Here is a 224,141-nt window from a genome sequence, read left to right on the forward strand (position 1 = left end):
CGGATCCTCGCCGATTACTGCCAATCGGTGGCCGAGCGCGCTGTCCCGGAATGGCAGGTAGCCATCGACGCCGTGCAAGCGCTGCCCGAAATCGGTGTACAGGCACCGATCGGCTACTCCGGAGCGTCACTGTCCGGTGCGGTCGGGATAACGCTGGCAGCGACCGAGCCTCGGATCGCCGCGGCGGTCTTCGGTTGGGTGTCGGCGCACGACGCTCTGCTCGACGCCGCAACACGGGTAACCATCCCGATCGAGTACCTGCTCCCGTTGGACGACAAGGAAATCCCGCGCGAATTCGGTCTCGAGTTGTTCGACGCGTTCGCCTCGCAGGACAAGGCGTTACACGCCTTCCCAGGCGGGCATCACCAGGTGCCAACTGATGGCCGGATAGACACTCGGTTCTTCCCTCGACACCTCGGACAGACGGACAGCGCTTCTCCGGTGTGACGTGAGAGGGTATCGGTGGCCGGTCCGCACCAGGTCGCCGATACCCTCTCACCACGAGCATGGTGGCCGGGTCAGGACTTCGCGGTGGTGCTCAGGTGCCCTGGCCTCGGAACATTGCCAGGACGCCGGCGGACCCACATACTGACCTCGGCAGCAGGTCTTCCTGACGGGTCGAAGCTGCCATACCGATGCAGCACGCATCGTCCATGCTCGGTCCGCAATCCTCGCGGCGAGCGCTCCTGGGCCGTCCCCTGACGCGGGCACCTCTTCCCCCTCCGACACCGATCGCCGTACCCGCGGTCTGCGGCGTTCGGCGGACCGATGTCGACGGCGCCGGCCCAACTCGTTGCAGAACGGAGTGAAATCACATGAGTACCAACCGAATCACCGATGGAGAAGAGCGAGCGATCATCGAGAACATGCTCGACCGCAACCGCGAGGCGCTGGTCGACACCGTACGCGGCCTGTCCGATGCGGACGCCCGCCGACGGCTCGTTGCGTCGTTGACGACGCCGATCTCGTTGATCAAGCATGCCGCCGCCGCGGAACGGATCTGGTTCCAACGGTTCTGGGCAGGACTCGGCGAATCTCAATGCGACGGATACTCGAACCGCGACGAGGGCACCTTCGCCGTCGCCGACAACGAGTCACTGGCCGACGTCATCGCCGAGTTCGAGCGCGCAAGCCGCCGGTCACGCGCGATCGCCTCCCAGTTCGACCTCGATGACACCAAGGACAATCCCCGCGAGGGCCGGGTCAGCATGCGATGGACTCTGCTTGCCATGAGCGAGGAATTCGCCCGGCACGCAGGTCACGGCGACATCCTGCGCGAACAGATCGACGACGCCACCGCACGGTAGTCGGCCTTGAAACTCCTTGACCTCAAGTGCGCTTGGGATTCTACGGTTGGGCGATGACGACACAACGTCCGAATCTGAATGCCCCAACCGTTGACGGCGATCAAGCGGTGCGCGATCTGATCAACCATCTCCAGCGCGGTGGTGAAACCGGAAACGCTGACGTGTACGACGAGATGTTCGCAGCCGACATCCTATGGGGCACACCAAAAGGGATGGTGCTCCAGGGCTATTCGAATCTCAACCCGATCCATCGTCGGATGATGAGTGGTCCCCCGGTCGTTCCTGCTTCGCGCTTCGAACCGGCACAGGTCAGCCATCCCGCACCGGACGTAGTGGTTGCCCAGATTCGCCGCAGCGCGCTGGACGGTGGTTTCAACGAGATGGCGATGTACGTCTTGGTCCGGCAAGGTGGGAAATGGTGGGTCGCCGCGGCGCAGAACACGCCCGTCGTCGATACTCTCCCGCCGGCATCGGCTCCGCTATGAGTTGGAGGTGTCAGTCGAGACAGAACTCGTTGCCCTCGACGTCCCGCATCACGATGCACGACTCGTTGATGCCGTCGGCGGCCAGCAATCGCACACGCGCCGCGCCCAACTCGACCAACCGCCCGCACTCGGCCTCAAGCGTCGCCAGACGCTGCTGACCGACCAGTCCGGTGCCCACCCGCACGTCAAGATGCACGCGGTTCTTCACGACCTTGCCTTCGGGAACGCGTTGGAAGAACAGTCTCGGACCGATGCCTGAGGGATCCACGCAGGCGTACATCGAACCCTGGCTCTCAGGGGGCAGCGTTCGATCGAAATCCGCCCATGCGTCGAACCCCGGTGGTGGCGGCGGGACGACGTATCCCAGAACGGCGCACCAGAACCGAGCGACACGCTCCGGATCTGCGCAGTCGAAAGTGACTTGGAACTGCTTGACCGAGGCCATCATCCGACCATATCGATGCGTACTCGTTTCCGGCCAGTGAATATGCAGGCACCCACAGCCGGATTCGCCCGACTTCTCTCACGCCTTTCGGTGCGTACCCGCTGTCTGGAATCACTGATCGTTCGTAGTGGTTGGCCCATTCGTGCTTGACATGCACGTCAAACTTCAAGCGCCGTTGCAGTTTTTGCCAGCGAAGTTCGTATTTCCACCCGCAGCACGTGCGGAGCTGTGAGCATGGCGATAACGGTTCGGCAACGGCAAACATCAAGCCGACCCGTTCGAGCCCCAGACGAAGGGAGCGGCAGATGAGTTGGATGATGGCTTCTGAGGCGCGAAACGCACTGACGAGAGCAGCCGTGGCGGCGATCGCTGGAGTGTTCATGCTGGGCGCGGTTCCGGCGAACATGTCGTCCGTCGCTTCAGCAGCACCCCGCATACCCGCCGCTCCTGCATCCCCCATCAGCCCGGATGATCCGGCGTGCGCGACGGAGGGGTGGAATCCGGACTGCTTCGGCGGCATGTACGACCAAGTGCCAGACGACGGAATACCCGGTGACAACGCTGCCGAAGGCGGCATACCTGCTCCGGCAATGGTGCCGGATGTCGACGGGTCGATGAGCCCGCCCGGCACGCCTGGGGCCATCTAGCGGCAACGCGTCCATCTCGACCAACCCCGAAGACCGGTCCTGCCGGCCCTCAAGCGGCTCCTGCCGCGAACAGAATCAAATTGCCGTCCGGATCCCTCACGATGAAAGTTCTTGCACCCCAAGGCTCTGTCGTAAGAGTGCGATACAAGTCGACACCGTGGCCTCGGTAGTCGACGAATAGTTCGCGTAGCGCAGCCGCCGACGTCAGCGTTATCGACGCCGACAATAATTGCTCGCGTTCTCGGATATCGCCGACGAACACCGGTTCGTCGACGCGCCGAAGATTCAGCCGCGCTTCACCACGATGGACCTGGGCATAAAACGCCGGCTCACCGTAAACGAAGGCGACCTCGAATCCCAACGTGGACCGATAGAAGTCACATGATGCGTCGAGATCGGTGACATAGATCTGCGCCTCAACAACCATCAAATCCGGCATTACCTGCACGTCACCGGCATCAGCGCCTCCAACTGTCACTGCGGAAACCCCTTCCTTGAGTGCATGCCAATCGTGAAACCCGTTCTGCCGCGCCACCAATTCCTGCGCGTCGTTCAGCTTGAACTGAGCCTGCAACACCTCACGGTCGGTCAGGGACCGATACCGCGGAAGAATGGCTCGGATGTGGGCAGCGACCGGATAGTAGCCATCACGATGCCAACGGACGTAGAGCTTGGCCTGCTTGCGGAGATTCTCGAGACTCGGCATACGACGCTTCCATGATTAGTAGGTCAGGCCGGGCATAGCCCTTCGGCCGAGGTCGGCCGACGCGCCTCAAGCGTCCTCGCCAGCGTCACAGGTAGCTCCGCACCTGTCAATTGTCCGACGGGCACGCCTGGGCGTGAACGACGATCGACACCACAAGACCCGGTCGCGGCGCGAGGTGGATGCGCAGCTCGCCAGGCAGAGGTAGGCTATGACTACATTCTAGAAAGAGTCATAGCCATGGCGACAGCGTTCACACAGAACGAGAAACAACGAATCAACGACGCCCTACTGGACGCCGGCGAGCAGCGGTTCATCGCGCAGGGCCTGAAGAAGACGTCGCTCGACGACCTCGTCGCGGCAGTGGGCATCGCCAAAGGCAGTTTCTATGCCTTCTTCGACTCGAAGGAGTCGCTCTACCTCGAGGTGATGCTGAAGCGGGCGCCGAGCGTTGCCGCCCGCATCGCCGCCACGCTCGAGTCCCCGGTGAGCGAGGACGGACTCGTGAAAGTCCTGCGCAGTGTCACCGACGCCCTGGCCGACGATCCCATGTACCGACGGCTGATTACCCGACCCGAGGAACTCGACGCCGTAACCGACCGGCTCGGCAACGATCAGATCGCTCGTGTCACACCGCATCTCGTGACGCCGCTGCTCGACTATCTGACGACGGGACAACGTGAGGGCGCCCTTGTCGACGACATCGAACCGGCGGTACTGCTCCAAGTCATTCGCGCCATCGGCCTGGTGGTCATGCACCGCGACCGCTTCGAGCCCGGCTACGACGCCGTGCTTGACGCCACTATCCGCACACTGGCGAGAGGAATGCTCCGATGAGCCTGCTGGACAGGTACGCCCGCATGGCTGGAATGAGCGACGAGGCGTGGCGGCGCCATGCCAATCCGTGGAGCGTGTGGACCAGATTCGCGGCCATCCCCCCGGCGATCCTGGCGATCTGGAGTCGCACGTGGATCGGCTGGTGGGCACTTGTCCCACTGGCGGTGGTCGCGCTGTGGCTGTGGTGGAACCCGCACGCGTTCGCGCCGATCGACAAGCCGACCGCCTGGTCGTCGAAGGGCATCTACGGCGAGCGGATGTGGATGCGCGATCGGAGCCGAATTCCACAGGGATTCAAGGTCGTCCAACGCATTTGGACCTTGAACGCGCTCGCCGGATTCGCCATGCTCGTGTACGGGTTGATTGCCCTCGAGCCGTGGCCGACAGCATCGGGTGCCGCGTTGATCGTCCTCGGTCAGCTGTGGCGCATCGACCGACTCGGCATTCTCTACGAGCAGTCCGACAAGGATGCCTAGGGACTTTGCGTCTACTCTCGCGTCGCCATGACGACGAGCCCGTAGGCCACCGCAAAGCGATGGCCTAGCTGTCCACCCACGTTGCCCCGCCCGACGCTGACCTCATGGCCGAGTTGTTCACTGACCGCCCTGACGAGTTCATCGTCGCTGGCTCCCCCGCCGACCAGGAGCACCCCGGTTGCACCGGCCGACACCTGTTCCAGTCCCCTCATCACATTGCCGCCGATGACCAGCCGTTTGGCCGCGAGTCGCCAACTGCGCCATTCTGTTCCGGACATCCGCGACGTAAACGGCAGTAGGCCGCTGGGAGCCGAGGTCAGCAGCCACCCCGTGCACCGGCCGCTGATCGGCTTGTCGAGAAACTGGCGACGGCCATGCTCATCCTCGACGAGTTGGACGGTGACCGCCGTGACCGCCTCCGCGCGTTTTGCGTACTCCGCGGCGCTTCTGGAGATGTCGAGGGCGCTGGCGGTGGCGGTGGTGAGCAGTTGCCCCGCCCCAGGCAGGACTACGCGGGATCCCTTCGTGACGACGTCCACCGTGCCGCCGCCGACGTCCACCACCACGACGCCGTCGGTGACGCCGGGCGTGGTCAGGGCCCCGACCCGCGCAGCGGCTGCCTCCGAGTCGATTTGGGTTACATCAACCCCGAGAACTCCCCCGAGCACATCTGCGCCGGCCGGCGGGGCCTCCGCACCACCCATGGTGGCCATCACCACACTGTCGACGGCGACCGATCCCCGTCGTGAATTTGCCTGTGCCGCAATATCAGCCAGATGGATGGCATGAACCAGGTCGGCCGGTTCACTGGCTTCGGAGGCTGGGTCGGTCGTCCGCAGAGTTGTTGTGTCGAGCGCCGGTGCAGAACTGTCGAGCGAAACGACCGCGCATGCGCTGTCGAAGAGCCGATCCGCGACGACCCGGGCGTCGACCCGTTCGTCGTCGCGCAGGCCGAACACATCGGCCAGCCAGAACGGGTCGGTGAGGTGCTGCAGTGGAGCCACGCCCTGGCGCACCTCGACGGCGATGAGCGTTGCCGAAAGCAGTTGCCGCACATCGATATCATCAACCACCGGCAGTGCGGCCCCGAGCCGGTTCGACACCAGCACGGCCTCGTCGTTCTCCGTCAGCACCGCAACGACGTTCCGACCATCCTCGACTGCCGCATTCACCGCGCCGGCCACCTCGCGGTAACCCCAATCCCGGGTCGCGCAGGCAACGACCGGGCGACCGTCGACCGTGCCGAGACGGTCAACCGGTACGGGAACACCGACCCCGACGGCATCGCCCGCGGTTGTTGCCGCCGACCGGGTGGCGATGGTGAGGCGCCCGGTGCGCCGGGTCTCCAGCTTGACCCGTTCGACGGACGACCGCACGGGAGCGGTGGGGGCGAACGCGGCCCGTTCGATCGCCAGCCCGTGCGCTTCGGCCAGCCGTCGTGCCAGCTGTGCGGCTCCCTGGACCGCCCGCACCGACCCCTTGCCGCCGCGCGTCGGCGTGCGCGCGCTGGTCAACACCTCGAGTTCGGTGCCCGCACGGCAGAGCACCACCTCGGTGGTGGAATTGCCGATGTCGACGCCGGCCCAGATGGTCATCGCAGCAGGCCGCGCCGTTGGTAGACCTCGGCGGCCTCGCGGACGAATTCGGCGCAGATGTGCGCCTGCTGTCCGGCCAACTTCTGTGCAAGATCCTGCAACTCGGCGAACGTGGAGCGACCCGGTCGAAGGGCCTCGTACGCCGACAGCATGTCGTCAGAGCTCAGCGCGGTCATCTCGGCCGCTCGCCGCAGATTCATGGCCAGCTGTGCCGACCCGGTGCGCTCGGCAGTCGCTGCCTGAACGAGCAGGGTCTCTCGGCTGATCCGGATGTCGTCAAGGGCAAGGTCCCCGTTGCGGGCAGCCTCGACGGTCACCTCGGCGACGCTCCGGCCGGAGTGTGAGGAGACGGTCATTGCGTGAACTCCAGTTCGATGTGGGGGTTTCGGTTCTCGTCGCGGTGTTCGGACTGCTCCCGCTCGATGGCGACCATCGACACCACCCTGGTGTGGTATCTCGCGGTGATCGCCTCCTCCGTGTAGGCGTTGCGCATCGGGGCGGGAGTAGCGCCCTTGGCGTGCCGGCCGGCATTGATCCCGATGAGCCGGTACATCTCCGGTGTGATGAGCGGTGCGACGCTGAGCAATTCGAGATTGGCCAGCGGTGTGAGGTCACGCCGGTGGATGATCGTCGTGCCCTTGGCCTGGAGTCCGACCGCGATGCCGGATCCGGACAGCTGAGCCGCGGACTTCCCGATCGCGCCGAGGTCGATGCTGTCGGTGATCCGGACCAGTCGCGGCACGCACTGCTCCTCCTCGAGCCCGGCCAGGATCTGTTCCAGCACGTCATAGATGGTCAGGCCCGAAAGTGTCCGAAACAACTTGGTGCCGAACGCCGGTGAGACACCGATGACGACGTCCCGCGGGTCGTCGCCCACCCGCGCGGCGCCGACCGAAACGAGCCGCTCCGGCTGGGCGAAGGTGGCCTGCTCCTTGACCAGATCGGCCACCGACCTCGCCTGCCGGACGGCGTCGATCTGGGCCTGCCGTTCCGGTGACGGCCGGTAGCCCGTCCCGGGTCCGCGGTAGTCGTTCGGATCCCGCAGCGCCGACAGCACATTCATCTCCTCGTCGAAGATGGCGGCAGTCTGCAGGTAGTCGCCGGTGACTCTGGCCTTGGCCATGCCCAGCACACGGTCGGCGAGGTCGGTGAAACCGGTCTCGGCGAGCGCGGTGACGATATCGAGCACGGTGAGCCCCGACTGGTCGATCATCCTGGCCGCGCTGAGCACCTTGACCCCGTCGGTCTCCGGCAGATCCTTGGAACCCTGGGCTCCCACAACGGCTTCCACGTGATCGTCGTCGAAGTCGGCGAGGCCGAGATACTCGAAAACCGCACGGGTGGCTTCGGCGGCCAGCCGACGCATCGCCTCCAGCGTGGTCGGGTCGACCGACCGCAATCCCCCGTCGACGCCCCAGTCCCGCTGCAGCACCAGGTAGTCGTCGAGATCGTCGGCATTGAAGTTCGAAGGTCCGAACATGTTGTCGTAGGCGGACACGGACCCAAAGCCCGAGAAGATGAAATCCGACCCGGACAGCAGCACCGGTAACGTCCGGCTGGTCCGGCGCATCGTCGACTCGGACATCAAACTGTCGTTGCCGCTGCACGACTCCAGCCCGCGCAGCATGACCATCAGGTTCTCGGCTATCAGTTCGCGAACACCTCCGGGCACCGAGGCCGTGATGCCCGCACCGTCGATACCGCCGTTCTGCACGCCCTGCGCTCCGATGCCCTTGGCCAGCGCCACGCACCGAGACTCCAAGTAGTTCATGGACTTTCGCTCGGCCTGGCCCATGAGCACCTCGGAGCCGGCCCCACTCGACAACCGCATCTTGATGCCGCGCGAGGCGTACGACGAGGTCAGGAACGCCTTGGACCACGGGGTGTCGTCGCCGTCGGTGAAGACCTGCTCGGTGCCGTACACCGACACAGTCTCGGCATAGGACACCAGCCCGCGCACACCCAGCTCCAGCTCGCGGGCCTCCTCGACAGAGCACTGGGTCAGGGCACCGGGCGCGGGCACCTGGGAACCGATCAGCAGCCCCACCGCGACGGCCGGGGCATCGTCGAGCACCGGCACCGTCGCCTCCAGCTCCCGGAACCCGTAGACCACGGCGGTAGCCGCATCCGCGGCGATCAGCAACGGATCGTCGAGCCGATTGGTGACGTGGGCCTGATTCGCCGGGGTCCGGCGCGCGCGCATCTTCATCATCGCCATCTGGATCTCGACCGGTTGCAGCATCGCGACGACGCGAGCCATCTTGGCCGGGGTCAGTCCCGCACAGACCCGCAGCACCTGCTCACGGGGCACGCTCGAATCCACGATCATCCGCGCCAGATCGGTCTCGTCCATGGCCATCGACCGCGGCGCCTCGGCGTGGTCGATGGCGTACCGCACGATGAACTCGTCGATCGTGTCGAAGCTCGCGGCCGGGGTCGAGTCCATCTCCAGCACAGTGCCGTCGTCGGCCACGACCCAGGACGGTGCCGGGTCGTAGGGCGAAAGGTGCGAGATCATGCCCAGGTCCGGGTCGGGCTCGGCGAACCCGTCGAGGTTGACGCGCTGCTCGTCCAACAGCCGAATGCGTCCCAGCCGATGATCCTGCTCGATGTCGGTGCTGTTCAAGTGCATGCCCGTCGCCGTGCCTCTCTGATTGCCTGACGGGCACAGCATTGACCGAACGTCAGGGTGCGAACAACGACGTACGCAGTCCTTCCAACAAGTTGTGTGATGCGGGCACCACATCCGGATAGTGGTGTGACCTGGCCTACAACAAGGTGTTGGAAAGAGCCGTCCCACCCCTGGCCCACGAGACGTCCGTCTCGCAGACTTCACCGGTACTCGACGGAGCCGGCGATCTGCGGCCCCGGTGGCAGTGGAAGGGATCCGCGCATGACCCAGGTTGTCGACGCTGACAACTCACGAAGTAGCGAACCATCACCGGACGGTCGCCCCGCAAAATTGCGGGGAAGACTCGGCGTCCCCTCGATTGTCCTGATGGTTGTGGCCGCCGCAGCACCGCTGTCGACCATCGGTGGCAACGTGCCGATCGCGATGGTGCTCGGCAAGACGACGGGTATTCCGGTCGCGTTCCTGGTGGCAGGGGCGATCTTCCTGCTCTTTGCCGCCGCCTTCGTCGCGATGTCGAAGTATGTGACCAATCCCGGTGCGTTCTACGCGTACATCCAGATGGCACTCGGCCGTGCGGCCGGGGCCGGCGCCGCCGTGCTTGCCCTTCCCGCCTACATGGCCACCCTCCTCGGTGTCTCGGCGTATGACGGGGTCATCCTCAACGGCCTCATCACCCGGTTCGGCGGACCGGACATCCCGTGGTGGTTGCTCACCGCGCTGGTACTCGCGGTTGTCGCCTGGCTGGGTTACCGCGACATCGACCTCAGCGCCAAAGTCCTCGGCATCTTCCTGGTGTCGGAGGTGGCCATCCTCGTCGTCCTCGACCTGGTCATCGTTCTGCGGGGCGGTGAGCACGGGATCACCGGCGACTCGTTCAACGCCCAGGGCATCGCCGGTGGACTCGGGATCGCCCTGCTGTACGCCCTGTGGGGCTTCGTCGGTGTCGAGGCGACCGCGGTCTTCCGCGACGAGGCCAAGGACCCGGACCGGACCGTCCCGCGGGCGACCTACTGGGCCGTCGGCATCGTGGCGAGCTTCTACGCCTTCTCGAGCTGGGCACTGATCGAGGGCAACGGTGGCCCGGACGCCATCGCGGCGGCCGAGGCCGATCCAGACAACTTCATGGTGAACACCGCGCAGCAGTACCTCGGCATGCTGGGGCGCGACCTGACCACCGGCTTCTGGTTCATCAGCGTCTTCGCGTGTGCCCTGGCCTTCCACAACATCGCGTCCCGATACGCCTTCGCACTGGGCCAGAGCGGTGTTTTCCCGAAGCGTCTGGGCGAGGTCCATGGCCGCCATGGCGCTCCGTCGAACGCTTCGATCGCCATCACCGTGGCCTCGTTCGTGATGATGGGCATCTTCGTCGCGCTCAAGCTGGACCCGGTGCTGCAGATCTTCGGGCCGCTCGGTGGTCTGGGCATCCTCGCGCTGGCGATCCTGTGGTTACTGACGACGATCTCCGTGGTGATCTTCTTCCGCCGCCGCGGTGACTCGACCCGCCAGGTGGTGTTGGGTTCGGCGGCCACACTCGCCCTGGCCGGGGCGCTGGTGCTGGTTGTGTCGAATCTGACCCTGATCGTCGGTGGCAGCTCCACCCTCGCGGTGATCTTCGGCGTGATGCCGCTGGTGTTCTTCGGAGTCGGGATGCTTCTCAGCCGACGGTCGACCGTGGACCTGTCCTCGGTGTGATCGATGAGGGCATGCTCGCGGACTCTCCGGTCCGCGAGCATGCCCCTCACGTGCTGCGAGAACGCCCACGATTCGCTGGTACCGTCGAGCTCGGGGGGTGTGGGTGTGCCGCCGCGGTCTCGCCGACAAGAACAACGAACAAGCGGGCCGCAACGGTAGATCAGGAGAAGGCGCGACATGTCCCAGGACTCGCCGCTGAGCGTGGCGGCGGCCTTGACCGTGGCGCCCTTGGACCGGGGCTCCGTGGTCGCCGGTCATCGCGGCCTTACCCGTGAAGTCGCCTGGGTGGACATCATCCACGCGCCTGCGGAGTCCTTCATCCGCCCCGGCGACCTCGTGCTGTGCACCGGTGCCGATATCCGGCAGCCGGGCAACCGGGAGTTCCTCGCTTATCTCGTGTCCTCCCATGCGGCGGGGCTCATCTTGAGCCCTCCCCCCGAGATCACTGTCCGCGAACTCCTCAACTCGCTGGTTCCGCTCGCCGATCGTCACGAGTTCCCGGTGGTACTTCTGCCATGGGAGATCGCCTTCGCCGATGTTCAGAAACGCCTGCTCCCACTGTTGAGTCCAGCAATTCCCGGCTCACAGGTGGAAATGGCCATCGGACGGCGCCAACATGAAGACGCCGGCTGGAACGACCTTGCCGCGGCGTTCGGCGAAGCCCTCGACGAGTTGGCGCTCAAAGCCGGTGTCTCCGTGCATTCTTCGGTCACCGATGACCTCGTGATGTGTCACTTCTCCTCGGCCCCGTCGGCATCCACCGTTTCCGTGTTGGTCGCGTCCGCGCAGCGGCTGAGTGCGCTTCCCGAGAATCTCGTGAATTGGGCGTTGCTTCCTCCTGTCGACGGACAGTCCGTCCCGGTGACGGCATCGGCACCGCCGGCCCTGCCCGGCCGGCCGGCCGGCTCACGTCAATTCGCTGAGGTGCTGCGCCAGGATCCACAATCCATGGCGACCATCCTCGAGACCTTGCAGCCGCTCATCGACTACGACAAGACGCGCCGAGGGCAACTCGTCCATACGTTGGAGATCCTCCTCAACGAGGCCACCAACATCAGCGCCGCCGCGCGAGCGCTCTACCTCAATCGGCACTCCCTGATCTACCGGATCAAGCTCATCGAGGAACTCACGGGCCTGTCGCTCAAGGACCCCGCCGACCGCTTCCAGTTGGAGGTCAGCGTTCGCGTCCACCAGATCAATGAGGCCCGCACCGACGGTCAACGTCCCGGGCCTGTGACAACTGCTTGCTTTCCCTGACGGTCCCGGGGCGCGCACTCCCCTCTGACGTCTCACACCGGTGATGATTCATCCTTTTGTGAATACACATCACGATGTACAGTCAAGGCGTGGAGACGCTGACTCACGTGACGGTATTGGCTCGGTTCGGACACGCCCTGTCGGATCAGACGCGGTCCAAGATCCTGCTGGCGCTCAAGGATTCCCCCGCCTACCCGGCCGATCTGGCCGAGGCGGCAGGAGTGTCCCGGCAGAGCATGTCGAATCACCTTGCCTGCCTACGGGGTTGCGGTCTGGTGGTAGCGGTGCCCGAAGGCCGGCGCACCCGCTACGAACTGGCCGATCCCAAGCTCGCCCACGCATTGAACGATCTGCTGCAGGTGGTGCTGGCCGCTGACGCCGAGCACTGTCCCAGCGCCGCCTCCGACGAGTGCTGTTGATGGCGCCCGGCCGACGATGACTGTTGCCTGAACTGCAGCGACTGACCACCTGAGGAGATGACGACCATGGCCGTGACCGCACTGATTCTCTACCTGATCTTCGCGCTGCTGGGGTTCGGCTGGCGAAGTTGGCTCCAGTACCGGCAGACCGGGTCGACGGGATTCCGCGGCATTCACGGAAATCCCGGCTCGCTCGAATGGTTGGCCGGTGTCGGATTCATCGGTGCGATCATCGTCGGCGTTGCCGCTCCGGTGGCGCAACAGCTCGGCTTCGTCACACCGATCGCCCTCCTGCATGCCCCGTGGATCCAGGGTCTGGGCACACTGCTGGCCGTTGCCGGAATCGCCTTCACCGTCTATGCCCAACTGGACATGGGCGACTCCTGGCGAATCGGTGTCGATCCCAGCGAGACAACAACATTGGTGCGCACCGGGGTTTTCGGGACCGTGCGCAATCCGATCTTCGCCGCCATGCTCGTCTTTGCCGGCGGCATCACCCTGATGACGCCCAATCCGGTCGCACTCTTGGCCTTCGTCGTGTTGTCGGCCACGATCGAACTGCAGGTCAGGGTCGTCGAAGAGCCCTACCTGCTACGCACACACGGCCAGGCGTATCGCGACTACTGCGCGACGGTCGGGCGATTTCTGCCCGGTGTCGGACGTCAGAAGAACTCCCAGTTCAGACGTTGACGTCGAAACCCAGGTCGATATCGCAGGCCGCCCGCCCGCCACGAACACCCCAGTTCTCCAGCGCGCTTTCACGCAGGACGATCGTGATGTGATCAGCCGGGATGTCCAGCGTCTCCAGACGAGTGACGATCTCCCGGTAGAGATTTCGCTTGGCCTGCACCGAGCGGCCGGCGAAGCAGTCGATGGCCACAAGCGTGTACAACTCGGGGCGGGTAAGACCCGGCGAACACGAGAACCGATGTGGTTCATGGGATACCAGCCGGACATGCTTGTCGCCGGGAGGTATCTGGAACGCGGTCACCAGCGCATCGTGCACCGCATCGATGATCGCCACCTCTTCTGATTCGGTGTACGGGCGCCTGACCTCGATGAGTGTGCTGGGCATCCAGGCATCGTCACACATGTGGCGCGCGACCGTCATCCCATTTTCGCTGTGCGGCCCCAGCCCGGAAACACCAGGCTGGGGCCTCGCACCGCGGTCGTTACGCCTGCACCTGTCCCAGGGTGACGTCCACGGTGCGCGATGCTCCGGACGGGTCCTCATAGGTCAGTGTCACGGTGTCGCCCGGTGCCTTGGAGCGCACAGCAGCGACCAGCGCATCGGGACCGTCGATCACCTTGTTGTCGAGCTTGGTGATCACCGCGCCTTTGGGCAGGCCTGCGGCTGCCGCCGGGCCACCGTTGACGACTCCGGCGACCGCTGCGCCGCTGGTGTCGGTGCCGGAGAGTTGAACACCCAGCGAGGCGTGCTGAACGGTTCCGGTCGAAACCAGCTCGTCGGCAATACGTTTGGCCTGATCCACCGGGATGGCGAAGCCCAGACCAATCGACCCGGCCTGCCCGCCGCCCTGCGAACCTTGGCCGCCACCCAACGATGCGATGGCCGAATTGACCCCGATGAGGTCACCGTTCATGTCGACCAGTGCGCCCCCGGAGTTGCCCGGATTGATCGCCGCGTCCGTCTGAATGGCACTCATCACCGACTGCTGGCCAGTCTGCCCGTCGCCGGTCGCGACCGGGCGATCCAACGCGCTGATGATGCCTGTCGTCACCGTTCCCTGAAGGCCCAGCGGTGAGCCGACCGCAACCACGTTCTGCCCCACCTTCAGATCGTTCGACGAACCGATCGTGATCGGGGTGAGCCCAGAGATGTTCTGCGCCTTCACCACCGCGATGTCGTCGGCCGGGTCGGTGCCCACAACAGAGAACGGCACGGTACGACCGTCGGACATCGTCACGGTCGCCTTCATTGCGCCGCTGGTCCGTCCGGAGCTGTTGGCCGAAGGTCCGTCCGGCGAATACTGCTCGTCACCGGGGAACTGACCGCCCGGCATCCGTCCGCCGGGGAACAGGCCGCGCGGGAATCCCGGCGCCTGGTCACCGGGTGAAGCCTCGGCGGCCATCGGCCCCTGATCGCCGGCACCTCTGGCGGCGGCGGCCACGACGTGGTTGTTGGTCAGGATCAGCCCGTCTTCGCTGAGGACGATGCCCGAGCCTTCCTCACGCCCCTGTCCAGTCTCGATCTGCAGTTTCACCACGCTGGGCAGCACCTTGGCCGAGACCTGTTCGACCGATCCGGCCGGTGCCGAACCCTTCGGCTGCGCCGGAACGGCTCCTGTGGCAGGCGACTGTTTGCCGATGCGGTCGGCGGTCGGCGCCTGGGCAACCGGCATGGGCTTTCCGGAATGGTCCACCACCGCTACTGCTGCGACTGCTCCGGTAGCCATGGCGACTGCGGCCGTGCCGGCGACCAGCACGCCAACACGGGACTTCTTCTTCGGCTGTGAAATTTCCTGTGCGACAGGCATGTCGAACTTCTGGGTCATCTCAGGATGCAGCCCATAATGCGGGTACGGCTGCTGGTAGCCCCTCCGGCTCCACGGGCTCGGATTCCGTTGATCCGCCGCCTGGTTCGCTTCCCATTCCCGATTGCTATTTTGCGGCGACATCCCCGACCACTGGTTCATCCACTTGCCTCTTCCCTTGCGACACCGACATTTATGCGCCGTGCCGGCGCCTACCTAGATGTTGCCGCCCCGTACTGAGGGTTTGCTGAGAGTGAGTTCGGCGCGGCCCAAGACTTTGCCTGACCGCACGTGGGCACGGTCACACGGCGTAAAGGCGACACGCGAAAGCGCTACTGCGGCAGGAACGTCCCCAGCCGGACGGTCGCGAGCACCTGTTCGGCCCCGAACTGCTCAAAGGTTCCCACTCGTGTGAAGCCGAGGCGGTCGGCCAGGCGAAGCGCGGACGCATTTGCCGCCTGGGTGACGATCACGATCGGCTGGTCAACGAGTTGCTGTGCGGCGCAGCGTAGTAACGCACGCGCCGCGTCGGCCGCATAGCCCCTGCCCCACGCATGTGCCCGAAAGACATAGCTGAGCTCCAACTCACCGCCACCGTCCTGCACATGACCGGGCAATTCCGCATCGCGTCGGCTGAGTGTCACCATGCCGAGCATGTCGTCGGATTCCCGGTCGGCCACGATGTAGCAGCCATCGGCGGCCAACAACGTTGCCGCCCCGATTGAGGTCACCACAGCGCGGACATCCGCCTGGACACGGGGACCGCCGAGGAAACGGCGCACCCGCTCATCGGTCTGCGTCTCGATGAGCCCCTCGGCGTCGTCGTCGCGTCCCTTTCTGAGCCGCACCCGCTCGGCCTCGATGCGGGCAGCGGTGAGCATCTGCTGGTCGTCCATTCGCGCTGGAACAGTTCCGGGGGGCGAAGGGGCGATCAGCCCAGCGGATTGAGCACCAAGGTGCACAACCGTGGCAGGTTTCTCAGTGGGATCCAGACCATCACCTGCCGGCAGGTTCCGGTGGCCTGGCCGATCGGTCCGCCGCACACCGGCCACGCTCCGAGGCCTTGAGTTTGCATCACGTTGCGGGCCACGCGAATCTGCTCCTCGCGACTCGCCGCGGCAGGCGACCCTGTTCCCCCATGGGAGGCCCACGTGGCCGGGGTGAACTGCAGCCCACCGTAGAAGCCGTTACCGGTGTCAGCTGACCAGTTCCCACCCGATTCGCATTGCGCCATCGCGTCCCAGTTGGGTTCTGCGCCGGCGTGCGGGACTGTCAGGAGGGTCTGAGCCAAGGCGATCGCACCGATGAACCCGAACACGGTGACGACCTTGCGCACGCGCATGTCGATCCCTTCATGGCGGCGTGTACTGCCCGTGCACGCCGGTAATGGCGGGGCGAAAGACTATTTGCAGCCCATCGTGATACGGAGTTTACCGATGAGGCGAAAGTAGAATAGCCGTGCTAGAGAGTCTAATTATCTTCTTTGAGTCTATTTAATAGTTATGCGGTTCTTGAGGCCAATGGGGAAGGCGATACTTCACCCCTGGAGCGTGATAAGTACAGGTCACAGGCCTGACGTCGCACACAGGGCAGGCCGGAGGCGCGCGACGCCCGTCTCATAAATTTCGGCGCCGACCGCTGTGACAATTGGCTACTGCCGTGAATTTAGTTTCTGATGCGTTGGCAGTGAAAGAAATGAATTCTGATGCAAATGTGACAGATGGGATAGATGTGATTGCTGTTACAAGACGTTGCTGACGACACTCGCCGGGCGCAGGCGGGCGATGATCCCGTCGAGGTCGATGAAGAACATGTCGGGACGGAAGACGTGACCTCCTGGCACCTCATGTGCTTCGAAGGGGATACCGGCGCGGCCGAGGAGATCACGGAACTCGCGCTGACCGGCGAGCACCTCGGTCTCGTTGGCGCTGTCGAACCAGTTGACCGGGTCTGGGCTGGTACCGGCGACAAGGAAGATCCGCTTGTTGCGGTAGCTCTCGATCCGCTCGACCGGGTTGTCGGCACTGACCCTGGCCTGGTCCCAGAATGGGGCGCCGTAAACGGTTCCGCCGGCCAGATCCAGAACCGCCGATGTGATGTTCGCCCAGTGCACCACGAGGCCGAAATCGCGGCGCAGGCTGGCCGGGCCCGAATGGGCACTGACCGAGGCGAAGTGACCGTAGTACTTGGCCGCGTACTTCAGCGCACCGAAACCGCCCATCGAGAAGCCACCGACTGCGCGGCCGTCGTACTCGGCGTAGGTCCGGAAATTCGCTTCGATCCACGGCTGCAGCTGGGCGATGTGGAACGTCTCCCAGTTGCGCGGTCCGACGAATGAGGTGACCGGGTTGGAATACCACCCGGCGTGCCCGCCGTCGGGCATCACCACGATGATCGGCTTGCCGGCCGTCCAGTCGCGGATACCCATAAAGTCGAACGAGCGGAAGTCGTCGTTGCCGCCGTGGAACATGTAGAGCACGGGATAGGTACGGCCGCTGGTGTGGTAGTCGTCGGGAAGCAGGACGTTGACGCCGGGGTTCCAGCCGATGGCGGCGGTCTGGAATCGGTAGTACCACAGCCGCGGATCGTTCTCATTGCGGTCGACGATCCGCAGGCCGAATCCGTCGCTGCGACCGCTGAAGATGACGAGCGCCTGCCCTGGGTTGATGTGGCCGGGGTCATGGATGCCGTTGACACCGGCGATCGGCGGATAGAACGAGGCATCACCGTAGAAGCGTGATGCCAACGCCGACAACGTATCTCCTGGGGCGACGGTGTATCTCTTGAGTTCCGGGACGATGAGCCGCTGCCCAGGATTGAGGGCGTCGCCCTCGGCGATCCCGCTGGCGGCTGCGATCAGCCGGGACAACTCCGCGTGCCCGTAGAAACGCGAGGCCACGGCCGGCAACGTGTCCCCTGGGGCCACTGTGTACCGCGCGTAGTCGGGAAAGACGAGTTTCTGCCCGACGTTGACGGCGTTGGGATTGGGAATTGCGCTGGCCGCCGCGATCAGCCGGTACAGCTCCGCGTCTCCGTAGAACCGCAACGCCAATGCTGACAGAGTCTCCCCCGCCACGACCGTATGAATCCTGACCATGGGTCCCCTCCTTCAGTTGCAACGAGCTCTGGTTGACGACGAGTCCGATTGCCCTGATCTCCCACAAGTCTAGGCGCCCAGCGCCGTGAAACGGTTGACTTCAAAGGCATTACAGGTATTCGGCACCCACGCTCACGTACGCTCCCCACGTGTACGTCGACGTGATGACCGTTCCGCAGCCGCTGGCAAAAATCGGCGACCTTGCCCGCCGCACCCGGTCCGCCGGATTCTCCGGGCTCCTACTCACCGAAACCGGCCGCACCGCGTATCTCAACGCGGCGGTCGCGTCTCAGTCCGCTCCCGGCCTGGAGCTCTCGACCGGTGTCGCCGTTGCCTTTCCGCGCAGCCCGTTCATCACCGCAGCGTCGGCCTGGGAACTCCAGGAGGCAACGGATGGCAGGTTTCGGCTCGGCATCGGCACACAGGTCCGCACGCACGTGGTCCGGCGCTACGGGATGCCCTTCGAGCGACCGGGCCCACGCCTGCGCGACTACGTGCTGGCCGTGAAGGCCTGCTTCGCCGCATTCCGCACTGGCAAGCTCGATCATCACGGGGATTTCTACGACCTCGATTTCATCACCGCCCAGTGGAGCCCCGGACCGATCGACGCACCCGATCCCAAGGTCGACATCGCCGCCGTGAATCCGTGGATGCTGCGCATGGCCGGCGAAGTTGCCGACGGCGTACACGTCCATCCGATCGGCGAGCCGGGCTATATCGCCCGCCACGTGCTACCCAACCTGGCCGCCGGCGCGGCCAAGGCGGGCCGCTCCCCCGCCGATATCGCCAAGATCATCCCCGTGATGACGATCGTCGGCGACAGCGACGAAGAACGCGCCAACGAGCGCGAGTTCGTGCGGGCCAGCATGAGCTTCTACGGCAGCACGCCGAACTATGCCTTCATCTGGGACGAGGCGGGTTTCGACGGCACCACCGCACGCCTGCGCGAAAAGCAGAAAGCCGGTGACATCGCCGGCATGGCGGCCCAGATCACCGACGATCACATCGCCGCCTTTGCCACCGAATCGACCTGGGATGGACTCGCGGACGCGTTGACGGCCAAATACGCCGGAATCGCCACCCGCATCGTGCTCTACAACGCGCTCGGCGGGCCCGAACGATTCGAGCGGTACGGCGAGATCGCGAAGCGATTGGCGGCGATATAACATCAGGACAAGCCAGCTTTGTAGCATTCTGCTACGCTGGTTTCAGACTGCTACAACGGAGGTCCATCATGACCGAAACCGCAGATCGGGTAACCCGGTTCGCCGCTGACCTGATGGACAGTGCCGCCGCGGAAGGCGCACGTCAGAGCCGGTCGGCCAAGCAGCAACTCGACCACTGGGCCCGTGTGGGCCGGGCCGTGTCGAGCCAGCACAGTGCGGCACGCCGCAAGGTGGAGTCCGCGTTGGCAGGCGATACCCCGCTTCGGGAGTTGACGGCCGAGGAAGGCGCGGTGTTCGACGCCGAGATCACCGCCTCGATCGAGGAGAGCCTGGCGCGCGCCGACTACGGCAAGACGCTGGCCGGACGCGGGATCACCACCGTGGCGCTCGACGAGAATGGCGAGATCGTGCAGTACCGCCCCGACGGCAGCACTGCGGTACTGGCGCACCAGCGGTGATCGTGGCTTGCGCTGATCTGGACCGTACCGCCGCACGGTGAAGCGCCTCGACCTCGTCGTCGGCTGCAACGGCGCCGGCAAATCCACCTTCGTCGAACTCACCCTCTCACCGCTGCTCCCCGGCAGCGCATTCGTCAACGCAGACGAAATCGCCAAACGACGCTGGCCCGAAGACCCGGCCCCGCACTCCTACGAGGCGGCGCTGGTCGCCGCCGAAACCCGGGCCAAACTCATCGAGCTCGGTGAGTCCTTCATCGCCGAGACGGTGTTCTCCCACCCGTCCAAGCTCGAGCTCATCGACACCGCACACGCGGCGGGGTACACCGTGATCCTGCACTGCGTCCTGATCCCCGAAGACCTGGCTGTGCAACGAGTGCACCACCGGGTGCGGGCCGGCGGCCACGACGTCCCCGAGACGAAGATTCGTGAACGCTACCAACGACTTTGGAATCTTGTAGCGATCGCCGCGGTGCGGGTGGACTCGGCGATGTTCTACGACAACAGCACCATCAGAGGCCCGCGGATCGTCGCTCAGATCGCCGGCGGATTCGTCGTCGGGTCACCCACGTGGCCGAAATGGACACCGCCGGTACTGAATTCCCGGTCAGTCCGCCTCGAGTCGGGCCCGGACCTCCCGCATACGTTCGGCCAGTGACTGCTCATCGATGATGTTCCTGGCAATCAGCGAATGCGTCAGTGCGGCAAGCTGGTTCTCCGGGTACGGCAGCGTCACATACACCTCGTTGACCAGACGGTCCTCATCGTTTCGGCGGGTGAGCAACGGCAGAGTCACTCCCTCGTGGTCGAGTGCGTCGCATATCCCGTCCAGACTCGACTTCCACGGCGGTACCAGGTTGGAGACGCCATACTTCTGCGCCATGCGGGGCCACACCTGCCCGCGCCCGACAAGCTCCTCCAGCGTCCGCACCCTGACTGTCGTCACGTCGTCGTCTGCCATCGGCTGTCCCTCAGTACCCTTCGGCCGGCCGGACCGCTGCATGCACCGGACGCTGCGCATTCGTCGTCACGCCTGGCTTCGGCAGGGCAACACCGATCATGCAATCGCGGGTGACGATCTCGGCGAGTTTCTCCTCGGTCCAGCCCTCGGTTCCGGCGGGCCGGACCGGCATCACCAGGAATCGGCGTTTGGAATTGGAGTCCTCGATACGGATCTCGACGTCATCGGGCAGGAAAAGGCCGAATTCCCCGAGTACCTGACGCGGCCAGCGCACGATCCGACGCCGGTAGTTGGGCGTCCGATACCACTCAGGAGAGTTGCCGAGAAGCGGCCGCGGATAACACGAGCACAAGGTGCAGACGATCACGTGATGCAAAGTCGGCGTGTTCTCGAGCACCTCCAGCGCCGTGAAGTCACTGGGCGTCCCGAATCCGGTCGGGTGCAGCCAATCGATTCCCACTTCCTTACTGGCGGCGATGGGATCCGTGAGCGCCAGCTGCTTGAAATCCGGATCGACCCAGGCCTTCGCGACGAATCGCGACCCCGGCGCCGGTCCGATCTGTTCGACGAACTCGGTGTAGTGCCGATGGTCTTCTGCGGTGAACAGGCCCTTCTCGATAGCCAATTCGCGTAGCGCGATCTCCAGGACCTCGAAATCGGTCACTTCCTCGACCATCGGGGCCGCGTGCCGCTCAGGAGCATCGTGATGTGAATGTGCGGCGTCGTCGTGCGTCATTTCGCATTCCTGTTCGTCCGTCGAATGAGCGGTCTAACCGAGCGGCTGCAACCACAATTCGGAGATCTCGGCCTGAAGGGTGTCGCCTTCGGCGCCCGCGTACGGGTCCCAGACATCTGTCATGTTGAAGCGCACGATGTAGAACCACTGAGGCTTCTGCTCTTCGCGGTCGAACGCCTCGTCCTCGGGCACCAGGCTCTCGTAGGACACCTCGACGACCGTCGCCGGTTTGCCGCGCAGATACTCCTGGGTCCGGGTGTAGAAGATCGTCGGGAGATCCCGCACACGCACCCGATCACCGACGGCGAACCGAGGAGTGCCGGCCTGGCCGGCGAACCGTTGCGGATCGCCCTTCCCCAGCGCCTCGATGTGATGGTGGTTCCTCGAGACCGTCGTCGGATCACCGACGCTGCGCGGTGCGGCCGACAGCGCGTCCACGGCACCTGCGGCCACGCGGGCGCGCACCTCATCGACTCGCTCCAACAACTCGCGAAGCGTGATGTGGTCCTTCTCGACCAGGAGTCGGGCGATAGCCCACACCCACCGGCCGTAATAGGGGAAGCCGTGGTAGATCGTCCGCCCCACATCGACGTTTCCCAGCCGCCGCCGTTCTTCGGACGTCCAAATACCACGCCAGCCGAGAACCTCACACGTGACAAAGGTATTGAGTTCCCACGCCTCTTCTTCTTTTTCTTCGAAGATCGCCGGGGCGTCAGGATCGCCGCCGACGTCGTGCGGGTTCTTCATGAAGGCACCGAAGAGGGTGTGGTCTATCTGATCGGGATAAGGCCAGTCCTGGAGCCGATGTAGTGCTGGGCGCAACTGGCTGACAAAGTCACCCATGGAATTGTTGGCCATAATCCGTGTCCTCGGGTGTGGATAAACGGTCTGCCTGCGGCGACGCTATCACGGGCAAACAGCATCCGGTGCCTATCGATGAATATCTCGACCCACCCGTATCGAATTGTTGCATTTTCACAATTCCGACAGAATTCACCGATCCCGACGATGAGGGAACCGGCGAGTGCCCGGCTATCGGCGGGCACCACTTCCCGCCGCTGTAGCGTGACGAGGCATGAACTCCTTTCGCGTGCCTTCCTCCGTTGCGCTCGTGGCCTGTGCCGCGTCGTTGACCATGGCGCTCGCCGCGTGCGGCTCCGACACGGAAAAGTCCTCGGCCACCTCCTCGCCGAGCACGCCGTCGGTCGCCGAGGTGCTCACGCCCTCGATCGCCGAGACCGCAACCGAGGCCAGCACGTGCCCGACCGCAGCGCCCCAGAACGCGGGCGCCCCCGAATGGACGATGTCCGGGGCGACCGGCAGCGTCGCGGTCACCGGCTCCACCGATACCGCGGCGCCGGTGGTCAAGGTCGACGGACCGTTCAGCGTGGCCCAGACGCAGGTGCAGACCCTCAAGGCCGGCGATGGGCCCGTCGTCGCACCGTCGGCCAACGTCACCGTCTGCTACATGGGCGTCAACGGACGCGACGGATCGGTGTTCGACAGCAGCTACCAACGTGGCGAACCGGTCGACTTCCCGCTCAACGGCGTCGTGCCGGGCTTCCAGAAAGCCATTTCAGGACAGAAGGTCGGTTCCACCGTGGCGGTGGCGATGACCTCTGCCGACGGTTACCCCCAGGGGCAGCCCGCTGCCGGTATCCAGCCGGGCGACTCGTTGGTCTTCGCGATCAAGATCCTCGACGCCCAGGGCTGAGCCACACCGCCCGGCCCGGGCCCGGCATCCGCTTGCAACAATGCTCACATGGTCGAGCGGAGTATCTGGATGCAAAAGGTCGCGGCCGATCCCGGGCATTCGAACTGGTACATCGAACGCTTTCGTGCCATGGCGCGCGCCGGTGAGGACCTGGCCGGGGAAGCTCGCCTGATCGACGCGATGGCGTCGCGCAATGCCCGCATCCTGGATGCCGGCTGCGGTCCCGGCCGGGTAGGCGGATATCTGGCCGCGGCCGGACACCAGGTGGTCGGCGTCGACGTCGACCCGGCATTGATCGAAGCAGCCAAAAAGGACCATCCCGGACCGCGGTGGCTCGTCGGCGACCTTGCCGAGCTCGACCTGCCGGCACGGGGCATCGCCGACGCGTTCGACATCATCGTGTCGGCAGGCAACGTGATGACATTCCTCGCCCCGAGCACCCGGGTCCAGGTCCTGACCCGACTGCGCGCCCATCTCGCCGACGACGGCCGTGCGGTGATCGGATTCGGAGCCGGCCGCGAATACGAGTTCGGTCAGTTCCTCGACGACGCGGCAACGGCCGGGTTCACCCCGGACCTGTTGTTGTCGACGTGGGATGTGCGCCCCTTCACCGAAGACTCGGATTTCCTCGTCGCGATCCTGCGCCCCGCCTAGCTCGACCCGTTCGCGAAGACCGACCAGCAGATGTCATTGCGTAGGCGCTGGTCGTCGAGGACCAGGTCTCGAATCGCATCCGGGAGCTGGTCACGCTGCCACTGACATTCGAGCCGACCCGCGGCGTCAGCATCTCCATTCGAGGCCGCGGCGCGCACGGCTTTGATGGCGTACGCCGCCGCACCGAGTTCGTGCGCTGCCACATGGGCCACGGCCCCGGCCTGACCGGCCGCATACGCCGCGTGCCGCGCCGGCCCACGCAGGTCTCGGGCCGCCCCCATGGCGTGACCGCCCGCTGCACGCGCCTGCATCATCTTGACCTCGCCGCGGACCCAGGCCCGGGCGTGATCGATGGCCTGACGTGGTCGAGGATCCCCGGGTTGAACCGACTCGAAAAGATGCAGCACGTGCTCTGCGCACGACGCCGCCCACAAGGCGAGGAGGCGGTGATCCGAATCGGTCAGGGTGCCGCCGCGTCGGATGGTGATGAAGCGAGGATCGCGGATCTTGGGAAGGATCACCGCCGGCCCATTCGATCAGATCGCCCAATCGCCATGTGCCAAGGGTGCCACGGGTAGCGACCGCCCTGCTCGCTATTGCCACAGGTGCCCCACCGTTCTACTATCGCGTGTAGTAGTTCGAATGGGGGTCCCATGACGACACCGACAACCGTTCAGACACAACGCTTTCTGCGTCTGACAGCATGGACATTCCTGGCCGGCTGGGGATTGCACGTGCTCGACCATCTGCTCCGCGGAATGTCGGCGTCACCGATGTTCGTCATGGCCGGCGGCATGATTCAGGGCGTGGTCGTCATCATCGCGATCACCATGGCCTTGCGCGGCCATCCCCGAGCAGCCGACGTCGCGATCTTCACCGGTGTCGGCAGCGCGCTGCTGTTCACCTATGCACATCTGCTGCCGAATTTCTGGCCGGATTTCCAGGACAGCTACCTCAGCGGTCCCCGCATCAATGTCACCTGGTTCTCCTGGGTGACAGCCCTTTCCGAGATCGGTACCGGACTGTTGTTCGCCTATGCCGGCATGCGGGCGAGGCAGGCTACCCCGCAAAGGCGGTCACGGAGCCGCCCCCGGCTCGGATCCTGCAGGTAACGTCGTCCGATGGGATTGGTGTACTCCAGCATCATCGACGCCCCGCAGGACGAAGTCTTCGCCTGGCACAGCCGACCGGGCGCGTTCGCCAGGCTGTCACCGCCGTGGCAGGCGATGCAGCTCAAGTCCGAGGCCACTTCATTGCGCGACGGCCGCGCTGAACTCGCGCTCCCCGGCGGGCTGCGCTGGGTGGCTGAGCACCAGGCCGACGCGTACGACCCGCCACGACGCTTCGTCGACCAGATAGCCCGCGGCGGGCCGGCCTCGCTGCCCGCGGCACTGGCGTTGCGCTGGAAGCATATTCACGAATTCGATGCCGTCGACGCCACCCACACCCGAATGACCGACCGCGTCGAGACGCCGGTGCCCGGCCGTTTCCTGCGTCCGATGTTCGCCTACCGGCATCGCCAACTCGCCGACGACCTCGCGTCCCACCAAGAGGCCCGCGCACAGGGACTGGCGCCGCTGACGGTCGCGGTCACTGGCGCGTCCGGGTTGGTCGGGTCGGCGTTGACCGCATTTCTGAGCACCGGTGGCCACCGCGTCATCCGGCTGGTCCGCCACGCGGCAACCAAACCTGCTGAACGGCAATGGAACCCGACCGATCCCGACCCGGACCTGCTCACCGGGGTCGACGCCGTCATCCACCTTGCCGGTGCTTCGATCGCCGGTCGGTTCACCGATGGGCACCGCCGCGCGATTCGCGACAGCCGCATCGGGCCGACCCGCCGGCTCGCCGAACTGATCGCCGACACCGATCCCGGGCCGCAGGTGGTGGTCAGCGCGTCAGCGGTCGGTTTCTACGGGTACGACCGCGCCGACGAGGTTCTCACCGAGACCAGTGAGCGCGGCGATGGGTTCCTCGCCGATGTCGTGGCCGACTGGGAGGACGCGCTGGCCCCGGCGGAACAATCCGGGGCGCGCGTGGTGCGGATCCGTACCGGGATCGTGCAATCTCCGAGCGGCGGCACGCTTCGACTGTTGCGTCCGCTGTTCACCGTCGGGCTCGGCGGCCGCATCGGCGACGGACAACAATGGTTGCCCTGGATCGGCATCGACGACCTGGTCGACATCTACTACCGCGCGTTGTGGGACGAGGGACTGTCCGGCCCGGTCAACGCCGTGGCCCCGGAGCCGGTGCGTAACGCTGAATACACCGACACGCTCGGCCGCGTCCTGCACCGCCCGACAGTTCTGCCGGTGCCCGCACTGGGGCCACGGGTACTGCTCGGCGATCAAGGTGCCCGCGAACTGGCCTGCGCCAGCCAGCGGGCCGTTCCTGCGGTTCTTACCGCCGCCGATCACCGCTTCCGCCATCCCCACCTGGATCAGGCGCTGCGCCACGTATTGGGACGCGCGGTTACGGCGTAGGGGCCGCAGGTGGTGCCGGGGGGCGCTGACCCGGTGCGTTGTACTCGTATCCGGGCGGAGGTGGGCCGTTCAGCGAGTAGTAGCCAGGTGGCAGCGCCGGGCCGGCCGGAGCGCTGCCGGGTGCCGGCGCCGTGGCCGGTGTCTCCGAGCCGGGAGCGTTGATCGATTTGTAGCCGGGCGGCAGCGGCGGAGCCGGACCTGCGCCGGGAGGCGGTGCGACACCCTCGGGCGCTCCCCCGCCGCCCTGGAAGCCGCCCGGGTCGTGGGCCTGATGCCAGAGATCCCTCAGCGTGCCGACCGGGCCCGATCCGTACTGCCCGGAGCCGTACACCGGGTTCGCGATCTCGGGCACCTGCGGCGGACCGACCGGCGCGGGCGGCGGCGGGGCCGCCAGCGCCGGATCCGACGGTGCCGGTGCCGGGTCGGGCACGACAGGGTCTGCTGCCGCCTGACCGGCGGTGGCCAGCACAGCACCGACGACGGTCAAGCCTGCGATCGCGAGCTTCGCCCGTTTGACGGGGAGCGTGGCGCGGTGCGCTTCGGTCATCTATCCGGCGGTCCTCTCTGTCACACCCGGGAAAACTCCTGTTCGCGAAACAAGGCGAGTACCGGGCGGTCCGTGCATCGTCGCATACCCCACCGGTGACGCGCTGGGCTCACGCGATGAACAGGTCGCGTCTGGGCAGCCGGCGCGCTGATCGGCGACCCCGATTTGTCTCGCATGGCAGGCTGAACCAGTGGGGCGAGTACTGATCGTCGGATCAGGTTTCGCCGGGTTGTGGGCGGCGCTCGGTGCGGCCAGGCGCGTCGACGAACTCGGACCAGCGGCCGACGGCGTGCAGATCACGGTGGTCAGCGAGCGTCCCTTCCACGACATCCGCGTCCGCAACTACGAGACCGATCTCACCGACTGCCGAATCCCGTTGGAGAAGCTGCTGGATCCCGTCGGCATCGTCCATGTCCTCGCCGAGGTCACCGCAATCGATGCCGGGGCCCGGAATGTCACGGCGCACCAGGATGGACGAACGCTGACCCTCGGCTACGACCGACTGGTGTTGGCCGCCGGCAGCCGGGTCGCACGACCAAATATCCCCGGACTGGCCGAGTTCGGTTACGACGTCGACACGTTCGCCGGCGCCAGCCGCCTCGCGGCTCATCTGGATACGTTGGCCGCCAATCCCCAGACGTCGGGCGCCGGCACGGTCGTTGTGGTCGGGGCGGGACTCACCGGCATCGAGACCGCCTGCGAATTGCCGACGAGGCTCGCCGCGATCTTCGACGGCTCCCCGGCGCCGAAGGTCCTGCTCGTCGACCACAACCCGCAGGTCGGCTCGGACATGGGCGCCTCGGCGCGCCCGGTGATCGAAACCGCATTGTGCGACAACGGAGTTCAGGTCATGACCGGTGTCAGCGTGCGCGCCGTCGATATCGGCGCAGTGACGTTGTCATCGGGCGACACGATACCCACGGCCACCGTGGTGTGGTGCGCGGGAATGCGCGCCAACGCACTGACGGCGCAACTGCCGGTGACACTGGACCGGTTCGGTCGGCTGCCGGTCGACGACTACCTGCGCGTCGAGGGTGTGCCTGCGGTGTTCGCGGCCGGCGACGTGGCCGCCGCGCGGGTCGACGATGGCCACCTGTCAGTGATGTCGTGTCAACACGGCAGGCCGATGGGCCGATACGCCGGATACAACGTGATCGGCGACCTGCTCGGTCGGCCCATGCGCGCGCTGCGAATCCCTTGGTATGTCACTGTTCTCGATCTAGGCCCGGCCGGTGCGGTCTACACCGAGGGCTGGGATCGCGATGTCGTGGCGACGGGCGCGGCGGCCAAGGCCACCAAGAAGACCATCAACACCGAACGGATCTACCCGCCGCTGACCGGTGACCGACAGGCCCTGCTCGCGGCCGCCGCCCCCGACCTTCAGGCCCGGCCGGCCCGAGGCGCGTAGCGCACCTCAGCCGGTCTGCGTGTCCAGGATCTAGGGCATGTCTCCTAATCGGCAAGGAGCCTGAGCCAGGTACAAACTGCTGAGAGCATCACGCCGGCTCGGTAGGTAAGCGCGAGTTTGTTCGGTTCGGTGATCACCGCCTCGATGCCCCGTGCCCGCAGATGCCTCCGGTTGGCTTTCGACGAGTAAGCCTTGTCGCCGAGCACCGCGTCCGGCCGGGTCCGCGCTGCCAAGATCGTGTCCCAGGTTCCGTCGCCGGCATAGCGACGGTGACGCTTCCAGATCGTCTGCCACGGACCGAATTCCACAGGCACGTCGCGCCACGCAATACCAGCGCGGTACCCGGTACACGATGCCCTCGACGACCCGGCGATTGTTCCGCAACGGGCGACCCCGCAGGCCGTCAGAAGACGGCAACATCGGTTCGATCAGCGACCACTGCGCATCGGTGAGGTGTTCGGTGCGAGACACGCTGCCCAGTGTCGCCAACGCAGGCACGCCTATCTAGGAGACACGCCCTAGCGATTTCCTTGCTGCTTGATCTCTTCGAATCTCTCTCTGAGGAACGGAATGAACGCAACGGCATCAAAGTCTTGGAAGCGGTCCCTGTACTTCATGAGGGATTGCTCAAGATGACTCACGATATCGTCGCAAAGATGTGTCCTCGTCTCCCATTCCGATAGCTCCTCATACTCGTCTACGACGAGCATCTGATCGACCAGAAGCTTGTCGTCTTTCTTGATATACCGAACAAGCGACCTCAGGTCGCCCTTCTCGACATTGACCTTGTGATAGAACCGCAGGATCAGGCCGAGCGCAATGTGGCTGAACTGGGCATCAAGGTTCCGCAATTGGGGAGCAATTCGATCCTGCCAGGCGTAGTCATTCAGGCTATTGAGAACGTCGTCCAGGATGCCCTGGTTTATGGTGGCCTTTTCCGCCGTTTTCCCTCCTTGTGAATCATAAGTGATCTTCAAGAAGATACCCATAATCAAGACGCCCTTCTTCTTCGCCGCCTGCTACGAACCGCGCACTCAACGCGGTGCCCTGTCGACCACTCCAGCACCTCTGACTGCACAGCGGATCACTCACCGCAACAGCCATATTGGTCACAACTGTTGTTGCTGTACTAGCCGTCGCTTCCGCCCGGAGGCACTTCGGGCGGCGGCGGTGTCAGCGCGTCCCATGTGGTCCACGTGTAGCGCTGCTCGGGAAGACCGGTCGCTCCGAGCATGAACGCCCGGTGCGCGCGACGGGCCCGCGCGATGGTGGCCAGCCAGGTGCTGACCGTACTGACCCGGTTACGGATGCCGGTCAGAAATGCGATGTGGAGGAAACCCCATGCCAGCCACCCGAGAACACCAGCGACCTTGACCGGCCCGACTTGCAGAAGTGCCTGTCCCCGAGCGATATACGCCGCTGAGCCGAGGTCCCGGTAGCGGAACGGCCGTCGGGGCTTGCCGGCGAGTTCGCGACGAATGCACGAAGCGACGTGCAGCCCACCCTGCATCGCGTTCTCGGCGACCCCGGGCAGATTCTCGCGGCCGGCCAGATCTCCGATCACGAAAATCTCGGGATAGCCGGCGACCGAAAGATCCGGTCCGACAGTGATTCTCCCGCTACGGTCAGACTCCGCGCCCAACACCTTGGCGACATGCCGGGCAAAGGGCACGGCTTCCACTCCGGCCGTCCACAACACGGTGCGTGCCACGTACTGCTCGTCGGGACCGCCGGCCTTCGGGCTGACGGTCACGCCGTCCCGGCCGACGTCGGTGACGTGGACACCCATGTGCAACTCGACGCCCAGCCGCTGTAGCGACCGGGTCGCCTTCTCGCCCAGTTCCGGACAGAAAGCCTTCAAAACCCGTTCGCCACCGTCGAACAGCAGCACTCTGGCTTCCTCGGGCTCGATGCTGTGGAACTCGTGCGCCAGAGTGCGGGTTGCCATCTCTCGTATCTGCCCGGCCAGCTCCACCCCGGTGGGGCCACCACCGGTGACGGCGAACGTGAGCCAACCGTCACGCTCAGGTCCCGGCGGCAACGTCTCGGCGATTTCGAAGGCGGTGAACACCCGCTGACGGATGTTGGCCGCATCGTCGAGCGTCTTCATCCCCGGGGCCCACTGCGCGAAGTGCTCGTTGCCGAAGTAGGACTGCTGCATCCCCGCGGCCACCACGAGCACGTCGTAGTCGATGGTGAACGTCGTCTCATCCGGCCGTCGGGCGGTCACCTGCCGCAATTGCGGGTCGACGTCGACCGCCTCGCCGAGCAACGTGGTCACGTTGCGGTGTCGCTCGAACTCCTCACGCAGCGGACGGCTGATCTGTCCGAAGCTCAACGTTCCGGTGGCGCACTGGTACAGGAGGGGCTGGAACAAGTGTCCCGCCGCCCGGTCCAGCAGGGTCACGTCAACGTCGGTTCCGCCCAGTCGGCGCGCACAGAACAGACCGCCGAATCCCCCACCGATGATCAACACCCTCATTCGACTGCTGCCCACAACTAGGAGGTTAGCCGTCCTCCCTGGAAATGCGACCGTGCAGAACAGATGCCCGCAGGGTGAGATGGTTGCGCTCGGCCAGCGATTGCGCCTCGGCCGCCGCCTTCACGTAGAGCCGTGTCGCCATCGAGATGTCGCCCGCACGCTCGTGCAGATAGGCGGCCGCCGCGGTGTGGCGCGGCAGTGCCGGGTCGAGTTCGGCGAGCGCGGCCAACCCCGCCTGCGGCCCGTCGGCCTCACCTACGGCGACAGCGCGGTTGAGTCGCACCACCGGACTGTCGGTGAGCGCCACGAGTTCGTCGTACCACTCGACGATCTGCACCCAGTCGGTGTCCTCGGCGGACTGGGCGTCGGCATGCAGCGCCGCCACCGCCGCCTGCGCCTGGTACTGCCCGAGCCGGTCGCGTGCCAGCGCGGCTTGCAGCACGAACACGCCCTCGGCGATGAGATGGCGCTGCCACAGCGTGCGGTCCTGCTCCGCCAGCGGAACCAGGCTCCCGTCGGCGCGGGTGCGAGCCGGGCGCCTGGCATGGTGCAGCAGGAACAGTGCGAGCAGGCCGCTGACTTCCGGATCGTCGGTGGTCCTGGCCAATTGACGGGCCAACCTGATCGCCTCGGCCGCCAGGTCGACATCGCCGCTGTAGCCCTCGTTGAACACCAGGTACAGCACGCTCAGCACGGTGCCCAGGTCCCCGGGACTGTCCAGCCGCACCTCGGCCACAGTGCGCTTGGCGCGGCTGATCCGTTGCGCCATCGTCGATTCCGGCACGAGATAGGCCTGCGCGATCTGGCGTGTGGTCAGGCCGCCGACCGCGCGCAGCGTCAATGCGACGGCGGACGACGAGGTCAGGCTCGGATGCGCGCACAGGAAGCAGAGCTGCAGCGTGTCGTCGGCCGCGGGCGCGGCTCCGGCGGCCGGTTCGGTCGAGACCCGGACCTCACGGTCACGCCGCGCCGCGTCGGAGCGGGTGACGTCGAGGAAACGCCGCCACGCCGTGGTGATCAGCCAGCCCTTCGGGTCGTCGGGTTGGCGGCTCGGCCAGGTTTCCCAGGCCCGGACCAGGGCTTCCTGCACGGCGTCCTCGGCCGTCGCGAAGTCGGCCCCGCGGTGGACGAGGGCAGCCAGGACACCGGGAATCAGATCGCGGAGTTGCTGCTCGTCCACCGCGCCGGCGGCCATCTACTCGGTGACGGTCGACGAGGCCGTCAGGAACGGGCGCACCTCGAGCCACTCGTGGATCGGCTTGCCGCCGGCGCCGGGCGCCGCCGACAGTTCTCCGGCCAGCGCGACGGCCCGCTCGTAGGAGTCGACGTCGACGATCATCCAGCCCGCGATCAGGTCCTTGGTCTCGGCGAACGGGCCGTCGGTCACCGGTGGCCTGCCCTCGCCGTCGTAGCGGACCCAGGCGCCCTCCGGGGCGAGGGCCTGGCTGTTGACGTACTCACCGCTGTCCTTCAGCCGGTCCGCGAAGTCGTTCATGTACTGGAGGTGGGCCTGGATCTCGTCTGGTGTCCACTGGTCCATCGGGATGTCGTTGACGGACGCGGGCGCGCCTCGGTAGTGCTTGAGAAACAGGTACTTGGCCATGTGATTCTCCCTTCAGGTTCGCGACCCTAGTTGGTCGCTCACATCTGGGACGGAGCCATCGCGGCGTTCTCGACATCGAAGACCGAAATCTTGCTGATCTCGGTGTCAGCCCATGTCGCGCTGGTTCAGGATGACGTATGACCCCGTCGCCGACCTCAAGTGCAGACTCAATCACTTCGTTTGGCTAAGCTTCGGGTATCCAAGTTCAGAGTCAAGCACCGAGGTGGACATTCATGTTCGGAAGCAAGGCAACCCTGGCCACCATCGCGGCCACAGGCCTGATCGGGGCCGCCCTCGGCCTCGGCACCGCCATCGCGAGCGCGGAACCGGATCCGAGCCTGCCGCCACCGCCGAACGCGCCGAAGAAGCCGGCTGAGACCTGGCAGGGCAAGCCGATGGTCTGGTGGAACCTGCCTGCCGGCGGCCACTGGGGCGTCTGGGTCAACGGCGACTTCCTCCCGTTCACCTGATCGGTTGAACCGGACCTGAGGGCCCGATGACATCCATCGAGGCCCTCGCCGCAGTCCCGTTCATCGACGGGATCGTCTACGGCGAGGGGCCCCGTTGGCACGGTGACCGCCTGTGGTTCACCGATGGCCTGGCCGGCCGGGTCTACTCGGCCGGCGCGGCCGGTGACCTCGCAGTCGAGGTCGAGCTCGCGCGTGCTTCCGGTCTCGGGTGGCTACCCGACGGAACCCTCGTGGTGTCGACGCTCTTCGCAGCGAGGCTGCACCATGCCGACGCGCGCGGGAGCGTGACGGCCACCTACGACGTCAGCGACCTGGCGTGGTCCACCAACGATCTGGTGGTTGCGCCGGACGGCCGGACGTACGTCGACCTATACATCGCCGACGGCGGCGGCCTGACCGGCGGGATCGGCCTGGTCGCCCCCGACGGCACCGTGCAGGTGGTCGCCACCGGGTTGTCGATGCCCAATGGCCTGGCGTTCCTACCCGATGAGTCGACCCTGGTGGTCAGCGAGACACACGGCTCGCGGCTGCTGGCGTTCACCGCCGGTCCCGACGGCAGCCTCAGTTCGCCGACCGTGTTCGCCGACCTCGGTCCGCACCGGCACCCCGACGGGTTGTGCGTCGACACCGCGGGAGGCGTCTGGGTCGGCTGCTATGACACCGGGGAGTTCCTGCGCGTGCTCGCCGGTGGCGAGATCACCCATCGCATCGAGATCGACAGCGGATGGGCGGTGGCCCCGGCGCTGGGCGGCCACGACGGACGAACGCTGTATCTCGTGGTCGACGAAACAACTCACGAAGGTCTTCTGGCCGGCTCCTCGACGGGTCGGATCCTGCAGGCACGCGTCGACATTCCCGGCGTGGGATCGCCCTGATCGCCTGATTTCAGTGGCCCTGGTCTTCGCTCTCATCGGCGTCGGACTCTTCGGCCGGTGCCGCTTCCAACGGGACGCTTTCGCGTTGGGCGCCGACAGCGGGGGTGTTGTCAGCGGGTTGGAGCCGGACCACCTGGCCGACTGCGCGGCGCAGCCCAGGCGGTCCTTCTTTACGGAAGTACTCACCGATGCGTCCGGCACGGTACCGAAGTGGCGAGCCGAGCAGCTCACCCAACACCACGCCGCTGCCGAGGGCCAGCGCTGTCGCTGCCGCGGTCAGCAGGTGCGCGAGCCCCTCACCGAACTTCTCGTCCACGGCGAAGGCGAACACCGCCCAGAACACCGCGAGGCCGGGGAGCATCGGCATGATGCCGGCCGTCGCCGTCACCAGCGCCGGAGACTGCCGGCGAATGGAGATCAACGTGGCCAGGAAACCGACACCGACCGCCGCGATCCCGGTGGCCGCCCACTGGCCGAACCCGGCTGTCCCCAGCCCGATCAATGTCAGCTCCGCCAGCCCGGCCGCCAGCCCGGCTGTGGGCAATGAGCGCAGTGGTGCATAGCTGGCCATGGTCAGGCAGATTCCGGCCAGCGCGGCACCCACAACCGCCAGGATTATCGGCACCGGTCCCCTCGGCGTGATGAAGGTGCCGGCCGCGTTGACGTGCAGTTCGATCTCGACCCCCAGCAGCGTGGCGGCCTGCAGTGCGCCGGTGATGCCGACGACGATTCCCGCGGTGAGAAACACCGCGTCACCGAGCCGCGCGACTGCGGTGACCATGTACCCGGTCAACGCGTCCTGCACGGCACCGACCAGGGTCATCCCGGACAACAACAACACGATCCCGGTGGCGACCAGGGCGCTGAGACCCTGACCGGTGTAGCGGTAGGCGGCCAGAGCGATCAACGTCGCGATCGCCGCCCCGACCGCATGCTGGAAGAAGAACGGTGTACCGATTCGATTCAGCAGCCGGCCGACCCGGTCGATCAGCGCGGCGGTGAGGCTGGCCAGCAGACAGGTCAACCAGTTGCCGCCCAGCAACATCGCGATGCCGAGCGCGAAACCCGCCCACCCGGCGGTCGCGAGCCATCGAGGAAACGGATGCGGGCTCTCGGTCAGCTCATCCATGGCCTCGTGCGCCTCGTCGACGGTGATACCGCCAGCGGTGATGCGCCGAACCAATCGATCGAGATGAGCGAGCCGGGTGTAATCCGTCGACCTGGTCCGTACCGCCCGCATGATCGTTACCGGCGGGCTGTCCGCGGTCGGCAGTGCCGACACGATGATCGTCGCGACGGTGATGTCGACGACACAGTCGGTGAGCCGGTAGGCCTGTGCGACGTCCTGGGTGGTGGCCACGACATCGGCAGTACCCGAGCCCGACGACAGCATCACCTCCGCGAGCCGGATGGTCAGGTCGAGGACCTTGCGGGTGTGCACGTCACCCATCCCCGCCGACGCGCGACTGCGTCGGCCGGCGACCGGTGCCGGGTCGCGGCGCCCTCGCAGGGCCATGCGCAGCCCGCCGCGCAAGCGGTCCCTGCCGTTCAGACCTTCCTCAGCCATCGTTGAAAAGCGTACTGATGAACGGTCGGCTCCCGGTGGAACTACGCCTCGGCCCGCGGTGTCGTCAGCGGGCGCGGTCGGCGGCCCGGATCACATCGGAGCCGACAAAGGTGAAGATCTGCGCGCCCGGCGCCAACGGTTCAGGGGACCCGGTGAAGCGATGCGCTCCCACGCCATAACTCACATCCGGTGGCGACACCCAGACCAGGTCGAAACCGCGCTCGTCAAACCAGTTGAGGATCAAGGGAACCCGGTCGGGAACGGTGCGCCCCCGGGTCCACAGCACGGTGCCGCCGGTCTTCGTCAGCTGCGGGAGGAAGCCGATGGCCCGTTCGATGTCCTCGTCGGTGATGTTGCCGAAGATGCCGCAGGCCACCACGACGTCGGCAGGGACCAGGTCCGCGTAGTGGTCGATGAGCGCGGCATCTCCGGTCACCACCTCGACGCCGGTCAACCCATAGCTGCTCACCTTCTCGGCGGCGACCTCGGCGTTGCGGGGATCCAACTCGACCAGGCGCGCCCGGACATCGTCGCGCCGCGGATGCCCGGCCAGTACCTCGAGCAGGTCGCGGCCTTGGCCGGCGCACAAGCTGACGACCCGAAGCGGGCCGGCCGGAGCGTCGTCCAGCGATTGTCTGATCAAGGTCTGCACGGCGCGAAGCCGGTGCGCCAGCGCCGAATCGGGTCGGTCATAGTCTTCATGCCAGCTGTGCCAGTCCACCACGGGAGAAACCCTATGGCCGGGGGACGATCCGCCCCGGCGTTGCAGGTCGGCCCCACGCTGCCGCACTTGACTACGCACGGTCGCCCCCGCGCCGTGAATTCATTTGGCGCAGAGCGCTATTCGATCAGCACTGGTCGACTGATCGGACCAGGTGGCGGGTTTATCGCGGCGTGATGAATATTTGGCGGCCAGCGCTGGAACCGCAGGGCCGGCGACTATCTGCCGTGAGCGGCGAAGAACTGCGCCGAGGCGTCCGAGGCATCGAAAGCCCGACTGGCCGCTCCAACGGACTGCACCGGAAGGATCTCGGGCACGCCCGGCCAGGTGTGCCCGCCCCCGTCGACCCGCATGAACACCACCGAAGTTCCGGCGGCACACCCATCCGAGGCGATGCGGTGGGTTTCGGTGCCGTCGCCGGTGCTGGGCAGCACCTCGTCAGACGGGGCCGGGCAGCCGTTGATCTGGCGCCACCGGTCCACCATCGCGGGTCCCGACACCACCGTGCTTCCTCCCCCACGCCCCGTCATCGGTCCGCCGTTGAACGGCACAACGGGGTCCGCCGTCCCATATGTGGCCAGGACCGAAACCGGCCTCGACGGATTGCAACCGACATTCGTCCCGAGGGTGCCCGCCACCGGGGCGATGGCCGCGAACAGGTCGGCCCGATCACAGGCCAACCGGTTGGCCATGAATCCGCCGGCCGACAGACCGGTGGCATATACCCGGCCCCTCGGGATCGCGTTCTCGGCCACGAGACGATCGACGAGGGTCGCGATGAACCCGACATCGTCGACCCGCTGACGGTCCGGCACAGAGGCGCCGCGGCCGTCGGCCCAGCTGTAATCGATGCCGTCCGGGTAGACCACGGCCAACCCGTAGGCGTCTGCCACCGCGTCGTAATGGGTGAGCGCGGCCTGGTCGGCTCCGGTCGCACCAGCGGCATGCAGGTTGACGACCAGCCCGGAGGGTGGGCCACCGGCAGGTAGATGGAGCCGATACGTACGCATCATGCCGCCGTAGTCGATCTGCGCCGACGGAAGGGGTACTGCCGACGCCGGTGCGGCCGCAGACCAGGAGAGCACGACAAGTGCGGCGGATACCAGCGCTCTGAGACGTCCCGGGGTGAAATGCACCGGGGCAGAGTAGATATCACGGGCGAACTTCCGGGCAACGCCACGTGACCTACCGGAGAAGATCCCCCCGGCAACCGTCGTCATCCGCTTCCACGTCATCCCCGGCCCCCACCGATTCGTCGTCCAGCAAACGAAGTACCGACGCTACCTGCTCGCGGCGACCGGCGGGGTGAGAAAGATCAGATCGTCAGGACCATGCGGTAGCGCGCCTGCCCGTGCTCCATCGCGGCATAGGCCTCTGCCGCGTCGTCGAGCGGGCGCTCCTCGATCAGGGCCCGAACACCCGACAACACCGCGAAATGCATCGTCTCCTCCACGTCACGAGCGGTCCCCGAGGGATGCCCGGAGATGCTCAGGGCAGGCTGGATCAGCTGCACCGGGCTGATCGGCAACGGGTCCGCCGACACCCCGATCGCCACCAGCTCGCCACGCGGGGCCAGCCCGCCCACCGTGTCGGCCATCGCCTGCGAATTGCCCACGGTAGCCAGAACCACGGCCGCACCGCCCAGGTCACGCAGTGCTGCGCTGACGTCCCCGGCGGTCGAATCGATGTAGTGCCTGGCGCCCAGCGAGCGCGCATCCGCCTCTTTGCCGGGGCCACGGGCGATCGCGACCGTCTCGAAGCCCATCGCGTGGGCGAACTGCAGACCGAGGTGGCCCAAGCCGCCGACGCCGAGTACCGCAACGAGATCACCCGGAAGTGCACGGGTGTGGCGAAGGGCGTTGTACGTGGTCACCCCCGCACACCCCATCGGGGCAGCTTCGGCGAAGGAGAGTTCGTCGGGGATCCGGGCGAGCGCATTGGCCGGCACCGTCACCGATTCCGCGTAACCGCCCGGGTAATGCAGGCTCGGAATCTGCCCCTTCTCACAATGAATGAACAGGCCCTTCCGGCACTGGATGCAGACGCCACAGTGGCCGCCGAACCAGCCGATCGCGACACGGTCGCCCACCGCGAAATCGGTGACGCCCGGGCCGACTTCGACGATGGTGCCCGCGATCTCATGGCCGGGAGTCAGCGGCCAGGTCATGCCCGGGAACCCGCCGTTGATGATGGCCCGATCGGTGCCGCAGACCCCGCACGCGGCCACTGCCACCCGTACCTGCCCCCGCTCTGGTGAGAGGGTTTGTGCGTCAACGAGTTCCAGGGCACCGCCGGAAGAGTGGACGTGAACAGCTCGATGTGTAGACATGGAGATCCTTACCGTCGCCGTCTGATATCAGGTAATCATCGACCGTCGGCGCCCCACTTGGCCATAGCCAGACATCAGCCGGGACGAACGTCAACTAGCAGCGGATGCTATTTTTCCGCGGCAGTCCAGTCGTACGGCAGGAACTTTCCGTCGAACGTCACCACCACCCGATCACCGGCAGGGTGCGATTTGCGCTGCACGTCGAGGCTGAAGTTGATGGCGCTCATGATGCCGTCACCGAACTGTTCGTGGATGAGTTCCTTGAGCGCGCCGCCGTACACCTGAAGCGCCTCGTAGAAGCGGTAGATGGTCGGGTCGGTGGGCACGGCCGTCGGCAGTCCACCACGCATCGGCACCGCGGCCAGCACCGGGATCGCCGACTCGTCCAATCCGAGCAGGTCCACGATGATCTTGCCGGATTCGACCGGAACCGGATGCTGTCCGAGCAGCGCAGACACCGTCCACACCGCGGGTTTGTCGATGGCATCGGCCAGCTGCTGCCACGTCAGGCCCTTGGTCAGGCGGGCTTCCACGATCGCGGCGGTGATCTCGTCTCTGCTCATACCCAGCAGCATGCCTGCGGCGAACGGTCACCGCACGCCCAAGGTGCCCTCCAGATACTCACCGCGACAGGCCAGCCGGGCCAGCTTGCCGCTCGTGGTCCGCGGGATCGCACCTGCCGGAAGGAAACGCAGATCCGCCACCCTCAGCCCGTGCCGCGCTGCCACCGCAGCGCTGATGGCCTCAACAGCCTCCCGAGGGTCGGCGCGGCTGGTGCCGGCCGCGCGTTCGGCGATCACCACCAGCCGAGCGCCGTCACCATCGGCGCCGGCATCAGTGGTCACGGTGAATGCCGTGACATAGCCGCGCCGGACGAGTGGCGAGGCGTCCGCGACGGTGGCCTCGATGTCCTGTGGGTAGTGGCTGCGACCGTCGATCTGCACCAGGTCGGCCAGCCGCCCGGTCACATAGAACTGCCCCTCGAAATACACCCCGAGATCGCCGGTGCGCAGCCAGGTGGCGTGCCCGGGAAGCCCGTCGGCGTGACTGCCCGAGGCAAGGCGCGAATGCAGCGACACCCCGAATGTCTTGCGCGTCTCCTCGGGCCGACCCCAGTAGCCCCGACCGATGTTGTTGCCGTGCAACCAGATTTCCCCGATCTCACCGTCGGGCAATTCCTCGGAGAGTCGGTCGGCAGTCGCGGGGTTGACGATCACCGCCCACAAGCTGCGGGCCGGATGGCCACACGACACATGGGCGACGGCACCTTCGGCGTGCGCGTCGACGCGGACCGCACGCCCGACGGCGAGGTGCTCACGGTCGAAGTAAACCACCGACGACTGCTCGGCCGGAGCGATCGTCGAGATCAGCAGGGTCGCCTCGGCGATGCCGTACGACGGCTTGAACGCGGTCGGCGGCAGCCCGTAGGGCGCGAACACCTCATTGAATGTCGTTATCACCTCGGGGATTACCGGCTCGGAACCGATGATGAGCACCACATTGCTCAGATCGATGTCCTCCCCCGCTTCAGGCACACCACGTTGGGCGGTCCATTCGTAGGCGAAATTCGGTGCGGCCGTGATGACGCGGCCGTGCTTCGATGCCTCCGACATGGCCCGGACCCACCGCTGGGGGCGCCGGACGAACGCGGTCGGTGACATGAGCGTCGAGTGCCCGCCGTACACCGCGGGGAATCCGATCATGGACAGACCCATGTCGTGATAGAGCGGTAACCAGCTGAGGCCGTGGGTGTTTCGGTTCAGCAGATCGATGGACAGGATCATCTGTAGCAGGTTGGTGCCGACCGCACGGTGGGTGATCTCCACTCCGACCGGGGCACGCGTCGAACCCGACGTGTACTGCAGGTGGGAGATGTCGTCGGGATCTACCGGGATCGGAGCGAAGCCGTCCCCCTCATGATCGGGTACCTCATCGATGAGCACCACCCGGGGACGCACGGACTCCGGCATCTTCGCCAGGAACGCCTGCACCGCGGTATCGGCGGCGGAGGTGGTCAGCACCGTCGTCGGACGGGAATCGAGCAGCGCGGTTTCGAGTCGTTCGGCGTGGCCCTGCAATTCCGGTGCGAACAGTGGCACCGCGATGTTGCCCGCCTTGATCGCGGCGAAGAAGCCGACGACATAGTCGAGCCCCTGAGGTGCGAGGATAGCGACGCGGTCACCACGCTCGGCAACCTGCTGCAGTCGCGCAGAGACGGCCCGGAGCCGCACGCCCAACTGAGTCCAGGTCAGCTCGATGATCTCTTCCTCGGCGTGGCTGTAGTCGAGGTAGCGGTAGGCGACCAGGTCACCGACATGAGCGATGTTGCGGTCGATGAGCGATATCAGGGTGGTCCCCGGGGGCAGCACGATGCCGCCTGCCTCGTCCAGGCAGTCCTCGATGCGGAGCAGGCCTGCCGGAGCCTCGTATTGAACCTGGGTGCCGCTGTCCATGACCGCAGTCTAGGTCGCGGCGCCCTCGAGGCGTGCGCCCAGCTGTTCGAACGTGAGAGTCCATCCACTGTGAAAGCTGTCGAATTCCTCTGGCGGCAAAAGGGAATGCTCGATCGACATCATCGTCTGCCCGTCACCGGCCGGCTCGAATTCGACGTTGACGATGCTGACCACGGTCGGATCGATCCAGTTCGAATTGCTCCAGGTGAAGCGCAGCACGCGGGGCCGCTCGATCGCCAGGAACTGCCCGGTGATCAGTACGCCTGTACCGGAATCGTCGACGTCGAACCGTACGATCCCGCCGACCCGGGGCTCGACCAACACCTCGACGCAGTGCACCGGACGCGGGCACATCCACTCCCGCAGCGACTCCGGGTCGAGCCACTGGTCGAACACCACATCAGGGGACGCGGGCATCAGTCGTCGTACGCGGACCGTCGGCGCGTCGGTCATCGGGAATCCGCCTGACGCCGTAACCGTGCGGCCAGCGCATCTGCGCGGCTCGACCAGAAGTCCGTCTGCTCGCTCATCCACTGCTGAGCCATTGTCAACCCGTCCTGCTTGAGCGACACCCAGTGCTCGCGACCACGGACTTCGCGCTGCACCAGACCGGCGGCTTCCAGCACCCCGATATGGCGGGAGACGCCGGCGAAGGTCATGGGCAACGGGGCGGCCAGGTCGCTGATGCGGGCATCGCCCTCACGCAGGGCCTCCAACAGCCGACGACGAGTCGAATCGGCCAAGGCCGAATATGCGCGGTCCAGAACTTGATCTTCAACCACCTTGTTGACTATAGCCGTGGATCGTGGTTCCCTCGAGACAGGTTATTCAACTGATTTGTTGAATGTTCGATGAGCACCGCAACGGACCGACGACGGGAGCAACCGTGAAGAATCCACCGATCGTGCCGGCAACGGAATGGCAGGCCGCACTCGACGAAATGCTGGTCAAGGAAAAAGAACTCACCCGCGCACGGGACCGGCTCGCAGCCCTGCGCCGGCGCATGCCGTGGACGCCGGTGGACAAGGACTACGAGTTCGAAGGTCCCGGCGGCACCGCCACCCTGCTCGACCTGTTCGCCGGGCGTCGGCAGCTCATCGTGTACCGCGCCTTTCTCGACCCCGGCGTGCACGGCTGGCCCGAGCACGGTTGCGTCGGCTGTTCTTTGATGGCCGACCACATCGGCAACCTGGCCCATCTCAACGCCCGCGACACCACCCTCGTCTACGCCTCCCGCGGGTCGCAGGCCGACATCGCCCGGATCAAGGCGCGCATGGGGTGGAACCACCCGTGGTACACCATGGTTCCCCGGGCGGGCGCAGAGTTCGACGTGGACTTCGGGGTCGACGAATGGCACGGCACCAATGCGTTCATTCGCGACGGCGACCGGGTCTTCCGCACCTACTTCATCGACAGCCGGGGCGACGAGGCATTCGTCAACACCTGGAACTTCCTGGACATGACCGCGCTCGGCCGCCAGGAGAGTTGGGAGGACTCACCGCCGGGCTACCCGCAGACCAAGCCCTACGAGTGGTGGTCCTGGCATGACACCTACGTCGAGCATGAGGCGTCGCGGTGGTTCGGTGACCCCGACCCCGACAATCCCCACGACCCACGCCCGCCACGTGACGAATGCGCCGCCTGCGAGAGTCACTGACCCACCGCGGGCAGACCTACCCGCGCCCATTGGAGATGATGGGCGGGTGACGCAATCTCCGCTGACCGTGCCCGCGCTGCTTCGGCACAGCGTCACCGAGTTCGGTGAGTCCGAATACCTGGTCACCCCCACCGGCCGGCTCACCTACCTCGAGGCCGAGCAATTGTCGGCGCGGCTGGCGCGGTGGCTGTTGCACGAAGGGGTGGGCAAAGGCAGTCGCGTGGGCCTGTTCTTCCCGAACGGTGCCGAGTGGGTGGCGTGGTGGCTCGCGGTGTCGCGGATCGGAGCGGTGGCAGTGCCGCTGAGCACGCTGTACACACCCGCCGAGATCGCAAAAGTGTTGCGGCTGGCCGATATCGGTCTGCTCGTCGCCCCCAGCACGGTGCTCAACATCGACGTCGCCGAACGGTTGGAGGCAGCCCTACCCGAACTGGCGGGCCACGCCACGAACCGACTGACCCTGCGCGCCGCCCCCTATCTGCGCCATATCGCGCTGATCGGAGCCAGCAACCGACCGTGGGCATCGCACGGGGGCGACGAGACCGACGACCAGGTACCGGCCGAGGTCCTGGCCGCCGCGGAGGCCGAGGTCTCCCCCGCCGACCTCGCCGTCATGGTGCACACATCCGGGTCCACCGCCGATCCCAAAGGCGTCCTGCACACCCATGGCACGCTGGTGCGCCAGACCTCGACCTGGCCCGCCGCCATCCGGGCGATCACCGGGTCACAGGACCGGTCCCGGATCTTGTGCGCCATGCCGTTCTTCTGGATCGGCGGACTGCTCGCGGTGACCGGCGCCCTGCACGAACCCGTCACCCTGGTGGTCATGCCGAAACTGGACCCGGAAACCGCACTGGATCTGGCTGAGCGGGAACGGATCACCGGGATTGTGGGCTGGCCGGCGTTCACCCAGCGGTTGCGCGACCATCCGTCGTTCGCCGACCGCGACCTGAGCAGTGCACCGATGCTGCGCGACGGCCCGCTGGATATCGCGATGACCGATGTGCCCGACGAATTCCCGGTGCACCGCACCATGTCGGAGACCGCAGGCGGATTCGTCTTCACCGACATGGCCATCGTCGATGAGCACGGCTCCCCGGTCGCGTCCGGGGAGGCCGGCGAACTCATGATCCGCGGTATCGGGGTCATGGCCGGGTACAACAAGCGCGAACGGTCGGAGACCTTCGACGCCGACGGCTGGTACCACACGGGCGACAAGGTGTACCGGCGCGACGGCGACCCCCGTCTGTTCTATGTCGGGCGCACCACCGATCTGATCAAGGCCGCCGGGGCCAACGTCTCCCCCTTGGAGGTCGAGGCGGTCATCGCCGCGTCTGCCGGCGTGGCGCAATGTGTGGTCGTCGGCATCGACGATCCGCAACGCGGCGAGGAGGTCTGCGCGGTCGTGGTGCCCACCGCGGATCTCGACCTGAGCGCCCTCGCCGACTATGCGCGGGAGCAATTGTCCGCCTACAAGGTGCCGACCCGGTGGGCGCTGACCACCGGTGACCGGATACCGACCCTGTCCAGCGGAAAGTTTGACCGGAAAACCCTGCGGCAGTTGATCATCGACGAAGAGGTCGAGACGGTACGCCTGCAGCCTGCGCGACCGCCGGCGAGCTGATCACGCTGCGCTGAACCGCACTGGCATCGAATGGATGCCGTTCATCAGGTTCGAACGCACTCGCTGCACCGGCCCGGTGACCTCGAGATCCTTCATCCGGTGCAGAATTTCGGGGAAGATGGCCGCCGCTTCCACCCGGGCCAGGTTCGCGCCGAGACAGAAGTGTGTTCCACCGCCACCGAAAGCCAGGTGCGGATTCGGATTTCGTCCGATGTCGAACCGGTCGGGATCGGTAAAATGTGCCTCGTCGCGATTGGCCGACGGGAAGAACATCGCTACCCGCTCGCCTTCGGCGATACGAACGCCGTGCAGTTCAGTGTCTTTCGTTGCCGTGCGGGTGAATGCGGTCACCGGACTGACATAGCGGAGCATCTCCTCGACCGCCGTGGACAGCAGCCCAGGGTCGGCCGCCAGCCGAGCGTGTTCGTCCGGGTGCTCCAATAGCGCCAGTGTTCCCGCCGAGACCAGGTTGCGGGTGGTGTCTCCCCCGGCATTGATCATCAACAGGAAGAACATGTTGAACTCGAGGTCGGTGACGTGCTGGCCGTCCACCTCGGCATTGAGCAGCGCGGTCGCAATGTCATCGCCCGGTTCGGCGCGCTTGCGTTGCGCCAGCGCCGACGCGTACTCGAACATTTCGATCTGCGCCTGCAGCACCGTGTCTGTGGCTTCGCCGACGTGCTCCGAGTTCATGGCCTCGGTGAGGAAATACAAGCGGCGACCGTCCTCGTGGGAGATGCCGAGGAGTTCGGCGATCACATACGACGGCAATGCGCCGGCGATGTCGGACACGAATTCACACTCACCGCGGTCCAGCACCCCGTCGACGATCTCGGCGGCCAGGCAGCCCAGCCGCTCGCGCAGCTGGGTGACATGTCGCGGGGTGAACCCCTTGCTGACCAGCGTCCGAAGCGCGCTGTGCCGCGGCGGGTCCATCGTCAGCATCATGAGCTCGAGTTGATACGAATTCTCCGGTAGCGGAACGTCGAAGAGCACTCCGGTTCGTTGCGAGGACCACGTCGCGCTGTCCCGAGACACCGCGAGGACCTCGTCATAGCCGGTGAGTGCCCAGAAGCCCGCTCCGTCCGAATACGGATGCCACGCCACCGGAGCTCGCCGCCGAAGTTCCCGGAATGCCTCGAATGGCACACCCGCCTCATACACCGCTGGATCGGTCAGGTCCACACCGCTGATGCTGACCGCATCGTCGAGCATGTCGTGACGGTAGTGCACCGTAACGCCCGGATACTCAGAATCGCTCGATCAGATCGCGGAATCCGGCGGCCGGCTGCACGAGCGCGCCAGCCTCGCGGACGCGCGCGGCCAGCCCGCTGTCCGATGTCACGACGGTGATCTCGCCGGGTCGAGGAGCAGCCCCGACCAACCGCACGATCTCGTCGTCGGCGGAGTTCGCACTCGCCCGCGGAGCGTGACCCACCTCGACGGCTGCGGACTCGATCGGCGGCGTCGTCGGCCCTTCGAACACCACCATCACCCGGTGTCCCTCGGCCGAGGCCCAGCGCTCGAGCCGCTCGACCAAACCGACCATCGCGCCTCGACGGTCCTTCCACCAGCCGTCCGGCTTCGAGCCGATCACATTCATGGCGTCCACGATCCACCGCACCCGACCGACGGTACGGGCACACCGCATGCAGAACCCGCCGAATCGGAGTTGACTGGAATGTCTCAGCCGGGCACATGCACGGAGGAAGGAGCACCGGAATGGTCGCCGACTCAGGTGGTGGTGTGTCCGCGGAGCCGACAAAGGCCCGGCATATCCGGCTGACATCCCACAGTGCTGTCGCGGGTACTCCGACGATCCAGTGGGCCGCACCGAGCGCCGCCGAGCGCGGTCCGGTGATCGGTACCACCACCACGCGTGCGCATCGCAACGTGATCGGCACCCACAGTGGCTCGTATGGCGTGTACCGCGCATTGGCCGTTGCCGCGGGCGCGCTCTCGCCCGAGCACCGTGCCGATCTCACCAACACCGCCCCCACCGACGTGATCGGGCCGTATCCGCAGTGGAGCCAACCGGATGCGATCGTCAGCATGGATCCCTGGGGCGCGATGGTCGCCGACGCGTTCACCACCGAACTGGCGGCGGGTTACGACATCCGGCCGACCATCGCGGTGACCAAGGCTCATGTCATCGTGCCGGAGATCGCCACGGCCATCGCGGCCGGCCGGCTGCACCCGGATGGCCGTGTGCTCCTGGAAAATGGTGCGGCGCTGGTGACGAAGGCCGCGATCGAGCCGGTGTGGTTCCTTCCCGGGGTGGCCGCCCGGTTCGGCTGCACCGAAACCGCGCTGCGCCGCGTGCTGTTCGAGGAGACCGGGGGCATGTACCCCGAACTCGTCACCCGCGGTGACCTTGAGGTGTTCCTGCCCCCGATCGGCGGGCAGACCGTGTACATCTTCGGCGCCCCACGCGATCTGGCCGATCCGAGTGTGGAACTGACCGCCCGGGTACACGACGAGTGCAACGGCTCGGACGTCTTCGGTTCCGACATCTGTACGTGCAGGCCCTATCTGACGCACGCGATCGAGGAGTGTATCGCCGGGGCCCAGCGTGGCGGCGTCGGTTTGGTGGCCTACTCACGCAAGGAGGGCCGCGCACTCGGCGAGGTCACCAAATTCCTGGTCTACAACGCACGCAAGCGCCAAGACGGCGGTGACACAGCCGACCAGTACTTCGCCCGCACCGAATGCGTGGCGGGCGTGCAGGATATGCGGTTCCAGGAGCTCATGCCCGATGTCCTGCACTGGCTGGGGGTACGCAAGATCCACCGCCTGGTCTCGATGAGCAACATGAAATACGACGCGATCACCGGTTCGGGGATCGAGGTCGGCGAGCGGGTCAACATCCCCGACGACCTGATCCCCGCCGACGCCCGGGTCGAGATCGACGCCAAGATGGCCGCCGGCTACTTCACCCCGGGGCCGGTGCCGGGCGCGGACGAACTCAAGATCGCCAAGGGCCGCGGACTTACCCCATGACCGCAACCTTGGACGGCTCGGCGGCCGTCGCCGCCCTTCGTACCACCGCCGCGATCCGCGAACGGGCCCAACATCTTCTGCAGCGCGCTCGTGCCGGCGATTCGCCGTGGTTCGCGGTCGACGACGACGCCCTGGACCACGCAGCAGTCGAGGTCGCCGAAGTCACCCGCACCCGCTACCCCACGCTCGCCATCCCGTACCACAGCCGGTGGCGCCATTTCGAGGCCGGCGGCCTGGACCGCCGCGCAGAGTTGGCAACGCGCACAACCGGTGTGGTTGGCGCAACCCAGGCCCGCTCGATGATCGACCTGGCCGTGATCAGCGTATTGCTGGATGCCGGGGCCGGAACCGACTGGCATTACCTCGAATCCGGCACGGGCCTTCGGCTGACCCGATCGGAAGGGCTGGGGGTGGCCAGTTGGCATGCGTTCTGCGGTGGATTGTTCTCCGACGACGCGAGCGATCCGCTGCGGGCCGATGCCACCGCGCTGAACCGCCTCGACGCCGACAGTCTGGCCGGCGCCTTCCAGGTGGGTCCCGGAAATCCGTTGGTGGGGCTGGCCGGTCGGGTCGAGCTGCTGCACCGGCTGGGCACGCAATTGGCGGCTCGCCCCGATGTGTTCGGCCCGCAGGGTCGTCCCGGCGGATTGTTCGACACCGTGACAGGTCCGACCGTCGCGGCCGACGACCTGCTCTCGACGGTGTTGGACACGTTGTCCGGAGTGTGGCTCACCGACAATGCCATCGGTGGCCAACCGCTCGGTGACTGCTGGAGGCATCGGGCGGTCCCCGGTCCCGGCCTCTCGCGCGGATGGATGCCGTTTCACAAGCTCTCGCAGTGGCTGACCTACTCGCTCCTGGAGCCGTTCGAATGGGCAGGTGTACAGGTCACCGATCTCGATACGTTGACCGGGTTGCCCGAATACCGCAATGGCGGTCTGCTGCTCGATACCGACGTACTGCGGTTACGCGATCCCGCACTCGCCGAGAGAGACTGGGCGGTGGGCGACGAGATCGTGGTCGAATGGCGGGCACTGACCGTTGCACTGCTCGACGAGCTGGCGCCGCTGATCCGCCGCCATCTCAACGCCCCGCAGCTGCCACTGGCCTGCGTACTGGAGGGCGGAACCTGGGCGACCGGGCGGGAACTCGCCGCACGCCTGCGCGATGGCCGCCCTCCGTTGTCCATCATCAGCGACGGCACGGTCTTCTAGGAGAGTCAGCCATGGGCAACCTGCATGTCATCGACCACCCGCTGATTCAGCACAAGCTGACCCTGATGCGACAGAAAGACGTGTCCACCAACGGGTTCCGCCAATTGCTCAACGAGATCTCGATGCTGATGAGCTATGAGGTGCTGCGTGACATCCCGGTGCACGACATCGACATCGAGACCCCGCTGGAGTCCACGACCGGAGCCGTGATCGACGGCAAGAAGCTGGTCTTCGTGTCGATCCTGCGCGCCGGCAGCGGCATTCTGGAAGGCATGCTCAGCGTGGTTCCGAGCGCCCGGGTCGGCCACATCGGCCTCTACCGCGACCCGAAAACGCGTGTGGCCGTGGAGTACTACTTCAAGCTTCCCGGCGATCTCCACGAACGTGACGTGGTGGTCGTCGATCCGATGCTGGCCACTGGCAATTCAGCCGTCGCCGCCATCGACCGCATCAAGGAATACGAGCCCCGATCCATCAAGTTCGTCTGCCTGCTGACCTGCCCCGAGGGGGTCGCGGCGATGCAGCAGGCACACCCCGAGGTGCCCATCTACGCTGCGGCACTGGACCGGGAACTCGACGCGCACGGGTACATCGTTCCCGGGGTCGGAGACGCCGGTGACCGGATCTTCGGGACCAAGTGACGGTGTCCGGCCAGGGCCAGTAGCCTCTGGCCGCATGGATGCCGTTCAGGAAGTGCCGACCGTACCGGCCGGGCCCACGCACCGCTGGGGCCTCGGTGCGTTCGTCATCGTCGAGGTCGTCTATCTGCTCACCTCGGCATCGTTCGGACTGTTCGCACCTCCCGGCGCACCACCGCCCTGGTTGATCACCCTGGCCATCGGAGTGCCGACACTGGTCGCCGCGGCCCTGGCCGTCGCGATCGCGACATGGCGAGGCAACGGTCCCCGCATCGACTTCCGGTGGCAATGGTCCTGGCGTGCCATCGGTCTCGGTTTGGCCTTCGGCATCGGCGGACTGTTCGTCACGCTGCCCGCCGCGTTGCTCTACCAATCCATCGTCGGGCCCGACGCGACGTCCGCGGTGGGAGGCGTGTTCGAAGGCGTTCGCACCACCTGGCCGGTGGCAATCACCGTCCTGCTGCTGGTCGCGGTCATCGCGCCGATCTGCGAAGAGGTGGTGTACCGCGGCCTGTTGTGGGGTGCGCTCGAACAACGCTGGGGACGCGTCACGGCGGTAACGGTGTCCACCCTGGTGTTCGCGCTGGCCCACCTCGAACCTCAGCGGGCACCGCTGCTACTTGTGGTGGCAATCCCAATTGCGTTGGCCCGGCTGTATTCCGGGAGTTTGTGGGGCGGCATCATCGCGCACCAGGTGACCAACCTGCTGCCCGGCATCGTGATGATGTTCGGCCTACTCGGGATGATGCCGGCCGGCTGAGTCACGCCCGACTACCGCTTGCGGTCGCGCACCTTGTACGTCGAGGGCCACGACAGGCGGGATTCATCGCCCACCAACGGAGTTCCCGAACCGCCGACCCGGACGTCATAGGCCTCCTGTCCGGCGCCGACCTCGCGGTTGGCATGTTCCTGGGCCAGGTAGTAGAGCTGGTCGATCTCGGCTTCGGAGAACGCCACGAAGGTGGTCTTGCGCACGATGTCATTCATGCCGGCCGTCATTCGGTCGGGCAAGACACGTGAGGCCATCGCGGCCAGGCTCAGCAGGATGAACGGGATGACCCAGTAACAGATGAACGACAGTGGAGTCTTTGTGTCCAGAATCGTGGCGTCACCCTGCGCGATCGGCGGGATCGCCGAGGAGATCGTCATCCCGGCGAACGCACCCACCCAGATCCAGCTCAGGACCTTCACGATCCGTTGAAACAGGTCACTTTCCACGACTCCGGGCGGTTGGCCCGCCGCGGCGAACTCCAGCACGAACGGCTTGCCGATCAGCTGGCCGATGAGGGCGACCAAGAAGATCCCCGCAGTACTCAGCGGTTGGATCCAGCGCTCCATGACATCCTGGCTGAGCACCAGGGTCAAGATCGTGAGCACGATGAAGGTAGCGAGTGCACCGATCTCCAGGGTGCGTCCCGGCGTGCCGGAAATCCGGCTGATCGTGAACGTCGCGATGGCCGTCGCCAGCGCCACCAGCACAGCGACAACGAACGGCACGTTGCCGACGAGTACCCAATAGATGATCCACGGCGCGAAGCCAAACAGGATGCCCACGAGCGCCTAGTCTAGGGGCTTACCGTTGATCCGACGGCAACTACCCACGGGCGCGCTATTCCTCGCTCGGCTTGGTGTTGCGACGCCACTCGGAGATCTTGCGGCCCATCGAGTCGGCCGCACTCGTCGCGGCCTGCCCCACCCCGTCGACCACGCCGCCCAAGCCATCCCGGATGCCCCGGATCAACGGATCGTTGGACTGGTCGAACCCGTCCTTGTAATGCCGTGCCGCCGCGCTGACGTCATCGGTCCAGCTCGCCGTCGCGTCGTCGGACCGCAGCGGATAGGTGCCGGCCATGATCGCGCCGTATCCACCGGTATCGACCCACTTCGTCAGCGCCGCCGCGCGAAGCACCGAGAAGGGGTGCGTTTGCAGCTCCAGGTTGAGCAGCTTGAGCACCCCGTCGCGCATGTCTCCGGTCGCGTCATAGTCCCGTGCCTGAGCCAGGAACGCCTGCGAGTCGAGCTTGTCCAGGTGCCGGCCCGCCGCCAACTTCAGCTCGACCCGGATCGCCATGTCGAAGTCCTGTCCGCACAGCAGCCCCGCACGGTCACCCGAAAGTTCGGATTTGCGTTGCCATTCCTGCAGGGCGGCGACGATCGCGCGCAGTGCCCAGCCACCGATCGGGACGAAGCCGAACGACGACGCCAGCCGCAGCAGGTGATGGAGCATCGTGCGGTAGACGGCGTGACCGCTGAGGGCGTGGCCGAGCTCATGGCCGATGACGAACCGCATCTCGTCATGCGTCATCAGCTCATACATGCCCGACGTGATGACGATGAACGGGTCCTCCATGCCGATGCAGTACGCATTGGCTTCCGGCGACTGGATGATGAACATCTCCGGGCGCACCTGGGCGTCGAGCACCTGAACGCATTCGTCGAGCAGCGCGTCGAGGTCGGCGAACTGCCGCGGACCCACCCGGGCGGAACTGGCCAGATACAGCAGCCGGTGCTTGCGTTCGCGCAGCATCCCGGACAACACCTTGAGGATCTGGTCGAATCCCTTGAGCCGGCGTAACGCGGTCAGCGCGGTCCGGTCCGCCGGATGCTCCCACGCCCGCGAACTGATGCCGGGAAAAACGGTCCGCGTAGTCGCAGGTGTCTGCTCCGTCAATGCAATACGCCCTTCGTCGTCGACGGCTCAAAGCCTACGGACTGTTGAGCCGCCTCAGACACACAATCTCGAGCGTCAGGCGATGATGCGGACCAGATAGGGAGTCATACCCTCGCCGCGCACCGGAGTGACCGCGACAGCGGGCTCGGTGCCCTGGATCATCTGGTTGTTCCCGAGGTAGAGCGCCACACTCTGGGTGCCCTCGGGTCCGTAGAAGATCAAGTCACCGGGCAGAGCCTGGGCGGGCAGCACCTTCTGCCCCACCTTGTACTGCTCGCCGGAGGACCGCGGCATCTTCACGCCGACTCCGCCGAACGCGTAGACGATCAGCCCCGAGGCATCGAAGCCGACCACATTCGCCGACGGATCCGGCGCAACGCCGAAACCGGGGGTCAGCACCGGAGCGACCGGAGCGGTCACCACGGGAGTCGACAGTCCGGGTGTCAGACCGCCGCCCGCGAGCGGCGGCGTCACGGGAGCCAGGCCGGGCGCGGGCAGGCTGCGGGCGACGCCACGGGTGGGCCCGTTCATGTCCCCGCCGCCATAGCTGAAGGGCACACCGCGCTGTGACAGCGCGCGGGAGATCACGAGATCGACAAAGCGCTGGTTGCCGGTCGGGCGTTCGATCGGTGCGGCGCCGGCTAGTCCGGGAGCCGCTACCAGGAATGCCAGACCGAACAGAAGGGCAAAGGTACGTCTCATCGAACATCAACTCTCTCGACCACCAGAAGGCGACACCGGCCGCTGGTCGTTGTCAGCCGAGTCAACCATTTGTACCGCCCAACGATCCGTTTTCCCAATTAGATTGGGGCACAAGCTCGATCAGATGCAGTACCGTGACCCAACGGTTACCGGAACGGCTTTGGGCAGCAGTCGTGACAGTGGCCGCCGCACTGCCCGTCCACGCAAGACGCCGGGTTGCCGGCCGGCTGCTTCGGCAAAGTGCGCGGGGCAGGTCAGATTTGACCTCCCCACCGCGAAAATCGTTGTGGTGCACGGCACGCCGACGGGGCACACAACGTTTGCGGATCACCTGAGACCATAGTGTCATGCACCCCGATGCGAACCCGCAATCCTGGTCGGCCCGGCTCTGGGAGGCGATCGAGCCGACGTACACCGCGATCCTCGCGCACCCGTTTCTGACCGGTCTCACCGACGGCAGCCTGGATGACGCGGCATTCGCCCACTACGTGGCACAGGACGTGCACTACCTGCGCGACTACGCCCGCGCGCTGACGATCGTCGCCGCCAAGGCCCCCACCCTGGCCGATACGGCGATGTTCTCCCGACATGCCGCCGAGGTCTTCGATGTCGAACTGGGTCTGCACAACGAACTTCTGCCCGAGCTGGGGCTGGATATCGCGGCGCTCAACGCGACGCCGGTCACCCCGACCACGCGCGCCTACACGAGTTATCTGCTGGCCACTACCTACAGCGGCACCTTCGCCGAGGGGTTGGCGGCGGTTCTGCCCTGCTACTGGATCTACGCTCAGGTCGGCGCGGCATTGCTGGAACGCGGATCGCCTGATCGGCGCTATCAGCGCTGGATCGACAGCTACGGCGGTGAGGAGTTCGCCGCGACTGTCGCTGAGGTGCTCGATCTGACGGATCGGGTCGGACCGACTCTGGGTGGGGCGGACGAAGCCGCCGCACGAGCCCATTTCGTGGTCACGGCGAAATACGAGTGGATGTTCTTCGATGCGGCCTATCGCCGCGAGCAGTGGCCGATCTGAGTGCCTGCCGGTTCCTCACCGGCGCGAGGCGCGCCGGTGAGGAAGGGTTACGACGATCAGAGCGCGGCCAGCGCGGCGTCGTAGTTGGGCTCCTGAACGATCTCGGGCACCAGTTCGGTGTAGGCCACGTTGCCGTCGGCACCGATGACGACGACGGCGCGTCCCAGCAGACCGGCCATCGGACCATCGGCCATGGTGATTCCGTAATCCTCGCCGAAGCTGTCGCGGAACGCCGACGCGGTGATGACGTTCTCGATCCCCTCGGCTCCGCAGAAACGGCTGAGCGCGAACGGGAGGTCCTTCGACACGCACAGGACCGTGGCGCCGCCGGCAGCGGCGCGCTCGTTGAAGGTACGCACGCTGGCGGCGCATATCCCGGTGTCCAGCGACGGGAAGATGTTCAGCAGCACTGACTTGCCCTGGAACTGATCGTTGGTGACGGTACCGAGATCGGTGCCGGTGACCGAGAAGCTGGGGGCCGGGCTACCGACTGCCGGCAGGTCGCCGACCGTGTTGATGGGGTTTCCCTTGAAGGTTATCTGTGCCATGGGGCACAGTCTGTCAAAACCGGGTGCTCGGCGGGCAGGCAGGCCGGGGTGCGACGATGGATCGCGATGATCGATCTGCCCGAGGCGGTGCGCGCGATGGGCGCGCGGGGACCGCAGTGGCAAGCGTGGGTCGATGGCCTGCCGCGAATGATCCGGGACCAGTTCGACGAATGGGACCTGCACGCCGACGGGCCTGCCTTTCACGGCTATTGCTCGATCGTGCTGCCGGTGCGGACCGGCGAAGGGGCGTTGGCGGTCCTCAAGGCCGCCTTCCCCGACGATGAGTCCGAACACGAACACCTGGCGCTACGCCGGTGGGCGGGTACCGGTGCGGTCCGGCTGCTGCGGGCCGATCCGCACCGCCGGACGATGTTGCTGGAACGGTTGCAACAGCGAAACCTCAACGAGCTGTGGGACATTGAGGCCTGCGAGATCGTCGCGGAGCTCTACGCCCGGCTTCACGTGCCGGCCCTGCCGCAGTTGCGGTCACTCGCCCAATGCACCGAACGGTGGACCGCCGACCTGACACGACTCCCCCGCAACGCCCCGGTTCCGCGTCGGCTGGTGGAGCAGGCGATCACACTCGGCAAGGATCTGGCCACCGATCCCGCGACCACCGGCACCCTGATCCACAGCGACCTGCACTACGAGAACGTCCTCGCCGCCGACCGCGAGCCGTGGCTGGTGATCGATCCCAAGCCGATGAGCGGAGACCCGCACTACGAGGTCGCGCCGATGCTGTGGAACCGGTGGGACGAGCTGGCCGGTTATGTCCGCGACGGGGTCCGGCGGCGGTTGTCGACCCTGGTCGATGCGGCCGGCCTGGATGCGGACCGGGCCAGGGCCTGGGTGATCGTGCGCATGCTGCACAACGCGATGTGGGAGCTGACCGAGGCGGCCGATCCCGACGCGGACTCGTTGACGACCTGTGTGGCGATCGCCAAGGCCGTGCAGGACTGAGATTCTCAGATCACCTTGTAGGTGAGGTCGTACAGTGCGCCCGCCCCGCTGAACTGCTGGGTGAGCTCTCCTCGTCCCAACTCGTCCGAACAGATGAATATCGAGCCGACGTCCTCCATCTCGTCCGTACGCACATCCACCTCCCGCAACACGATCTCCAGCCGGCCGTCGAACGGCAGCAGTCGGTCCAGATCCACCACATCCCCCTGGCACATCGACACAGCCTTGAACTGGAATCCATCAGCTCTGCTGATACTGAGCTCGTCGGTCCCACCGGAGTCCTGGGTCTTTACGGCCCGGAGTTCCGAGAGCTTGGCGAACAACGACATGGCATCCTCCGTTGGATCTTCCCGCCAGCGGTAGCTGACCAAGTCGATTCTCGAGTTGCCGGGCCGGCGCACACATGCGTAGTGCGCTACTTGAATCTGTTCGGCGGAGCGTTCCCGGCCGGGTCGCTCGGCGACCGCCCGGAACATGCATCAGGGCTGTTCAAGAGGCAGATATGGCGCTCTGCAGGCGCTCGCGCCACCATGTCAGTCGCGCAGGGTCGGTGACTGCGTACCGCTCGAGTCGGTCACGCTGCGGAGCGGGGGGCATCGGAGCCACCGGTAGGTAGCCGTCGACCGCAAGGAGAGAACGGGAATCCGCGACGAGGTCGCCGGCGAGAAATCCTCTGGTCCCCAACTCGCACGCGAACGCCAACTCAGGGAGCGCGCCGGCCAGCGCGAGCCCCGCCGCCAGGCCGATGGTCGTCTCCAGCGTCGAGCTGACCACACAGGGCAGCCCGCAGGACTCGGCGACCCGCAATGCACGCCGCGCCCCGCCCAGCGGTCCGCTGGCGAGTACCGCGATGTCAGCTGCCTCTCCCAGGCGCAGGCCCATCGGGTCGTCGGCGTCGCGAATCGACTCACCGGCCCCGATGGGCACTTCGACCCGACGTCTGACCTGCGCGAGTTCATCGATCGTCCGGCACGGTTGCTCGACGAACTCCAGTCCACCGGCCGCCCGGTCGAGGGCCGCGATCGCGGTGACCGCGGTGTCCGGATCCCACCGCCCCTTGGCGTCACACCGGATCACCCCGCCCGCACCGAGCCCGTCGCGCACGGCCCGCACCCGCTCGACATCCTGCGCCAGTCCACCCGCGCCGACCTCGACCGCCGCGGTCCGGCAGCCCGATGCCGCCGCGATCTGGTGAGCGTGTGCGGCGTCGACGGCGGGAACGGTGACCGCGATGGGAATTCGCCCACGCACCGGGTCGGGCCAGCCGACGGTGCCCGGCTCGGTCGCCGCGGTGAGCCAACGACCCAGCGCCCGGTCGGTCGGCAGCGGGCTGAACTCCCCCCATCCCTGCGGCCCCTCGAGGAGCATGCCCTCCCGAACAGTGAGCCCACCGACCGGCTCGATGGTCGGAATGGCGAAGACGGGCGCACGGTCGAAGTCGATCAGGGTCTGCACAACCACGTGACGCTAGCGGACCGACCCGGCCACCGGCCGACAACGGGGCAACTGCCCGCGCCTCCGGTATGCGCGGCCTACACTGCGCGCATAGGCCGGTCAGGTGCGACTCATGAGGAGACAACCAATGACGAGCGCAGTGTGGCGCGGGATGTTCACCGTGGTGTCCGCGGCGGTGCTGTCGGCCGGGTCGATGGCCGTGGCCACGATCGTGACGCCGGCCCCGAGCTCGGCGTGCGCGCCCGGAGAAACGGGCGTCACCAACGGATGTTCACCGTTCTGTGTGCCGGGCCGGCAGCTCGACCTGGCGACCGGACTGTGCCTGCCGGTGCCACCACCGCCGGCCGTCCCGAATCGTCTTGCGACACCAAGTTACTGAGCAACTACGCTGGCTGTCATGGCGCGGGTACTGACGGTCAACATCGCACATCCACGACCCAATCCGGCCGAGGCAGGCGCCACCACCGGCATCGACAAGCGGCCTGTCGACGGGGCGGTCGCGGTACGCGCTCCGGGCCCGATGCACGGCGGGCTGGGTAGCGGCCTGATCGGCGACACGATCGGCGACCATCAGTTCCACGGCGGAAACGATCAGGCGGTGTACGCCTACGCGCGGGAAGACCTCGACGCCTGGCAGACCGAACTGGACCGGGAGATCGCCAATGGTGTGTTCGGCGAGAACCTGACCACCGCGGGCATCGACGTCACCAACGCCGTCATCGGTGAACGGTGGCGGGTCGGGTCCGACGGGCTCGAGCTCGAGGTGTCCCGACCGCGCATCCCGTGCCGGACCTTCGCCACCTGGTTGCAGATCAACGGATGGGTCAAAACCTTTACCAGAGCGGCGATTCCGGGTGCCTATCTGCGCCTGGTGACACCCGGGTCGGTATCGGCCGGCGACGAGATCGTGGTGACCGACAGGCCCGACCATGACATCACCATCGGATTCGTGTTCCGGGCGCTGACACTTGAGCCACAACACCTGCCCGAGATTCTGCGGGCTGATGCCCTGCCCGCACCGCTGCGGGAGCTCGCCGAACGTCGCTCCAGCGAGAGCTGATAGCGGAATTCGGCTGCGGGGCAGGCTATTCCGGCCAGCTGTTGTTCCGGATCACCTCGACGAAGTCCTCGCGCACGAACGAGTCGTCGAAATGTGCGAGCACATCGGCGTTGACGGTGCCGAACGTCGACCCCGGCCGCCGCTGCACCCCATCGGCGAATGCGCGCAGGATCCGGTTCTTGAAGTCCGGCCTAGGATGCGCGGCGGTGACGGCACTCAATTCGTCCGGGGTCAGGCCATCACGGCCGATCCCCAGCACATCGGTTTCGACCCCCGCTGTCACCAGCGCGATCTCGGGATCGAGGAACTCCGGCACGCCCGGGGTGGTGTGCAGCGCGATTCCCAGCCAGACCTTGCGCGCGGCGGCCTCGTCGACCCCGCGCTGCAACAGAAAGTCCCGCGCGGCATCGGCACCGTCGACCTCGAAACGCAATTGTGAGGTCGCACGGTACCGCTCGGTGAGTCCGAGGTCGTGGAACATCGCACCCACGTACAGCAATTCCAGATCGGGCGTCAGCCCCCGGCGTCGGCCCTGCAGCGCGCCGAAGTAGAACACCCGGCGGGAATGGTGGAACAACAGGTCATCCTCGACGTCGCGGATGTACTCGGTGGTCTCCCGCACCAGCGCGGTGTCCGGCAGGTCGATCCCGGCGATGTTGTTGGTCAGTGAGGTCGTCATGATGTGTCTCTCTCAAACGTGGATCAGTGGGTAGGCGGGTTCAGGTGCTAACGGTGCAACCAGTCTCCGACGCGGCCCTCGGCCCGGCCCATGTCCGATGCGCCACCTTTCCCACAGAAAGCGACACAATGGACCGATGGCACAGGCGGTGGGGCCACGTGAGGTCGTGATCGTCGTGTTCGACGGGATGAAACTCCTGGATGCCGCCGGACCCGCCGAGGTTTTCGCCGAGGCCAACCGGTTCGGCGCCGACTACCGCCTCCGGATCGCCTCGGTCGACGGCGCCGACGTCACCACCTCGATCGGCACGAGGTTCGCGGTGACCGATCGGATCGCAGAGATCACCGGCGTGGATACCGTATTGGTGTCCGGCGGAGACAATCTCGTGGGTCGGCCGATCGATCCCGGGCTGGTGGCAGCGCTGCGAGACCTACCCACCCGGACCCGACGGCTGGCGTCGATCTGCACGGGGTCCTTCATTCTGGCCGAGGCCGGCCTGCTCGACGGTCGCCGGGCCACCACGCACTGGCGGCACGCACGGCTGTTGGCGCGGGCGTATCCCACGATCTCGGTCGAGCCCGACGCGATCTTCATCCGGGACGGAGACGTCTACACCTCGGCCGGGGTGTCGGCGGGCATCGACCTGGCATTGGCACTGGTGGAATCGGATTTCGGAGCTGAGCTGGTACGCAACGTCGCACGGTCACTGGTGGTGTACCTCAAGCGCGCCGGCGGCCAATCGCAGTTCTCCACGCTGGTCGAGTCGGACGCTCCCGCGGAGTCGGCGCTGCGACGGGTGACCGACGCGATCGCGGCTGACCCGACCGCAGACCACAACGTGAAAAGCCTTGCGGCACTGGCCTCATTGAGCACCCGACAGCTGACCCGGCTGTTTCAGGCCGAGCTGGGCACCACACCCGCGCGCTATGTCGAAACGGTGCGGATCGATGTCGCCCGAGCGGCCCTCGACGCGGGCCGCCAGGTCGGAGAAACCGCCCGGTTGGCCGGATTCGGGAGCGCCGAGACCCTACGACGCGTGTTCGTCAACCACCTCGGGGTATCGCCGAAGGCCTACCGAGACCGGTTCCGCACCACATCCAGTGGCTGAATGCCCACGCTCAGACCCAGCGCGGAAGCTCCTTGCCGATCAACGGCGCGATCTTGTCGGCCATATAGGCATGGCCGGCATCGGTCGGGTGGATACCGTCGGCGCCGATCAGCTCAGGGCGATCGAAGAACCACCGCTCGGCGATCGGATCGACGAACGTCGCCCCCACCTGCCGAGCCTGGTCTCGCAGGATGTCACGAACGCCCAGCAGATTCGGCGGCACATCGGCATCCACCCAAGGCGGCCCGATCACCAGCATCCGAGCGGTGGGCGCGGACTGCCGGGCCGTGGTCAGGGCATCGTGGCTCAAGCGGGTGACCGAACCCAGATCGGAGTCCTTGTCGTTGCGCGAGCCGAAGAAGACGATCAACGCGTCGTCGGGTTGCACCGCCCGGGCGGTCAGGTCGGCGAAGACGCTGCCGCGGTTGCCGCGGGCCTCGTAGCCGGCACCACCCTCGGCCACCACATCGGCATCCACCTGCACGCCCCGTTGGGCCAACTCCTGCCAGGCCAGCGGGGCCCAGTTCCTCGGCCCCATACCGCCCTCGGCGAGCATGCCTGTGGTGTAGGAATCCCCGATCACCGCGATGTGGTTGATCTGGGGATCCAGGCCCGAGGTGACATAACGCTGCTGAGGGGCCTGCGCGAACAGCCCCACCACGAGGGCGAGCGAGACAATGAAAGTGGTCAGACGACTCACTGCAACCTCCACTCCCAGCGAGACTCAGTTCGTCCCGGACCGCAATACGCCGAACAGCCTATGGTGTGAAGCTGGGCCGTAGATAGGCGGCCGGTGACACAGCGATAACAAGGGCATAACAACCTGTCGCACAGCGGGTTTGGAAGGTTACAACGGGTCAGCCCGCGCGCGCTGAAACCTCGTCGGAGGTGCCCTCGGGCTCGGTGTCGACTCGGTGCAGTTTCTTTCCGACCGAGTCAACGGGACGGATGTCGACCATTCTGCGCATCCACCTCCTCGCCGGTTCCTCGACGAGGTGATAGAGCGCGATCGCGCCGACCACTGAGATCGCGAACAGGCCGAGAAGCGTCAACTTGCCCGAGAGCGTGGGTGTCAGGGTCAGCTCGAATTGCCTGGTCGTCCAGATCCAGGCGGTGTGGACCAACTCATGCACCATGTACAGGCCGAACGAGATCTGTCCGCCGTAGACCAGAAGCCGGGTGGACAGCAACGCGGGGAGGCTGCCGACGCCGACCGCCAGGGCGACCACCTGCGGGACGAACAGGATGTCGACCATGCCGCCGGCGTCGCCGACGGTGTTCATCGGGTGCTTGTCGAAGAAGTACAGCCCGCCGACGATCACAACGCCCAGCACGATCGACAGGTAACCCGCGCGCTTCTGGGTCCGATCCGTCAGGTGCAGCTTGCGCACCGCCGCGCACGCCAACGCACCCGCGGTGAACTGCATGACGATCCTCGGCAGCCAGCTCCACGGGGTGTAGAAGTGGCCGGTGGCCATCAAGAGCACCACCGGTGGCACAGCGGCAGCGATGGCCAGCAGGACCAGGCTGCGCGCCCGGGTGGCCCGCGCGATCCGGAAGATCACCATGATCAGCGCTCCGAACAGCAGGTAGGCCAACCACTCCGCGCTGATCGACCAAGCGGGCCCGTCCCAGCTCGAACCGTCGAAGTAGGGCTGGAACCACAATTGCACCAGGAAGAGCTGACGCACGTAGCTGACGGCGTTGTAGCCGCTGGTGTCTTCGGGCGGGATATGCCCCACGTTGAGCGTGAAGATCAGCCACAGCGCGGCCAGGTGCAGCGTGACGAGATACACCGGCCACACCCGCGACAACCGCAGCCACAAGAAGTGCAACGTGGCCCGGGTGGACCAAGTTGGCCCCATCCGGTCGATGTAGTTCCAGGTCAAGACGAAACCGCTGAGGATGAAGAACAGGTCGACGCCCTGCGCGCCGCGGTCGAGTACGGGAGCCAGTGCCTTGGTGACATCGGGCGCCACCTGATACAGCAGGGGCCGGAAGTGGAACAGGACCACCCACACCGCTGCCACGATGCGCAGACCCGTCAGGGCCTTGATCTCTGCGCCGCGCACAACACCCTTTTCCGTATCCACTCAGCTGATTCGTCACTTCGCTGTTTTGAAATGTCATTGCCGCGGCTGGCCGGGCGGATCGGCCCGCGATTGACGCAACCGGCAGCTCTCGCAGACTAGCAGCGTGCCGTTACGGGGCGCGCTGTCCGCGCGGTGTGCACCACCTGGGCGACTCCCGCCCGCCGGCGACGGCGGGCTCGGATGATCTTGTGCAGCAAAGAAATTGACGCGCAGACAAGGGGACGGTGACCGTCGTGGTCAGCGGCGACGCGGCGTGTCCGATTCCTGGCCGTCGACCGGATGGCCGGATAGGGTCGGGTCACGTGATCTCTCGGGGAGGTTTGAGATGACCAGCATCATCGGCCGCTGCACCGCAGGCATCGGCGCCGTATTGGCACCGCTCGGTCTGATGGCGGTAGTCACGGTGGCGACGCCGGCCGTCAGCTGGGCCGACTGTGGGGCCGGAGAATGGTGGGACCCGGTGGCAAGTGTGTGCCGGCCACCGGTCGTGCCGTTGGGCTGTGAAAACGGTGCGTGGTGGGACCCGGTGGCCAACGCCTGTCGCCCGCCGGTGGTGCCGCCGCCCCCGATGTGCGACAACGGCTGGTGGTGGGACCCGGTCGGGACTGCCTGCCGGCCCCCGCTGATCCCGCCCGGCTGATCACTCAGCGCCGGGTCATCAGGGCATCGGCACCGAGGAACCGTCGTAATTGCGGGCATTGTTGTTGAGTGAATCCATCCACGCGCGCAGCTTGGCCTGGCCGACCAAAGCCGGGATGGTGCCGTTGGCTGGGGTGTCGGGGACGGCGTCGGTCGGCTGCCACGGCTGGCAGCCACTGGTCTTGAACGCCTTGTCGGTGGCCTCGATCGTGATGACCTGTGGCTTCTTGGTGAACGCGTTGTCGATGATGTCGCCACCGTGCAGATCGGCCATCCGCTTCCAATAGCAGGTGCCGCCCTCGACCGGCCCAGCCGAGGCGTAGTTGCCGGGTTGGATATCGGTACCGACCATGAAGAGGCCGTCGTGGTCCATTGCCTTCGCAGCCACGGGCGCAGCGGGGGCACCGGGCGCGGCGGGTGCAGCGGGTGCCGCATCGACCGGGCCCGGAGGCGGGCCTGGCGCAGGGACGGGCGCCGGCGTCTCCGGATCGGCACTGGCAATGCCACTGAACGCCCCACCTGCGGACACCGCCAAAGCGGCGGCGAAGATCACGGCTTTCATCGGCTTCATGAAAACCCAGCGTACCGGGTACGGCGGAGTGGTCGGGCGCACTTGCGGGGAGGTCTGCCTTGCCAAAACCCGCTGACGTGATCTGTGGCACGCTCGCGGAGTGGAGTCTCCGCGTCCCGATCCCGATGCACCCCACCTGGCCGACGTCGTGCCCTCGGTACTCGCCGCGATGGGGGCGCCAGGATTCGAACCGCGTCTGTTCTGGTCCAGCCCGATCCGCGGCGCATGTGTCCTGCTGATCGACGGGCTCGGCGCGGAACTGCTCGCCACCCATGCCGCCGATGCGCCGGTCCTGACGGCCTTGGCCGACCAGTCGCCCTCCCGGACTCTGAGTGTCGGGTTTCCATCGACCACGGCAGCAGGATTGGCGGCCATCGGCACCGGGCGCCGCTCGGGCGACCACGGTTTTGTCGGCTACTCGTTCCGGGTCCCCGAGGCCGGTCCGGAATTCGACGTCATCAATGCGCTGCGGTGGCGCCCCCATCCGTGGGGGCCGGACCTGCGCGACCGTGTGGTGCCCGAGTTGATTCAACCGTCGCCCACCACCTTCGAGCGTGCTGGGGCGGCCGGGTTCGAGGTCTCGGTCGTCTCGGGCGCCGAGCACGCCGGTTCGGGTCTGACCCGGGCGCTCCTGCGCGGCGGACGCTATGTCGGGGTGACCGCACTCGGCGATCTCGCGGCCGGGGTCATCGCAGCCGTCGCGGGCAGCGGCTTCTGCTACGGATACCACGCCGACCTCGACCTGGTGGGCCACCTGCACGGACCCGGCTCGCCTGCGTGGCGGATGCAGTTGCGGCAGGTCGACCGCCTGGTGGAATCGGTGTTGGAGGCCCTGCCGTCAGAATGCCTGCTGACCGTCGTGGCCGACCACGGGATGGTCACCGTGGACCCGGCCGCCGTGCACGACATCGACGAGTGTGAACCGCTGCGCGACGGCGTGACCGCCATCGGCGGCGAGGCCCGCGCCCGCCACGTCTACACCGCCGCCGGGGCGGCCGACGACGTTCTCGCGGCGTGGCGCACCACCCTGAGCGATTCCGCGTGGGTGATGTCGCGAGATGAGGCAATCGCTGAGGGGTGGTTCGGCCCGCGGGTACGCGACGACGTCCGATCCCGCATCGGCGACGTCGTCGCCGCGGCCCGCGGGGCCGCCGCGTTGCTGCGGCGTTCCGTCGAGCCCATGGAGTCGTCGTTGATCGGCCATCACGGTTCGCTGACGAGCGCCGAACAGTATGTCCCGATGGTGTCTGCAATCGGATGAGTAAACCGCACACACGAAACAGGCTTAGATGGGCTAAGATTCACCGCATGAAGCTTGCAGGTCTGGCAGCAATCGGCGCCGCGGCGGCTATCGCCTTCGCCGCTCCCGCACAAGCCGATCCCGACACCGATTTCGCGAATGAGCTGCACACTTTCGGCATCTATGGGCAGCGTGACTACAACGCCTGGATCGCCAAGATCATGTGCAAGCGACTGCACAACGGTGTCGACCACAATGCCCAGGACTCGGTCGGTTTCGTGAAAAAGCAGCTGGCCAAGGACAGCTCCGATGCCCAGTCGTGGCAGTTCCTTGGTACCGCAATCAATTACTACTGCCCCGATCAGCGCTTTATCTACGAACAGGCCGCTACCCGGCCGTAGTCTGATTCCCGACGCCGATCTCAGAGCTTTGGAGCGAGATGTTGAATCGCAAGAGTGTCAAGAACCTGATCCGTACCGGAGTGGCCGCCTGTGCCGTCGCCGGGAGCTTGGCCGGGGCCGGCATCGCCTCGGCCGACGCCACCGATGACTACCCGATCCCCAACCGGATCCTCAGGACGCCGTGCACCGCGGAGCAGATCATGGCCGCCGCCCGCGACGTCGAACCGGTGTACTACGAGCGCTACATGATCGACTACAACAACAAGCCGGTCGCCGATCAGCAGGGCGCCCAGGACCGGATCCACTGGTTCTTCTCCATGGACTACGCGGGCCGCCGCCAGTACTCCGAGAACACCGCCACCAACGCCTTCTTCGAGAACATGGCCTGGCGCTGGCCGAACTGGGCCAAGCTGTTCTTCAACAACAAGGGCGTCGCGGCCAACACCACCGACGTCTGCCAGAACTACCCGCCCAACGACATGTCCGTCTGGGATTGGCACTAGCCACCGAGTTCGATGAGGACGGGGCCCCGTCGCCGGTCACGCGGCGGTGGGGCCCCGCTTTATTCCCGTTAGCTCCATCACAATCGGTGGCTCCGCAGAGGCCCGCTTGCTTTTTGCGCAATACGAAAAAGCCGCTCCACCTCGCCCTGCGCACCTCAGGGCAACGTTCGACGATCATCCAAGGCTGGACATTGGGCGCGCGGAGTCAAGGCTGTGTCACCGTTTTGCGACTCATTTAAATAGGCTAATATCTCGCTAAGTTCTGGTTAGCCATTCGGCTAGACAACGAGACGGATCGAGGTGAACATGGCGAACAGGCCCTCCCCCTCGGGCTGCCCTGCCGCCTGCGTGTCGACCTCGCCCCACCTGCCCATTGCCCACATTGCCCACACCCGACGGACCGGTGCCTTTTCACGATGATCAACGCGACGACCAACGCGACGAAAACCCCTCGCCGGAAACAGTTTTCGATTTCAGGCCTGGCAAGGAAGTTCTGGATTCCGTTGATCATCATCGTGGTGGTGTTGGTGGGCGGGTTCACGGTGATGCGGGTCCGCACGTTCTTCGGCGCAGGCGGCGGCTCCGGCATCTCCAGCGCCAAGGTCGATGACACCAAACCGTTCGACCCCAAAGTCGTGGTCTATGAGATCTACGGCGAGCCCGGCGCGACCGCGGACGTGAACTATCTCGATCTCGACGCTCAGCCCCAGCGCATCGACGGGGTGACCCTGCCGTGGACGCTGCGGTTGGAATCCACCGCACCGTCGGTGTTCCCCAACATCGTGGCCCAGGGCGACGGCAGCACGATCAGCTGCCGCATCACCGTCGATGACGAACTCAAGGACGAGAGAACCTCCAACGGCGTGAACGCCCAGACCTTCTGCTTGGTGAAATCCGCATGAGCACCCACGACGCCCCGACCGAAGCCTTCCCGGTCACCGGGCCGCGGCATGCCCAGCACGGCGGGATCGCCAAGTGGATCCGGCGCCTGGCAGTGCCCATCATCATCGGCTGGGTCGCCCTTATCGGCGTCCTGAACACCGTTGTGCCCCAGCTCGAAGAGGTGGGCAAGATGCGGTCGGTGTCGATGAGCCCCGACCAGGCGCCGTCGATGATCGCCATGAAGCGCGTCGGCGAGGTGTTCCAGGAGTTCAAGTCCAACAGCTCGGTCATGGTCGTGCTCGAGGGCGAAGAGCCACTGGACATCAAGGCGCACGATTACTACGACGAAGTCGTCGCCAAGCTCGAGGCCGACAAGGCGCACGTCGAGCACGTCCAGGATTTCTGGGGCGACCCGCTGACCGCCTCCGGTGCGCAGAGCTCCGACGGCAAGGCCTCCTACGTGCAGGTCTACACCGCCGGCAACCAGGGCGAGGCGCTGGCCAACGAATCAGTCGAAGCCGTCCAGAAGATCGTCGAGAGTGTCACGCCGCCGCCGGGCGTCAAGACCTATGTGACCGGGCCGGCCGCGTTGGCCGCCGACCAGCACATCGCCGGTGACCGAAGTGTCAAGATCATCGAGGCGCTGACCTTCACGGTCATCATCATCATGCTGCTGCTGGTCTACCGGTCCGTCGTCACGGTGATCCTCACCCTGGTCATGGTGGTGCTCTCACTCTCAGCGGCACGCGGCGTCGTCGCCGCTCTGGGTTACTACGACATCATCGGCCTGTCCACGTTCGCGACGAACCTGTTGGTGACTCTGGCGATCGCCGCGTCCACCGACTACGCGATCTTCCTGATAGGCCGATATCAAGAGGCCCGAAGTATCGGTGAGGACCGGGAACAGTCCTACTACACGATGTTCCACGGCACCGCGCATGTGGTGCTGGGCTCGGGTCTGACCATCGCCGGCGCCACGCTGTGTCTGCACTTCACGAATCTGCCGTACTTCCAGTCGCTGGGCATCCCGTTGGCCATCGGCATGGTCACCGGCGTTGTCGCCGCCCTGACCCTGGGGCCGGCCATCATCACGGTGGCCAGCAAGTTCGGCAAGACGCTGGAACCCAAGCGGGCCATGCGCACCCGCGGCTGGCGCAAGATCGGTGCGGCCGTGGTGCGTTGGCCCGGACCGATCCTGATCGCCACCATCGCGCTGTCGCTGATCGGTCTGTTGACTCTCCCCGGCTACCGGACCAACTACAACGACCGCAAGTATCTGCCCGCTGATCTGCCGGCCAACACCGGGTACGCCGCATCCGACCGGCACTTCTCCCAGGCGCGGATGAACCCCGAACTGCTGCTGATCGAGAGCGATCACGATCTGCGCAATTCCGCCGACTTCCTGGTCATCGACCGAATCGCCAAGCGGATCTTCCAGGTGCCCGGTATCTCCCGGGTCCAGGCCATCACGCGCCCGCAGGGAACGCCGATCGAGCACACCTCGATCCCGTTCCAGATCAGCATGCAGGGCACGACCCAGATGATGAACATGAAATACATGCAGGACCGCATGAAGGACATGTTGAAGATGGCCGACGAGATGCAGACCACCGTCGACACCATGCAGCAGATGCTGGTGCTGGTGAAGGAAATGTCCGACACCACCCACAGCATGGTCGGCAAGATGCACAGCATGGTCGCCGACGTGGCTGAAATGCGGGATCACATCGCGGATTTCGACGACTTCTTCCGGCCGATCCGCAACTACCTGTACTGGGAACCGAAGTGCTTCAACATTCCCATGTGCTGGTCGATCCGGTCGATCTTCGACACCCTCGACGGTATCGACACCATGACCGATGACATCCAGAAGATGATGCCGGACTTGGATCGTCTCGATCAGCTGATGCCCCAGATGCTCACGATCATGCCGCCGATGATCACGACGATGAAGAACATGAAGAACATGATGCTGACCATGCAGGCCACGATGGGCGGTCTGCAGGATCAGATGGAAGCGATGATGGAGAACCAGACGGCTATGGGTCAGGCCTTCGACGCTTCCAAGAACGACGACTCGTTCTATCTGCCACCGGAGACCTTCGACAATCCGGACTTCAAGCGCGGCATGAAGATGTTCCTGTCCCCCGACGGGCATGCGGTGCGGTTCATCATCAGCCACGAAGGCGACCCGATGAGCCCCGAGGGAATCTCCCACATCGCGGCGATTCAAAACGCCGCCAAGGAGGCGATCAAGGGCACCCCGCTGGAGGGATCCAAGATCTACCTCGGCGGTACCGCGGCCACCTTCAAGGACATGCAGGAAGGCGCCAACTACGACCTGCTGATCGCCGGAATCGCAGCACTGTGCCTGATTTTCATCATCATGCTGATCCTCACGCGCAGCGTGGTGGCCGCGGCGGTCATCGTCGGCACGGTGGTGCTGTCCCTCGGCGCATCCTTCGGTCTGTCGGTGCTGATCTGGCAGCACCTGATCGGCCTGGAACTGCACTGGATGGTGCTCGCGATGGCGGTCATCGTGCTGTTGGCCGTCGGCGCGGACTACAACCTGCTGCTGGTGTCCCGGTTCAAGGAGGAGATCCACGCCGGCTTGAACACCGGCATCATCCGCGCCATGGGCGGCACCGGGTCGGTGGTCACCTCGGCGGGCCTGGTGTTCGCGTTCACCATGATGTCGATGGCGGTCAGCGAGCTCGCCGTGATCGGCCAGGTCGGCACCACGATCGGCCTGGGCCTGCTGTTCGACACCCTGGTCATCCGGTCCTTCATGACCCCGTCGATCGCGGCCCTGATGGGCAAGTGGTTCTGGTGGCCGCAACGGGTGCGTCAGCGTCCGCTGCCGGCGCCGTGGCCCACCCACGTCCAGCGTGAGCCGCAGGACTCGCTGGTCTAGTCAGCCTGCTCCAGCCCGGACTTCAGGCTGGACAGCTTGAGCGGCCAACCGTGCGCAATCAGTTCCCGCACGATGCTGCCCGGGTCGAACCCGTCGTGGGTCACGGTGAGCTTCACCTGATCCCCGACGGGTTCGATGTCGAACGACACCCGTGACCGGCGTTCGGCCGCGGCCTGGGCAATGGCCTCCTCGCTCAGATCCGGGGCGATCTGCTGCAGGTCGGGCGTGAACGCGTGGAACATGAAGGCCATCCGCTGGTACGGATCAGACTCGACGATCACCTGCTCGGGGTCCTCGATGCGAAGCCCGTTCTCGACCCAGACGTAGGTCGAGCCCCTCTGCCATTCGGATTCGATGGCGTGCCCCAGGTAGCCGCGGGAGAACGCCGGATTGGTGATCGCCTGCCACAGCCGTTCCGGGGTGGTGCGGATATAGGTCGTGTACACGAACTCTCCGGCCGGGTTGGGAGTCTCCAATACCGTCTTCAGGTCCGCGAGGGTCTGCATCCTCGTGGAGTCGTAGCGGTCGATCCAGCGGTCCGCGATGGCATTGATCGGTTCGGCGTTGACGTAGTGCAGTTTTTCCCGGCCCTGGCGGACTGTCGTGACGAGGTTGGCCGCCTCCAACACGGCCAGATGCTTGCTGACCGACTGCCGAGCCATCGACAGGCCGCTGCAGAGCTCTCGCAGACTCTGTCCGTCGCGGTCATTGAGGCTGTCCAAAAGTAGCCGCCGACTCGGGTCGGCCAGTGCTTTGAAGACTTCGTCCACCCTCGCCATCCCCTCACATGCTTCCGATCGGTCGCCCGTGTCCATCATGCAGCCAACAGGCTGCATGTCAACTTTCACTCACGCCGAGGACGGGCGCCAGAACCATGAATGAGCACGCTGGATCGGGGGCGGCCAGCCACCATGAAAAGAGAGTCGACGTTGCCGGCACGACCACGTCCGTTTCCTTGTACATCTGGGGCACCGCGGTGCGCCGGGTCACCGATGCCAATCATGCCCCCGAGTCGGACGGATGCCCGGGTGGTGCCCGAAATCCCATTCACATCAATGTAATTCGGCACACCGTTGCTCTGCGCAAGCCGACAATCGACCGGACGATTCGCATCACAAGCCCAGTGCCACAGCACTATTGGCGATAGTTGCAGACGTCTACCCATACCCGGGCAAACACGTGCCACTGGCAACCGAATTGCACGCGCAGGTAACCGCACTCATTTCCAAAATGCGTGAATCAGTCCATATGGAGCACCCGTTGTGAACGGAGTCACATATTTTGCCCGGTCAAAATCTGCTCTGCTAGCGTCCCGCCGCATGTTTGCTATCGCGACGCTTATGGCGCTTGTCCAGCAGGTTTCGGGCACGCCGTACATCTCCGGTGGAGACTCCCCATCGGGAACTGACTGCTCGGGCCTGGCTTCTTGGGTCAGCAACATGGCCACCGGCCGACCGGTCTACGGAGACCGCTTCAACACCGGCAATCAGGAGCGCGCGCTCCTGGCCCGTGGCTTCAAGTACGGCACCCAGCCCGGCGCCCTGGTGATCGGCTGGAACAGCGGCCATACCGCGGTGACCCTGCCGGACGGCACGCCCGTTTCCTCGGGCGAGGGTGGCCACGGAGTGCGGGTGGGTGGCGGCGGCGCCTACCAGCGCCAGTTCAACCACCACATGTACCTGCCGATGGCAGAAGAGGCACCGCAGGATGCGCCTGCAGACGCGCCCCTGCCCTTCGACGCACCCCCGCCGCCCCCGGCCCCGATCGAACTGATGGCGGCCCCGGCTCCGATCGATCCCTTCGCACCACCGCCCCCGGCTGATCCGATGGCCGCCCCCGCCCCGATGGACCCCTTCGCGCCGCCGCCCCCGGCTGACGCGATGCCGCCGGCGCCCCCGATGGACGGCCCCGCGCCGATCATGCTGGACGTCCCGCCCCCGCCGGCGCCCCCGGCTCCCGAGGAACCGGCTCCCATCGCCATCTGAGATCACACCTGTCGGTGGTCAGCGGGCCGCGATCGTTCGGATAACGTCTGGATGTGATCGTGCTCCTGCCACCGTCGGAGACCAAACGCACCGGCGGGGACGGCCCGCCGGTGCGTTTGGACATTCTGAGCTCGCCTCAACTCACCCCGCTTCGCCAGTCGCTGCTCGACGAACTTGTCGATCTCGCCGCAGACCCGCCGGCGTGCCGCAAGGCCCTGGCCATCTCCGCCAGCCAGGACGTTGAGATCGAGCGCAACGCCGCGCTCCGGCAGGCGCCCACGATGCCGGCCATCGAGCGATACACCGGGGTGTTGTACGACGCGCTCGACATCGGATCCCTGCGCGGCGCGGCCGCCGCCCGGGCCCGCACCCGATTGGCGGTCGGATCGGCGTTGTTCGGTCTGCTTCGGGCCGATGATCCGGTGCCCGCCTACCGACTCTCCGCCTCCTCAAAGCTGCCCGGTCAGCCCGGACTGGCCAAACTGTGGCGCCCGCTGCTGGAGCCGGTGCTGGCCGACATTTCCGCACGTGAGCTGATCGTGGACCTTCGGTCCGGCTCATACGCGGGGTTGGGCCGGATTCCCGGTGCCGTCCGCGTGCAGGTGCTGGCCGAACACGACGACGGGCACCGCACCGTGGTCAGCCACTTCAACAAGGCGCACAAAGGTCACCTGGCCCGCGCGCTGGCCGGCTCCCGAAGCGAGCCCGACGATGCTGCCGCGGTCGCCGGAGTCGCCCGCCGTGCCGGGATGCACGTGGAGCGTGACGGGAACGAACTCACTGTCGTGGTGCCGGCCTGACGGCTCGAACGGCTCAGGCTGCCTCGAACGGCTCGCCGTCCAATGCCTGCGATGGCCGGCCATCCGGCCCCACCGGCACATCCCCCACGAGCGTCACGCGATACAACCGGCGGTCGTGCTCGGCGGTGAGATCCGACGGCGCGAGATGCACGGTCGAGCGGTTGTCCCAGAACGCGATGCTGCCCGGCTCCCACTTGAACCGCACGGTGTACTCGGGTCGCACCAGCTCGTCGTAGAACAGGCCCAGCAGGCGACGACTCTCGTGCGGTGACACGTCGACGATATGGCTGGTGAAACCGGGGTTGACGTAAAGCGCCCGCTCCCCTGTCTCAGGGTGCACCCGCACGACGGGATGCTCGGTCAGCAGCGGACGCCGCTTCACCCGGCGCTCGTAATCCTCGGTTGCCGTCGCGCCGTCCGGCGGCGAGAAGCGGTGCACCGCCCGCAGCCCGTCGGCCAATCGCTGCAACGGTGCGGACAATCCGTCGTACGCGGCAACGGTGTTGGCCCACTGGGTGTCGCCGCCGTACGGCGGGATCACCTCGGCCCGAAGTATCGAAAGAGTTCGCGGCCGTTGTCGTTTGGTGGGTCGCGGGATGCTGAAGATACAGAGAACGACAGTGTGGGGACTCCGTTGCCTGAATCCCCTTTTGAGGTCCGTTTCGTTCTTTCCTCGGGGAGCAGACGAGCTAACTGTTGAGCAGATTTTCGCCGGCACCGCCGTTAGACCTCGATCGATGACTCGGCGATGCGGTACGGCGTGTGGTCGATCCCGGCCAGCGGCGCGTTTCTAGCCGCTCCGGGATTGGTCGACTTCACGGCCCCGGACCCTCAGAACCGTTCAGCGGTTTGTCTGACGACGGTGTCGGAGAAGCGCCGCAGTTGTTCTGCGAACTCGGACAGGGACCGGGCAGCGTAGTGCGCCGGATTCCAGCAGGCGTGGATCGTCAGCAACACCGGCTCGCCGACGTGGTCGAGAATGAGCAGCGGCCGGGCACCGAAGCGTTCCAGGTCGGTGACAACGGCCACGCCGCGATCGGCCGCGGCCAGTGCCTGTCGCAGTGGTGGCGACTCGACTTCTTCGTAGCCGCGGTACTGCAGCCCGGCCCGGTTGATCGCTTCGTCGAAGACGAGCCGAGTCGGGTCTGCGCGGGTCGGAAGCAGCAGCGGGGCCTGTGAAAGCTCGCCGAGGGAGATCGTCGGCCGGGAAGCCCATGCGTGTTCGCGTGCGACATAGGCCCGCAGCGGCACACTGGTCAGGCGGGTCCAGGTGAGCCTGCTGGCGGGCGGCGGCGTGGCCGCAAGTCCGAGATCGTGGCCGCCGAATACCGCGTCGTGCACCGCTTCCGACGGCACCTCGACAACAGAGATGAACGGGTCCTGTGCGCCCAGGGTCGCGGTGAACGGTGCAAGGACGTACTCGATCGTCGTGTTCGCTGCGGCGACGGATACCCGGGTCAAGTGCCCCTGAGCGATCTGCTGCGCGGCCATCGTCGCCCGGTCGGCGCGAGCCACGATGTCGGCGGCGACGTCGAGCATGTGCCGGCCCGCGTCGGTGAGAGCGAGCCGCGGGCCGTGGCGGGCAAAGAGACTCACGCCGAGATCGTCTTCGAGTCGTTGAAGTTGTCGGGAGATCGCCGGCTGGGCCACATGCAGTCGGGCGGCCGCGGCCGTCACAGTGCCGCATTGGGCGACCGCAAGGAAGTATCGCAGATGTCGCAGCTCCACAACCAGCAACAATAACCTTTAGATATGGATATTCCTTCATATCAGGTCTTTGACGAATCATCAGTGCAGATCCACGATCATTCGCATGAATCGCGACGAACACCCGGCAGTGAATAGCTGGCTCACCCCACCGCACCACCGTCAGGGACTGCACCGGGTCGAGCATATGGTCCGCTGCGCAACGATCGGCCGGGGGGACAATCCCGTACGCGAGTTGCCAACCGCCGCAGAACCGCTCGATTGGGACACGGTCACCGTCGGCGCTGTCGAGGGTGGCGAGATCAGCGGGAGCGAGTATCTCCGCCGCACCCACACCGACGGGATCATCGTGCTGTATGGAGACGAGATTGTCTTCGAGCGCTACTTCGGCGACTTCTCCCCGGCTACAACCCACATCGTCATGTCGATCTCGAAGTCGTTCTGCGGCATGCTGTCCGGAATTCTGGTCGCGACGGGTGAGCTCGACCTTGTCGCGCAAGTCCGGCACTACGTTCCGGAGCTGGACGGGACCTCGTTCGGCGCGGCCTCCGTCGAGCAACTGCTGGATATGACGGCGGCGCCGCACTACGACATGTCCTACCTCGACCCGGCCGCCGAGGTGCACGCGGGCGACCGCGCAGCCGGCTGGCGGCCACGGCACGCCGGAGACGTCGTCGGCACGCGAGCCTTCCTGGGCCAGTTGCGTGGCGCCGGACAACACGGCGCCGGATTCCAATACTGCTCGGGTACAACGGATGTGCTGTCCTGGGTGCTGGAGCGTGTCGGCGGCGCCCCCTACCGAGAATTGATGGCGGAGCACCTCTGGTCCAGAATCGGCGCCGAGGCCGACGCCTTTGTCACCGTCGACGACAACGACACCCCCTATGCCTGCGCCGGCATGGGTATGCGACTGCGCGACCTGGCCCGGTTCGGGCGGCTGGTCCTGGATGGCGGGCAGCGTGACGGTACGTCGATTATCCCGGCCGGCTGGATTGACGAAACCCGTCGCGGCGGGAGGTTCGCGACTACCGCCGAATCGGATGCGGCCCCGGCCGGCACCTACAAAAACCAATGGTGGATCCCAAGCGACGCACACGAAAGCTTTTACGGGGTTGGAATTTTCGGTCAGTACCTCTGGCTCGATCCGACGGCCGACGTGGTGATCGCGAAGTTTTCCGCCGAAGACTCTCCGGTAGCCGACGGCCCCGAATCGGTGCATGCACTGGCCGCCATCGCCCGAGCCACGGCCAGAACCGCGCAGGAGGTCTGAGATGGAACGCAGTCCGGCACGCGGCGACGCTCTGGAACACCGCTCGATCGACTACGTCCCACCCAGTGAACGTCACGGCAAACCGTGGCACCTGTTCACCATCTGGTTCTCCAGCAACGTCCAGATCACCGGGTTCGTCAACGGTCTGCTCGCCGTGACGATCGGGCTCAACCTTGACTGGGCGATCGGGGCAATCCTGATCGGCAATCTCGTCGGTGGCCTGTTCATGGCCTACCACTCGATTCAGGGGCCACGACTCGGCGTCCCGCAGATGATCCAGAGTCGAGCTCAGTTCGGCTTTCTCGGCGCGCTCCTGCCGGCCGCCCTCGTCCTGGTCATGTACATGGGCTTTCAGGTTGAGGGCGCTGTCATCACCGGGCCGGCGCTCGCGAACTGGGCGCATATCTCGCTCACCTGGTCGATTGTCATCCAAGTCGCCGTGCCGTCGGTGATCGCAATCGTCGGCTACAAGCTCCTGCACTTGTCCTCCCGGGTGGTCAGTGTGGTGTCGGTCTTGCTGTTCGCCGTGCTGACGGTGGCGCTGAGCGATCACCTCCCGGAGCACCTGCCGGCCGGTCCCGCACCGTCATTCGGCACCATACTGCTGGGCATCTCGATCTTCGTCTCCTGGCAGTTGACCTGGGCGCCCTACGTGTCGGACTACTCTCGGTACCTCCCCGAGGACACTCCGTCACGGACGACCTTCCTGTGGACCTACCTCGGATCGGCCGTCGGTGCCTCCTGGGTGATGATTCTCGGCGCCATGGCCGCCACCATCAGTGCCGAGGCCGTCGGTGAAGACGCCGTCGGAATGCTCAGCGACCAGGTTCCCGGTTTGAGCTCGGTGATCCTGCTCGCCATCATCATCGGTGCCGTCCCAGCCGGGGCGTACGGGGCCTACGGCATGTATCTGACGGCGATCAGCGCTATCTCGGTCAAGGGCCACGGCTCGTCAACCGCGTTGGTACGTACCGTCTTCATCGTCGTCGCCGGTGTGATAGCCACCGCCGCGACCCTGCTGGCCAGCGGCGACGTCCTGGAGACGGTCCAGAACATCACCCTATTCCTGCTGTATCTGCTCGTACCGTGGACGGCGATCAATCTGACGGACTTCTACCTCGTGCGTCGCGGCCATTACAACGTTGGCGAACTGTTCAAGGCTCGCGGCGAATACGGCCTGGTGAACTGGCCTGCGCTCGTCATCTATCTGGTGGCCATCGGCGCGGAGATCCCCTTCATCAACAGCAGTCTGTATGTCGGTCCGTTTGTCGATCACCTAGGCGGGGCAGACATCTCGTGGATTGTCGGGCTCGTGGTGGCAACCGCTCTCTATATGATCTACGCCCGTATGACGCCTCACCGTGACCAGGTGGCCGCGGAGGCTCTCGTCCACATCTAATCCAGACCTGCACCGGGCGCCGGGACCATCCGTGCCGATTCCCAACGATCGCGGCGATCACCGCCTCGCCTCCGCACAGAGCTACGTCGTGACGCTCTCGGTGGACCGTGCTGTTTCGCGACGCCGTGCACCCGGGGATCTGGTGACCTTCTCGACTGGCCATCCCGTTCACGCGAACTGCAACGATGTTGCAGGCGTTGCTGTTTCGCGGCGGTTAGGTGGCTGCGCAACGATCCGCCTAGCCGAACCATCCCTGCGGTGCCACCCCCGACAGCGCCCAGGTGAGTTGTTGCGCAGCATGACGCACGGCTCGCGCGAGTTCGGCGACCGCGACAGTGGATCGGTCGGTGCGCCGTGTCACGCTGATCGCCGCGGCCGGGCGGCTGGAATGGTCGAACGCGCACGCGGCCACCGAGTGCAGTCCTTCGGTGATCATGCCATCCTCCTCGGCCCAGCCCTGTGTCCGTTCGGCGGCCAGCAGCTGCCGCAGTCCTGGCAGCGAGGCCGGACCGCGTCCGGTGCGCGCTACGAACGCGGTACCGGCCGGGAACAATGCGCGCACCTGGGCGGCGGACAGGTGCGCCAGGATGGAGCGGCCACTGGCGGGCAGCTGCGCGGGCAGTCGAACACCGACATCGGTCACCAGGGGGACCGGCACACGCGCCTCACCGTCGACGACGAAGCGCGAAGCCTGCGCGTCGCCAGCAGCTTCACCCCCGAAACCACGTTCCTCGGCGCGCACGTCGTTCCCGCCGAATACGCCGCACGCCGCGACGACTACGTCGAGTTGGTGCGCATCAGCATGCTCGACGCGTGCGCCCCGCATGCCCGCTGGATCGACGTCTTCTGCGACCGTGGAGCGTTCACTGTCGACGAGGCGCGCGCCATCCTCACAGCCGGCATCAGCCTGGGACTGCAACCGCGACTGCATGCAAGCCAGCTCGGACGCGGCGACGGCATCAAACTTGCCGTCGAACTGGACGCCGCCTCGGTGGATCACTGCACCTACGCCACCGACGAGGACATCGACGCCCTCGCCGGGTCATCGACAGTCGCCACATTGTTGCCCGGCGCCGAATTCAGTACCCGGGCTCAGTGGCCCAACGGACGCCGGTTCCTCGACGCCGGTGTCACGGTGGCCCTCGCCACGGACTGCAACCCCGGCAGCTCCTACACCATCAGCATGCCGCTGTGTATCACCCTAGCGGTGCGCGATATGCATCTCACTCCCGCTGAAGCCCTTCGGCAGCCACAGCAGGCGGTGCAGCGGCACTGCGCCGCAACGATATCGGCGCGCTCACCCCCGGCAGCCGGGCCGACTTCGTACAGCTGCAGGCCCCCACGTACGTGCACCTGGCGTACCGGCCCGGCGTCCCCATCATCGCCAATACCGTCGCAGCCGGCCAAACCCAACCCGAACACACCCTGCCTCGACCCTGACATCCGCGACCGCCCCCGGCCTGTCCGGCGGTGGTCGGTGCAGAAGAAGACGCGGTATGAGAAGTAGACATAGCCACGCTCCCCTCGAAAGCGGCTGCTGATATCGGCCATTCGAAGCCAGCTAGGCTCAGCGCGGCGCTTACCGGTTTGAATCGGCGTGACGTGAATGGCGCTCGGCGATCGCGACACCGAAGCGGCGTTGCCGGCGGTGCCCAAACCAGACGACCCAAATCGCTTCTGCCTGCGGCGTACTGGCTCACTGCCGGTACGTGAGTACGAATCTTACTGTTGCCGAGCTAATTTCATCGCAACTGCGCGACAGTCCCACACCGAAGGTGGATTTCGCCGAATTCCCGGGTGTTACCCACAGCGTCCCACCTCATCGTGCACAATATGAGCTCGCGTGAGTGCCCGTCGCCGCCTGCCACGCCCATCACACCGCCGTTCCCCGGGAGCAAGCTTGGTCACCTGCCTAGTTTCCACACCGCATCCGTCGTATCAGCCGGCTCGCCGTGGACGGCACCGCAAGGCTCCGCAGCGCCGTTGGCTGCCTGTCGGCATGGGGGTCGCGGCCGCGGCTGTCGTCAGCTCCATGCTCACGGCATTCGTCATCCTCACCACGCTTGCGTCCAAATTCTCGTCCAGGGATTCGGTGTATGCCGTCGGCGCCAGGACGTACGAGGTGAAACCGACCCGGAAGCCGCTCCCCAGCTTCGCCGAGCGGGCGGCCGCTCCGGCCGTCGCGGCGTTCGCCTCCGACGGCTCCGGATTCGTCGATTCCCAGGCACGCTGCGGCGACAACCAGACGGCCAGGGCCATCGGCCGAACCGAACGCTCGCTGGTGGTGATCTGCCTGGACCGCACCGGCCGGCTCGAGTACCACGGTGTCCGACTCTCCGACCGCGCCGCGCTGGCCGCATCGGCCGATGCCACGTCGGGCCGCCGCTTCGTCGCGAGCAACTATCAGGTCAACTACGCGGTGTCACCGACCGAGTTGCTCGTCACCTCGGGTAGTGCGGTCCTCAAGCGCGAACCGATGGTCGAATACCGCGAGATTCTGTCCACGCCGGTCGTCATCGCACCGCGGTAACCGCGCTAAGCTGGCCGCTCATCGGCCACGCGGCGGGAGATCGATGTCCACATTCTGGCGGTACCTCGGTATCCAGGCCATGGTGTTCGTCGTCGGTATCGTCGGGCCGATCTTCCTGATCGTTTACTTTGCTGCACAACCAGATCCGACTCTCAAGTGGATGTACTTCGCGGGTCTGGTCATCACCGCGGTGGAGGTTCTCATCGCGCTCGAGCTGACCCGCATCAGTTCACCGACAGACACCACCAGCGATCTCCCGGAGTGATGTGAGATGGATTCGTCGTTCGCCTTCGAACTTGCCCGCACCGATGGGATCGGGCAGTCGGCGCTCGCCGCGGACGGTGAGCTGACCGCCGTCGAGTTACTCGACGCTGCGATCACCCGCGTCGAGGCGACCCGCGGTCTCAATGCGGTGCTTACCGACCTGTTCGAGCGGGGCCGGGCCCAGGCCGCGGCCCTCGACGAGTCCGGTGTGCTGCGCACCGGACCGGCTGGGCCGCTGGCCGGCGTCCCCTTCCTACTCAAGGATCTCGGAGCAGCCCTGGCGGGCGCCCCCGAAGCCATGGGCTCACGCGCGTTTCGCGACCATGTCGCAACGGAAACCGCGTGGACGGTGAACCGGTACCTCGATGCCGGACTCGTCGTGTTCGGCAAGACCAACACGCCGGAGTGGGGCAACCACTGCACCACCGAGCCGTTGTTGTCCGGCGCCACCGTGAACCCGTGGTCCTCGACCGTCACCCCGGGCGGATCCAGCGGCGGTTCGGCCGCGGCCGTGGCCGCCGGCGTGGTTCCCGCGGCCTCGGGTGGGGACGGCACGGGTTCCATCCGGGTACCGGCCTCATGTTGTGGCGTCGTCGGCCTCAAACCACGGCGCGGACGATCCTCCTTCGCGCCAGACGGCGGCCACGGACTCGAAGGCCTGGTGAACAACCACGCACTGACCCGGACTGTGCGCGACTGCGCGGCCCTGCTGGACATCATCGCCGGCACCGCACCCGGTGATCCCTACAGCGCCGCCGTGCCGGCCGTTTCCTACCTCGAGACGGCCGCGCGAACCCCGTCGGCCCAGCGCATCCTGATCGCCACGGCATCGCCGTTTCCCACCGACCGGATCGACCCCGAGGTGGTGTCGGCGGTCGAAGCAACCGGGCGGCTGTTGGAAGGCCTCGGGCATCACCTCACCCCGGGCGCTCCCACGATCGATCCGGACGCGGTCGCCGAGGCCATCGCGGTGCTGCACACCGTCAGCAATGCAGAGCTGCACGAGTTGGCCCGGCAGCATCTGGGCCGGGCGCCCCGCGAGGACGAGTTCGAGCCGAGCACCTGGGTGATGATCCGCGAGGGCTTCACCACCACGGGCCTGGCCTATGCCCAGGCGATCGCAGCGATCCATGCCCAGACCCGTCGGTTCGCAGCGGGAATGGCCGGTCACGACGTGCTGCTGGTGCCGACCCTGCTGACCGGACCACCGCCGTACGGGCTGCTGAATCAGCCCCGGGGGACCACCCGAGCCTTCTTCGACGTCGAGTTCGCCACCACCGGATGGACGGCGCTGGCGAATGTCACCGGCTGGGCGGCGATCTCGCTGCCCCTGGGGCAGACTCGCGACGGTTTGCCGATCGGGGTGCAGCTGATGGCTCCCGACGAATCGGTCCTGCTCAGCCTGGCCGGTCAGCTCGAGCAGGCTGCCCCGTGGGGTGCCCGAACCCCGCCTCGATGGGTGGCCGCTACCGCCGGGACGTAGCCGCATATCCTCTGAGTCGAACTGTCCGCCACCAGCGGTGAGCGCCTCGACAGCACAACAACCGCAGGACGCCGTCTTCAAAGGAGTAGACAACCTCATGGTGAACCAGCAGCAGGCCGACAAGATGACCACGGGCAAGGGCTTCATCGCCGCGCTCGACCAGAGTGGCGGGTCCACCCCCAAGGCCCTGCGTCTGTATGGGGTCGAGGAGAGCGCCTACTCCTCCGAAGAGGAGATGTTCGACCTGATCCACCAGATGCGCTCGCGCATCATCACCTCCCCGGTGTTCAACGGTGACCGGGTCCTGGCCGCCATCCTGTTCGAGCAGACCATGGACCGTTCCATCGAGGGCAAGCCCACCGCCACCTACCTCTGGGAAGACAAGAGTGTGGTGCCGCTGCTCAAGATCGACAAGGGGCTGGCCGACGTCGCTGACGGCGTGCAGGTGATGAAGCCGATGCCCGGCCTGGACGATCTGCTGGCCCGCGCGGCGAAGAACGGCATCTTCGGCACCAAGGAGCGCTCCGTGATCGGCGCGGCCAACGCCGACGGCGTCGCCGCCGTGGTCGCCCAGCAGTTCGAGGTGGCCAACCAGGTGCTCTCGCACGGTCTCATCCCGATCATCGAGCCCGAGGTCACCATCTCGATCTCCGACAAGGCCGAGGCCGAGGACCTGCTCCGCGACGAGATCACCAAGAACCTCGACGCGCTGCCCGCCGACCAGAAGGTGATGCTCAAGCTGACCCTGCCGACTCATGCCAATCACTACCAGTCGCTGGTCGAGCATCCGAAGGTGATGCGGGTCGTGGCGCTGTCCGGTGGCTACTCACGCGATGAGGCCAACAAGCTGCTGGCCGCAAACACCGGCGTGATCGCCAGCTTCAGCCGGGCGCTGACCGAGGGTCTGTCGGCCCAGCAGAGTGACGACGAGTTCAACGCCACGCTGGACAAGTCCATCCAGTCCATCTACGACGCCTCCGTCGCAGGTTAGTCGCGGATCCCGGCGAGCCGAGGCGCACGAAGATGGTCATCCCGATCGATCGCCCCAAACTGGAGGGCAATGTCGCCGTGGGCGACGGCCGGCAACTCGGGTTCGCCGAGTTCGGTGATCCACAGGGCCGTGCAGTCTTCTGGCTGCACGGCACCCCGGGTGCGCGCAGGCAGATCCCGACCGAGGCCCGCATCTACGCCGAGCGGAACCACATACGGCTGATCGGGGTCGACCGCCCCGGCATCGGATCCTCCACTCCGTACCAGTACGACCGGGTGCTGGATTTCGGTGACGATCTGCGCACCATCGCCGACACGCTGGGCATCGACAAGATGGCCGTCATCGGGTTGTCCGGTGGCGGGCCCTACACGCTGGCCACCGCGGCCGCCATGCCCGACCGGGTCGTGGCGGCCGGAGTGCTCGGCGGGGTGGCGCCGATGGTCGGCCCCGACGCGATCAGCAGTCCGCTGATGCAGCTCGGTGCGGCGGTCGCACCGATCCTGGAGGTGGCCGGTGCGCCGATCCGGTTGGTCGCATCCGGGCTGATCAGGTTGATCCGTCCGGTCGCCTCCCCCGCCTTGGAGATCTACGCCCGGATCTCCCCCGAGGGCGACCGGCGCATGCTCGGCCGGCCCGAGTTCAAGGCCATGTTCCTCGACGATCTGCTCAACGGCAGCCGCAAGCAACTGGCCGCCCCGTTCTACGACATCGTGGTGTTCGAGCGTGACTGGGGCTTCCGGCTCGACGAGGTCAAGGTTCCGGTGCGCTGGTGGCACGGCGACCACGACCACATCGTGCCGTTCGCACACGGTCAGCACGTGGTCTCCCGGCTGCCCGACGCCGTGATGACCGAGCTGCCCTACGAAAGCCACCTCGGTGGACTGGGCTGCGCGGAGGAGATCATGGGCGCCATGATCTCGACGTGGGACGAGGCGCGCACCGACTGAGCACCCCGGGAGTCGACCTTCGGTACCGGTGACCCGGTGACGTTCGGGTAGCGCACTACTCTAGGCCCGGCTCCGGCCTGCTCCGATACTTCGAACAACTGGCGATGTGCCAGCGGGTCCGGAGGTCGGCAATGGCAACGATCGGCAAACACGCAGTGGTGCTGGGCGCGAGCATGGGTGGGCTCCTGGCCGCTCGGGCACTGGCTGACTTCTTCGACACCGTCACGCTCGTGGAGCGCGACGTGCTGCCCGACGGTCCGGTTCAGCGGCGCGGCGTCCCGCAGGGCCGGCACGCTCACGGGCTGCTCAGCGGCGGACTGCAGGCACTTGCCGAACTGTTTCCCGGGCTCCCAGAGGAACTGGCGGCCGACGGCGCCACGGTGCTCGACGGCGCGAATCTGTCCCTCATCTCCCTGACGTTGAGCGGTCACACCCTCAACCTGGACGGGCAGCCGGCCAAACCGATCGAGTCGTATCTGGCCAGCAGACCGTTCCTCGAGGCCCACGTGCGGGACCGGGTGCGCGCCATCGGCAATGTCCACATCCTGGACGGCCACGACGCGGTCGAGTTGCTGATGGATGACACCCGCCGCGTGACAAGTGTGTTGGTGGCCGACCGGACCGGTGGCGCCGGACAGGCGATATCCGCCGACCTGATCGTCGACGCCATGGGCCGCGCCGGACGGACACCGGCGTTCCTGGAGAGCGCCGGATTCGGACGTCCACCCGAGCACCAGATAGCGGTGCAGGTGGCCTACTCCAGCCAACTGTTGCGCTTCGGCGACACGGCTCCGCGCGACCGGCTCACCCTCGTCGGAACCATCCCCGAAAGACCTTGTGGTGGTTCATTGTTCGCCTACGAGGACGACACCTGGCTGCTCACCACCGCCGGGATGAGCGGCCGCGAACCGCCCGCCGACCTGGCCGGGATGATCGCCTTTGTCGAGGATGTGTTCCCCGCCGAGACCATCGCAGCCCTGCGCACCGCGCAACCGTTGGGCCCGCCGGCCACCTTCCGCTACCCGGCGAGTGTGCGTAGGCGCTATGAGCGCCTGACCCGGTTCCCCGACGGTCTACTGGTCTTCGGCGACGCGATCTGCAGCTTCAATCCAGTCTACGGACAAGGCATGTCGGTGGCCGCGCTCGAGGCGCTCGCATTGCGTGACTGCCTGGCCCGCGGCGGCGATGACCTGGGCCGCCGATTCCTGCGGGCCGCCGCCGGCTGCGTCAACACGGCATGGCAGATGGCCTGCGGCGCTGACCTGGCCATGCCCCAGATACCCGGGCCTCGCCCGGTCTCGGTGCGGTTGTCCAACTGGTACACCGAGCTGGTGCTCACGGCTGCCGAAGACGATCCGGTGGTGACCGAGGCGTTCTTCCGGGTGATGAACCTGGTCGATCCGCCGAGCCGGCTGATGCATCCGTCGATCGTGCGGCGGGTGGCGGCCGGCGCGTCCCGGCGGCGCCGCACGCGACGGCCTGCTCCCGCCGAACCCGCCGTTGCGCCGCTGGGCTGACGACACCCGGGTCAGTCACCACCGTCGGTTAGGGCCCGGCGCAGCAGGTGCATCGCCACCGTCGTGGCCCGCTCCCGGATATCGGATCGATTGCCCGGGAGGCGCAGGGTGCGGGTGATTGCCGTCGATCCGGCCCGGACCGCGAAACACACTGTGCCGACGGGCTTCTCGGGGCTGCCGCCGTCCGGGCCCGCGATACCGCTGATGGCCACCGCGGTGTCGGCACCGAAATGGTGAATCGCACCGGTGACCATCGATTCGACCACCGGCTCAGACACCGCGCCGTACTCGGTGATCAGAACCGGATCCACGTTCAGCAGTTCGGCTTTGGCCTCGTTCGAATAGCTGACGACGCCACCGGCGAAGTAGTCCGAGCAGCCGGGGATGTCGGCCAACCGGGCGGCCAGCAGTCCGGCGGTGCAGGATTCCGCGGTGGCGATCCGGTGCCCGGCCAGCAGACCGGCCACCTGCTCGTCCACGGTCGTGCCGTCCTCGGAGTACAGCGCGGCGCCGTGCCGGTCGCGCAGCAGCGTCAGCAGTTCCTGATAGGTGCCGGCCGCGTCGGGCTCGTAACGGGTGACGATCTCAAGCTCACCGCGGCGCAGGCAGGTGGTGATCTCCAGTGCGTCGAAACCCGTGATCGTGGCCTCGGCGTCGCGCAGCGTCTCGGCCAGACCGGATTCGGCGAGGCCGAACATCCGCACCATCTCCTGCCGGTACTGCGTGCGGCCCGAAATAGCCTGTTGCACAGCCTCGGTCGCGACGGCCGTGTGCCACATCGGCTGCAACTCCCGCGGCGGGCCGGGCAGCACGACGACCGTCGGACTGCCGCCGACCACGACGCCAGGGGCGGTGCCGACCGGCGCGAGGACCTCCGCACCGACGGGCACCATCGCCTGCTTGCGGTTGGCGGCGCGTACCGCGTCGAAATCCACGCCGGGCCGGTCGCCCATCAGCTTGCGCAGGATCGCGGCGATGCGCTCCTCCATCGCCTCGTCCAGAACGAGTTCGCGACCGCAGAACTCGGCGACCGTCGCCACGGTGAGATCGTCGGCTGTCGGCCCGAGCCCACCGCTCGTCACGATCAGGTCCACGCCCTCGGCGGCCAGGAACCGCAACTGCGCGTCGATGTCGCGAGGACGGTCACCGCAGATGGTGATGTGGGCAAGTTCCACGCCGAGCTCGAGGAGCTGGTCGGCCAGCCACGGACCGTTGCGGTCCTGGACCCTTCCGGTGAGTACTTCAGTTCCGGTAACGACGATGCCTGCACGTGCGCTCACCAGATGAACACTACGCAGCAGGCCCTCGCCCCGGCTCAGAAGCTGTAGCCCAGTTCGGCCGGAACATCGCTCGCGAAGGCCGCACCGAGCCGCCGCACCACCTCTGAGTCCTTGCCGCGCAACCGGTTTGCGGCAACAAACGACTCGGGGTGATGGGCGCCCAGATAGAGGCTGCCGAGCACGTCCAGGTCGAGTTCGATGTCAGCCGGAGCGTCGGTGGGCGTACACCGGGCCCGGCCGTCGCGAATCTGCAGGGCATACCGTCCGCCGTCATCGCGGAAACCGTCGGCGACGTCCAGCACGGTGTCGAGGTCGGCCTGATACCGGCGGGCCTCAAGGGCAACCGGGATGTCCATGATCCGGACCCACATGTCATCGCTGCTCGAGGTCACCCGGGCCAGCCGTGGGTTTGTCAGCAGGTAGGGCACGATCTCACCGGGATGTGTCCAGATACTCACCTTCTCCATGAGGTCCATCCCGAGCAGCGCCCGCCAGAGTGCGATGTGGGCGTCGGGGGTCACCGCGGTGACCTCGCGTACCCGCAGCGACCGGGACTCCTCGCCGTGCACCCGGTACAGCGCATATCCGTCGGGGTGCAGGAACGCGAACAACTCGGAACCACCGTCGCGGGCGTTCTCCCGATCGGCGAGGACGTCGTCCCACAGAGGCGTCGGGCACGCCAGACCGCCCGGCGTCTGCTGTCGCCAGCGGTCGTAGATCGCGGCGAATGAGTCGCGGTGCTCGGCAGGTTTGACCAGGCGGACGCCGCCCGGGTCTGGGACGGAGGCATGGAACTGGGCGAACCTGCGCTCGATCGTCATCAGGTGCACGGTGGTCGCCGGGCCGTAGCCGAACCGGCCGTAGATCCCGCCTTCGCTCGCGGTGAGCGCGGCGATCGGATACTTCGCATCGGCGATCCGCTGGTGCAACTCGGCGTACATCGAGCGCAGGATCCCCCGCCGCCGATGAGTGGGAGCGACGGCCACGTAGCTGATACCCGCCGCGGGCAGCACAGCGCCGCCCGGAACGGTGAGGGTGAGATCGAGGTAGATCGACTGCCCGACGATGTCGCCTTCGCTGCCACCGTCACGCATCACCACGCCGCCGTCGGCGGGCACCAGCTGCTGCCACGCCGCCATCGATTCGGGGTGGTTGATCTCGCCGAATGCGGTGTTGCCGAGCAGTGCCATGCCCGCCCAGTCGGCGTCGGTGACGCTGTGCAGAGTGAGAGTTGTTGCCGGGGAAGCCACGTTGTCGATCACGGAGTCCGACGGTGCCACACAATCACCGGACAATGCGACCGAATTTCGGCTCGCACGATCCGGCGGCTAGCAAATCAGCGCTTGAGCCACGCGTTCAAGGTCGCCAGGTCGCGGGTGTAGGTGGTCATGATGTCGTCCTGGTACAGCGTCGCCCCGCTGATCGTGGTCGGGCCCTGCCACACCACCCTGATCCGGTTCGCACCGCGCTGGTAGACATCCACCCGGTCGAGGTCGCGGTGCAGCCATCCGCCGCTCTCGGCCAGCTGTCCGACCTCATGGCGCTCATCGGTTGTGGTCATCAGCCGATCCTATCGCCGTGCCCGCTGGTCGATCGGCACCACCGTCGGCGCACTGTTGTAGCCGCCGACCCGGACCCAGTTGGGGCCGTGCTCCGACCCGGGCACCGTGCCGGTGACCTCCACCGTCTCCCCCGGGTAGACGGTGACGTAATTGTCGGAGTACTCGATCGGCAGGATCTCGTCACCGTCGCGCGTGGTGGTGATCTCGGCGCGCTCGAAGAACGCAATCTGACGGCCGGGGTTGTGCAGCCGGATCAGCACGCTGGCGCCGCCGTCCGCCGACTCGGTCCGGTGCGCGGTCACCTGTAGCGATGCCGGCGCCATGGTGTTGAGCGGGGTCATGTCGGCCCAGCTGCTCTGTACGAGATCGAACGCCTGGTCGTTGACCGGAGGGCCGACGTCGTCGAGTTGTTGCGACTGCCAGTAGGTGTTGTCGGCGACGACGGCGCCGTCCTCGTCGAGCAGTTCAGCGCGGACGAACACCACCGGCGAGTCGGCCGCCAGCCGGGGCAGCGACAACCCGGGCACGACGCCGTTCGACGGTACGGCCGGCACATCGGAGCTCCGGTCGTCGCGCATCCGGCCGGTCAGGTCATAGGTCCGCACCCGCACCCGCAGGCCCGTCTGCTCCTGCGGGGACTGGTTGACCACGGTCACGTAGGCGGTGTCGTGATCGCCGGTGGCATAGGAGTCGAACACCACCGACAGCGGACGCAGACCTTTCTTGGCCCCGTAGTAGGCGCCGCCGGGCCGGAGGTAGTAGTCGAAGAGATGACCGAAGAACGATGGCCAGTGGTTGTTGAGCATCCAGTAGATGGTCATCTTGTGGTTGTCCCACCCGCCGGCCGCGAACGCCTCGAACTGCGCGCGGGTCGACTCATAGTGGGCCAGCTGCGCTTTGCGGGCGAATTCCTCTGCACCGCTTGATGATCCGTAGCGCTGGACCACTGCTGTTCGGATGCTCTCCAGCGCGGCGTTGCTGGGGTTGGCCCCGGCATGGAAATACCAGGCCTCGTTGATCGGCCAGAGTTTGTCGGGCGGGATGAACTTCTGCAGGCTGGCGAACGGCGGGACGTGTTCGTTGTCGCCCTGTTCGGCATTGGAGCCGCGGGTGGCCTGATACTGGCCGCTGAACCAGTAGCTGGGCGGGCGCCACGTGTAGGGGCCGGCCATGTGGATGCCGTCCCAGTCAGGTTCCCCGTTGGGGTCGCGGGCCAGGGACGACACCGTGTCGACCATGGTGTTCGGCCAGTGCAGATCGCGCAGGATCCCGTGATAGCCCTCGAGCACCGGCGCCGGGGGCTTGCCGTCGCTGCCGTTGGCCCACAGGAACGCCGACGCGTGCCCGCGCAGAGACAGGATCTGTGAGCGCATGCTCTCGTCGGCCACCCGCCGATCCTCGTCGTCCCACTGCCACCACTTCTCCCACTGGTTGCAACACATCCATCCGTACATCAGCGGGATGCCCAGTTCATCGGCCCGTTCGATGATGTTGTCGCCCGGGAACTTTCCCTCCAGACGCAGCATGTTCAGCCCGAGATCCCGGACGTATCCGAGGATGGCGTCCTCCCGTTGCGGGTCGTACTGGAACAACAGGTCAGGTGTGTACGCCGCACCCCGGACCAGGAAATCGCGCCCGTTGACGGTCAGGTAGAAGCTGCCGCCGCGGCCCAGATCGGGGAACTGCTCGTCGTTGTCGCGATGCTGTGCCACCGTGCGGATACCGAACCGGGAATCCAGGGTGTCGGTGGCGCGGCCGTACCGCAGAAACTCCAACCGCAGGTCGTACAGGTCGGGTTTGCCCATGGTGTAGGGCCACCACAGATCGGGGTTGCTGACCCTCAGGGCCGCGAAAGTGTCCGGTTCGAAACGGATTTCACGGTTCTCCCCCGGCGCCAGGGTGACCGGTTGATCCACCGAGATGGTCGGTTTGCCGGGCCGGCTGATGTGGGCCCGCACCATACCGCGCATCGGCACGTCGGCGGTGTTGCGGATGTCGGAGTAGACGGTGAGCCGGGCCGAATCGGTTGCGGGCAGCGGTAGCTCGGTGGTGACCAACGGGTCACTGAGCACGACCTGGCCCGAGTAGCTCAGGTAGACGGGTTTGAAGATGCCCGCATTGCGGTCGGCCACATAGGAATTGCCCCGTAGCGGGTTCTTGTCCGGGCCCTGGTAGCCGATGCGGTTCCAGTTGAGCCAGTCCCACCAGCTGTCGGCCAGCTCGACACCGTCGATGTCCTGCAGCGCCTGCTCGGGCGTCACCTTGACTGCCAGCGTGTTGACGCCCCCGGGGTTGATCCACGGAGTCGCGTCGATCTCGTGGATCGTGTGCATGCCCACCAACAGCGAGCTGCCGGCGATCATCGTGCCGTTGAGCCAGACCTCCGCGCGGTAGTTGATTCCCGGGAAATCGAGCCGGTAACTCGAGCTGCCCTGCGGCGCGGTGAAGGTCGTGCGGTACCACCAGTCCTGGCGGAACAGATCATCCGGCACGTCGGCCAGGTTGTCCCCGACATACAGGTCCGGATAGGTGCCGTCGTCCTGCAGCGCCGCCAGCACGGTGGACGGCATCTGCCTGACCGGGTGCCAGTCGGCGTTCACCTCGCCGGGCGTGGACATCGCAGCGCCGTCGGCCGTCACGGTGCGCGCCGAGGCCAGTTGCCACCCCTGTGCCAGTTCCATGCGCCCGGACGGCGGCTCCGGCTTGGCGAAGGGCGGGAAATCGGCGACGCACAGCGACAACAGCAGCACCGCAGCGAGGACGAACCCCACGATCCTGGTCCGAAGGCTCAGGCCGGCGCGGCGATTCCGGGCGGAAATGGGCAGCTCCTCACAGACCGGTGCGGCACCGTGTCGGTGAGTCGATGCCCTGCCGGGTCATTCTGCCGTGGTCCGTACCGCTGCGTGCGGCCGGTGCGCACTCAGAGTTTGTGCGGGACGTCGTTGACGAGGCCCCCGTCCATGACGAACTCGGCGCCGGTGGCGTAGCGGGATTCATCGCTGGCCAGGAACACCACGAAGCTGGATACCTCGTCGGGTTGCCCCGGTCGGCCCAGCGGAATGGTGAGCATGTCCTCGGGGAAGTGCTCGGTCATCGGGGTGCGGATGAATCCGGGGTGGATCGAGTTGACCCGGATCTGCTTGGGGCCCAACTCGAGTGCCGCGGACTTGGTCAGGCCGCGCACCGCCCACTTGGAGGCGACGTACGGGTGCACCATGGCCGCACCGCGCAGTCCTTCGATGGACGAGACATTGATGATCGATCCGCCGCCCGCGGCTTTCATCGCCTTGACGCACGCCTGCATGCCCAGGAAGGTGCCGGTCAGGTTGACGTCGATCACCTTCTGCCACTGGGCCATGTCGAACTTGCCGATCTGGCCGAGGGCGACGATCCCGGCGTTGTTCACCAGCACGTTGAGGAGACCGAACTCCGCGGTGGCGGTGTCCACCGCGGCGTTCCACTGGTCTTCCTGGGTGACATCGAGATGCACGTAGCGGACCGAATCGCCGAGTTCGGCGGCAAGTGCCTTGCCTTCGTCGTCGAGGATGTCCCCGATCACCACCTTGCCGCCTTCGGCGACCAGCGCCCGGGCGTGCTCGGCGCCCATACCCCGCGCACCGCCACTGATGAGTGCCACTTTTCCGTCTACCCGTCCCATGACGGGTGAGGCTACCGGGTGCGGCATCAAATTAGAACCTGTTCCAATTCTTCCATTGAGTAGGCATACTTCGAAGTACAGGCAAACGTGCACTACAACGTGATGCGGAACATCGGTCCGCGTTACAACTCGATGAAGGGATGTCAAGGTATGTCGAGGGCCATCCGCGTCGCCCACATCGGTACCGGAAACGTCGGCCGGTTGGCCCTGACCGGGTTGCTGACCAACCCGGCCTACGAGCTCACCACCCTGTGCGTGTCCACCGAGTCCAAGGTCGGCAAGGACGCCGGAGAGCTCGCCGGACTGGACATCACCACCGGGGTGACGGCCGTCGACGACCTGGATGCGGTGATCGCGGCCAAGCCGGACTGCGCCGTGTACTGCGCGATGGGCGACACCCGCGGACCGGAGGCCATCACCGACGTGGTGCGTTTGCTGGCGGCCGGGATCAACGTCGTCGGATCCGCGCCGGTGGTCCTGCAGTTCCCGTGGAAACTGATGCCGCACAAGTACATCGACGGCATCGAGGAGGCCGCCAAGGCCGGCAACGCCAGCCTGTTCATCACCGGGGTCGATCCCGGGTTCGCCAACGACCTGATCCCGTTCGCGCTGGCCGGCACCTGCCAGAGCATCGAGCAGGTGCGCTGCATGGAGATCGCCGACTACGCCACCTATGACGGCGTCACGGTGATGTTCGACGTGATGGGTTTCGGCAAGCCACTGGACGAAACGCCGATCCTGTTCCAGCCCGGCGTGCTGAGCATCGCCTGGGGAACCTCGATCCGGCAGTTGGCCGCCGGTCTGGGCATCGAGATCGACGACATCAACGAGGTCTGCGAGAACGAGCCCGCACCCGAGGCCTTCGACATCGCGGCCGGCCATGTCGCCAAGGGCACCGTGGCCGCATTGCGGTTCGAGATCCGCGGCATGGTCAAAGGGGAACCGGTGATCGTCATCGAGCACGTCACCCGGTTGCGCGAGGATCTGCGGCCCGATTGGGCGCAGTCGGCCCAGCCCGGCGGCTCCTACCGCGTCGAGATCGTCGGCGAGCCCTCCTACGTAGTCGACATCTGCCCGAGCAGCCGCAAGGGCGACCACAACCACGCCGCGATCGTGGCGGCGGCCGGACGGATCGTCAACGCCATCCCTGACGTAGTGGCCGCGGCGCCGGGCATCCGCACCACCCTGGACCTGCCGCTGGTGACCGGCAAGGGCCTCTACAAGTTGAGCTGATCCGGTCCGGTCATGCCCCGGGCCGCAGCCGGCGATCGCCCCGGCGCCGGCCACCCGGACGGGGCACGGTGAGCACCGGCCAATCGTGGTCGGTGGCGGCCGAGGCCAGCCCGGGCCGCGGGTTCACCGGCCGCGGATGGCCCACCAACCGCATGAGTGCGCCGTCCTCGTCACCGTCGGCATAGAAATAGCTGTGCGCCAGGTCGATCCGCTCGGCCTGGCAGAAATTCTGCACCGCATCGGCTTTGCGAGTACCCCAGATGATCGGCTCGACGATCCCGCCGGTCAGCCGGCCCTCGCCGTCGGTCAGGAAGTGATTGCACAGCACGTGCTCGATTCCCAGGTGTCGCGCGACCGGCTCGGCGTGGATGGTCAGGGCTGACGAGCTCAACACGACGGTATGGCCGCGGTCCTGGTGCCGACGCACCACCTCCCGCATGTGGGGATAGACCCGCTGCGCGATCCGATTCTCGAAGAGGTACTCCCCCAGCTCGTCCAGCTCGACAAGGGATTCGCCGCGCAGGTACCCGGCCGCCCGCACCAGGAGCCGCTCGAACGGCATCCGGCCGATCCGGTACCGCACGGAGGCCTCGAGGATGCCGAGGATCTCGCCGGCAGCGGCCTGCCCTCGACGGATCCGATGACCGGCGTGCGCAGTCGCGGTGAATCCGTCCACCAATGTGCCGTCGAGGTCGAAGAAGGCGCCCACCAGCGCGCCGCCCGGACCAGCCTCGATTTCCGCGAGCGACTCGGGTGGCGACAACGTGCGGCCCATGGAGCTACTAAACCAAGCCACCACGACCGTCGGCCAATCGAGACTAGAAATGGGGAATGACCCCAACCGCACCCTCCATCGGGATCAAGGACGTCGCAGCCGTCATCACCACCGGGCGGTTCGAGGAGGCAAAGGCCTGGTACACCCGGCTCGTCGGCCGGGAACCGGACCTGGAACCTGTTCCAGGCGTGGCGGAATGGCAGCTGACCGCGACCGCGTGGCTACAGGTCGTCACCGATCCTGCCGGCGCCGGGCGATCGGCCGTGCGATTCGGGGTCGACGAACTGGACACCACCGCCGCCTGGCTGCGCGACAATGGTGTTGCCGTCACAGAACCACAGGTCATCGCCGATATTGTCGCCATCATCGATGTCGCCGACCCAGACGGAAATGAGGTGTCGTTCGTAGCCGAGCTCGCGTGAATCTGCCGGGTCGCGACCCAAAACAGCCGAAGATGGCACTAAACTAGAACACGTTTCACTTCCGTCCGGGCCGCAGCGGCCGAGGACTCCCAAACCGCATTGCCATTGAAGGAGCTCCGAATGCACACCGCACTCTGCGACGAACTCGGGATCGACGTCCCGATCTTCGCGTTCACCCACTGCCGCGACGTTGTGGTCGCCGTCAGCAAGGCCGGTGGCTTCGGCGTGCTCGGCGCTGTGGGGTTCAGCCCCGAGCAGCTCGAGATCGAGCTCAACTGGATCGACGAGCACATCGGCGACCACCCCTACGGCGTCGACATCGTGATCCCGAACAAGTACGAGGGCATGGACGCCAACATGTCCCCTGACGAACTCAAGGGCATGCTGCAGTCGCTGGTGCCCCAGGAACACCTGGATTTCGCCAAGAAGATCCTCGCCGACCACGGCGTGCCGGTCGACCACAGTGACGACGACGCCCTGCAGCTGTTGGGCTGGACCGAGGCCACCGCAACCCCTCAGGTCGAGATCGCTCTGAAGCACCCCAAGATGACCCTCATCGCCAACGCGCTGGGCACCCCGCCGAAGGACATGATCGACCGCATCCACGCCGAAGGGCGCAAGGTCGCGGCGCTGTGCGGATCGCCCTCGCAGGCCCGCAAGCACGCCGATGCCGGCGTCGACATCATCATCGCCCAAGGCGGCGAGGCTGGCGGCCACAGCGGCGAGATCGGCTCGATCGTGCTCTGGCCCCAGGTGGTCAAGGAAGTGGCCCCGGTTCCGGTCCTGGCCGCCGGCGGTATCGGCAGCGGCCAGCAGATCGCCGCGGCGCTGGCGCTCGGCGCCCAGGGCGCCTGGACCGGATCGCAGTGGGTGATGGTCGAGGAGAGCGAGCACACCGAGCAGCAGCACGCCGCGTACGCCAAGGCCACCAGCAAGGACACCGTGCGCAGCCGGTCGTTCACCGGCAAGCCGGCCCGCATGCTCCGCAACGACTGGACCGACGCCTGGGAGAACCCGGACAACCCGAAGCCGCTCGGCATGCCGTTGCAGTACATGGTGTCCGGCATGGCCGTGGCCGCCACGCACAAGTACCCCAACGAGAGCGTCGACGTCGCGTTCAACCCGGTGGGCCAGGTGGTCGGCCAGTTCACCAAGGTCGAGAAGACCTCCGCGGTGATCGAGCGCTGGGTGCAGGAATACCTGGAGGCGACGGGCACCCTCAACGCCCTCAACGAGGCTGCCGGCGTGTGATCGAGGCCGCCGGCAGCGGGTTCCTGATCGCCGTCCTCTGGATGGACCTGATCTTCGATGTGCAGGTGCTGCCCCATCGCAGGTCGGCTGAGTTACCGGAACCCGTGCTGGCGTCCATCGCCGGCTACTACCGCCGCGCGACCACCACATCGCGCCCGATGAGCCTGCTGATCGCCGCCGTCATGGTGATCCTGTTGGCGGCATTGACTTTTCACGCGATCGACGGCACCGGCCCGGGTTGGCTGACAGCGGTGTTCGCGGCGCTCGCCGGTGGCCCCGTGTTGCTGGCCTTGCTACGCACCGTCCCCCGGGCCGTGGAACTGGGTCACCGCGGGGGCACCGTTGCCGACCAGTCTCTACTGGCGCGCGCCATCTGCCGCGACCACCTGCTGTGCCTGACGAGCATGTCCACGTTCCTCGCGCTGTGGTTGGCCACCAACGGGACGTGAGCTTCCGAGTGCCTGCGCCGAGGATCCCGGCCACCATGTGGCTGCGATCCCCGGCACAAGGGCTCGAGACCGGGCAACCGATGCCCGTCACAGGGATAGACCCATGTCCGGCGGTTATGTATGGTTGCATACATAGACCGTGAAAGGGCGTCGGATGACTGGTCCTCGTGAACGCATGGTGGCCTCGGCCGCATTGCTGATCCGGGAGCGCGGTGCGCACCCGACCGCGATTGCCGACGTCCTGGCCCACAGCGGCGCGCCGCGCGGCTCGGCCTATCACTACTTCCCCGGCGGACGCAACCAACTCCTTTGCGAGGCAATCGATTTCGCTAGCGATCAGGTGGCCGCCCGGATCGACAGGGCCGACAGCGCCGAGGTGTTGCTCGACGCCATGATCGCCGGATTTCGGAAACAACTGTCGGCCAGCGACTTCCGCGCCGGGTGCCCGGTGGTCGCGGTTGCCGTCGAGGCCGGCGAACCCGGCGCCGCTGAAACCGCGGCGCTCGACCGCGCCGGGGCGGCCTTTCTCCGCTGGACCGGTCAAATCGCCCGTCGACTACAGGACGACGGAGTCTCCGCCGAGCGCGCCGAGGAACTGGCGATGCTGATCATGACGGCGATCGAAGGTGCGGTGGTGGTGGCGCGCGCGACCCGCGACGTCAAACCGCTCGACCTGATCCACCGCCGGCTGCGCGCGCAACTGGCGGCAGAAATCCCCTGACCCCTTCCGGACCCGAAAGTCCACCGAAAGGATTCCGCCATGACGGTCGACCAATGGCAGCCCACCGCCTGCATCCTCTGCGAGTGCAACTGCGGGATCGTGGTCCAGACGGAAGACCGCGCCATCACCAAGATCCGGGGCGACAAGGACCACCCGGCCTCGCAGGGCTACACGTGCAACAAGGCACTGAGACTCGACCACTACCAGAGCAACGCCAACCGGCTGACCTCACCGCTACGCCGTCGTCCTGACGGCAGCTATGAGGAGATCGGCTGGGACACCGCCATTTCCGAGATCGCGGCCGGGTTCCTCGCCATCAGGGACGAGCACGGCGGGGACAAGATCTTCTACTACGGCGGTGGCGGGCAGGGCAATCACCTCGGCGGCGCGTACAGCGGGGCCTTCCTCAAGGCGATCGGATCGCGGTACCGGTCAAATGCCCTGGCGCAGGAGAAAACCGGTGAGGCGTGGGTCGATGCGCACCTCTACGGCGGGCATACCCGCGGTGAGTTCGAGCACGCCGAGGTCTCGGTGTTCGTGGGCAAGAACCCCTGGATGTCGCAGAGTTTCCCACGGGCCCGGGTGGTGCTCAACGAGATCGCCAAGGATCCGGGCCGCGCGATGATCGTCATCGACCCGGTGATCACCGACACCGCCAAGCTCGCCGACTTCCATCTGCGCGTCCGGCCGGGCACCGACGCCTGGTGCCTGGCCGCGATGGCCGCGGTGCTGGTGCAGGAAGACCTGTGCGACGAGGAATTTCTGGCCGCGCACGTCAACGGTGTCGAACCGGTCCGGGACGCGCTCCGGCAGGTGCCGATCGGCGACTATGCCGCACGGTGCGGTGTCGAGGAATCGCTGCTGCGCCAGGCAGTGCGCCGCATCGCCGCGGCCGGCAGCGTGGCGGTGTTCGAGGATCTCGGCATCCAGCAGGCCCCCAACAGCACCCTGTGTTCCTACCTCAACAAGATGCTGTGGATCCTCACCGGAAACTTCGCCAAACCCGGTGGGCAGCACCTGCATTCGTCGTTCGCCCCGCTGTTCGGCTCGGGCGGGGTCGGCCGTAGTCCGGTCACCGGCGCCCCGGTGATCGCCGGCCTGGTGCCGTCGAATGCGGTACCCCAGGAGATCCTCACCGATCACCCCGACCGGTTCCGCGCCATGATCGTCGAGAGCAGCAACCCGGCCCATTCGGTCGCCGATTCGGCGGCGGTGCGGGCGGCACTCGAATCACTCGAGCTACTGGTGGTCATCGATGTCGCGATGACCGAGACGGCACGACTGGCCGACTATGTGCTGCCCGCCGCCAATCAGTTCGAGAAGCCCGAGGCGACGTTCTTCAATCTCGAATTCCCGCGCAACAACTTCCATTTGCGCCACCCGTTGTTCGAGCCGCTGCCCGGAACCCTGCCCGAACCGGAGATCTGGGCACGCCTGGTCCGCGCCATCGGCACGGTCGACGACGCCGAGCTGGACCCGTTGCGGCGCGCCGCCCGGGAGGGGCTGGACTCCTATGCCGCGGCCTTCCTCGGCGCGGTGGGCGCCAATCCCGGGCTCGGGCGGGTGCTGCCGTACGTGCTGTACGAGACGCTCGGACCGGTATTGCCGGACGGCCTGGCCGGGGCCGCGGCGCTGTGGGGCCTGGCCCAGAAGACCGCGATGACCTACCCCGACGCGGTACGCCGTGCCGGGCACGCCGACGGCAACGCCTTGTTCGAGGCCATCCTTGCCCGCCGGTCCGGGCTCACGTTCACCGTCCATGAATATCCGGACGACTTCGCCCTGATCAGCCACCCGGACCACAAGATCGCGCTGGACATGCCCGAGATGCTCGACGCGGTCGGGGCGCTGCCGACCATGCCGACGGCGCTGACCACCGAGGAGTTCCCCATGGTGCTGTCCGCGGGTGAGCGGCGCGCCTACACCGCCAACGACATCATCCGAGACCCGGGCTGGCGCAAGCGAGACACCAACGGCGCCTTGCGGATCAGCGTCGACGATGCCGAAACCATCGGACTGCACGACGGCGACCGGGCCAGGATCACGACGGCGGCGGGCAGCGCGGAGGCCACCGTGGAGATCAGCGACGCGATGCTGCCCGGGCACATCTCGCTACCCAACGGGTTCGGCCTGGATCACACCGACGGCGACGGGCGGGCCGTCGCGCCAGGGGTGGCACCCAACGAGCTCACCTCGTCACAGTGGCGCGACGAGTACGCGGGCACACCGTGGCACAAGCACGTGCCCGCCCGGGTCGACCGGATTCCGGTCGCCAGCGTGCCGGCCTGATCAACCCGCTGTGGGCCGTCAGGGCAGGGGCGCGGGCGGGGCCGGAACCGGACCGGCCGGGCCGGCTACCGGAACGGGACCACCAGGGCCGGCCGGCGCAACGGCGCCACCAGGGCCGACGGACGGAACCGGAGCGCCCGGTCCGGCGGACACCGGTGCCTCCCCCGGCGCCTGTGGCGCGATCGGAACGTTCGGACCGGGCACCTGGCCCGGCACGGGCGTGTTCATGCCGCGCTGAGCGAGCCCGAGTACCAGTGCTTCCTTGCCGCTGATCTCCTGGTTCTGCACGGCGTGCCACAGATCCTTGAGGTAGCTCAGATTGGGGGTTTCGGCTCCCTGTCCAGTGGGATCCATCGTCGCCCCCGGCGGCAGGGCATCCGGGCTCGCCAGGTGAGGGGTTCCCACCGGGGCCGCGGCAGCCGGCGCCGCCGGATCTCCGGCCGCGGCCTGAGCCGCCGACCCGGGAGCAGGTGCCGGCGCAGGCGCGGGAGCAGGTGCTGGGTTGGCCGGCTCGGCAGCCGCCGCGGCGGCCATCGACAACGCGATGATGGGCCCTGACACACTCCACGCCAAGACGGACGTGAACCTTCGAATGTCGACACTCATCGCGTTGGCCTTCCTGCTGTTGCTCCAGGGACAGATGGTAACGCTGAGTGCATCGTTGCGCTCGTTCAATCGTTACAGAGGACAAATCGGAACACGTTCCAATACCAACGATGTCGGAGTTTCCGAAACCCACTCCATGGGGCCCCACCTGTGGTGTAGCAATGGCTTACGCCACTACACAACGTCGTCGCGAGGAGTGCCCACGTCATGCCGACTCTGAAACTTCCACCCGGATTCGACTTCACCGATCCCGACATCTACGCCGAACGGCTGCCTGTCGAGGAACTCGCGGAGATGCGCAAGCTGGCTCCGATCTGGTGGAACGAACAGCCGGTGGGCCAAGGGGGGTTCGACGACGGCGGGTTCTGGGTCGTCACCAAGCACAAGGACGTCAAAGAGGTGTCGCTTCGCAGTGACGTGTTCTCCAGCCAGGAGAAGACCGCCCTGCCGCGCTATCGGGAGGGCACCGTCCAGCAGCAGATCGACCAGGGCAAGTTCGTGATGCTGAACATGGACGCCCCGCATCACACGCACCTGCGCAAGATCATCTCGCGGGCCTTCACACCACGGGCGGTCGAACGCCTGCGCGCCGACCTGGCCGAGCGGGCCCGCGCGATCGTGGAGGCGGCCGCCGCCGAAGGCTCCGGGGATTTCGTCGAGCAGGTGTCGTGCGAACTGCCGCTGCAGGCGATCGCAGGACTCATGGGTGTGCCGCAGGAGGACCGCAAGAAACTGTTCGACTGGTCCAATCAGATGGTCGGAGACCAGGACCCGGAGTTCGCGTCCAACGATGCGATCAGCGCCTCGGTCGAGTTGATCATGTACGGGATGCAGATGGCGGCCGAGCGGACGAAGAACCCCGGCGAGGATCTGGTCTCCAAGCTCCTGGAGGCCGACGTGGAGGGACACAAGCTCTCCGACGACGAGTTCGGTTTCTTCGTCATCCTGCTCGCGGTGGCGGGCAACGAGACGACCCGCAACTCGATCACCCAGGGAATGATGGCGTTTGCCGATCACCCCGACCAATGGGAGTTGTTCAAGCGGGAGCGCCCCGGCACCGCCGCTGACGAGATCGTGCGGTGGGCCACCCCGGTGACGTCATTCCAGCGCACCGCGTTGGAGGACACCGAACTCGCCGGTGTGCCGATCAAGAAGGGCCAGCGGGTGGTGATGTTCTACCGCTCGGCGAACTTCGACGAGGACGTGTTCGACGACCCGTACAGCTTCAACATCTTGCGGGACCCCAACCCGCACGTGGGTTTCGGTGGCACCGGGGCGCACTACTGCATCGGCGCCAACCTCGCCAGGATGACCATCGACCTGATCTTCAACGCGATCGCCGACGTGATGCCCGACCTGACCCCGATCTCGGCGCCGGAACGGCTGCGGTCGGGCTGGTTGAACGGCATCAAGCACTGGCAGGTGGATTACCGCGGCCACTCGGATAGTCGATGATGGATCGCCAGTAGTCCTCCGGGATTTCGGTGTTCGACCGCAGCACGATCGCCAGACCGGTTGCCATCGCGATGCCGAGCAGGCCGAGCCACAGGCCGGCAAGCGCGATCGCGATCCAGAGCACCGTTGTCAGCGTGGGCCACGGCGACGCCAGAGCGAGCACCGGCGCGAAGAAGAACCCCGTTCCGATGTAGGCGGCCGACCCGGCCCGGTCGGCCGCCATCACGAAGTGCAGCCAACGCGGTATCGACGGGGGCGCCTGAGGTGGCTTACGCATCCTTGCCTCCTTGGTAGGGACGTACTCCACGGTGACGCGGATCAGGTAGCCACTGCAATTACCCTTGAGGTAGTGGTTATCTCGCGTCGTGTGAGTGAGACTCGGACGGTGACGAGTGCGACGACCCAGACACCCATCGGCTCACTGATGCGCGACTGGCGGTTGCGCCGCCGGATCAGTCAACTCGACCTGGCCATCGAAGCCGATGTGTCGGCGCGTCACCTCAGCTTCATCGAGACGGGGCGCTCGGTGCCGAGTCGGACCATGGTTCTGCGGCTTGCCGAAGCCCTCGAGGTGCCGTTACGAGACCAGAACCAACTGCTGCTGGCCGCCGGACTGGCACCGGTATACGCCGAACGCAGGCTGGACGATCCCGAGATGACCGCCGTGCGCGACGGCGTAACCCAGGTTTTGGACGCCTACGACCCGTTTCCCTGCGTGGTCGTCGATCGCACCTGGAACCTGTTGCAGGCCAACGCCGGTACCGCGGTCATGTTGGACGGCGTCGCACCGCATCTACTGGCCCAGCCCAATGCGCTTCGGATCACCCTGCATCCCGAGGGCATGGCCCCGCGCATCCGAAATCTGGCGGAATGGCGCCACCACCTGATCAGCCGGCTGCGCCGCGAGGTCACAGTGAGCGGATCAGCCGAACTGGCCGGCCTCCTCGCCGAGGTCGAGTCCTACCCGGGAGGCATGGAACCGGTCCGCGATCTCGGCGGTGTGGTGGTTCCACTGGAACTGACCTCGCCTCACGGCACCGTGCTGACCTTCCTGAGCACCGTCACGACGTTCGGCACCGCGCTGGACCTCACCGCCGCGGAGCTGAGCATCGAGGCATTTCTGCCGGCGGACGCCGAGACCGCCGCCGCACTGCGCTGATGCCATTGGTCTTACCACTTGACCTCTGACCGTCGGACAGGCAACATGGCCGCATGGCGCTACAACCGGTCAACCGCCGATCCGTACCCGAGGACGTCTTCGAGCAGATCGTTGCCGAAGTGCTCAGCGGCGAGATACAGCCCGGCGAACCGCTACCCAGCGAACGCCGCCTGGCCGAGGTGCTCGGGGTGTCCCGCCCGGCCGTACGCGAGGCGATCAAGCGACTGACCGAGGCCGGCCTGGTAGAGGTTCGGCAAGGCGACTCCACCACAGTGCGGGACTTCCGCAAGCATGCCGGCCTCGACCTGTTGCCCCGACTGCTGTTGCGCGCAGGCGAACTCGACGTCAGCGTGGTCCGCAGCATCCTGGAAACCCGCCTGCACAACGGCCCCAAGGTCGCTGAGCTGGCCGCCGAGCGAGCCCAGGCCGATCTCACAGCCCAACTCGGCCGCACCGTGGATGCCCTGGCGGCCGAACCGGATCCGGTGGAAAAGCAGCGCCAGGCGCTCACCTTCTGGGACCAGGTTGTCGACGGAGCGGACTCGATCGCATTCCGCTTGATGTACAACACCCTTCGGCAGACCTACGAGCCCGCGCTGCCGGCGTTGGCCACCATGATGGCCGCCGAGGTCGGCCGTCCGGACGCCTACCGGCGGATCGTGGAGGCAATCGAAGTTGGTGACCCGGCGGCTGCCCGCGCGGCCGCTCAGGACCTGCTGGAACCGGCCACCAACGCGCTCATGGGCGCCCTCGAGGCGCTGGAGGAAAACCGATGACGCGCAACGTTTTCACATTGGGTGACGCGGCACGGGAATTCGTCAGACACCCCTCCCCCTGGATGCTCGGCACCGCGCTGGTCGGCAGCGTCGCCGCGCGGTGCGCGGCCGGGGACTGGCAATTCACCGATGTACTCGTGCCCGCAGGGATGCTCGCGGCATTTCCGTTCTTCGAATGGATCGTCCACGTTCTCGTACTGCACTGGCGGCCAAGGAGGTTCGGCCGGATCACACTGGATTCGGTGCTGGCCCGTGACCACCGCCTGCACCACGTCGACCCGCGCGACATCCCGCTGATCTTCATACCGTGGCGGGCTCTGCTGTGGATCCTGCCCGTCGCAATGGCCGTCGCACTGCTGGCATTCCCTCGCCTCGGCCTGGGACTGACATTCCTGTCGGTCCTGACGGTGCTGGGTCTGTCCTACGAGTGGTGCCACTATCTGATCCACAGCGACTACAAGCCGAAAAACCGCGTATACCGCGCGGTTTGGCGTAACCACCGCCAGCACCACTACAAGAACGAGCACTACTGGTTCACCGTCACCACCGCCGGAACCGCCGACCGCGTACTGGGGACCTACCCCGACCCGGCGACGGTGTCGACCTCACCGACGTCGAAGAACCTGCACGCGGCTACGCCTGCACGACAATAGGATCGCCCAGGTGCACGGTGTTGAAGTACCAATCGGCGTTGTCAGGGCTCAAATTGATGCAGCCGTGGCTGACGTTCGCATATCCCTGGGATCCCACCGACCAGGGGGCTCCATGCACGTAGACACCACCCCAGGTCACGCGGACCGCGTCGTACACGGTGAGCTTGTACCCCTCAGGGTCGCTCAGCGGAATCCCGATGGTTCGCGAATCCATCACCACGACAGGCTCTTTGGACAATGCGCTGAAGGTGCCGATCGGCGTCGGGTGTTTGGGCTTGCCCATCGAGGCCGGCATGGTACGGGCCACCGCGCCGTCGATGCTGACGGTAAACGTGTGAGCGTCGATGTCGGCGACGCCGAGCACCTCGGACCCGGTCTCGAAGCTGGTCTTGGCGCCGCCGGCCGACACGGAGATCTTCGAGTGAGCCGGCCACAACTGATCGGGCTTCCACTGCATCACGTCATCGCTGAGCCAGGTGAATGTGCCTGTGGGAGTGTGCGGTGAGCTGATCTGCAAGCTGCGCTGCGCCGCGCTGCGGTCGGTCACCGGGTTGTCGAAGGTCACGGTCAGCGGCATGGCGACACCGACCACCGAACCGGCGGCAGGCTCGATCGTCGCCCCAGGCTCGGGCGTGCTCACCGCAGCCGATGCGACATTGACCGTGCTCGCCGCGGCCAGGGTGGCGACACCAATCGCCGCAAACACTTTCAGTACCGACGCTCGAACGGTTCCGAATGACGACGATGGGGCGCTCAGCATTCCACCAGTGTAGGTGCTCGCCGGGACTGTACCTTTCAGGCGCAGCGTGACGGCGGCGAATCGGTGTCGGCGGTAGCGCGATGAGTTGCCCATGGTGAACACATCGACGCGATGCGTCAGAACGTTTCACCGCAGCATTGACGAACTCGCGCGGATCTCAGCAACGTCACAGCGATCAGGGCGCGGCGGGATCGGGCGCAGGTAACTGAGCCTCGGAGGGTAAGGGCTCCGGCATGGGTGCCGTAGGTTCTGTCGCCGGAGCCTGCGCAGCCGTCTGTTGTATCGGTGCCGCCTCTGGCGGCGCACTCGGCGGAGGCGTCGGAACCTCGGATGCCGGCGCCGGCGGAGGTGCCTCCGATGTCGGGGACGGTGCCGGCGACACCATGGTCTCGGTCGGCGGGGCCTGGCCTGCGGGCGGGGATTCTTGTCCCGCTTCGGGCGGAGGGGCACCGGGGACGTGCTCGGGCGTCTGCGGTGACTGCTCCGGTGGCACCAGCTCCAGCTCGGAGCCGGGAGGCGCGAGCTGCCCGTCCGGCAATACGGTGTTCTCAGATGGGGCCGTGACACTTTCGCCGATGACGTATTCCGGCGCGACGTCCTCCACCGGCTCCAGCATCGGCGGCACCTCGGACGGCGCGGGGGTGGCGGCCGCGGGCGGCTGGTGCACGACGGCCGAGTCGCCCGACGTACTCACCACCGGACGGGTGCTCCGATGCGGAGTCGGCTCTGAACCCGGCAGCAGCTGCTGACCCACTGCCAGCGCCAGCGACACTCCGAAGGCCAGCACTCCGCCGAGCAATATTGCCAGCGGGGTCAATTGCGTAGCGGGCCAGCGCCACCCGGCCGGGGCCATGCCGTTGTCGGCCGGCGTCCGGCCCCGGCGCACCGAAGCCAGCGCGGCGCCCCGGGCCAACGGCAATCCGGGTTCGGCGGGCGTGAACACCGGCACCGCCAGGGCCTGTTCCAGCTTCGGCAGCACCGAGTCCAGATCGACGGCAGAGCCCACCACCACGAGCGCATCGGGACGTGGATCAGCCGCGTCGAACGTGTCGGACAGCCAGGTGGTCAGGCCTGCCACGGTCTCGATCCCCCGGCTGACCGTCGTCTGCACGGGAGTGCCGTCACGGACCGTCATTGCCTGCACGACATCGGGTTCCAGGACGCATACGCCGGTCGTGTCGAATCCGACGATGCCGGCGATGCGATGCGCGAGCGCATCCGTGGCCTGCGGCAGCCGAACCGGAACCACGGAGGCGTACCCGGCCTCGGCCACCTTTTTCAGCAGCACCGCGGCCTCGGCGCCTGCGCCCGAACTCCACGTGACACCGATCGTTGTCAGCCGCCGACCATGTTCTGCCGCAACCTTTTCGGCGCGCCGAACCGCGGATACCACATCAGCGCAGATCTCGCCGGTTCGTGATGGCGTATAGCCGCGAATGTCGAAGGCGTCGTGGTCGATGGTCGCCCCGTCAGCCTCGCTGCCCTCGAGCAGGACCAGACCGACGGTGGACGGTGTCAACGAAACACCGAGCACCGCCTCCACATGCACCCCCGAAAGTGTGGCCATCGTCCCAACGTTTCACGATGACATTACCGGGTGGCAGCATCGTATCCATCCCCTGCACCTTCGATGCCCGCATCCGACCCGCGACGAAATGTGCTGTGCCACAGAAGCGCCAGTACACAACGGCGTTCCGGTTTGCCGCTGACGCCGTCAATTTCGACCGACCGGACCGCTCCCGTGGCAAGGTTATGGCCCATGCAGCAAGGGCAGGACTCACCACGCCACCGCACGTTCTTCGGCCATCCCATCGGATTGGCGAACCTGTTCGGGGTGGAATTGTGGGAGCGCTTCTCGTTCTACGGGATGCTCACCATCCTCGGCTACTACCTGTACTACATGGCAGCCGACGGCGGCCTGGGGTTGCCGAAGAGCACCGCCACCGGCATCGTCGGCGCCTATGGAGGACTGGTGTACCTGTCAACCGTCCTGGGCGCGTGGATCGCCGATCGCCTGCTGGGCATGGAACGCACGGTGTTCTACGGCGGGGTGGTGGTGATGGCGGGCCACATCGCACTCGCGGTCGTTCCGGGCATGTCCGGGGTCGGCGTCGGCCTGGTGCTGGTCGCCCTGGGATCCGGCGCGCTCAAGGCCAACGCGTCCTCGCTGCTGGGCACGCTCTACGACAAGGACGACCCGCGCGCCGACGGCGGATTCACCTTGTTCTACCTCGGAATCAATCTGGGCGCCTTCGTCGGGCCGCTGGCCACGGGACTGTTGCAGACCCGAGTCGGCTTTCACTACGGGTTCGGCGCCGCGGCCGTCGGCATGGCGCTCGGCCTCACACAGTACGTGTGGTTCCGCCGCAATCTCGGCGACCACGGACGCATCGTGGCAAACCCGTTGCCGCCCCAGGCAATCGGTAAGGTCATCGGCATCGTCGCCGCACTGGCCGTGGCCGTGACGGCGCTGTTCGCGATGCACGTGGTCGAGCTGGCCAACCTGTCCCAGTTCACCACCGGGGTCATCGTCGTGGCCTCGGTGATGTATTTCGTGGTGATGTTGACCAGCGCCAAGGTGTCCGAAACCGAACGCATCCGGGTCCGTGCCTTCATCCCGCTGTTCATCGCCAACGCGGTGTTCTGGTCGCTGTTCCAGCAGACCTTCACAGTGCTGGCGGTCTACTCCGACGAACGCGTCAACTGGTCCGTCTTCGGCTGGACCGCACCGTCGAGCTGGATCGGGTCGATCGAACCCGTCTGGATCATCCTGCTCTCCCCGTTGTTCGCGATCCTGTGGACCCGGCTGGGCAACCGGGCACCGACCACTCCGCGCAAGTTCGCCTACGGCGTGATCGGCATGGGCGCGGCTTTCCTGCTGTTCCTGCCGATGGCACCGTCCACCGGCAAGGTGGTGCCCGCACTCCTGGTGGCCGGCATCATGGTGGTGTTCGCGGTGTCTGAACTCCTGCTGTCGCCGATCGGCCTCTCGGTGACGACAAAGCTTGCGCCAGAGGCATTCCGGGCTCAGATGATGGCGCTGTTCTTCTTCTCGGTCGGCCTGGGTACGGCGATGTCGGGCGTGCTCGCGCAGCGCTACGATCCCGCACACGAGTTCGCCTACTTCGGCGTACTCGGGGCGCTGGCGATCAGCGTCGGTGTCGTGGTTCTGCTGATGTCACCGCGGATCAGCCGGCTGATGGAAGGGGTTCACTGAGACAAGATCTCGGCCAGCAGCGGTGGCTCGATGTTGCCGCCCGAGACGATCACGACCGCGGGCCCCGGTGGCGCCGCTGCATTCCGGTAGCCCGCCAGCGCCACCGCACCGCTGGGTTCGGCCACCAAGTGCGCGCGATGCGCGAGTTCTCGCACCGCTGCACGGATCTCGTCCTCGGTCACGGTGATGACATCGTCGATCACACGTTGCAGATGGGCGAACGTCAATGCTGACGGCGTCGAGCGCAGTCCGTCGGCGATGGTCCGATTACGTTGCGCCACAGACCAGTCCACTCGGTGACCGGCGGCCAGGCCCTCCGCGGTGTCTGCGGCGAGTTCCGGCTCGACGCCGAAGATCCTGGCCCGCGGGCACAACGCCCGGACCGCGGTGCCCACACCCGAGGCCAAGCCACCGCCGCTGATCGGGATGAATACGGATGCGACATCCGGTAGATCCTGCGCGATCTCCAACCCGATGGTGCCCTGGCCGGCGATCACGTCAGGGTGGTCGAACGGTGGCACCAGCACACCGCCGGTGCGCTCGACCAGTTCGGCGGCAACCGATTCACGCTGCCCGGCCCCACACAACACCACCTGCGCCCCGCGATCCCGGGTGGCCTGCACCTTCACGGCCGGCGTCTCCTCGGGCATCACGATGTGGGCGGCAACGCCATAGGCCGCAGCCGCATACGCCACCGCCTGAGCATGATTGCCGCTGGAGTAGGCCACCACTCCCCTGGCCCGTACGCCGGGATCGAGCCGGCCCAGCGCGTTGAACGCACCGCGGATCTTGAAGGCGCCGATCGGTTGCAGATTCTCGGGCTTGAGCCACAACGGCCGACCGGGGTCGCCCCATCCGGCCGCCAGCAGCGGGGTTCGCACGATGTCGGAGTCGATCCGCCGGGCCGCGGCGTCGATGTCGTCGAGGGTCACCAGCTTCACCACATCAGTCTCTCCTGCGGACCGCACCCGCGAAAGTCCGGGCCGCGGCACCTCCCGTTACCGTGGAGCGGCAGACCCGCCGGCATCGGAGTGCTCACGTGACCCAGTACAGCTTCGGCATCGTTCCGCGTTACGCCGAGATCGACCAGCAGGGTGTGGTGTTCAACGGCCACTACCTCACCTGGTTCGACGAGGCATGTACCGGGCTGTTCGACCACCTGCGGGTGAGTTATGCCGACCTGATCGCCGATGGCCTCGACATGCAGGTGGTGCATACCGAGATCGATTTCCGGGCGCCGGTCCGGTGGCGGGAGTCGGTGCGGATCGCCGTGCGGTGCGAGCGCATCGGTACCACCAGCTTCACCCTGGGCTTCACGGTGCTGGGCACCGACTCCGCCGGTGACGAGCAGCCACGGGTGTGCGGCAGCAATGTCTACGTCGTCGTCTCAACCGGCGACTGGTCCAAGCGAGAAGTCCCCGAAGGTGTTCGCGCAGCGCTCAGTTCCGTTGCCGGCCAATGAATCTTTCGACCCGAGCGTGCCGTGCCGCCCTCGGCGGTAATGTCTGCTCATGGCCGATCAGCACGATCACGGTCCGCAGCGTGAGTTGCCGCCCGGCATGGCCGAGCAACTCGGTCTGCCGCACTCGGGCATGGTCTCATTCGGGCACCGCCCAATCCTGACCGAGACGGCCCAACTCGACGCCTGGCAGCCCGATGTGGCGATCGTCGGTGCGCCGTTCGACATTTCGACGACGAACCGTCCAGGTGCCCGGTTCGGTCCCCGGGCGATTCGGGCCACGGCCTATGAACCGGGCACTTACCACCTCGACCTCGGCTTGGAGATCTTCGACTGGCTCGAAGTGGTCGATTTCGGCGACGCGTACTGCCCACACGGTCAGACCGAGGTATCCCACGCCAACATCCGCGAGCGGGTCCACGCGGTGGCCTCGCGCGGCATCGTTCCCGTGGTGCTCGGCGGCGATCATTCGATCACCTGGCCGTCGGCGACCGCGGTGGCCGACGTGCACGGATACGGCAACGTCGGAATCGTGCACTTCGACGCGCATGCCGACACAGCCGACAACATCGAGGGAAACCTGGCCAGCCACGGCACCCCGATGCGTCGGCTCATCGAATCCGGTGCGGTGCCCGGCACCCATTTCGTCCAGGTCGGCCTGCGGGGTTACTGGCCGCCGCAGGACACGTTCGAATGGATGCTCGAGCAGGGCATGACCTGGCACACCATGCAGGAGATCTGGGACCGCGGATTCAAGGAGGTGATGGCCGATGCGGTCGCCGAAGCCTTGGACAAGGCCGAAAAGCTCTATGTGTCAGTCGACATCGACGTTCTCGACCCCGCGCACGCACCGGGCACCGGCACCCCGGAGCCCGGCGGTATCACCAGTGCCGACCTGCTGCGGATGGTGCGTGAGCTGTGCCGCACCCACGACGTGGCCGGGGTCGACGTCGTCGAGGTGGCCCCGGCCTACGACCACGCCGAACTCACGGTGAACGCCGCGCACCGGGTGGTGTTCGAGGCGCTGGCGGGCATGGCCGCCCGGCGGCGTGACGCCACCCAGACCCCGGCAGGGCCGCCCGCGCGCTGAACGGCCGGAAATTCACGTTGAAACGCCAGTTCACGGGTAGCACAATCGGTATGGACGGCGATGCCGGTCGGTGAGGGGGCAATTATGACGCACGCCAACGGTGACGACTTCGACGACGGTTTCGATGACGACGCCCCGGAGGCCGATGTCGTCGAACAACTGATACCGGTCGGTGTCGACGATGAGGACGACGCGATGTCGGATCTGCGGCGGGTACGGATCTCAACCGATGCCGACGCCACCGAAGCCGATCTGATCGATCAGGCGATCGGGGTGCCGCTGGACGACGAGTCCGATTTCGATCGCTGAGCGGACCGCGCCCGTACCGCCGTCCGCGCCACCATTCCTGCCACGGCCAGGGCCACCAGTGCCATCAGCCATGGCCACGCCCCGTGCCGGTGCACCCACCCCGCGAGCGTGCCCTGCAAGCGCCCGGCGGCGGCGATCACCGGATCTTCGGGATTGCCTCCGGCACTGAATAATTGGATCTCGTACCAGCCGTAGTACGCGACGTAGGCGCCGACGACGATCAACAGCGCTCCGCTGATCCGGCTGACGTAGGGAATGACGCGTCGCAACCGGTCGACCACCACCGTGCCGGCCAGCGCCGTGGCGACGGCCAGCACGCCGACGACGAGGGCGAAACCCGCCGCGTACGCGGCGAACACCGCCAGCCGATGCAGTGCCGTATTCGATTCCAGAGTTGCGCCGGTGACCGCCAGGAACGGTCCCACGGTGCACGACAGTGACGCGAGCGCGTACCCGACGCCGTAACCGGCCATCGAGCCGAGTCGTGCGGTCGGCGCCCAACCGGTGTGGCCCGCCACAGCGTCGGGCAGTAGCAACCCGAGCCGGCGACCGGCCAGCAGCCAGCCGCCGAGAACGATCAGGATGACACCGATGAGCAACGTGACGTACGGCAGGTAGCGCTGGACCGTGCTCGCGGCCGCGACCGTGAGCAGCCCGAATGTGCCGAACACCGCGACGAATCCGGCGGTCATCACCAGGGTGGCGACCAGCGCCCGGCCCAGCGCCGGCAGCGGTCCATGCGGCGAGGTGCCCCGCACCACCAGCGCGAGGTACCCGGGCAACAAGGCGAACCCACAGGGGTTGAGTGCCGCGACGAGTCCGGCGCCGAACGCCAACCCCACCAGGTTGTCTGGCACGCCGGTGACTTAGCTCTTCAGGGCCGCGACCCGATCGGCCAGCTCCTGCTGCGGCATCGCCGACGTCGGGTTGTTGACGAACGTCGATGACCCGTCGGCCCGGTAGAAGACGTAGGCGGGCTGCCAGGGCACGTTGTAGCGGGCCCAGATCGACCCGTCGGCGTCATTGAGATTGGGGAAATTGAGGTGGTACTTGTCGACGAACCCCTGCATGGCTCCGACATCGGAGTGCGCCGCGATGCCTACGAAGCTGACCTGCGGGTTGGCCGCGGCAACTTGACTCACTGACGGCGCCTCGGCGTTGCAGAACGGGCACCACGGCGTCCAGAACCACAGGACGGCGGGCCGCCCGGCCAGGCTCGACCCGTTGAACGGGGCACCCGACAAGGTGGTGCCGGTGAATTGCAGCCGGTCGTCGGCGGCCGCTGCCGGCGCCGCGACCAGTGCGAACACCATCGCGACCGCGGACAGCAGGCCCAGCAGGCCGGGTGTGAACGCCAGGTGCAACCGCGCGAGTCGCATCCTCATGGCACCGTCTCCTTCGCTCAGGGCGCAGGCACAGGTGCGGCGTGCGCATAACCCTGACACGGCGGTAGGCACATCAGAGTTCAACGGTGTGCAGTTTTGCGCACCCGTCAGTTCTGCCGCGGCAACAGTTCGGCGGCGAACCGGTCGAGGAACGCACCGCGGTCGGCGGGACCCGCCGCCCTGATCACGAACTTGGTCAGGCCGGCGGCCACGTAGCGATCGAGTTGGCGGTGCAGATCGGGCCAGTCCGCGGCGATCAGCTCCTCGGAGTCGATGTCTGGTCTGCGGCGGCGGACCGCGGCGAGCAGATCAGCCGGGAGCGCGCCGTCCCCGACGGCGAGGCTGATGCCGAAGTGGTCGGGCTCGATGGTGCGGCCCGCGGCAACCGCCTCAGCCTCGATGCGGCGGCGCGCTGCGGCCGCCTCGTCGGCGGTGAGGAAGCTGCCCAGCCACCCGTCGCCGAATTTGCCGATGCGGGTAAGGGCCGCCGGCGCCGACCCGCCCAGCCAGATGTCGATCGGGGTCGCCGGTACCGGTTGAACCTGCGCGGAGCGGACCGTGAAGTACTCCCCTTCGAACGACACATCGCCGCCGCGCAGAGCTGCTCGCAGCAGGTCCAGCGATTCGTCGAAAACCGCGGCCCGGCGGCCGTCGGGTACGACGAAGATGTCCCGCTCGGGAGACAGTGCCGAATGCAGGCCGAACGCGGGCAGCACCCGCTTGGGCGCCAGTGCCGCCAGAGATGCCAGTTGTTTGGCCACCAGAACCGGATGGCGTCCCGGCAGGATCGCCACCGAGGTCCCGACCTTGAGCCGCCGGGTGCGTGCCAGCGCGTAGGCCATGCCGACGAACGGATCCACTGCCGGGGTGTAGACCAGTTCGGAGAACCACACCGAATCGACCCCGGAACTCTCCAGGTGATCGACGATGCCGCCCAGTTCGTCCGGGGTGGTTTCAGCGCCGAGTCCCACGCCGAAGCGGACCTTCATCGAGGATGTCCCATGCCATTCATATTGGACGTAACACCCAAGGTGCGCCTCTTGTGCCCGGTCAGTCTGCGGTTCAGAGTAAGAAAATGAGCGAACAATGGATTCAAGGGTGCTTGGTCCAGCGGATCACATTTCGTGATGGCCTGGTGCTCAACCTCGACGACTACAACGAACTGGTCATCTCGGTCCCGCTGGAACTGACGCTTCCGCCAACCGGAGCCGACGATCCCGAAGTGGTGTCGCTCGATCCGCGCGCACTTCGCAACGAGGTACGGCCCCTGTTCGATTTCGCCGGCCAACGCTGCACGCATGCCGATTGGGAGAACGACGGCAGCCTCCACCTGTGTTTTTCCGACGGCCACCGGATCGATGTCCGGCCCGACGAACGCCACACTTCGTGGGAGCTGTACGGGAAGTACCACGGCTACGCCGCATGCCTGCCGCACGGGCGGGTCCGGATCGTCCGCCACGATCAGGATGACTCCGATCAAGACGGTGACGCCCGCACCCGCGAGAGCGGCTGACCGGCATACGGCGCGGCCGTTGGTACCTATCGGTGGGGCATCAGCCCACGCCAACCCCGATGATCGGGATCCAGACGCCGAACAGCCACACGCCCCACTGCCGGAACCCGTTGTCCCACACCGGGTTCAAGTTGTAACCCCAGTAGTTCACGGTCGGCGGCAGCGGTCCGCCGTTCCAGTGCATAGCCGGCGGTGGGCCCCAACCCCACGGCGGCGGGCCTCTACGGTCATCCCACCAGTCGTGCCGGTTGTTCGCCCACCAGGGACCCTTGTCGTCCCAGTGATCGCGGTGGTCGAAATCAGGGCCACGATTGCCGAAATCGCGCCCTCGATTGTCGAAATCACGGTCATGGCCGGGCGGCCCGCCATCACAGAACGGGAAGCAGTCGTCGTTGCCGTGCCCCGGCTTGAGCGGTACCGGCACAGCGGGCGATGCCGACGCCACCGGAACCCCCAACCCCGCAGCGCCTATTCCGAACGCACCGACCGTCAACGCAGCCGCCACGAACCTGGTCAGTTTCATACCTGGACCTCCTACAGTCGTGACCCCGGCGCCGGCCATCCCCCCAATGGCCCGGCGCCGCAACGCCTTGCAACTCGCCGCTGGACCGAGCGGCGGAACGTGCACCCCGGTGGGGGTATCGCCGCGACGGATCCGAGCGTTACGCGTTCTCCGGTCGGCTCCGGCTCTAACCTGGCGGGGTGGGTATCGCACCGCGGGTCAATGGGGCACCTCCTCCGGACGTGCCGCGCTCGGAGATCGATCTGGGATCGTGGCAGTTCTGGCGCGAGGACGACGACATTCGCGACGGAGCATTCGCCGCGCTGCGACGTGCGGACCCGATCTCGTTTCACCCGGCATGCGTCCTCGGCGGTTTTCCCGAGAGCCCCGGGCACTGGGCGGTGACCAGGTACGACGACGTCTTCCACGCCAGTCGTCATCCGGAGATCTTCAGCTCCGCGTCGGGAATCACCATCGGCGACCAGACAGTGGAACTGGCCGAGTATTTCGGTTCCATGATCGTGATGGACGATCCCCGCCACACCCGCCTGCGCAACATCGTGCGCAGCGCATTCACGCCGCGGGTGGTGGCGCTCATCGAGGATTCCGTCCGTGATCGGGCCCGGCGACTGGTTGCCGACATGGTGGCGAGAAATCCCGACGGCACCGCCGAACTCGTCACCGAACTCGCGGGTCCCCTACCGCTGCAGATCATCTGCGACATGATGGGCATCCCCGAGCCGGACCATCAACGGATCTTCCACTGGACCAACGTGATCCTCGGGTTCGGCGATCCCGATCTGACCACCGACTTCGACGAGTTCCTCAAGGTGGCGATGGACATCGGCGCGTATGCGACCGCGCTGGCAGATGAGCGACGCGCGGTGCCCACCGAGGACCTCACGACAAGCCTGGTTCAGGCCGAGGTCGACGGCGAACGACTTACCTCCGCGGAGGTGGCCTCCTTCTTCATCCTGCTCGTGGTCGCGGGCAACGAGACCACCCGCAACGCCATCAGCCACGGCCTGCTCGCACTCACCCGATTCCCCGAACAGCGCGAGAAGTGGTGGTCGCGGTACCAGGAATTGGCCCCCACCGCGGTGGAGGAGATCGTGCGCTGGGCGTCGCCGGTGAGCTACATGCGCCGCACGGTCACCCAGGACACGGTGCTCGGCGGGACGCCGCTGCCCGCCGGGGCCAAGGTGACACTGTGGTACGGATCGGCGAACCGGGACGAGTCGAAGTTTGCCGATCCGTGGACGTTCGACGTCACCCGCCACCCCAATCCCCATCTCGGATTCGGCGGCGGCGGTGCACATTTCTGCCTCGGAGCAAACCTGGCGCGCCGCGAGATCACCGTGGCGTTCGAGGAACTGCACCGCCAATTGCCGGACATCGTCGTGACCGAGGAACCCGACCGACTGCAGTCGCAGTTCATTCACGGCATCAAACGGATGCCGGTGGCCTGGTCCACCCGTTGAGCGGCTACTTCACCGTAAGCGTGCCCAGCATCGCGGGGTGATAGAGGCAGTAGAAGGCGTACTCCCCCGGCTCCTGGGGCGCCGTCAGCGTCGCACGCTGCTTACCCTCGACGTGGACGTCGAACAGTCCCTTGGTCCGCGACGTCACCGAATGCTCGACCTCGTCGTTGTTGATGATCGTGATCTCCGTGCCCGGCGCGACGGGTCCGAGGGCGCCGAATCCCATGCCCTCGATCGTGATGACCGGGCCGGTCGGGACCGACATACCGGGGCTGGTGGTGACCGTTTCGGAATGCTGGCCGTGGCCGGCCGGCGAATTGGCTTGCCCGCACGCAACACTCGCCCCCGCGAGCAGGACCATCGACACCGCCAACGCTGCAAGTCGAGACATCCGGGCCCCCTGAGGTTCGTCCTGACCGCAGACAATTATCGCCCCGTCAGGGCCCGATGTGTCCGATTCCGTCGATCCGAGATCTCAAGTCCGCGTCGGCACCCTCACTGCACCGTTGACCGTCGTGAGGTGCTCCCGACCCGACGACCGGTGACCACACCGGCCGCGAACGCGGCGACGAGCACACCGACGATCACCCAGGCCAGCACGCTGGAACCGCCGACCAGATCGTTGAGGTTGGTCAGGATCAGCACCAGCGCACCCAGCAGACCCGCCAGACCGAGCCCCGGGGCGATGCGCACCCGCCACAGTGAGTGGCCGTGCCGGTCGCGAGCGAAGTAGACCAGGACCGCGACACTGGTGGCGATCATCAGCAGCACCACACCGACCGTCGTCGCCCCGGCGAACCAGGTGTAGAACTGGGCGGCCGGGTCCAGCCCGAACACCACCGCCAGCAGGACGCTGACCGCCACGACACCGGAGATCCACAGCGAAGCCTGATGCGGTGAGCCGTGCCGATCGTGCGGTTGGCTCAGCCGCGCGGGCAGCACGTCGCGCTGCGACAGCGCGAACACGTAGCGCGACGCCACGTTGTGGAACGCCAGGATGCAGGCGAACAGGCTGGTGAAGTACAGCACCGTGATGATGTCGGCGCCGGCCGCACCGATGTACCGGTGCGCGGTGTCGCCGAGGAAGGTGGAGCCGGAGTCGGTGGCGCGGGCGATGGCCTGCTCGTCACCCCAACCCGAGATCAACGCCCAGCTGGTGACCGCGTAGAACACCCCGATCAGGATCAGCGCCAGGTAAGTGGCCCGGGGAATCGTCCGCTCGGGAGTGCGGGCCTCGTCGCGGAAGATCGCGGTGGCCTCGAATCCGACGTAACTGATGATCGCGAAAAGCAGACCGATCCCCAATGACCCGGAGAAGATCGCGCTCGGGTTGACGATGCCCGAGGACAGTCCGTGGTCACCGCCGTTGGCCACGATCACCAGGTCGAGCACCAGAACGATCGCGATCTCGGCGGTGAGCAGCACGCCCAGCAGGCGGCTGGACAGCTCGATGTTGCGGTAACCGAGGTAGGTGGTGACGGCAAAGGCCACCGCGGCGAACACCCACCAGGGCAGAGCCGGCCCGCCGGCCAGCTCGACGACACTGGCCCCGGCTGGCCCGAGCAGTCCGTACACGCCCGCCTCCAGCGCCACGTAGCTCACCAGTGCCACGAAGGCGATACCGATGCCTGCGGGCAACCCGAGTGACTGACGAACATAGGAGAAGAAGGCGCCCGCCTCGTCGACATACGGCGTCATCGCCGTGAAGCCGACCGCGAACAACAGCAGCACCACCGTGGAGGCGATGAACGTGGCGGGGAATCCGGCACCGTTGCCCGACGCGATACCCAACGGCACCACACCACCGATCACCCCCAGTGGTGCGGCCGCGGCCACCACCATGAAAACGATCGAGGCCACCCCGAGGTTGCCGCGCAGCTGCCGGCCGGCCGGCGGCGGTTGGTAGCCCAACGATTCTGGGGCTGTGGTGATTTCGGACATGCTCGACCGTCCTTCAGGCAGCGTGCGCGTAAACATGACCCGGGGAACATAGGGCCGGGGTGTGCCGGCACAACAGGTCTGGCGTCATCGTGCGCAAAAGTCGGTTTGTCTAGCGCGCCCCCAACACATCGAGCATCCCGGCCGCGGATCGCGGCCAGGTGAACTGCTCGGCCCGCTGACGCGCGCTGCTGCGCCGCAACGGTTCGGGGCGGCCGATCACCGAGGTGACGGCGCGCGCGATGGCGTGCGCGTCGTTGTCGGCAGTGGCCCCGCTGTCGCAGGTGAGGATCTCGGCCAGCGCCGAGGTACGTGACACGACCGCCGGAGTTCCACAGGCCAGCGCTTCCAGCGCGGCCAGGCCGAAGGTCTCGTGCGGTCCCGGTGCGAGCGCGACATCTGCCGAGGCCAGAATCGACGCCACCGTATCGCGGCAGCCGATGTACCCCGTGAAGGCCACCGGCAGCCCACTGGCCTGCCGTTCGAGCCGGGCCCGCAACGGCCCCTCCCCGACCACCACCAGCCGCGCATCCACTCCCGAATCACGCAGGGCGGCAACCGTATCGATGCTCCGGTGGGCGTGTTTTTCCACCGACAACCTGCCACAGTGCACCAGGAGGGTCTGCTGCGGTGCGGCCCAGCGGCTGCGCATCTCGGCGCACCGGCGCCTCGGGTGGAACTGCTCGAGGTCCACCCCGAGCGGCACGGTCGCGACGTTGGCCGCGCCGATCCGGTCGAATTCCTCACGCGCGAAGCCCGTGGTGCACACCACTGTGTCGTAGTTGGCCGCGGTGCGACGGTTGGCGATGTCGGCCACCATGACCGCGGCCGACCGCGGCAGCACCTGACCGACCAACCGGTCCAGGCGTTCGTGGGAGATCATCACGGTGGCCACGCCGTGTTTGCGGCCCCACGGACCCAGCGACCTCAGTGTGAGCCGGTCCGATACCTCGATGGCGTCGGGACCGAGCTGCTGCAACAACGCCGTCACCGGACCGGGCAACACCGCGCGGTAGCCGCCGGTGAACGGGATGAGCCTGGCCGGCAAGGAGATCCGCACGACGCCGCTGGTGAGGGCATGGCGCTGCGGGTGCGCACCCGGGACGATGAGATACACCTCATGCCCCAGTGCGCAATACTCTGCGCCCAGGCGGTCGACCGCGGTCCGTAGGCCTCCCGATCGCGGGCCGTAGAAGTTGGCTACCTGGACAACCCGCATGCCACGATCAGAACCGGGCCGCGTGTGCGGTCAACAACGCAGCTGGAACCGAGACCTGAACAGTCGCTGAACAAGCCCGGGCGAGGCTCAGGCGAGGTGCGTCGCGAACCAGCCCTGGATGCGGCGCCAGGCATCTGCCGCGGCAGCGGGCTGATAGCGATCACCGGTGTCGTTGAAGAACGCATGGTTGGCGTCGGGTTCGGTGATCAACTCGTGCACCATCCCGGCCTTCTCGAGCGCCGCGCGTACCACTGGTTCTGTTGCGTTGACCCGCTGGTCCAAGGCGCCGTAGAAGGCGAGCACCGCGACATTGCGGGAGCCGGCGAAGTCCGGGTCATCGGGGGCCGGACCGTAGAACGGCACTGCGGCGGCCAGCGCGGGAGTGCCCGCCGCCAAGAGCCGCCAGACCAGCCCACCCCCCATGCAGAAGCCCACGGCGGCGACCTTGCGGCCCGGCGCGCGCCGCTGCACCTCCTCGATGCCCGAATTCAGGTTGGCGATGAACTCCGGTGGTTCGATCTTGCTCAACGCGGCAGTGGCGTTGGCCGGGTCGGCGAATGCGGCGGTACCGCCCTGACCTGAGAGCAGGTCGATCGCCAGGGCCGAGTACCCGGCCCCGGCGAACCGCCCGGCCACCGAACGGATGTGGTCGGTGAGCCCCTTGTTCTCGTGGATCACCAGAACGGCGCCCCTGGGTTCCGGCGCGGCGGCCCAGGCACCCTGCAACGCACCGCCGGGGCCGGTCCAAGTCACCGAGCTGGTGGGCAGAGCGCCCTGCAGTCCGGGCGGCTGGGCCGGTGCCGGCGCGGTACTCGGAGCCGCGTCGGGGGTTGCGGTGGTGTTGGCCTGCTTCGCCTCCCCGCAGGCGGCGATCAGCGCGGTCGCCGCGGCGGCGCCGATTCCCAACAGTCCCAGTCGACGCAGCGCCTCCCGGCGCGACAACAACCCGTCGAGGTGATCGGTTGCGATTTCCTCGGCGATGTAGCGCTGGAGTGGAGTCACCTCCGCCAGTATGCGCCGAAATGCCGAACCGCAGCCTTAGAACTGCGCACGGCGGGATACTCATCCGATGGGCTGGACACCGGACCCGGAAGCGCTGCGGGGATACATCGCCGTGGTTGCCGGGGCCACCCGGGGCGCGGGCCGGGGCATCGCCGCGGCGCTGGGCGAGGCCGGTGCGACCGTCGTGTGCACCGGACGCAGCAGCCGATGCGGAAGCCGCGACTCCGACTACGACCGGCCCGAAACCATCGAGGAAACAGCCGAATTGGTCACGGAACTGGGCGGGACCGGCATTGCCGTACAGGTCGACCACCTCGATGTGACCCAGGTGCGCATGCTGGCCGGACGGCTCAAGGCCGACTACGGACACATCGACATCCTGGTCAACGACATCTGGGGCGCCGAGGTGCTCAAGGGACCGCCCGACACCTGGGGCCGGCCGATGTGGCAGCACGATCTCGACGACGGGTTGCGGATGCTCCGGCTGGGACTCGACACCCATCTGATCACGTCGCACTGTGTGCTGCCGCTACTCGCCGACCGACCCGGCGGGATCCTGGTCGAGATCACCGATGGGACAACCGAATTCAACGCCACCAACCCGCGGCTCTCGGTCTTCTACGATCTGGTCAAGACCGCGGTGAACCGACTGGCCTTCAGCCACGGGCACGAGCTCGCCGCGTTCGGGGCCACCGCCGTCTCCGTCACGCCGGGTTGGCTGCGCTCGGAGATGATGCTCGACAACTACGGCGTCACCGAGGCCAATTGGCGGTGCGCCCTCGACCTGGCCCGCACCGACGGCTACCCGGCCGCACCGCCGGGCTTCGCCGAATCCGAGTCGCCGCGGCTCGTCGGTCGCGGGGTCGCCGCGCTGGCCGCCGACCCGCACCGGGCGCGCTGGAACCAGCAGTCCGTCAGCTCGGCCGCCCTGGCCCGCCACTACGGGTTCAGCGACCTCGACGGGCGCGTGCCAGACGTGTGGACCCCGCTATAACCCCAGGTGGACAGGCGTCCCACCCGAGTAGTAGACATTTTTTGAAATCTGTTCACTATTTTCATTGACAGTGGCGTTACCGGCCTGTTCTATGGCTGGGTGAGCTTCGACACGATCATTCGCAACGGCCGGTGGTTCGACGGCACCGGCGCCCCGTCAGCAGTCCGCAACATCGGAATTCGCGACGGGCATGTGGTTGCCATCTCCCCCGAGCTTCTCGACGAGACGGACTGCCCGCAGGTCATCGACGCCGCCGGGAAGTGGGTTCTGCCCGGAATGCTCGACATCCACACCCACTACGACGTCGAGGTGCTCAACGGCCCGTCGCTGTCGGAGTCACTGCGCCACGGCGTGACCACCGCGATGCTCGGTTCCTGCTCGCTGTCGACCGTGCACGTCGGCGGGGTCGACGCCGGCGACCTGTTCGGCCGGGTCGAGGCGATCCCTCGGGACCAGGTGATCGCCGCGGTGGACGACAACAAGACGTGGACCGACTGCGACGGATACGTGACGGCGCTGGAGAGCCTGCCGCTGGGCCCCAACCTGGCCGCCTTCATCGGGCATTCCGATATGCGGACCGCGGTGATGGGACTCGACCGCGCCACCCGTAAGGACGAGCGGCCGACCGCCGCAGAACAGGCCCGGATGGAGCAGATGCTCAAAGAGGCCCTTGACGCCGGCTTCGTCGGGATGTCTTCCCAGCAGCTACTTTTCGACAAGATCGACGGCGACACCTGCCGGTCCCGCACCCTGCCGTCGACGTACGCCAAACCCCGTGAACTGCGCCGGCTCAAGTCGATGCTGCGCCGCACCGGCCGGGTGCTGCAGTCCGGTCCCGACATCCAGAACCCGCTCAACCTGGCCTCTCAGGTGGCCCAGTCACTCGGGCTGTTCCGCAACAACCTGAAGACCAGCCTCCTGTCGGCGGCCGACATCAAGGCCAACCCGTACGCGATCCGGATGATGGGTCCGCTGGCCCGGGTGGCCAACGCACTCGGCGGCAACTTCCGGTGGCAGCACCTGCCGGTGCCGTTCGAGGTGTACGCGGACGGTATCGACCTGGTAGTGTTCGAGGAATTCGGTTCCGGCGCGGCGGCGCTGCACCTGCGCGATGAGGTCGAGCGCAATGAACTGCTGCGCGACGAGGAATACCGTCGCAAGTTCCGCAAGGACTACGACAACAAATTCGGGGTGCGGGTCTGGCACCGGGACTTCTTCGATGCCGAAATCGTCGCCTGCCCTGATGAATCCGTGGTCGGCAAGTCGTTCGGCCAGGTCGGTCAGGAGCGCGGCGAGCTACACCCCGTCGACACCTTCCTGGATCTGGTGCTCGAGCACGGCACCGCGCTGCGGTGGCGCACCACGATCTCCAACCACCGGCCCGAGGTGCTCAAGAAGCTGGCCCGCGATCCCGGTATTCAGCTCGGGTTCTCCGACGCCGGTGCGCACCTGCGGAATATGGCCTTCTACAACATGGGATTGCGGCTGCTGCGACATGTCCGCGACGCCGAGCGGGCGGGCACGCCGTTCATGTCGATCGAGCAGGCCGTGCACCGGCTCACCGGTGAGCTCGCCGACTGGTACCGGATCGACGCCGGCCACCTGCGCGTCGGCGACCGCGCCGACGTGGTGGTCATCGATCCGGAGCGTCTCGACGACTCCCTCGATGCCTACGCCGAGGAGACCGTCGACCACTATGGCGGGCTGTCCCGCATGGTGAACCGCAACGACGACACCGTGACCGCGGTGTTGGTCGGCGGACAAACGGTCTTCGCCGGCGGTCAGCTGACCGACCTGGTCGGCAAGCAGCGCACCGGCCAGTTCCTGCGGGCCGCACACCAGACCCAGTCGATCTCCGCCAAAGACAGTGAGCTGACCAGTGTCCGTTGAAGACGTATCAATTGAAGAAACTGTCCACGGAATGTGGAAAGCGCTGTCGGATCGCGACTGGGAAACGCTAAAGACGTACCTGTCCGACGACTGCATCTACCTCGACATGCCGGTGGGTCCCGCCGCTGCTGCCAAGGGCCCCGAGGACATCGTCAAGCGCCTCAAGATCGGTCTCGAACCGCTGGCATCCTACGAGAACTTCCCGGGCCTGCTCGTGGAGAACGGTCGTGATGCCATGTACGAGCATCATGAGGAATGGCATTGGGCCAGCGGCGAATCCGCCGTGCTGAAGTTCGTCACGGTGCACCGGATCGAGAACGGCAAGGTCACGCTGTGGAAGGACTACTGGGACATGAGCGCCCTGGCCAACCACGCCCCGCCGGACTGGCTGGAGAACTTCGCCACCGCCGACATGTCGTGGGTGTTCGACGCCACCGGGCTGGTCTGACGCAGAGGCTCACAAACTCCAAGCCATCCGGAACCGCTCGGTGAGTTGCTCGGCGTCCAGGTCGCCGAAGTGCTCCTGTTCGTAGTCGCGCACCGCGAGTACCGCGTCCACCGCCGGGTCGCCGAGGATTCCGCGGATCAGCGTCGAGGAACGCAGCGCGGCGAGGTTGTCGGCCTGCCGGTTCGGCAGGAGCACAATCCCGTCGTCGGCGCGCTGGGCGTCGGTCAGCGAGTCCGGGTCGACCCGCACCTCGGGTCCCAGCGCCAGCCTTCGCCTGATTCCGTGCTCGGCCAGCCCGAGGATGGTCGCGGTCGCCAGGTAGGGGTTGGCCGAGGGGTCGATGACCTTGACCTCGACGTTGGCGCCATACGGGTTACTGGGGCCGCCGATCAGGAAACGTACGGCGGCTTCCCGATTTTCGGTGCCCCAGCAGTTATAGGCGCCCGCCCAGTAGCCCGGCTGGATGCGCAGCCCGGACAGCACCGATCCGCACAGCACACCCTGCGCGGCGGGCAACCCGGCGAGCAGCCCGGCCAGCGCGGACTCGCCCTCCGGCGTCATTCCTTGCGTCCCGGTCCCGCCGGAGAACAACGGCACACCCGCCAGGTTCAGCGAAAGATGTTGGTGAGCACCAGAACCCACGCCAGTGGCAAATGGCAACGGGGAAAGGCTCACCCGCAGCCCGTAGCGCCGGGCGACCCGGGCCACGATGATCCGCATCAGTACCAGCTGGTCGGCGGCGGCCACCGGCGGCAGCGGCGCCAGCGAGATCTCGAACTGGTTGCACCCGTACTCGGGATGGAATTGCTCGATCCCCACTCCGGAGCCGTTGGCCGCATCGGTGACATCGCGGACGAATCCCTCGAACTCGAGCACCCCGGCCAACCCGTACTGCGCCCACAGCACCGACGGTAGCCGGGCCCCGTCAGGCCCGACGAGTACGAACTCCACCTCATGGCCGACGAGTGCGGTCAGGTCGGCGGCTTCCAGCCGGTCCTGCACGCGCTGCAGCACGCCACGGCTGCAGTACGGATCTCCAGAACCGTCCTGGTTGTAGAAAGCCGCTGGGGCCCAGGCCAATCCGTCGCCGAGAATCCGTAGCGCGCCGAGGTCGATGCGGATCCGCTGATCCCCCACCACCCCGATGGCCTCGCTCATCGCGATACCGGTCTGGTCGATGGTGAACGCGTGAAACACCGGGCTGGCACCCAGACCGGGATCGGAGAAGATCCCCATCCGGCGCAGCGGAACGGTTTTCGCGTGGGTCAACCCGGCCGGGCTGACCACCGTGCCGATCAGCGTCGCGACGCCGTCGGATTCCAGCTGCGCGATAGCTGCCGCAGCCAGGGGTTTCGCCGGTCGTGATGATCCAGCCGTCACAACCTCATTGTGCGCCGAGGCGCGGTGCGCTACAGCGTGATCTTGCAGGTTTGGCCGATGTCGAGCGTCCGCAACATCCGGCCCATACCCAGCCACATCGCACACGACAACGCCAGGTCGGTGAGCAGTTCGGCATCGAACTGCTCAGCGGCGCGGTCCCAGAAGTCCTCGTCGTCCCGCAGTCCGGTGTGATCGCTCGCGAAGCGCTCGGCGAACTCGGCGGCGATCCGCTCCTGCGCGCTGTAACCCGGCCAGGTCCGCCACTCGGCGGCGTGATCGTAGAGATCCTCGTCCACTCCCGCCGCGGCCCCGTCGGAGTCCCGGGTGTTCTGGCACACCACGCATTCGTTGTCGAGGGCGATCACCATCCGGGCCAGCTCGCGTACTCGCAACGGCAACCGCCCCTTGGTGTACACCGCGTTGGTGTAGTTGGCCATGGCGGTGCCGATCTCGGGAGACCTGAGGATCCAGCCGGCCACGTCGTCGTCGGGAAATTCTCCGATACGGCTCATGGCCGAATCGTACGCAAGACTCGGCAATTCTGGAACAAGTTCTAGTTTTTCGGTCCCGAGCTATTCAGCTCGGTGGCCCGGTCCTCGTCACCCCAGTCCCGTTGCACCACGATCCGGTGGGCGATGCGCTCGAGCGCGGCCTCCACCTGGGCCCGGTCCGGGCGGCCTTCGAAGGACGGGGATTCGCCCAGCTTGTCGACGATTCGCCCTACCAGCGCCGCGGACACGCCGTCGACCTGCCGTACCCCACTCTGGGTCAGCCACAGGCTGCCCCCGGTGCGCAACACGTAACCGTCCCGCACCAGCCGGTTGAAGGTCGGCTCGAGCACTTCGAACGGCACAGCGAGCCGGTCCGCGATCTCGGTCAGGCGGGCTGTACCGAAAATCTGGCTGTGCCGGTAAATCTTGAGCAGCGCCCACAACCCGGCCACGTCCAGCTCGCACCCCGGCCCGCCGGCCACGTTTCGCAGCCGGATCTCCGGTGAACTGCGCATCAGCCGGCTGACCACGTTTTCCAGCACCTGGTCGGCAGATTCGGAACTCGGCATGCCGAAGCCCTCGCCGAGATCGGCCGCCAGCGTGGCCTCCGCCTCGAGCAAGGGCACCTCTTTGAGGAACAGCGCCACGATCAGGCCGACCAGTGCCACCGGCGCGGCACACAGGAACACCAGGTCCAGCGCGTCGGCGTAGGCGTTCACGATCGGGGCCGCGACCTCGGGCGGCAGCTCGTGCAAGGCCTTGGGCGACGCACCCGCGACGGGCGGGGCGCCGCTGGCCGCGAGCGCCCCCGGCAGCCGGTCCGACAGGAATCCGACGAACAGCGAGCCGAAAATGGCGGCACCGAAGGAACTCCCGATGGTCCGGAAGAACGTCACCCCGGACGTCGCGACGCCCAGATCCGAGAAATCGGACGTGTTCTGCACGATGAGGACGAGCACCTGCATGCACATGCCGATACCGGCGCCCAGGATCAACAGGTACAGCGATTGCAGCGGGATCGGTGTCGCGGCATTCATCCGCGACAGCAGCACGAAGCCGACGAGCATGATCGCCGTACCGGCGATCGGATAGATCTTGTAGCGACCCGTGCGGCCCACCAGGCTGCCGCTGACGGTCGAGGTGATCAGCAGCCCGATCACCATCGGCATCGTCCGCAGTCCGGATTCCGACGGTGACACACCGTCCACGAACTGCATGAATGTCGGCATGAAGGTCAGTGCACCGAGCATCGCGAAGCCGACCACCAGCGACAGCACGCAGCACATGGTGAAGACCGGGTTCCGGAACAGGCGCATCGGCAGAATCGGTTCGGCTGCCTTGGTTTCCGCCCGCACGAACATCGCCAGGGCCAGGATCGACCCGACCACGAGTCCGACGATCGTCGGTGACGTCCAAGCCAACTCGCCGCCGAGGCTGGTGGCCAGGGTGAGGCCGGACGCCCCGATTCCGACCCAGACGATTCCGGCGTAATCGATCACCGGACGTGCCGGCCGGGACGTCAGTGCCGGGATGGTGGCGGCCGCGACCACGAGCACAACCAGGCCGACCGGGATGCTGAGCCAGAACGCCCACCGCCAGCCGAGGTGATCGGTGACGAAGCCGCCCAGCAGCGGGCCCGCCACGGTCGTGACACCGAACACCGCCCCGAGCGCACCCTGATACCGCCCACGGTCGCGCAGCGGGATGACTTCGGCGATCAGGGCCGAGGAGGTCACCATGATCGCGCCGCCGCCGATCCCCTGCAGTGCCCGCGCCGCCACCAGCATGGCCATCGAACCGGACAGACCGCTCAGGACCGATCCGATGAGGAAGCACAGGACCGCGGCCTGGTACACCACCTTGCGGCCGAAGATGTCGCCGACCTTCCCGACCACGGCGGTGACGACGGTGGAGGCGAGCAGGTAGCTCGTCACGACCCACGCCTGATGGCCCGCACCGCCGAGATCCGCCACCACGGTCGGCAGGGCGGTGGCGACGATGGTCTGGTTCAGCGACGCCAGCAGCATGCCGAGCAGAACGGCGACGAACACGAGGTTGCGCCTGCGCACACTCAGCAGCGCTGCGCCGGAGGTCTGCTCGGCGGTGGTTGATGGGCTCGACATGTCTTCCTTTCACCAGCCTGCCAGTTCAACCATGACTATCGTTAGACAAGCTATGAAAGTTACAGCACGAACAAAACCGCCCTGGGTCACCGGCTACCCAGGGCGGCTTCGATCGAAATGGGTGGCGCTTACCAGGGCTTAATGGGGCGGCCGGGAGACGCACTGCGCGGCATAGAGAGCGTCGCCCAGCTTCTCCATCAGCTCCAACTGGGTTTCCAGATAGTCGATGTGACCTTCCTCGTCCGCCAGGATGGTTTCCAGGATGTTCGCCGAGGTTGCGTCCTGCTTTTCCCGGCACATGATGATCCCGGGCTTCAGCCGGGCGACCACCTCGTACTCGATCGCCAGGTCCGCCTCGAACTGTTCACGAAGCGTCTGGCCGACGCGCAGCGAAAACAGCCGCTGATAGTTGGGCAGACCGTCCAGGATCAGGATTCGGTCGGTGATGGTCTCCGCGTGCCGCATCTCTTCGAAGGACTCGGAGCGGGTGTGCTCCGCCAATTCGGTAAATCCCCAATTGTCCTGCATTTTCGAATGGAGGAAATACTGATTAATTGCCGTGAGTTCGCTTGTCAATTGCTCATTGAGCAATTTCAGAACATCCGGATCGCCTTGCATCGTGACTCCTAAGCACCTTGAGGGCTGGTCAAGTGTTGCCGCATGCCGTGCACATCCAATCTAGTGCAGAAAGCACTGTGGCATGCAATGGTTGGCGGCTAATTCGGCGTGTCCGTGCGGCATTGTCCGACCCTCGCGGCGACCCGGAGCGAGGCGTGGCCACGAAGAGTGGACTGGCTGTCCTAACTAAGGTTAGACTGCACTAATCTGTTGGTGTGCTTCGAAAGAAAGGCCGGTAACGAATGAGTGAGTACGATTTACACTCGCTCATTCTTTCGTGCGATTTCCGCGTCGACGACGTCGAACAAATGTGGAAATGGATGAAGAAACACCGTTCCGGTCTATTGTCGATCGGCGCCCATCATGTCGTGCTCTACAAATCAATTTGGGAACCCGGCCGGGTATTGGTGACGATCGGCATACGGCACGCCCGGTCCATCCGCGACGTGTTGCGTTCACCAGCGATTTTCGAGTGGTTCGATATTTCCGGCGTCGAAGATATTCCGCCGATATTCGGCGGCGAGGTGGTCGAGAAAATCGACCTGACCGAGCCGTCCCCCGAGGGTCACGTGGCCGGGGTGATCGTGGGTGCGGTGGCCACCGTCGACGACGTCCCCACCCTGATGCGCAAAGTGCACGACGGTCTCGACCGCTTCGAGCAGGGCGGCATCCGCAAGATCTGGGTCTACCAGGCGCTCGACGACGGCCAGGAAGTGATGATCCTGCAGGAGGTCTCCGACGAGATCGCCGCCCGGCAGTGGATCGATCACCCCGACGCGGCCGCCGAGTGGATGACCACGGCCGGTTTCGGTGCGTACCCGAGCCTGTTCGTGGGCAAGTTGGCCTACATCATGAACGTCGACGAGCAGGACGACTGATGTTCGTCTGCCTCTGTACCGGCGCGACCAGTCAGGTCGTCAACGAGATCGTGGAATCCGGGGCCACCACATCGAAAGAGGTGGCCGAAGCCTGTGGCGCCGGGGCCGACTGCGGACGGTGCCGGCGCACGATCCGCGCCATCATCGCCGCCCATCAGGCGGCCGACGGGCGTCCCTCGGAGTTCAACGGCTGCCCGTCACGCGTCACCCGCTAGCGCTTGCGATCGGCGAACTGAGCCAGCGCATCGACGTTGGCCGCCGCGCCGACCAGTTCACCGAACAACGCCTTCTCCCGTTCCACGGCCGCCGAGATCTGGTCCCGGATGGGCGCCACCATGGCCTGCTTGACGGCGATCAGGCTCGAAATCGGCTTGGCCGCCAGGGTTTCGGCATACCGGCGGGCATCGGCCAGGAGGTCATCGGGCTCGCAGACCTTCCAGACCAGGCCCATCTCCCGGGCCTCGGCGGCTCCCACCCACTCCGAGGACATCAGCAGCCAGGCGGCGTTCTGCCTACCCAGCAGCCGTGGCATCAGATACGACGAGGCCGCCTCAGGCGCCACCCCCAGGCTGGTGAACGGACACTTCAACCGGGCCGAGGACGACATGAACGCCAGGTCGGCGAACCCGAGGATGGTGGCGCCGATACCCACGCCGACCCCATTTACCGCACAGATCAAGGGCTTCGGGAAATCGGCGAGCACCTCGAGCATCCCGTAGAACCCGTGCTCACCCGGGGTGGATTCCGGGTTACTGATGCGGGTCTGCATCTCGACGAGGTCGTTGCCCGCGCTGAAAGCCCGGCCGGCGCCGGTCAGCAGCACCACGGCCACATCGGGGTCCTCGGCCGCGGCGCGCAGGGCAACCGTCGTCTCGTCATAGAGCGCCTCATTGAACGCATTGAGCGCGTCGGGACGGTTGAGGGTCAGCGTGCGAACCCGGTTGTTGTCCTCGATCAGCAGGATCATGTCTCACTCCTCGCGTACGCGCCGTGGCCGCTGCAGCCTAACTAGAACACGTTCCACTAATGCCGGCCGGGTGCGGGCAACCCGCCGCCGAAGGGGCTGACGTAGACGTAACGACTGGTCGGCACCGTGTCGATATTGCTGCTGGCGCCGAAGGCGTCGGTGCTGGCCACCATGCGGCGCATGCGATCGCCCAGATCGTCGTCGTCGGCAGCGCCGAAGAACGCATGCAGATCCGACACCGCCTCCTGGCGGAACAACTCCTCCACGATGCCGTCGATCGCCGGGGCATCGTCCGTCAGCGCACGGACCACGGTGTTCTGGGTGTAACCGAACGTGTCCTGGGTTTCGATGGCCACCGAGGTGTGGTCGATGTGCCAGCGGTGCAGCCAGGTGGCGCGGTCCAGGTCCGAAGGCCGGCGCAGCAGCGCGATATTGGCCAGGCCATCGGTCCGCTCCCCCACCCCGGTCGCCGGCGGAGGCATCGGAACCGATTCGGTGACCAGATACGCCGCCAGCGAATCACATTCAGCAGCAAGCACTTCCAAAGCCCGGACGGCCTGTTCGCCGTAGTACTGCTGGACCCACAGGCTGACCACCGCGACCACCGGTGGGTCCAACGTCGTCAACGTCATCAACGACTCCCGCACCGCATCGTCACGGACATTGACCGTCAGGCCCGGTAGCCCGAGCGCCAGCAGCTCGTCGGCGACGCTGGTGCGCAGCCGCTCACACCACCGCTGATCCGATTGTGCGGCGCGCAGCAGGACGATGACTTTCTCCACGGTCTCCAGAACCTACCGGCGTACCGATCCGCGCCACGCGTGGGTGGTTGCCACACGGGCGGCCCGTGCCGAGTGAGAATGGTGGGGTGCACACGGGTGGACAGGCAGCCGACGCGCTCCGGCTGAACACCCCCGACGCCGGTGCGGTGGCCCGAAGCCTGATCGGCGTCCTGGCAGTGACCGCTGTCGCCCTGACGTGGGGTACCGGCGCGACCGCGATGTGGACGCTGGGCGGCGGTGTGATCGCCGGTGCGATCGCGTTGCAGCGCAGTCCCGGCGGCCGGGTCCCACTCGTTGTCACCGGCTCTGTCGAACTGGCCATCGCGGTGCTGCTGGGCACCCTCGCCGGCGGGCACAACCCGGCGTTCATCGCGGTCGTGGCGCTGTGGTGCTTCGCCGCGGGCATGCAATGGTCGCTCGGAGCCAACTCCGGCCTGGTCGCCTCGGCGGCCAGCGCACTGCTCGTGCTGGCACCACCGGTCGCACCGACACTGGGCCAGTCCCTGCTGGCACCCACCCTGGTGGTGGCCGCCGGCGTGGTGCAGGCGGCGCTCATCGCCGTCTGGCCGCCACGACGCTGGCGGGCCCAGCGCGAGGGACTCACCCGCGCCTACCGGTCATTGGCCACCGATTCCCGCAACGTCGCGGCGAACAGCGCCGCCGACGTCGACGACGCGCCACTCACGTGGCTGCGTGAGGTGTTCGCCAACAGCCAGGTGAGCCAGAGGCCGCGGGCCTACCACGGCGGATACCGGCTGCCGGAACGCCTCGCCGGCACCCTCGCCTCGCTGCACGCCACCGCAGAACGTGACGACAAGGCCGATGACGAATCAGCGGCGGACACCGGGCTGCCGCAACTGCTGACGGCCGCGGCGGTGCTGCTCGACGCGATCGCCGATCACGGGCACACCGCACGACGGGACGCCGAGCATGCCCTGGTGCGCGTCCAGACTGCCGCGGCCGCCGTGACGGGTCCCGAAGCGGCGCTGGCACAACGGTTCTGTGAACAGCTGCGCGAGGCCGCGGTCCTGCGGTTCGGCCAGTTGCACCGGCCCGACCTGATCGGCTCACTGGCCTCGGCCCCCACCGTGGTGCGCTCCCACCTGACCTGGACCTCCCCGATCCTGCGCCACGCCATCCGACTGTCGGTGACGACGGCACTGGCGGTAGCCGCCGCCCGGTATGGCGGCCTCGAGCACGCCTACTGGATGCCGTTGACCGTCGTGGTGGTACTCCGGCCGGAGACGGCACACACCTACACCCGGTGCGCCGGTCGCATCGCCGGCCTCTGCGTCGGCATCATCGTCGCCTCGATCCTCACCTTCGTCTGGCAACCCGGCCCGATCGGCTCAGCGGTATGCGCGCTGTTGTTCGTCGGACTGGCCTACGGCGTCGCACAGTTCGGTTACCTCGCCGTCGGCGCGGCGGTGGGCGCGATCGTCATGTTCGCCATCGGAGTGAGCGCATCGGAGCCCTGGTCAGGCAATGCCGACAGGCTGTTCGCGGTGATGATCGGCGGCGCGCTGGCCGTGATGGCCCACGTGGCACTACCCGACCACGCCATGATCCGGTTGCGCCAGCGGGCCGGGGAACTGCTGATGACCGAGATCGACTACGCCGCGCTGGTGATCAAGGCCTTCGTGCATGAGATCGACCACCCGGCCGAGATTCTGTCGGCGGCCTGGCAGCGGGCGTTCCGTGCGCGGGCGGCGTTCGAGGCCGCGTGGGGCGCGACCAGTCTGGACCCGCCGATCCTCCGGCGGTGGCTGCGGTCCTATCGCGCCGCGCTGAACTCGGTGACCAGTGCCTGCACCACGCTGGAGGGCAGCCTGCCGACGCATCCGTCGTCGGCACTGCACGGCGAATTCGTCGCCGCGGTGGACGATTACGTGGAGGCGCTGCGCGGAGCCCCGCCGAGCCCCGCCGTGCCGTGGAGCCTGGATACCGCCGAACTGTCGACCGCACTACGCCGCGTGCACAACGTGGCCTCGACACTGTCCGCAGACAACGGCGCCGCCCGCATCCTGATCGGCGAGTTGACCACGATCACCCGCAGCCTCGAGGACATCGCGATCGATCACGTCGAGCCTTCCGGCGGCTCGCGCTAGCTCACCCGCGCGCCCATTTCGGCAGGATGAAAACCCCCTCAGCCTCGGCAGTGATCCCCTCGGCATCTGAAACATGGCCGGAGGCAAAGGCTTTGATCCCATCCGTGCGCGTGATCCGCCCCTCGGCGTGAAGGTCGCCCAACGGGGTGGCCCGCAGATAGCGGATGGTCAGGGTACCGGTGAACCGCGGGCGATCCGAGTCACTGGCAGCCACCTCCCCCAATACGTGATCGAGCACCATCGCCACCATGCCGCCGTGGACATGGCCGGGCGGTCCTTCGTAGGCGGCACCGAGGTGGAAGTCGGTGTGGACACCGCCGTCTGCTTCTTTCACCATCACCAGTGGCGGCGCGATCGGGTTGCGGATGCCGATCGCCGGGTTGCCCCACGGCATCCGGTCCCCGTCCGAAGTGAACTGGACGCCGAACGGCCCGTCGATCTGCTTGGCCCGCAACCGCGCGGTCGCGTCCTCGATCTGCGCCTGCACGGCCGCGACCTCGTCGGCGTCGACCTGCGAACGGATGCTCGCGTCGATCAGCGCCCGAACCGAATCGGCCAGCGGCGCCCACACCGACCGCAGACGCTGCACATCCGCAGAACTGAGCCCCTCGACATGGGTGTATCCCGGCATTGGTGAACTAGAACATGTGCGGCGCGCCGGTGTCGAGCCAGCTCGAATTCGGCTCAGCGGTTCCTTCAACGCTACGCACCCGCATCCCTGCTGAACTAACGTCAGCACCGTGACGGATCCCGCCCAGACCGAACCGTATTACCGGCTCGGGAGCTACCACCGGCCGACGGACACGCCCTCACCGCCGGCACAGGTCTGGTTCGACCGCGGCATGGTCTGGTCATATGCCTTCAACCACGAGGAGGCCATCCGCTGCTTCGAGCGTGCATTGCAGCTCGACCCGGATTTCGCCCTGGCCCGCTGGGGCATCGCCTACGCTGTCGGCCCCAACTACAACAAGGCCTGGGACGCGTTCGACCCGACCGACCTGAGCACATCGCTGACCAGGGCTCGCGCCGAACTCGAACACGCCGCCACGGGCCGCGTCTCGGCGCTGGAACGCGACCTGATCGCCGCTCTACACAAGCGATTTCCGACCGCCGACCCCGATGACGCCGAGACGCTGACGGCCGGGCACGCCGACTACGCGGACGCGATGACGGCCCTGGCCGCCGCCCACCCCGAGGACATCGACGTGCAGACGCTGGCCGCCGATGCCCTGCTCAACGTGACCGCGTGGGCGTTGTGGGACGGTCGCACCGGTGACCCCGCCCCGGGATCCCGTGTGGTGGAGGCGAAACGGATCCTCGACGCGGCACTGGCCACCGCTGCCGGACGGCAGCACCCGGGGGTGTTGCACCTGTACATCCACGCGATGGAGATGTCGACGACGCCGCAGGCGGCGCTGCCCGCTGCCGATCTGTTGCGCGGGCTGGTGCCCGACGCCGGCCACCTGCAGCACATGGCCAGCCACATCGATGTGTTGTGTGGCGATTACCACAACTCGGTGACTGCCAATCTCGCTGCGGTACAAGCGGACAGAGAATTCGTCGCCCGCGAGGGTCCCCTCAACTTCTATTCGCTCTACCGGGCGCACGACCTGCATTTCGTGGTGTACTCAGCCATGTTCGAGGGCAGTTCGCAGATCGCCCTGGACGCGGCCGAGGAACTGGCGGCACAGCTCACCCCTGAGGTGCTGTCGGTCTCCTCACCACCGATGGCAGATTGGCTCGAGGCCTTCGCTCCCTTGCGGGTGCACGTGTTGGTGCGGTTCGGCCGCTGGGACGAACTGATCGCCGAACCGCTGCCCGCAGATTCCGAGCTCTACTGCACCACCACCGCGACGATCCACTACGGCCGCGGCGTCGCCTACGCGGCCACCGGACGGGTGGAGCAGGCCCGTGCCGAGCGGGAGAAGTTCCTCGCGGCGTACCGCCGGATCCCCGACACGCGCTACCTGTTCAACAACACCAGCCGGGACATCCTGGCGATCGCCGAGCAGATGCTCAACGGTGAAATCGCCTACCGGGAAGGCGATTACGATACGGCCTTCACGTACCTGCGCCGGGCCATCGAACTCGACGACGCCCTGCCCTACGACGAACCCTGGGGCTGGATGCAGCCGACCCGGCATGCCTACGGCGCCCTGCTGCTCGAACAGGGACGTGTCGAGGAAGCCGCTCGCGTCTACGCCGCCGACCTGGGCCTTGACCCCACACTTAGCCGGTCCAGCCATCATCCGAACAACGTCTGGAGTCTGCACGGCTACCACGAGTGTCTTCGCCGGCTGGGCCGCGGCGCAGAGGCCGTCATCATCGGCCGGCAGCTGGAGTTGGCCCAGGCGCGCGCCGACGTCACGGTGCAGGCCTCCTGCGCGTGCCGCCTCGAGGTGGCGAATCCGTGTTGCGGCGGCGACTGAACGTTCGCGTTTCGGCCCGGGCGTAAACTCGCCCCGTGGCCATCAGCGAGAACGACCTCGGTCAGCTGCGCAAATGTGTCGAGTTGGCCCGCGAAGCACTCGACAGCGGTGACGAACCTTTCGGATCGATACTGGTCGACCACACCGGGACGACGTTGTTCACCGACCGCAACAGGGTCAAGGACGGGGACGCCACCCAGCATCCCGAATTCGCCATCGCCCGCTGGGCCGTCGAACATCTGAGCCCCGAGGACCGGGCCCGCGCCACGGTATACACCTCAGGCGAGCACTGCCCGATGTGCTCTGCCGCGCACGCCTGGGTCGGCCTCGGCCGGATTGTCTACGCCACCTCCTCGGCGCAGCTGAGTGGCTGGCTGTCCGACTGGGGCGCGCCTGCCGGTCCGGTGGCACCGCTGCCGATCACCACCGTGGCACCGGGCATCGAGGTGGACGGCCCGGCGCGGGAGCTGGCCGAGACCATGAAGGATCTGTACGCGGCGAAGTTCCGTGCCTGAGCCCGCCTGGATCGCGCACGCCATCTGGTGGCAGATCTATCCACTGGGTTTCGTCGGTGCGTTTCCGGCCGACCAGCCACCGTCCACCGACGAGCACCGGTTGCGCCGGATCGTCGATTGGCTCGATCACGCCGTGCAGCTCGGCGCCTCCGGCATCGCGCTCGGCCCGATCTTCGCGTCACGAACCCACGGTTACGACACCACCGACCACTTCCGCATCGACCCGCGCCTGGGTGACGACGACGACTTCGATCACCTGGTTGCCGAGGCCCGACAGCGCGGACTCCGCGTCTTGCTCGACGGCGTGTTCAACCACGTGGGCACCGACTTCCCCGCGTACCGGCAAGCGCTCGACGGCGGGCCGGATCACCCCGCCGCGAACTGGTTTCGGCACGGCGGCAACGCATCCCAGTTCGACACATTCGAAGGGCACGGGGAGCTGATCGCGCTCAATCACGACGAGCCCGCGGTGGTGGACTACACCGCCACGGTGCTACGGCACTGGTTGAGCCGCGGCGCCGACGGTTGGCGCCTGGATGCCGCGTATGCGGTGCCCGACCGGTTCTGGGCGCAGGTGTTGCCGTCGGTGCGTCGGGAGTTCCCCGATGCCTGGTTCGTCGGCGAGGTGATCCACGGCGATTACTCCGCGACCGTCCGCGCCGCCACCTTCGACTCGGTGACCCAGTACGAGCTGTGGAAGGCCATCTGGAGCAGCCTCAACGACGGCAACTTCCACGAACTGGACTGGGCGCTGAAGCGGCACAACGACTTCCTCGACACCTTCGTGCCGCTGACCTTCGTGGGCAACCATGACGTGACCCGGATCGCCAGCCAGTTGGAGAACTCCGCGCACCTCGAACACGCCCTGGTGCTGTTGCTCACCACCGGTGGGACACCGAGCATCTACTCCGGCGACGAGTCGGCCTACCGGGGCGTCAAGGAGGAACGTCGCGGCGGCGACGATGCCGTTCGGCCGGAATTCTCCACTCCCCCAGATGATTCCGATGCGCTCCGGCTGCATCAATATCTGATCGGGCTGCGCCGTCGGCACCCGTGGCTGCACACCGCCACGACGTCGCCGTTGCTGCTGACCAACACGCACTATGTCTACCGAACCAGTGCAGGTGCCGAGTCCCTGATCGTGGCGCTCAACATCGGTGACGCGCCACTGCGGCTGTCGCTGCCCGATCTCGCGGCAGCATCCGGCCGGGTGATCGCGGGGTCGGGTGCACCGCCGCACGAGGACATCAGCCACACGGAGGTTCCTCCACACGGATGGCTGATCATCCAGCCGCACTGAGCATTTCGAGAGTCATCTGATCCTCGAGCCCGTCATAGAACTTGTCCAGCACGGCCTGGAAGTCGACTCGCTCGGCCGGGTCCGCGGCGGCCTCGGCGAACAACGTCATGCTGGAGCGCACCTTCAGCCAGTCCGGCCAACCGAAGATCTGCTCGGCGGAGCGCCCGTCGATCTGCGCAACCAACCGGGCGCATTCCCGCAGCCTCGGCCCCAGCGTCGGGTGCGCCAGGTAGGCACGAGCCTCCTGGGCTGAGGCGATGCCGTAGTGGGCCGCGGTCGGGCTACGGCCGAGCCCCCGCAACTGCGGGAAGATGAACCAGATCCAATGGCTGCGCTTACGGCCGTCCCGCAACTCGCCGCAAACTTCGGCGTAGACGCCGGCCTGGGCATCGACGAACCTCTGCAAGTCGAATGGGTCGCTCATACCTCAAGTTTGTCGCGCAACCTCACGCAATACATCGCGACAAGCTAATCTTCGGGATTCAATGACTACAACTGCCGACGTCGAGCACGTCGCTCGTACCAGAAGTCCGCGTCGGCGCGTCCTGTCGCGGATCAGCATTCAGTCGAAGCTGCTGGTGATGCTGTTGATGACCAGCATTCTGTCGGCTGCCATCGTCGGTGCGATCGGATACCAGTCCGGCAGGTCGTCGCTTCGTCAGTCGGTATTCGACCGGCTGACCGAAGTTCGGGAATCGCAAACCCGGCAGTTGGAGTCGAAGTTCGCCGACCTCGAGGATTCCCTGATCGTCTACACCCGGGGGACGACGACCATCGAGGCCGTCGAGGCGTTCTCCGGTGCGTTCGGTCAGCTCAACAACTCGACCATCAACCCGCAGCAGTGGCAGTCGATCGTCAACTACTACAACACCGAGTTCGAGCCGCAGGAACAGAAGCAGACCGGCGACGCCGTGGACGTGTCCCGGCTGCTGCCCACGACCAACGCGCAGAAGTACCTCCAGGCGTACTACACGGCGCCGGTCGCCGACCCGGAGAAGGCGATCAGGGCCGACGACGCCCGTGACGGCAGTGCATGGTCGGCCGCGAATGCCCGGTTCAACGACTACTTCCGGGAGATCGTCGAACGATTCCAGTTCGAGGATGCGCTCCTGCTCGACACCGCAGGCAACGTCGTCTACACCGCGTACAAGGGCATCGACCTCGGCACCAACGTCGTCACCGGGCCGTACCGCCAGAGCCTGCTGTCGGACGCGTACGAGAAGACCCTGGCGTCGAACGCGGTCGACTATGTCGGGATCACCGACTTCGGTGACTATCAACCGGCCGATGAGCCCACAGCCTGGATGATGGTGCCGGTCGGCCCGCCCGGCCGGGTTGAGGGCGTACTCGCCCTGCAGTTCCCGATCTCCAAGATCAACCGGCTCATGACGGCCGACAAACAATGGGAAACCGCCGGGATGGGTGCGACCGGCGAGACGTTCGTGGTCGGTCCCGACGGTTTGATGCGGTCCGATTCACGGCTGTTCCTGGAGAATCCGGAGAAGTTCGAACGCGACGTCGTCGATGCCGGCACTCCACCGGCGGTGGCGGCGAAATCACTCCGTCAGCACGGGACCACGCTGGTCCAGCCGGTCGAGACGACAGCGACCCGGTTGGCCCTGCGCGGCCAGAGCGGCACCGTGATCGAGGACGACTACCTGGGCAATAAGACGCTGCAGGCCTACGCACCGGTCAATCTGCAAGGGCTGAACTGGTCGATCATCGCCAAGATCGACACGGCCGAGGCATTCGCTCCCGTCGCGACGTTCACCCGCACCCTGGTGTTGTCGACCGTCATCATCACCTTCATCGTGTGTCTGGCCGCCATGATGTTGGCCCGACTGTTCGTCCGACCGCTGCGCCGGCTGGAGGCCGGCGCCCAGCAGATCGGCGCGGGCGATTACGACATCTCGCTGCCGGTGCAGTCGAGGGACGAGTTCGGTGATCTGACAACAGCATTCAACGACATGAGCCGCAATTTGGCGATCAAGGAAGATCTGCTCGCCGAGCAGCGTCGGGAGAACGACCGCCTGCTGCGCACGCTGATGCCGGAGTCGGTGGTACAGCGTTACCGCGACGGCGAGGAGACGATCGCGCAGGACCACCACAACGTGACGGTCCTGTTCGCCGACACCGTCGGCCTGGACGAGCTGACATCCGAAATGTCCTCCGAGGAAGCGCTGGCCATCGTCAACCGCTTGGTGCACCAATTCGACGCCGCCGCAGATGATCTGGGAGTGGAACGGGTCCGCACCCTGCGCAACGGCTACTGGGCCAGCTCCGGGTTGAGCGTCCCGCGGCTCGACAATGTCCGCCGTACCGTCGACTTCGCTCTCGAAATGCAGCGCATCATCGAACGGTTCAACACCGAGGCCGGGACCGCACTCAACCTGCGCGCGGGCATCGACACCGGCGCGGTGAGCAGTGGCCTGGTCGGACGCTCCAACCTGGCCTACGACATGTGGGGCTCGGCGGTCAACCTCGCCTACCGGGTTCAGCGGGGCTCGCCACAGCCGGGGGTGTACGTCACCGAGCGGGTGTCCGAGGTGATGGGCGATACCCGCGACCTCGAGCCGGCGGGCACCGTGCACGTCGACGGTACCGACCAGCCGATCTGGAAACTGCAGGACCGACGATGACCGGTCTGCTCGATGCTCCCTGGTTCTACTGGGCGATCGGCGTCGCGGTCGGATTTCCCGTCTGTCTGGTGCTCCTCACCGAACTCCACAACGCGCTCCGCAGACGGGGCAGCTTCCTGGCCGGCCCGGTGCACCTGGTCCGGACCTACATCCTGCCGCTGGGTGCGCTGCTGATCCTGCTGAACCAGGCGATGCAGATCTCCGGGGAAACCACGCCGGTGCGGATTGTGGCGACGGTGTTCGGCTTTGTCGTACTGGTCCTGTTGCTGTCCGGACTCAACGCGACACTGTTCCAGAGTGCTCCGGAAGGCAGTTGGCGCAAGCGCATTCCGTCGATCTTCCTCGACGTCGCCCGGTTCGCACTGATAGCCATCGGCATCGGTTTGATCTTCGCCTACATCTGGGGCGCCAATATCGGCGGGCTATTCACGGCCCTGGGAGTGTCGTCGATCGTGCTGGGCCTGGCCCTGCAGAACTCGGTCGGCCAGATCATCTCCGGGCTGCTGGTGTTGTTCGAGCAGCCGTTCCAACTCGGTGACTGGGTCGATGCGCCATCGGCGCGCGGGCGCGTGGTGGAGGTGAACTGGCGCGCAACCCATATCGACACCGGAAGCGGCCTGCAGGTGATCCCGAACTCCGTGCTGGCCGGCGGATCGTTCACCAACCTGAGCCGCCCGTCAGGCGCGCACACCATTTCTGTGATCACGGTGTTCGCCGTCGATGATGCCCCCGACGAGGTCTGCCGCGTACTCAACGAAGTGGGCTGCCGCCTACCTCAACTACGAAGCGACGGAACGGTATCCACCGTTGCGGCCGGCTCGTTGCAGTACAAGACGCTCATCCCACTACACTCGCCCGCCGATGATTTCAGCGCGAGATCCACGTTCCTGCGCTGGACGTGGTACGCCTCGCGGCGTGCCGGTCTGCATCTGGACGAGGCCGAGGACGAGTTCGAGACCAGCGAACGTGTAGAGCAGACGCTCCGTCTGATCGCACCGACACTCCGCCTGAGCGCCGAGGACCAGCAGGATCTGGCACCGTACGTCCGTCTCACCCGGTACGGCACGGACGAGATCATCCAGGTCGTCGGTCAGGTTCCCAAGAAGATGACGTTCGTCGTCGCCGGCACGGTACAGCTGGCCGTTGCCGACGCGGACGATCTGTTCGTCCCGGTCCTCACCCTGGAACAGGGTGACTTCCTCGGGCAGACCGCCCTGACCCGCGAGCCGGTCATCACGACGGCCTACGCGCTGACAGAGGTCACCGTCGCGCAGTTCGACCGCGAATGCATCGAGGATCTGGTGGCGCGGAAGCCGGTACTGCTGCAGGACATCGGCCGGGCGATCGAGGAGCGCCGGGCCAGCGTCAGGCAGGCGCTCGTCGCGGCCGCTCGCTGAATGCGGTCGCCGAGGGTCTCGGCGCCGAGTTCCAACCGTTAGTAAACCGCGATCTGCATGTGCGGTGTTGTTACGCGTGTGACTGATGGGACGCGTGTTTCACTACGGAAGCAAGCGGCAAACTGCTTGGGATACGTGCAGAAAGGACGGTTGGTTGCCGTTATGAAGTTCCTCAACAAGATTCGCGGAGCGTGGACGCGCCGACTGGCGGCGGGGGCAATGGCTGCCGCCACCCTGCCCGCGCTGATCGGTCTCGCAGGAGGTTCGGCGACCGCTGGCGCGTTCTCCCGCCCGGGTCTTCCGGTCGAGTACCTCGACGTGTTCTCGCCGTCGATGAACCGCAACATCCGCGTCCAGTTCCAGGGCGGCGGCCCGCATGCCGTGTACCTCCTCGACGGCCTGCGGGCCCAGGACGACTACAACGGTTGGGACATCAACACCCCCGCCTTCGAGTGGTACAACGGATCGGGCCTGTCGGTGGTCATGCCGGTCGGCGGCCAGTCCAGCTTCTACACCGACTGGTACCAGCCCTCGAAGGGCAACGGTCAGGACTACACCTACAAGTGGGAGACCTTCCTGACCAATGAGCTGCCGACCTGGCTGGCCGCGAACCGCGGCGTGTCGCAGACCGGCAACGCGGTCGTCGGCATCTCGATGGCGGGCAGCGCAGCGCTGACCTACGCGATCCATCACCCGCAGCAGTTCATCTACGCCGGAACGCTTTCGGGCTTCCTGAACCCGTCCGAGGGCTGGTGGCCGATGCTGATCGGGCTGGCGATGAACGATGCCGGCGGCTACAACGCCGAGAGCATGTGGGGACCGTCGACCGACCCGGCGTGGAAGCGCAATGACCCGATGGTCAACATCAACCAGCTGGTCGCCAACAACACCCGCCTCTGGATCTACTGCGGCACCGGCACCCCGTCGGATCTCGACTCCGGGACCAACGGCGGCAACCTGATGGCAGCTCAGTTCCTCGAAGGCCTGACACTGCGCACCAACGTCACCTTCCGGGACAACTACATCGCCGCCGGCGGCACCAACGGGGTGTTCAACTTCCCCGCCAACGGCACGCACGCCTGGAGCTACTGGGGACAGCAGCTCGAGCAGATGAAGCCCGACATCCAGCGGGTGCTGGGCGCGCAGTCGGCCACCTAGAAGACCACCCACCCAGGGAGCCTGTCGTCACCCCTACGGCAGGCTCCCTGCCCTGTGTCCGGAGTACGTTGGTGGCGATGACTGAGTCCCCGTCGAGGTCCTCGTCCGGGCCCTCGCCGAATGCACGGATGCTCGGCGGAGTTGCGGCCGCCGCGGTCTCGCTCGGTGTCGCGGCGGTTGTCGGCATTCCGTTCCCGACTCAGGCCCAACCGCTCGGCGCGGTCGGCGCGGTGATCGTCGACCGCACACCAGGCCCCGTCAAAGAATGGGTGATTCAAACGCTGGGCGGCCTGGACAAGCTCTTCCTCGTCGTCGTCCTCCTGGTGGTGATCGCGGCCATCGCCGCCCTCGCCGCGACCTACGAAACCCGGCGCCGGCCGGTCGGCAGCGTGATCTTTGTCATCGCAGGACTTCTCAGCTGTGCCGCCGTGCTCTCGCGGCCCGGCGCGACCCTGCCCGACATCGTGCCGACGGTGGCGGGCACCGCATGCGGCGTGGCAGTGCTGCGTCTCCTTGCGCTGCGGCTGTGGACGGTCCCCGAGACCGGCCCCGCCGACGGCGGTGACGAACCCGACGTCACCCGACGAATGTGGCTCACCACCGGCGGCCTGCTGGCCTTCGGGGCGGCGAGCGGGCTGCTGGGTGTCGTCATCGGCCGCTTGACCAATTCCGTGGCGGCCGAGCGCGATGTCTCGGTGATCCCGCGTCCGCACATACCCGCTCCGCCGATACCGGCCGGTGTGCAGCCGAAAGATGTTGCCCTGCCGAGCTTCATCACCGATGGTGCCGACTTCTACCGGGTCGACATCGCGCTTTCCGTTCCCCAGCTGAGCCGCGACGAATGGCGGCTGCGCATTCACGGCATGGTGGACCGCGAGATCACCTATAGCTTCGCCGACCTGGACCGATTCGAAGTCGTCGAGAAGGCGGTGACGCTGACGTGCGTCTCCAATCCGGTTGGTGGCGAATATATCTCGACGGGAATGTGGACCGGTTATCGACTGTCCGACCTGCTGCGGGCCGCCGGGGTATCTCCCGATGCGGACATGCTGCTGTCGAAATCCGTCGACGGATTCACTGTCGGCACGCCGGTGGAGGCCATCGGCGACGGCCGCGACGCGATGTTGGCCGTCGGCCTCAACGGGCAACCGCTTCCCGTCGTGCACGGCTACCCGGCCAGGCTGGTGATGGCCGGACTCTACGGCTACGTGTCGGCCACCAAATGGGTCACCGACCTCGAACTCACCCGCTTCGACCGGGCTGAGGCGTACTGGACCAAACAGGGCTGGGCACCGCGGGGCCCGATCAAAACCGAGTCACGCATCGACGTTCCCAAACGCGGCCAACAAGTACCGGTGGGGCCGACGACGTTCGGTGGAGTGGCGTGGGCGCAGAACCGCGGCGTGCGCGGCGTCGAGGTCCGAATGGACGACGGCCCGTGGCAACCCGCCCAACTCGGGGACGCGTACTCCAACGAGACATGGCGGTTGTGGAGCTTCGACTGGCAGGCGAACAGCCCGGGCGGACACACCATCACGGTGCGGGCGACCGACAACACCGGAGCTGTCCAGACATCAGACGAAGCCCCTACGGTGCCCGACGGCGCGACCGGTTGGCATTCGGTGAATTTCACCGTCGCGTAACGCAGGCCCTTACTACGGCTACTTCGACGAGATCTTGCGCCAACTCAATGCCGCGATCACGACGCCGATCACCGCGGTGATCGGTCCGATGATCGACCAGGTGGTGGTGTTGCTCATCGGGCTGCCCTGCACCACACCGAATCCCTGTAGCGCCCACAGCAGGCCGAACAAAGCCACGATCACACCGACTGCGAACGCCACGACGTATCCCCTGTTCATGGCTGGATGCTACGCGCAAATGTGCGTCAACTCAGCCCTGAACGGTGGGCCGGATGACGATTTCGCCGATCTCGACATCGCGTGGCTGCTCGATCGCGAATGCCACCGCACGTGCCACCGCTTCCGCCGGGAGGCCGAATTCGTCCATGTTGGAACGTATCCGGGCGCGCAGCACCGGATCATCTATCGAGCCGTCGAGCTCCGTACGGACAAATCCCGGTGAGATGGAGGTGGTCCGGATGACACCGTCGGTGGATTCCTGTCGCAGTGCCTCCATCACGGTCCGTACCGCATTCTTGGTCGCGGCGTAGACGCCCATATCCGGCACGATCTTCAACCCGGCGGTCGACACCGTGGTGACGAAATGCCCGTGGCCCTGGCGCCGGAACACCGGTGCGGCCGCTGCGATTCCGTGCAACACGCCGCGCAGATTGACGTCGATCATCGCCGACCACCCGTCGACGTCACCATCGGACAGCGGCCCGATCTTGCTGATGCCCGCATTGTTCACCAACACGTCCAGCCGGCCGAACTCGTTCGTCGCCGCTTCGACGAACATTTCGACGTCGGCCCGGCGGGTGACATCGACAGCCAGCGCGACCACGCTCGATCCCGCCGCTACGAGTTCGGCGGCGATCCGCTCAAGGCGGTCTTCTCGCCTGGCGCCCAAGACCAACCTCGCGCCCCGCGCTGCCAAAAGTCGCGCCGTCGCTTCACCGATGCCACTGCTGGCTCCGGTGACTGCGACCACCGTTCCGGCGATCGGTTCATCGGTCACGGACGCAGTACCAATTTCCCTCTGGTATGCCGCTTTTCCAGCTCGGTGTACGCGGCCCGGACGTCGTCGAGGGCGAACACCCCGGCGATCGGCACGTCGAGTTCCCCGTTGGCGGCGAGATCGGCCAGCTCGGCGATGATCGCGATGTCGGCCCCCTCGGCATTGCCGGCCCCCTGGACGCCGAACTCCTCGATGGCGCCGAAGTCGATGATGGTGTCGACTCGCTCCGGCGCGACGCCCAACTCCTCGACGGCCAGCTTCACGTATCCGCCGCCGAAGAAATCGAGGAGGGCATCGACGCGACCCGACGGGGACGCGGCGCGGAGGCGGGCGGCCAGATCGTCGCCGTAATTGACCGGGACGGCGCCGTGCTGGGTGAGCCAGTCGTCGTTGTCGGGCCCGGCGATGCCGAGCACGGTGGCGCCGGCACGCTTGGCGAGTTGCACGGCGATGGTGCCGACACCACCCGCGGCACCCGCGATCGCCACGGTGTCCCCGGGTTGCAGCCGCACGGCCCGCACCGCCGCATAGGCGGTGGCACCCACGACATACAGCGATCCGGCGACCTCCCACGGCAGGCCGGCAGGTTTGGGAGCCAACTGGGTGGCGGGCACGCTCACATACTCGGCGTGGCTGGCGCGATCGTCGGTGAATCCGAGTACCTCGTCACCGATGTCGAACCCGCTCACACCGGGCCCGAGTTCGGCCACCACACCCGCGAGGTCGCTGCCTTCGCCGGACGGAAATGCGGCCGGGAACCGGTCGTGCAGCGCGCCACGGCGAATCATGGCCTCGCCCGGGTTGATTCCAGCGGCCCGGATCTGCACGAGCACCTCGCCTGCCGCCGGAACCGGCCTCGGCACGTCACGCACCTGCAGGACGTCGATCCCGCCGTATTCATCGAATTGGACTGCTTTGCTCATAAGGCCTAAGACGACCCACCGGCCGAAAACATTCCGAAGTGGTCGCGAAACCGATCCACCGTTCCCCAAAGCGCACAGACAGTTCACAGGGTGTGTCCATATCTTCGTGGTGGTGAGCCAAGATCACTCACTGCGCCCCGTGATGCGGGGCATCCTCTTTGATGTCGCCCCTCCACTGATCGCCTACTACGGGCTGCGCGCCGCGGGCATCTCCGAGTACGCCGCACTGCTGACGGCGACCGTGGTCGCGGGAATCAAGGTCGCCTATGACGCGATCAAGGCTCGCCGGCTCGATCCATTCGCGGGCTACCTGATGCTCAGCTTCGGTCTGAGCCTCGCGGTGGGCCTGGCCACCTCGGACGCCCGGATGCTGATGGCGGGCAACACCCTCGTCGGCGGCATCGGCGCTCTGGTTTTCCTCGGCAGTTGTTTCATCGGCAAACCGCTGACCCAGATCGTCGCCGAACGGGTCCGCTTCGCCTCCGACGAGGCTCCCGAACCCGGCGAGGCGGCGTTCAGGCACCGGGTCCACGTTTCGCTCTCAGCGATGTGGGGCATCGGCTTGCTGATCGGGATGTTGATCAGCCTGGCGATCATCTTCTCCCTGGCCATAGACGTCGCGAATGGCGTGAACACGGTCGTCTCGCTGGGTTTCACGGCCCTGCTGATGGCGGCGACTGTCGTGGTGGCCAAGCGGGCCAGGGCCAAGGGGGAACTCCTCCGGGAACAAACGGGAGCCCGCCAAGGTTGAGCGCATCAGACTGAACTTTGGAGGTTTGATGTCCCAATCAAACGCAGTGCCCATCCTGTTCCTGAGCGAACCGATCGTCCTGCCCGGAATGGTGGTGCCCGTCGAACTCGACGACGCTGCCCGTGCGGCGGTCGACGCCGCCCAGGCCAGCGAATCCGGCAAGCTGCTGATCGCCCCGCGCCTGGACGACCGCTACCCCACTCACGGTGTGATCGCGTCGATCGTGCAGGTCGGGCGCATGCCCGGCGGTGCGGAAGCCGCCGTCGTCCGCGGTGAGCGCCGTGCCCACATCGGTTCCGGAACCACCGGACCGGGCGCAGCCCTGTGGGTCGAGGTGGAGGAAGCCGCCGAGCCCGAATCGGCGACCGACGAGACCAAGGCCTTGGCTGCCGAATACAAGAAGCTGCTGCTGGCCATGCTGCAGCGGCGCGAGGCCTGGCAGATCGTCGACGTGGTCAACAAGATCACCGACCCGTCCGCATTGGCCGACACGGCCGGTTACGCCTCGTACCTGACCGACGTGCAGAAGCGTGAGCTGCTGGAGACCTCAGATGTGGGTCGCCGGCTCCGTCTGCTGATCGACTGGACCGGCGAGCACCTGGCCGAGGTCGAGGTCAACGACAAGATCGCCGAGGACGTCCGGGCCGGGATGGACAAGCAGCAGAAGGAATTCCTGCTGCGCCAGCAGTTGAACGCCATCCGCAAGGAACTGGGCGAGGGTGAACCGGAAGGGTCCGATGATTACCGGGCCCGGGTGGAGGCCGCCGACCTGCCCGAGAAGGTTCGCGAGGCCGCGCTGCGCGAGGTCGGCAAGCTGGAACGCTCCAGCGAGCAGAGCCCCGAGGGCGGCTGGATCCGCACCTGGCTGGACACCGTGCTGGAACTGCCGTGGAACGTGCGCACCGAGGACTCGACCGATCTCAAGGGTGCCCGCGAGATCCTGGACGCCGACCACCACGGTCTGGACGACGTCAAAGACCGCATCGTCGAGTACCTGGCCGTGCGAGCCCGTCGTGCGCAGCGCAGCATGGCCGTCGTCGGTGGGCGCGGTTCGGGCGCCGTGATGGTGCTGGCCGGGCCGCCCGGGGTCGGCAAGACCTCGCTGGGCGAGTCCGTCGCCCGCGCGCTGGGCCGCAAGTTCGTGCGCGTCGCCCTGGGCGGCGTGCGTGACGAGGCCGAGATCCGTGGCCACCGGCGTACCTACGTCGGCGCGCTGCCCGGCCGCATCGTGCGGGCCATCGGTGAGGCAGGTTCGATGAATCCCGTTGTGCTGCTGGACGAGATCGACAAGGTGGGCTCGGACTACCGCGGCGATCCGTCGGCCGCCCTGCTGGAGGTACTGGACCCGGCGCAGAACCACACGTTCCGCGACCACTACCTGGATCTGGACCTGGACCTGTCGGATGTGGTGTTCCTGGCGACAGCCAACGTCATCGAGAACATCCCGTCGGCCCTGCTGGACCGGATGGAGTTGGTGCAGATCGACGGCTACACCGAGGACGACAAGGTCGCCATCGCGCGTGACTACCTGCTGCCCCGGCAGGCCGAGCGTGCGGCGCTGACCGACTCCGAGGTGAGCGTGACGGACGCGGCACTGCGCAAGATCGCCGCGGACTACACCCGCGAGCCGGGCGTGCGGCAGTTCGAACGGCTGCTGGCCAAGGCGCTGCGCAAGGTCACGACCAAGTTGGACTCGACGGCCGCTCCGGTCGTCATCGATGAGCCGGATCTCGTTGAGTACCTGGGCCGTCCGCGATTCACACCGGAATCCGACGAACGCACCGCGGTGCCCGGCGTGGCGACCGGCCTGGCCGTCACGGGCCTGGGCGGCGATGTGCTCTACATCGAGGCCAACGGGAACGACGGCGAACCGGGTCTGAAGCTGACCGGTCAATTGGGTGACGTCATGAAGGAGTCGGCACAGATCGCGCTGTCCTATGTGCGGGCCCACGCCGAGCAGTTGGGTGTCGACCCCAAGACGCTGGACCGCCAGATCCACGTGCACGTCCCCGCGGGCGCGGTGCCGAAGGACGGTCCCTCGGCCGGCGTCACGATGGTGACGGCACTGGTGTCGATGGCGACCGGCCGGCAGGTGCGCGGCGATGTCGGCATGACCGGTGAGGTCACGCTGAACGGCCGGGTGCTGCCGATCGGCGGCGTCAAGCAGAAGCTGCTCGCGGCACAGCGAGCCGGTCTGAAGACGGTGTTCATCCCGGTGCGCAACGAGCCCGACCTGGACGACGTGCCGGCCGAGGTGCTCGATGCGCTGGAGGTCAGGCCCATGACCGACGTGGCTGACATCATCGCGGCGGCGCTGGAGCCGGCTGCCGAGCTCGCGACAGCCGCCGCGTAAGGACGGCCACCGCTCGGGCGACCGTGAATGTGCGCAGGTGACTGCCGGTCACCGTACAGACACGGTCGCTCGGCGGGCAGGGCTTGACCAGGGGGGTGCGCATTCCGCACTCGGCTGCTAACGTGACGCGCGGCACACTCCGGGTTCGGGGTGGCCCACAACTCAAGATGCCGTTGAGTCGCGGCGGGAGAGTCCCGCCCCATCCAGCCGGCGGGCGCCGCAGGAGCAAATCCTCCCCAGGAATCTCTCAGGCCCCCGTATCGCCGCGACTAGGCACCTCTGGAAAGCAGTCGGCCAGTCCAGGACCGGCTCACCGAAGGGGCAGGTGAAGCGCCGATAGCGGCGGTTCGTGAAAACTCTCAGGTTCAAAACGACAGAGCGGGGAGGCGCCCGCAGTCCGCGCGCCCCATGGGGCCTGAGATCCTTAGGTTGTTATGTCCCAATCCAGTGATCTGTCCGCTGATTCAGCGGAATCGCCGGCATCGTCCGGCGAGCCACAACACCTCTCGCGCCAGCTGTCCAACCGGCACATCCAGCTGATCGCGATCGGCGGTGCGATCGGAACGGGCCTGTTCATGGGGTCCGGCAAGACCATCTCGCTGGCCGGCCCGTCGGTCCTCTTCGTCTACATGATCATCGGCTTCATGCTGTTCTTCGTGATGCGGGCCATGGGCGAGCTGCTGCTGTCCAACCTGCATTACAAGTCCTTCGCCGACTTCGCCGCCGACCTGCTCGGCCCGTGGGCCGGCTTCTTCACCGGCTGGACGTACTGGTTCTGCTGGATCGTCACGGGCGTTGCCGACGTCGTGGTGATCGCCGGGTATGTGGCCTTCTGGTGGCCCGATCTCCCGCTGTGGATACCGGCACTCGCGACGGTCGTGGTGCTGATCGGTCTGAATCTGCCTACTGTGCGAGCCTTCGGTGAGACCGAGTTCTGGTTCGCCCTGATCAAGATCATCGCGATCGTGACGTTGATCGTCATCGGCCTTGTCATGATCTTCACCAGTTTCGAAGCGCCCACCGGCGCCCAGGCCTCGTTCGCCAATCTGTGGAACGACGGCGGGTTCTTCCCCACCGGCCCAATGGGATTCGTGGCAGGCTTCCAGATCGCCACCTTCGCGTTCGTCGGAATCGAATTGGTGGGCACCACCGCGGCCGAGGCCAAGGACCCCGAACGCAACCTGCCCAAGGCGATCAATTCGATCCCCGTACGCGTCATGCTCTTCTACGTCGTCGCCCTGACCGTCATCATCGCGGTCACGCCGTGGCGCGAGATCGATCCCAAACTCAGCCCGTTCGTGGCCATGTTCAGCCTCGCAGGCCTGGGCATCGCGGCATCGGTGGTCAACTTCGTGGTGCTGACCTCGGCGACGTCGTCGGCCAACTCCGGCATCTATTCGACCTCCCGGATGGTCTACGGCCTGGCCACTGAAGGTGACGCGCCGAGTCTGTTCGGCCGGCTCACCTCGCGGCGCGTGCCCGCAAACGCATTGTTCCTGTCCGGGGTGTTTCTGCTGTCGGGTGTGGTCATGGTCGTGGCCGGCGACTCGATCGTCGCGGCCTTCACGTTGGTCACGACCATCTCGTCGCTGTGCTTCATCTTCGTCTGGTCGGTCATCCTGGTCAGCTATCTCGTGTACCGGAAACGCCGGCCGGAACTGCACGAGGCCTCGAAGTTCAAGATGCCCGGCGGCGTCGTGATGTGCTACGTCGTCCTGGCTTTCTTCGCCTTCCTGATCGTGGCGTTCGCGTTGAAGGAAGACACCCTGCAGGCCGAGCTGGTGACGCCGGTGTGGTTCCTGGTCCTGGGTATCGCCTGGCTGGTGCTACGGCGTCGCCCGCAACATCTGGCCCGCGAAGCCAAGTTCCGCGCCGAGCTGGAGTCCACGGATTCCGACTGACGCTCGGTAGGGTGGCGCCATGGTGGATCTTCGTGATCTGAAGCGACGCATCGTCCATGGCGCCCAACGCCGGTTCGTCAATCCGGTCGGCCGTCAACTGCCCGTCACCATGCTGGAGACCATTGGCCGCAAATCCGGCGAACCACGGCATACCGCTGTGGGCGGCCGGGTGATCGGCGATCAGTTCTGGATGGTCTCCGAGCACGGCGAGCGATCCCACTACGTGCTGAACATCAAGGCCAATCCTGCTGTGCGGCTCCGGATCAACGGTCACTGGCGGACCGGGACGGCGCACCTGCTGCCCGTCGACGACCCGGCCGCGCGGCTGAAGGAGCTGCCGACGCTCAACAGCGCGGTGGTCCGCGCCGTGGGCAGCGACCTGCTGACCCTCCGCATCGACCTCGACTGACATGGCCTTCGATCCGGACCTGGCCGACCGCATCCGCGAGTTGACGGCATCCGAGAGCGGTCTCGACGAGAGGCGCATGTTCGGTGGGCTGGCTTTTCTGGTCAACGGCAACATGGCCGTCGCGGCGACCCGGGAAGGCAGCCTGATGGTGCGGGTCTCGCGCGACGACGGCGAGAAGCTGCTGCAACGCGATCACGTCAAGCCGATGGTCATGGGCGGCCGGGAGATGCGGGGCTGGCTGCGGATCGCCGGCCCCGGCATCAAGACCCGGCGGCAGCTCCAGTCGTGGGTCACCCGCGGCATCGATTACGCCAAGGGACTGCCGCCCAAGTAATTTCCGGCGCGGCCGAGGAGAATCCCCATTAACATAGAGCGTGCCTGACAACGACGGGGGCCCGCTCTGATGTTGACCGCAGTACGTAAGATCCTCGGCTTCCAGATGACGATCGCCGAGTGGCTCGGCACCGCCATCATCCTGGCGGTGCCTTACCTGCTCATCGGCCTGATCTGGTCACTCACCCACACCAGCCACCTGGCCGGCCTGCACGGCGCCGACACCGTGGTGTCCTTTCTGGGCTCCATTGTCTCGTGGCCGGTCCTGCTCTTCACCAACGTGTGCATGAGTTGACGAGGAGCCGACGAATGCCTTCCGACGGAACCTCCGCCAACCGGATCTCGATCACCCGACGCACCGCGCGCTGGTCCGACGAGGACGTCACCATCGCCGATGCGATGGACCTGTGGGGCTTCGCCGCCGGCGCGGCCAACGTGATCATGCAGCTGTCCTCGCCGGGCGTCGGCTACGGGGTCGTGGAGAGCACGGTGGATTCCGGCAACCTGCTCAAACATCCGTGGAAGCGGGCCCGCACCACGCTCAGTTATCTGGCGGTGGCCATCCTCGGAGAGCCCGAGGACCGGGCCGCGTTCCGCGACGCCGTGGACGCGGCCCACCGGCAGGTCCGCTCCGGGCCGGCAAGTCCCGTGCAGTACAACGCCTTCGACCGCGACCTGCAACTGTGGGTGGCGGCCTGTCTGTTCGTCGGACTGGAGGACGTGTACCAGCTGTTACGCGGTGAGATGACCGCCGCGCAGGCCGAGCAGTTCTACCGATCCGCCGCCACCCTGGGCACCACTCTGCAAGTCGACCCGGAGCAGTGGCCGGCGACTCGGGCCGAATTCGACACGTACTGGGACACCGCGTGCGAGCAGATACAGATGGACGACGTCGTCAGGCGGTATCTACACGACCTGGTGGATCTGCGGATGATCAACCCTCTGTTGCGAATACCGTTTCGGCCGCTGCTGAAATTCCTGACCACGGGATTTCTGGCGCCGGTGTTCCGGAATGCCGTCGGCTTCGGCTGGGGCCGTCGCCGGCAGCGGCTGTTCGAATGGCTGTTCCTGGCGGTGGCATTCGGCAACCGGTTCCTACCGGTGTTCGTCCGCCAGGGCGGCAGTTACCTGCTGCTCGCCGATGTCCGCCGACGTGTGGCCGCCGACAAGGCACTGATCTGATGGACCGGATCCGCCACATCTTGAGCTACAAGCTCAGCGTCGAGCAACTGCTCGAGACTTTGATGTGGATATCCCTGCCCTACCTCGTGATCGGCCTGGTCTGGACGTTCTTCCACCCCGAACAGGTGCAGCTCATCGAGGCGAGCCTGCTTACCAAATTCCCGGCCGGTGCCGATCTGGTGGCCTTCGGTCAGGTGACGCTGCTGTGGCCGGTGCTGCTACTGGGTGCCGACATATGCGTCGCGATGTGAATGCAACAGTCGCGCGGCCACAGCCGCGACAAACAGCCACAGCACCGCACCACTGATCCACGTCGGCACAAAGTTGAACGTCTCCGTCTGTGCACCGGCATTGAGGCCCATGTACGCACCCACCGACAACACCGCGACGCCGACCCCGGCCGACATCGCCATCCACCCCCGGTCTCCCATTTGCGCGAAATACCTTGCCAGCGCGAAGCATCCGCAGGTCGCGGCCAGGAAGCCGAGCCCACCGGCCACGCCGTGGATCTGCGCCGAGGTACTCAGCTCCTCCACCTCGGGATAGCCCGGCGGGAACCCGAAACCCGGATCGGTCGGGTTGAGCCCCACGACCACACCGGCCAGTAACCCGTAGAGCGTCACGCACATCGCCGCGACCCGGCCGCACAGCACGCCCGAGGCCACGCGCCAGATCCCGAACCCGAACCCGATCAGCAACAGCCCGCACACAACGAAGTTCACCGTCTGAATCCAGCCCCAATCACCGAGAACCAGCATGGAGTTGGCATGTCGGGTCAGGTCGAAGCCGGGGCGGGTGAACGCCAGGGTGAGCGAAACCGTGGTGATCGACAATCCGGCGCCCAGCCCGGCCGCCAGCAACGCCGTGGTGAGTCGGGAAGCTGCGGGGCGTCGGGCAGGTGTCACGGAAACTCGACGCTACCGTCCGGGCGGCCGGGGCGATTGACTAGGGTCTTGCGTCGTGAAGGCTTGTCTCGTCGTAGTCGCCGCCGCTGCGGCGCTCGCCGGATGTACGTCGGGAACCGTCGTCAACACCGACGACGCCGCGTCGCCGCCGCCCGCGAGCACCACCGCGGCGCCACCGGCGTTCGGCACCGCCCACCTGGTCAACGCCGCCGACTACCTGCTCGACGTCAACGGGCGCAAGGCCTATTACTTCAGCACCCCGAGCGGCCGGTGGCAGTGCGCGATACTGCCCCGCGATCGCGCGGGCTGCCAGGCGGCGGGCGGCGCATCGGCGATGGCGGTGACGGGAGCGCCGACGGAGGTGCCCGACGGGACCGGTGGGACGGCAGCACCGAATGCCCTTGTGCTCGACCGGGACAACGACGCCCAGTTCGTCAACCTGGCACAGCCCGAATTCGCGCAACCGACCGCCGTCGCGCTGCCGTTCGGGAAGGTGCTGGCGGTCGCCGGATTCCGGTGCAACGTCCAGGAGCAGTCCGGGGTGTCCTGCGTACGGGAGCTGACCGGCCGAGGTTTCACCTTCTCGGCCGAGGGCTACACCCCGCATTACACCGACGTCCCCTAGCGATGGCACATGATCCGGATCGGCACCTCGGGCTGGTCATACGACCACTGGACCGATGTGCTGTATCCGCGGGGCACACCGGCGAAGACCCGGCTGGCCCACTACGTCGACGAGTTCGACACCGTGGAACTCAACGGCAGCTTCTACCGCTGGCCCACTGACGCCACGTTCACCGGGTGGCGCGAACAGATGCCCGCCGGTTTCACGATGTCGGTCAAGGCCCACCGCGGGTTGACCCACTACCGGCGACTGCGGTCTCCGGAGAGCTGGACGCCGCGGTTCGAGCGCTGCTGGCAACTGCTCGACGCACACAACGAAGCATTACTGGTCCAGCTTCACCCCGCCCTGGAGCGCGACGACGAGCTGCTCACCGCGTTCCTGTCCCAACTCCCCCGCCAGATCCGGGTCGCGATGGAACTACGTCACCCGTCCTGGCACGAGCTTGCGGTGTACGCCGTGCTGGAGCAGTACGGCGCGGCGTACGTCGTGATGAGCGGCCCCGGGCTGACCTGCCGCCCGGTGGCCACCGGTGATCTGGTCTATCTCCGGATGCACGGTCCGGGCGACGACGGCATGTACACCGGCTGCTACTCCGACGACGAGCTGAGCGGGTGGGCGCAGCAGATCCGGCAGTGGGACCGCGACGGCCACCGCGTCGTCGTGTACTTCAACAACGATCTCGGTGGTCATGCGGTACGCAACGCCCGAAAACTGAAGCAGTTGGTATCGGGCGAGTAGGCTGAATCGACATGACAACGTCGTCCACATTCGCGATCGTCGGTGGCGGCCTGGCCGGCGCCAAGGCTGCTGAAGCTCTGCGGGACAACGACTTTGACGGCCACGTCGTGGTTTTCGCCGCCGAAGACCAGCTCCCCTACGAGCGTCCGCCGCTGTCCAAGGAGTACCTGGCCGGAAAAAAGAAGCTCGATGACTTCACCGTCGATCCGGCGTCCTGGTACCGCGACCACAACGTCGAGCTGAGGTTGGGAACCGAGGTCACCGCCGTCAACGCCGCCGAGCACACGCTCGCACTGCCCGACGGCACCACCGTCGGTTACGACAAGCTGCTGTTGGCCACCGGTTCCTCGTCACGCCGGCCACCGATCCCTGGATCAGACGCCGCGGGCGTGCACTATCTGCGCACCATCGACGACGCCGCGGCCCTGAGCGCCACGTTGACCCCGGGTTCGACGCTGGCCATCGTGGGCGGCGGCTGGATCGGGCTGGAGGTCGCCGCCGGTGCGCGCGGCCGCGACGTGAACGTCACGGTCGTTGAGGCCGCGCACCTACCGCTGCTGGCCGCCCTCGGCGCCGAGGTGGGTGAGGTGTTCGCGCAATTGCACCGCGAGCACGGGGTCGATCTGCGGCTGGACCAGTCGGTGAAGGAGATCACCACCGACAACGGCACCGCCACGGGACTACGCCTCGGGGACGGCTCCACCGTCACCGCCGACACGGTCCTGATCGCCGTCGGCGCGGCACCGAACATCGGCCTGGCCGAAACCGCCGGGCTGGCCATCGCGGACGGCGGCGTGCTCGTCGACGCCTCGCTGCGCAGCAGCGATCCCGACATCTACGCCGTCGGCGACATCGCCGCCGCAGAGCATCCGTTCTTCGGAGTGCGAATCCGCACCGAACACTGGGCCAACGCGCTCAAGCAGCCCGCGGTGGCCGCTGCGGGGATGTTGGGCAAGCAAGCCGAATATGACGAATTGCCCTATTTCTTCACCGATCAGTACGACCTCGGCATGGAGTATGTCGGCCACGCACCCGAATATCGGCGAGTGGTGTTCCGCGGCGACGTTGCTGGGCGCGAGTTCGTGGCATTCTGGCTCGACGCCTCCAACCGTGTCCTGGCGGGGATGAACGTCAACGTGTGGGATGTCCTTGACGACGTCAAGGCACTGATCCGATCAGCCGAGCCGGTCGACCCGGAACGCATCGCCGACCCGGCGCAGCCGTTGCCGGTCGGGTAGCTGCGGGCACTGGGCCTGCCGCGCGGGCGAAATCCGTGCAGCGCAACAACATTCTCCTGCGGTCAGGGGTACGCGCTAACGTGCATGAGACACGTGCCGGTATCGCCCCGCCCGCGTGCCCAAACCATGACGGCAGGAAGGTGAGCATCCGGTGAATGTCGCGCCCGACGAGCTGTCCGGCACCGAGCAGGCAGTCCTGCTGGTACTGATGGCCGAGTCCCGCCCGGTGCCCAACGCTGAACTGGAGCGGCTCGGGCCCAAACTCGACAAACCGAAGCGCGACCGGCTCAACCGGTTGGGCCTGATCGAGTCGACCGGGACCCGCCCCCTCGTCCACGAACTGACCGACACGGGGTGGGCGCTGTGCCGATCCCTGTTCAGCGCCGGCGCGCCGCCCCGGTCCACCGGGCAGGGCAAGGCCCTGTACACGCTGCTGGGTGCGCTGCACCGCTATTTCGAACACGCCGACCTCGTTCCCTCCGACGTATTCCTGCCCGCCGAGGCGCCCGTCCAGGCGGCCGCGCCGGCTCCCGAAGCCGGTCCCGAAATCCAGCTGCGCACCGCCTATGCCGGGCTGACCGCCCGGCCCGGAGGCTGGGTGAGTCTGCTGCGCCTGCGCCAGGCCGTGCCCGGGCTGCCCCGACCCACCGTCGACGCCGCGCTGATCAGCCTCTATCAGCAACCCGGCGTCAGCCTGATCCCCGAGGAGAACCAGAAGGTGCTCACCCCCGCCGACCGCGAAGCCGCGGTGGAGATAGGCAACCAGGACAAGCACCTGATCGCGATCGAGTCCTGATGGAGTTACAGCACCGCGAAGCGCTCAGCGCGCTTCGCCTGACCTGGGCGCCGACCGCCGACGATCTGTGGCATTCGCAGGGCGCGCTGCACGTGCGCGGGCTGCACGACCGGCCGATGGGCGATGTGATGGCCGCGTTCGGCGATGCCGAACGGGAGATCGACTCCAGCCCGCTGGGCGTGGTGGTACGGGGCCCGGCCGGGTCCGGCAAGACCCACCTGCTCGGTCAGGTGCGCGAACAGGTGCAAACCGGCGGCGGTTTCTTCTTTCTCGTCGAGTTGCTCGATGCGGCCAGCTTCTGGCAGTCCGCCCGCGCGGGCATCCTGGAAAGCCTGGGCCGGCCGGGCAGCGAGCGCGAAACCCAACTCAAAGACCTGCTGTGGGAACTGTCCTCGGTGGCCCACATCTCCCGCGCCAATCGCCGGGCCGTGATCGGCGACGACGACCTGACCCCCGAGATCCTCACCGACTTCGTCAACTCCCTGCACAAGGTCCATCGCCACACCGTCAAGCGCGCGCACCACACCCTGCGCGCCCTGGTGCTGCTGGGTGCCGGCGACCTCGAGCTGCAGGACATCGGCGAGGCCTTCCTGACCGGCAGCGGCGAGAAGGAATCGTGGGGCCTGCCCGCGCCGGTGCTCACCCCGCAGGAATCGGTGCGCGACATCTCGCGCCTGATCGCCCTGGCCGGGCCGTCGGTGCTGGCCCTCGACCAGATCGACACGCTGCTGGCCCAATCCACCGAGCGCACCGACACCGCGGGCGCCGTGTCCGGCGCCGACCCCGGTGGAACTGCCCGCTCCGCGGGCGATGGTGGAACTGCCCACTCCCCGGGCGATGGTGGAACTGCCCGCTCCGCGGGCAACCGCGACCTCGAGCACATCGCGCACGGGCTGATGTCCATCCGCCAAACCATGCGGCGCACGGTGGGTGTGGTGGCCTGCCTGCCCGCAGCCTGGGAGGCGATCCAGGACCGGGCCACCGCCACCGTGCAGGACCGGTTCCGGACCACCGCGCTGCTGCAGGGCCTGCCGACGCCGGAGGTCGGCCGAGCCATCCTGGAACGGCGGTTCACCGCGAGTTACGCGTCCATCGGATTCACCGCGCCGTACCCGAGCTGGCCGATCCTGCCCTCGGCGTTCGACGACGCCACCCAATACACGCCGCGACAACTGCTCAAGCGGGCCGACACCCATGTCCGCCGCTGCCTGGACCGCGACACGATCGAAGAGCTGTCCCAACTCACCGGCGAGGTGGCCGAACCACACGAACGCGCTACGGGCGCCGCCGCCGGCGACACCGGCGAGTTGGACCGTCGCTTCGCCGACTACCGGCGCCGCGCGGTGACCGTCGCCGCGCTCGACCCCGACGGCGAGGACACCACGATGCCCGGCCTGTTGTCGGCGGCATTGGATGCGTGGATCACCGAACTCGGCGAGGCCGGGCAGGCGTTTCGCCCCGATCCGCTGCCGGGCCAACGGGTGGTGCTGCACGGGCGGCTGCGCCAGACGCTCGACGCCGCCACCGACGACGAGCGGCACTGGGCATTTCGCGCGATCTCGTCCGGCAATGCCGTCGCGGTACAAAACAGGATTCGGAAAGCCTGGGAAGCAACGGGTTTCAACCCTGACCGGCGTCGGCTGTTCCTGCTCCGCAACACCGCGTGGCCGAAGGGCGCGAAAACCGCGGTGGTGATCGCCGAGTTCGAGGCGGCCGGCGGCCGAGTGTTGCCGATGAGCGAGGACGACGTACGCACCATGACGGCGCTCCGCGATCTGATCGACGACAATCACCCCGACCTGCCCGAGTGGCTGCGCCGGCGCCGCCCCGCCCACGGGATCGGCTGGCTGCGATCCGCACTCGGGGACATCGCGGGTGATCCGCCGCCACCGGCCCAGATCGATGTGGAGGCCGAGCTCGCGACCGGGCCGATACGGGTACAGCCGCCCGCGCCGTCGATCGAGCATTCGCCCATCGCCGTCACCCTGGGCCTGGACAGTCCCGGCGGGCGCCCGGTATCGGTGGACCTGGCCGCGCTGCGTAAGCACACCGCGATCTTCGCCGGCTCCGGATCGGGCAAGACCGTGCTGATCCGACGCCTGGTCGAGGAGTGCGCGCTGCGCGGCGTGTCGTCGATCGTGTTGGACCCCAACAACGACCTGTCCCGGCTGGGAGCCCGTTGGCCCGACAATCCCCCGGGATGGAACCCGGCCGACGACGAACGCGCCGACGCGTACTTCGACAACGCCGAGGTCGTGGTGTGGACGCCGGGCCGGTCGACCGGCCGCCCGCTGTCCTTCCAGCCACTCCCCGACTTCGCCAGTGTCATCGATGACGCCGATGAGTTCTCCGACGCCGTCGAATCCGCCGTCGCCGCACTCGAACCCCGCGCCCTGATCGCCGGCAACACCGCCAAGGCCGAGCGGTCTCGCGCGGTGCTGCGCGAGGCGCTGCGGTTCTACGGTGCGAGCCCCTCGGTGTCCCTGGGCGGATTCATCGACCTGCTCGGCAATCTGCCCCCAGAGGTCAGCGCACTGAGCGGGGCGCACAAACTGGCCACCGAACTGGCCCAGAATCTTCGGGCCGCGACCGTCAACGATCCGCTGTTCGGTGGCTCCGGGACTGCCGCCGACCCCGGCGTGCTGTTGACACCGTCACCGGGCTACCGGGCCCGGGTGTCGGTGATCAGCATGGTCGGTCTGACCAGCGATCAACAGCGCGAAGGGTTCGTCAACCAGCTGCAGATGGCCCTGTTCGCCTGGATCAAGCGCAACCCGGCCGGCGACCGGCCGCTGGGTGGGCTGCTGGTGATGGACGAGGCGCAGAACTTCGCGCCTTCCAGTCACACGACTGCCTCCACACACAGCACCCTGGCGCTGTCCTCGCAGGCGCGAAAGTACGGGCTGGGACTGGTGTTCGCCACGCAGTCTCCACGCGGTCTGCACAACCACATCCCGGGCAATGCCACCACGCAGTTCTACGGTCTGCTGAACTCCCCCGCGCAGATCGCCGTGGCCCGGGAGATGGCCCGGGTGAAGGGCGGCCACGTACCCGACATCAGCAAGCTGCGGTCGGGCCAGTTCTATGTGGCGTTGGAAGGCAACGCCTTTCACAAGATCCAGACGCCGTGGTGCCTGTCCAACCATCCGCCCAGCCCGCCGACGACCGACGAGGTCCTCGCGCTGGCGCAGCGAGAGCCGGCGACGCGCTGAGCCGTTGACCCGATCCGAGGCTCATAGGAGGGTCGCGCTGCCGTCGGCGTGAACCTGCACCTTCGCGCCGGCGATGTCCTCGGACATGGTCGCCGCGGCCTGTGACTCGTCGACGATCCGGGCCAGTGTGCGACCGTCCTCCGGGGTGCGCACCGCCAGGAATGCCCGCTCCGCGGTGCCGTCGCGACCGACCGGCGTGGTCCAGGATTCCACGGTGCCGGTGCCCGCGAATTCCACCTGCAGCTGACGTGTGGGCTCGGCGTCCACCTCGGATTGCACGTCCTGCCAACGGAATTCATGAGTCGGTGGCTCGGTGCCGTATACACCGAAACTGTGCTTGGTGAGGTAACCGCCGTTGGCGGTGATCAGCCCCCGGGTCCCGGGATTGGCCACGAGCCGCTCGGCCATGGTGGCGATCGAATGGGACACGTAGTTGTTCCACGGCCCGCCCGCGAACGTCAGCCCGCCGGTCACCGTCAATGGCCGCGACGGATCGGCCAGAGGCAGACCGATTTCGGCCGCCGCCACCTGCACCGCCGACGGGAAGCAGGAGTACACGTCGACGAAGTCGACCTCGTCAACTCCCACACCGGCCAGTTCCAGAACCCGGCTACCGGCGATCCGGATCGCTGGCGACCGGTAGAGCTCGGCCCGCTCGCCGATCGCATAGGTGTCGTGCGAATCCGTCCCGGCATACGGGAAAACCCAACGGTCGGTGGGGATCTGAAGATAGGTCGCCTTCTCGACTGTGGTCAGGATCAGCACCGCGCCCTGGTCCACCATGTTGTTGGAGTTCATCAGCTTCGTGTAGGGCCAGCTGATCATCCGGTTGTCCGGGCCCGGCTGCCAGATCTGCTCGGCGGGCACGGCTTCCCGGCTCCAGGCATGCGGATTGCCCGCCGCCACGGCACTGAACTGTGACCACAACTCGCCGATCCGCCTGCGGTGCTCCTCACTGGTCTCGCCGGCCGCGATCCGCAGCGCCTGCTCGAACATCGGGTACACGTAGGCCGGGCGGTCCAGCTTGATCCGGATCTCGGCCTCACCGGCCATCGGCACACCTTCATGCGCACCCGGGGCCTCCGGCACGGATTCGTCTTGGCGCGTCCAGTCCGGTTTGGCCCCGGCCGCGCGCAGCCGACTGCGGGTACGCCACGTCTCGGCGCCGGCGATCAGCACCACCTCGGCCCGGCCGCCCCGCAGATCCAGGCAGGCTTCGTTCACCAGTGTCTGCGGTACGTTTCCGCCCACCCCGGTGTAGCGCGTGGCGGCCTTGTCAGCCCGGATGCGCTGGGCCAACAGCAAACCCGGATCGCGGTAGTGCCAGGACAGTAGATTGACGATCCGTACCGAGTCGACCGCTTCCAGAACCCGCGGGTCGGCGGCGGCCCGGGCCGCCTCCACCATGAGATCGACCGGCTCGACGTCCGGCTTCTCCTCCCGCTGGTTGACCTGGCCGTAGCCCACCAGTACCGGGGTTCGCGGGTCGAGAGTCCTGGGCAGGGTCATGCCCACGAACCTAGCCGACGCGGTAGATGGACTTGAGGATCTGGTAGGCGGCCAAACCCTCGGGCCCCAATTCGCGCCCCATGCCACTGGATTTCACGCCGCCGAACGGCGCGCCCATGTCCAGTTGATAGTCGTTGATCCCGATGGTGCCGGTGTGTACCGCCCTGGCGATGTTCGTGGCCCGCTCCACGTCCGTGGACCACACGCTGCCGCCGAGACCGAACTCGCTGTCGTTGGCGATGGCCACCGCATCGTCGTCGCCGTCGTACGGGATGACCGTCAGCACCGGCCCGAAGATCTCCTCCTGCGCGATCCGCGCCGAGTTGTCCACCTCGGCGAACACGGTCGGCGAGACGAACCAGCCGCGCGGTTGATCGGCGGGAACCGACCCGCCCGCCACCAGCTTGGCTCCCTCACCCAGTCCCACCTCGATGTAGTCCAGCACCCGCCGTCGCTGCCGGGCGCTGACCAGCGGCCCGACCTCGGTCGCCGGGTCCAACGGATCACCCACCTGCAACCCGTCGGCCAGAGCCGCCACCGCCTCGACCACCTCGTCATATCGCGAACGGGGGGCCAGCACGCGCGAATTGAGATGACAGGTTTGACCGTTGTTGACGAACGACGCGCTGCGTAGCCCGCGGATCGTCGCGCCCAGGTCGGCATCGTCGAGCACGATCGCCGCCGACTTCCCGCCGAGCTCCAGGGTGACCGGACGCATCAGCCGCCCGCACACCTCGGCGATCTTGCGCCCGGCCGCCGTCGACCCGGTGAAGGCGACCTTGTCGATCCCGGGATGCGACACCAGATGCGCCCCGGCATCGGGTCCACCGGCCAGCACGTTCAACACCCCCGGCGGCAGTCCGGCCTCGGTCGCCGCGTCCCCGAAAACCAGTGCGTCCAGGGCTGTTTCCGGTGCCGCTTTGAGTACCACGGTGCAGCCCGCGGCCAGTGCGGGCGCAAACTTCATCGCGGCCAGCGCCTGCGGGTAGTTCCACGGGATGACCGCCGCGACCACGCCGACCGGTTCACGCCGCACGATTGTGTGGCCGATCATGCTCGGCCGGGTCTCCTCGACGCCGGTCTCCACGATCAGCGCGGCGTAGTAGCGCAGCAGCGCCGCGGGAAATGCGCCGTTTGCCCCGCGCGACAGGGCGAGCGGCATCCCGTTCTCCCGGCTGCACAGTTCCCTGGTTCTGTTCGCCCGGGACTGCAGCGCGTCGGCGAACCGGATCAGTACCGCGGCACGCTCGGCCAGCGGAACCTCCCGCCAGCCGGGCAATGCGGCGCGGGCCGCAGCGACCGCCCGGTCGACCTCGGATTCATTTGCTGCACAGCCTGATCCGAGGGGTTCGCCGGTGCCGGCCTCGATCACCGGCTCGGCCCGCTCGGCAGTACGGAACGCACCGTCAATGAACAACTGGGCGGGCTCGCCCGGCGCGGGAACGCGATCCATGATGGGCTCCGATCTGCGTGAGTTCTCAGGCTGTGAATAGCACATCGGGCCGGGTGCGGCGGGGTATTTCGCGCGGCGTTGGTTGACCCGTACGAAATCAGGTACCCGGATCGTGGGCGCCATTCACCGACACCCGCCACTATGGAGAACATGAGCGACGCGACCCTCTCACCGGCACTGACCGACACAGAACTCGAGCAGCTCAACGCCTACTGGCGGGCGGCCAACTATTTGTCCGTCGGCCAGATCTATCTTCTGGACAACCCGTTGCTCCACGAGCGGCTGGCCGCGGAGCACGTCAAACCGCGGCTGCTGGGCCACTGGGGCACCACTCCGGGTTTGAACCTGCTGTACGCGCACCTCAACCGGATCATCCGTGAGCGCGACGCGAACGTCATCTACGTGACCGGGCCCGGTCATGGTGGTCCGGGCCTGGTGGCCAACGCTTATCTCGAAGGCACCTACAGCGAGGTCTACACCGGTATCGGGCAGGACACCGATGGCCTGCGGAAACTGTTCCGCCAGTTCTCGTTTCCCGGCGGGATTCCCAGCCACGTGGCCGCCGAGACACCCGGCTCCATCCACGAGGGCGGCGAACTCGGGTACGCACTGGTGCACGCCTACGGCGCCGCGTTCGACAATCCGGACCTCGTGGTGGCCTGCGTCGTCGGCGACGGTGAGGCCGAGACCGGCCCGCTGGCCGCCAGCTGGCATTCGAACAAGTTCCTCAACCCCGTCGTCGACGGTGCGGTGCTGCCGATCCTGCACCTCAACGGCTACAAGATCGCCAATCCCACAGTGCTGTCCCGCATTCCGGCCGAGGAACTCGAATCGCTGTTCTACGGCTACGGCTATCGCCCCATCACCGTGGCCGGGGACGACCCGGCCATTGTGCACCAGGAGCTGGCCGCGGCCATGGACGAAGCGTTCGACGAGATCGCGGCGATCCAGCGCGCGGCCCGCCTCGACGACGAGCCGGGCCGTCCGCTGTGGCCGATGATCATCCTGCGCACTCCCAAGGGCTGGACCGGCCCCCACGAGGTGGACGGGAAACTGGTCGAGGGCACCTGGCGCGCACACCAGGTGCCGCTTTCCGAGACCCGGACCAACCCGTCGCACATGGCGCAGCTGGAGACGTGGCTGCGCAGCTACCGGCCCGAGGAGTTGTTCGACGCAGACGGGGCGCTGCGGCCCGATCTGCGGGCCCTGGCGCCCTCGGGCACCCGGCGGATGAGCGCCAACCCGCATGCCAACGGCGGACTGCTGTTGCGTGACCTCGACCTGCCCGACTTCACCGACTACGCGGTCACCGTCGAGAGCCCGGGCACCGGGATGGCCGAAGCCACCCGGGTGCTCGGCACGTTCCTGCGTGATGTGATCGCCGACAATCCGGACCGCTTCCGGCTGATGGGTCCGGACGAAACCGCCTCGAACCGTCTGGCCGCGGTGTTCGAGACGACCGACAAGGCCTGGGAGGGCGAGATCCTGCCCGTCGACGAGAACCTGGCCCCCGATGGCCGGGTGATGGAAGTGCTCTCTGAGCATCTGTGCCAGGGCTGGCTGGAGGGATATCTGCTGACCGGACGCCACGGGTTGTTCAACTGCTACGAAGCCTTCGTCCACATCGTCGACTCCATGCTCAACCAGCACGCCAAGTGGTTGTTCAGTAGCTCGCATCTGACCTGGCGCCAGCCGATCGCGTCGCTGAACTATCTGCTGACCTCCCATGTCTGGCGCCAGGACCACAACGGTGCCTCGCATCAGGATCCGGGCTTCATCGACCACGTCGCCAACAAGCGTCCCGAGGTGGTGCGCGTCTACCTGCCGCCGGACGCCAACACCCTGCTGTCGGTCGCGGACCACTGCCTGCGCAGCCGCCAGTACGTGAACGTCATCGTGGCCGGAAAGCAACCGGCCCTGACATACCTGACGATGGACGAGGCGGTCGCGCACTGCACCCGCGGGCTCGGGATCTGGGAGTGGGCCGGCAATACGACCGGGGAACCCGACGTGGTGCTCGCCTGCGCCGGGGACATCCCGACGCTGGAGACGCTGGCCGCCGCCGACATCCTGCGCCGTCGACTCCCCGAGGTGAGAGTCCGGGTGGTCAACGTCGTCGACATCATGCGCTTGCAACCCGAGTCCGAGCATCCGCACGGGCTGTCCGAGCGCGAGTTCGACTCGATCTTCACCACGGACAAGCCCATCATCTTCGCCTATCACGGCTACCCCTGGCTGATTCACCGGCTGGCCTACCGGCACACCAACCACGCCCAGCTACACGTGCGGGGGTTCAAGGAGCGGGGCACGACAACGACGCCGTTCGACATGGTGATGCTCAACGACCTCGACCGGTTCCACTTGGTCATGGATGTGATCGACCGAGTCGAGGGGCTCGCGGTCAGCGCCGCGGGGCTCCGTCAGGAAATGGTCGACGCGCGACTCGCCGCCCGGCGCTACACCCGGGAACACGGCGAGGACGATCCGGCGATCTCCCAGTGGACGTGGAATGCGGTGTGACCTGGGTAATTGCGCCGCACCGGTACGATTGGCAAGTTATGTCTGATCAGAGCGCCGTGGCCGCGCATCCCCATCCGCTGGTGGCCCAGCTCTCGGCATTGCACCATTTCCGGATCTACGCCGACATCGGCATCGTCGTCGTCATCCTCACGCTGACCAACCTCATCGCGCACTTCACCACCCCGTGGGCCAGCATCGCCACCGTCCCGGCGGCCGCGGTGGGCCTGCTGGTCCTGGTGCGGGCCCGCGGCCTGGGCTGGGCAGAGCTGGGGCTGGGCCGCGAACACTGGCGCTCCGGCGCCGGGTACGCCCTGGGTGCCGTCGCACTCGTGGTCTCGGTGATCGCGATCGGCGCGGCGCTGCCGTGGACCCGGCCGATGTTCATGAACGACAACTACGCGACCGTCTCGGGTGCGCTGCTCGCGTCGATGGTGATCATCCCGCTGCAGACCGTGATCCCCGAGGAGTTGGCGTTTCGCGGTGTGCTGCACGGAGCCCTGAACCGGGCCTGGGGTTTTCGCGGCGTCGCAGCCGGTGGTTCGCTGTTGTTCGGCCTGTGGCACATCGCCAGTTCGCTCGGGCTGACGAGTGAGAACGTCGGCTTCACGCGACTGTTCGGTGGCGGCGTGTTCGGCATGCTCGCCGGTGTGGTGCTGGCCGTGGTGGCCACCGGCATCGCCGGTTTCGTGTTCACCTGGCTGCGGCGGCGCAGCGGCAGCCTGATCGCCCCGATCGCCCTGCACTGGTCACTCAACGGGGTGGGTGCACTGGCGGCCGCCCTGGTCTGGCATCTGTCGACCTAATTCGCGCCTCCGGCACGGGACCTAATTCGCGCCTCCGGCACGGCGACGCGCCCGGAACTCACGGTTCTTCAGCTTGTTCCCACACTCGGACATCACGCACCAGGTACCGCCATGGTTGCGGGACCGGTCGTAGAACGCCCACGTGCATTCATCGTTCGCACACGCCTTGAGCCGTGCCCACGTACCGTCCTGCTGCGCGTCGCGCATCACCAGCAGCAGCTCCAGCAGGCGCTCGCCCACGCCCTCTCCTGCGGCTGACAACCGCACCTGCCCGTCGGGGTTCACGTCGACCTTTGCGGTGGACGCGTCGGTGAGCGCCTGCAGCACGGCGAGCTGACCGGCATCCGGCGGTGCACCGCCGGTGTTGTGAATCAGCAGCGCGCGCAGTGCTTCGCGCACCCGGCGCACCAGGTCCAGTTCGGCTGCGGTCGGGCTTGCCCCTACGGCGAGCAACCCGTTGGCCGCCAGCCAGGGCGCCGCGTCGTCGGGATCTGCGAGGCGGTCGATTCCGGCAGGTAACTCGATCGTGTTGACCAGGGCCTGAATCCGGGCCAGCGGTCCGGGCGCGGGTTTGGTCTCGGAGTCACCGGCCCACGTCGTCGTCATCGCTCCAGCGTACCGCCGTGACCACTAAATTGGTTTGACTAGTCATTCATGACCAGCGTACGGTAATAGATAGTCACGATCTCCGGACTGGGCATACGGAAAAATACGAGGTATCGCCGTGAACGACAACCGAATTTCTGCGACACCCGCGACCTCAGTCCGCCGTGTACCCATCCCCTGCCGCGCCTCGATCCGCGCCCGCCTGACCGCACGCATCCGGTCGGGTCGCCTCGACGCCATGCTTGCCGTCGGCGCGCCGATCACCCCGGGCAGCGCGATCGCCGCGCGCGCGGCCCGGCTGACGTCGGCCTCCGAGCGCGAGGCGATCGCCCGCGTACTGCGCCGCTGCGTGCGTGATGCCGCCAACGACACCATCTTGTGGTCGTCGCGAATCCCGTTACACCGGAAGAACATTGCCGCAGCGGAGATGATGATCGACGCGATCACCCTGCGGCTGCACTCACCTGCGCCGGTGGACGCGCGCGGCATGGCCCGGCTCAGCCGGGTGATCAATGACGGACTCGGACCGATGTACGCGTTCGGCCACGGTGACCTGAACGGCAGATTGGGCGCTGCGCTAGCCGCGCTCTGAACTACACCCGCAGCACCGCAGCACCCGCGACATGGCCGGCGCTCAGATCGGCCAGCGCCTCGTCCGCACGGTCCAGGCCGTACACGGGAGTGCTGACCGCCATCCGGTGGCCACCGGCGAACGTCAGGAATTCTCGGGCGTCGGCACGGGTGTTGGCGGTGACCGAGCGGATCTCGCGTTCCTGGAACAGGTGCCGTTGATAGTTCAAGGTCGGGATGTCGCTGAGGTGGATGCCCGCGATCGCCAGCACGCCCCCACGGTCCAGTGCCGCCAGAGCGGGCAGCACCAGATCCCCCACGGGAGCGAACAGGATCGCGGCATCCAATGGCTCAGGCGGCATGTCGGCGCTGCCCTGCACCGACGACGCACCCAGTGCCAGCGCGAGTTCGCGGGAGCGCTCGCCACGGGTCATCACATGCACGCGGGCCCCCTGCGCCAACGCCACCTGAGCGGTCAGGTGCGCACTACCGCCGAAGCCGTAGATACCCAGCCGCCCACCCTGCGGTAGGTCGGTGCGCAACAGCGACCGATAGCCGATGATCCCAGCGCACAACAACGGCGCCAGCTCGACATCGGAGTAACCGGTCGGCAGCCGGAGCGCGAATGCAGCCGGGACGGTGGTGAATTCGGCATAGCCGCCGTCAGCATCCCAGCCCGTGTACCGCGAGGACGGACAGAGATTCTCCCGACCACGCACACAGTAGGCACACCGCCCACACGTGTGGCGCAGCCAGGCCACGCCGACGCGATCACCCGGCGCGAACCCGCCGCCGGCCTCGGGGCCGACCGCGATCACCTCACCGACAACTTCGTGCCCGGGTATCACCCGCGGCCGGTGCACGGCCAAATCACCTTCCGCCACATGCAGATCCGTACGACACACCCCGCAGGCCAGGACCGCGACGAGCAGCTCGTCAGGCCCCGGTCGCGGGGTGGACACGTTAACCCGTTGCAGCGGATGCGAACTCACCGGACCCGGGCTGACGACCTGCCAGGCCGTCATGGTCCCAGCGGTTCCGGTCGGCATCAGCCGCTCCGGTCAGCTGCGCTTACGTACCAATCCGACAAGCCAGAGCAGGATCACCGATCCGAGGATCGCGGTGAACAGGGTGAACCACCACCCGCCGCCGGCAGTGTTGAGGAAAAAGCTGAGTAGGAACCCGCCGATGAGCGCGCCGATCACACCGATGACGATGTTCATCAGAATGCCCTGGCCGCCGCCCTCGACGATCTTGCCGGCGATCCACCCGGCGATCGCGCCGATGATGATGTAGCCGATCCAGCCGACACTCGTCAGTGTGGAGGAACGCGCCAGGATTTCGGTAGCCGCCATTACGTCCATTGCAGGTCTCCTGCCTGTCACTGGCCATGCTCAGCGGGCTCGCTGAGCCTCACCCAAGGTGTACCTCCCGAACGTAACGATTCGGTTGGCTGTTTGGGAACGATCAACGTTCACCTATGGGTTTCCCACGGCACAGACAGGTCACACCTGTGTGTGCAGACGAAAAATCACGTGGCTTAGAAATGTCTCACGCCGACCCTGAACAGGGCCGGCGTGAGCAATGAACGGATATCAGGCCGGGGGCTGCATCTCCGGCGGAGCGTTGGTGACCGGCACCGGCACCCCGACACCCGGACGGGCAGGCGGCGCGTTCGGGTCGGCCGGCGGCGGTGCCGCATTGGGATCGCCTGCGGGTGGCGCCGGCGGCGTCCACGGCCGGATCGAGTTGGCCAGCGTCGCGGCGGCAGCCTTGTCCACCGGATGGCTGGCCGACCCCAGCCAGACCACGAACCAGCGTTCCGGTGCGCGTTGCCCGCGCGGGGTTCCCGGGGCGGGCGGCGCGCCGACCACACCGGCCCAGATCTGGCCGTTGGGCTTGTTGGTATCGGTGAACTTCACCTCGTAGTACGAGGCGACGCCGCTGAGCCCGTTGGCGTCGAGCGGCACGGTCTCCTGATTCACCCGGGTCCCGGGGAACGGCATGAAGAACTCACCCATGTCGGAGGCCAGGCGGACGGCAGCCTTGGCGTTGTCAGACTCGGCGCCTGCGAACAACTTCAGGTCGAGGCGCCCGAGCAGCACACTGGTGTCGTTCGGCGGTTCAGGCGTGCCCTCCGGCGGGATCTTGGTCAACAACGCCTGCCCATAGGACAACTGGGTCGCGTCGGACACCTTCCAGCCTCCGGGGACGACGTAGCTGAACCCGCCTGCGGCGTTGTCGATGCGGCCGGGCTCCGGCGCGGGAGCAGCAGGTGCCGCGGCCGGGGAGTTCGGGTCAGCAGGTGCCGGGGCCGGCGCGTTCGGGTCAACGGGAGCCGGAGCCGGCGCGGGAGCCGGAGCGGGTGCATTGGGATCGACAGGCGCCGCCGCGGCCGGGGCCCCGGGAGCGGGAGCGGGAGCGGGAGCGGGAGCGGGAGCGGGAGCAGGTGCGGCCGGGGCACCGGGCACTGCCGGGGCGGGCGCCGGCACCGGGGGCGCCGGCTCGGGATCCGCATACGCCACCGCCGGCAGCGCAACGGCCGCGGCGGTCGCGCCGGTCATCGCAACCAGCGCCAGCTTCTTCGACAGACCTCTGCGCCGATGTGACATCGCATCCGACTCGTCCATGGGGAAGAAACTACCGTGTTACGGCCGTGACGCAAGTGTGAGTTGCTCTTAGAGTGCCAAAAAGTGCGATTGCGACAGATGAGATATGCCCAGCTAGGCAGCAGGGTGACAAGTTGCTGAAGCGTGGGTGTGTCGGGCGCCACGCCGGACCTGGCAACCCACCTTCGACACCCGCGGTGCCGCGACCCTCACAACGTGATTCGGACGTGCGCGCACATGCGTTACGCCGCGCAGGTCAGTTACTTCCGGCGCCCGCAGGGTGGACAGCAACCTCCTGCGCCTTCACCGAGAAGTACACCGTGTCCCCAGGGGTCAGTCGCAGCTCGGCGGCCGATTCGGCGGTGATGTCAGCGGCCAGGCCCGGTGCACCGTCGGGCTGTTCATCGGCCCGCACCCGGATGCCGGGCCCCCGGCTGTCCAGCTCCGCGACCGTCACCGCGACGGTGTTGCGCGGACTGCCATGTGGCTCGTCCCGGTACACCGAGACCGACGCCGGCGAGAACACCGCTACCACCGGCGCCCCGGGCCGGACCTCGACCGCCGGCGTGCCCTGCCAATTCGCTTCCCATGCGGTGACCACCACGCCGTCGCCGGCAGCCGTGCCGCCGATCAGGTTCACCCCGGCGAACCGCGCCCCGAAATGACTCTTGGGCGTCGCCAACACCTCTGCAGCAGAACCACTTTCAATGATCCGCCCGCTCTCCACCACAATCACCCGATCGGCCAGCGTGAGTACGTCGAGCAAGTCATGGGTGATCAGCACCGCACACCTGCCGCCCGTCGTCAGCACCCGCCGCAACACCCTGCGCATCGACGCGGCCACGGCCACGTCCAAACCCGCCAGCGGTTCGTCGAGCAACAGCACCTCGGGATCGGCGGCCAACGCCCGGGCCAGCGCGACGCGCTGAGCCTGGCCACCCGACAACTGGCGCGGCCGCCGGTGGGCCAGATCCGTGGCGTCGACCTCGGCCAACCACCGGTGCGCGGTCTCATGCGCGGCGCGTCGCCCGAGCCGGCGCCCGCTGCGGGCACCGAATGCCACATTGGCCAGCACACTCAGATGCGGAAATAGCAGGGAGTCCTGCAACAGCAGGCCGACCCGGCGGGCATGGGTCGGCACCTGCACACCCGCTGCCGCGTCGGTGAGCACCCGATCACCCACCTGGATGCGCCCGGCGTCCAGGCCGACCAATCCGGCGATCGAATGCAGGGTGGTCGACTTGCCCGCGCCGTTGGGGCCCAGTACCGCGAGCACCTCTCCGGCCGCCACACCGAACTCCAGGTCCAGGCCGCGGTTCTCGACGACAGCGCGCACATGCAGCGTCATGCCCATCCCCCGGCCCGCAGCCGTCGACTGCCGAGACCGATGACCACCACCGCAGCCACCACCACCAACAGCACCGACAACGCCACAGCGGCGTCGGCGTCACTCTCGCGCTGCAGGTAGATCTCCAGCGGAAGGGTGCGGGTGACGCCCTGGCGCGACCCCGCGAACGTGAGCGTGGCGCCGAACTCGCCGAGGGAGCGCGCGAAGGCCAGCACGGCTCCCGAGATCAGGCCGGGTCCCAACAGCGGGAGGGTCACCCGCCACCACACCGTCGCCGGCGACGCACCCAGCGTCGCCGCCACGACCTCGAAATCGGCGCCGGCGGTGCGGGCCGCCCCTTCCAGCGAGATGACCAGGAACGGCAACGATACGAACGTCTGCGCCAGCACGACCGCCACCGTGGTGAAGGCGATCTGCACCCCGGCGCCCTCCAGATACCGGCCGACCAGCCCGAGCCGGCCGAAGGCGTACAGCAGCGCGATGCCGCCGACCACCGGCGGAAGCACCAGCGGCAGCAGGATCAGCGGCCGCACGATCCGGGCGACGAGCCCTTCGGCGCGGGCCAGCACCAGCGCGAGCGGGACACCGAACAGCACGCACAACACAGTGCTCGCCAGCGAGGTCTCCAGACTGAGTTTCAACGCCGCGGTGGACGACGTGCTGGTGACCAGCGACCCGAACTGCGGCCAGTTCACCTTCGCCACCATCGCAACCATCGGTAGCACGACGAATATCGCGCCCGCCGCGGCAGGGAGATAGATCCAGCGCGGAAGCCGTGGCGGATTCGTCACGATGTAGCCCCGGTGACGACGTCGACGCAGATGAGAGCGCTGGGTCGGGTCATCCGCGCAACCTTAGGTGAGCCGGCACGGGCGCGCCGGGTTTCGTCTCCTAGCTACTGTCCAGTAACATTGGCCGATGGTCGCCCCCGTCCGGCGCGGCGATCCCCGGGTACATGGAGGTACATCATGGCGGAGGTGCTGGTCACCGGCGGCGACACTGAACTGGGCCGCGCGATCGCGGCAGGTTTTCTCGACGCAGGCCACAACGTGGTCATCGCCGGCGCCCGCCGCGAAGATCTGGAATTGGCCGCCAAACAGCTCGACGTCGCGTCGATCGTGTTCGACAACACCGATCCCGCCAGCCTCGAGAGCGCCCGCGCGCTGTTTCCCCATCACCTCGACACCCTTGTGAACGTCCCGGCCCCGTTGTTCGAGGCCAAGGACCCCCGCACGTTCACGCTGACCGATCTGGCCACCGCGTGGCGCAATGCGCTGGATGCCAACGTGGTCTCCGCGGTGCTGACCGTGCAGATCGTCGGCGATCACCTGCGCTCGGGCGGTTCCATCATCAACGTCGTGCCCACAAGCCCGCGTGAGGGCAGCGCAGAAGCTGCCGTCAAGGCGGCCATCGGCGATTGGACCGCCGGTCAGGCCACATACTTCGGCACCCGCGGAATCACCGTCAACGCCATCGCCCCCGGCCTGTCGGCCGAGCCCGGCTACGACGGCCTGGGCAGCACGCCGCCGTCCGTCGCCGACGAATTCGCCCGTCTCGCAGTATTTTTGAGCACCCCGGCGGCTCGCCACATCACCGGGCAGACGATGCACGTCAGCCGCGGAGCATTGGCCACTCTGGGCTAGAGGGTTACGGTAGATGGAGTGACGATCCGACTCGGACTCCAGATACCCAATTTCTCCTACGGCACCGGTGTCGCCGAACTGTTCCCCACCGTCATCGCCCAGGCGCAGGAAGCCGAGGCCGCGGGCTTCGACTCCGTCTTCGTGATGGACCACTTCTATCAGTTGCCCGGCCTCGGCACCCCCGACCAGCCGATGCTGGAGGCCTACACCGCACTGGGTGCGCTGGCCACCGCGACGCAAAATGTGCAGCTGGGCACCCTGGTCACCGGCAACACCTACCGCAACCCCACGCTGCTGGCCAAGGCCATCACCACGCTCGACGTGGTCAGCGCGGGCCGAGCGATTCTGGGCATCGGCACCGGATGGTTCGAGCTCGAGCACGACAGCCTCGGCTACGAGTTCGGAACCTTCACCGACCGCTTCAACAAGCTCGGCGAGGCGCTGCAGATCATCCTTCCGATGCTCGCCGGCGAGCGCCCGACGTTCAGCGGCAAGTACTATCGCACGGTCGAGGCGATGGCCAATCCCCGCTTCCGCGATCACATTCCGCTGATGATCGGCGGCAGCGGAGAGAAGAAGACGATCCCGCTGGCCGCGCGGCATTTCGACCATCTCAACATCATCGCCAACTTCGACGAACTGCCCCGCAAGCTCGACGTCATCCGACAGCAGTGCGAGCAGATCGACCGTGACCCGGCGACGTTGGAAACCAGCATGCTGGTGATCGCCCTGATCGGCGAGCAGTTCACCGCCGACGCCATCCCGCCCGACTTCCAGCAGCGCGCCGTGTTCGGTAGCGCCGAGCAGATCGCCGAGCAGCTCAAGACCAAGCTCTTCGACACCGGGGTCGACGGCGTCATCCTCAGCCCGGTGACCATGGGCGGATACGTGCCGGGCGGTATCACTGCCGTGGCCGAAGTCTTGAAACCACTGATTTCGGGGTAGCTGAAGTCTTGAAACACTGATTTCGGGGTAAACGTTCGGTGCGGTTGCCCATCTCACCGCGCTGCGGGGAATCGCGCCGACTAACCTATCGGTTGTATCGAGTGGCAAACACGTCCGCGAGGAGCAGCAATGAGCCATCCCGGAGCTACGGCATCGGATCGGCATAAGGTAGTCATCATCGGATCGGGTTTCGGCGGTCTGACCGCCGCCAAGACCCTCAAACGTGCTGACGTCGACGTCAAGCTGATCGCCCGCACCACCCACCACCTGTTCCAGCCGTTGCTGTACCAGGTGGCCACCGGCATCATCTCCGAGGGCGAGATCGCCCCGGCCACCCGCGTGATCCTGCGCAAGCAGAAGAACGCCCAGGTGCTGCTGGGCGACGTCACCCACATCGATCTGGAAAGCCAGACGGTGGATTCGGTGCTGCTCGGACACACCTACTCCACTCCGTACGACAGCCTCATCATCGCCGCGGGCGCCGGGCAGTCCTACTTCGGCAACGACCATTTCGCCGAGTTCGCTCCCGGTATGAAGTCGATCGACGATGCGCTGGAACTCCGTGGCCGCATCCTCGGCGCGTTCGAACAGGCCGAGCGTTCCAGCGACCCGGTGCGCCGGGCCAAGCTCCTGACCTTCACCGTGGTGGGCGCCGGTCCGACAGGTGTCGAAATGGCCGGGCAGATCGCCGAGTTGGCCGACCAGACCCTGCGTGGCAGCTTCCGCCACATCGATCCCACCGAGGCCCGGGTGATCCTGCTCGACGCCGCGCCCGCGGTGCTGCCGCCGATGGGCGAAAAGCTGGGCAAACGGGCCCAGGCCCGGCTGGAGAAGATGGGGGTCGAGGTTCAGCTCGGCGCCATGGTGACCGACGTCGACCGCAACGGCCTGACGGTCAAGGACTCCGACGGCACGCTGCGACGCATCGAATCGGCCTGCAAGGTGTGGTCGGCAGGCGTCTCGGCCAGCCCGCTGGGTAAGGATCTGGCCGAGCAGTCCGGGGTCGAACTGGACCGGGCGGGCCGGGTAAAGGTGGATCCCGACCTGACGATCCCCGGTCATCCCAACGTGTTCGTGGTCGGCGACATGGCCGCTGTGGACGGGGTGCCGGGCGTCGCCCAGGGCGCGATCCAGGGCGGCCGCTACGCGGCCAAGCTGATCAAGCGCGAGGTCGCCGGCACCAGCCCGAAGATCCGAGCCCCGTTCGAGTACTTCGACAAGGGCTCGATGGCCACGGTGTCGCGGTTCTCTGCGGTCGCCAAGGTCGGCCCGATCGAGTTCTCCGGGTTCTTCGCCTGGGTGTGCTGGTTGGTGCTGCACCTGGTGTACATCGTCGGGTTCAAGAGCCGGCTGGTGACGGTGCTGTCCTGGGGTGTGACGTTCCTGAGCACCAAGCGGGGGCAGCTCACCATCACCGAGCAGCAGGCCTACGCCCGCACCAGAATCGAAGAACTCGAGGAAATCGCGGCTTCCGTGCAGGAAACCGAGAAAGCCGCGTCCTAGGCCTCTGTGCCTTCTGCTGTCTGAGGCGGCAGCCGGTCCCCCTGCCAGGTGGCCAGGCTGCCGCCGCGGGCCAGCTCCAGCACAGTCCCGTGCGCCTCGAATGAAGCTGCGGGATAACGCAATTCGCTGATGCAGGCCCGAGGTGCGGCCAGCACATCGTCGCCCACGGCCCCGCAGCCGAGTTCGATGCGATGACGCAACAGCGGCGTCGATTCGACGTCGGCGTACAGCGCTGACGACCAGAACCCTTCCTGCTCACCGGACCTGCCGATCTGGACCCGCTCCCGTATCCGCACCTGCGCGGACTCGGCGAGTCGCAGTCGTGTCGTGGTGTGATGCACCGAGCCGCCGGCCACGACAGTCGGCTGCGGATCGAGGTCCAACTGGCCGGCCACCTCGATCTCCCACTGCGCTACCGACCGCAACGTGTGGCCGCCGGGCAGCACCATCGTCGCGGCCGCGGTGCGGATACGCAGCCGGGCACCGGCTTCCACCACCACGCGCACCGTGAGCGTGTCGCCGCCGAGCGGCGTGGCCGCCGTGGAGATCAGATGCAACGTATCGGGTTCGGTGCAGCGTCCCGCCAGCCCGCCGCGCGCCTCGATCCGCGGCAACCGTCCCGGCGAGGCCACGACAACCACGTTCGGATGCATCACGCCGACGGCGCCTGCGCGACCTTCAACTGCTCACGCACCCAGGCCAGCACCGGACCCGCCGACGGATCCTCGGTCAGTGAGATGAGCGCCGTCGGTCTGTCTGCGCGGACCTTGGCCGCGTCGCGTCGCATCACGTCCAGATCGGCACCCACCAACGGCGCCAGATCGGTCTTGTTGACCACCAGCAGGTCCGAGTACGTCACGCCGGGCCCACCTTTGCGGGGCACCTTGTCTCCGCCGGCCACGTCGACGACGAAGATCTGAACGTCCACCAGGCCCGACGAGAACGTCGCGGTGAGGTTGTCACCACCGGATTCGACGAGGATCAGGTCCAGTGCGGGGTTCGCCTCGATCAGGTCGTCGATGGCATCGAGGTTGGCGGTGATGTCGTCTCGGATCGCGGTATGCGGACATCCCCCGGTCTGGACCGCGGCGATCCGCTCGTCGGGCAGCACCGCATGCCTGCGCAGGAAGTCGGCGTCCTCGGTGGTGTAGATGTCGTTGGTCAGCACGGCCAGCGACAGGTCATCGCGCAACTGCCGGCACAGGGCAGCCACCAGCGCGGTCTTTCCGGACCCGACGGGGCCGCCGACGCCGATGCGCAGCGGCTCGCCGGGGTGGCGCACCCGCTTGGGCCGGTCGACGTGGGTGTGGGGCTCGCCGTCGAGGAAATGCGGTGGCATGGTGGGCCTTTCGAGATCGAACTACGGGTTTACGAGACGAACAGCGGCCGGTCACGTTCGGTGTGCCGCTGCGCCAGGACGTCGAGCAAGGGATCGGACAGGTCGGCCAGTCCGGTGACCGCCTCGGCCGCCACCGCGTCACACAACCCCGACAGCTCGAAGGTCAGCGCCGCGACATCGGCCGGATCCAACGCGAGCAGACGCTGCGCGGCGGTGGCCGAGCCGGTCATGGTGGTGTACACCACCGACAGTGCCGTCTGGCCCGGATCCAGCGCGGCGGCTGCCCCGACGGCGCCGGCCGCCACCGGCAGATGCGGCCGGGGTCCGAGCGCGTCCCACGACTCCTGAGGCCAGACCCGCCGGGCCAGCCGGACCAATCCGCGGCCCTGGGCGCGCGAGGCCTCGCGCGCCGCCGGAGCTGGTGTGCGGGCGTCGGTTTCGACGTCGGCAACCTCGGGGCCCAGGGTCCCGGTCTGCACCGCCACCGCGATCGAGGCGGCGACCAGCCCGCTGGTGCGAACCCGCCGGACCAGGTATGCGCGCACGGTGGCGACGTCGGTGAGCAGACCGCTGGTGATCGCCTCCTCGACGCCACCGGAGTGCACGTGACCGCCGGTCGGCAACCGCGAGTCGGCCAGGGTCAGAAGCGTTGCCAGGCTGCTCATCTAGAACAGGAAATATCGCTGGGCCATGGGCAGTTCGACGGCGGGCTGTTCCTGCCAGACCTGCCCGTCGATCCGAACGGTGAAGGTATCCGGCTCGACCTCGATGTGCGGCAACGCATCGTTGAGCGGCATCTGCGCCTTGCCTACTTGCCGAACGTTCTTGACCGCAGCCAGCTTTCGACGAATGTCGAGGCGGTCCGCCAAGCCGTCCCCGATGGCCTGCGGTGCGACGAAGTGCACGGAGGTGGCGGCCGCGGCGGCCGGGGCCGCACCGAACATCGGCCGCGGCAGCACCGGCTGCGGGGTGGGGATGGACGCGTTGGCGTCACCCATCGCCGCCCAGGCGATCATGCCGCCCTTGATCACCGCGTGCGGGCGCACTCCGAAGAACGCGGGTTCCCACAGCACCAGGTCGGCCAGCTTGCCGACCTCGACCGACCCGACCTCATCGTCGAGGCCGTGCGCGATGGCCGGGCAGATGGTGTATTTCGCGACATACCGGCGGACGCGGTTGTTGTCGGCCTGACCGTCCCCTTCGAGAGCTCCGCGTTTGCGCTTCATCACGTGCGCGGTCTGCCAGGTCCGCAGTACCACCTCGCCGACTCGCCCCATCGCCTGCGAGTCGCTGCCGATCATCGAGATGGCCCCGATGTCGTGTAGTAGATCCTCGGCAGCGATCGTCGACGGCCGGATCCGGCTTTCGGCGAATGCCAGGTCCTCGGGCACGCTCGGATTCAGGTGATGGCACACCATGAGCATGTCGAGGTGCTCGTCGAGGGTGTTGACCGTGTGCGGCCGGGTCGGATTGGTGGAGCTGGGCAGCACATTCGGATGCGAGGCGACGGTGATGATGTCGGGTGCGTGCCCGCCACCGGCGCCCTCGGTGTGATACGCGTGGATGCCGCGGCCCTTGATCGCGGCCAGCGTGTCCTCGACGAAACCGGCCTCGTTGAGGGTGTCGGTGTGAATGTTGACCTGCACCCCGGCGGCTTCGGCGACCGTGAGGCAGGCATCGATGGCCGCCGGCGTGGTGCCCCAGTCCTCGTGCAGCTTGAATCCCGCTGCGCCACCACGCAACTGCTCCCACATCGCCTCGGAACTGACAGTGTTGCCCTTGCCGAGCAGCGCGACATTGAGCGGCCAGGAATCCAGCGATTCGAGCATCCTGGCCAGGTGCCAGGCGCCCGGGGTGACCGTAGTCGCCTTGCTGCCCTCGGCCGGGCCGGTACCGCCGGCCACGATCGTGGTGATGCCGCCGCCGAGGGCCTCTTCCATGATCTGCGGACAGATCAGGTGCACGTGGCAGTCGATCGCGCCGGCGGTCAGGATGCGACCGTTGCCCGCGATGATCTCGGTCGACGGACCGACGACCAGATCCGGGTGCACACCGGTCATGATGTCGGGGTTGCCGGCCTTACCGATGGCGGCGATGCGGCCGTCGCGGATCCCGATGTCGGCCTTGATGATTCCCCAGTGGTCGATGATCACCGCGCCGGTGATGACGGTATCGGGCGCGCCGTCGGCGCGAGTCGCCCGCGACTGCCCCATCGACTCACGCAAGACCTTGCCGCCGCCGAACACCGCCTCGTCACCGGCCAGGCCCGGGCCGCCACTGCGGTCCTCGGTGATCTCGATGAACAGGTCGGTGTCGGCCAACCGGATCCGGTCACCGGTGGTGGGGCCGAACAGTGCCGCGTAGCGGGCCCGGGTCAATTCGGTCATTCGGTTCCCAATCGGCCGGGCGGGTCGAGACTGATCCCGTGAACCTCGCGGGCGCCGCCGAGTGGAACCAGTGAAACGCGCTGGGCGACACCGGGTTCGAATCGAACCGCGGTACCGGCCGGGATATCGAGGCGGTGACCGCGGGCAGCGGACCGGTCGAAGTCCAGGGCGGCGTTGGCCTGCGGCAGGTGCACATGGCTGCCGACCTGCACCGGACGGTCACCGGTGTTGACGACGTCGAGCATCAACCGCGGCGCACCGGCATTGAGCGCGATGCCACCGTCACCGAACACGATCTCGCCGGGAACCATGGCGATCTCAGGCAATCGGGTGGTGGACGGTGACGAGCTTGGTGCCATCGGGGAAAGTGGCCTCGACCTGCACGTCATCCAGCATCTCGGGCACTCCCTCCATGACCTGCTCGCGGGTCAGCACATCGCGTCCGCTAACCATCAACTCGGCAACCGTCCGACCGTCACGGGCACCTTCCAACAGGTGATCGGTGATCACCGCGACGGCCTCGGGATGGTTGAGCAGCAAGCCGCGAGCCTGTCTGCGCCGCGCCAGTTCCGCGGCATACGAGATGAGCAGACGATCCTGCTCATGCGGGGTCAAACGCATAGTGCGCGATCCTGCCACGGCGAGCGGGGTTCGGCAGCGCTCGCTGTCCCGGCCCGACCGGCGGGCGAATTCGCTACTCGGGAATGTTCTGCAGCCGAACCTGACCGCGGGCCACGAGCTTGCCGTTCTCATCGGTGATGGTGATCAGCCACAGCTGCTGGCGGCGGCCCCGGTGGATCGGCTCCGAAACCGCTGTGACAGTGCCGGATCCGATCGCGCGCAGGAAATCGGTGTTGTTGTTGACCCCGACCACGGTGCCGCCGCCGTTTTCCGACAGCCACACATGGGCCGACACACTGGCCAGGCTTTCGACGATCGAGCAGTACACGCCACCGTGCACGATGCCCCAGGGCTGCAGCAGCTTGTCATGGATCGTCAGCTGTGCGCGGCCGCCGTCGGGGGTGAGCTCGAGATAGGTGAGGCCTAGTTCGGTGTCGAAACCTTTGCCCAGACCTTCGGGGAAATCAGTGGTCACAGTCCTCGTGTCTACACGCCGTATTGCCACAAAGATGCGGGCGGGTCCCGCGCATCAAACGCGGGACCCGCCCTCGAGCGGACCGGGGGTCTCTGCAGCCCTCAGGACTCCGGCACGGTCCGTTAGTCTCGTCCCTACATACTAGGCAAGGCTATCCTAATTAAGCAAGACCTTCCTCGCCCGGCCCGAGCCGCGGACCGGCAGACCGAACCCCACCAGGGCATCGAGCACCGCCTGGCCACGCCGCATGCTCAGCACCTCACTGGACCCGGCCAGCAGCGGGACCTGGGTGGCCGCACCGACCACTGCCGCGCCCACCATGTGCCACATGGTCGCGACCGACACAGCGCCGTCACTGATCTGCACCAACCGGCCGAACAGCGGCTCAAGCGCGCGATGACTGCGATGCGCCACCCAGGTGGTCAGTGCGGCCTCGCTGGGCAGCGCGACGATCCCGTCATGGGATGCGTTGACAAACCGGGCGGCCCGGCCCGCGAAATAGGGGTCTTCAGGCAGCCCACGCAGGGTCGGATCGATGACACCGACCCAGTCGATCGCCCCCTCGGAATCGACGTGGACCCAGAGGTTCTCCAGGCCTGTGTCCCAGGCCCGCCCTTCCAGCACCAGCAGCGGCACCACCCGGCCGATCACCACATGGGTGAACGTGGCAGCCAACTGCTGGGCGACGGCGGCGCGATTACCCGTCTCGGCCATCGCGGCGTCGAACATGCCTTGCAACCGATCGGCGGACAACGCCTCGGCCAGCGGCCACCACCGCCGGCGCGACAGGTCCCCCACGACGGCCACACCGTAGACCCGCGGACACTCCGGATACAGCTCACGTAAACGCCGACTCGACTCGTGCAACGGCAGCGTCCGCTCGATGGCCATACCCGCGATCAGCGGATCTTCGATCAAGACCGTCATGTCACCTCCGAAGGCTCCAGTTTGACTTAGGTTAGCCTTACTATAGTCACGTGAAGGATGAGAGCTACCTCCTGTGACTCGATTCACAACGGAACCCATATATGGCGCTGACCTTGCCCTAAACCGCGATGGAAGGCAGTTGGAGCGCCGTCGCCAAACGCATACGACGCGCGGTAGTAAACCCGTAGTACGCTGGCTTTACTGCTCAGGAGAGTGAACGGAACATGGCCAAAATGACGCGTCTCGGGGAGCTTGAGCGCGAGGTGATGGACCACTTGTGGTCCGCGCCCGAACCCCAAACAGTGCGCCAAGTCCATGAGGCGCTGGCCGCCCGCCGCGACTTGGCCTACACCACGATCATGACCGTGCTGCAACGACTGGCGAAGAAGAACCTGGTCGTACAGCACCGCGATGACCGTGCGCACCGCTATGCGCCCACCAACGGCCGCGACGAGCTGGTCGCCGGCCTGATGGTCGATGCCCTCGACCAGGCCGCGGACTCCGGCAGCCGCCAGGCCGCCCTGGTCCATTTCGTCGAGAGAGTCGGTGTCGACGAAGCCCGGGCACTGCGCCGAGCGCTCGCCGAACTGGAGAGCAAGCACCAGCTGCCCCCACCGGCTGGCAATTCGGGCACTGCCTGAGAGAGACTTACGGCGTGTCCGCGCTGGCCTTCACTCTCGTCGCGCTGGCCCTGGTGGGACCAGTGCCGGCAGTGCTGGCCCGTGCGGCGTGGCCGCTGCGCGCCCCTCGTGCGGCGATCGTCCTGTGGCAATCGATCGCACTGGCCGCGGTGCTCTCGGCCTTCTCGGCCGGTATCGCGATCGCCAGCCGCCTGTTCGTTCCCGGTCCTGACGGCCGGCCGACCGCAACCATCACCAGTGAGATCGACGCTCTCGGTTTGCCGTTGTGGCTGCTCTACGTCGTGGTGTTCACCCTGACCCTGTTCATCGGCGGGCGGCTCTGCGTAGCGGTGATCCAGGTGGCGGTGGCCACCCGGCGCCGCCGCGCCCATCACCGCATGATGGTCGACCTGCTCAGCAAGTCGCGCGACGCGGTGCCGGCCCACCTCTGTACGGCCCACCGCCCGCTCGCCGGCGACGGGTTGCGCATCCTCGACGTCGCACAGCCTCTCGCCTACTGCCTGCCCGGGGTCCGCAGTCGCGTCGTGGTCAGTGAGGGAACACTGACCACGTTGTCCGACAACGAGGTCGCCGCGATCCTCACCCATGAGCGGGCCCACCTGCGCGCACGCCATGATCTGGTCCTGGAGATGTTCACCGCCGTCCACGCCGCCTTCCCTCGGTTCGTCCGCAGCGCCAACGCCCTGGACGCGGTCCGGCTGCTGATCGAGCTGCTGGCCGACGACGCCGCGGTACGGACCGCGGGCCCCACTCCCCTGGCCCGGGCGTTGGTCGCCTGCGCGGGCGGCCGCACCCCCTCCGGCGCGCTGGCCGCCGGCGGACCGACCACCGTGATCCGGGTGCGCCGCCTCGGCGGCAGGCCCAACAGCGTGGCCATGGCGGTCACCGCCTATCTGACCGCGGCCGCGGTTCTGGTGGTACCCACCGTCGCCGTCGCCGTCCCCTGGCTCACCGAGCTTCACCGCCTGTTCTCCGGACTCGGATAAAGCGCTGCACGACAGGCGTTCTGCTACAACAAAACAACGAAAGGCTGCTGCATGAGCAAGACCAGCACTTCCGGTACGGCGCAGATCGGAGTCACCGGCCTGGCCGTGATGGGCTCCAACCTCGCTCGCAACTTCGCCCACCACGGCTATACCGTTGCGCTGCACAACCGGTCGATCGCCAAAACCGATGCACTCCTGGCCGAACACGGTTCCGAGGGCAAGTTCGTGCGCAGCGAGACAATCGCGGAATTCCTTGACGCCCTGGAGAAACCACGCCGGGTGATCATCATGGTCAAGGCCGGCGACCCGACCGATGCCGTGATCAACGAGTTGGCCGACGCCATGGAGCCCGGCGACATCATCATCGACGGCGGCAACGCCCTCTACACCGACACCATCCGCCGCGAGAAGGCGATCCGCGAGCGCGGCCTGCACTTCGTCGGCGCGGGCATCTCCGGCGGTGAGGAGGGCGCACTCAACGGCCCGTCGATCATGCCCGGCGGCCCCGCCGAGTCCTACAAGTCCCTCGGCCCGCTGCTGGAGGAGATCTCCGCCCACGTGGACGGTGTGCCGTGCTGCACCCACATCGGCCCGGACGGGGCGGGGCACTTCGTGAAGATGGTGCACAACGGCATCGAGTACTCCGACATGCAGCTCATCGGCGAGGCCTACCAGTTGCTGCGCGACGGGCTGGGCAAGTCCGCGCCCGAAATCGCCGACGTGTTCGCCGAATGGAACAAGGGCGAACTGGACAGCTACCTGGTCGAGATCACCGCCGAGGTGCTCCGTCAGGTCGACGCCAAGACCGGCAAGCCGCTGGTCGACGTGATCGTGGACGAGGCCGAGCAGAAGGGCACCGGGCGCTGGACCGTGAAGTCCGCACTCGACCTCGGGGTTCCCGTCACCGGTATCGCCGAAGCCGTGTTCGCGCGGGCACTGTCCGGTTCGGTCACCCAGCGCAAGGCCGCCACCGGTCTGGCCTCCGGCGAGCTCGGTGCAATGCCCGGTGATGCAAAGCAGTTCACCGAGGATGTGCGCCAGGCGCTGTATGCGTCCAAGATCGTCGCCTACGCACAGGGCTTCAACCAGATCCAGGCCGGCAGTGCCGAGTACAACTGGAACGTCAATCCCGGCGATCTGGCCACCATCTGGCGCGGCGGCTGCATCATCCGGGCCAAGTTCCTCAACCGGATCAAGGAAGCCTTCGACGCGGAGCCGGAGCTGGCCACATTGCTCGCCGCCCCGTACTTCCGCAGCGCGGTGGAGTCGGCGATCGACAGCTGGCGCCGCGTAGTGGTGACCGCCACCCAGCTCGGTATCCCGGTCCCCGGTTTCTCGTCGGCACTGTCCTACTACGACGCGCTGCGCACCGAGCGGCTGCCCGCGGCACTGACCCAGGGCCTGCGCGACTACTTCGGCGCGCACACCTACGGACGCACCGACGCCGAGCCCGGTCAGAAGTTCCACACGCTCTGGAGCGGCGACCACAGCGAAGTGCCTGCCTGAGTAGATTCGTTGTTGTGAGGTTTTTGAACGGACACATCCCGCCGTACGACCTGACCTACAACGACGTCTTCGTCGTGCCCGGACGGTCGGATGTGGCATCGCGCTTCGACGTCGATCTGTCCACCTCCGACGGGTCCGGCACCACCATCCCGGTGGTGGTGGCGAACATGACGGCGGTGGCGGGTCGACGCATGGCCGAGACGATCGCCCGGCGCGGCGGCATCGTGGTGCTGCCGCAGGACCTGCCGAGCGGCGTGGTCGCTGACACCGTGCAGTTCGTCAAGAGCCGCGATCTCGTGGTGGACACGCCTGTGACGCTGGGCCCGGACGACTCGGTGTCCGACGCCGCGGCGTTGCTGCACAAGCGTGCGCACGGCGCGGCGGTGGTGGTGTCCGAAGGACGCCCGATCGGACTGGTCACCGAGGCCAATTGCGCCGGGGTGGACCGGTTCGCCCGGATCCGTGAGGTCGCGGTGACGGACTTCGTCACTTCGCCGGTGGGCACCGATCCCCGGAAGGTATTCGATCTTCTCGAGCACGCGCCGATCGATCTCGCGGTGCTCACCGAGCCGGACGGCTCCCTGGCCGGCGTGCTGACCCGCACCGCTGCGGTGCGGGCCGGCATCTACACCCCGGCCGTCGACTCCGCCGGGCGGCTGCGCATCGCCGCAGCCGTCGGCATCAACGGCGATGTCGGCGCGAAGGCCCGCGCGCTGGCCGAGGCCGGGGTCGACCTGCTCGTCATCGACACCGCCCACGGTCATCAGCTCAAGATGCTCGACGCGATCAAGTCGGTGGCGGCCCTGGATCTCGGCCTGCCGCTGGCGGCGGGCAATGTGGTCTCCGCCGAGGGCACCCGCGATCTCATCCAGGCCGGCGCCACGATCGTCAAGGTCGGCGTGGGGCCCGGCGCGATGTGCACCACCCGGATGATGACCGGCGTCGGCCGGCCGCAGTTTTCCGCAGTCGTCGAATGTGCCGCTGCGGCAAAGGAACTCGGCGCTCACGTGTGGGCCGACGGCGGAGTGCGGCACCCGCGGGACGTGGCGCTGGCGCTGGCCGCAGGGGCGTCGAACGTGATGATCGGCTCCTGGTTCGCCGGAACCTACGAGTCCCCCGGCGACCTGATGCACGACCGGGAGGAACGCCCGTACAAGGAGAGCTACGGCATGGCCTCCAAGCGTGCGGTGGCCGCCCGGACCGCCGGAGACGGCCAGTTCGACCGGGCCCGCAAGGCCCTGTTCGAGGAGGGCATCTCGTCCTCACGGATGAGCCTCGACCCGGGCCGCGGCGGTGTCGAGGACCTGCTCGACCACATCACCTCGGGGGTGCGCAGCACCTGCACCTACGTCGGCGCCACCAACCTCGCCGAGCTGCACGAGAACGTGGTGCTGGGCGTGCAGTCGGCCGCTGGTTTCGCCGAGGGGCATCCGCTACCGACGGGCTGGTAATCCGCCGAGTCGCGATACTATTGGGTTTCCTGGATACCGAGTGGACGATGGCAGATTGCCCATTTCGCCCGCTCGGTCAGATCGAACGAAAGGGTTCACGTGCCGCAGGCACCCACCGAGGCCTCCGGTTCTGAACCGGCCTTCCGGGTGGAACAGCAGTCACTTCTGAGCGCCGAAGCTGACGACCCCTCTTCTAGTCGGCCGGGCCCCGGGCCCGGCGTACCCCTGGTGAGAATCTGATGGGCAGCTCAGCGGACGTGTTTCTCTCGTTGCTGTCGATCCTGGCGATCGTCCTGCTCACCTTCGGCACCGCGGTGTTCGTGGCCGCCGAGTTCTCTCTGACCGCACTCGAGCGCAGCACGGTCGAGGCCAATGCCCGCACCGGGGACCGCCGCGACCAGCTGGTCCGCCGCGCCCACCGCACGCTGTCCTTCCAGCTCTCCGGGGCCCAGGTCGGCATCTCGATCACCACCCTGGCCACCGGTTATCTCGCCGAACCCGTCGTCGGGGAACTGATCCGCCCCGGCCTGGATGCCATCGGCATTCCTGCCAGATTCACCGGCGGCCTGTCCCTGTTCCTTGCCATCCTCATCGCGACGTCACTGTCGATGGTGTTCGGCGAGCTCGTGCCGAAGAACCTGGCGGTGGCCCGCCCGGTCCCGACGGCCCGCGCGTCGGCACCGTTCCAGCTGCTGTTCTCGATGCTGTTCACCCCGGTCATCCGGCTGACCAACGGCACCGCCAACTGGATCCTGCGCCGGCTGGGCATCGAACCGGCCGAGGAGCTGCGGTCGGCGCGCTCGGCGCAGGAACTGGCGTCACTCGTGCGCAACTCGGCCCGCAGCGGGTCGCTCGACCCGTCCACCGCGTTGTTGGTGCACCGCTCGCTGCAGTTCGGCGAGCGCTCCGCCGAGGAACTGATGACCCCGCGCTCCAAGATCGAGGTCCTCGACGCAGGCGACACCGTCGCCGACCTGATGTCGGCGGCGATCCGCACCGGCTACTCCCGATTCCCGATCGTCGAGGGCGACCTCGACGAGACCATCGGCGTCGTCCACATCAAGCAGGTGTTCACGATTCCGCGCGAGGACCGGGACAAGACCCGGCTGGCCGCCCTGGCACTGCCGGTGGCCACCGTGCCGTCCACCCTCGACGGCGACGCCGTGATGACCCAGATCCGTGCCAACGGATTGCAGACCGCGCTCGTCGTGGACGAATACGGCGGCACCGCGGGCATGGTGACGGTCGAGGACCTGATCGAGGAGATCGTCGGCGACGTGCGCGACGAACACGATGACGCCACCCCCGACGTGGTGCCGGCCGGGGACGGCTGGCAGGTATCCGGGCTGCTGCGCATCGACGAGGTGGCGACCAGCACCGGATTCCGGGCTCTCGAAGGCGAATACGAGACCATAGGAGGCCTGGTCCTGCAGGAACTCGGCCACATACCGGAGCCCGGCGAATCCGTGGAGCTCGCCGCCTTCGATCCCGACGGAGACCCCGACAAACCGACGCACTGGCTGGCCACGGTGGTGCGGATGGACGGCCGCCGCATCGACCTGCTCGAGCTGACCAGCCTCGGCCACCGGGAGAACAGTCATGGGTGACATCCTCGGTGTGCTGTTGACCGTGCTGCTGCTGGCCGCCAACGCCTTCTTCGTGGCCGCGGAGTTCGCGCTGATCTCGGCCCGCCGGGATCGGCTGCAGGCCCTGGCAGAACAGGGCAAACGCAGCGCCGTCACCGTCATTCGGGCCGGCGAGCGCCTTTCACTGATGCTGGCCGGCTCTCAGCTGGGCATCACGATCTGCTCGATCCTGCTGGGCCGGGTCGGCGAACCGGCCGTGGCGCATCTGCTGGAGAAGCCGTTCGCGTTGGTCGGCGTGTCCGACACCGTGCTGCACACGGTCTCGTTCTTCGTCGCGCTGGCCATCGTGGTGATCCTGCACGTGCTGCTCGGTGAGATGGTGCCGAAGAACATCGCCATCGCGGGACCCGAAACCGCCGCGATGCTGCTGATCCCGCCATATCTGGTCTACATCCGCGCGGCCCGGCCGTTCATCGCGTTCTACAACTGGTGTGCCAACGCCACCCTGCGGGCGTTCCGCGTCGAACCGAAGGACGAGCTGGAATCGGCCGTGTCGACCGTCGAACTGGCCGAGATGATCGCGGAGTCGGTATCCGAGGGCCTGCTCGACACCGAAGAGCACGGTCGGCTGACCCGGGCCCTGCAGACCCGCAGCCGCTCGGTCAGCGATGTCGCGATGCCGTTGAACGAGATTCACGCCATCCGGGTGGCCGCGCCGGGTTCAGGACCGACCGTCGACGATGTGGAGCGGGCCCTCACCGAGACCGGGTACTCACGCTTCCCGGTGGCGGATTCGTTCGGCGAGTTCATCGGATATCTGCACATCAAGGATGTGCTGCCACACATCAACGACCCCGATGCGGTGCTGGATGTGTCCATGGTGCGTCCGCTGCCGCGGGTCCCGGCCTCGACGCCGCTGCCCGACGCACTGTCGCGGATGCGGCGGAGCAACAGTCACCTCGCGCTCGTGACCGGAGCGGACGACACCGTCACCGCGATGGTCGCACTGGAGGACCTGGTAGAGGACCTGGTCGGAACGGTGCGCGACGGTACGCACCGCATCTGAGCGCGGGACTATCCCCCGGGTCGATCGAGCAGGCCACGCAGAATCAGGTCGGCCAGTTCGACGGCCGCACTTTCGATGGCCTGTTCCGCGTCGTCGATCCCGCGCACGCAGACGGCGTACAGGGCTGCCCCGCCGATCGCATCCATGATGGTGTCGACATTGACCTGCCGACGGACCAGCCCCTCAGAGGCGGCGGCGGTCACGAGTGACGCGAGCTGCGTGCGCGCGGCGGCGTCGAGCCGCTCCGTCATGAGCCTGCGGATGTCGGAGTCCGCCCGCAGATCGGTCAACAGACCCGGAATCGATTCCCGCACAGCGGGATCGCAGAACATCAGAAATGCACCGCGACACAGCCGGGTGACCTCGGTGGCGACGTCGTCGCTCGGGGCAGCGGGGTCCAGATCCGGGAACACCGCTTCGTGGACCAGGAGCGCCTTGGATTTCCACCTGCGATAGATGGTCGGCCGGCTGACCCCGGCCGTGCTGGCGATCAGGTCGATGGACGTCGCCGCGTAGCCACGCTGCACCAACAGTCGGCGGGTCGTACTCAGCACGGCCTGGTCGATCGACGGATCTGGACGTGACCCCTGCCGCCGATGGCGAGTGCCGGCCGAACGCGTCGCCACGCTGTCTCCTCACATCGCCGGGCAGGTCAGCCGAGTCTGGCACACCGTCCAGCTCCAGCGGCGCCACCACCTATTGCCATGGTGCCACATTTGTTGTTACAACGTGTAACAACAAATGTTCATAGGAGCCCGAGCGACTTCCCTCAACATCAACCATGAAATGGAGAAACAGTGAACGAGACTGCAGCCAAACCGATTTCGGCTGAAGCCTGGGTGGCCACCGCCCTCGGCGATCCGGCGAAGGTGCTCGAGCGCCAGACCGTGGAGGTCCGCGCACCCGGGCCGGGTGAGATCCGGGTCGCGGTGCGGGCCTTCTGCCTGAACTTCAACGACATCGACGTCATTCAGGGCCGGTACACGACCATGCCCCTGCAGCCGCCGTTCATCCCCGGCATGGAGGCCGTGGGCGTCGTCGAGAGCGCCGGGCTCGGCGCCGAGCACCTGGTGGGCCGGCGCATCGTGGGCATCCCGTCGATGGCCTTCGGCGGGTACGCCTCGTACGCGATCGTCGATGCGGCGACCGCCCTCGAGCTGCCCGACTGGGTCAGCGACGCCGACGGAGCCGCCCTGCACTACCCGTTCCATCTGGGTTGGTTCGCGCTGCACGAGAGGGGCCGGCTCAAGCCCGGCGAGACGCTGCTGGTGCACGCGGCGGCCGGTGGAACCGGATCGGGCGCGCTGGTGCTCGGCAAGGCTCTCGGCGCCCGCGTGATCGCCACCGCGGGCAGTGACGAGAAGCTCGACTTCTGTCGCCGGCTCGGTGCCGACCACGCCATCAACTACCGCAACGGCGACTGGGTGGAGCAGGTCATGGACCTCACCTATGGCCGCGGCGTGGACGTCGCATTCGACGCGGTCGGAGGGAGCGTGACCACCGATACCTTCCGCTGCATGGGTTTCAACGGGCGTCACCTGATGGCCGGATTCGCCGAGGACATCGCGCTGGAGGACGGCGACTACCTCTCGCCGCGTCCCATCGCCTACGGCAACTTCGACGTGTGCGGGGTATGCCTGGTCTACGTGACCGACCCGCTCGCGGTCCGCCGCACCCTCGGGTTCAACTGGCCCGCCCGCTCCGAGGGCCTCGATGCCCACGTCAAGTTGCTCGAAATGCTGCGTACCGGGGCCATCCAGACCGTCATCGGCGCCCAGGTGGCCTGGTCGGACCTGCCGGCACAGCTGGAGCGGATGCAGGCCCGGCAGACCACGGGCCGGCTGGTGGTCACCACCGGCGCGCACGGCTGAGCCCGCAACGCCACAGGTAGGCTCAAGCCGCACGGCGGCGGCGGGCCACCCAGTGGAGGAGACATGGAAGAGCGACGGGATGCACCATGCCCGGGCTGACCCTTCCGGGTGTCGCCGAAGCCGAAGAGGTATTGGCGGCCCCGGACTGGGCGGCCCGAGCAGAATCACACCGGCGCCGCACCGACGACTTCCTCACACCACACCTGCGCCGCCAACACGCCGGTGAACCGCATCCGGTATGGGATTTCCTGTTCACTTATTACAGCCTCCGTCCCCGGCAGCTACGGCGATGGCATCCGGGGTTCGGGGTGGTACTCGCCGGCGAGAACGCCGGCTCCTATCTGCAACGCACCGGGTACGGCCGACACCCGCACGGCGTCACGGTCCGGGACGAATACCTGCGCTCGCGCATCGAGACGGTCCGATTCGTGGCACGTCTGATGCGCGCGACCGCCACCCGGGCACCCCGGATGAACTGCTTCGGCCTACATGAATGGGCAATGGTCTACCGGACTCCCCAGCTACGCCACGACCAGGTTCCACTGCGCCTCGGCACCGCCGGAACCGATGCCGTCGTCGAATCAATGCCGTTGCGGTGCAGCCACTTCGATGCATTCCGGTTCTTCACCGACGCTGCCGTTCCCCGCAACGACCGGCAACTGAGCCGGGACCAGCAGATCGACACCGAACAGCCCGGCTGCATCCACGCCGCCATGGACACCTACAAGTGGGCCTACAAACTGGGTCCGCTGGTGCCGTCGGAATTGGTGATGGACGCGCTCGATCTCGCGGCCGACGCGCGGGCGCTCGATATGTGTGCCAGCCCATACGACTTGAAGCAGTATGGTTTCGAGCCGATCGCCATCGAAACACCGGCCGGGCGTGCCGAATACGTCAGGGCCCAACAGCGCATCGCCGAGCGGGCGGCTCCGTTGCGGGTCACTCTGGCAAACCGGTGTGAGCTGTTGCTCACCAGGCTGGACGGCTGAAAGGCCGACGTTACCAATGGGTAAGCTGGATAAACGGCAGGCATCGCACGGTGCCTGGAGCCGAGGGAGGAAACGCGCATGACCAATCGCGTGACTGTCGGAAACCTGCGCGTTGCACAGGTGCTGCACGACTTCATCACGAACGAGGCACTGCCGGGCACCGGCGTCGACCCGGACAGCTTCTGGTCCGGCGTCGACAAGGTCGTCGCCGACCTCACCCCCAAGAATCAGGACCTGCTGGCCCGTCGCGACGATCTGCAGGCGCAGATCGACAAGTGGCACCGCGCCCACGTGCTCGAGCCGGTCGACCCCGAGGCCTACAAGCAGTTCCTCACCGATATCGGCTACCTGCTGCCCGAGCCCGCCGACTTCACCATCACCACGTCCGGCGTCGACGACGAGATCACCTCGACCGCCGGCCCGCAGCTCGTTGTGCCGATCCTCAACGCCCGTTTCGCGCTCAATGCCGCCAACGCCCGCTGGGGCTCGCTCTACGACGCGCTGTACGGCACCGACGTCATCAGTGACGAGGGCGGCGCCGAGAAGAGCAAGGGCTATAACCAGGTCCGCGGCGACAAGGTGATCGCCTATGCGCGCAACTTCCTGGATCAGGCCGTGCCGCTGACCGCGGGCTCGTGGAGCGATGCCACCGGTCTCAAGATCGATGAAGGCCAGTTGCTCGTCGAGTACGGCGACGGTCTGTCCGCCGGCCTGGCCACCCCCGAACAGTTCGTCGGTTACACGGGTGAACTCGGGCAGCCGCAGTGGTCGGTGCTGCTGGTCAACCACGGCCTGCACATCGAGATCCTCGTCGACCCCGACTCCCCCGTCGGCTCCACCGACGCCGCCGGCATCAAGGACGTCGTCCTGGAATCCGCGATCACCACGATCATGGACTTCGAGGACTCGGTGGCCGCCGTCGACGCCGACGACAAGGTGCTCGGCTACCGCAACTGGCTGGGCCTGAACCGGGGCGACCTGGCCGAGGAAGTCGCCAAGGGCGGCAAGACCTTCACCCGCGTCCTCAACCCCGACCGCACCTTCACCACTCCTGACGGCGAGGGCGAACTGACCCTGCCCGGACGCAGCCTGCTGTTCGTGCGCAACGTCGGACACCTGATGACCAACGACGCGATCATTGATGCGGACGGCAACGAGATCCCCGAGGGGATCCAGGACGCGCTGTTCACCGGACTGATCGCCATGCACGGGCTGAAGTCCACCGAAGAGAACGGCGAGCTGACCAACAGCCGGACCGGCTCGGTCTACATCGTGAAGCCCAAGATGCACGGCCCCGACGAGGTCGCCTTCGCCTGCGAGCTGTTCGGCCGCGTCGAGGACGTCCTGGGCCTGCCCGGGGGCACCCTCAAGGTCGGCATCATGGACGAGGAACGCCGCACCACGGTCAACCTGAAAGCCTGCATCAAGGCAGCGGCCGACCGCGTGGTGTTCATCAACACCGGCTTCCTGGATCGCACCGGCGACGAGATCCACACCTCGATGGAGGCCGGCCCGATGATCCGCAAGGGCGGCATGAAGACCCAGCCGTGGATCAAGGCGTACGAGGACAACAACGTCGACGTCGGCCTGGCCACCGGCCTGGCCGGTAAGGCCCAGATCGGCAAGGGCATGTGGGCCATGACCGATCTGATGGCCGACATGGTCGAGCAGAAGATCGGTCAGCCCAAGGCCGGCGCCACCACCGCGTGGGTGCCGTCGCCGACCGCGGCCACGTTGCACGCGATGCACTACCACCAGGTGGACGTCGAGGCCGTGCAGAAGGAACTGGCCGGCAAGAAGCGCGCCACGATCGAAGAACTGCTGACGATCCCGCTCGCGGACTCCTCCCTGACCTGGTCACCCGAGGAGATCCACGAAGAGGTGGACAACAACTGCCAGTCGATCCTGGGCTACGTGGTCCGCTGGATCGACGCCGGCGTCGGCTGCTCGAAGGTGCCCGACATCCACAACGTCGCGCTGATGGAAGACCGCGCCACGCTGCGGATCTCCAGCCAGCTCCTGGCCAACTGGCTGCGTCACGGCGTCATCACCGAAGAGGACGTCAAGGCCAGCCTGCGCCGGATGGCCGCCGTCGTCGACGAGCAGAACGCCGGTGATCCCGACTATCTGGCGATGGCACCGAACCCGGATGCCAGCATCGCGTTCGGCGCGGCGCAGGAGCTGATCCTGTCCGGGGCCCAGCAGCCCAACGGCTACACCGAGCCGATCCTGCACCGGCGCCGCCGCGAGTTCAAAGCGAGCACCGCCGGGAAGTGATTAGACTTCGGCGGGTCCGGATGACTAGTCGGCGCGAGACGTACAGGGGTTAGGAATGGGCAGGCACAGCATTCCCGACCCTGAGGATGCTCCCGACGAGCCGCATGTCGGCGAGCCCGGGTATTCCGACGGCTACGAACCTCCCCGCCGCGAGCAGTCACGGCGCGCCGCAGACGATTTCGACACGTCCGGGCATCAGGCCGATCGCGGGTACCGGGATGCACCGGCATACCGCGAAGAGCCTGACTACCGGGGCTACCGGGCCGAGCCCGATTACCGTGCGCCCCAGTACGCCGACGGTGACGACGACTACGAATCGGACTATCGCGAACCGTATGCCGATTACGACGAAGCGGACTACGTCGAGGCCGATTACGCCGACGCCGACGCCGACGGCGACGGTTACGAGGACGAGTACGTCGACGGTTACCGCGGCAAGTACGCCGATGCCGACGACGACTATGCCGCGGAGTACTCCGACGAGTATTCCGAGGGCGACTACGCCGATGATCAGCCGACCGCGCAGTTCGGCGCCGTCTCCGAGCCACCACCCCCGTCCGCCCCGTCGAGCCGCCAGCACGGCGGCGACTGGGACGGCGGCGAGTGGACCGGCAGCCACCGCGCCGTTCAGTCCGGGCGGCGCGGTGTCAGCGTCGGCGTGATCGTCGCGCTTTGCACCGTGGTGGCCGTGGTCGGCGCGATGATCCTGTGGAAATTCTTCGGTGACGTCCTCGCCGGCCGCAGCGATGCCGCGGCCGCGCGCTGCGTCGACGGCGAACTCGGAGTCGCCGTGATCGCCGACCCGACCATCTCGACGCACATCGAGGGACTGGCCAACACGTACAACGAGTCGGTCAGCCCCGTCGGTGACCGCTGCGTCAAGGTGCGCGTGCAGTCCGCCGAATCCGACCGGGTGGTCGGTGGCTTCGCCAACACGTGGCCGAGCGAGCTCGGCGACCGTCCGGCACTGTGGATTCCGGCCTCCAGCATCGCCGAGGCGCGGCTGGAGGCGACGGCAGGCGCCAAGGCCGTCAGCGACAGCCGCTCCCTGGTCACCTCACCGGTCCTGCTCGCGGTCCGTCCGCAGCTCAAGGACGCACTGGCACAACAGTCCTGGGCCACCCTGCCGCAACTGCAGAGCAGCCCGGCCGCGATGAACGCGCTCAAGCTGCCCGGTTGGGGCACACTCAAACTCGCGTTGCCGACCCGCAGCAACGGCGATGCCGCTCCCCTGGCCGCCGAGGCCGTCGCTGCGGCATCCGCCCCCGCGGGCGCGCCGGCCACCTCGGGCATGAGCGGCGTCAACAGCCTGCTCCGCGGGCAGCCCAAGCTCGACGACACCGAGCTGGGAACCGCCTTCGATGCGCTGCTCAATGCCTCCGATCCGGCGACCGCGCCGGTGCACGCGGTGGCCACCACCGAACAGCAGATCTTCCAGCGGGGCAGCTCGCTCGATGACGCCAAGGGCTCCCTGGCCGGCTGGGTGCCGCCCGGCCCGACGGCCACCGCCGACTACCCGACGGTTCTGCTGGCCGGAGACTGGCTGGAGAAGGAGCAGGTCACTGCGGCCAGCGAATTCGCCCGCTACCTGCGCAAGCCCGAGCAGCTCGCCGTGCTCGCCAAGGCCGGATTCCGGGCTGAGGGGACGACACCGCCGTCCAGCGATGTGACCGCTTTCGGTCAGCTGGCAGCGCCGTTGTCGATCGGCGACAACACCATGCGGGTGACGCTGGCCAACGCGACAGCTACGCCGACGGGAAGCCCCGCCGTCACCATCATGCTCGACCAGTCGATGCCGACCGAGGAGGGCGGCAAGTCCCGGTTGGCCAACGTGGTGGCTGCGCTCAACAGTCGGCTCAAGGCACTGCCGGACACCGCGGCGGTCGGCCTGTGGACCTTCGACGGCACCGAAGGCCGCTCTGACGTCTCGACGGGGCCGTTGGCCGAGCCCGTCGGCGGTGAGCGTCGCTCCGATGCGCTGACCTCGACGCTGGACCAGCAGTCGGCGTCCGGAGGCGGTGCGGTGTCGTTCACGACGCTGCGGATGGTCTACACCGAGGCGCTGTCGAAATATCGTGAGGGCCAGGCTAATTCCATTCTGGTGATCACCACCGGCCCGCACACCGATCAGAGCCTGGACGGGGCGGGACTGCAGGAGTTCATCCGCGGCGCATTCGACCCAGCCCGTCCGATCGCGGTCGACGTGATCGATTTCGGCAGCGGCTCGGACCGGACCACCTGGGAAGCCGTCGCACAGGCGAGCAGCGGCACGTATCAGCACCTCTCCAGCTCGGCCTCGCCCGAACTGGCCACCGCCGTCAACACCATGCTGGGCTGAGCCTCACCACCCTGCCGCGCCCGTCCCCGGTAACGCATCAACGCGCTGATGCGCCGCTTTCTACCCCAGGGCTGTTCGCCGCGACCGAGCGCAGCCTTGGGGTAAAAAGCGACGTACGAATCCCGCGACCGGTACACCGGCCGCGGGTCTGCATCAGGCGAATGCCTCGACCGGCGGGCAGGAGCACACGAGATTCCGGTCGCCATAGGCGCCGTCGATACGCCGCACCGGGGGCCAGACCTTGGGACGGTATCCCTTGCCCAACGGGTAGGCGGCCTGTTCGCGGGTGTACGAGTGATCCCAGTCGGCCACGAGCAGGCACTCGGCCGTGTGGGGAGCGCCGCGCAGCGGGTTGTCATCCACCGGCCACTCCCCCGAACCGACCCGGTCGATCTCGGCGCGAATCGCGATCATCGCGTCGCAGAACGCGTCGACCTCGGTCAGGCTCTCACTCTCGGTCGGCTCGACCATCAACGTGCCGGCCACCGGGAAGCTCATGGTCGGTGCATGGAATCCGTAGTCCGCGAGGCGCTTTGCCACATCGTCGACGGTCACGCCGGTGTCCTTGGTGATCCCGCGGAGGTCCAGGATGCACTCGTGGGCGACCATGCCGTTCTCGCCGGTGTAGAGCACCGGGTAGTACTCGTCGAGCCGGCGGGCCACGTAGTTGGCTGACGCGATCGCAGTCAGAGTCGCCTCCCGCAGGCCGTCGGCACCCATCATCCGGATGTAGGCCCAGGTGATCGGGAGGATCGACGCCGACCCGTACGGGGCGGCCGAGACCGTGTGCTCATCGGGCAGTTCGTCCGCGAGCGGATGGCCCGGCAGGAAGGGAGCCAGATGGGATCGAACCGCGACCGGCCCGACCCCCGGGCCGCCACCGCCGTGCGGGATACAGAACGTCTTGTGCAGGTTGAGGTGGCTGACGTCACCGCCGAATCGGCCCGGCCGGGCCAACCCGACCAGCGCGTTGAGGTTCGCGCCGTCCACATAGACCTGGCCGCCCACGTCGTGCACCGCCGCGCAGATGTCGGCGACGTCGTGCTCGTACACCCCGTGCGTCGACGGGTAGGTGATCATCAGCGCCGCAACGCGATCCGCATGTTCGGCAATCTTCGCGCGCAGGTCGTCGAGGTCGACGTCGCCGTTCTCGCGACAGGCGACCACCACGACCCGCATCCCGGCCAGTGCCGCCGAGGCCGCGTTGGTGCCGTGTGCGCTCGACGGGATCAGGCAGAGGTCACGGTCGACGTCACCGCGGGAGACGTGGTAGGCCTTGATCGCCAGGAGTCCGGCGTACTCACCTTGCGAACCGGCGTTGGGCTGCAACGAAATCTGGTCGTAGCCGGTGATCCCGGTGAGCCAGTCCTGCAGATCGGCGATCAGTTTGCGCAGCCCCGGGTTGTCCGACGCCGGTGCGAATGGGTGCTGACGGCCGAATTCGGGCCAGGTGATCGGCTCCATCTCTGCGGCCGCGTTGAGCTTCATCGTGCAGGAGCCCAGCGGAATCATGCTGCGGTCCAAGGCAATATCCTTGTCCGCCAGCGACCGGAGGTAGCGCATCATCTCGGTCTCGGTGCGGTAGGAGTTGAATGCCGGATGAGTCAGGAACTCGGAGGTTCGCGTCAGGATGCCGGCGGACACCGGAGCGGCGGGCGAAACCTCGAACGCCTCCACGACCGCAGCCACATGCGCACCGGTGGTCGCCTCGTCGCAGGACACGGACACGTGGTCGGCGTCGACGCGCCACAGGTTGATCCCCTTGGCCTTGGCCGCGGCGATCACGTCGTCGGCGCGTCCGGGAACCCGGGCCAGCACGGTGTCGAAGTACTTGTCGTGCACCAACGCGTCTCCGAGCGCGCCCGCGATGGCTGAGGCATGACCGTGCACGCGGCGGGCGATGGCGGTCAAACCCGGTGCACCGTGATAGCTGGCGTACATCGCGGCCATCACCGCCAGCAGCACCTGCGCGGTACAGATGTTGCTGGTCGCCTTGTCCCGGCGGATGTGCTGCTCACGAGTCTGCAGCGCCAGGCGGTACGCCGGGGCCCCGTCCGCGTCGACGGACACGCCGACCAACCGGCCCGGAAGCTGCCGGGCGTGCTTGGCGTGCACGGCGAGATAACCGGCGTGCGGACCGCCGAATCCCATTGGCACACCGAACCGTTGGCTGGTTCCGAAGGCCACGTCGGCCCCGATCTCCCCCGGCGGGGTGATCACGGTCAGCGCGAGCAGATCGGCGCCGACGGCGACGAGCGCGTCCCGCTCGTGGGCCGCACTGATCAGTCCAGCCCAGTCATCGACACGTCCGCTCGCTCCCGGCAGTTGCACGATGACGCCGAAGAACTCGCCGTCCGGAAGTCCCTGGCGCAGATCGGCCGTGACGATCTCGATGCCGAGCGGCTCCGCACGGGTGGCCAGCACGGCCGCGGTCTGCGCATACACGTCGGTGTCGACCAGCAGTCGATTCGCCTTCGACTTGGTCGCGCGGTGCATCAGCGTCATGGCCTCGGCCGCGGCGGTGCCCTCGTCGAGCATCGAGGCGTTCGCCACCTCGAGTCCGGTCAGATCCGACACCATGGTCTGGAAGTTCAGCAGCGCCTCGAGGCGGCCCTGGCTGATCTCGGGCTGATACGGCGTGTACGCGGTGTACCAGGCGGGGTTCTCAAGAATGTTGCGCCGCAGCACAGCGGGCGTGAAGGTGTCGAAGTAGCCCTGGCCGATCATCGAGACCGCGGTCGTATTGGAGTCGGCCAACGCGCGCAACTCGGCCAGCGACTCCTCTTCGGTGGCCGGCGCGGGCAGACCCTCCAGGCCCGGGGCGACACCACCGGAGGACAGCGCGTCGAGGATGCCTGCCGGAAGCGCCTTGGCGGCGAGCTCGTCGAGGGAGGCCACGCCGATCACGTCGAGCATGGTGCTGACGGCGGAGGCGTCCGGGCCGATGTGACGATCGGCGAAACGCGATTGATGCTGGTCGGACACGACACTCTCCTGAGGCGCAGACGTGCTCAGACGTCGTAGCAGTCCCTCTCCCTCTGTCGTCGACCCGGTCCGGGCGCCTGAGAGATTCAGCCCCGGTACAGGACTTTTCCCCATGGGCGGGTACCCGATGGGCACCACTTTCCAGAGGCATCGGGGCCTGGCGCGGTCCTGGGTGCCTGAGAGGTTGACGGAGAGGTATTGCTCCTTCGGCGTCCGTGGCTGGCTGTCACGAAACTCTCCCGCACGAGGGCGATGCGTCGATAATTCTACCGGCCGCTCACCTATGCCCGCGAACAGACGCGCAGCTGCCCCACATCGCTGGATGCGGGGCAGCTAGGTGTCTGTTCGCGAGGGGAGATCAGCCGATCTTGCGGTCGCGGCTTTTGCGGCGCGACGCCAACTCATCCTCGGGTGATGCGATGGACTCGCCGCCGTCGGCACGCTCGCCCGGGAAGTCGGCGATGGTGCCGGTCAACTCACGCATGGCGCCGGATACCGCGATGCCGAACACGCCCTGGCCGCCCTGCAGCAGATCGACAACCTCTTCGGCCGAGGTGCACTCATAGACCGTGGTGCCGTCGGAGAACAGGGTGATGTTGGCCAGATCCTGCACGCCCCGCTGACGTAGGTGGTCGACCGCGACCCGGATGTTGTGCAACGAGATACCGGTGTCCAGCAACCGCTTGACGATCTTGAGGACCAGGACGTCCTTGAACGAATACAGGCGCTGGCTGCCCGAGCCGGCCGCGCCGCGGATCGAGGGAACCACCAGGGAGGTGCGGGCCCAGTAATCGAGCTGCCGGTAGGTGATACCGGCGATCTGGCATGCACTGGGACCGCGGTAACCGACCAGTTCGTCGGGCACCGAATCGTCGGGGAACAGGCCTCCCTGCACGGGTTCGCCAGATGGCCTGACGGGCGGCTCCGCGCCGCTCCCGGTGGTCAGATCCAGCTCTTCCTGCCGTGGCGTGTCACCCACTGTGAATCCTCTCGCCGTTCGAACTCGCACGCACCGTACTCCTATGTCCTGCAACGCGGCGATCTCTGCCGCGACGGTTTGCTGCGAGCTCGAATGTGTCGAGCATACGCTTCCCGCCGGGCCCTGATTGCCCGCTGCGAAGAAAGTATGGCGCCCGAATTCCCGCCGGATTGTCTCCCGCGCCGCGTGTTGACACCGGTATGCGCACTTGAGACGTATCCGTGATCTGCGGCCGCGCAGCGGGGGGCGGGACGGTCATGTCGCCTTGAAGTCGTCCGGCGAAACGCTGTCCAGGAACTCCTTGAACTTCTCCACCTCGTCCTCACGGACGGTGCCTGCGGCTTCTTCGTCGTTCTCGTCGGGAATCAGCAGGCCGGCCTCGGCAAGCACCGCTTCCTCCACGTAGATCGGCACGCCGACGCGCAGGGCGATCGCCACCGAGTCCGACGGCCTGGCCGAGACCTTGATGTCACGGTCGAAGATCAGGTCGGCGTAGAAGGTGCCTTCCTGCAGGTCCACGATCCGCACCTCCTTGAGCGAATGCCCAAGGGCGGCAATGACATCTCGGATCAGGTCGTGAGTGAGAGGCCGGGTGGGTTCGACACCCTGCTGTTCCAGCGCGATCGCGGCGGCCTCCGACTGCCCGATCCAGATCGGTAGGTAACGGTCACCGTTGGACTCCCGCAAAAGCAACACGGGTTGGTTCTGCGGTTGCTCCACCCGAATGCCGACCACGCGAACCTCAGCCATCTGTGCCTGCCCTCCGCACCGCCGTGCCGTTTCGTCGAATCTTCGTCCGTCGCGCAGTCCGCCAGTTACCGATCGCCAGGGGTCCCGACTTAGACGAACTGGCCGTCGAAACGAGTCTAGTCCTCAGCGATCCAGAACGTCGCGTACGGCGGACTTGATCAGAGACGTGTGCAAAGTGATGGCCAAGGCGGCCACTTCACGAGCCAGATCGTCGGCTCGGTCGCGGGCTCCGGCCTTGCCCGCCTTGCCCACTGGGCCTGCGATCTGGGCGATCAGATCGGATTGCCGGTCGGCCGCGGAGCGGAATGCCCGCAGGTGTCGGGGCTCGACGCCGTAGTCGCCCAGGGCCCGCGCACACTGGGCGATCACCACGGAATGTTCATCGAAAAACCCGGCGGGCCCGGCGATGATGATGCCGTTGCGGACCAGCGCCCCCAGCGTCTCATCGTCGATGCCCGACCGGGCCAACAGGTCTTCGCGGGACAGCCGTACATGGGTCGGCGCCACCGCCGCGACGACGGCAGCCCCGGACCCGGCCGCATCGGCGCCATCACCGGATACCGGCACCAGACGCGGTACCCCGTAGGTGGATCCCGCCTGAGGCAGCTCCCCGTCGGGTAGCGCGTCCAGCTGCGCCTTGATCACCTTCAACGGCAGATACTGGTCACGCTGCGCGGTCAGGATGAATCGCAACCGCGCACAGTCGTACGCAGTGAACCGCCGGTACCCCGACGCCGTCCGCTGCGGCGTCACCAGCCCCTCGGCCTCAAGGAACCGAATCTTGGAGATGCTGATGTCCGGAAAGTCGCCCCGGAGCAGGTCCAGCACTGCGCCGATCGACATCCCGGCCAGTGCAGGTCTGTCGGGGGCAGTCATCGGCTAGCTGGTCTGGCCGCTGTCGTCGTCAGAACGAGGGCCCGTCAGGAACACCAGGCGGAACTTCCCGATCTGCACTTCGTCACCATTGGCGAGTACGGCCGAATCGACCGGCTCGCGGTTGACGTAAGTTCCGTTGAGGCTGCCGACGTCGACAACCTGGAACTCACCGCTCTCCAACCGGAACTCGGCGTGCCGACGGCTCACCGTGACGTCATCGAGAAAAATATCGCTGTCCGGGTGGCGCCCCGCCGAGGTCGTCGGCTGATCGAGCAGAAAACGCGATCCGGCGTTCGGTCCGCGCTTGACGACGAGCAATGCCGAGCCCGCGGGCAGGCCCTCGACACCGGAAACGGCGCCTTCGGTACCGGCCGTCGCGGGCGCATCCAGTTCGTTCAGAAAGTCCGCGCGGAAAACCGATGTGGTTTCCACCGTCACGTCTTCCGACTGGTCGGCCCCCAAATTGCTGTCCTTGTCCGTCACCCGCTGCTCCTCACTGGCTGCTGTGGCGTTGCCCGGCGTGGCCCCAGCCCATCGTCGGTCTCACGTCGACCGTACCGCGCATCAGCCATCATTGGGTCCACCACCGCCGGATCCGATGGTGAAGATATCTGCGCGCAGGTTACGGCCCAACCGGTCTTTGCGACCGGCCCTCGAAACCCTAACAATTCCTTACTCGGTCACGGCGGCGCGGTAGCCGTCCGCGTCGAGCAAACCGGCCAGGGCGTCCTCGATCGTGCCCTCCTCGAGCCGCAGATCGACCAGCCAGCCTTCGCCGTAGGGGTCGGAATTGACCAGCTGCGGACTGCCGTCCAGATCACCGTTGACCGCAACGACTTTCGCCGCCACGGGGGCGTACAGGTCCGACACCGACTTGGTCGACTCGACCTCGCCGAACGCGTCACCGGAGGCCAGCTGGGCCCCGACTTCGGGCAGTTGGACGAACACCACATCGCCGAGTGCGGACTGCGCGTAATCGGTGATGCCGACGCGCACCGTGTCGGCACCGGTACGCGACACCCACTCGTGCTCCGAGGTGTAGTACAGGTCGGCTGGGATCTCGCTCACGGTGCTCCTTATGGTCGGGAGAGTTGGTTGCTCTGCTCACTTGACGGGCTGAGCGTATTGGCGTGGTTTCGGTTGCCGCAAGGCGGTGACGTCGACGCGCTCGGCTTGTTGTACCACCATCGTGCCGCCGACACGTTTCACACTGTCCATTGCCCCGCCGGGAATGTTCATCGCGGCCGCCAGCGTGGGCGGATCCCCTATCACCAGAACCGAATACGGCGGCCGCAGGGTCACATCGTCGACCGTGAGCTGCCCGGGGGTGCCGATGATCCAGGTGTCGAGGCCCACCCGCACGGCGGATTGCTGATCCCCGCCGCGGATCTCGACGGCCTCGGCGCCGGCCGCGCGCAGCTCGTTGATCACATCGAGCATGGTCTCGGCGGGCACCCCGGGCGCATTGTCTTCTATGGTGAGCGTCACTCCGGGACCCGTCGCAGCCACCGTCCCGATCTGGATGGACAGCGCCTCCAGCCGGGACTGGGCATTCTCGATCGCGGCCTGATCACTGCTGCCCGAGGCCTGCAACTGTTGCAGTGTCCGCTGTAGATCGCCGACCTCGGTGTTGAGCGAGGCTTCACGTTGCTGCAGGGAATCGAGCAGCACGAGCAGATCCGCCGGCCGCGCGGTCTCCAGCGAATCCCCCGACTCGTTCTGGCGGACCTGCGTGACGATCGCCATACCGAGCAGGATGCACAACAGCACGCCGAGACCGCCGAACACGAGCTGCGTGCGGCTGCGGCGCACGATTCGCAGATTCCGGAACCGGCGTGGCGAGACATCCGCGGGCATCTCATGACGGCCGTGGTGCTCGGCGTGGTGTTCGGGCTTGTGTTCGGGCTTGTGTTCGGGCTTGTGTTCCGCCTCGGCCTCCGGCTGAGGCTCCGGCCGGTCTTCGGGCTGGTCCGGTTCGGTGGTGCCGGACGGCGGGTCCGGCTCGGCCGGGGGTTTGGACTCCGATTCGCTCATGTCAGGCGCCGAACAACCTGCGCCGCAGTGCGGCGGCATTACCGAAGATCCGGATACCGAGAACCACGATGATCGCCGTCGACAACTGGGTACCGACACCCAGCTGATCGCCGACATACACGATCAGCGCCGCCACCAACACGTTGAACACGAACGACACCACGAACACCTTGGCGTCGAATATCCGCTCCAGATATGCCCTCAACCCGCCGAAGACCGCGTCCAGCGCGGCCACCACCGCGATCGGAAGGTACGGTTCGACGAACTCGGGAACGCTCGGATGGAACACCAATCCGAGCACGATCCCGACGACCAGTGCGACGATCCCGATCATCTAACGGTCAATCCTGTGCACGTCAGGCCTATCCAATCTGTTTGGCGAAGTTGACATCCCGTACCGACACCGCGGGCACGGTCAGACCGTCGCCCGCGCTCACGTTCGCCCCGACCCCGTAGGAAGTCTCCAACAACCGCAGCCGCTGCAGACCCGGAGTGCGATCGAACGTATCGGCCATCCCCTTCGGCGGTCCGATGGCCACAATGACATACGGACTCGTGATCGGCTGGTTGTCGACCAGAATCCCGCCACCCGCCTGGCGGATCGTGACGCCGGCGCCGACCCGCACCCCGCCCACCGAAACCGCCTCTGCCCCACTGGCCCACAGTGAGTTCACCACCAGCTGCAGGTCCCGGTCGAGGATGATCTGCTGATTACCGGCGACCCGCTGTTTGGACACGTCGCTGAGGTCCTTTGACAGACCCGGATCCGTGACCGTGACGGTCAGCCCGGGACCGATCATCGGAATGGCGGCCGCTTCGATGTTGGCCGTGTCCAGACTGCCGAGCAACCGCTGGCCGTTCTCATCCATGCCGAGCCTGCTGCGCCGCTCGGCGTCCAGCTGATCGACGAGCGCGTCGCGCTCGGTACTGGCCGTGTCGGCACCGGCCTGAGCCGCTCGAACCCGCCCGGCGAGCGTGTGCTGGGCAACGCGTGCGGCCGGGGCCGCCGTCTGAGCCTGCCCCGCTGCGACCGCAAACACCGTGGCAATCGCGCCTGCGCCCACCAGCAACCACCCGATATCGGTGAACCGCCGGCGGGGCCGGTCACCGGCCTCACGTGCGGCAGCGGCCGCGGCATAGCCCGGGTCGAGGTGCTCCGACAGCAATGACCGCAGGAGCGAGGGCAGCGGAATGCGCTTGGGGGCGTGGGCCTCATGGTCGTTGAGCCCTGCCCCCGACTCGTAGCCGCCCAGGGTGCTCATGATCTGACGGGGAGTTGTCGCACCACCATCGTCACCTGGATCAGGTAGAGCACCGCAGACCACAGGTACAACGCCACGCCCCACAGCAGGAAGGCCCATCCGCAGGCCAGTGCCACCCGGCTCCACGTCGTGTCCCACTGACCGAGCAGCACCCACGGGAAGGCCGACATCAGGGCAAAGGTCGCGGCCTTGCCCACATACGTCACCGGCAGCGCCGTCAGGCCCCGGCGACGCAGGATCGGCAGCGTGGCGGCGAGCAGCACATCGCGGCCCAGCAGGGTCAGCACCAACCACCACGGCACCACGCCGTACAGCGCCAGGGCGACCGGAACCGTGACCATGTAGATCCGGTCGACGAGCGGATCGAGCAGCTCGCCGAGCCGCGACGACTGATTGTCGACCAGGCGCGCGATCTTCCCGTCGGCCCAGTCGGAGAAGCCGCTGAACATCAGGACCGCTACGGCCCACCCGTTGGCGTGCGCACCGAACAGCAGCCACAGGAACACCGGTACCAGCAGCAGGCGCAGCACACTGAGCGCGTTCGGCACGGTGAATACCCGGTCGCGTGCGTCAGTCGGCGGCGGTGCGCTCCTGCCCTCCGGAGCAGGCGCGTGGTCCATGCCTTAAAACCTAGCGGAACACGCCCGGCAGGCTCAGTGCCGACATGGTGTCGTCGTTGAGCGGATTGTCGTGGACCATGTACGTCCACGTCGACGTCGGCCGCGCGAGCTTGGACAGATCGATGCCCGGTTCGGCCTCGATCTCCTCCGCCGTGTCGAAGGTCTGCTGGGCGGCCTCGATGGCATCGGCGGCCAGCGAGGCGAAGGCGTCGACGGCCATCCGGTGGAATTCGTCGAGCGGGTTCTGGCGACCCAACGCCCGCAGGTGGATGCTCTCCCGGATGTCGGCGAGGAAGGCCAGATGGTCACACCAGCCGCGGTCCAGGTGGTAGAGCATGATCAGCCGGCAGATCTTCTCCAGCTTCTCCTCGCCGTCCTCCCCCAGTTCCTCGGCCAGCTTGGCGTAGCGCTCCGGTGACCGGGCCTGAAGCTCCTGGCGTGCGGTGTCGGTGCGCAGCAGGGTTTCGCGGCGGTCCACGATGATGGCGCGCTGCTGCGCGATCAGCTGGTTGTAACGCCAGGTGTTGGCGTGCACGTCGAGCAGCCGGCCCTCGGCGACGCGCTGCGCATGGTCGAGCAGACCCGCGGCCTTGGGCGCGGTGATCCGGCCGTCCTCGTCGGTTTCGGTGGGCAGCTTGGTGTCGTCGAGGTGGGAGGCCACGACCTCGTCCTCCCAGCTGGAGAAGAAGACCGTGGACCCGGGGTCGCCCTGGCGCCCGGACCGTCCGCGCAATTGGTTGTCGAGGCGTTCGGTGTGGTGACGGCCCGTGCCGACCACATGCAACCCGCCGAGATCGGCCACCTTCTGCTTTTCCGGCGAGTCGTCGGCCGCATCGGATCCGCCGAGCCGGATGTCGGTGCCGCGACCGGCCATCTGGGTGGACACCGTGACCGAGCCCAGCTTGCCCGCCTCGGCGATCACGGCCGCCTCCTCGGCGTCGTTCTTGGCGTTGAGCACGACGGCGGGTACGCCCGCCTTGACCAGCCTGCGGTGCAGGTCCTCGGACTCGGCCACGTCGTGGGTACCGACGAGCACGGGTTGACCGGTCTCGTGCACCTCGGCGATGTGTTCGACGATGGCGTGGTTCTTGGCCGCCTCGGTGAGATAGACCCGGTCCGTCTCGTCCTCGCGGACGTTGGGCTTGTTCGGCGGGATCGGCGACACCCCGAGCTTGTAGAACTGGCGCAGCTGCTCGCCGGCGGCCAGCGCGGTACCCGTCATGCCGCAGACGGTCGGGTACCGGTTGACCAGTGCCTGCACCGTGATGGTGTCGAGCACCTCACCGGTCTCGGTGGTCTCGATGTCCTCCTTGGCCTCGACGGCGGCCTGCAGGCCGTCCGGCCAGCGCTGCAGCGAGGCGATCCGGCCACGGGACGCGTTGATCAGGTGGACCGCGCCGTCACGGACGATGTAATGCACATCGCGCTGCAGCAGCACGTGCGCGTGCAGCGCGACGTTGACCTCGGTGAGCGTGGTGGCGACGTGCTCCTCGGAGTACAGGTCGATATTGCCCAGGCGGGCCTCGAGCTTGCGGGCCCCGGCCTCGGTGAGGTGCACGTTGCGGTTGTCGTCGTCGGTCGCGAAGTACTCGTCAGAACCGGTTCCGCTGATCAGCTCGCCGACCATCCGGATGATCTCGACGCGCGGCTGTTCGCGGTGACTGGTGCCGGCCAGCACCAGCGGCACCAGCGCCTCGTCGACCAGCACCGAGTCCGCTTCGTCGATGAGGGCCACGTCGGGATTCGGAGAGACCAGGTCGGCGACGTCGGTGACCAGCTGATCGCGCAGCACGTCGAAGCCGATCTCGTTGACCGAGGCGTAGGTGATGTCGCACTCGTAGGCCGCGCGGCGCTGCTCGGCGGTGGAGTCGGCGGTGATCCAGCCGACCGTGAGCCCCAGCGCCTCCAGCAGCGGGGTCATCCACTCGGCGTCGCGGCGCGCCAGGTAGTCGTTGATGGTGATGACATGGACGTGCCTGCCACCGATCGCGTAGCCGGCCGCCGCGATCGCCCCGGCCAGGGTCTTGCCCTCACCGGTGGCCATCTCCACGACGTCCCCGGCAAGCATGCGCAGTGCTGCCAGCAGCTGCACATCGAAGGGACGCAGGGAGGTCATTCGATCGGCAGCTTCCCGCGCCAATGCCAGGAACTGCGGCATGTCCGCGGACGCGGCCAGGTCCTGCAGTTCGAGCAGCTTGGCGGCCTTGGTCAGCTGCTCGTCGTCGAGTCCGGCAGCCTTGTCCTCGAATTCGGCAGCTCCCTTGACCTCGGAGAGCGACCGGGCCTGATTCCGCTCGGTGCTGGCCCCCAATAGCTTCCAGAACTTGCTGCTCACGCGGCCCGGTTTGGCGCTGGACGTCTTCGGCACATGTTCACGGTACGCGGACGCGGCGGATGCCTTTGAGTGTGACCCCGAACCGCATCGGCGCAGCCATGTCCTGGGACGTCCGACCCGGCTCGTGCCAGTTGGTAGGGGTACTTTGCCCGCATGGAGATGTTCACCCCGACACTGGACTGGGGCAACGAGCTCGGGACGTCACTGGTGTGGATCGCCAAGGGCTGGCTGATCGCGGCGGCGTGCACTCTCGTGATCCTGGTCCTGATCGCCAGGTTCACGAAGTGGGGCCGTCAGTACTGGCGGATCACCCGCGGATACTTCACCGGGCCCGAGAGCGTGATCGTGTGGGTGTGGCTGGCCGCGTTGCTGCTGTCGGTGATCACGAGTGTGCGTCTGACCGTGCTCTTCAGCTTTTACGGCAACGACCTGATGACCAGTTTCCAGGTCATCGCCGGTGGCATCTCCAGTGGCAACGAGGCCGTGAAGCAGTCGGGCAAAGACGGCTTCTGGATGGCAATGACCGTCTTCGCCATCCTCGCGACGCTCAACGTCGTGAGGATCATGCTCGACCTCTATATGACCCAGCGTTTCATGCTGCGGTGGCGGGCGTGGCTCACCGACCGGCTCACCTCCGACTGGCTCGACGGCAAGGCCTACTACCGAGCCCGCTTCATCGACGACACGATCGACAACCCCGATCAGCGCATCCAGACCGACATCGACACGTTCACCGCTAGCGCCGACTCCCTGCCGAACCGGCCCAACAACACCTCCACCGCGACCCTGCTGTTCGGCGCGATCAACGCGATCGCCTCGATGATTTCGTTCACCGCGATTCTGTGGAACCTGTCCGGCACGGTGACGCTGCCGCTGGTCGGCGTCGATCTTCCGAGGGCGATCTTCTGGATCGGGATCATCTACGTCCTGTTCGCCACGGTGGTGGCGTTCTGGATCGGCCGGCCGATCATCACGCTCTCGTTCAACAACGAGAAGTACAACGCGGCGTTCCGCTACGCACTGGTGCGACTGCGCGACGCGTCCGAGGCGGTGGCCTTCTACCGCGGCGAAATCGCCGAGCGCACCGGCCTGCGGCGGCTCTTCGACCCGGTCGTGTCCAACTACAAGCACTACGTCAACCGGATGACGAAGTTCCTCGGCTGGAACCTGACGATCGACCAGGCACAGGAACTCATCCCGTACGTCGTGCAATTCCCGCGGTTCTTCAGCGGCGAGATCACCCTCGGCGCACTGTCGCAGACCGCGAGCGCGTTCCGCAGCCTGCTCGACGGCCTGTCGTTCTTCCGCGGCGCCTACGACAACTTCGCCGGCTACCGCGCCGCCATCATCCGCCTCCACGGCCTGGTCGTCTCCAACGAGGAGGCCAGAGAACTGCCCGAGGTGACCACCACTCCGTGTGTGGACGGCACCGTGAAGCTCACCGACATCGAGGTCCGCACACCCGACGGCAGGCAACTCGTCAACCCGCTCGACCTGCACCTTCAGGTGGGTGAAACGTTGGTGATCACCGGGCCTTCGGGCAGCGGCAAGACCACGCTGCTGCGCAGCCTCGCCGAACTGTGGCCGTTCACGTCGGGCACGCTGACCCGCCCGTGCGGCCCCAACGAAACCATGTTCCTCTCGCAGTTGCCGTACGTCCCACTCGGCGACCTTCGGGCGGTGGTGACCTATCCGGGTGAGGAAGGTGCCGTCGACGACGAGACGCTCAAGCGAACCCTCGACGAGGTGGCCCTGCCGCATCTGGTCAGCCGGCTCGACGAGGTGCAGGACTGGGCCAAGGTGCTGTCTCCCGGTGAGCAACAAAGGATTGCGTTCGCCCGGATCCTGCTCGTCAAGCCCAAGGTGGTGTTCCTCGACGAGTCCACATCGGCGCTCGACGAGGGCCTGGAGTACATGCTGTATCAGCGGGTGCGCACGGATCTGCCGAACACCATCCTGGTCAGCGTCAGCCACCGCACCACGGTCGAGCAGCACCACACGCACGAATTGGAACTCCTCGGCGACGGCGAATGGCGGCTGGGGCGTGTCGAAGGCGAAGGCGAGCGCGCACTGATCAAGCAACCGTGAGCCTGGATTCCCGGTAACTTCCCGGGGTATGGAGATGTTCACCCAGTCACTGGACTGGGGCAACGAGATCCTTGCGTCGCTGTTCTGGGTCCTCAAGGCGTGGGCGATCGGCGCGGTGGCAGTGGTGGCCGTCCTGGCCGTGCTGGCTCGCATCACCACCTGGGGCCGTCAGTTCTGGCGGGTTACCGGTGGCTATTTCGTTGGGCGCCAGAGCATTCCGGTGTGGGCACTGCTCGGAGTTCTGCTCTTGTCGGTGATGCTCTCGGTGCGCATGGACGTGTTGTTCAGCTACTACCTCAACGACCAGACCACGGCCCTGCAGGTGGCGTTCTCCGGTGCCGGTTCGGGCGATGAAGCGGTGCGCCGCTCGGGAATCGACGGTTTCTGGCACTCGATCCTGATCTTCGCGATGTTGGTGACGGCGGACATCACCCGCACTTTGCTCGACCTGTATCTGATGCAGTACTTCATCGTTCGGTGGCGGGTCTGGCTCACCAACCGGCTCACCGGCGACTGGCTGGACCAACGCGCCTACTATCGCGGCCGATTCATCGGCGGGTTCGGCGGCAACCCGATCGACAACCCGGATCAGCGCATCCAGCAGGACATCGATGTCTTCACCACCGGTACCGGACCCGAGACCAACACGCCGACCGTCGCCACCGCGCAGACGCTCATGTTCGGATCGGTGTACTCGATCGTGTCGGTCGTCGCGTTCACGCCGATCCTGTGGGATCTGGCCGGCCCGTTGACGATTCTGGGCATCACGGTGCCGAAGGCGTTGTTCTGGATCGCGCTGGTGTGGGTGGCGATGACAACCGTCGTGGCGATCTGGATCGGCAGGCCGATGATTCGCCTGACGTTCCGCAACTCACTCACCAACGCCGCGTTCCGGTACGCACTCGTGCGCGTCCGTGACGGCGCCGAGGCAGTCGGCTTCTATCACGGCGAAAATACCGAACGTGCCACGCTCGCAGACCGATTCGCCAGGGTCATCGCCAATTACCGCAGGCTCGTGCTCCGGGGAGTCGCGTTTCTCGGCTGGAATCGGTCGATCAACCAGATCATCGACCCTCTCCCGCTGATCATCCAGGCGCCACGGTTGTTCGCGGGTCAGCTGACGTACGGCGACGTCCTGCAGTCGTCGAGTGCCTTCAACCGGGTGCAGAGTTCGCTGAGCTTCTTCCGCTCGGTGTACGACGCATTCGCGGGCTACCGGGCCGCCATCATCCGCCTCGACGGTCTCGTCACCGCGAACGAACAGGCAAGGGCGCTACCGCGATTGGATACCGGGGTGAGCACCAACGGCGGAGTCGAGCTCGAGGATGTCGAAGTGCGGTCACCCGAGGGCGACCTGCTTCTGCACGATCTCGACATGAAATTGGCGCCCGGCGATTCGCTGGTCATCACCGGGCCGTCCGGTACCGGGAAGACGACGCTGTTGCGCAGCCTGGCACGGCTGTGGCCGTACGGATCCGGCACGGTGCGTTATCCCGAGCAGGGCGGGGTGATGTTCCTGTCCCAACTCCCCTACGCCCCACTGGGTGATCTACGGACAGTGGCCTGCTATCCCTCACCGGCCGGCACCTACAGCGACGACGAGATCCGGGCAGCGCTCGACGCGGTCGCGCTGGGCAACCTGACCTCCCGGCTGGACGACGAGGCCGATTGGGGAAAGGTGCTGTCCCCGGGCGAACAGCAGCGGATCGCATTCGTCCGGGTTCTGCTGGCCAAACCGTCGGCGGTGTTCCTCGACGAAGCCACCTCGGCACTCGACGCCGGCCAGCAGTACGCGTTGTACACGACGCTGCGCACCGAGCTGCCCGACTGCATCGTGGTCAGCATCAGCCACCGCGACAGCGTCAACCGGCTCCACGACCGTCGCCTGGAACTGCTCGGCGACGGCCGGTGGAACCTCGCGTCCGTGAACTAGCGCGCCGCCGCGTGCGTACCGGCGCGGCGACCGAAGAAAGAGCCTTCGCCGAGCTGCACGCCGCTGGCGTACCCCTCGCCGTCCTGGGCGATGTTGGATGCGCAGGCCCCCGCCGCATACAGGCCTGAGATAACGCTGCCGTCCTCCCGCAGGACCTCACCGTCGATCGATACCGTCAGCCCGCCCATGGTGAATCCCGAGTACATGGCGACGCCGAGCGACAGGTCGAAGGCCGCGTACGGGCCCGTGTCCTGTGCGGCGATGTAGTCGGGTTGCTTGTGGAAGTCGGGATCCTCGCCGTCGGCCGCGTTCTTGTTGTAGCGGTCCAACGTCGCCGCCAGGTTCCCGGACGGAATGCCCAGCGCCGCTTCGACGTCGGCGACCGTCTCGTAGCCGTCGATGAACTTGATCAGCGGCATGGCCGGCATCTCCATGTGCGCCTCGTCCACGATGAGGTACGCCTGCTGATCGGGCTGCCGCAGGACGAACGCCGAGGTACGTGAGTGGTAGGAATCCTCCGCGACGAAGCGCTGCCCCTGGTTGTTGACGATGACGCCGGTCAACAGGATCTCCGGTGGGTAGGCCGCGGCGGTGATGAACAGCTGATCCATGCCGTTGGCCACGCCGCCGGCCGCGACACCCATCCGGATACCGAGGCCGTCGTCATTGGGGTTGCCCAGGATGTAGGGCTCGACCTCACCGTGGTGCTTGGTGCGACGCTTCTTGCCGAGCGCCGGGGTGTATTCGGCGACCATCTCGGGGTTCATCGCGAACCCGCCCGCGGTGATGATGACCGATTTCGCCTTGATGCAACCGGTTTCGCCGAAGTGCTTCCACTTGACGCCGACCACCGCTCCGTCGTCCACGATCAGGTTGGTGGCCCCGACCTCGTAGCGGATCGTGACGCCCAGTGCCTCAGCGCGTTTCAGCAGGAGGTCGATCACCATCGCGGCGCCGCCCAACTCCCCCGGCACCGGCACGGAGTGTCCGCGGGGAGCCGGCTGGGCCTGTTCGGTGAACGGCCAGACCTTCTCGTTGCCGGTGTAGGACAGCCCCTCGGTACCGGGCGGCACCACCACCTTGCCCGGGTAGAAGCTGCGCTCGAACTGGAAACCCAGCGCCTCAAGCCAATTGAAGTGCTCCACGCTGTCTTCGCTGTAGGCGCGGATCTTGTCCAGATCAGGTTCGCGGGACACGGCGACCAGGTACTTGTACATCTCTTCGGCGGTGTCCGGGTGCCCGGTCGCCTCCTGCACGGCGGTCCCGCCGCCGAGATAGAAGTGCCCGCCCGCCATCGAGGTGGTACCGCCGGCCGCCGCCGCCTTCTCCAACACCAGGACGCGGGCGCCCTGTGCTGCGGCACTGACCGCTGCGCAGCCTCCGGCGATGCCGAACCCGATCACCACGACGTCGAACTCGTCGGACCAGGATTCGACGTCCGCAGCCTCGACGACCTCGGGGATTTCCTTCACTGCTGCTCCTGTTTCACATACTCGAAGAACGCCCGGATCTCGGGCGGAATGTAAGCGATCTCCAGATACGGCACCCCGACCGCCGCGGCCGACAGGTAGGCGAATCTCATGCCCCCAGGCATGACTCCCTGGCAGACAACGGGTGTCCCGCCGCCTTCGGCGTCCCGCAGCTTTGCCTCGAACGCCTCGGGATCGGCCGCCTCGATGCAGATGTGGTGCAGGCCCGCCCCGTGGCGATCCAGGAACTCGGTGTAGACGCTCTCGCCGCGTACCGGCGCGATGAGCTCCAACTGGGTGTCACCGGCGTAGCTCAGCGAGATGTCGGCCACGAAATCGGCGGGCCGGCCGCGGTAGCTGCAGGCCTCGGGGCTGAAGTGCACCGCGGGCATACGCACCCACCGGCGCGCCCCCAGCAGGGTGGTCAGCGCCTGTTCGGTGGCGTCCAGATCGGCGGTGACCCAGGCAATCTGGACAGGTGTCTGATCAAACATCGCCATGAGAATATCGCCCACCCGGCGCGAACGCTAGAACGTGTTCTAGTTCTGCGATTCGCCCCGCCCATGACGTACACCGCCGGGCGTCCGGTTCGGAGCGGTCAGGGTTGCCCGACCAGATTCGACACCTCGCCGAGTGGCGCGCCGTCACTGCGGGCCTGCCCACTGGCGTTCTGCCACGATACGGCGGCCGGGTAATTACCCCACGTGCTGTTGAACATCCCGACGATGGCGGCGCGGCCATCCGGCGTGACGATGTACACCGGGCCACCCGAATCGCCCTTCTGGCTGACCACGCCGTTGGCCATGGTGAACCAGCCGTTGTTGACGGCCTCGACGGTGCCGCAGGTCTCCCCGGTCACCACCCCGAAGTGGCAGACCGGGGCCCCGGGCGTCGGCACCACCGCCGCATCCTCCACGAGCATCCGACCACCCGGCAGGATGTTGTTCACCGCGACGTCGCCGGCCAGTTGGATGGTCTCCCAGTCGGAGATCATGTGATTGGTGTCGACGGTGGCACCGTCGGGCGTGTTGTCCCGGAAGGAGCCCATGTGCCCGATGGAATTGCCGTCCCGGTCGTTAACCGGTCCGCCGCCGCGGCAGTGCCCCGCGGTGAACCCAACCCGACTCACCGGGTCCACGAAGCCCAGAGTGCACAAATTGGTGCCCTGCCGGATCTCCATCCCGGGATACACCAGCGAACCCGCCGCCGCGGCCGTCGGGACCGGACATACCAGCAGCCCTGCCACCGACACCCCCGCCATCGCCCGCATCACCCCACCAAGCCAACTGTTCACGGCCGGCCTCCCTCGTTTTCGGACGTGGTGAAAGTCACCCTACCGACATCAATATCGGCCAGGCGGCAACTTCGTTACCGGGGGTACCCGTATCCACGGGCCGAAAACGACGACGGCCCGGACCATGAAGGTCCGGGCCGTGCATCTGTTCTAGGTCAGGGAATCGTCAGAACCTGGCCTGGGTGAATCAGGTCAGGGTTGGCGACGCCGCTGGCATCGGCGATCTGCTGGTACTTGTTGCCGTCCCCGTAGAACCGCTCGGCGATCGCCCACAGGGTGTCGCCGGAGACCACGGTGTAGGTCCGCGGCTCGGGTGCCGGCGGGGGTGGCGGCGGCGCGGCCGGCTCGGGCGCGGCTACCGGCTCCTCGACCGCGGCCGGGGCGACCTCGACCTCGGGCGCGGCGGCCTCGGGCGCCGGTGGCGGCGGCTCGGAGGTCTCGGTATTGGACGACCACGCGGGCCCGTCGGCGGCGTACAGCACCAGGTTGCGGTCGTCCTGGAGAACCAGCTTGACGTCCTTCTTGCCCTTGGTGTCGGTGTGCCACACGGGCTTCTCCGAGGTGTACAGCACGAAGTTACCGTCGGTCTGCACCTCCGCCCGCACCACGTCCTGGCCGTTGGTGGAAGTCGACCAGACCGCTTGGCCACGTGCCTCCAACACGAGGTTGCCATCATCCTGCAACGTCAGCGTGTACGCGCCGTTGTTGGAGGTGAGCGACCCCCCCTTCTCCAGCTTCTGTCCTTCGGTCAGTGTGTCTCCCACGCATTGCCCCTTTCTTGACCGTGATCCGGATTGTGCACCCGGCTGAGTCGACCTTACTGATTTGAAGTTTGCTTTGGTGCCATTCGGCTCGGCCCGAATTCAAACGTCACACAAACACTGGGGAACACTGGGAGTTTCGACGAAAGAAGGCCCGGATCACATCCGCGCGGCGTGTCGCAAATCGAAGCTCAGGCCGAATGGTGGACGGCGTCAATTGTTGTGCCGGCCAATGGTTATGGCGGTGACAGCAGCCGTTCATGTCCCGGGGTCACAGCGGGGGCCAGGTCGCGGCCGGCGAACGCGCTACCCGACCGGCTGGGATTCGAAAATGTCGGCGGGCTGCCAGCCCGGCGGACCGAAGATGTAGCCCAGCCGGTCACGCAGGCGGCCGGCCCGCCGCACGTCGCGAGCAATGGCCACGTATTCGTGGGTCTGCAGCTTCCAGATGTTGAACGTGCCCACCGGCTTGGTCAGCCCGTAGTGCGGCCGGAACACCTCCGGCTGGAACGTGCCGAACATCCGGTCCCAGATGATCAGGATGCCGCCGTAGTTGCGGTCCAGGTACAGCTGGTCACGTCCGTGGTGCACACGATGATGCGACGGCGTGTTGAAGATGAATTCGATTGGCCGCCATAACTTTCCGACTCGCTCGGTATGAACCCAGAACTGATAGACCAGGTTCACCGAGAAGCTGGCGAACACCAGCCACGGTGGGATGCCGAGCAGTGGCAACGGAATCCAGGCCAGGATTTCGCCGCTGTTGTTCCATTTCTGCCGCAGTGCGGTGGCGAAGTTGTAGTACTCACTCGAGTGATGGGCCTGATGCGTCGCCCAGATCAACCGCACCCGGTGTGCCACCCGGTGGTAGGCGTAGAACAGCAGATCCACCCCGACGATCGCGATCACCCAGGTGTACCACCGATTTCCGGGCAGATGCCAGGGCGCCAGATAGGCGTAGATGGCGGCATAACCCAACAACGCCAGCAGTTTCCATCCGGCGGTGGTGAGGATCGACACCAACCCCATCGAGATGCTCGCCCACGCATCGCGGGTATTGAACGCACCGGCGGGTGCCCGGTCGGATTCGAGGTGCTCCAGGCGCCGGGCCGCCACCCACTCCACGGTCAACAACACCAGGAAGAACGGGATGGCGAAGAACACCGGGTCCCGCATCGGCGGAGGCAGAAAGTCCAGTACGGACCTGATCATGTCCATGTCAACATCTTTGTCTCAGCGGATTTGTCTCATTGGTTTCGTCTTACCGGAAATTGAGTATCTGGCTCCCCCAGGCCGCGTGGATATCGCGGTCCAGGTCGGCGACCGTCTTGTCGTTCTTGTTGATCACCAGGGAGGCCCGGTCCTCCCGGCGGTACGACCGCCACACCGGTTCCCCGAGGGCACCCGAGGGCTGCCCGGTGGTGGCGAAGTTGACCCACCGACGACGCACCCGCTGCGACACCGCGCGCCCGTGCTTGAGCCCACCCAACTTGAACGTCGGGTCCCTCGGCCCGGCGACCAGATTGCCCCAGATGTAAGGCAGTTCGGTCGCATGGGCGGCGCCGAGCCGCAGTAGACGCAGCATCGGGGTGGTGAAGTCGAAGCGGTACAGATGCACGGGGGCGACGGTGCTGTGCCCCTCAGCGAACCACAGGGTCGGCATGCGGAAACCGATGTCGCGCGCCACGCCCAATCCGATCTCCTTGGGACGTAAACCCGCATAGGCGGAGGTGATCTGGGCTTCGGTCGGCAGTTGCAGGCCGGGCTGTTCGGCCGCGATGGCCGCGAACATGGACCGCAATGCACCGGGGGTGATCGGCATCAGCGGTGACTTCATCCAGCGGAACACCGTGCCTTCGTGCTCGTTGGTCCCGATGATCAGCGGCACCGGGTGGGTGCGGCCCTCGCTTGCCGCCGCGACCGGATAGTCCGGAACCACATCGCCGTCGACGATGGGGGCGAATGCCAGCAGGCCCGGCGTCTGGGTCGGCACCGCGTCGAAAACCTCCTTGGCCGCGGACAGGATGCTGGGCACCGGCGCGCCGGACAATCGCCCGACCTCGTCGCCGTCGACGCCCAGGCGCTCGAGGAACTGGGCGGCCACGGCGCGGGAGCGCTCGGCGTCGTACACCGATGTCGCAGGGGAACTCTGCGCGATCGCCGCACTGAAAAGCCCTTCGGCGGCCGGGCTGGCCAGCAGGGTGGTGACGATCCCGCCGCCGGCCGACTCCCCGAACAAGGTCACCTGGTGCGGGTCCCCGCCGAATGCGGCGATGTTGTCGCGCACCCACTGCAGCGCCGACAGCACGTCGCGCAGACCGAGGTTGGTGTCGAAACGCAGTCCCTTCGCACCGGGGCGCCCGTTGAAATGGGACAGGTCCAGGAAGCCGAACGGGCCGAGGCGGTAGTTGACGGTGACCACGACGACATCACCTTCTGCGGCCAGGACCGACCCGTCGTAGAGCGGCTGACTCCCGGAGCCCATGACGTAGGCACCGCCGTGAACCCACACCATGACCGGTTTGGCGTCGCCGGCCTCGGTTCCGCTCGGCGCCCAGACGTTGAGCACCAGACTGTCCTCGCCCTGGCGTCCACCGAGGTCGAGCGGGAGCCTCGGATCGGCGATCTGCGGGCACACCGGCCCGGCGCCGGTCGCGTCGGCGATCTCGTTCCAGCCGCCGGGAGGTTGTGGGGCCCGCCACCGCAACTCACCGACGGGCGCGGCGGCGTAGCGAATACCCATCCACTGCTTGACGATTCCGTCGTCGGTCCCGCGAATCGGGCCGTACCCGGTGTCGACGACCGGCCCGGGGGTGCGTGTCGGATCGGTCATGCGGCTCCTCGGCGAATCTGGGCGAACTCCCCCACGGTACTCACCCGCCGCCCCGCGCTCGGATAGGTTGGTCCGGTGCGGACCTGGGCGTTGTTGATCGCGGCCGTCGTCACCGAAGTCAGCGCCACGTTGTCGCTGCGCGCGTCCCAGGACCATTCGGGATGGCTGGTGCTGGTGGTGTCGGGCTATCTGGCCGCGTTCGTGTTGTTGACCCTGGTGCTGCGGGCCGGCATGCCCGTCGGCGTCGCCTACGGCATCTGGGGTGCCCTGGGTACCGCGGCGACGGCCGTGCTGGCGGCGGTGCTGTTCGGCGACCCGTTCACCTGGCCGATCGTCGCCGGCATCGGATTGATCATCGCGGGTGTGCTGCTGGTCGAACTCGGGTCACACTCGCGGCAGGCCGAATCATGATGTGGCTGGCGCTGACCGGGGCAATCCTGGTCGAGGTGTTCGCCACGCTTGGGCTGCGCGCCTCGGACGGGTTCCGCCGTAAGGCCTGGATCGCGCCGGTGGTGGCCGGGTATGTGATGTCGTTCTATCTGCTGTGGCTGGCCCTGTCCTTGGGTGTACCGGTAGGGATCGCCTACGGCATCTGGACCGCGTGTGGGGTCGCCCTCGTCGCCGTCATCGCCAAGTTCCTGTTCAAGGAGCCGCTGACCCCGGTGATGATGCTCGGCATCGGGCTAATCGTGTCGGGTGTGTTCACGATCGAGCTCGCGGGCGTCGGGCCCACGCACTGAATCAGGCACCGACGCCGGCCTCCGCGGCAGCGCCCCGGCCAGCAGGACCGCCACCAGCCCGGCCACCGGTACCGCCAGCAGTCCGGCCCGCAATCCGGCGGCATCGGCGACAAGCCCGACCAGCAGCGGTGCCCCGAAGAACCCGACCCGCATCAGCCAGGTGACCACGGTCAGACCGGTGCCGGGTCGCAGCCCGGACAGCTGATCGGCGCCGTGCATGGCGGCGGGCACCAGGGTGGCCACGCCCAGACCCGCGAGCGCGAACCCGGCGATCGTGGTGGCGATGCTAGGGAACGCCAGCGCGGACCCCATCCCGACAGCAGCGATCAAACCGCCCGTCCGCGCCACGGTGGCCTCGCCGAAGCGGTCGACCAGCCGGTCGCCGATCAGCCGGCCGATGAACATGAACCCGACCAGTGCGATGTAGCCGAAGACCGCCACCGCCGGCGGCGCGTGCAGGGTGTCGCGCAGGTACAACGTGGCCCACGAGTTTCCGGCGTCCTCGACCGTGGCGCCGGCGATGGCGATCAGCACCAGTGCCAGCAGGATCAGGTACACCCGCGGCCCGGCCTTGCTCCCCGCCGCCGCGGCGTGTGCGGCCGGGTGGTCATCATGGTCGGAGCCCGGCAGCAGGTAGCGGTAGGCGACCAGCGCCACCGCACTCAAAAGCACTCCGACCACCAAAAGGTGGATTCCGCGCGGTACGCCCAGTGCGATCGCGCCGGCACCGGTGAGCCCACCGAGGATCGCCCCGGCAGCCCAGACCGCGTGCAGGGAGTTGATGATCGAGCGACCGTGTTCGCGTTGCAGCCGCAGCCCGTGTGCGTTCTGTGCGACGTCGACCACCGAATCGCAGGCGCCGGCCAGAAACAGGGCCGCGGCAAGCATGAGCGGCGTGCCCGCGCCACCGGCTGCGACGACGAAAGCGGCCAGGGCGACGGTGCCGATGACCGCGACGCGTGCGCTGCGGAACCGTCGAATCAACGTCGCCGCAGTGAGTCCCGCGACCAGTGCCCCGCCGGCGAACGAGGCGACGGCCGCGCCGTACACCGCGTTGCTCAGATGCAGATCGGTTTTGATCTCCGGATAACGCGGCAGCAGATTGGCGAAGATCGCTCCGTTGGTCAGGAACAACGCTCCCACCGCGATCCGGGCCCGGCGCAGCACGACGGTGTCGCCATCTTCTGAAACCGGCCCGGATGTCACTGGGGCGACACTACTGCGGCCCGGGCGAGCTAGCCGACCGCCGACACCAACCGTTCGCTGACCTGCCACAGATCTGCAGCCTTCGCCGAGTCGTACGAATCGCGCGAGGAGCGGATCCGGCGAGTTCCCTCGAAGTACTCCCCTGTGACGCCGTCGAGGGCGGGATCCTCGACGAGCGCGGCGAGATGGGCTCCAGAACGCCTGGTGCTGTTCACGTTGGGCAGGATCCGCAGTGCCGGCATGAACAGGCGCCAGGCCAGCCGCTGTACGCCCCTGTAGTCCCTGGCCAGCCCCGACCCCGGCATCAGGCCCGGATCGAATGCGTTGACCGTGACTCCGCGGGCACCGTGCCCCAGCCGCCGGTCCAACTCGTAGCTGAAGAGCATGTTGCAGAGTTTGGAGGTGGTGTAGCGACGCCGGCCCTCTTCGCCCGTCAGGCCGCCCACCGGCGGACGCAGTAGTTCTTCAGCTGAATTATATTGCGGCGCAGGCATACCCGTGAACTTGTCCGGATCGTGGGTGCCGCTGCTGACCACCACGATTCGCGCGGGGGCCGTCAGGGCGCCGAGCACATGCTGCACCAGGGCGAAATGACCGAGATGGTTGACGCCGAACGTCATCTCATAGCCGTCCGCCGTCGCCGGCGAACCCGAGACCACCTGCAGCCCGGCGTTGCACACCAGCGCGGCCAACGGCGGAACCTCCAGTTGCGGCAATCTGACGGCGAAGTCGCGCACCGACCGTAGCGATGCCAGGTCGAGTTCAGCGACCGTGGTGCGTCCCGGACAGTCGAGCCGGGCCGCGGCGTCGGCGCCGCGTTGGGCGTCGCGCACCGCCAGCACCACGTGCCACCCCGGATCGGATTCCAGGAGTGCACGAGCGCATTCGAATCCCAACCCGGTGTTCGCGCCGGTGATGATCGCGGTCCTGCCGGTCACGTTTCCTCCAGGAGTATCGGGATCAGGGCGGTGACGGCTTGCCACAGCCGCTGGTACATACGCGCCACGTCGGTGCTGTCGGGCTCGAGGTGTCCGGCGAAGAACACGCCGTCGGACTGCGCGACGGCGAATGCCGCGAGTTCGGCCACCACCCGCTCCGCACGTCGTGGTGGCACATCCGCGGGCAGCTGGCCGCGCACGGCGGCCGAGAAACGCGAGATGGCAGTGTCCCGCACGCGGCGCACCACGGCGGTCACCGTCGGGTCATCGCTGCGTTCCAGCGACAGCAGGTACAGGATCCGGAGGAACTCGGGGCGCTGTGACTGCTGGTCCGCCAGGATCGCCAACTGCTCGTCGATGCTCCCGCCGCTCGGGATGGCCGCGAAGAAGCGGTCGGCTCCGCGTTCCATCACGGCGGCGAGGACGCCGTCCTTGGACCCGAAATGCCAGTAGATGGAGCTGGCCGGCAGGCCGCAGGCCTTGCGGATGTCGCTGATCGAGGTGGCGGCGTAGCCGCGGGTGGCCATCAGTCGCTCGGTGGCGTCGAGGATCTGTTCGCGAGAATCCGCGCCCTGCCGTTGTCGCCTCGTGGCTGCAGTTGTCACCTGAACCTGCCTCTGTACGGATCGTTACAGACAGGCTATCAACGCTCGTGGGCATCTCGCCAGTGGCACGCTGAACCGGTGACGATCCACAGCGAGACCACCAGCGATCTGATCGGCCTCTTCCCGCCCGGAACCCGGCAGGACGCCGACGGCACCCTGGTGGTCGGCGGCTGCCGGCTGGACGCCATCGCCGAGCAATTCGGTACCCCGGCGATCGTGGTGGACGAGGGCGCCTTGCGGCAGCGGGCCGCCGACTACCTCTCGGCGTTCCGCAGTCGCTGGCCGCGCAGCGATGTCGCGTTCGCGTCGAAGTCCTTCCCGTGCACCGCGGTCCAGCGGGTGATGGCGTCCGAAGGGCTACACCTCGATGTCGCCGGCGGGGGCGAGATCCTGTCGGCACTCAAGGCCGGCGCCGAGCCGGGCCGGCTGGTGCTGCACGGCAACGCCAAGACCGATGAGGAGCTCACCCTGGCCGTCGGGCACGGTGTGGGCCTGGTGGTGGTCGACAACTTCGACGACATCGACCGGCTGGAGCGGATTGTGCCCTCCGGCCACCGACAACCCTGTCTGGTCCGGGTGATTCCGGGCGTCGAGGCCGCCACACACGCCTCGCAGGCCACCGGCCATGCCGGGTCCAAGTTCGGCCTGATGCCCGCGGACGCCCGGGCGGCCATCGCGCGGATCGAGGCCAGCCCGCGGCTACGCCTGGACGGTGTGCACACCCACGTGGGATCGCAACTGCTCAATGTCGAGCAGTTGGCCGCGGCGGTGAAACCGATCGCCGCGCTGGGCACGTTCGAGGTCTACGACCTCGGCGGCGGGCTCGGGGTGCGCTACACCTACGACGAGCACCCGCCGAGCCTGGACGACTATGCCGAGGCGATGGTGGCCCAGGCCCGTGAGCTGTTGCCGCGCGACAGCCGGATCATCGTCGAACCCGGTCGCAGCATGGTGGCGACCAGCGCCTGCACGCTGTACCGCGTCACCACCGTCAAACGCGGGGTGATCACCCACGTGGCGGTGGACGGCGGCATGGGCGACAACCTGGAGGTGTCGCTGACCGGGCAGCGGTTCGAGGCCACCATCGCCGACCGCGTCGGCGGCGGTGAGACGGTCAGCGTCGTCGGCAGGCACTGCGAGTCCGGCGATCAGCTCATCGACGCCGTGGCGCTGCGTGAACCGAAGGTCGGCGATCTGCTGGCGGTGCCGGTCACCGGGGCCTACTGCTACACCATGTCGAATCAGTACAACGGCGCCCGGCGGGTTCCGGTTGTGTTCGCGCACAACGGAATAGCCCGGCTGGTGGTGCGCCGGGACACCTGGGAGGACCTACTGTCCCGCGATGTCGACTGACATGATCGCGTTCTGGGCAGCAAGATTGGCGTCATGAACGAACCGTCCCCGGCCCTGCTGGAGTTGGCTCGCCGCTACGGCGTGGCCGCGGAGTTCGACGACTGGACCGGCCGGCGCACCGCTGTCGCGGAGTCGACACTGGTCGCCGTGCTCGAAGCGCTCGGCGTGCCGGCCGGCACCGAGCGGGAACGCGCCGACGCACTGACCGCGCATGACCGCCAGTACTGGCAACGCCCTCTGCCGCCCATCGTGCTGGGCCGGGCGAGGGAGCCGTCGAGTTTCTGGGTGCATGTCACCCACGGGGACCCGGTCGAGCTCACGCTGTGCCTCGAGGACGGCACCGAACGCAGCGGCCTGCGACAACTGGAGAACAACCGGCCCCCGTACGACCTCGGGGACCGGTTGGTCGGTGAGGCCACGTTCGAGCTGCCGGCGGACCTGCCGCTGGGCTATCACCGGCTGCGGTTGCGGGTCGGTGAGTTCGATAGCGAAACCCCTGTGGTGATCTCCCCCGCCACGATGGAACTGCCCGCCCGGCTGGGCCAACGGCGAGCCTGGGGCCTGGCCGTGCAGCTCTACAGCGTTCGATCTCAAAGCTCCTGGGGCACAGGCGATATCACGGACCTGACCGATCTGGCGGTGTGGTCGGCGGCCGAGCACGGCGCGGGGTTCATCCTGGTCAATCCGCTGCATGCGGCCGCCCCCACCACGCCGATGGAGCCCTCGCCGTATCTGCCCACCTCCCGTCGCTTCGGCAGTCCGCTCTACCTGCGGGCGGAAGCCATCCCGGAGTTCGCCGCGGTTCCGCACCGCGGCCGTATCCGGGCGCTGCGCACCGCACTCAACAAACGTTCCGACCGCCACCCGACCATCGACCGTGATGCGGCCTGGCAGGCCAAACGCACCGCGCTGGAGCAGGTGTACCGGGTCGAACGCTCGGCGGGCCGAGAGGTGGCGTACGCCGCCTACCGGGCCCGGCAGGGCCGCAGCCTCGAAGATTTCGCGATCTGGTGCGCGCTGGCCGAACGGTACGGTGCCGACTGGCACGGCTGGCCCCACGCGTTGCAGCATCCGGCGAACCCTGAAGTCGCCGCATTCGCCGCGGCCAACCCTCAGGCCGTCGACTTCCATCGCTGGCTGCAGTGGGTGCTCGATGATCAGCTCACCGCGGCCCAGGCGACCGCGGTGCAGGCCGGGATGGAACTCGGCATCATGAGCGACCTCGCCGTCGGCGTCGATCCCGACGGTGCCGACGCCTGGGCCCTTCAGGACGTGCTGGCGCTCGGGGTCACGGCGGGCGCACCGCCGGATGAGTTCAACCAGCTCGGGCAGGACTGGTCACAGCCGCCGTGGCGGCCGGACCGCCTCGCCGAGGAGGCGTACGAGCCGTTCCGGGCGGTGGTCAACATGGCGCTCCGGCACGCCGGCGGGGTACGCATCGACCACATCATCGGCATGTTCCGGTTGTGGTGGATCCCGAAGGGGGCCGCACCGACCGAAGGCACCTATGTGCGCTACGACCACGATGCGATGATCGGCATCATCGCGCTCGAGGCGCACCGGGCCGGCGCCCTCGTGGTCGGCGAGGACCTGGGCACCGTCGAGCCGTGGGTGCGTGACTACCTGCGCGAGCGGGGCCTGTTCGGCACCTCGATCCTGTGGTTCGAGTCCGACTGGTCCGGAGGACCGTTACCCGCCGAACACTGGCGCGAGTACTGCCTGTCGTCGGTGACCACCCACGATCTCCCTCCGACGCCCGGATATCTGGCCGGCGAGCACGTGCGGTTGCGGGAACAACTGGGCCTGCTGACCCGGCCGGCCGATCAGGAACTGGCCGCGGATCGCACCGCGCAGGCAGCCTGGCTCGACGAGCTGCGCCGGGTCGGGCTGCTCGGACTCCATCCGGACACCGATCAGGTCGTATCGGCGCTGTACCGCTATCTGGGGCGCACTCCCTCGAAATTGCTGGCTCTGTCGCTGGCCGACGCGGTCGGTGAGGTGCGCACCCAGAATCAGCCCGGCACCACCGACGAATACCCGAACTGGCGGATCCCGCTGGCGGGTCCCGACGGCAGGCGAATTCTGCTCGAGGATGTGTTCGTGGATCCGCGAGCGGCGGCGTTGTGCGACGTGATGTCGGCGATCACCGCCCACCCGACCCGGGACCGGATGTAACGCGCGGGGCGTCTGCTCCGGTTTCACATTCGTCACAGCTGCGATATGTTCGCAAACGCACCCGACTGACGGAGTTCACGTGAAGAAGCTTGTTGCGCTCAGCGGCGGTCTGCTCGCCGCCGGTTCGATCGCCCTGCTGGCCGCAGGCACCGCCACCTCACAGCCGACCGCCTCCTCGGTCAACGTCGTCGGCGAGCCCTATATGAAGGCGCTGGCGATCCTGAAGAGCCAGGGCGTCAGGGCCACCTTCGGCGGTTCCTTCGGCAGCGCCCTGCCGCAGTCCGAGTGCCTGGTCGATTCCCAGAAGATCAACTCCAGCGGCAAGATGATCCTGATGCTCGATTGCAGCGAGGCCGCGGCCCAGCAGGGTGCCGATTCGGCTGTCCCGGGCGGCCCGAGGGTCGGCAGTAACGGTGTGACCACGGTGACGCCGACGCCGGTGGTCCCGATCGCCGGGGCGCCGGGCGCGGGCACCCCGCCGCCGGCCTGATCTGAACCGGGCCCGCCCCGAAAGAGGCAACCCGGTACCGCCGTTCCCACCTAAATCCGTACACTGCTGAGAGTCCACTCATCCCAGGGAGGCTCTCGATGTTGCGTCCGTTGCGGTTCGACCATGAGATCGACCCCGGCCCGGTACAGATCCAGGCCAGGAAGGTGCACTTCGATCTCGACGACATCCCGTTGCACTGGATCCCAGGCCATCCCGTGGCCTCGTCGATGGTGAATCTGTTCAACGTGGTGCTGCCGGTGGCCGAGCACTGGTTCGTCGCGACGTTCAACGAAGCGCTGCCGTATGTGCGCGATCCCAAGCTCGCCGACGACATGCGTGGCTTCATCGGCCAGGAGGCCACCCACGCCGAGACGCACGATCAGGTGCTCGACCAGTTCCTCACCAGCCACGGTGTGGATTACCAGCCGGTGCTGTCCTTGGTGGAGCACGTGTTCACCAAGACGCTGGCGCCGTCGGACTCCCCCGATCCGCGCCGCAGGCTGGCCCATCTGTGCGACCGGCTGTGGCTCATCGCCGCGATCGAGCACTACACCGCGGTGCTGGGGGACTTCGTGCTGAACTGCGCCTGGGAGGACTACGACACCGACCCGACGATGACCGACCTGTTCCGCTGGCACGGCGCCGAGGAGGTCGAACACCGCAGTGTCGCCCACGACGTCGCGGTGTACTTCCAGGACAGCTATTTCAGCCGGGTGCGGGCGATGTCGATCGCCGCGACGGCGGTCTACCTGTTCTTCCAGCGCGGCTGCTGGGCGATGGTCAAGAGCGACCCGACCCTCGACATCGGCTGGTGGCGGATGAACAAGATGCGTATGCGTGATTCCAAGCTCGGGCTGCTGCCGAAGTTCTCCCGGATGTTCGGCTCGAACACCCTGGCCTACTGCCGGCCCGGTTTCTCCCCCGAGGAGATGGGTTCGACGGCCCAGGCTGTCGCGTATCTGGCG

Annotated in this window: 225 protein-coding genes, 2 pseudogenes and 2 riboswitches (2 of these 229 running past the window's edge); of the genes and pseudogenes, 114 read left to right on the top strand and 113 right to left on the bottom strand. The window is 66.9% G+C overall.

Going from position 1 to position 224,141, the window contains the following annotated elements:
* The 3 genes from ACZYZ7_RS05645 to ACZYZ7_RS05655 form a co-directional block, all read left to right on the top strand.
* On the top strand, positions 1-447 hold the 3' portion of the coding sequence (locus tag ACZYZ7_RS05645) for an alpha/beta hydrolase family protein (RefSeq protein WP_463740430.1). 315 nt of this gene lie to the left of the window's left edge; the window shows 447 of its 762 coding nt (coding positions 316-762); the start codon falls outside the window, past its left edge; its stop codon occupies positions 445-447.
* A 368-nt stretch (positions 448-815) separates the two neighbouring features.
* A complete protein-coding gene (locus tag ACZYZ7_RS05650) occupies positions 816-1,307 on the top strand; it encodes a DinB family protein (protein ID WP_135454793.1) in 492 nt (163 codons plus the stop codon).
* 53 nt (positions 1,308-1,360) lie between these two features.
* Positions 1,361-1,792, top strand: coding sequence for an SgcJ/EcaC family oxidoreductase (locus ACZYZ7_RS05655; protein WP_463740431.1), 432 nt, complete (start codon positions 1,361-1,363; stop codon positions 1,790-1,792).
* Between the two features lie 10 nt (positions 1,793-1,802).
* Here the strand turns inward: ACZYZ7_RS05655 and ACZYZ7_RS05660 are convergent, their stop codons facing one another.
* Positions 1,803-2,237 (bottom strand): VOC family protein, encoded by a 435-nt coding sequence (locus tag ACZYZ7_RS05660; protein WP_463740432.1) that lies wholly within the window; start codon positions 2,235-2,237, stop codon positions 1,803-1,805.
* A gap of 305 nt (positions 2,238-2,542) precedes the next feature.
* On the opposite strand from ACZYZ7_RS05660, the gene ACZYZ7_RS05665 reads away from it, so the two are divergent.
* Positions 2,543-2,884 (top strand): hypothetical protein, encoded by a 342-nt coding sequence (locus ACZYZ7_RS05665; protein ID WP_463740433.1) that lies wholly within the window; start codon positions 2,543-2,545, stop codon positions 2,882-2,884.
* A gap of 49 nt (positions 2,885-2,933) precedes the next feature.
* Here ACZYZ7_RS05665 and ACZYZ7_RS05670 read toward each other — a convergent pair whose 3' ends face one another.
* The gene (locus ACZYZ7_RS05670; RefSeq protein WP_463740434.1) at positions 2,934-3,590 is read right to left on the bottom strand and encodes a VOC family protein; all 657 of its coding nucleotides are present in this window, start codon (positions 3,588-3,590) and stop codon (positions 2,934-2,936) included.
* A 237-nt stretch (positions 3,591-3,827) separates the two neighbouring features.
* Here ACZYZ7_RS05670 and ACZYZ7_RS05675 point away from each other — a divergent pair, with 237 nt between their 5' ends.
* The gene (locus ACZYZ7_RS05675; RefSeq protein ID WP_463740435.1) at positions 3,828-4,424 is read left to right on the top strand and encodes a TetR/AcrR family transcriptional regulator; all 597 of its coding nucleotides are present in this window, start codon (positions 3,828-3,830) and stop codon (positions 4,422-4,424) included.
* Positions 4,421-4,900 carry a DUF6653 family protein gene (locus tag ACZYZ7_RS05680; RefSeq protein WP_135454802.1) on the top strand — a complete coding sequence of 160 codons (480 nt, stop codon included), beginning with the start codon at positions 4,421-4,423 and terminating at the stop codon, positions 4,898-4,900. Before ACZYZ7_RS05675 ends, ACZYZ7_RS05680 begins: the two co-directional genes overlap by 4 nt.
* A gap of 11 nt (positions 4,901-4,911) precedes the next feature.
* Here ACZYZ7_RS05680 and ACZYZ7_RS05685 read toward each other — a convergent pair whose 3' ends face one another.
* Genes ACZYZ7_RS05685 through ACZYZ7_RS05695 form a run of 3 tightly spaced genes read right to left on the bottom strand, consistent with a single transcriptional unit; the run spans position 4,912 to position 9,127 of the window.
* Positions 4,912-6,495 carry a diol dehydratase reactivase ATPase-like domain-containing protein gene (locus tag ACZYZ7_RS05685; protein WP_450071868.1) on the bottom strand — a complete coding sequence of 528 codons (1,584 nt, stop codon included), beginning with the start codon at positions 6,493-6,495 and terminating at the stop codon, positions 4,912-4,914.
* Entirely contained in the window at positions 6,492-6,851 is a 360-nt protein-coding gene (locus ACZYZ7_RS05690; protein ID WP_135454806.1) for a diol dehydratase small subunit, read from the bottom strand. The genes ACZYZ7_RS05685 and ACZYZ7_RS05690 overlap by 4 nt, the downstream gene beginning before the upstream one ends.
* The gene (locus ACZYZ7_RS05695) at positions 6,848-9,127 is read right to left on the bottom strand and encodes a propanediol/glycerol family dehydratase large subunit (RefSeq protein ID WP_463740436.1); all 2,280 of its coding nucleotides are present in this window, start codon (positions 9,125-9,127) and stop codon (positions 6,848-6,850) included. The genes ACZYZ7_RS05690 and ACZYZ7_RS05695 overlap by 4 nt, the downstream gene beginning before the upstream one ends.
* Before the next feature lie 366 nt (positions 9,128-9,493).
* On the opposite strand from ACZYZ7_RS05695, the gene ACZYZ7_RS05700 reads away from it, so the two are divergent.
* From ACZYZ7_RS05700 to ACZYZ7_RS05715, 4 genes are all read left to right on the top strand, one after another.
* Positions 9,494-10,819: an APC family permease gene (locus tag ACZYZ7_RS05700; protein WP_286174992.1), complete on the top strand. Its 1,326-nt coding sequence runs from the start codon at positions 9,494-9,496 to the stop codon at positions 10,817-10,819.
* 177 nt (positions 10,820-10,996) lie between these two features.
* The gene (locus tag ACZYZ7_RS05705; protein ID WP_463740437.1) at positions 10,997-12,076 is read left to right on the top strand and encodes a PucR family transcriptional regulator; all 1,080 of its coding nucleotides are present in this window, start codon (positions 10,997-10,999) and stop codon (positions 12,074-12,076) included.
* Between the two features lie 89 nt (positions 12,077-12,165).
* Complete coding sequence (locus ACZYZ7_RS05710; protein WP_463740438.1) at positions 12,166-12,495, top strand: ArsR/SmtB family transcription factor; 330 nt, start codon at positions 12,166-12,168, stop codon at positions 12,493-12,495.
* Positions 12,496-12,561: 66 nt separating this feature from the next.
* Positions 12,562-13,185 carry a methyltransferase family protein gene (locus ACZYZ7_RS05715; RefSeq protein ID WP_463740439.1) on the top strand — a complete coding sequence of 208 codons (624 nt, stop codon included), beginning with the start codon at positions 12,562-12,564 and terminating at the stop codon, positions 13,183-13,185.
* Here ACZYZ7_RS05715 and ACZYZ7_RS05720 read toward each other — a convergent pair.
* The 5 genes from ACZYZ7_RS05720 to ACZYZ7_RS05740 all read right to left on the bottom strand — a co-directional run bounded on the left by ACZYZ7_RS05720 (position 13,175) and on the right by ACZYZ7_RS05740 (position 18,087).
* Positions 13,175-13,570 carry a tautomerase family protein gene (locus ACZYZ7_RS05720; protein ID WP_463740440.1) on the bottom strand — a complete coding sequence of 132 codons (396 nt, stop codon included), beginning with the start codon at positions 13,568-13,570 and terminating at the stop codon, positions 13,175-13,177. The two genes, ACZYZ7_RS05715 and ACZYZ7_RS05720, sit on opposite strands and share 11 nt — an antisense overlap.
* A 97-nt stretch (positions 13,571-13,667) precedes the next feature.
* Entirely contained in the window at positions 13,668-14,939 is a 1,272-nt protein-coding gene (locus ACZYZ7_RS05725) for a S1C family serine protease (protein WP_463740562.1), read from the bottom strand.
* Between the two features lie 383 nt (positions 14,940-15,322).
* On the bottom strand, positions 15,323-15,886 hold the full coding sequence (locus ACZYZ7_RS05730; RefSeq protein WP_463740441.1) for a GNAT family N-acetyltransferase: 564 nt from the start codon (positions 15,884-15,886) through the stop codon (positions 15,323-15,325).
* Positions 15,887-15,921: 35 nt separating this feature from the next.
* Positions 15,922-16,332: a transglycosylase family protein gene (locus ACZYZ7_RS05735; RefSeq protein WP_450071872.1), complete on the bottom strand. Its 411-nt coding sequence runs from the start codon at positions 16,330-16,332 to the stop codon at positions 15,922-15,924.
* A 399-nt stretch (positions 16,333-16,731) separates the two neighbouring features.
* On the bottom strand, positions 16,732-18,087 hold the full coding sequence (locus tag ACZYZ7_RS05740) for an alpha/beta hydrolase-fold protein (protein ID WP_463740442.1): 1,356 nt from the start codon (positions 18,085-18,087) through the stop codon (positions 16,732-16,734).
* A 149-nt stretch (positions 18,088-18,236) separates the two neighbouring features.
* On the opposite strand from ACZYZ7_RS05740, the gene ACZYZ7_RS05745 reads away from it, so the two are divergent.
* The 3 genes from ACZYZ7_RS05745 (at position 18,237) to ACZYZ7_RS05755 (ending at position 20,366) form a co-directional block, all read left to right on the top strand.
* Entirely contained in the window at positions 18,237-19,253 is a 1,017-nt protein-coding gene (locus ACZYZ7_RS05745; protein WP_463740443.1) for a TIGR03617 family F420-dependent LLM class oxidoreductase, read from the top strand.
* Between the two features lie 68 nt (positions 19,254-19,321).
* The gene (locus ACZYZ7_RS05750; RefSeq protein WP_135454825.1) at positions 19,322-19,711 is read left to right on the top strand and encodes a TA system antitoxin ParD family protein; all 390 of its coding nucleotides are present in this window, start codon (positions 19,322-19,324) and stop codon (positions 19,709-19,711) included.
* A 37-nt stretch (positions 19,712-19,748) separates the two neighbouring features.
* On the top strand, positions 19,749-20,366 hold the full coding sequence (locus tag ACZYZ7_RS05755) for a zeta toxin family protein (RefSeq protein ID WP_135454827.1): 618 nt from the start codon (positions 19,749-19,751) through the stop codon (positions 20,364-20,366).
* Here ACZYZ7_RS05755 and ACZYZ7_RS05760 read toward each other — a convergent pair.
* The 3 genes from ACZYZ7_RS05760 to ACZYZ7_RS05770 are packed head-to-tail and all read right to left on the bottom strand — an operon-like array spanning position 20,316 to position 22,263.
* Positions 20,316-20,669, bottom strand: a complete 354-nt coding sequence (locus tag ACZYZ7_RS05760; RefSeq protein WP_135454829.1) for a thiocyanate hydrolase — start codon at positions 20,667-20,669, stop codon at positions 20,316-20,318. The two genes, ACZYZ7_RS05755 and ACZYZ7_RS05760, sit on opposite strands and share 51 nt — an antisense overlap.
* 10 nt (positions 20,670-20,679) lie before the next feature.
* Positions 20,680-21,405 carry a thiocyanate hydrolase subunit gamma gene (gene scnC / locus ACZYZ7_RS05765; RefSeq protein ID WP_463740444.1) on the bottom strand — a complete coding sequence of 242 codons (726 nt, stop codon included), beginning with the start codon at positions 21,403-21,405 and terminating at the stop codon, positions 20,680-20,682.
* A 33-nt stretch (positions 21,406-21,438) separates the two neighbouring features.
* Positions 21,439-22,263 carry an SH3-like domain-containing protein gene (locus ACZYZ7_RS05770; protein ID WP_450071875.1) on the bottom strand — a complete coding sequence of 275 codons (825 nt, stop codon included), beginning with the start codon at positions 22,261-22,263 and terminating at the stop codon, positions 21,439-21,441.
* A gap of 217 nt (positions 22,264-22,480) precedes the next feature.
* Here ACZYZ7_RS05770 and ACZYZ7_RS05775 point away from each other — a divergent pair, with 217 nt between their 5' ends.
* Both ACZYZ7_RS05775 and ACZYZ7_RS05780 read left to right on the top strand, forming a co-directional pair.
* Positions 22,481-23,119 carry an FKBP-type peptidyl-prolyl cis-trans isomerase gene (locus ACZYZ7_RS05775; protein WP_167857856.1) on the top strand — a complete coding sequence of 213 codons (639 nt, stop codon included), beginning with the start codon at positions 22,481-22,483 and terminating at the stop codon, positions 23,117-23,119.
* Positions 23,120-23,167: 48 nt separating this feature from the next.
* A complete protein-coding gene (locus ACZYZ7_RS05780) occupies positions 23,168-23,773 on the top strand; it encodes a class I SAM-dependent methyltransferase (RefSeq protein WP_135454835.1) in 606 nt (201 codons plus the stop codon).
* Here ACZYZ7_RS05780 and ACZYZ7_RS05785 read toward each other — a convergent pair.
* Positions 23,770-24,294, bottom strand: coding sequence for a putative immunity protein (locus tag ACZYZ7_RS05785; protein WP_463740445.1), 525 nt, complete (start codon positions 24,292-24,294; stop codon positions 23,770-23,772). The genes ACZYZ7_RS05780 and ACZYZ7_RS05785 overlap by 4 nt on opposite strands.
* A gap of 132 nt (positions 24,295-24,426) precedes the next feature.
* On the opposite strand from ACZYZ7_RS05785, the gene ACZYZ7_RS05790 reads away from it, so the two are divergent.
* Both ACZYZ7_RS05790 and ACZYZ7_RS05795 read left to right on the top strand, forming a co-directional pair.
* Positions 24,427-24,885 carry a hypothetical protein gene (locus ACZYZ7_RS05790; protein ID WP_463740446.1) on the top strand — a complete coding sequence of 153 codons (459 nt, stop codon included), beginning with the start codon at positions 24,427-24,429 and terminating at the stop codon, positions 24,883-24,885.
* 9 nt (positions 24,886-24,894) lie between these two features.
* Positions 24,895-26,256: a TIGR01777 family oxidoreductase gene (locus ACZYZ7_RS05795; RefSeq protein ID WP_463740447.1), complete on the top strand. Its 1,362-nt coding sequence runs from the start codon at positions 24,895-24,897 to the stop codon at positions 26,254-26,256.
* Here ACZYZ7_RS05795 and ACZYZ7_RS05800 read toward each other — a convergent pair.
* Positions 26,246-26,803, bottom strand: a complete 558-nt coding sequence (locus tag ACZYZ7_RS05800) for a hypothetical protein (protein WP_463740448.1) — start codon at positions 26,801-26,803, stop codon at positions 26,246-26,248. The genes ACZYZ7_RS05795 and ACZYZ7_RS05800 overlap by 11 nt on opposite strands.
* Positions 26,804-26,993: 190 nt before the next feature.
* Between ACZYZ7_RS05800 and ACZYZ7_RS05805 the strand changes: the two genes are divergently transcribed.
* Positions 26,994-28,211 (top strand): NAD(P)/FAD-dependent oxidoreductase, encoded by a 1,218-nt coding sequence (locus tag ACZYZ7_RS05805; protein WP_463740449.1) that lies wholly within the window; start codon positions 26,994-26,996, stop codon positions 28,209-28,211.
* Positions 28,212-28,255: 44 nt separating this feature from the next.
* Here ACZYZ7_RS05805 and ACZYZ7_RS05810 read toward each other — a convergent pair whose 3' ends face one another.
* The 6 genes and pseudogenes from ACZYZ7_RS05810 to ACZYZ7_RS05835 form a co-directional block, all read right to left on the bottom strand.
* Positions 28,256-28,618: a transposase gene (locus ACZYZ7_RS05810; RefSeq protein WP_463740563.1), complete on the bottom strand. Its 363-nt coding sequence runs from the start codon at positions 28,616-28,618 to the stop codon at positions 28,256-28,258.
* Positions 28,563-28,709: pseudogene (locus ACZYZ7_RS05815) on the bottom strand (transposase); the annotation flags it as partial. The gene ACZYZ7_RS05810 and the pseudogene ACZYZ7_RS05815, both read right to left, overlap by 56 nt.
* Positions 28,710-28,729: 20 nt before the next feature.
* A complete protein-coding gene (locus tag ACZYZ7_RS05820) occupies positions 28,730-29,200 on the bottom strand; it encodes a hypothetical protein (RefSeq protein ID WP_135454850.1) in 471 nt (156 codons plus the stop codon).
* Positions 29,201-29,340: 140 nt separating this feature from the next.
* Entirely contained in the window at positions 29,341-30,693 is a 1,353-nt protein-coding gene (locus ACZYZ7_RS05825; protein ID WP_463740564.1) for an NAD(P)/FAD-dependent oxidoreductase, read from the bottom strand.
* Between the two features lie 25 nt (positions 30,694-30,718).
* Entirely contained in the window at positions 30,719-31,888 is a 1,170-nt protein-coding gene (locus ACZYZ7_RS05830; protein ID WP_463740450.1) for an RNA polymerase sigma factor, read from the bottom strand.
* Positions 31,889-32,296: a YciI family protein gene (locus tag ACZYZ7_RS05835; RefSeq protein ID WP_135454852.1), complete on the bottom strand. Its 408-nt coding sequence runs from the start codon at positions 32,294-32,296 to the stop codon at positions 31,889-31,891.
* A 233-nt stretch (positions 32,297-32,529) separates the two neighbouring features.
* Here ACZYZ7_RS05835 and ACZYZ7_RS05840 point away from each other — a divergent pair, with 233 nt between their 5' ends.
* Positions 32,530-32,766 carry a hypothetical protein gene (locus tag ACZYZ7_RS05840; protein WP_135454854.1) on the top strand — a complete coding sequence of 79 codons (237 nt, stop codon included), beginning with the start codon at positions 32,530-32,532 and terminating at the stop codon, positions 32,764-32,766.
* 26 nt (positions 32,767-32,792) lie between these two features.
* Positions 32,793-33,641, top strand: a complete 849-nt coding sequence (locus ACZYZ7_RS05845) for an SMP-30/gluconolactonase/LRE family protein (RefSeq protein ID WP_463740451.1) — start codon at positions 32,793-32,795, stop codon at positions 33,639-33,641.
* Positions 33,642-33,651: 10 nt separating this feature from the next.
* Here ACZYZ7_RS05845 and ACZYZ7_RS05850 read toward each other — a convergent pair whose 3' ends face one another.
* From ACZYZ7_RS05850 to ACZYZ7_RS05885, 8 genes are all read right to left on the bottom strand, one after another.
* Positions 33,652-35,208, bottom strand: coding sequence for a threonine/serine exporter family protein (locus tag ACZYZ7_RS05850; protein ID WP_167857858.1), 1,557 nt, complete (start codon positions 35,206-35,208; stop codon positions 33,652-33,654).
* 64 nt (positions 35,209-35,272) lie between these two features.
* Positions 35,273-35,932 (bottom strand): class I SAM-dependent methyltransferase family protein, encoded by a 660-nt coding sequence (locus ACZYZ7_RS05855; protein WP_463740452.1) that lies wholly within the window; start codon positions 35,930-35,932, stop codon positions 35,273-35,275.
* Between the two features lie 215 nt (positions 35,933-36,147).
* Positions 36,148-37,014 carry a CE1 family esterase gene (locus tag ACZYZ7_RS05860; protein WP_450071926.1) on the bottom strand — a complete coding sequence of 289 codons (867 nt, stop codon included), beginning with the start codon at positions 37,012-37,014 and terminating at the stop codon, positions 36,148-36,150.
* Positions 37,015-37,244: 230 nt separating this feature from the next.
* Entirely contained in the window at positions 37,245-38,258 is a 1,014-nt protein-coding gene (locus ACZYZ7_RS05865) for an alcohol dehydrogenase catalytic domain-containing protein (protein WP_463740453.1), read from the bottom strand.
* A 107-nt stretch (positions 38,259-38,365) separates the two neighbouring features.
* Positions 38,366-38,821 carry a cyanase gene (cynS, locus tag ACZYZ7_RS05870; protein WP_463740454.1) on the bottom strand — a complete coding sequence of 152 codons (456 nt, stop codon included), beginning with the start codon at positions 38,819-38,821 and terminating at the stop codon, positions 38,366-38,368.
* A gap of 27 nt (positions 38,822-38,848) precedes the next feature.
* Positions 38,849-40,711 (bottom strand): fatty acyl-AMP ligase, encoded by a 1,863-nt coding sequence (locus ACZYZ7_RS05875; RefSeq protein WP_463740455.1) that lies wholly within the window; start codon positions 40,709-40,711, stop codon positions 38,849-38,851.
* A gap of 9 nt (positions 40,712-40,720) precedes the next feature.
* A complete protein-coding gene (locus tag ACZYZ7_RS05880) occupies positions 40,721-41,164 on the bottom strand; it encodes an SRPBCC family protein (RefSeq protein WP_450071886.1) in 444 nt (147 codons plus the stop codon).
* A complete protein-coding gene (locus ACZYZ7_RS05885) occupies positions 41,161-41,493 on the bottom strand; it encodes an ArsR/SmtB family transcription factor (protein WP_450071887.1) in 333 nt (110 codons plus the stop codon). Before ACZYZ7_RS05885 ends, ACZYZ7_RS05880 begins: the two co-directional genes overlap by 4 nt.
* A 104-nt stretch (positions 41,494-41,597) precedes the next feature.
* Here ACZYZ7_RS05885 and ACZYZ7_RS05890 point away from each other — a divergent pair, with 104 nt between their 5' ends.
* A complete protein-coding gene (locus tag ACZYZ7_RS05890) occupies positions 41,598-42,368 on the top strand; it encodes a DUF899 domain-containing protein (RefSeq protein WP_463740456.1) in 771 nt (256 codons plus the stop codon).
* 46 nt (positions 42,369-42,414) lie between these two features.
* A complete protein-coding gene (locus ACZYZ7_RS05895) occupies positions 42,415-43,992 on the top strand; it encodes a class I adenylate-forming enzyme family protein (protein ID WP_463740457.1) in 1,578 nt (525 codons plus the stop codon).
* Here ACZYZ7_RS05895 and ACZYZ7_RS05900 read toward each other — a convergent pair whose 3' ends face one another.
* The gene (locus ACZYZ7_RS05900; RefSeq protein ID WP_463740565.1) at positions 43,993-45,177 is read right to left on the bottom strand and encodes a cytochrome P450; all 1,185 of its coding nucleotides are present in this window, start codon (positions 45,175-45,177) and stop codon (positions 43,993-43,995) included.
* Between the two features lie 64 nt (positions 45,178-45,241).
* Positions 45,242-45,616 (bottom strand): NYN domain-containing protein, encoded by a 375-nt coding sequence (locus ACZYZ7_RS05905; protein WP_463740458.1) that lies wholly within the window; start codon positions 45,614-45,616, stop codon positions 45,242-45,244.
* A gap of 98 nt (positions 45,617-45,714) precedes the next feature.
* Between ACZYZ7_RS05905 and ACZYZ7_RS05910 the strand changes: the two genes are divergently transcribed.
* Genes ACZYZ7_RS05910 through ACZYZ7_RS05925 form a run of 4 tightly spaced genes read left to right on the top strand, consistent with a single transcriptional unit; the run spans position 45,715 to position 49,604 of the window.
* Positions 45,715-46,992, top strand: a complete 1,278-nt coding sequence (locus tag ACZYZ7_RS05910) for a GTP cyclohydrolase II (RefSeq protein WP_463740459.1) — start codon at positions 45,715-45,717, stop codon at positions 46,990-46,992.
* Positions 46,989-48,206, top strand: coding sequence for a URC4/urg3 family protein (locus ACZYZ7_RS05915; protein ID WP_463740460.1), 1,218 nt, complete (start codon positions 46,989-46,991; stop codon positions 48,204-48,206). Before ACZYZ7_RS05910 ends, ACZYZ7_RS05915 begins: the two co-directional genes overlap by 4 nt.
* Positions 48,207-48,217: 11 nt before the next feature.
* Positions 48,218-48,847 carry a uracil phosphoribosyltransferase gene (gene upp / locus ACZYZ7_RS05920; protein WP_450071891.1) on the top strand — a complete coding sequence of 210 codons (630 nt, stop codon included), beginning with the start codon at positions 48,218-48,220 and terminating at the stop codon, positions 48,845-48,847.
* 34 nt (positions 48,848-48,881) lie between these two features.
* A complete protein-coding gene (locus tag ACZYZ7_RS05925) occupies positions 48,882-49,604 on the top strand; it encodes a lysostaphin resistance A-like protein (RefSeq protein ID WP_463740461.1) in 723 nt (240 codons plus the stop codon).
* A gap of 11 nt (positions 49,605-49,615) precedes the next feature.
* Here the strand turns inward: ACZYZ7_RS05925 and ACZYZ7_RS05930 are convergent, their stop codons facing one another.
* The 3 genes from ACZYZ7_RS05930 to ripD form a co-directional block, all read right to left on the bottom strand.
* Complete coding sequence (locus ACZYZ7_RS05930) at positions 49,616-50,398, bottom strand: hypothetical protein (protein ID WP_463740462.1); 783 nt, start codon at positions 50,396-50,398, stop codon at positions 49,616-49,618.
* 55 nt (positions 50,399-50,453) lie between these two features.
* Entirely contained in the window at positions 50,454-51,515 is a 1,062-nt protein-coding gene (locus tag ACZYZ7_RS05935) for a M48 family metallopeptidase (RefSeq protein WP_450071893.1), read from the bottom strand.
* A 75-nt stretch (positions 51,516-51,590) separates the two neighbouring features.
* A complete protein-coding gene (ripD, locus tag ACZYZ7_RS05940; protein ID WP_135454887.1) occupies positions 51,591-52,217 on the bottom strand; it encodes an NlpC/P60 family peptidoglycan-binding protein RipD in 627 nt (208 codons plus the stop codon).
* A 347-nt stretch (positions 52,218-52,564) separates the two neighbouring features.
* Between ripD and tenA the strand changes: the two genes are divergently transcribed.
* A complete protein-coding gene (gene tenA / locus ACZYZ7_RS05945) occupies positions 52,565-53,248 on the top strand; it encodes a thiaminase II (RefSeq protein ID WP_463740463.1) in 684 nt (227 codons plus the stop codon).
* A 56-nt stretch (positions 53,249-53,304) separates the two neighbouring features.
* Here tenA and tpx read toward each other — a convergent pair whose 3' ends face one another.
* Positions 53,305-53,796, bottom strand: coding sequence for a thiol peroxidase (gene tpx / locus ACZYZ7_RS05950; protein ID WP_135454892.1), 492 nt, complete (start codon positions 53,794-53,796; stop codon positions 53,305-53,307).
* Positions 53,797-53,862: 66 nt separating this feature from the next.
* Here tpx and ACZYZ7_RS05955 point away from each other — a divergent pair, with 66 nt between their 5' ends.
* Complete coding sequence (locus ACZYZ7_RS05955; RefSeq protein WP_135460064.1) at positions 53,863-54,756, top strand: aminoglycoside phosphotransferase family protein; 894 nt, start codon at positions 53,863-53,865, stop codon at positions 54,754-54,756.
* 5 nt (positions 54,757-54,761) lie between these two features.
* Here ACZYZ7_RS05955 and ACZYZ7_RS05960 read toward each other — a convergent pair whose 3' ends face one another.
* Both ACZYZ7_RS05960 and ACZYZ7_RS05965 read right to left on the bottom strand, forming a co-directional pair.
* Positions 54,762-55,085, bottom strand: a complete 324-nt coding sequence (locus ACZYZ7_RS05960; protein ID WP_135454894.1) for a hypothetical protein — start codon at positions 55,083-55,085, stop codon at positions 54,762-54,764.
* Between the two features lie 160 nt (positions 55,086-55,245).
* On the bottom strand, positions 55,246-56,211 hold the full coding sequence (locus tag ACZYZ7_RS05965; protein ID WP_463740566.1) for an o-succinylbenzoate synthase: 966 nt from the start codon (positions 56,209-56,211) through the stop codon (positions 55,246-55,248).
* Positions 56,212-56,338: 127 nt separating this feature from the next.
* Between ACZYZ7_RS05965 and ACZYZ7_RS05970 the strand changes: the two genes are divergently transcribed.
* Together ACZYZ7_RS05970 and ACZYZ7_RS05975 are read left to right on the top strand one after the other, a co-directional pair.
* A complete protein-coding gene (locus ACZYZ7_RS05970; RefSeq protein ID WP_463740464.1) occupies positions 56,339-56,590 on the top strand; it encodes a hypothetical protein in 252 nt (83 codons plus the stop codon).
* Positions 56,591-56,608: 18 nt separating this feature from the next.
* Entirely contained in the window at positions 56,609-57,271 is a 663-nt protein-coding gene (locus ACZYZ7_RS05975) for an MOSC domain-containing protein (RefSeq protein ID WP_463740465.1), read from the top strand.
* Positions 57,272-57,296: 25 nt separating this feature from the next.
* Here the strand turns inward: ACZYZ7_RS05975 and ACZYZ7_RS05980 are convergent, their stop codons facing one another.
* A complete protein-coding gene (locus ACZYZ7_RS05980; protein WP_463740466.1) occupies positions 57,297-57,950 on the bottom strand; it encodes an HD domain-containing protein in 654 nt (217 codons plus the stop codon).
* Positions 57,951-58,086: 136 nt separating this feature from the next.
* Here ACZYZ7_RS05980 and ACZYZ7_RS05985 point away from each other — a divergent pair, with 136 nt between their 5' ends.
* Positions 58,087-59,058: a GlxA family transcriptional regulator gene (locus ACZYZ7_RS05985; protein ID WP_463740467.1), complete on the top strand. Its 972-nt coding sequence runs from the start codon at positions 58,087-58,089 to the stop codon at positions 59,056-59,058.
* A gap of 10 nt (positions 59,059-59,068) precedes the next feature.
* On the opposite strand, the gene ACZYZ7_RS05990 is transcribed toward ACZYZ7_RS05985, so the two are convergent.
* Both ACZYZ7_RS05990 and ACZYZ7_RS05995 read right to left on the bottom strand, forming a co-directional pair.
* On the bottom strand, positions 59,069-59,758 hold the full coding sequence (locus ACZYZ7_RS05990) for an Rv0518 family GDSL lipase (RefSeq protein WP_450071899.1): 690 nt from the start codon (positions 59,756-59,758) through the stop codon (positions 59,069-59,071).
* 157 nt (positions 59,759-59,915) lie between these two features.
* Positions 59,916-61,130, bottom strand: a complete 1,215-nt coding sequence (locus tag ACZYZ7_RS05995; RefSeq protein ID WP_463740567.1) for an acyltransferase family protein — start codon at positions 61,128-61,130, stop codon at positions 59,916-59,918.
* A 409-nt stretch (positions 61,131-61,539) separates the two neighbouring features.
* Here ACZYZ7_RS05995 and ACZYZ7_RS06000 point away from each other — a divergent pair, with 409 nt between their 5' ends.
* Complete coding sequence (locus ACZYZ7_RS06000; protein ID WP_450071930.1) at positions 61,540-61,791, top strand: hypothetical protein; 252 nt, start codon at positions 61,540-61,542, stop codon at positions 61,789-61,791.
* A gap of 18 nt (positions 61,792-61,809) precedes the next feature.
* On the opposite strand, the gene ACZYZ7_RS06005 is transcribed toward ACZYZ7_RS06000, so the two are convergent.
* Positions 61,810-62,361, bottom strand: a complete 552-nt coding sequence (locus ACZYZ7_RS06005; protein ID WP_463740468.1) for a hypothetical protein — start codon at positions 62,359-62,361, stop codon at positions 61,810-61,812.
* A gap of 100 nt (positions 62,362-62,461) precedes the next feature.
* Here ACZYZ7_RS06005 and ACZYZ7_RS06010 point away from each other — a divergent pair, with 100 nt between their 5' ends.
* The 5 genes from ACZYZ7_RS06010 (at position 62,462) to ACZYZ7_RS06030 (ending at position 68,301) form a co-directional block, all read left to right on the top strand.
* Positions 62,462-63,622 carry an alkaline phosphatase family protein gene (locus ACZYZ7_RS06010; RefSeq protein WP_463740469.1) on the top strand — a complete coding sequence of 387 codons (1,161 nt, stop codon included), beginning with the start codon at positions 62,462-62,464 and terminating at the stop codon, positions 63,620-63,622.
* Positions 63,623-63,669: 47 nt separating this feature from the next.
* Positions 63,670-64,002, top strand: a complete 333-nt coding sequence (locus ACZYZ7_RS06015) for a DUF732 domain-containing protein (RefSeq protein WP_450071902.1) — start codon at positions 63,670-63,672, stop codon at positions 64,000-64,002.
* A 38-nt stretch (positions 64,003-64,040) separates the two neighbouring features.
* Positions 64,041-64,505 carry a DUF5078 domain-containing protein gene (locus ACZYZ7_RS06020; protein ID WP_463740470.1) on the top strand — a complete coding sequence of 155 codons (465 nt, stop codon included), beginning with the start codon at positions 64,041-64,043 and terminating at the stop codon, positions 64,503-64,505.
* Between the two features lie 416 nt (positions 64,506-64,921).
* Positions 64,922-65,407, top strand: a complete 486-nt coding sequence (locus ACZYZ7_RS06025) for an MmpS family transport accessory protein (protein ID WP_286175001.1) — start codon at positions 64,922-64,924, stop codon at positions 65,405-65,407.
* Positions 65,404-68,301 carry an MMPL/RND family transporter gene (locus ACZYZ7_RS06030; RefSeq protein ID WP_463740471.1) on the top strand — a complete coding sequence of 966 codons (2,898 nt, stop codon included), beginning with the start codon at positions 65,404-65,406 and terminating at the stop codon, positions 68,299-68,301. The genes ACZYZ7_RS06025 and ACZYZ7_RS06030 overlap by 4 nt, the downstream gene beginning before the upstream one ends.
* Here the strand turns inward: ACZYZ7_RS06030 and ACZYZ7_RS06035 are convergent.
* Complete coding sequence (locus tag ACZYZ7_RS06035) at positions 68,298-69,071, bottom strand: ArsR/SmtB family transcription factor (protein WP_450071931.1); 774 nt, start codon at positions 69,069-69,071, stop codon at positions 68,298-68,300. The two genes, ACZYZ7_RS06030 and ACZYZ7_RS06035, sit on opposite strands and share 4 nt — an antisense overlap.
* 549 nt (positions 69,072-69,620) lie before the next feature.
* On the opposite strand from ACZYZ7_RS06035, the gene ACZYZ7_RS06040 reads away from it, so the two are divergent.
* A complete protein-coding gene (locus ACZYZ7_RS06040; protein WP_463740472.1) occupies positions 69,621-70,286 on the top strand; it encodes a C40 family peptidase in 666 nt (221 codons plus the stop codon).
* A 53-nt stretch (positions 70,287-70,339) separates the two neighbouring features.
* The gene (gene yaaA / locus ACZYZ7_RS06045; protein ID WP_463740473.1) at positions 70,340-71,086 is read left to right on the top strand and encodes a peroxide stress protein YaaA; all 747 of its coding nucleotides are present in this window, start codon (positions 70,340-70,342) and stop codon (positions 71,084-71,086) included.
* A 13-nt stretch (positions 71,087-71,099) separates the two neighbouring features.
* Here yaaA and ACZYZ7_RS06050 read toward each other — a convergent pair whose 3' ends face one another.
* Together ACZYZ7_RS06050 and ACZYZ7_RS06055 are read right to left on the bottom strand one after the other, a co-directional pair.
* Positions 71,100-71,804: a TauD/TfdA dioxygenase family protein gene (locus tag ACZYZ7_RS06050; RefSeq protein ID WP_463740474.1), complete on the bottom strand. Its 705-nt coding sequence runs from the start codon at positions 71,802-71,804 to the stop codon at positions 71,100-71,102.
* A gap of 113 nt (positions 71,805-71,917) precedes the next feature.
* A complete protein-coding gene (locus ACZYZ7_RS06055; protein ID WP_450071907.1) occupies positions 71,918-72,814 on the bottom strand; it encodes a LysR family transcriptional regulator in 897 nt (298 codons plus the stop codon).
* An 85-nt stretch (positions 72,815-72,899) separates the two neighbouring features.
* Between ACZYZ7_RS06055 and ACZYZ7_RS06060 the strand changes: the two genes are divergently transcribed.
* Entirely contained in the window at positions 72,900-74,063 is a 1,164-nt protein-coding gene (locus tag ACZYZ7_RS06060; RefSeq protein WP_463740475.1) for a serine hydrolase domain-containing protein, read from the top strand.
* Between the two features lies 1 nt (position 74,064).
* Positions 74,065-75,462, top strand: coding sequence for a purine-cytosine permease family protein (locus tag ACZYZ7_RS06065; RefSeq protein WP_450071909.1), 1,398 nt, complete (start codon positions 74,065-74,067; stop codon positions 75,460-75,462).
* 238 nt (positions 75,463-75,700) lie between these two features.
* On the opposite strand, the gene ACZYZ7_RS06070 is transcribed toward ACZYZ7_RS06065, so the two are convergent.
* Positions 75,701-76,204, bottom strand: a complete 504-nt coding sequence (locus ACZYZ7_RS06070) for an IclR family transcriptional regulator domain-containing protein (RefSeq protein ID WP_463740476.1) — start codon at positions 76,202-76,204, stop codon at positions 75,701-75,703.
* Between ACZYZ7_RS06070 and ACZYZ7_RS06075 the strand changes: the two are divergent.
* The 7 genes and pseudogenes from ACZYZ7_RS06075 to ACZYZ7_RS06105 form a co-directional block, all read left to right on the top strand.
* Positions 76,127-76,902 (top strand): annotated as a pseudogene (locus tag ACZYZ7_RS06075) (amidohydrolase family protein); the annotation flags it as partial. The gene ACZYZ7_RS06070 and the pseudogene ACZYZ7_RS06075 overlap by 78 nt on opposite strands.
* Positions 76,903-77,362: 460 nt before the next feature.
* Positions 77,363-77,992 carry a hypothetical protein gene (locus ACZYZ7_RS06080; RefSeq protein WP_286175004.1) on the top strand — a complete coding sequence of 210 codons (630 nt, stop codon included), beginning with the start codon at positions 77,363-77,365 and terminating at the stop codon, positions 77,990-77,992.
* Between the two features lie 43 nt (positions 77,993-78,035).
* The gene (locus ACZYZ7_RS06085) at positions 78,036-78,257 is read left to right on the top strand and encodes a hypothetical protein (protein WP_135454932.1); all 222 of its coding nucleotides are present in this window, start codon (positions 78,036-78,038) and stop codon (positions 78,255-78,257) included.
* Positions 78,258-78,263: 6 nt separating this feature from the next.
* Positions 78,264-79,739 (top strand): amidase, encoded by a 1,476-nt coding sequence (locus ACZYZ7_RS06090; RefSeq protein ID WP_463740477.1) that lies wholly within the window; start codon positions 78,264-78,266, stop codon positions 79,737-79,739.
* Between the two features lie 97 nt (positions 79,740-79,836).
* Positions 79,837-80,730, top strand: coding sequence for a fructose bisphosphate aldolase (locus tag ACZYZ7_RS06095; protein ID WP_135454936.1), 894 nt, complete (start codon positions 79,837-79,839; stop codon positions 80,728-80,730).
* 32 nt (positions 80,731-80,762) lie between these two features.
* Positions 80,763-81,677: an alpha/beta fold hydrolase gene (locus ACZYZ7_RS06100; RefSeq protein ID WP_450071605.1), complete on the top strand. Its 915-nt coding sequence runs from the start codon at positions 80,763-80,765 to the stop codon at positions 81,675-81,677.
* Positions 81,678-81,808: 131 nt separating this feature from the next.
* Positions 81,809-83,194 carry an FAD-dependent oxidoreductase gene (locus ACZYZ7_RS06105; protein ID WP_463740478.1) on the top strand — a complete coding sequence of 462 codons (1,386 nt, stop codon included), beginning with the start codon at positions 81,809-81,811 and terminating at the stop codon, positions 83,192-83,194.
* 11 nt (positions 83,195-83,205) lie between these two features.
* Here the strand turns inward: ACZYZ7_RS06105 and ACZYZ7_RS06110 are convergent, their stop codons facing one another.
* From ACZYZ7_RS06110 to ACZYZ7_RS06130, 5 genes are all read right to left on the bottom strand, one after another.
* On the bottom strand, positions 83,206-84,474 hold the full coding sequence (locus ACZYZ7_RS06110; RefSeq protein WP_463740479.1) for a competence/damage-inducible protein A: 1,269 nt from the start codon (positions 84,472-84,474) through the stop codon (positions 83,206-83,208).
* A gap of 35 nt (positions 84,475-84,509) precedes the next feature.
* Entirely contained in the window at positions 84,510-85,736 is a 1,227-nt protein-coding gene (locus ACZYZ7_RS06115) for an enhanced intracellular survival protein Eis (protein WP_463740480.1), read from the bottom strand.
* Positions 85,737-85,810: 74 nt separating this feature from the next.
* Entirely contained in the window at positions 85,811-86,035 is a 225-nt protein-coding gene (locus tag ACZYZ7_RS06120) for a hypothetical protein (RefSeq protein ID WP_450071609.1), read from the bottom strand.
* Between the two features lie 9 nt (positions 86,036-86,044).
* The gene (locus ACZYZ7_RS06125; protein WP_463740568.1) at positions 86,045-88,771 is read right to left on the bottom strand and encodes a glycoside hydrolase family 2 protein; all 2,727 of its coding nucleotides are present in this window, start codon (positions 88,769-88,771) and stop codon (positions 86,045-86,047) included.
* Positions 88,772-88,956: 185 nt separating this feature from the next.
* Positions 88,957-89,694 carry a glucose 1-dehydrogenase gene (locus tag ACZYZ7_RS06130; protein ID WP_135454947.1) on the bottom strand — a complete coding sequence of 246 codons (738 nt, stop codon included), beginning with the start codon at positions 89,692-89,694 and terminating at the stop codon, positions 88,957-88,959.
* Between the two features lie 150 nt (positions 89,695-89,844).
* On the opposite strand from ACZYZ7_RS06130, the gene ACZYZ7_RS06135 reads away from it, so the two are divergent.
* Positions 89,845-90,927 (top strand): NAD(P)H-dependent amine dehydrogenase family protein, encoded by a 1,083-nt coding sequence (locus ACZYZ7_RS06135; RefSeq protein WP_463740481.1) that lies wholly within the window; start codon positions 89,845-89,847, stop codon positions 90,925-90,927.
* A 10-nt stretch (positions 90,928-90,937) separates the two neighbouring features.
* Here the strand turns inward: ACZYZ7_RS06135 and ACZYZ7_RS06140 are convergent, their stop codons facing one another.
* Positions 90,938-91,702, bottom strand: coding sequence for an HAD family hydrolase (locus ACZYZ7_RS06140; protein WP_463740482.1), 765 nt, complete (start codon positions 91,700-91,702; stop codon positions 90,938-90,940).
* A 56-nt stretch (positions 91,703-91,758) separates the two neighbouring features.
* Between ACZYZ7_RS06140 and ACZYZ7_RS06145 the strand changes: the two genes are divergently transcribed.
* The 5 genes from ACZYZ7_RS06145 (at position 91,759) to ACZYZ7_RS06165 (ending at position 96,834) form a co-directional block, all read left to right on the top strand.
* Positions 91,759-92,124: a VOC family protein gene (locus ACZYZ7_RS06145; protein ID WP_463740483.1), complete on the top strand. Its 366-nt coding sequence runs from the start codon at positions 91,759-91,761 to the stop codon at positions 92,122-92,124.
* A gap of 120 nt (positions 92,125-92,244) precedes the next feature.
* Positions 92,245-93,375, top strand: coding sequence for a nitronate monooxygenase (locus ACZYZ7_RS06150; RefSeq protein WP_135454954.1), 1,131 nt, complete (start codon positions 92,245-92,247; stop codon positions 93,373-93,375).
* Positions 93,372-93,824 (top strand): hypothetical protein, encoded by a 453-nt coding sequence (locus ACZYZ7_RS06155; protein ID WP_463740484.1) that lies wholly within the window; start codon positions 93,372-93,374, stop codon positions 93,822-93,824. Before ACZYZ7_RS06150 ends, ACZYZ7_RS06155 begins: the two co-directional genes overlap by 4 nt.
* 154 nt (positions 93,825-93,978) lie before the next feature.
* Complete coding sequence (locus ACZYZ7_RS06160; protein WP_450071614.1) at positions 93,979-94,545, top strand: TetR/AcrR family transcriptional regulator; 567 nt, start codon at positions 93,979-93,981, stop codon at positions 94,543-94,545.
* Positions 94,546-94,584: 39 nt separating this feature from the next.
* Entirely contained in the window at positions 94,585-96,834 is a 2,250-nt protein-coding gene (locus ACZYZ7_RS06165; protein WP_450071615.1) for a molybdopterin-dependent oxidoreductase, read from the top strand.
* An 18-nt stretch (positions 96,835-96,852) separates the two neighbouring features.
* Here the strand turns inward: ACZYZ7_RS06165 and ACZYZ7_RS06170 are convergent, their stop codons facing one another.
* Positions 96,853-97,395: a hypothetical protein gene (locus tag ACZYZ7_RS06170; protein WP_450071616.1), complete on the bottom strand. Its 543-nt coding sequence runs from the start codon at positions 97,393-97,395 to the stop codon at positions 96,853-96,855.
* Between the two features lie 252 nt (positions 97,396-97,647).
* Here ACZYZ7_RS06170 and ACZYZ7_RS06175 point away from each other — a divergent pair, with 252 nt between their 5' ends.
* Positions 97,648-98,895, top strand: a complete 1,248-nt coding sequence (locus ACZYZ7_RS06175; RefSeq protein WP_450071617.1) for a cytochrome P450 — start codon at positions 97,648-97,650, stop codon at positions 98,893-98,895.
* On the opposite strand, the gene ACZYZ7_RS06180 is transcribed toward ACZYZ7_RS06175, so the two are convergent.
* A complete protein-coding gene (locus tag ACZYZ7_RS06180) occupies positions 98,849-99,172 on the bottom strand; it encodes a hypothetical protein (protein WP_450071618.1) in 324 nt (107 codons plus the stop codon). The genes ACZYZ7_RS06175 and ACZYZ7_RS06180 overlap by 47 nt on opposite strands.
* A gap of 147 nt (positions 99,173-99,319) precedes the next feature.
* On the opposite strand from ACZYZ7_RS06180, the gene ACZYZ7_RS06185 reads away from it, so the two are divergent.
* Genes ACZYZ7_RS06185 through ACZYZ7_RS06195 form a run of 3 tightly spaced genes read left to right on the top strand, consistent with a single transcriptional unit; the run spans position 99,320 to position 101,483 of the window.
* A complete protein-coding gene (locus ACZYZ7_RS06185; protein WP_135460074.1) occupies positions 99,320-100,054 on the top strand; it encodes a helix-turn-helix transcriptional regulator in 735 nt (244 codons plus the stop codon).
* Between the two features lie 53 nt (positions 100,055-100,107).
* On the top strand, positions 100,108-100,830 hold the full coding sequence (locus ACZYZ7_RS06190; protein ID WP_450071619.1) for a FadR/GntR family transcriptional regulator: 723 nt from the start codon (positions 100,108-100,110) through the stop codon (positions 100,828-100,830).
* Positions 100,827-101,483 carry a sterol desaturase family protein gene (locus ACZYZ7_RS06195; protein WP_450071620.1) on the top strand — a complete coding sequence of 219 codons (657 nt, stop codon included), beginning with the start codon at positions 100,827-100,829 and terminating at the stop codon, positions 101,481-101,483. Before ACZYZ7_RS06190 ends, ACZYZ7_RS06195 begins: the two co-directional genes overlap by 4 nt.
* On the opposite strand, the gene ACZYZ7_RS06200 is transcribed toward ACZYZ7_RS06195, so the two are convergent.
* The gene (locus tag ACZYZ7_RS06200) at positions 101,464-102,243 is read right to left on the bottom strand and encodes a L,D-transpeptidase (protein WP_450071621.1); all 780 of its coding nucleotides are present in this window, start codon (positions 102,241-102,243) and stop codon (positions 101,464-101,466) included. The genes ACZYZ7_RS06195 and ACZYZ7_RS06200 overlap by 20 nt on opposite strands.
* A 175-nt stretch (positions 102,244-102,418) precedes the next feature.
* A complete protein-coding gene (locus tag ACZYZ7_RS06205) occupies positions 102,419-103,810 on the bottom strand; it encodes a DUF7159 family protein (protein ID WP_450071622.1) in 1,392 nt (463 codons plus the stop codon).
* A 192-nt stretch (positions 103,811-104,002) separates the two neighbouring features.
* On the opposite strand from ACZYZ7_RS06205, the gene ACZYZ7_RS06210 reads away from it, so the two are divergent.
* Positions 104,003-105,460 (top strand): peptide MFS transporter, encoded by a 1,458-nt coding sequence (locus ACZYZ7_RS06210; RefSeq protein ID WP_450071623.1) that lies wholly within the window; start codon positions 104,003-104,005, stop codon positions 105,458-105,460.
* Here ACZYZ7_RS06210 and ACZYZ7_RS06215 read toward each other — a convergent pair.
* Complete coding sequence (locus tag ACZYZ7_RS06215) at positions 105,454-106,401, bottom strand: threonine ammonia-lyase (RefSeq protein ID WP_450071624.1); 948 nt, start codon at positions 106,399-106,401, stop codon at positions 105,454-105,456. The two genes, ACZYZ7_RS06210 and ACZYZ7_RS06215, sit on opposite strands and share 7 nt — an antisense overlap.
* 98 nt (positions 106,402-106,499) lie before the next feature.
* Between ACZYZ7_RS06215 and ACZYZ7_RS06220 the strand changes: the two genes are divergently transcribed.
* The 3 genes from ACZYZ7_RS06220 to ACZYZ7_RS06230 all read left to right on the top strand — a co-directional run bounded on the left by ACZYZ7_RS06220 (position 106,500) and on the right by ACZYZ7_RS06230 (position 108,318).
* Complete coding sequence (locus ACZYZ7_RS06220) at positions 106,500-106,922, top strand: acyl-CoA thioesterase (protein ID WP_135454975.1); 423 nt, start codon at positions 106,500-106,502, stop codon at positions 106,920-106,922.
* Positions 106,923-107,019: 97 nt separating this feature from the next.
* Complete coding sequence (speB, locus tag ACZYZ7_RS06225) at positions 107,020-108,009, top strand: agmatinase (RefSeq protein WP_450071753.1); 990 nt, start codon at positions 107,020-107,022, stop codon at positions 108,007-108,009.
* Positions 108,010-108,093: 84 nt separating this feature from the next.
* A complete protein-coding gene (locus ACZYZ7_RS06230) occupies positions 108,094-108,318 on the top strand; it encodes a hypothetical protein (protein ID WP_135454976.1) in 225 nt (74 codons plus the stop codon).
* Here the strand turns inward: ACZYZ7_RS06230 and ACZYZ7_RS06235 are convergent.
* The 3 genes from ACZYZ7_RS06235 to ACZYZ7_RS06245 all read right to left on the bottom strand — a co-directional run bounded on the left by ACZYZ7_RS06235 (position 108,270) and on the right by ACZYZ7_RS06245 (position 110,692).
* Positions 108,270-109,175, bottom strand: a complete 906-nt coding sequence (locus tag ACZYZ7_RS06235) for a cytochrome c biogenesis CcdA family protein (protein ID WP_450071625.1) — start codon at positions 109,173-109,175, stop codon at positions 108,270-108,272. The two genes, ACZYZ7_RS06230 and ACZYZ7_RS06235, sit on opposite strands and share 49 nt — an antisense overlap.
* Positions 109,176-109,184: 9 nt before the next feature.
* Positions 109,185-109,703, bottom strand: a complete 519-nt coding sequence (locus tag ACZYZ7_RS06240; protein ID WP_135454980.1) for a protein disulfide oxidoreductase — start codon at positions 109,701-109,703, stop codon at positions 109,185-109,187.
* A 107-nt stretch (positions 109,704-109,810) separates the two neighbouring features.
* Complete coding sequence (locus ACZYZ7_RS06245; protein WP_450071626.1) at positions 109,811-110,692, bottom strand: TIGR03854 family LLM class F420-dependent oxidoreductase; 882 nt, start codon at positions 110,690-110,692, stop codon at positions 109,811-109,813.
* A gap of 86 nt (positions 110,693-110,778) precedes the next feature.
* Between ACZYZ7_RS06245 and ACZYZ7_RS06250 the strand changes: the two genes are divergently transcribed.
* Complete coding sequence (locus ACZYZ7_RS06250) at positions 110,779-111,216, top strand: DUF6188 family protein (RefSeq protein WP_135454985.1); 438 nt, start codon at positions 110,779-110,781, stop codon at positions 111,214-111,216.
* Positions 111,217-111,256: 40 nt separating this feature from the next.
* On the opposite strand, the gene ACZYZ7_RS06255 is transcribed toward ACZYZ7_RS06250, so the two are convergent.
* On the bottom strand, positions 111,257-111,739 hold the full coding sequence (locus tag ACZYZ7_RS06255) for a hypothetical protein (protein WP_135454987.1): 483 nt from the start codon (positions 111,737-111,739) through the stop codon (positions 111,257-111,259).
* Between the two features lie 179 nt (positions 111,740-111,918).
* Here ACZYZ7_RS06255 and ACZYZ7_RS06260 point away from each other — a divergent pair, with 179 nt between their 5' ends.
* Positions 111,919-113,199 carry a cytochrome P450 gene (locus ACZYZ7_RS06260; protein WP_450071627.1) on the top strand — a complete coding sequence of 427 codons (1,281 nt, stop codon included), beginning with the start codon at positions 111,919-111,921 and terminating at the stop codon, positions 113,197-113,199.
* A 4-nt stretch (positions 113,200-113,203) separates the two neighbouring features.
* Here the strand turns inward: ACZYZ7_RS06260 and ACZYZ7_RS06265 are convergent, their stop codons facing one another.
* The 4 genes from ACZYZ7_RS06265 to ACZYZ7_RS06280 all read right to left on the bottom strand — a co-directional run bounded on the left by ACZYZ7_RS06265 (position 113,204) and on the right by ACZYZ7_RS06280 (position 117,358).
* The gene (locus tag ACZYZ7_RS06265) at positions 113,204-113,590 is read right to left on the bottom strand and encodes a cupredoxin domain-containing protein (RefSeq protein WP_450071628.1); all 387 of its coding nucleotides are present in this window, start codon (positions 113,588-113,590) and stop codon (positions 113,204-113,206) included.
* A gap of 104 nt (positions 113,591-113,694) precedes the next feature.
* Positions 113,695-115,140: an APC family permease gene (locus ACZYZ7_RS06270; RefSeq protein WP_450071629.1), complete on the bottom strand. Its 1,446-nt coding sequence runs from the start codon at positions 115,138-115,140 to the stop codon at positions 113,695-113,697.
* A 109-nt stretch (positions 115,141-115,249) separates the two neighbouring features.
* Positions 115,250-116,356 (bottom strand): glycosyltransferase, encoded by a 1,107-nt coding sequence (locus ACZYZ7_RS06275; RefSeq protein ID WP_450071630.1) that lies wholly within the window; start codon positions 116,354-116,356, stop codon positions 115,250-115,252.
* Between the two features lie 87 nt (positions 116,357-116,443).
* The gene (locus ACZYZ7_RS06280; protein ID WP_450071631.1) at positions 116,444-117,358 is read right to left on the bottom strand and encodes a dienelactone hydrolase family protein; all 915 of its coding nucleotides are present in this window, start codon (positions 117,356-117,358) and stop codon (positions 116,444-116,446) included.
* Positions 117,359-117,425: 67 nt separating this feature from the next.
* Here ACZYZ7_RS06280 and ACZYZ7_RS06285 point away from each other — a divergent pair, with 67 nt between their 5' ends.
* The 3 genes from ACZYZ7_RS06285 to ACZYZ7_RS06295 all read left to right on the top strand — a co-directional run bounded on the left by ACZYZ7_RS06285 (position 117,426) and on the right by ACZYZ7_RS06295 (position 120,690).
* Positions 117,426-118,352 carry an SDR family oxidoreductase gene (locus ACZYZ7_RS06285; protein ID WP_450071632.1) on the top strand — a complete coding sequence of 309 codons (927 nt, stop codon included), beginning with the start codon at positions 117,426-117,428 and terminating at the stop codon, positions 118,350-118,352.
* A 99-nt stretch (positions 118,353-118,451) separates the two neighbouring features.
* Positions 118,452-120,242, top strand: coding sequence for an N-acyl-D-amino-acid deacylase family protein (locus tag ACZYZ7_RS06290; RefSeq protein ID WP_463740485.1), 1,791 nt, complete (start codon positions 118,452-118,454; stop codon positions 120,240-120,242).
* Complete coding sequence (locus ACZYZ7_RS06295; RefSeq protein WP_450071634.1) at positions 120,232-120,690, top strand: nuclear transport factor 2 family protein; 459 nt, start codon at positions 120,232-120,234, stop codon at positions 120,688-120,690. Before ACZYZ7_RS06290 ends, ACZYZ7_RS06295 begins: the two co-directional genes overlap by 11 nt.
* 9 nt (positions 120,691-120,699) lie before the next feature.
* On the opposite strand, the gene ACZYZ7_RS06300 is transcribed toward ACZYZ7_RS06295, so the two are convergent.
* The 4 genes from ACZYZ7_RS06300 to bfr all read right to left on the bottom strand — a co-directional run bounded on the left by ACZYZ7_RS06300 (position 120,700) and on the right by bfr (position 125,302).
* On the bottom strand, positions 120,700-122,070 hold the full coding sequence (locus ACZYZ7_RS06300; RefSeq protein ID WP_463740486.1) for a type I glutamate--ammonia ligase: 1,371 nt from the start codon (positions 122,068-122,070) through the stop codon (positions 120,700-120,702).
* Positions 122,071-122,099: 29 nt separating this feature from the next.
* The gene (locus ACZYZ7_RS06305) at positions 122,100-122,582 is read right to left on the bottom strand and encodes a carboxymuconolactone decarboxylase family protein (protein ID WP_135455003.1); all 483 of its coding nucleotides are present in this window, start codon (positions 122,580-122,582) and stop codon (positions 122,100-122,102) included.
* A gap of 41 nt (positions 122,583-122,623) precedes the next feature.
* Positions 122,624-124,684: a DHA2 family efflux MFS transporter permease subunit gene (locus ACZYZ7_RS06310; RefSeq protein WP_463740487.1), complete on the bottom strand. Its 2,061-nt coding sequence runs from the start codon at positions 124,682-124,684 to the stop codon at positions 122,624-122,626.
* A gap of 138 nt (positions 124,685-124,822) precedes the next feature.
* Entirely contained in the window at positions 124,823-125,302 is a 480-nt protein-coding gene (bfr, locus tag ACZYZ7_RS06315) for a bacterioferritin (protein ID WP_135455007.1), read from the bottom strand.
* Positions 125,303-125,544: 242 nt separating this feature from the next.
* Between bfr and ACZYZ7_RS06320 the strand changes: the two genes are divergently transcribed.
* Both ACZYZ7_RS06320 and ACZYZ7_RS06325 read left to right on the top strand, forming a co-directional pair.
* Positions 125,545-126,180, top strand: a complete 636-nt coding sequence (locus ACZYZ7_RS06320; RefSeq protein ID WP_135455010.1) for a fatty-acid--CoA ligase — start codon at positions 125,545-125,547, stop codon at positions 126,178-126,180.
* Positions 126,180-126,395, top strand: coding sequence for a (2Fe-2S)-binding protein (locus ACZYZ7_RS06325; RefSeq protein WP_135455012.1), 216 nt, complete (start codon positions 126,180-126,182; stop codon positions 126,393-126,395). Before ACZYZ7_RS06320 ends, ACZYZ7_RS06325 begins: the two co-directional genes overlap by 1 nt.
* On the opposite strand, the gene ACZYZ7_RS06330 is transcribed toward ACZYZ7_RS06325, so the two are convergent.
* Positions 126,392-127,147 (bottom strand): enoyl-CoA hydratase/isomerase family protein, encoded by a 756-nt coding sequence (locus ACZYZ7_RS06330; protein WP_450071636.1) that lies wholly within the window; start codon positions 127,145-127,147, stop codon positions 126,392-126,394. The genes ACZYZ7_RS06325 and ACZYZ7_RS06330 overlap by 4 nt on opposite strands.
* 56 nt (positions 127,148-127,203) lie before the next feature.
* Positions 127,204-127,929, bottom strand: a complete 726-nt coding sequence (locus ACZYZ7_RS06335) for an EthD domain-containing protein (protein WP_463740488.1) — start codon at positions 127,927-127,929, stop codon at positions 127,204-127,206.
* An 86-nt stretch (positions 127,930-128,015) separates the two neighbouring features.
* Here ACZYZ7_RS06335 and ACZYZ7_RS06340 point away from each other — a divergent pair, with 86 nt between their 5' ends.
* The gene (locus tag ACZYZ7_RS06340; RefSeq protein ID WP_463740489.1) at positions 128,016-130,037 is read left to right on the top strand and encodes an FUSC family protein; all 2,022 of its coding nucleotides are present in this window, start codon (positions 128,016-128,018) and stop codon (positions 130,035-130,037) included.
* A 1-nt stretch (position 130,038) separates the two neighbouring features.
* Here the strand turns inward: ACZYZ7_RS06340 and ACZYZ7_RS06345 are convergent, their stop codons facing one another.
* Positions 130,039-130,668 carry a PaaI family thioesterase gene (locus ACZYZ7_RS06345; protein WP_450071639.1) on the bottom strand — a complete coding sequence of 210 codons (630 nt, stop codon included), beginning with the start codon at positions 130,666-130,668 and terminating at the stop codon, positions 130,039-130,041.
* Positions 130,669-130,777: 109 nt separating this feature from the next.
* On the opposite strand from ACZYZ7_RS06345, the gene ACZYZ7_RS06350 reads away from it, so the two are divergent.
* The 3 genes from ACZYZ7_RS06350 to ACZYZ7_RS06360 are packed head-to-tail and all read left to right on the top strand — an operon-like array spanning position 130,778 to position 134,281.
* The gene (locus ACZYZ7_RS06350; protein ID WP_463740490.1) at positions 130,778-132,466 is read left to right on the top strand and encodes a tetratricopeptide repeat protein; all 1,689 of its coding nucleotides are present in this window, start codon (positions 130,778-130,780) and stop codon (positions 132,464-132,466) included.
* Between the two features lie 35 nt (positions 132,467-132,501).
* Positions 132,502-132,981 (top strand): nucleoside deaminase, encoded by a 480-nt coding sequence (locus tag ACZYZ7_RS06355; RefSeq protein ID WP_463740491.1) that lies wholly within the window; start codon positions 132,502-132,504, stop codon positions 132,979-132,981.
* Positions 132,974-134,281: an alpha-amylase family protein gene (locus ACZYZ7_RS06360; RefSeq protein WP_463740492.1), complete on the top strand. Its 1,308-nt coding sequence runs from the start codon at positions 132,974-132,976 to the stop codon at positions 134,279-134,281. Before ACZYZ7_RS06355 ends, ACZYZ7_RS06360 begins: the two co-directional genes overlap by 8 nt.
* On the opposite strand, the gene ACZYZ7_RS06365 is transcribed toward ACZYZ7_RS06360, so the two are convergent.
* Positions 134,265-134,705, bottom strand: coding sequence for a DUF1810 domain-containing protein (locus ACZYZ7_RS06365; RefSeq protein WP_450071643.1), 441 nt, complete (start codon positions 134,703-134,705; stop codon positions 134,265-134,267). The genes ACZYZ7_RS06360 and ACZYZ7_RS06365 overlap by 17 nt on opposite strands.
* A 61-nt stretch (positions 134,706-134,766) precedes the next feature.
* Here ACZYZ7_RS06365 and ACZYZ7_RS06370 point away from each other — a divergent pair, with 61 nt between their 5' ends.
* The 4 genes from ACZYZ7_RS06370 to ACZYZ7_RS06385 all read left to right on the top strand — a co-directional run bounded on the left by ACZYZ7_RS06370 (position 134,767) and on the right by ACZYZ7_RS06385 (position 141,118).
* On the top strand, positions 134,767-136,920 hold the full coding sequence (locus ACZYZ7_RS06370; protein WP_463740493.1) for an adenylate/guanylate cyclase domain-containing protein: 2,154 nt from the start codon (positions 134,767-134,769) through the stop codon (positions 136,918-136,920).
* Complete coding sequence (locus ACZYZ7_RS06375; protein ID WP_463740494.1) at positions 136,917-138,317, top strand: mechanosensitive ion channel family protein; 1,401 nt, start codon at positions 136,917-136,919, stop codon at positions 138,315-138,317. Before ACZYZ7_RS06370 ends, ACZYZ7_RS06375 begins: the two co-directional genes overlap by 4 nt.
* Before the next feature lie 162 nt (positions 138,318-138,479).
* On the top strand, positions 138,480-139,475 hold the full coding sequence (locus ACZYZ7_RS06380; RefSeq protein WP_450071646.1) for an esterase family protein: 996 nt from the start codon (positions 138,480-138,482) through the stop codon (positions 139,473-139,475).
* Between the two features lie 77 nt (positions 139,476-139,552).
* On the top strand, positions 139,553-141,118 hold the full coding sequence (locus ACZYZ7_RS06385; protein WP_450071647.1) for a molybdopterin-dependent oxidoreductase: 1,566 nt from the start codon (positions 139,553-139,555) through the stop codon (positions 141,116-141,118).
* Between the two features lie 18 nt (positions 141,119-141,136).
* On the opposite strand, the gene ACZYZ7_RS06390 is transcribed toward ACZYZ7_RS06385, so the two are convergent.
* Genes ACZYZ7_RS06390 through ACZYZ7_RS06400 form a run of 3 tightly spaced genes read right to left on the bottom strand, consistent with a single transcriptional unit; the run spans position 141,137 to position 143,038 of the window.
* Positions 141,137-141,337 (bottom strand): hypothetical protein, encoded by a 201-nt coding sequence (locus ACZYZ7_RS06390; protein ID WP_135455037.1) that lies wholly within the window; start codon positions 141,335-141,337, stop codon positions 141,137-141,139.
* 31 nt (positions 141,338-141,368) lie between these two features.
* On the bottom strand, positions 141,369-142,115 hold the full coding sequence (locus ACZYZ7_RS06395; protein WP_450071648.1) for an SDR family oxidoreductase: 747 nt from the start codon (positions 142,113-142,115) through the stop codon (positions 141,369-141,371).
* The gene (locus ACZYZ7_RS06400) at positions 142,112-143,038 is read right to left on the bottom strand and encodes an NADP-dependent oxidoreductase (protein WP_463740495.1); all 927 of its coding nucleotides are present in this window, start codon (positions 143,036-143,038) and stop codon (positions 142,112-142,114) included. The genes ACZYZ7_RS06395 and ACZYZ7_RS06400 overlap by 4 nt, the downstream gene beginning before the upstream one ends.
* Before the next feature lie 112 nt (positions 143,039-143,150).
* Between ACZYZ7_RS06400 and ACZYZ7_RS06405 the strand changes: the two genes are divergently transcribed.
* The 8 genes from ACZYZ7_RS06405 (at position 143,151) to ACZYZ7_RS06440 (ending at position 150,218) form a co-directional block, all read left to right on the top strand.
* Positions 143,151-143,789 carry a VC0807 family protein gene (locus tag ACZYZ7_RS06405; protein WP_463740496.1) on the top strand — a complete coding sequence of 213 codons (639 nt, stop codon included), beginning with the start codon at positions 143,151-143,153 and terminating at the stop codon, positions 143,787-143,789.
* A gap of 28 nt (positions 143,790-143,817) precedes the next feature.
* Complete coding sequence (gene lon, locus ACZYZ7_RS06410; RefSeq protein WP_463740497.1) at positions 143,818-146,142, top strand: endopeptidase La; 2,325 nt, start codon at positions 143,818-143,820, stop codon at positions 146,140-146,142.
* Positions 146,143-146,316: 174 nt separating this feature from the next.
* A riboswitch (glycine riboswitch) is annotated at positions 146,317-146,415 on the top strand.
* Positions 146,416-146,576: 161 nt separating this feature from the next.
* Positions 146,577-148,043: a D-serine/D-alanine/glycine transporter gene (cycA, locus tag ACZYZ7_RS06415; protein ID WP_463740498.1), complete on the top strand. Its 1,467-nt coding sequence runs from the start codon at positions 146,577-146,579 to the stop codon at positions 148,041-148,043.
* A 19-nt stretch (positions 148,044-148,062) separates the two neighbouring features.
* Positions 148,063-148,452 carry a nitroreductase/quinone reductase family protein gene (locus ACZYZ7_RS06420; protein ID WP_463740499.1) on the top strand — a complete coding sequence of 130 codons (390 nt, stop codon included), beginning with the start codon at positions 148,063-148,065 and terminating at the stop codon, positions 148,450-148,452.
* A 1-nt stretch (position 148,453) separates the two neighbouring features.
* Positions 148,454-148,786: a TfoX/Sxy family protein gene (locus tag ACZYZ7_RS06425; RefSeq protein ID WP_463740500.1), complete on the top strand. Its 333-nt coding sequence runs from the start codon at positions 148,454-148,456 to the stop codon at positions 148,784-148,786.
* Positions 148,787-148,855: 69 nt separating this feature from the next.
* Positions 148,856-149,080, top strand: coding sequence for a hypothetical protein (locus ACZYZ7_RS06430; protein ID WP_135455048.1), 225 nt, complete (start codon positions 148,856-148,858; stop codon positions 149,078-149,080).
* 14 nt (positions 149,081-149,094) lie between these two features.
* Positions 149,095-149,967, top strand: a complete 873-nt coding sequence (locus ACZYZ7_RS06435; RefSeq protein WP_463740501.1) for an oxygenase MpaB family protein — start codon at positions 149,095-149,097, stop codon at positions 149,965-149,967.
* Complete coding sequence (locus ACZYZ7_RS06440) at positions 149,967-150,218, top strand: hypothetical protein (RefSeq protein WP_135455052.1); 252 nt, start codon at positions 149,967-149,969, stop codon at positions 150,216-150,218. The genes ACZYZ7_RS06435 and ACZYZ7_RS06440 overlap by 1 nt, the downstream gene beginning before the upstream one ends.
* Here the strand turns inward: ACZYZ7_RS06440 and ACZYZ7_RS06445 are convergent.
* Positions 150,186-150,872, bottom strand: a complete 687-nt coding sequence (locus ACZYZ7_RS06445; RefSeq protein ID WP_463740502.1) for a DUF998 domain-containing protein — start codon at positions 150,870-150,872, stop codon at positions 150,186-150,188. The genes ACZYZ7_RS06440 and ACZYZ7_RS06445 overlap by 33 nt on opposite strands.
* A gap of 55 nt (positions 150,873-150,927) precedes the next feature.
* Here ACZYZ7_RS06445 and ACZYZ7_RS06450 point away from each other — a divergent pair, with 55 nt between their 5' ends.
* The 5 genes from ACZYZ7_RS06450 to ACZYZ7_RS06470 all read left to right on the top strand — a co-directional run bounded on the left by ACZYZ7_RS06450 (position 150,928) and on the right by ACZYZ7_RS06470 (position 157,481).
* Positions 150,928-151,497, top strand: a complete 570-nt coding sequence (locus ACZYZ7_RS06450) for a hypothetical protein (RefSeq protein ID WP_135455057.1) — start codon at positions 150,928-150,930, stop codon at positions 151,495-151,497.
* 9 nt (positions 151,498-151,506) lie between these two features.
* Complete coding sequence (locus ACZYZ7_RS06455; protein WP_450071657.1) at positions 151,507-152,235, top strand: DUF72 domain-containing protein; 729 nt, start codon at positions 151,507-151,509, stop codon at positions 152,233-152,235.
* An 11-nt stretch (positions 152,236-152,246) separates the two neighbouring features.
* The gene (locus ACZYZ7_RS06460) at positions 152,247-153,473 is read left to right on the top strand and encodes an NAD(P)/FAD-dependent oxidoreductase (RefSeq protein ID WP_450071658.1); all 1,227 of its coding nucleotides are present in this window, start codon (positions 152,247-152,249) and stop codon (positions 153,471-153,473) included.
* 151 nt (positions 153,474-153,624) lie between these two features.
* Positions 153,625-154,269 carry a hypothetical protein gene (locus tag ACZYZ7_RS06465; protein WP_463740503.1) on the top strand — a complete coding sequence of 215 codons (645 nt, stop codon included), beginning with the start codon at positions 153,625-153,627 and terminating at the stop codon, positions 154,267-154,269.
* Positions 154,269-157,481, top strand: coding sequence for a helicase HerA domain-containing protein (locus tag ACZYZ7_RS06470; RefSeq protein ID WP_463740504.1), 3,213 nt, complete (start codon positions 154,269-154,271; stop codon positions 157,479-157,481). Before ACZYZ7_RS06465 ends, ACZYZ7_RS06470 begins: the two co-directional genes overlap by 1 nt.
* A 21-nt stretch (positions 157,482-157,502) precedes the next feature.
* Here the strand turns inward: ACZYZ7_RS06470 and ACZYZ7_RS06475 are convergent, their stop codons facing one another.
* Complete coding sequence (locus ACZYZ7_RS06475; protein WP_450071661.1) at positions 157,503-158,990, bottom strand: acetyl-CoA acetyltransferase; 1,488 nt, start codon at positions 158,988-158,990, stop codon at positions 157,503-157,505.
* 10 nt (positions 158,991-159,000) lie between these two features.
* The gene (locus ACZYZ7_RS06480; protein ID WP_450071662.1) at positions 159,001-160,443 is read right to left on the bottom strand and encodes an aldehyde dehydrogenase; all 1,443 of its coding nucleotides are present in this window, start codon (positions 160,441-160,443) and stop codon (positions 159,001-159,003) included.
* A gap of 150 nt (positions 160,444-160,593) precedes the next feature.
* Here ACZYZ7_RS06480 and ACZYZ7_RS06485 point away from each other — a divergent pair, with 150 nt between their 5' ends.
* Both ACZYZ7_RS06485 and ACZYZ7_RS06490 read left to right on the top strand, forming a co-directional pair.
* Positions 160,594-162,963, top strand: a complete 2,370-nt coding sequence (locus ACZYZ7_RS06485; protein WP_450071663.1) for a phosphoketolase family protein — start codon at positions 160,594-160,596, stop codon at positions 162,961-162,963.
* Positions 162,964-163,001: 38 nt separating this feature from the next.
* Entirely contained in the window at positions 163,002-163,766 is a 765-nt protein-coding gene (locus ACZYZ7_RS06490) for a CPBP family intramembrane glutamic endopeptidase (protein WP_135455072.1), read from the top strand.
* A gap of 21 nt (positions 163,767-163,787) precedes the next feature.
* Here the strand turns inward: ACZYZ7_RS06490 and ACZYZ7_RS06495 are convergent, their stop codons facing one another.
* Complete coding sequence (locus ACZYZ7_RS06495; protein ID WP_450071664.1) at positions 163,788-164,372, bottom strand: CGNR zinc finger domain-containing protein; 585 nt, start codon at positions 164,370-164,372, stop codon at positions 163,788-163,790.
* 118 nt (positions 164,373-164,490) lie between these two features.
* Between ACZYZ7_RS06495 and ACZYZ7_RS06500 the strand changes: the two genes are divergently transcribed.
* Positions 164,491-164,964: a hypothetical protein gene (locus ACZYZ7_RS06500; protein ID WP_450071665.1), complete on the top strand. Its 474-nt coding sequence runs from the start codon at positions 164,491-164,493 to the stop codon at positions 164,962-164,964.
* 1 nt (position 164,965) lies between these two features.
* Here ACZYZ7_RS06500 and ACZYZ7_RS06505 read toward each other — a convergent pair whose 3' ends face one another.
* From ACZYZ7_RS06505 to ACZYZ7_RS06525, 5 genes are all read right to left on the bottom strand, one after another.
* Positions 164,966-165,994, bottom strand: coding sequence for a zinc-binding alcohol dehydrogenase family protein (locus ACZYZ7_RS06505; protein ID WP_450071754.1), 1,029 nt, complete (start codon positions 165,992-165,994; stop codon positions 164,966-164,968).
* Between the two features lie 9 nt (positions 165,995-166,003).
* Positions 166,004-166,306: a GlsB/YeaQ/YmgE family stress response membrane protein gene (locus ACZYZ7_RS06510; protein ID WP_135455078.1), complete on the bottom strand. Its 303-nt coding sequence runs from the start codon at positions 166,304-166,306 to the stop codon at positions 166,004-166,006.
* 231 nt (positions 166,307-166,537) lie between these two features.
* Positions 166,538-167,572, bottom strand: a complete 1,035-nt coding sequence (locus ACZYZ7_RS06515) for an APA family fibronectin-binding glycoprotein (RefSeq protein WP_463740505.1) — start codon at positions 167,570-167,572, stop codon at positions 166,538-166,540.
* A 235-nt stretch (positions 167,573-167,807) separates the two neighbouring features.
* On the bottom strand, positions 167,808-168,905 hold the full coding sequence (locus ACZYZ7_RS06520; protein ID WP_450071667.1) for a sulfate/molybdate ABC transporter ATP-binding protein: 1,098 nt from the start codon (positions 168,903-168,905) through the stop codon (positions 167,808-167,810).
* Positions 168,896-169,690: an ABC transporter permease gene (locus tag ACZYZ7_RS06525; RefSeq protein ID WP_450071668.1), complete on the bottom strand. Its 795-nt coding sequence runs from the start codon at positions 169,688-169,690 to the stop codon at positions 168,896-168,898. The genes ACZYZ7_RS06520 and ACZYZ7_RS06525 overlap by 10 nt, the downstream gene beginning before the upstream one ends.
* Before the next feature lie 177 nt (positions 169,691-169,867).
* Here ACZYZ7_RS06525 and ACZYZ7_RS06530 point away from each other — a divergent pair, with 177 nt between their 5' ends.
* The 3 genes from ACZYZ7_RS06530 (at position 169,868) to ACZYZ7_RS06540 (ending at position 172,990) form a co-directional block, all read left to right on the top strand.
* Entirely contained in the window at positions 169,868-170,542 is a 675-nt protein-coding gene (locus ACZYZ7_RS06530) for an SDR family oxidoreductase (RefSeq protein ID WP_450071669.1), read from the top strand.
* Positions 170,543-170,560: 18 nt separating this feature from the next.
* Positions 170,561-171,487, top strand: coding sequence for an LLM class F420-dependent oxidoreductase (locus ACZYZ7_RS06535; protein WP_135455087.1), 927 nt, complete (start codon positions 170,561-170,563; stop codon positions 171,485-171,487).
* A gap of 129 nt (positions 171,488-171,616) precedes the next feature.
* A complete protein-coding gene (locus ACZYZ7_RS06540; protein WP_450071670.1) occupies positions 171,617-172,990 on the top strand; it encodes an NAD(P)/FAD-dependent oxidoreductase in 1,374 nt (457 codons plus the stop codon).
* Here ACZYZ7_RS06540 and ACZYZ7_RS06545 read toward each other — a convergent pair.
* The 8 genes from ACZYZ7_RS06545 to ACZYZ7_RS06580 form a co-directional block, all read right to left on the bottom strand.
* The gene (locus tag ACZYZ7_RS06545) at positions 172,987-173,643 is read right to left on the bottom strand and encodes an urease accessory protein UreD (RefSeq protein ID WP_450071671.1); all 657 of its coding nucleotides are present in this window, start codon (positions 173,641-173,643) and stop codon (positions 172,987-172,989) included. The two genes, ACZYZ7_RS06540 and ACZYZ7_RS06545, sit on opposite strands and share 4 nt — an antisense overlap.
* On the bottom strand, positions 173,643-174,329 hold the full coding sequence (gene ureG / locus ACZYZ7_RS06550; RefSeq protein WP_135455094.1) for an urease accessory protein UreG: 687 nt from the start codon (positions 174,327-174,329) through the stop codon (positions 173,643-173,645). The genes ACZYZ7_RS06545 and ureG overlap by 1 nt, the downstream gene beginning before the upstream one ends.
* 29 nt (positions 174,330-174,358) lie before the next feature.
* A complete protein-coding gene (locus tag ACZYZ7_RS06555; protein WP_450071672.1) occupies positions 174,359-174,994 on the bottom strand; it encodes an urease accessory protein UreF in 636 nt (211 codons plus the stop codon).
* Positions 174,995-176,716 (bottom strand): urease subunit alpha, encoded by a 1,722-nt coding sequence (locus ACZYZ7_RS06560; protein WP_450071673.1) that lies wholly within the window; start codon positions 176,714-176,716, stop codon positions 174,995-174,997.
* A complete protein-coding gene (locus ACZYZ7_RS06565) occupies positions 176,713-177,027 on the bottom strand; it encodes an urease subunit beta (RefSeq protein WP_135460081.1) in 315 nt (104 codons plus the stop codon). Before ACZYZ7_RS06565 ends, ACZYZ7_RS06560 begins: the two co-directional genes overlap by 4 nt.
* Before the next feature lie 7 nt (positions 177,028-177,034).
* A complete protein-coding gene (locus ACZYZ7_RS06570; RefSeq protein ID WP_135455099.1) occupies positions 177,035-177,337 on the bottom strand; it encodes an urease subunit gamma in 303 nt (100 codons plus the stop codon).
* Positions 177,338-177,410: 73 nt separating this feature from the next.
* On the bottom strand, positions 177,411-177,812 hold the full coding sequence (locus ACZYZ7_RS06575; RefSeq protein WP_135455101.1) for a PaaI family thioesterase: 402 nt from the start codon (positions 177,810-177,812) through the stop codon (positions 177,411-177,413).
* A 156-nt stretch (positions 177,813-177,968) separates the two neighbouring features.
* Complete coding sequence (locus ACZYZ7_RS06580) at positions 177,969-178,739, bottom strand: iron reductase (RefSeq protein WP_463740506.1); 771 nt, start codon at positions 178,737-178,739, stop codon at positions 177,969-177,971.
* A gap of 224 nt (positions 178,740-178,963) precedes the next feature.
* On the opposite strand from ACZYZ7_RS06580, the gene ACZYZ7_RS06585 reads away from it, so the two are divergent.
* The 6 genes from ACZYZ7_RS06585 to ACZYZ7_RS06610 all read left to right on the top strand — a co-directional run bounded on the left by ACZYZ7_RS06585 (position 178,964) and on the right by ACZYZ7_RS06610 (position 185,975).
* A complete protein-coding gene (locus ACZYZ7_RS06585) occupies positions 178,964-179,380 on the top strand; it encodes a BlaI/MecI/CopY family transcriptional regulator (RefSeq protein ID WP_044518806.1) in 417 nt (138 codons plus the stop codon).
* A gap of 14 nt (positions 179,381-179,394) precedes the next feature.
* Positions 179,395-180,366: a M56 family metallopeptidase gene (locus tag ACZYZ7_RS06590; protein ID WP_463740507.1), complete on the top strand. Its 972-nt coding sequence runs from the start codon at positions 179,395-179,397 to the stop codon at positions 180,364-180,366.
* A gap of 51 nt (positions 180,367-180,417) precedes the next feature.
* A complete protein-coding gene (gene gndA / locus ACZYZ7_RS06595) occupies positions 180,418-181,872 on the top strand; it encodes an NADP-dependent phosphogluconate dehydrogenase (RefSeq protein ID WP_450071676.1) in 1,455 nt (484 codons plus the stop codon).
* Positions 181,873-181,886: 14 nt separating this feature from the next.
* Positions 181,887-183,323, top strand: coding sequence for a GuaB1 family IMP dehydrogenase-related protein (locus ACZYZ7_RS06600; RefSeq protein WP_135455109.1), 1,437 nt, complete (start codon positions 181,887-181,889; stop codon positions 183,321-183,323).
* A gap of 239 nt (positions 183,324-183,562) precedes the next feature.
* Positions 183,563-184,930 carry a hemolysin family protein gene (locus tag ACZYZ7_RS06605; RefSeq protein ID WP_135455111.1) on the top strand — a complete coding sequence of 456 codons (1,368 nt, stop codon included), beginning with the start codon at positions 183,563-183,565 and terminating at the stop codon, positions 184,928-184,930.
* A complete protein-coding gene (locus ACZYZ7_RS06610) occupies positions 184,923-185,975 on the top strand; it encodes a hemolysin family protein (RefSeq protein ID WP_463740508.1) in 1,053 nt (350 codons plus the stop codon). Before ACZYZ7_RS06605 ends, ACZYZ7_RS06610 begins: the two co-directional genes overlap by 8 nt.
* Before the next feature lie 8 nt (positions 185,976-185,983).
* Here the strand turns inward: ACZYZ7_RS06610 and ACZYZ7_RS06615 are convergent, their stop codons facing one another.
* On the bottom strand, positions 185,984-186,601 hold the full coding sequence (locus ACZYZ7_RS06615; protein WP_135455115.1) for a TetR/AcrR family transcriptional regulator: 618 nt from the start codon (positions 186,599-186,601) through the stop codon (positions 185,984-185,986).
* A 171-nt stretch (positions 186,602-186,772) separates the two neighbouring features.
* Here ACZYZ7_RS06615 and ACZYZ7_RS06620 point away from each other — a divergent pair, with 171 nt between their 5' ends.
* The 4 genes from ACZYZ7_RS06620 (at position 186,773) to ACZYZ7_RS06635 (ending at position 193,450) form a co-directional block, all read left to right on the top strand.
* Positions 186,773-187,846: a zinc-binding dehydrogenase gene (locus ACZYZ7_RS06620; RefSeq protein WP_450071677.1), complete on the top strand. Its 1,074-nt coding sequence runs from the start codon at positions 186,773-186,775 to the stop codon at positions 187,844-187,846.
* A gap of 86 nt (positions 187,847-187,932) precedes the next feature.
* Positions 187,933-188,835 carry a 3-methyladenine DNA glycosylase gene (locus ACZYZ7_RS06625; protein ID WP_450071678.1) on the top strand — a complete coding sequence of 301 codons (903 nt, stop codon included), beginning with the start codon at positions 187,933-187,935 and terminating at the stop codon, positions 188,833-188,835.
* A gap of 78 nt (positions 188,836-188,913) precedes the next feature.
* Complete coding sequence (locus ACZYZ7_RS06630; RefSeq protein ID WP_463740509.1) at positions 188,914-191,112, top strand: malate synthase G; 2,199 nt, start codon at positions 188,914-188,916, stop codon at positions 191,110-191,112.
* A gap of 55 nt (positions 191,113-191,167) precedes the next feature.
* A complete protein-coding gene (locus ACZYZ7_RS06635; RefSeq protein WP_463740510.1) occupies positions 191,168-193,450 on the top strand; it encodes a substrate-binding domain-containing protein in 2,283 nt (760 codons plus the stop codon).
* 153 nt (positions 193,451-193,603) lie between these two features.
* Here ACZYZ7_RS06635 and gcvP read toward each other — a convergent pair whose 3' ends face one another.
* The 11 genes from gcvP to secA2 form a co-directional block, all read right to left on the bottom strand.
* A complete protein-coding gene (gene gcvP / locus ACZYZ7_RS06640; RefSeq protein ID WP_463740511.1) occupies positions 193,604-196,435 on the bottom strand; it encodes an aminomethyl-transferring glycine dehydrogenase in 2,832 nt (943 codons plus the stop codon).
* Between the two features lie 153 nt (positions 196,436-196,588).
* Positions 196,589-196,687, bottom strand: a riboswitch (glycine riboswitch).
* Positions 196,688-196,793: 106 nt separating this feature from the next.
* A complete protein-coding gene (locus ACZYZ7_RS06645; protein ID WP_135455129.1) occupies positions 196,794-197,414 on the bottom strand; it encodes a MerR family transcriptional regulator in 621 nt (206 codons plus the stop codon).
* Positions 197,415-197,669: 255 nt separating this feature from the next.
* On the bottom strand, positions 197,670-198,164 hold the full coding sequence (locus ACZYZ7_RS06650; RefSeq protein WP_019346056.1) for a bifunctional nuclease family protein: 495 nt from the start codon (positions 198,162-198,164) through the stop codon (positions 197,670-197,672).
* Between the two features lie 123 nt (positions 198,165-198,287).
* Complete coding sequence (gene ftsR, locus ACZYZ7_RS06655; RefSeq protein WP_450071682.1) at positions 198,288-199,040, bottom strand: transcriptional regulator FtsR; 753 nt, start codon at positions 199,038-199,040, stop codon at positions 198,288-198,290.
* Between the two features lie 3 nt (positions 199,041-199,043).
* A complete protein-coding gene (gene garA, locus ACZYZ7_RS06660) occupies positions 199,044-199,523 on the bottom strand; it encodes a glycogen accumulation regulator GarA (protein WP_036449747.1) in 480 nt (159 codons plus the stop codon).
* Positions 199,524-199,712: 189 nt separating this feature from the next.
* A complete protein-coding gene (gcvH, locus tag ACZYZ7_RS06665) occupies positions 199,713-200,108 on the bottom strand; it encodes a glycine cleavage system protein GcvH (RefSeq protein WP_450071683.1) in 396 nt (131 codons plus the stop codon).
* Positions 200,109-200,144: 36 nt separating this feature from the next.
* On the bottom strand, positions 200,145-200,897 hold the full coding sequence (locus tag ACZYZ7_RS06670) for a DUF881 domain-containing protein (RefSeq protein ID WP_450071755.1): 753 nt from the start codon (positions 200,895-200,897) through the stop codon (positions 200,145-200,147).
* Positions 200,898-201,075: 178 nt separating this feature from the next.
* The gene (locus ACZYZ7_RS06675; RefSeq protein WP_003882035.1) at positions 201,076-201,408 is read right to left on the bottom strand and encodes a small basic family protein; all 333 of its coding nucleotides are present in this window, start codon (positions 201,406-201,408) and stop codon (positions 201,076-201,078) included.
* Between the two features lie 28 nt (positions 201,409-201,436).
* Complete coding sequence (locus tag ACZYZ7_RS06680; RefSeq protein WP_135455135.1) at positions 201,437-202,336, bottom strand: DUF881 domain-containing protein; 900 nt, start codon at positions 202,334-202,336, stop codon at positions 201,437-201,439.
* Positions 202,333-202,956 carry a CDP-alcohol phosphatidyltransferase family protein gene (locus ACZYZ7_RS06685; protein WP_135455137.1) on the bottom strand — a complete coding sequence of 208 codons (624 nt, stop codon included), beginning with the start codon at positions 202,954-202,956 and terminating at the stop codon, positions 202,333-202,335. The genes ACZYZ7_RS06680 and ACZYZ7_RS06685 overlap by 4 nt, the downstream gene beginning before the upstream one ends.
* Positions 202,957-202,966: 10 nt before the next feature.
* Positions 202,967-205,324 (bottom strand): accessory Sec system translocase SecA2, encoded by a 2,358-nt coding sequence (secA2, locus tag ACZYZ7_RS06690; RefSeq protein ID WP_463740512.1) that lies wholly within the window; start codon positions 205,322-205,324, stop codon positions 202,967-202,969.
* 120 nt (positions 205,325-205,444) lie between these two features.
* On the opposite strand from secA2, the gene ACZYZ7_RS06695 reads away from it, so the two are divergent.
* Positions 205,445-207,379, top strand: a complete 1,935-nt coding sequence (locus ACZYZ7_RS06695; RefSeq protein ID WP_463740513.1) for an ABC transporter ATP-binding protein/permease — start codon at positions 205,445-205,447, stop codon at positions 207,377-207,379.
* A gap of 28 nt (positions 207,380-207,407) precedes the next feature.
* Positions 207,408-209,312: an ABC transporter ATP-binding protein/permease gene (locus ACZYZ7_RS06700; RefSeq protein WP_463740514.1), complete on the top strand. Its 1,905-nt coding sequence runs from the start codon at positions 207,408-207,410 to the stop codon at positions 209,310-209,312.
* Here the strand turns inward: ACZYZ7_RS06700 and ACZYZ7_RS06705 are convergent.
* The 6 genes from ACZYZ7_RS06705 to ACZYZ7_RS06730 all read right to left on the bottom strand — a co-directional run bounded on the left by ACZYZ7_RS06705 (position 209,309) and on the right by ACZYZ7_RS06730 (position 215,669).
* Positions 209,309-210,784 (bottom strand): FAD-binding protein, encoded by a 1,476-nt coding sequence (locus tag ACZYZ7_RS06705; RefSeq protein WP_463740515.1) that lies wholly within the window; start codon positions 210,782-210,784, stop codon positions 209,309-209,311. The genes ACZYZ7_RS06700 and ACZYZ7_RS06705 overlap by 4 nt on opposite strands.
* Complete coding sequence (locus tag ACZYZ7_RS06710; protein ID WP_463740516.1) at positions 210,781-211,275, bottom strand: VOC family protein; 495 nt, start codon at positions 211,273-211,275, stop codon at positions 210,781-210,783. The genes ACZYZ7_RS06705 and ACZYZ7_RS06710 overlap by 4 nt, the downstream gene beginning before the upstream one ends.
* Positions 211,276-211,379: 104 nt before the next feature.
* Complete coding sequence (locus tag ACZYZ7_RS06715; RefSeq protein WP_135460083.1) at positions 211,380-212,042, bottom strand: Rv1815 family serine proteinase; 663 nt, start codon at positions 212,040-212,042, stop codon at positions 211,380-211,382.
* Between the two features lie 188 nt (positions 212,043-212,230).
* Positions 212,231-212,839, bottom strand: a complete 609-nt coding sequence (locus tag ACZYZ7_RS06720; RefSeq protein WP_135455150.1) for a LysM peptidoglycan-binding domain-containing protein — start codon at positions 212,837-212,839, stop codon at positions 212,231-212,233.
* A gap of 303 nt (positions 212,840-213,142) precedes the next feature.
* Positions 213,143-214,054, bottom strand: a complete 912-nt coding sequence (locus ACZYZ7_RS06725) for a sterol desaturase family protein (protein ID WP_450071688.1) — start codon at positions 214,052-214,054, stop codon at positions 213,143-213,145.
* Positions 214,055-214,097: 43 nt separating this feature from the next.
* Positions 214,098-215,669, bottom strand: coding sequence for a carboxylesterase/lipase family protein (locus tag ACZYZ7_RS06730; RefSeq protein WP_463740517.1), 1,572 nt, complete (start codon positions 215,667-215,669; stop codon positions 214,098-214,100).
* Between the two features lie 75 nt (positions 215,670-215,744).
* On the opposite strand from ACZYZ7_RS06730, the gene ACZYZ7_RS06735 reads away from it, so the two are divergent.
* Together ACZYZ7_RS06735 and ACZYZ7_RS06740 are read left to right on the top strand one after the other, a co-directional pair.
* Positions 215,745-216,080, top strand: a complete 336-nt coding sequence (locus ACZYZ7_RS06735) for a DMT family transporter (RefSeq protein WP_135455156.1) — start codon at positions 215,745-215,747, stop codon at positions 216,078-216,080.
* Positions 216,080-216,409 carry a DMT family transporter gene (locus ACZYZ7_RS06740; RefSeq protein ID WP_167858136.1) on the top strand — a complete coding sequence of 110 codons (330 nt, stop codon included), beginning with the start codon at positions 216,080-216,082 and terminating at the stop codon, positions 216,407-216,409. The genes ACZYZ7_RS06735 and ACZYZ7_RS06740 overlap by 1 nt, the downstream gene beginning before the upstream one ends.
* Here the strand turns inward: ACZYZ7_RS06740 and ACZYZ7_RS06745 are convergent.
* Genes ACZYZ7_RS06745 through ACZYZ7_RS06755 form a run of 3 tightly spaced genes read right to left on the bottom strand, consistent with a single transcriptional unit; the run spans position 216,353 to position 219,158 of the window.
* Positions 216,353-217,615, bottom strand: coding sequence for an MFS transporter (locus ACZYZ7_RS06745; protein ID WP_450071690.1), 1,263 nt, complete (start codon positions 217,613-217,615; stop codon positions 216,353-216,355). The two genes, ACZYZ7_RS06740 and ACZYZ7_RS06745, sit on opposite strands and share 57 nt — an antisense overlap.
* A 29-nt stretch (positions 217,616-217,644) precedes the next feature.
* Positions 217,645-218,553 (bottom strand): SDR family NAD(P)-dependent oxidoreductase, encoded by a 909-nt coding sequence (locus ACZYZ7_RS06750; protein ID WP_450071691.1) that lies wholly within the window; start codon positions 218,551-218,553, stop codon positions 217,645-217,647.
* Entirely contained in the window at positions 218,550-219,158 is a 609-nt protein-coding gene (locus ACZYZ7_RS06755) for a TetR/AcrR family transcriptional regulator (RefSeq protein WP_450071692.1), read from the bottom strand. The genes ACZYZ7_RS06750 and ACZYZ7_RS06755 overlap by 4 nt, the downstream gene beginning before the upstream one ends.
* A gap of 78 nt (positions 219,159-219,236) precedes the next feature.
* Here ACZYZ7_RS06755 and lysA point away from each other — a divergent pair, with 78 nt between their 5' ends.
* The 4 genes from lysA to ACZYZ7_RS06775 form a co-directional block, all read left to right on the top strand.
* The gene (lysA, locus tag ACZYZ7_RS06760; RefSeq protein ID WP_450071693.1) at positions 219,237-220,511 is read left to right on the top strand and encodes a diaminopimelate decarboxylase; all 1,275 of its coding nucleotides are present in this window, start codon (positions 219,237-219,239) and stop codon (positions 220,509-220,511) included.
* Between the two features lie 33 nt (positions 220,512-220,544).
* Positions 220,545-222,686: a 4-alpha-glucanotransferase gene (gene malQ / locus ACZYZ7_RS06765; RefSeq protein WP_450071694.1), complete on the top strand. Its 2,142-nt coding sequence runs from the start codon at positions 220,545-220,547 to the stop codon at positions 222,684-222,686.
* A 79-nt stretch (positions 222,687-222,765) separates the two neighbouring features.
* A complete protein-coding gene (locus tag ACZYZ7_RS06770; RefSeq protein ID WP_135455168.1) occupies positions 222,766-223,176 on the top strand; it encodes a hypothetical protein in 411 nt (136 codons plus the stop codon).
* Between the two features lie 98 nt (positions 223,177-223,274).
* Positions 223,275-224,141 carry the 5' portion of a metal-dependent hydrolase gene (locus tag ACZYZ7_RS06775; RefSeq protein ID WP_135455171.1) on the top strand. Its footprint extends 33 nt past the window's final position, so the window shows 867 of its 900 coding nt (coding positions 1-867); it begins with the start codon at positions 223,275-223,277; its stop codon lies off the right edge, out of view.

This window comes from Mycobacterium sp. IDUB_17, from assembly GCF_055419465.1.

What these genes read in the sequence shown, in the direction of transcription:
- ACZYZ7_RS05650 (WP_135454793.1), top strand. Translation starts at nt 816, where the DNA reads ATGAGTACCAACCGAATCACCGATGGAGAAGAGCGAGCGATCATCGAG.
- ACZYZ7_RS05655 (WP_463740431.1), top strand. Translation starts at nt 1,361, where the DNA reads ATGACGACACAACGTCCGAATCTGAATGCCCCAACCGTTGACGGCGAT.
- ACZYZ7_RS05660 (WP_463740432.1), bottom strand. Translation starts at nt 2,237, where the DNA reads ATGGCCTCGGTCAAGCAGTTCCAAGTCACTTTCGACTGCGCAGATCCG.
- ACZYZ7_RS05665 (WP_463740433.1), top strand. Translation starts at nt 2,543, where the DNA reads ATGAGTTGGATGATGGCTTCTGAGGCGCGAAACGCACTGACGAGAGCA.
- ACZYZ7_RS05670 (WP_463740434.1), bottom strand. Translation starts at nt 3,590, where the DNA reads ATGCCGAGTCTCGAGAATCTCCGCAAGCAGGCCAAGCTCTACGTCCGT.
- ACZYZ7_RS05675 (WP_463740435.1), top strand. Translation starts at nt 3,828, where the DNA reads ATGGCGACAGCGTTCACACAGAACGAGAAACAACGAATCAACGACGCC.
- ACZYZ7_RS05680 (WP_135454802.1), top strand. Translation starts at nt 4,421, where the DNA reads ATGAGCCTGCTGGACAGGTACGCCCGCATGGCTGGAATGAGCGACGAG.
- ACZYZ7_RS05685 (WP_450071868.1), bottom strand. Translation starts at nt 6,495, where the DNA reads ATGACCATCTGGGCCGGCGTCGACATCGGCAATTCCACCACCGAGGTG.
- ACZYZ7_RS05690 (WP_135454806.1), bottom strand. Translation starts at nt 6,851, where the DNA reads ATGACCGTCTCCTCACACTCCGGCCGGAGCGTCGCCGAGGTGACCGTC.
- ACZYZ7_RS05695 (WP_463740436.1), bottom strand. Translation starts at nt 9,127, where the DNA reads ATGCACTTGAACAGCACCGACATCGAGCAGGATCATCGGCTGGGACGC.
- ACZYZ7_RS05700 (WP_286174992.1), top strand. Translation starts at nt 9,494, where the DNA reads ATGGTTGTGGCCGCCGCAGCACCGCTGTCGACCATCGGTGGCAACGTG.
- ACZYZ7_RS05705 (WP_463740437.1), top strand. Translation starts at nt 10,997, where the DNA reads ATGTCCCAGGACTCGCCGCTGAGCGTGGCGGCGGCCTTGACCGTGGCG.
- ACZYZ7_RS05715 (WP_463740439.1), top strand. Translation starts at nt 12,562, where the DNA reads ATGGCCGTGACCGCACTGATTCTCTACCTGATCTTCGCGCTGCTGGGG.
- ACZYZ7_RS05720 (WP_463740440.1), bottom strand. Translation starts at nt 13,570, where the DNA reads ATGCCCAGCACACTCATCGAGGTCAGGCGCCCGTACACCGAATCAGAA.
- ACZYZ7_RS05730 (WP_463740441.1), bottom strand. Translation starts at nt 15,886, where the DNA reads ATGGACGACCAGCAGATGCTCACCGCTGCCCGCATCGAGGCCGAGCGG.
- ACZYZ7_RS05735 (WP_450071872.1), bottom strand. Translation starts at nt 16,332, where the DNA reads ATGCGCGTGCGCAAGGTCGTCACCGTGTTCGGGTTCATCGGTGCGATC.
- ACZYZ7_RS05740 (WP_463740442.1), bottom strand. Translation starts at nt 18,087, where the DNA reads ATGGTCAGGATTCATACGGTCGTGGCGGGGGAGACTCTGTCAGCATTG.
- ACZYZ7_RS05750 (WP_135454825.1), top strand. Translation starts at nt 19,322, where the DNA reads ATGACCGAAACCGCAGATCGGGTAACCCGGTTCGCCGCTGACCTGATG.
- ACZYZ7_RS05760 (WP_135454829.1), bottom strand. Translation starts at nt 20,669, where the DNA reads ATGGCAGACGACGACGTGACGACAGTCAGGGTGCGGACGCTGGAGGAG.
- scnC (WP_463740444.1), bottom strand. Translation starts at nt 21,405, where the DNA reads ATGACGCACGACGACGCCGCACATTCACATCACGATGCTCCTGAGCGG.
- ACZYZ7_RS05770 (WP_450071875.1), bottom strand. Translation starts at nt 22,263, where the DNA reads ATGGCCAACAATTCCATGGGTGACTTTGTCAGCCAGTTGCGCCCAGCA.
- ACZYZ7_RS05775 (WP_167857856.1), top strand. Translation starts at nt 22,481, where the DNA reads ATGAACTCCTTTCGCGTGCCTTCCTCCGTTGCGCTCGTGGCCTGTGCC.
- ACZYZ7_RS05780 (WP_135454835.1), top strand. Translation starts at nt 23,168, where the DNA reads ATGGTCGAGCGGAGTATCTGGATGCAAAAGGTCGCGGCCGATCCCGGG.
- ACZYZ7_RS05790 (WP_463740446.1), top strand. Translation starts at nt 24,427, where the DNA reads ATGACGACACCGACAACCGTTCAGACACAACGCTTTCTGCGTCTGACA.
- ACZYZ7_RS05795 (WP_463740447.1), top strand. Translation starts at nt 24,895, where the DNA reads ATGGGATTGGTGTACTCCAGCATCATCGACGCCCCGCAGGACGAAGTC.
- ACZYZ7_RS05800 (WP_463740448.1), bottom strand. Translation starts at nt 26,803, where the DNA reads ATGACCGAAGCGCACCGCGCCACGCTCCCCGTCAAACGGGCGAAGCTC.
- ACZYZ7_RS05820 (WP_135454850.1), bottom strand. Translation starts at nt 29,200, where the DNA reads ATGGGTATCTTCTTGAAGATCACTTATGATTCACAAGGAGGGAAAACG.
- ACZYZ7_RS05825 (WP_463740564.1), bottom strand. Translation starts at nt 30,693, where the DNA reads ATGAGGGTGTTGATCATCGGTGGGGGATTCGGCGGTCTGTTCTGTGCG.
- ACZYZ7_RS05830 (WP_463740450.1), bottom strand. Translation starts at nt 31,888, where the DNA reads ATGGCCGCCGGCGCGGTGGACGAGCAGCAACTCCGCGATCTGATTCCC.
- ACZYZ7_RS05835 (WP_135454852.1), bottom strand. Translation starts at nt 32,296, where the DNA reads ATGGCCAAGTACCTGTTTCTCAAGCACTACCGAGGCGCGCCCGCGTCC.
- ACZYZ7_RS05840 (WP_135454854.1), top strand. Translation starts at nt 32,530, where the DNA reads ATGTTCGGAAGCAAGGCAACCCTGGCCACCATCGCGGCCACAGGCCTG.
- ACZYZ7_RS05845 (WP_463740451.1), top strand. Translation starts at nt 32,793, where the DNA reads ATGACATCCATCGAGGCCCTCGCCGCAGTCCCGTTCATCGACGGGATC.
- ACZYZ7_RS05850 (WP_167857858.1), bottom strand. Translation starts at nt 35,208, where the DNA reads ATGGCTGAGGAAGGTCTGAACGGCAGGGACCGCTTGCGCGGCGGGCTG.
- ACZYZ7_RS05865 (WP_463740453.1), bottom strand. Translation starts at nt 38,258, where the DNA reads ATGTCTACACATCGAGCTGTTCACGTCCACTCTTCCGGCGGTGCCCTG.
- cynS (WP_463740454.1), bottom strand. Translation starts at nt 38,821, where the DNA reads ATGAGCAGAGACGAGATCACCGCCGCGATCGTGGAAGCCCGCCTGACC.
- ACZYZ7_RS05875 (WP_463740455.1), bottom strand. Translation starts at nt 40,711, where the DNA reads ATGGACAGCGGCACCCAGGTTCAATACGAGGCTCCGGCAGGCCTGCTC.
- ACZYZ7_RS05880 (WP_450071886.1), bottom strand. Translation starts at nt 41,164, where the DNA reads ATGACCGACGCGCCGACGGTCCGCGTACGACGACTGATGCCCGCGTCC.
- ACZYZ7_RS05910 (WP_463740459.1), top strand. Translation starts at nt 45,715, where the DNA reads ATGGTCGCCGACTCAGGTGGTGGTGTGTCCGCGGAGCCGACAAAGGCC.
- ACZYZ7_RS05915 (WP_463740460.1), top strand. Translation starts at nt 46,989, where the DNA reads ATGACCGCAACCTTGGACGGCTCGGCGGCCGTCGCCGCCCTTCGTACC.
- upp (WP_450071891.1), top strand. Translation starts at nt 48,218, where the DNA reads ATGGGCAACCTGCATGTCATCGACCACCCGCTGATTCAGCACAAGCTG.
- ACZYZ7_RS05925 (WP_463740461.1), top strand. Translation starts at nt 48,882, where the DNA reads ATGGATGCCGTTCAGGAAGTGCCGACCGTACCGGCCGGGCCCACGCAC.
- ripD (WP_135454887.1), bottom strand. Translation starts at nt 52,217, where the DNA reads ATGAGACGTACCTTTGCCCTTCTGTTCGGTCTGGCATTCCTGGTAGCG.
- tenA (WP_463740463.1), top strand. Translation starts at nt 52,565, where the DNA reads ATGCACCCCGATGCGAACCCGCAATCCTGGTCGGCCCGGCTCTGGGAG.
- tpx (WP_135454892.1), bottom strand. Translation starts at nt 53,796, where the DNA reads ATGGCACAGATAACCTTCAAGGGAAACCCCATCAACACGGTCGGCGAC.
- ACZYZ7_RS05955 (WP_135460064.1), top strand. Translation starts at nt 53,863, where the DNA reads ATGATCGATCTGCCCGAGGCGGTGCGCGCGATGGGCGCGCGGGGACCG.
- ACZYZ7_RS05960 (WP_135454894.1), bottom strand. Translation starts at nt 55,085, where the DNA reads ATGTCGTTGTTCGCCAAGCTCTCGGAACTCCGGGCCGTAAAGACCCAG.
- ACZYZ7_RS05970 (WP_463740464.1), top strand. Translation starts at nt 56,339, where the DNA reads ATGACGAGCGCAGTGTGGCGCGGGATGTTCACCGTGGTGTCCGCGGCG.
- ACZYZ7_RS05975 (WP_463740465.1), top strand. Translation starts at nt 56,609, where the DNA reads ATGGCGCGGGTACTGACGGTCAACATCGCACATCCACGACCCAATCCG.
- ACZYZ7_RS05980 (WP_463740466.1), bottom strand. Translation starts at nt 57,950, where the DNA reads ATGACGACCTCACTGACCAACAACATCGCCGGGATCGACCTGCCGGAC.
- ACZYZ7_RS05985 (WP_463740467.1), top strand. Translation starts at nt 58,087, where the DNA reads ATGGCACAGGCGGTGGGGCCACGTGAGGTCGTGATCGTCGTGTTCGAC.
- ACZYZ7_RS06000 (WP_450071930.1), top strand. Translation starts at nt 61,540, where the DNA reads ATGGCGGTAGTCACGGTGGCGACGCCGGCCGTCAGCTGGGCCGACTGT.
- ACZYZ7_RS06005 (WP_463740468.1), bottom strand. Translation starts at nt 62,361, where the DNA reads ATGAAGCCGATGAAAGCCGTGATCTTCGCCGCCGCTTTGGCGGTGTCC.
- ACZYZ7_RS06015 (WP_450071902.1), top strand. Translation starts at nt 63,670, where the DNA reads ATGAAGCTTGCAGGTCTGGCAGCAATCGGCGCCGCGGCGGCTATCGCC.
- ACZYZ7_RS06020 (WP_463740470.1), top strand. Translation starts at nt 64,041, where the DNA reads ATGTTGAATCGCAAGAGTGTCAAGAACCTGATCCGTACCGGAGTGGCC.
- ACZYZ7_RS06025 (WP_286175001.1), top strand. Translation starts at nt 64,922, where the DNA reads ATGATCAACGCGACGACCAACGCGACGAAAACCCCTCGCCGGAAACAG.
- ACZYZ7_RS06030 (WP_463740471.1), top strand. Translation starts at nt 65,404, where the DNA reads ATGAGCACCCACGACGCCCCGACCGAAGCCTTCCCGGTCACCGGGCCG.
- ACZYZ7_RS06040 (WP_463740472.1), top strand. Translation starts at nt 69,621, where the DNA reads ATGTTTGCTATCGCGACGCTTATGGCGCTTGTCCAGCAGGTTTCGGGC.
- ACZYZ7_RS06060 (WP_463740475.1), top strand. Translation starts at nt 72,900, where the DNA reads ATGAATCGCGACGAACACCCGGCAGTGAATAGCTGGCTCACCCCACCG.
- ACZYZ7_RS06065 (WP_450071909.1), top strand. Translation starts at nt 74,065, where the DNA reads ATGGAACGCAGTCCGGCACGCGGCGACGCTCTGGAACACCGCTCGATC.
- ACZYZ7_RS06085 (WP_135454932.1), top strand. Translation starts at nt 78,036, where the DNA reads ATGTCCACATTCTGGCGGTACCTCGGTATCCAGGCCATGGTGTTCGTC.
- ACZYZ7_RS06090 (WP_463740477.1), top strand. Translation starts at nt 78,264, where the DNA reads ATGGATTCGTCGTTCGCCTTCGAACTTGCCCGCACCGATGGGATCGGG.
- ACZYZ7_RS06095 (WP_135454936.1), top strand. Translation starts at nt 79,837, where the DNA reads ATGGTGAACCAGCAGCAGGCCGACAAGATGACCACGGGCAAGGGCTTC.
- ACZYZ7_RS06100 (WP_450071605.1), top strand. Translation starts at nt 80,763, where the DNA reads ATGGTCATCCCGATCGATCGCCCCAAACTGGAGGGCAATGTCGCCGTG.
- ACZYZ7_RS06105 (WP_463740478.1), top strand. Translation starts at nt 81,809, where the DNA reads ATGGCAACGATCGGCAAACACGCAGTGGTGCTGGGCGCGAGCATGGGT.
- ACZYZ7_RS06120 (WP_450071609.1), bottom strand. Translation starts at nt 86,035, where the DNA reads ATGACCACAACCGATGAGCGCCATGAGGTCGGACAGCTGGCCGAGAGC.
- ACZYZ7_RS06130 (WP_135454947.1), bottom strand. Translation starts at nt 89,694, where the DNA reads ATGGGACGGGTAGACGGAAAAGTGGCACTCATCAGTGGCGGTGCGCGG.
- ACZYZ7_RS06135 (WP_463740481.1), top strand. Translation starts at nt 89,845, where the DNA reads ATGTCGAGGGCCATCCGCGTCGCCCACATCGGTACCGGAAACGTCGGC.
- ACZYZ7_RS06140 (WP_463740482.1), bottom strand. Translation starts at nt 91,702, where the DNA reads ATGGGCCGCACGTTGTCGCCACCCGAGTCGCTCGCGGAAATCGAGGCT.
- ACZYZ7_RS06145 (WP_463740483.1), top strand. Translation starts at nt 91,759, where the DNA reads ATGACCCCAACCGCACCCTCCATCGGGATCAAGGACGTCGCAGCCGTC.
- ACZYZ7_RS06150 (WP_135454954.1), top strand. Translation starts at nt 92,245, where the DNA reads ATGCACACCGCACTCTGCGACGAACTCGGGATCGACGTCCCGATCTTC.
- ACZYZ7_RS06160 (WP_450071614.1), top strand. Translation starts at nt 93,979, where the DNA reads ATGACTGGTCCTCGTGAACGCATGGTGGCCTCGGCCGCATTGCTGATC.
- ACZYZ7_RS06165 (WP_450071615.1), top strand. Translation starts at nt 94,585, where the DNA reads ATGACGGTCGACCAATGGCAGCCCACCGCCTGCATCCTCTGCGAGTGC.
- ACZYZ7_RS06175 (WP_450071617.1), top strand. Translation starts at nt 97,648, where the DNA reads ATGCCGACTCTGAAACTTCCACCCGGATTCGACTTCACCGATCCCGAC.
- ACZYZ7_RS06180 (WP_450071618.1), bottom strand. Translation starts at nt 99,172, where the DNA reads ATGCGTAAGCCACCTCAGGCGCCCCCGTCGATACCGCGTTGGCTGCAC.
- ACZYZ7_RS06185 (WP_135460074.1), top strand. Translation starts at nt 99,320, where the DNA reads ATGCGCGACTGGCGGTTGCGCCGCCGGATCAGTCAACTCGACCTGGCC.
- ACZYZ7_RS06190 (WP_450071619.1), top strand. Translation starts at nt 100,108, where the DNA reads ATGGCGCTACAACCGGTCAACCGCCGATCCGTACCCGAGGACGTCTTC.
- ACZYZ7_RS06195 (WP_450071620.1), top strand. Translation starts at nt 100,827, where the DNA reads ATGACGCGCAACGTTTTCACATTGGGTGACGCGGCACGGGAATTCGTC.
- ACZYZ7_RS06200 (WP_450071621.1), bottom strand. Translation starts at nt 102,243, where the DNA reads ATGCTGAGCGCCCCATCGTCGTCATTCGGAACCGTTCGAGCGTCGGTA.
- ACZYZ7_RS06205 (WP_450071622.1), bottom strand. Translation starts at nt 103,810, where the DNA reads ATGGCCACACTTTCGGGGGTGCATGTGGAGGCGGTGCTCGGTGTTTCG.
- ACZYZ7_RS06210 (WP_450071623.1), top strand. Translation starts at nt 104,003, where the DNA reads ATGCAGCAAGGGCAGGACTCACCACGCCACCGCACGTTCTTCGGCCAT.
- speB (WP_450071753.1), top strand. Translation starts at nt 107,020, where the DNA reads ATGGCCGAGCAACTCGGTCTGCCGCACTCGGGCATGGTCTCATTCGGG.
- ACZYZ7_RS06230 (WP_135454976.1), top strand. Translation starts at nt 108,094, where the DNA reads ATGACGCACGCCAACGGTGACGACTTCGACGACGGTTTCGATGACGAC.
- ACZYZ7_RS06240 (WP_135454980.1), bottom strand. Translation starts at nt 109,703, where the DNA reads ATGAGGATGCGACTCGCGCGGTTGCACCTGGCGTTCACACCCGGCCTG.
- ACZYZ7_RS06245 (WP_450071626.1), bottom strand. Translation starts at nt 110,692, where the DNA reads ATGAAGGTCCGCTTCGGCGTGGGACTCGGCGCTGAAACCACCCCGGAC.
- ACZYZ7_RS06250 (WP_135454985.1), top strand. Translation starts at nt 110,779, where the DNA reads ATGAGCGAACAATGGATTCAAGGGTGCTTGGTCCAGCGGATCACATTT.
- ACZYZ7_RS06255 (WP_135454987.1), bottom strand. Translation starts at nt 111,739, where the DNA reads ATGAAACTGACCAGGTTCGTGGCGGCTGCGTTGACGGTCGGTGCGTTC.
- ACZYZ7_RS06265 (WP_450071628.1), bottom strand. Translation starts at nt 113,590, where the DNA reads ATGTCTCGACTTGCAGCGTTGGCGGTGTCGATGGTCCTGCTCGCGGGG.
- ACZYZ7_RS06270 (WP_450071629.1), bottom strand. Translation starts at nt 115,140, where the DNA reads ATGTCCGAAATCACCACAGCCCCAGAATCGTTGGGCTACCAACCGCCG.
- ACZYZ7_RS06275 (WP_450071630.1), bottom strand. Translation starts at nt 116,356, where the DNA reads ATGCGGGTTGTCCAGGTAGCCAACTTCTACGGCCCGCGATCGGGAGGC.
- ACZYZ7_RS06285 (WP_450071632.1), top strand. Translation starts at nt 117,426, where the DNA reads ATGGGCTGGACACCGGACCCGGAAGCGCTGCGGGGATACATCGCCGTG.
- ACZYZ7_RS06305 (WP_135455003.1), bottom strand. Translation starts at nt 122,582, where the DNA reads ATGAGCCGTATCGGAGAATTTCCCGACGACGACGTGGCCGGCTGGATC.
- ACZYZ7_RS06310 (WP_463740487.1), bottom strand. Translation starts at nt 124,684, where the DNA reads ATGTCGAGCCCATCAACCACCGCCGAGCAGACCTCCGGCGCAGCGCTG.
- bfr (WP_135455007.1), bottom strand. Translation starts at nt 125,302, where the DNA reads ATGCAAGGCGATCCGGATGTTCTGAAATTGCTCAATGAGCAATTGACA.
- ACZYZ7_RS06320 (WP_135455010.1), top strand. Translation starts at nt 125,545, where the DNA reads ATGAGTGAGTACGATTTACACTCGCTCATTCTTTCGTGCGATTTCCGC.
- ACZYZ7_RS06325 (WP_135455012.1), top strand. Translation starts at nt 126,180, where the DNA reads ATGTTCGTCTGCCTCTGTACCGGCGCGACCAGTCAGGTCGTCAACGAG.
- ACZYZ7_RS06330 (WP_450071636.1), bottom strand. Translation starts at nt 127,147, where the DNA reads ATGATCCTGCTGATCGAGGACAACAACCGGGTTCGCACGCTGACCCTC.
- ACZYZ7_RS06345 (WP_450071639.1), bottom strand. Translation starts at nt 130,668, where the DNA reads ATGCCGGGATACACCCATGTCGAGGGGCTCAGTTCTGCGGATGTGCAG.
- ACZYZ7_RS06365 (WP_450071643.1), bottom strand. Translation starts at nt 134,705, where the DNA reads ATGAGCGACCCATTCGACTTGCAGAGGTTCGTCGATGCCCAGGCCGGC.
- ACZYZ7_RS06370 (WP_463740493.1), top strand. Translation starts at nt 134,767, where the DNA reads ATGACTACAACTGCCGACGTCGAGCACGTCGCTCGTACCAGAAGTCCG.
- ACZYZ7_RS06375 (WP_463740494.1), top strand. Translation starts at nt 136,917, where the DNA reads ATGACCGGTCTGCTCGATGCTCCCTGGTTCTACTGGGCGATCGGCGTC.
- ACZYZ7_RS06380 (WP_450071646.1), top strand. Translation starts at nt 138,480, where the DNA reads ATGAAGTTCCTCAACAAGATTCGCGGAGCGTGGACGCGCCGACTGGCG.
- ACZYZ7_RS06385 (WP_450071647.1), top strand. Translation starts at nt 139,553, where the DNA reads ATGACTGAGTCCCCGTCGAGGTCCTCGTCCGGGCCCTCGCCGAATGCA.
- ACZYZ7_RS06390 (WP_135455037.1), bottom strand. Translation starts at nt 141,337, where the DNA reads ATGAACAGGGGATACGTCGTGGCGTTCGCAGTCGGTGTGATCGTGGCT.
- ACZYZ7_RS06400 (WP_463740495.1), bottom strand. Translation starts at nt 143,038, where the DNA reads ATGAGCAAAGCAGTCCAATTCGATGAATACGGCGGGATCGACGTCCTG.
- lon (WP_463740497.1), top strand. Translation starts at nt 143,818, where the DNA reads ATGTCCCAATCAAACGCAGTGCCCATCCTGTTCCTGAGCGAACCGATC.
- cycA (WP_463740498.1), top strand. Translation starts at nt 146,577, where the DNA reads ATGTCCCAATCCAGTGATCTGTCCGCTGATTCAGCGGAATCGCCGGCA.
- ACZYZ7_RS06420 (WP_463740499.1), top strand. Translation starts at nt 148,063, where the DNA reads ATGGTGGATCTTCGTGATCTGAAGCGACGCATCGTCCATGGCGCCCAA.
- ACZYZ7_RS06425 (WP_463740500.1), top strand. Translation starts at nt 148,454, where the DNA reads ATGGCCTTCGATCCGGACCTGGCCGACCGCATCCGCGAGTTGACGGCA.
- ACZYZ7_RS06430 (WP_135455048.1), top strand. Translation starts at nt 148,856, where the DNA reads ATGTTGACCGCAGTACGTAAGATCCTCGGCTTCCAGATGACGATCGCC.
- ACZYZ7_RS06435 (WP_463740501.1), top strand. Translation starts at nt 149,095, where the DNA reads ATGCCTTCCGACGGAACCTCCGCCAACCGGATCTCGATCACCCGACGC.
- ACZYZ7_RS06440 (WP_135455052.1), top strand. Translation starts at nt 149,967, where the DNA reads ATGGACCGGATCCGCCACATCTTGAGCTACAAGCTCAGCGTCGAGCAA.
- ACZYZ7_RS06455 (WP_450071657.1), top strand. Translation starts at nt 151,507, where the DNA reads ATGATCCGGATCGGCACCTCGGGCTGGTCATACGACCACTGGACCGAT.
- ACZYZ7_RS06460 (WP_450071658.1), top strand. Translation starts at nt 152,247, where the DNA reads ATGACAACGTCGTCCACATTCGCGATCGTCGGTGGCGGCCTGGCCGGC.
- ACZYZ7_RS06470 (WP_463740504.1), top strand. Translation starts at nt 154,269, where the DNA reads ATGGAGTTACAGCACCGCGAAGCGCTCAGCGCGCTTCGCCTGACCTGG.
- ACZYZ7_RS06475 (WP_450071661.1), bottom strand. Translation starts at nt 158,990, where the DNA reads ATGACCCTGCCCAGGACTCTCGACCCGCGAACCCCGGTACTGGTGGGC.
- ACZYZ7_RS06480 (WP_450071662.1), bottom strand. Translation starts at nt 160,443, where the DNA reads ATGGATCGCGTTCCCGCGCCGGGCGAGCCCGCCCAGTTGTTCATTGAC.
- ACZYZ7_RS06485 (WP_450071663.1), top strand. Translation starts at nt 160,594, where the DNA reads ATGAGCGACGCGACCCTCTCACCGGCACTGACCGACACAGAACTCGAG.
- ACZYZ7_RS06490 (WP_135455072.1), top strand. Translation starts at nt 163,002, where the DNA reads ATGTCTGATCAGAGCGCCGTGGCCGCGCATCCCCATCCGCTGGTGGCC.
- ACZYZ7_RS06495 (WP_450071664.1), bottom strand. Translation starts at nt 164,372, where the DNA reads ATGACGACGACGTGGGCCGGTGACTCCGAGACCAAACCCGCGCCCGGA.
- ACZYZ7_RS06510 (WP_135455078.1), bottom strand. Translation starts at nt 166,306, where the DNA reads ATGGACGTAATGGCGGCTACCGAAATCCTGGCGCGTTCCTCCACACTG.
- ACZYZ7_RS06515 (WP_463740505.1), bottom strand. Translation starts at nt 167,572, where the DNA reads ATGGACGAGTCGGATGCGATGTCACATCGGCGCAGAGGTCTGTCGAAG.
- ACZYZ7_RS06520 (WP_450071667.1), bottom strand. Translation starts at nt 168,905, where the DNA reads ATGGGCATGACGCTGCATGTGCGCGCTGTCGTCGAGAACCGCGGCCTG.
- ACZYZ7_RS06530 (WP_450071669.1), top strand. Translation starts at nt 169,868, where the DNA reads ATGGCGGAGGTGCTGGTCACCGGCGGCGACACTGAACTGGGCCGCGCG.
- ACZYZ7_RS06540 (WP_450071670.1), top strand. Translation starts at nt 171,617, where the DNA reads ATGAGCCATCCCGGAGCTACGGCATCGGATCGGCATAAGGTAGTCATC.
- ACZYZ7_RS06545 (WP_450071671.1), bottom strand. Translation starts at nt 173,643, where the DNA reads ATGCATCCGAACGTGGTTGTCGTGGCCTCGCCGGGACGGTTGCCGCGG.
- ureG (WP_135455094.1), bottom strand. Translation starts at nt 174,329, where the DNA reads ATGCCACCGCATTTCCTCGACGGCGAGCCCCACACCCACGTCGACCGG.
- ACZYZ7_RS06555 (WP_450071672.1), bottom strand. Translation starts at nt 174,994, where the DNA reads ATGAGCAGCCTGGCAACGCTTCTGACCCTGGCCGACTCGCGGTTGCCG.
- ACZYZ7_RS06560 (WP_450071673.1), bottom strand. Translation starts at nt 176,716, where the DNA reads ATGACCGAATTGACCCGGGCCCGCTACGCGGCACTGTTCGGCCCCACC.
- ACZYZ7_RS06565 (WP_135460081.1), bottom strand. Translation starts at nt 177,027, where the DNA reads ATGGTTCCCGGCGAGATCGTGTTCGGTGACGGTGGCATCGCGCTCAAT.
- ACZYZ7_RS06570 (WP_135455099.1), bottom strand. Translation starts at nt 177,337, where the DNA reads ATGCGTTTGACCCCGCATGAGCAGGATCGTCTGCTCATCTCGTATGCC.
- ACZYZ7_RS06580 (WP_463740506.1), bottom strand. Translation starts at nt 178,739, where the DNA reads ATGACGGTCTTGATCGAAGATCCGCTGATCGCGGGTATGGCCATCGAG.
- ACZYZ7_RS06585 (WP_044518806.1), top strand. Translation starts at nt 178,964, where the DNA reads ATGGCCAAAATGACGCGTCTCGGGGAGCTTGAGCGCGAGGTGATGGAC.
- gndA (WP_450071676.1), top strand. Translation starts at nt 180,418, where the DNA reads ATGAGCAAGACCAGCACTTCCGGTACGGCGCAGATCGGAGTCACCGGC.
- ACZYZ7_RS06605 (WP_135455111.1), top strand. Translation starts at nt 183,563, where the DNA reads ATGGGCAGCTCAGCGGACGTGTTTCTCTCGTTGCTGTCGATCCTGGCG.
- ACZYZ7_RS06610 (WP_463740508.1), top strand. Translation starts at nt 184,923, where the DNA reads ATGGGTGACATCCTCGGTGTGCTGTTGACCGTGCTGCTGCTGGCCGCC.
- ACZYZ7_RS06625 (WP_450071678.1), top strand. Translation starts at nt 187,933, where the DNA reads ATGCCCGGGCTGACCCTTCCGGGTGTCGCCGAAGCCGAAGAGGTATTG.
- ACZYZ7_RS06630 (WP_463740509.1), top strand. Translation starts at nt 188,914, where the DNA reads ATGACCAATCGCGTGACTGTCGGAAACCTGCGCGTTGCACAGGTGCTG.
- ACZYZ7_RS06635 (WP_463740510.1), top strand. Translation starts at nt 191,168, where the DNA reads ATGGGCAGGCACAGCATTCCCGACCCTGAGGATGCTCCCGACGAGCCG.
- ACZYZ7_RS06650 (WP_019346056.1), bottom strand. Translation starts at nt 198,164, where the DNA reads ATGGCTGAGGTTCGCGTGGTCGGCATTCGGGTGGAGCAACCGCAGAAC.
- ftsR (WP_450071682.1), bottom strand. Translation starts at nt 199,040, where the DNA reads ATGACTGCCCCCGACAGACCTGCACTGGCCGGGATGTCGATCGGCGCA.
- ACZYZ7_RS06670 (WP_450071755.1), bottom strand. Translation starts at nt 200,897, where the DNA reads ATGCCCGCGGATGTCTCGCCACGCCGGTTCCGGAATCTGCGAATCGTG.
- ACZYZ7_RS06675 (WP_003882035.1), bottom strand. Translation starts at nt 201,408, where the DNA reads ATGATCGGGATCGTCGCACTGGTCGTCGGGATCGTGCTCGGATTGGTG.
- ACZYZ7_RS06680 (WP_135455135.1), bottom strand. Translation starts at nt 202,336, where the DNA reads ATGAGCACCCTGGGCGGCTACGAGTCGGGGGCAGGGCTCAACGACCAT.
- ACZYZ7_RS06685 (WP_135455137.1), bottom strand. Translation starts at nt 202,956, where the DNA reads ATGGACCACGCGCCTGCTCCGGAGGGCAGGAGCGCACCGCCGCCGACT.
- ACZYZ7_RS06695 (WP_463740513.1), top strand. Translation starts at nt 205,445, where the DNA reads ATGGAGATGTTCACCCCGACACTGGACTGGGGCAACGAGCTCGGGACG.
- ACZYZ7_RS06700 (WP_463740514.1), top strand. Translation starts at nt 207,408, where the DNA reads ATGGAGATGTTCACCCAGTCACTGGACTGGGGCAACGAGATCCTTGCG.
- ACZYZ7_RS06710 (WP_463740516.1), bottom strand. Translation starts at nt 211,275, where the DNA reads ATGTTTGATCAGACACCTGTCCAGATTGCCTGGGTCACCGCCGATCTG.
- ACZYZ7_RS06715 (WP_135460083.1), bottom strand. Translation starts at nt 212,042, where the DNA reads ATGGCGGGGGTGTCGGTGGCAGGGCTGCTGGTATGTCCGGTCCCGACG.
- ACZYZ7_RS06725 (WP_450071688.1), bottom strand. Translation starts at nt 214,054, where the DNA reads ATGGACATGATCAGGTCCGTACTGGACTTTCTGCCTCCGCCGATGCGG.
- ACZYZ7_RS06730 (WP_463740517.1), bottom strand. Translation starts at nt 215,669, where the DNA reads ATGACCGATCCGACACGCACCCCCGGGCCGGTCGTCGACACCGGGTAC.
- ACZYZ7_RS06740 (WP_167858136.1), top strand. Translation starts at nt 216,080, where the DNA reads ATGTGGCTGGCGCTGACCGGGGCAATCCTGGTCGAGGTGTTCGCCACG.
- malQ (WP_450071694.1), top strand. Translation starts at nt 220,545, where the DNA reads ATGAACGAACCGTCCCCGGCCCTGCTGGAGTTGGCTCGCCGCTACGGC.